Raw genomic sequence first — 230,686 nt, forward strand, 5'->3', positions numbered from 1 at the left:
GAAAGCCGGCATACTGATCGAGGTGAAAGGCAATGGATAAATCCATCCTGGAAATGGTGCATGAAAGCGCGCAGGAGCTGCACAAGGCTGGGGTGATGGATGAGGTCACCCTGAAAGAGTTCGATGCGCTGTGCCTACCGCCGGTGAAGCAATACAGCCCGGCGCAGATCCAGCGCATCCGCAAAAAAACCAAGGCCAGCCAAAGCGTCTTTGCCCTTTACTTGAACACCAACAAGTCCACTGTGCAAAAGTGGGAGCAAGGAGCCAAGAAGCCCAACGGACCGTCCCTGAAGCTGCTGAATCTTGTAGATCGCAAGGGGTTAGAGGTTCTCGCCTAGCCCTATCGTAATCACTACAAATACCGCCCCTGAGTGCACCACACTCAGGGGCTTTTTTATGATCAAAAAACTCTGTATCTGCTGGCTCGTTTGGGAGCATTATCCAAGCAAGCCAAAGTCGTTTGGGGTGCGTCGAAGTTAAGCGAAAAAGTGCCTTGGGGGTTGTGACCTGTTAATCTGGGGTTCGCCTTGGCGCGAGTGGTCTTTAAGTCTTTGATTGCATTGGGGTTGTAGCGGAAATAGCGGCGGGTTCGCGTCGGAACAACTCTTCTGGGCGGAGTGGTGGAAACTCCGATGGAATAGGTAGTGGCTTCCTCAAAGGCATGTTTGACCTTTTTGCTTCTTCGGCTTGGTACGATTCACCTAACCCTTTTGTTGAGCTTTACCCGGGGGAGTTGTCACCTGCAAATTTAGTGGGGGCTGATTATGAGTCTCCATTTGAAGCACCAGTTTCTCCAGAAGCACAGCTTGGCCATGATTTGGCTTTACCAGCCTCAATTTTGGTTGGGTTATTTACAAGAAACCCGTTAGGGGCTATGCGGAGAGGTACTGATGTTTCTACTCGAGTAGCAAGGTTAGATGTAGATGCTGAAGCTGGTTTCTCTCACCTGGATAAGATTCCAGCCAGCACTTGGATACGATTGGATCCTGCTAAAGTAAATGCATTCAAAAATATGGGAAGCCTAGAAGGAAAAGGAGTTATTCAAGCCGATATGATTTTAAAGAAAAATGGATTTTTACCAGCAGAAAAGTTCCGTACTCCAGGAGGGTATTATAAATATCATCATGAATCCGGAGCAAAAGTATATTTAAGGCCAGATGGTCAGGTTTATCGATTCTCTGGAAAGAATCAGAATACGATTAGATATAACCATCAATGTGTTCCTACAGGGGAGCATGGGCAGGAGTTTTTGTTTTGATGAACAGATTAGAAAGAATATTATATGATAATGACAGGCGTTGGTTTTTCCTTGAGTCACTAAATTATGATGAAGCTAAAAATAGTGTAGAAATTGTAATATATCCAAATAATGAAGAAATATCCAAAAGGCACTTTGTGTTTAATGGGGTAAGTAGATTTAGCTATGAATGCGATGAGGAATGTGAGCTTGCAGTTTTTCCGAAACAAATCATTGGGATCGATTGGAATAATGAACGTCAAGTCGTTATTAACTGCGCTGAAGTGGAATTTTCTTTTTATACATCGGAAAACCCTAAATACAATGATTCAGAGTGCTCATAGATTTTAGGGGAGGCTAGCGGTGGTGCAGGTGTCCTCATTGGCAGCTATTTCTTCCTGATTTGATACTAAGACGAAATGAAAGTGTCAAGAATTATGCTTTGAACTCGAAAATTGTAGATTTAGGTAAAAGCCGGCAGGAATGATGGTGGCTAGGGGTGAAGCCAGGATTGGCTGAGTGTTGTAGAAAGGTGGCGCCGGCAGTCGCCTATGCCATGTTTCCAGTATTTATCAAGCTGGAACCGGTCTGTCGAACTGCCTCTGCCAAGCTCTTAAGACGGCTTTCAAAGTTTCGGATTAGATCCAACCAGCGGTCTGATGAAATACCTAACTGATTGAGGATGGATGGAGAAGCTTTGACAATACTATCAACGATTTCTAGTGCCCGTTTCCTGTTCTTTTTTGATCCGCACATAAATCTCTTCACGGTGAACGGCTAGGGACTTAGGTGCATGTATTCCTATCTTTACCTGATTACCTTTAACTTCCAAGACTGTGACAGTTACATCTGTTCCGATTCTTAGATTTTCGCCAGTCCGGCGCTTCAAGATCAACATATTCAATTCCTACTGAGGCTCAAGCCATGGGTCGGCATTCCGCAATGGGGAAGCTTTGAAAGTTGTGTTTGCAGGAAATGTGAGGTGGGGCACGAGAACGGTAGGCGTAGAAGAAGAAAAGACGGACGCAACACTTCCAGAGCTTGAAGAATCTCTTCAAGCCTCTGAATCTACTCCACTTTATTGAAGACGAGCGGGTTTCTAGCGTATTATCCACTGAGCCACTTTGATAGTTGAGTTATCAATTTGGTTAGCTGACTCCTGGTGTTGGTAGCACCTTGGGTCAGCGCCTTTTACTTACTCTTACGTCACGCTACCGTTCTCCTTTGAGGGGATGGGTCTTTTAGAAAATTCTTGGTTCTCTTGGTCTTTTTGTTCTTCAGCCTGCTCAGGCTTACTCTATTGCGACCAGGATATCGATAAATATCTACCAATTTTACGCAGCTTTGACATGAAAACAAACTTAATAAAATCCAATAAGATTATTTTCGTGCCTATATTTTTATGCGTTGCTACTTAGAAAATCCCCAGTTGCCTATTAAGAGTTGCAGTTCAAATTGGTGCGTTTCTGTGATTTTTACAGCTAAGTTTTAAATAAAGACTTTTTAAAGCTAACCTTCCTAAGGGCCTCTGTATACAGATTAAAATAATTTTCCAGTAACCTAAATATCCCATCAACTTTGGAAAACCTGCCGAGATTTTTATATCCATTACCTATCACGATCAGCTCGGCCGCGTGATCCGCACCGAAGTGCAAGCCTTCGACGGCAGCGACTGGATTGCACAAACGGTAACCTATAACGCTCTGGGCCAGACCACCTTCGAATCGGTGCCGCACTATGCCAGCAGCGGCACCAGTTACGGTACCCGCTACCTGGATTACGATACCTTCGGCCGCGCCCTGCACAAGACGGTGAATCAGACCAATGGCCAACAACTGGATGTAACCTACACCCACGAACAGGACAGTGGATTTACTACCGATATCCTGGTGAACGGCCGCACCATGAGCCGCACCTACAACGGCCTGCAACAGCTCACTGAAACTGTCGATGCCTTAAGTGGTACTACCCGCTATGCCTAGACGGTGCCGGTAATCCCATTGTTTTACAGGATGCCAACAGTAATCGTATCACCGCCAAGTACAACGCCTTCGGTCAAAAGGAATGGGTGGACGATCCCAATATGGGTTCCAAATCGTTTACCTATACCGGTTTTGGCGAAGTGGAAACGGAGATTGACGGCAACCTGGATGTCACCAGCTTGACCTATGATCGCCTTGGCCGCATGGAAAGCCGCAGTGTCAACGGCACAGAGGAAACCAGCTGGATATACGACAGCGCCGCCAACGGCAAGGGCCTGCCCGCGAGGGAGAGCCGTAGCGATGCCAGCTATGCGCGCAGCTACAGCTACGACGCCCTCAGCCGCCCCTACAAAGTCACCACGGCTATCGATGGCGAAGACTTTGTTGCGCAAAGTCATTTCGACAGCAACTACGGCCGTTTAAAAGGCCTTAGCTATCCCTCCGGGCTGACCCTGCAATACGGCTATAACAGCAGCGGTTACCAGTTCCGCACCAGTAATGCCGCCAGTGGCTACACCTATCGGGAAATCACCCAGATGGATGCCTGGGGTGAATGGGAGTTTGCCAATATCGCCGCCGGAAACTACACCATCGGCCGCAGCTTCTATTCAGAAACCGGGCAGATGGCCGGCACCACCTTTGACAGCTTGGTGCAAAACCACCAGGGTATTGCCTACAGCTACGACAGCTTCGGCAACTTGTCGGAACAGGTAGTACAACTGCCCTCAGAATCCCCGGCGTTAAATGTAGAGAATCACACCTACGATGTCCTCAATCGCCTCGACTACAGCACCCGCACTGATGGTCCCGGTATCGATTATAACTACGATGCCATCGGCAACCTGCTGAAAAAAATGTCGGTCACTCTAGTCCACTAGCTCCAAATAGTGATTTAATTGAAAGGCAAATATGGATCATTCAAAAGATCGGTAAAAAGCAGGGCCACAAACTCTTATCCAGAGGATGAGTAACCCTGCTGCTTAATGTGAGTATTAGCGAGATTTAAAAATTAAGATTCGATGGTTTCCGGAGTCAGTAATAAATAAGTTATTTTTATAACCAAAAATTCCTGTGGGTTCATTCAGAGTAGATGCTGTCGGCGATTCAGCTTCATCCGGATACCCAATACCGTTTTGATTTGCATCATTTGCGGTAAAATTAGTAAATCCATTCTGACCTAGAACTCTGTCTGCAGGTTCAAAATTAGTGGTTGGCCACTTGTCCCAAATCAAAATTCGATTATTTTTGCTGTCAGCAACAAAGAGTTGAATTCCATTTGACCAAATGCCAGTTGATGGTTCGTTAAAAGTGTACTCGTTGACTGGCCATTCTATGCCTTCTTTATTAGTTGACTCCTTATTTCTACTCATGAAGTCCGGTTGTCCTAGAACTACATCTGCAGGCTCAAAATTTTTGCTGGGGAAATTATTCCATAGAAGAATGCGATTGTTTCCGCTGTCTATAATTGCTAATTTTTTTCCATCACTCCATACATCAGTAGGTGTATTGAAGGTATTTGCAGAAGGCTCATCCAAGACGCAATCTACTAACGATGTCTGGCCAAGCACTAGATCTGGAGGCGTGTTGTTATTTGCTGGTTGCGTGTTCCAAATCAAAACTCTATCGTTTCCTGCGTCGGTAACTAGAATTTTTTTATCCGCAATAGAGGCTCCCCAACTAATCCAGAGTCCCAGGCTTACACAAGGGGAAATATCATCTTCACCGATTGTTAATGTTAGAGAAGGTGTCGCCCCCATCCCAATCGTTATTTTGTCATAAATAGAGATAAGTCTTTCTTTATATTGTGAAATCAGAAAGTTATTACCATCAAAGCTTACATCTGATGGGCCAAATAATTCCTGTCGTTTGTCAGATAGGGTGAGAGTATCCAGTCCATCCTTACCTATCGCCATATCTGCAGGAGCGCCATTAATGGTGGGGATTGAGTTAAAGACTAACACTCTATTAGAGGAAGTATCTGAAATATATAGTTTTCCTTCATTGTCAACACTTACATCGCCGCTGGGCTGAAATGAAAAGTTTTTCGCGCTTATTCCTACATCTCTGCTAGAAAAGTTATCTTGACCAATAACAACTTTTGCGGAATCAAAATTCTCAAAATATAAAGGGGTAGTAAAAGTACTACTATATTGCGATATTTTGTTACCTGCCTGGTCATTAACATCAATTCTAATGTCTCGGTCTTGGCCAGACTCCCAGGCGGTATCGGGTTTAATGGATAAGGTATCATTCCTAACATTGGTTTCAGACCAAGCAATGGTATAGCCATCTTCAGTAAGGCTACCTGTCAATTGAAGACTTTCGACATCCATAGACTCTGAGAAGAGAACCTTGATTATGTCGTCATTCTCTAATCGAACCGTCCCTGGAGTAAAATTGACAACAGAGGGAGGCTGCATATCTATCTGATAGGAGGCAACCACCTCTTCCATGATGTTATCGGCATCAATTTCTGCACTAATGACTAAGGTATATTCTGATAAATTTACCCACCCCGCTTTTGGGTTTACTATCAGTGTATCTTCATCAAACTGAGTAATTACTCCGTCTTCACCCATAGTTCCAGATAACGTAACACTATCTAGTTGAATGGAAGTATTAAAGTTCAGCTGAATATCCTCATTTGGCCCAATGATGCTGCCGCTAGCTGGCTTGAGGCTTACTGAAAGTTGTGGGGTATCACTGTCAGGTTCATCCGTTGTTGGAGGTGTAGTATCAACGCCCTCAGAACCATTGCCGGAATTAGTTCCTGTGCCATCCCCAGAGTTATTTCCAGAACTATTTCCATGGCTACTTTCGGAATCGCTGTTTGTTGAGTCACTACCCCCTGAGTCGCCACTACAGCCATAAAGTGATGAGGCGATTGCGACACAGAGTATTAACTTTAGAATACGATCTTTCATACCAACTTCCCTATTACAAAACTCCTGGAATCAACGAGAAAATTTCCAATTGAAACTGTCGTGCCAAATTTGGATGATTCCTGAGCCAAGACTACCGTTTTGCCACTTGAAAGTCACTTTTTTAATAGAAGCTAAAAGTTATTTTTTCATGCTGAAAGTACAAGTTTACAAAGCTCAGGTTGATTACTTACCATATCTCTAAATTTATGTTCGTAGTCGATTGCATAATTAGAGAGATTTTTGAGGCGATGTCAAAAGTAATAAGTTTCTATTTTAAGAGATGAAACTTACCACTCAAGATGGTTAGATTTATGATTTTTGCAGTATGATAAGGCTTATGAAGAAAACTAATCGCCTCAGTATTTAAATAAAGTGATTTTTGTTTAAAGTAATGCGCATTTTCAATGTGAGGAGCTTCCACAATCTTATCTCTAAGCCATTTATTTGCTTGGTCGGCAATTCTGGCCGCTCATAGATTGAATAGTAGATAAAAAGTGGTTGCCAGCGCAATTCTGGACACCCATAGATTGAATGGTACATAAAAAGTGGTTAAACGATTATATTTCTACTTTTTTTGCGGTCACTGAAAATGGGTAGGGGATGATTGTACTGAATATTTAAGTGATTTTAGATCTATTCAGTATTCAGTATTCAGTATTCAGTATTTAGGAGAGGTAGAAGTCGGTGTGTAGCTTTGAGAAGCCTCAAGTGGCTGAAATTAGGAGGAGATAAACTCTTGGCAATCGCGTAAACCGTGTACCCAGCGTTTATTCAGCCGAGTGCAGGCTTGCCGTACCGTATCTACTGACCTTACCAAACCTTTAAAGCGGCTCTCAAAATTTCGATTGAGATAAAGCCAGTGTTTAGAGGATACGCCCAGCCGTTGGAGGATAGGTGGTGTATTTTCGGCAATAGCTCCGAGTTTTCTAGGGTCTAAATGCCGGTCACTCCAGTCCATAAGCCCCAAATAGTGATCCAATTGAAAGGGTATTCCTTTCATCCAATAAAAATGGAGAGCAGGGCTCTCCATTTTTAAGTTGTTAGTGATTTCTCTATAGCTGAATTAGTTAACACTGTTTGAATGGTAAATCATCGCTTGCCAAACATTTTGACTGCCGCCGCCGTAATTATCATAGGTGGGGTTCTTGATATATGACCAAGCTACTTTACCATTGCCAAGGAAAATGGGTTCATCCAAGCCACCCCAACCAAACTTGGTTAGTTTTACTGGCCCTTCTAATACATTGAGGTCCGCATCAATCTCCATAACATAATAGGCCTTGGGGACCAGCATACGCATTGCGCCATTCTTCGCTGAACTTCGGTTGTACGACAGGTTGTCGGAGATGCACTGAAATTGTGCGTAGCCAAACAGGTAGCGACCATTTTTCAAATCAATAAGTTGAGGATCACTGATTTGACAGTCGGGCTCTTCTACCAGCCATTTAAAGCCTTGCCCCTCGATACTGCCGTTACCATCGACTTTGGCGATACCAATACGGGTTAAAGAAGAGGAGTCCAAGGCATCGCCTCCGCGTAGGCCCTGCCTGGAGATGGTTGGGTTGCTGCTTGACATATAGGAGAAGAAGCAATTCGTACTATCTGAACATTGCTCATCAAAGGGGCCGCCACTACTTGTATCAATGCCGTATTCGCTTTGTAGGAAGCGATTCATTTCCTCGTCATCAATATACTTGGGGGAGACGATAAGCGATAGATTTGTGTCTTTATCAACCGGCACTACCGTGTGCCCACCGCCATTGGAGAAGAATGCATTGTCGGAGGGAACAAGGTAATTGTAACTTCCTTCGAATCTACTGGTAGAGGAAGTATCCTCCATTTTGATCGCAATAGTGTTTAACCCGCGAGACTGATTATATTTTCCGCCATCGCTGGTACAAATTGCTCCATACTTTTCATTACCTGGATTATAGAAGGCGCGAATGTTTAATACGTGGCCATAGCCACAAAGCCAATACCAACCTCTATTATTACTTCCACTCATGTTTAGGGACCAGTTATCTCGATCAATAACCGTCATTCCTGCAGAGTAGTGGGAGCCACCATAGCTGCCGTCAAATACTCGCGCTGTTACGGAGAAGGCATAGCTGGTGCGGCCTTGGCTATCATTGTCCACATAGATAAGCTCCTGGGCTCCGGCATGGCCACCACCGTGCATCTTGTTCACAACATAGGCCACAGGCTTTTCACTGAGTGGTTGATCGTCCCACTCCATGAGCCAGATCTGTTCGTTATATTTATAACCTCTCTCACGAATGTACTCGACCATCGCGTTATAGTCGGCTTCAGAGAGCTGATCGACAATATAAGCCATCTCCTCTTGCATCTCTTTCCCTTTAATGGTCTTAAAGGATGGAGAATCACCAAAATCGGTCTCTGGGAATTTAGCTTTAAGCCCAGGGAGGAAGTCCTCAAATTTCAGGGTGGCATGATCAGTAAAGTAGCCGATGTACTGACTATGATTGGTTGATATCATCAGGCCGATGTCCCTTTCAATACGGGCATCAATAGGGCTGATGTTATCTTCCATTTTCATCCAATCGCTACCGTATTGCTCTACCAAGTCACCCTGCACCTCATAGCGCTTGTTGGCTTGGTATTCAGTGTTGCATAAGACCGCAACCCGGGAGCAATCTGAGCTGGCCGCAATACCGTGCGACTCGTAGCATTGTTTTAGTATCGTTGTGTTACCGGTTTGATCGAAGCTTGAAGTCTCTGGGTTATATTGCAGCTCATAAACAGTGCCATAAGTGACTTCATCATCTCCACTACCCTCGCTTAGGGTCTTAGAAACAAACATTCGAGGTTTGTCGGTGTCAGTTGCGCAGGCAGCTGTGTAACTTCGCATGGGGACCGACTTTAGGGTGTCGTCCTGGGTGCTGTCTGTTCTGGCAATATAGTGTGGGAGCCCGTGAACCTCTTGGGCATTGGGTTGGCCATTCGGTAAGGTGATATCCCGAGAAGTGATTCGGGCAAATCCCAAGTCTGCAGTTTCAATATCGCCAACAGTCACTGTACCGGGTTCATTGTCTGGAAGTGGTGTAGTGCTACCTGATCCGCTGCCGCCCGTACCACTTCCAGATCCCTGGCCACTACCATCTCCCCCTGTGGATGGGGCTGGGTCGGAATCCGAAGAGGAGCCTCCACCGCCGCTGCATGAGGCCAATACAATAGTAAGTGCCAATGCCAAAATTTTCTTGCTAAATAGCTTATCCATAGTCTGCTCGAAGATTCATTATTTAAATCGAATGCAATGTGGGAACTTGTGGACCACTTCACAGTGTTGAAAAGGTAAATTTGGGGGATCATTCTAGTTTCCTTCATTTACTTTTCTGTGCAGTACTTAATATATTTTCCACTGAACCTTTTTTGAGCGAGGATCTTGAAAAATTTAGAGAACACGCAACTCTTGGGGTCTAAAAAAGTATTATGATATGAATCCTCTCTGTTTGGATGGTCTCCAGCTAGAGATGACGTGTACAGAGCTTTGAGCAATCTCGGATATGTTCAATTCCAAGTGGGAAAATCAATAGGTAGTACTGACAGGGGGCGATCTAGTTGGGAGAGAAATCACCAGTAACTGTGGAATTCGAATCTCAAAGTGTCTTGGCTGGGTGCCTGACATATTCAGTACTATCTCGTTGTCGATATAGAGTGCGATGTGGTGGTGATTGCCCATTACTGCATAGGCAGCGATATCTAGCGCAAATTTTCCGGCTGGTTTATGCATTTGAAAATCAATCCACAAGCGGAAATATTTGTAGTCTCAATATTCTAAAGACCTAATTTATGAAAGTTGTAGTGGTAGTTATGATATTGATAGTCGGTGTTGTCTATTTTTCCAGACCGGAAAAAGCAAGTGAGTTATTTGCTGAATACTGCAGAGATTCCTATCCGGATAGGTCATTAGAGAATTGCAGACAGCAAATAACGACCCCTAAAATCAGGTGTGATATTCTGAAAGGTACCCTGGAGGAAGGTGATGTGTGTGTAAGGTGGGGGCCTCCAAAAGGTTCTCGGCGGCCTCTTGATAACGATATCAATTTATAAACTAAAGATTTGAGAGGTTTCACTGATTGTAGCCACACATAATAAAGCATCGATACTTGATGCGCTAATTAAGATAGTTAAAAATAAACTCATTTGAAACTAGTATTCAATACGAGCAACTTCCACGATCTTTTGCCTCAACCATTTATTTGCCGGATCATCCTTATTTTTTAAGTTCCAATAGGCTTTCATAGAGTATTGGGGGAGGGTGACAGGTGGAGTAAAATGCACAATATTGAATTTGCCGGCAATAGACTGGATAAATTTTCTTGGTGCGGTGAGGATTCCGTCACTGCATTCTACAATGTAGGGCGCACTGGAAAAATTCGCTACTTTAAATTGAACATTTCTGGATAAGCCAATTTCTTCTAGTGCCTTGTCAACTGTTCCGCGGTTATCTCTCCCCGTACCTGCCATAATATGCGGATATTGACAAAAACTATGAACATTTTTCTTGTCTTTCAAAAATGGATGATTATTTCTTACCGCTGAGACAAAAGAGTCTTTATACAAGGTTTTTACTATCAGGCTTGGATGACTTGATTCCATAACACTGATAGAAAGATCCGCCTCACCACTCTCAATCTGGTTGGCGATCCTGTGCTTATCTAACTTTATAAAAATAACCTGAACTCTCGGAGCGTCTTTTTGCAGTAATGCTATTAGGGGGGGAGCGATACTTTGCTCCACCAGGTCGCTCGTCGCGATATAAAAAGTGCGTTGCGTACTTTCAGGATTGAATTCTTCTTGATTTAAAATATTCCGCTCAAAATCACTTAGCCAGCGACTTAACGGTGTTTGTAGGGACTCAGCCCTTGGAGTCAGTACCAGTTGATTGCCTTGCCTTATGACTAGTGAGTCATCAAAACTGTGGCGGAGTTTCTTCAGCGTATGGCTTACCGCAGACTGCGTTAGCCCTGCACGATCACCAGCCCGGGTCAGGTTTCGGGTCTCAAATATAATCTGCAGGAGCCTTAGTTGGTTCAGCTCAATGTCCGAAATATTGCCCATTCTAACCAGTCTCAGCCATTAGTTATGCTCATGCCTATATTAGGTTAATTAATTTCAGTAATGAAGCCTGGGGTCCTATTCTGTCGCCACTTCAATTGATTCAACCCTAATTTCGAGGAAGTGATTATGAACTTGAAGAAACTGCTTGCGATGGCAGCATTGCTAGTCAGCCCACTGGCGGTGGCAGATAACGTTCTGGTTGTGATGTCAGATGTGTCAGAAATGAAGCTGAAGGGTGGTAGTGACTACAAAACGGGCTTCTATTTGAATGAGCTTATGGAGCCGGTCAAGTTGATGATGGAAGCTGGCCACACAATAACATTCGCTACCCCGATGGGGCTGGCGCCGACATTGGACCCGGTCTCAGACACGCCTGACCATTTCTTAGATACTAGTCAAGAAAACTACAATGCCCATAAAGCGTTACTCAACCAGCTAATGCTGACTGACAAAGATCACAGCCCAGTAGTTAGCTTTGCTCGTATTGAGCAAATCGGTATAGAGAATTTTGATGCGCTGTTTGTACCTGGGGGGCATGCACCTTTAGGTGACCTGGTATCCAATGATCAATTGGGCAGCTTCTTACGTCATTTTAACGCTGAGTCCAAGCCTACCGGTTTAGTGTGTCATGGCCCAGTTGCGCTGTTGTCCGCTTTGCCTAATAGCTCTGAATTTGAAACCCAAATGAAAGCCGGTAAGAAAGCTAAAGCTGCCAAGGGCTGGGTATATGACGGTTACAAAATGACCTCTTTTAGTAACTCAGAAGAAGCTGTAGCTACTCAATACTACTTAGGTGGTGATGAGCTGTTCTACTGGCCTCAAAATGCACTCACCAATGCCGGTGGTAATTACTCCCGTAGTAAAGAAGATTGGCAGCCGCATGTAGTTGTTGATCGTGAACTGGTAACAGGCCAGAACAACAAATCCTCCATTGCTGTTGCTCAAGAGCTTCTAAAATTGATGAAATAGTCGTCTATCTTAGTAGCAGGCTTCTTCAGGCAAAACTCCATTGAGAGTCCCAAGGCTGTAAAGAATGATTTCGGTAAAAAGCCTATGCCTGAAGGAGCAGTATTAATACCGTATTCCACAAACTCTAATTTATGTCTTTGACGATAATCCAGGAATCCCAATGAGCACATCTACTATCTTTCAGCCGAATAATGTTGCAGTTATTACTGGTGGTGCCAGCGGAATAGGTTTTGCGGCAGCAAAGGCCCTATCAAAAAGAGGGATGAAGATTTGTTTAGCAGATGTTAACAAAGAAAAACTGGAAGAAGCTAAGCGCGCTCTACCAAATGATACTTTAATAGTAGAAACCGATGTGAGTGATTTTAGCTCGGTACTAGCGCTCAAAGATCAAGTTAAAAAAGAATTCGGTCGTATCGACTTTCTTTTTAATAACGCAGGAATTGCTGGCAAAAATGGAAGTTGGGAGAATTTAGATAGTTGGAATAAGATTATCAACACAAACCTTTGGGGTGTGATTCATTGTATTCATACATTTGCCCCCGAAATGATCAGTCAAAACAGCCCATCTGTTATCGTTACAACCGGATCTAAGCAGGGAATTACCACTCCACCTGGAAATCCGGCTTACAACGTCAGTAAGGCTGCGGTAAAAGCTACTGCGGAGGCGTTACAGCACTCTATTCGAAATACACCTGGAAGCCAGGTCTCATCTCACTTGTTAATTCCTGGTTTCACTTACACGGGTATGATTGGTAGCCCTAGTAAACCAGATGGCGCATGGACTGCAGATCAAGTGGTCAATTTTATGCTGGAGAGCGTCGAGCGTGGTGATTTTTACATTCTTTGCCCGGATAATGACGTAGATCGTGAAACTGATGTTAAACGCATGAGCTGGGCGATAGGGGATATTATTAACAACCGTCCGCCACTCTCTCGTTGGCACCCCGACTACCGTGAGGCATTTGAGGCGGAGATGGGTAAACAATGAGAATACATTTTTCCTTGTGGAAAAAATAACTAGAGTTATCTAAATGGTATACCGGTTGGGCTTAACTCAATTTTGTAATTGTTTAAGTCCTATACCTGTATGGTGCTAGATGACAGCTTTTAAGATCTTCATTCCTTAGGCTGCTTATTCAAAATATCTTATGGTTTTTTATTCTGTACGTTGTGTCTAGCTATTATTCTCAATAAAAAACTAGATGCAAAATCTGATAGATAACCAATCCGGCTCTTTGTGTTGAAGCCCTTTTTTCTTAATTTTTAAAAAAACCCTGATTGAACATTTGATCAATAAGGGTGGCCTATAAAACATTTTGCGTACTGGTTTTGCGGCTATTATTTTTATTCATTGCTATATGCATTAAATCAATTTCATTAATACACGTGCAAGTCTTAATCTTTACAGCAGCTGATGTGATGCAAATTTTAAGGAGACAATCATGACTCAAACAGCGCTTATTACTGGTTCAAATAGTGGTTTCGGTTATCTAATTGCCAATACACTTGCAAATAATGGCTACAAAGTCATCGGCACCATGCGAGACCCAAGTGGCCGCAATGCTTCTGTAGCTAATGAGCTTATTGCTAAAGGTATCGTTGTCGTCGATATTGATGTAACCGATGATGAGAGCGTTGCCAAGGGTATTGCTCAAGCAACTAAAGAAGTCGGCCCAATTGATATCTTAATTAATAACGCGGGAGTCGGTACGCTCGGGTGGCAGGAAAGCTTTACCATCGAGGACTTTAAAAAGGTTTTTGATATCAATGTTTTTGGCGTTCAGCGTTTAATACGTGCAGTGTTGCCGCAGATGAAACAGCGCAGCAGTGGAACTCTTATTCAGATATCAAGCATTTTAGGTAAGTTCGTATTACCTTTCCTTGGTTCTTATAATGCCACCAAACATGCGGTAGAAGGAATGGCAGAGAATTATCGCGTAGAGCTGGCGCAATTTGGTATTCAATCTTTGATTGTTCAACCCGGCGGATTTGGAACCGATTTTGGCTCAAACCTGTTAAGAGCAAGTGATAAAGAAGTGGCTGCGAGTTATGGTGAGTATGCAGATGCCCCGGAGCAAATGTGGGCCGGTACAGAGAAGGGCCATGAGTCAGAGAATGCCCCCAGCCCACAATTGGTTGCAGATGCGGTTCTGAATTTACTGAAGACAGAACCTGCAAGTCGACCGTTTCGAACAACTGTTGACGGTACTGGATTGAACCCTACGATAGAAAAGATCAATCAAGTTACCGAAGAGGCAATGCAGGAAATTTATTCAGCATACGAAATGGGTAATTTATTCCAGCTTAAAAAGTACTAAACGGCTTATGGTATTAGTGGGCACTCTGCATACTTTCACAGGTATAAAAGTGCCTTTTTGTAAAAGTATCTATCAAAATTTCTTGAGTACGTATTTTTATTGTCCCGAAAGTAACATTATCTCAATGGAAGTTAATTATAGTTAGTATATGGAGCATGAGGGAGAGGGATAAGATAGAAACTTATATTGCGAAGTTGTCGGAACCAGATCCATATAGAGAATTTTAGGCCCATAGTGGGCCCTTTCTATTGGAGGCGTAGGCTCTCAGCCACTTCGGTTTATCAATTTTCTTTCCTTTTGAATACGTATATAAATTTCTTCACGGTGCACAGGTAGGAATTTGGGTGCATGTATTCCTATCTTTACTTGATTACCCTTAACCTCCAATACTGTGATAGAGACATTTGTTCCAATTCTTAGATTTTCGCCAGTCCGGCGTTTTAAAATCAACATTTTCTTTTCCTACTGATATGCAAGTTATGGCTAGGCATTCCGTAATGGGAAGGCGGCTTGAAGGGCGGTGCTTGCAGGAAATTTGAGGTGGGGCACGGGAACGGTAGGCATAGAAGAAGAAAAGGCGGGCGCAACGCTCCCAGAGCCTGGGGAATCGCTCCAAGCTGCTGAATGTACTCCACTTTATTGAAGACGAGCGGGTTTCTAGCGTACTATGCATATAGCCATCTTGATAGTCTGTGTATCAATTTGGTCAGCTGGCCCCTGGTGTTCCCGCACCATGGGTCAGCGCCTTTTACTTACTCTTATGTCACGCTACTGTTCTCCTATAAGTAAATGGATTATTTGGAAAGCTTTTCGGATTTTTAAACTTGAGCTATGTGCCGATTAAACTCGCACAGTGACAGCCAAAAATACCGATAAATATCTACCAATTCTACGCAGCTTTGACACTAAAACAAACTTAATAAAATCCAATAAGATTATTTTTGTGCCTATATTTTGTTCTTTTTCCTTTAGGTAAATCTGATTTTTCTTTCAAGAAACGCAAGCTAAATCTGCATTCTTTATAGACTCTTGTGTTTTAACTAGCTCCCGATATTTTGTCTATTGCGAGCTCCTGGATGACTTAGAATTTGTCTGTATGAATGGGCACGCTAAAGAGTGACTATTTATTCATTTAAAAGCTAATGTGAGGAATCAGCTTGCTCCTTTTATCTCTGTATAGCGGTCTAAGGTAGTTAAGCGCTCAGTGTTCGTACAAACCCCTTATATTGAACAACAGTCATTATGGAAGGTGGTGCTAGACCCTGTTAGCCTCCATTGCATTACAAATCGAGGATGGTAAGGAATATGCAGGAGTCAGATGTTGCCAATCGGTTGATAGAAGCGGCACGAGAGTGCTTTTTGAACGATGAGTATCACCGGGTAACCACTCGCCAGATTGCTGCCAAGGCGGGGGTGGCGGTATCAATGATTCGGTATTACTTCGGCAGTAAGGATGGCTTATACGAAGATATGATTCGTCAAACCTTACTCCCCCTGATTAATGCTGTTGAGCAGCTGAGCCTAGATGGCGACTGGGATTTTGGTGACTTCTTCGACCTCTACTATGCCACAATGCAGGAGAATCCCAAGTTTCCAGCCCTAATCTTGAAAGTTATGGCGCTTAACGAGGGGCCAGGAAAGAATGTTATTCGCCAACTCTTAGAGCGGGGGCGCCAACGGGGGGCCAGAAGGTTGGCGGAAATTCAGGGCGCTGAACCTTCGGACGCTGGTACTGAATATGATTTGCTCAGGATTGCGTTTGTTAGTCTTGCTATGTTGCCCATGCTGGCCAAACCAGTTCTTGAGGAGCAAATGGGCCAGGAAATGGGGCCTGAGTTTTTAAAGCAGCTTGCCGATTTTAATGGCCGAATCTTAAAGGCCGGTTTACAAAATATGTAACCTTTCAAGTCTCTGTTTGTAATAACAGAGCTGTTTATTTTGTTGGATATTTTTGTCAGACATTTTTTTCTGAGGAGTTCTTATGCCCAGGTCTATGCAAAAGAATAGGGTCTCTAATTGGATCTTTCAGAGGGTTTCCAATGCGGTTTACAGTTTATGCAATATTCCAAATCGCCTGATCCCGGCTCCCTTTCGTTTGATGCAAATAGGATCTTTATTTTGGCAATCTCGCTGTTTATATGCTGTTGCCTGTCTTAATGTTGCTGATCATATTGAAGATAAAGCCATTTCGATAGATAAGTTGGCGGATGCTTGCAAAGCCGATAAACAGTACCTCTATCGATTGATGAGAATGTTATGCGCAATGGGGATTTTTAAAGAAGAGGAACCAAAATGTTTTTCGCATAATAGAAATTCAAAAGCGCTTCGTACTAACGCCGACAACAGCGTAAAAAATATGATCCTGATGCATAATTCACCTGAATTTAGTAGACCATGGTTTTCCAACTTTGAGGGGCATATCAAAGAGGGGAGCGTACCTTTTGAAGGTGTGTATGAAAAGGAGATGTTTGATTATATGAATGATCACCCGAAGGTTAGTGACCTATTTTCGGGTGCAATGGATACTGTTGATCATCTTACCGGTTTACAATACCTGCAAGACTTTAACTGGAAGAATTTTGATCGAATTATTGATTTGGGCGGTGCAAAAGGCAGTAAAAGTGCCAGTATCCTTTCTTCGTACAAACACCTGACAGCAGTTGTTGTTGACAGGAGCAATGTAGAATCGACTGCGCGAGAGTATTGGGATAGTCACCTCGGTGATGATGTTAAGAAACGATTGGATTTTTATCCTACTGATATCCTAAATGACCCACTTCCAGATGCAGTAAGTGATAAGGACATCTATTTGTGTGTGGCTATTTTTCACTTGCTGAATGATTCCAGGGCTAAAGAGCTTTTAATGAATATTCATCGGGCGATGGGTGAACGTAATACTACTTTAGCGATTGTTGATGCGGTACTGCCAGAGAAAGGGGCAGATCTCAATTTAGCGGCAATGGATATGCAGATGCTAATGGGAACAAAAGGGCGTGAACGAACGGTCAGTGAATGGAATAAGTTATTTGCTCAGAGTCCTTTCTACTTGGTTGAGACTGTCAGCGTTCGGTCTTTCGCTAAAGTGATGGTTTTAAAGAAAAGAGAAGGGTTAAAGTGAGCTGCCAGTCATTGAGGCATCTCTAATGGGGTTTGAAGTTTCACTTCAGACCATTCGACACCAGTGGCGGTATCTGAAGCTCAATTTCCTTTGCTATGGCGAGAAGTGTTAAGTCGGCGCCGGGCACTCCATCCAGTTCCAGACCTACCGGTAAGCCATTATTGCCTCGCCCAATAGGAATACTTATTCCGGGAGCACCGGTGACAGCTGCTGTGGCATTGTTGTGTATGAGTGTGTCCAGAGTTGGAAGTATTTTTGCGTTTAGTTCAAGTTGGTTTGATGAAGTACTAATAGATTGAGCTTCGATCGGTGCTGTAGGGAATACTATCGCATCTAGTTGGTGCTGCTGGATGATTTTTAGGTAGTTGTCGCGTACTCCAGGCATCTTCTTTAAAGCGGTTTGATACTCGGCATTTGATGGTGCCTTAGGGCCGAGTACTGACTCCTGATAGACAGCCTTTACATCATTACTTTTGATCATTGCAACCAACTCAGCAAGTTGGGTATTAGGCTGGTAACTCGCCAAAAATTGGGTCATAGCGGTTTTCATTTGATGAAATCCGATAGGAAACCCAACATCAAGGACTGCGCTCACTGACGAGGATAAATCGATTTCTATTAGGGTGGTTCCCGCGGAGCTAAGGGAATGTAACGCAGCTTTAAAAGCTTGATATACACCTGGTGAGAGATTATCAAATAGCGGGTGGGCAAGCCCAAGGCGCAGCTGATTAAGTGGTTTTGCCTGGGGTAGGGCAGACCCGGTTAATATCTCAAACAGATAAGCGGTATCCTCTACGTTGGCGGCCATGGGGCCTGGGGTATCAAACGCTGGTACAGAGGGCACTATTCCCTCAGTACTCAGGCAGCCAGTGGATGGTCGAAAGCCCACAATTCCCGTGAGGGCTGCTGGCAGCCTGATTGAACCGGCGGTATCTGTGCCCAGGCCTGCAGATACGATCCCGGCAGCAATGGCTACTGCTGTTCCCCCGGATGAACCACCTGGAAAACAGGATTTATCCCAAGGATTCCTGACTGCACCATAGGCGGCGTTATTCGAGGTTACGCCGAAGGCGAGTTCGTGCAAATTGGTTTTGCCAATGACGATAGCTCCGGCCTTCTCTAGACTCTCAATTATTGGGGCAGAAGTCTTGGCCTGGAAGTTCATACCAGGTGTGCCCGCAGTCGTTTGAAAACCTCTCACATTGATATTGTCTTTGACAACGATAGGGATGCCAGCAAGAGGCCAGTTATTGCTGCTTTCTTTCAGCTCGTTATCAATGCGCTGTGCTTTCTGTAATGCGCCTTGCCTATCCAGGCAGATAAAAGCATCCAGATCTGAGTGGGCCACCGCATTATCGCAGGCATCTTCAATTAAGGATGTCGCTGTGATCTTCCTTTTGCGGACCATTTCAGAGAGCTGGCGTAGAGACGTTGTCATGGTTTGGTTTTTATGAAAATTTGAATCAATCTTAGTACATGTCAGTCATAATCCTGCACCCTTAAGGTTATGAATTATGATAGACAGCGTGTTTGGTTGCCATACATGATTAATCGTTAGGAAAAAATATCAGATCATTATAAGTATAGAATACATCAATCACGCTACTTCAGTAGTGTTTGATGTAAGGTGTTAATCGTAATTAATATTAATCAGGATTAGTAAAACTAATTATGACTGTGCCATTGGAATATGAGAAAGCATCTGAAAAATTTTTTGAATATTTAGTTGATGCTCGAGATATAGCTGGGCTTTGGAGTACGCATGTTACCTATACAATGACACAGGGCGTTTTTCATGTGTTCCGCCGTCGAATTTCTACATCCGATGCTATTGCGTTTTCCAATGTCTTACCCGTTTGCCTGAGATCTTTGTTTGTGGCCGACTGGGATGTTAACGAAGAAAAGAAAGACTTTGATAGTGTTGAGGAAATGACCAGGGAGGTGCGGTTATTACGAGGGAAGCACAATTTTTCAACAGTTACAGCAATTAAAGATGTTGCTAAAGCTATACGGAAACATGTGGATGAAGAGGTATTTGATGAGTTGCTTTTAAAGCTTCCGGATGGGGCCTTTGAATTTTGGCGACCCTAAGCGGGTAGATGCCCATAAGGAGGGTGGGAAAGTCTATACACATTGAGTCCGCTTTACGGTTAGGTGGGGTGTATGGATTTTTATTGCACTCAGAGGATATGACTACTGGATAAGGCGATGCAATTGCCAGAAGGACACAAAATAGTAGAGTAAATTTTACGAGGAAGAAATCGTTGAAGTAGAGGGTGGCCACAAAGTAAAAAGTATAGAAATCCTGAAACAGGGAGAATGGTGGATTGGAAACAGTTGAGGAGTCTATGGAGGTTGATCCGTATTGTTATTGCTTCTTGAGCTTACCACCGCCCATAACTGAAAGCCTGCCTAAGAGGGTGGTATTTGTATATATTTTATACATGCAGTGAGCTGATTGCCGCCATCAGAATAAGAATCAGGCAAAATTCACAAGGACGTCAGGCGCTATATAGCCAAGTTGATTACAGTGATTGCCAGTTACCCCTTGATCAAATAAGGATAAGTCATGAGGCATCGTTCTACGGCAGTCATTTTACTTTCCCTGCTAACTCTAAGTGGTACCAGCTATAGCAAGGATACCCCTGTAGTGCTTGAAGGCCCTTACCTTGGACAGAAGCCACCTGGGCTGACTCCACAACTGTTCGCCCCTAAGCCTTCGAAAGAGTATCGTGACTGGGGCGGTTACTTCACGCCAGATATGAAAGAGTACTACGTTACAAGAAGATATCACCAAAGTGGCAAATCCTCGAAAGTTGTATTCAAGCTTGAGAATAATCGCTGGCATGAGTCTGAAGTGGCCTGGGGCGGTTCCATCTCACCGGATGGTCAAACGATGTATGCTAGAAATCAATATAGAGAGCGTACCGCTAATGGTTGGTCAGAGCTTAAAAGTCTTGGCTCACAATTTGAAGACATTCGTATTATGCGCCTTACTGCTTCTGCGAAAGGAACCTTTGTATTTGATGAGGTAGGTCAAAACGGTGATGGTATTCTTCGCTATTCACGACTGTTAGATGATAAGCGTGAAACGCCAAAGCCTTTTGGCCAACAGATAAACACGGGCAAGTGGACTGCTCACCCCTTTATTGCCCCTGATGAGTCTTACATCATCTGGGATAGTGAAAGAGAGGGCGGATATGGTGATAGCGACATGTATATCAGCTTTCGCCAGCAGGATGGCTCATGGGGTGAAGCTATTAACTTTGGTGATAAAATCAATACAGAGGGGGAAGATGGTGGGGGATATGTAACACCAGATGGAAAATATCTTTTCTACTGTCGTCGTTGTAGCCCCCCGAATTTTGAAATAATGTGGGTAGATGCGCAGTATATAGAGACTCTTAGGCCCAAATAAATTCTATAGTATTAAATCTAGAGTGACGCTCAAAGATAATAAATCTTCTGCGAGAGTTATCTCTTAGTAGAGGTAAAGTATCTGGCTTTTTAACTACGCAAGTCGAATGAAGATTGATTTTAATTTGGCTGCAAACTTAATTGACGTTCTTAGTGCGGACGAGGCTAAATAATTACCATTCGACAATGGTCTTGAATTCTCTGGTTATGAAAGGATTGCAGAAGATTTAGAGGTCGATATTTATTTTGCCCACTTATATTCATCCTGGGGAGGATTAACGAAAACACTAACGGCCCCATTCGACAGTATTTCCCAAAGGATGCCGACTTAAATAAAGTAACAGGTGAGCAGGTTCAATTTGTAATGGATCGTCTGAGTAGTAAACCTAGAGAGAGCCGGGGTAACAGGTCACCGAATGAGTTATTTAAGGGGCAGCAAGATGATCTACTACAGCATAAGGAATTGCAGTTATTAATTGAAATCAAGAAGTATTACTACAGGTAAAACCAAAACTTTGTTCCAGAATGGGCTGCAATTGCTCATTAGGAATATATCCCCTGAGCCAACGCAGCGGCTTACCATTGGGTGCTATTAGAAAACTGAAGGGGGTGCCGGGAGTTTCACCCAGCACCTGTTGGAGTTTTCGATTCGCCTGGAACATGGGAAATTCCGGGCGCAATTTTCGATACTCAGCCAGTAGGGCTTTGCGCGACCCATTGATACCCAGGGCAATTGGTTGGAACTGTTGTGAACACTTGTGTGTAAGCCGGTTGAGTGCTCGAACCTGACGAAAGCACCAGGGGCAGTCGGGTTCTACCAGTACCATCAGGCTTGGCTTGTCTTTGAAGTGCTGCAAGTTGATACGCTCAGGCCCGGCAAGGCTGCGCAATTCAAAATCGAATAGGGAAGTGGGAACTTCAGTCGCGCCAGTTGGCGCGAACAGAAGTGTGAAGAGTAAGAGCCAGGCTCGCATTACAGGTTCCAGTCGAAGCCCAGGTAGAATTCACGGCCGCGCAGGGGACCATAGATATAGGCTACGTCATAGGCACCACTGGCATCCCAGAAAAGAGGGGTTTCTCCTTCCTCGACCTGGGTGTAATCCGTGAGATTGTTACCGCCCAGGTACAGACTGAGGTTTTCACTCACATCAAAGGTCAATTTCATATCCAGTGTCCAATAGGCGTCTGCGTTTGTGCTCTTAAGTGTGGAATCGCCCAGCTGGTTAAAGCCTTCGTAGCCAAATTCAGCCAGGTCACGAGATCCGATCCAGGTGGCGCTAGCGTATAGCATCCAGTAATCGGCTTTGTAATCCAGATTGAATAGCGCACGTTGCTCCACTGGGGCAATGGCAAAGGATTCCCGGAAAACATCGTCGTAATCGTAGGTCTCCAGAGTGCCGCCAATAGATAGATTGTCGTTCAGCGCATAATTGAGAGTAATGTCGGCAGCGCCTACAGAGGCACTTTCCTGCATTTGGGTAAGCAGCGGTACCCCGTCCTCGGTTTCACTTAATGCCGCGAGGTTGTCTACTTCGGTAAATGCCAATGACAGGGTACTGTTAAGGCGCTCTCCTTCGAAGCTCAGCGCATAAGTTGCAGATAGAGACTTCTCCAGACTTTCAATGTCGATGGCAAAGCCATCTCCGGCATCCAGGATGCCGTGATCCGTTTCGAAAAAGGATAGGGGGGCTCGGTAGCCTCGCCCCAGCGCTACGCGGGAGGTCCATTGATCGTCGTGCAGGTAGCGCAGGTCTATACGCGGGGCCACCACAGTTTCATCGATCTCAGTACCGGGTTTTTGCTCGGCGACGAAATCGGCTTTGGCATTATCCAGGCGTATGGCTAGTGCCAACTCAAGATCTGGTGAGACTGTCCAGGTATCCTGCAGGTAAAGGCCGGTAGTTTGGTAGTCGAAACTATCTTCGATGTAGTTGTCGCTTTCCGCCCCTGCAGCAGAGTCGGAGCGCATGGATTCATCGCGAAGGTCGACACCAAACGTCAGCATATGCTGGTCGTTCAGGATCAGGTTGTTGCGCAGGTCGAAGTAACTGAGCGTGTCGGTAGCGCTGTAGTCGAACCCCTCGTAAAAGGAGTCCTGTTTATGCTCAGACCAGGCAACTGTCAGCAAAGTGTTATAGGACTCGTTAAATTCGTGTAGCCAGCTGCCGGAAATTTCACTGCGGGTGGTGGCTATCCATTCGGTGGTTTCCCAGGGTTTACCGATATATTGCTGTCGCACATCGTCGTCGACAAATAAGTGGTCAGACTCCACACCATCGTAACCGTGCAAGACTGAGCCAATGCTGTCTCCCTGGGGGCCACCAAAAATATTGGAGTCGGTGTAGGCCGTGCGAAGGATCAGGTTGTCCCTTTCGCCCAGGTCTTGCGAGAGACGCACCACGTAACTGGTATTTTCCTGTAACGGTGCTTCGCTGACGCCGTTATCATCGTTGTCCATCTGGTGATGTTTGTCATCCTGGATGACCAGCGATGTGCGGGTGCGTTCATCATCGCTCAGATAGCCTGCCATCAAGCCAAGAAAATAACTGTCGTTGTCCTCCATGGAGGCATTTATATTGACGCCAGTTTCTTCTATCTCCTTGGAAATCACATTGATGGTTCCGCCGATTGCTTCGGGTGCCAGCAGTGATGCGCCAGCACCGCGGGCCACTTCGATACGTGAGATGCCGGTGGTGGCCAGTGCATCTACCGCGTAGTAGCCAGCCATCATCGTGTGTAAGGGAACGCCGTCGGTGAGGATGGTGGAGTGCTCCCCGCGCATACCATTCAGCATTACCCGCTTGACGCCGCACATAGAACACTCATTGGAAACCCGTACACCGGGGGATTTCTCAATGGCATCCGTCAGGTTTACCGCTTGTTGGGACTTGATCAGGCTCTCGTCTACGACTTCAGTTTTCTGTATGGCGTCCAAAAGGGCGCCGCGTTCATAAAGTCGCTGGCGGACACCTATCACTAAGGTCTCCTCCATTACAGCGTTTTGTCCGGAAGGCGCGTCATCGGCAAAGGAGGCAGGGATTGCGGAGCAGAGGGTGATGGCGATCAAGCTTTTGCGAAACATGGGTTGATTTCCCAGAAGTGAATTCATCTCACATGGTAATGATTCGCATTTGCGGTACAAGTGAGCAAAGGTGGTAGTTTTTTGCGTCTTGAGGAATGGAGGGGGAGGGGCTATGACTAGTGCCGTTCAGGTAGCTCGTTGTTCAATAATTGAAAAATGGTCGAAATATCATATAAAGCCATCAGTATGAATTACGATCTACTGACTGGGTTGGCTGCTCAATTATTGAAAGCAAGAAGTAGATATTGATATTGCCATGTAAATCAAAAATTTTATTTTAATGAATACTCCCCACCTTATTAAGGGGGGAGTGAATACAATTGCTCTAATTATTCATCACAAGGAATAATTTGGATATTTAAAAGCAACTGTGCTCCAACATCGGCAGAGCGTAAAGAAAATAAACTGTCAACGCCGATTACTGTTGCAACGGTATCTGCTCTCGCAATAAGGGCCTCACCATCGCACCCGGAATAGTAGGCAAATGGTGGGCGATCATTGAGGACAAAGTTCTCAAAGCCAGAGCTATTCCAGTTATTGTCATGGCTCGGGCCTTGACTGCCAGAAAAAAAGTATTCTCTATGGAAATTGATAAGGGATCCATCAGCAGAAAATACTGTACCCCGCCAGTCAATATCTAATATTCCTACTGAAAATCCAGGTTCTACACTTAAAGGTATTGCCAAGTTACAATCAGAGCTAGCAATTGGATTTGAAGAATTTGTTACGGCGCTATATTTACTGAAAAGTATCGCGATATTTTTATTATCATCTGTTGCCGTAGCCGTTACTGACCCTACCGGGCAGCCTGTACCATTAACGGCGACTTCTCCAATCTCAATTTGTTGACCATCAATTAGTAAAGTTTTTGCTAAAGTGGGGATAGAAAAGATTGAACAAAGTGTGAGTGCTAGAATTCTATTAAGCATTGATACTCTCCATTCCTTGAAAAGTGTGAGCGGTTAATCTTTGTAAGTTCTATGTGTTAATTCCCAATTAATCGTTCTGTTGCTGGCGTCTCCCAATGAATTAGTTGGCTCATACTGCAAAATTCATATTTGCAATGTCAATTGGTTGCAGGCGTAATCATTGGTGGTGGTTTAGCTTTGAATATGTTTGTGAGCTGGGTCACGATTGAGTTCAATGATAATTTATTAATACGGTAGGGTTAGTGATGTTGTTATCTGAGGTTGTGCGTGGTTAATTATAGGGGGCGAAAAAGATGTGTGAGTGAGTGCGTTGTAATATCTACATGGGTGGTGTTTCTATAGGGTGTTCATTAATGTTATTTGATTTATGATTTATGATTTATGATTTATGATTTATGATTTATGATTTATGATTTATGATTTATGATTTAATGGCCCATTATGGATTGTAGAATTGTTGTGAGGGAGTTGATTTATAGCGTGGGCCTTTTGACAGTGATGTTTTTTTGGGTTTTAATAATGATGAGATAAAATACTCGATACTGGATAGTTTATAAGTGGTAATTAAAATAATTAAATGCAGCGCTGAATCATTTAGCTTCGGCCTGAAGTATCATTCAGATGCCGCTTTCGCAATGAAAATTCAGTAGTAAGTTGCTGATCTTATGGATGTAAGATCCCCCCTTTGATTAAAGGGGGAGTTAAGTAACCAAATTATTTCAGAATTAAATATGGTAGTTCTAAGAAAGAACTCTGCAAAGACTGCTACTCCTCTGAATCTGGTGATTTAAGGTTTTCTTTCTTTGAAGCTTCAGCCAGAATTTTTCTTCCTCTATTCGCGATCTTCTCGGCTTCTTTGCTTGGATCACGGTTCCATCGCTTAGGGATCTTATCCCAGTCACTATATATGCTAAAAGGGTTATGAGTTGCCCCCTTAGGAGGCATTCCCGTATACCCGCGGTGTTTAATCTGATAAAGATAGTTGTTCGATAATCGCTTATCACGAGCCTCTTCAGCTAGTTGAGGATAAAGGTCAACTTTTGTCATACCTTCACTGCCATCTAGAGAGCATATGATGTTTCCATCATAATCGCAGGCCATTGAGCGACCAAAATAAGAGTAGGAACTATCTTCTCCAGTATGGTTGACCGCTACTACATAAGCTTGGTTTTCATAAGCCCGCACTTGATTTGTAATCCCCCAAATATGATCCCATGGGTACATATATTTAGCAGGCCTTAGAATTACATTTGCACCCTTCCAAGCTGCTTCACGTGCCACTTCTGGGTAGTCAAAATCTGAGCAAATCGCAATGGCCAGTTTCGACCCTTTTGGACCATTACAAACTGACATTTCAGGCCCGGGACTCCAGGGCTCCATAGGACACCATGGAACCATTTTGCGATAGGAAAGAGCGACCTCACCATCACCATTGATCAGGACCATTGCGTTATATGGTTTCATATGTGGCTCAGGTGCAAGCTCGACAATTGATACACACAGCCAAACACCATATTGCTTAGCTATTTTCCCAAAAGCTTCTGTTTCAGGTCCCGGTATGGTTGTAGCAAGTTTTAAATGCTCAGCATATGGATGGAAGCCAAATCCGTAAGTGCTGTATTCAGGAAAAATGATTAAATCCACGCCCGGGAAGCATAAAGATGCACGATCAACATATGCTTCAATTCTCTTTATGTTTTGTTTGATGCCTTCTGAATCAGAGGCTGGGTAAGGCGAAAATTGGACAAGCACTACACTCATCGCATCTGGAATAGGGTTGATAGCCGGCACTTTATTTCTCCTTGAGAAAATTTGGCGGTCTCTTGGAAGAGAAAATCTCTATTGTTACTTGAAGAAAATTATAATTTGATGAGTTTTTAGTTTATTTTAATTGTCTGTTAGTTTGAGTAAAAGGACGTCCGAATTTATTTGTAAGCGAATAAATGCCAGTGACAAATCAGTTTGTTTGATCACTAATCTGTTCTTGTTAGTATAGGGTTGTTATTATGTGCGCTCGGTGTTAATGATTGTTTGTCCGGTAGAGGGTAAGATTAAACTTTGTGATAGTGACAGAGGTTATGATAGTTTCCAGAGCTATGATCTTGTATGAAGAAAAAAGTGTTATTCATATTGACATGTGAGGGATAAAAGGCCTCGCTATTATTGTTGGTTAGCCGCTGTATATGTTAGTTAATGAGAAAGCTAAATCCTACATAAAGCGGTCAGCTCCGCCTGATGCCTCAATACTATCCCCAGTGATAAAATTATTACGCGCAGAACAAAGGAAGGCCGCCAGAGTAGCAATGTCTTCTGGTTCCCCTGGATGTTTTACAGGCGTACATTCGTTCGATACTCGAACAAGAATTTCATCATCTGTAAGTGTTGCATACTCTGGCGTATTACTGCGGATAAATGGGATCATGTTATTTTTCCAGTTATCCGTTTTAATTGCGCCTACTCCAATCGAGTTAACTAGTATATTGTATGGTGCAACCTCTAATGCAAGAGATTTTGATAGATTATTGATTGCTGCACTTAGGACATGAGATATGAGTAGCTTTGGGTTTGGGTAGGTGCCGCCAATAGATGACATGTTAACTATTCTTCCCCAGCTTTTTTGCTGCATATAAGGGATGGCAGCTTTGCACATTCTCCGCATAGAAGTGAGTTTTACTGCAGTCATTTGTTCCCAGTCTTCCTCAGTTGAGGACATAAGTCCACCAGCATGGGCGCGCCCAGCATTGTTGACTAGAATCTCTGGTGCTCCAAAGGTGTTTAGGGTTTTATCGATTATCTGTTGTGCAGCATGATCTCGAGTTATGTCTATTGATATAGAAGTGACCTCAGACTTTGAGTTTTTATGTAGCTTATTCTCTGCTTTTTGTAGACGTGCTTCGTTTCGTGCAACCAGAACTACCTTTGCCCCATTGGCAAGAAGCTCTTTGGCAATGGCATAGCCAATTCCTGAGCTGGAGCCAGTTACAATAGCTACTCTATTCGTAATTCCAAGATTCAACATTGAACTCCGCTAACAGTGTAAATGTTGTGATGTTAGGTTTTTAACTTACAGTTAGTACCTAACTGCTGGCAGTTTCTTAATTAGCTGCGAACCTTTCATGTTAAAGATGGCAGTGTAGATGATTTGGGTGTCAAGTCTTAAGGTAAAAGTTCAAGATTTTAAATCAGCTTAATTATAGGTCTAAAAGTTGTTGTTCTTCCTATTTTAGGGAGTGCAAATATTAATGTGTGTGTCAATAGCAGGCTGGAGTTTAAACTGAGGCTGTCTGAGGAGGCGTGAGATGTAGGTCATCTTTATGAGGTGGGAGTTGGTCAAGTACCCAAGAGTTATTGAGCATAGAGTAAGAGCTCAGTCGGATTGGTAAATATTTTTTAGCACAACCACGCTTATAGGTCTGGATAATAGATCTTCTATATTCTTTCGGTAGTTAATGTAGTGAGCTGAAGATTTGTGTTCACTGAGCGCGGTTTCATCTATATATTTCTCTATGAGACTATAGATTATTTTGTGATCTTTCTGGTCGATCTGTTCGCAAAGTTCATACAATAAATTACCAGGCTCTGCTCTGGATGGTGAAACCATCTCTGTGAGCAAATTTTTGACAGCTTGTTCCTTGTCGGGTTTTGGGTAAAAGGAAGCAAAGACTAAAACAGGTGTTTTCATTGGGAGCCTCAAGATGAATCAACTCAAGGTGACTGTTATTGAGTGGTTGTAATTATTTTGAAATCTTTGCCGTCTAAGTTTGAACTTAAATTTAGACGGCGATGGCTGCTGTGCAAGTTATTTGGCTTTCACTTGAAAGCTAAATCCATTCAAGTGAAAGCCAATTGGTATATCTCCAGATTTTGTTGGAGGGCCTTGATCTGCACTGTTATATTGGATTTCTAATAGCTATTTCAATACTCCAATCTGTTTCAAGAAACCATATTTGTCCCAGGTCACCCAGGTTTCTAGTATTTTTCCATCCTTGATTTTAACAAACTCTACGGCATCCCAGGTGATGGTTTTATTTGTTGGAGTTTCTCCCATAAATGATCCTGTGTGATTGGCGCTAACTTTCACATGGGTTGCGACAAGATCTCCCTCGGCGACTTGCATTGAATCAATCAGTTTTACATTTTTGAAAACCGTATGAAATTTGGCGACTTCGGCTTTGAATTCCTTTAAATTGCGTTTTTGTGAGCCGATACTCAAATTTGTGGCCGAGTCTAGGTTGTTGATATAGTTAGGTGCCAAAATTGAATCAGGATTGACCTTTGACCCACTGTGCCATAGGTCGACAGCCTGCATGGCAGTTTTTTTATTTTCTTCAAGGTTATTTGATTGGGCAATCGCACTGGAGGCAATACCTAACAGCAAGAAAGTTACAGTTAGTGCCAAAGAGTAAGGGTGCTTGGACATCTAAATTCTCCCAATGAAAAATTTTTTACCTGATAAGCTGGTTAGGTGTGAAAATGATAGGTCCTAAATAGCTTTAGAGTATGGAGGCAAACTTGGGGATTTGTAGCGTGAGTAGGTAATTTGGCAACTTTCACTTCATTGTAAGGTAGTTAGGTTATAAAAATTTCACGAATACAGACAAGAAAAATTGTGCGAGTGCCAAAAGGATGATGGGATAATCTGAATAGATATTGATTCGACTAAAAAAAATGATTTATTTTTTTCAATTATGGAAATAACTTTGAAATGCAGAGCAATTGATCGCCAATGACTCGATGAAATATTTGCCCTTTTAACGCTCGGCACCGTATTTTCTTCAGAAAGGGTGTACTTCCATACTAAATTACTTCAGCAGCCTCTCGATACTTTCAATAATTTTCTCAGCTGTAAACTCGAAGTACTGCATGACTTCCTGGCCGGGTGCAGATTTGCCAAAGTTATCCATTCCGATGATTTCACCGTCAAAGCCTACGAACTTGTGCCAATAGTCTTTATGACTAGCCTCTTCCACCACCCGAACGCGGAGAGTACTGGGGAGAACTGATTCACGGTACGGTTCTTCCTGTTCCAAAAAAGTTTCTATGCAAGGCATGGACACAACCCGAATTCTCTTGCTAGTGAGCTTTCTTTTAGCCGCTATGGCCTGCTCGACTTCAGAGCCGGTCGCAATAATGATTGCCTCAGGAGCGCCTTCGCAGTCGGACAGTACATAACCACCTTTTTCAATTTGTGCTATCTGCGTGGTATTTCGTTCCTGCGGAGCTAAATCCTGACGACTGAATACTAGTGCAGTGGGCCCCTCTTTGCGTGTAATAGCCATCTTCCAGCTTACCGCTGATTCCGTGGTATCACAGGGGCGCCAAGTGTGTAGATTCGGTGTAGAACGCAAGGCGCTGAGTTGCTCCACCGGCTGATGAGTTGGACCGTTTTCACCTATTCCGATGGAGTCATGGGTATAGACGAATATAACTTGTTGCTTCATTAATGCCGCCATACGCACGGCATTTCGAGCATACTCCATAAAAACCAAAAAGGTAGCACCATAAGGTATAAAACCTCCGTGCAGGGCAATGCCATTCATTATGGCGCTCATACCAAATTCACGAACTCCGTAGTGTATATAGTTGCCTGAAGCATCTTTCTCATTCAACCTTTTAGAACCGGACCATAGGCTAAAACAAGGGCCGGCTAAATCGGCTGAACCACCTAGGAGTTCGGGCAACAGAGGCCCGTAAACATTCAGTGTATTCTGGCTCGCTTTACGAGAGGGGATTCTTAATGCATCTTTTTGACATTGCTTAATGTAGCTATCGGCTTTTACCAGGAAATCTGGTGGAAGTTTTCCACTCTCACGACGCACAAACTCGAGTGCTATCTCAGGATACTCCTCACGGTATTTAGCGAAGAGACTCTTCCACTCCTTCTCTAATGCTTTACCTTTAGACCTTTGATCCCAATATGCATAGATATCTTCAGGGATCTTAAAAGGAGGGTGGTCCCAACCAATCGTTTTGCGAACGAGAGCTATTTCCTCCTCCCCGAGTGGTTGACCATGGCATTCCTTTCGGCCTTGCTTATTCGGGGAGCCGAAACCGATCACGGTTTTACAGCAAATAATGGTAGGCTTATCAGAACATGCATGGGCTTTTTCAATTGCTGCTTTAATCGCAATTGCGTCATGGCCGTCAACATTAGGGATGACGTGCCAATGGTAGGACTCGAAACGCTTGGGTGTATCGTCAGTAAACCAACCTTCAATCTGCCCATCGTCAGAAATACCGTTTTCGTCATAGAATGCGATCAACTTGCCCAAGCCTAAAGTACCAGCCAGAGAGCATACTTCATGGGATATGCCTTCCATCAGGCATCCATCCCCCATAAATACATAGGTGTGGTGATTGATCAACTGATAGCCAGGGCGGTTAAATTGAGCCGCCAGTACTTTTTCCGCCAGGGCCATACCTACGGCATTAGCAACCCCCTGGCCTAGGGGGCCTGTGGTGGCCTCAACACCAGGTGCGCAACCATATTCCGGGTGGCCCGGGGTCTTGGAGTGCAATTGGCAGAAATTCATCAGTTCTTCGATTGATAAGTCGTAGCCGCAAAGGTGCAACAGGGCATACAACAGGATGGAACCGTGTCCATTAGAGAGGACAAAGCGGTCACGGTTAGGCCAATTCGGGTTAGCTGGGTTGTGCTTTAGGTAATCGTTCCATAAGACCTCCGCAACGTCTGCCATCCCCATAGGTGTACCAGGGTGCCCGCTATTGGCTTTTTGGACTGCATCCATGGATAAAGCACGAATCGCATTGGCCATGCTTCTTCTATAAGGAGAGGAGACCATGTAAATGTACTCTGGTGTTTTGAAAGCCGAAGCATCACCTTTGCAAAAGGAGATCCCCAACTTAATAAGTGACAAACTAGTAATATAATAATTTTACAGTTTAATTTCCTATAACATAAACAATGAGCAATTTGTTGGTCTTTGCAAAAGATATTGACTTGCATTTGGCGGCATTAGTGATGATAAGGAGTTATTTGCGTCTTTACAAAAATTGCCTGTTTTTCAAGAAATTTACAATCTAAAGAATTGTAATAATCATGATAAAAAGAAATAAAGATTGTATTTTAATGATCTGTTGTGGATTACATATCTTGAAATATCTCTACCACCGGGATCATTGCTAAATTTCTTGGGGGAAAGTTAGTGTATATGTCAACGAGTAAGAAAAGTCTAATTGCATACTATGTTTTATTCAGCGATCTATTGATGCTCATGGAATAAATAAGGCTAACTAAAGATCAATAGCTGTTGATTTACATGTCTCCATCATAAAGGTTAGAGGCAATGTTATGAATACAAGGTATTTTCAATGAGTCCAGAACCATTTTCGAGAGAGCTTGGGCCCCAAGAAGCATTATTTATTGAATTGAATAGGTTGTCTTGTGGTGGCTTACAATTCATTTCCTTTGTAAAGGTTTGTGAGCCTTTGCATGTAGAGCGCCTACGAGAGAGTTTGGCCTATATACATAAGCGTCATCCATTTTTGAGGGCACGCGTTAAAAGGGGGGAGCGATTAAGGTGGGTATGTGATGTTAAGTTTGAAGATATCCCTATAGAAATTTACCCGGCTGTTGATCAGTTAGACCTAGAAAGGGAGTTTAAGGACCTTGCCACCAGTTGTCTTAATAGTGAAGAACATGTTTATAACTTAAGGTTTTATGTAAATAAAGAGGATATGGTTGAATGGATTTGTATTATTAACATTCATGCCACCTTTGATGGCAGGTCGGTTATGACACTGTTTTCGGATTTAGATAAATTACTGTGTTCGGATACGAAAACAGATAGTTCGATAAAGTCACTGCCTTTGCAAGATAGTATAGCGAGCCAATTAGAGGCTTCAGGATATTATGGGGAAAAGGTTGTTGAACATGAAAATAAACAAGGGCTGAGTTGGATCGTTGAGCAGGAAGCTGCCCCTTCTGAGAGAAAAGCTTGTGCCATTTCGTATTTGATGCCACCTGACAAAGTTGAACTTTTGGCTCAGCTAGCTAAAAGAGAGCAAGTGAAACTTACCGCTCTATATTGCGCTGTCGCATCAGTTGCTGCTAGGGCCATACCAGCATGTAAGAGTTTAAATGAAGTGATTTTGGCCATGGATGCTCGCCAATTGTGTAGCCCTAATATCCCTATTGATCATATTGGGTCATTTTCAGAGACTACCAGTCTTAAATTGCCACCTAATTCTGCGTTTAGTAATGTTTTCGAAGTGGCCAAAATTCTGAATGATCAGATTGATTTAGTTCTTCTTAAGAAAAGACCGATGACAAAAAGCCTTAGATTAGATTACAGAATGGAAGATATAACTTGTATGGCGGCTGATATTACCGCAAAAAAAAACTCATTTCCTGCAGGAATTATTGTGTCAAATGTAGGTAATATGCGACTTCTAGCTGATGAGATGCACTATTTTGAAATACGGAAGCCAATGATAACTTTAAATAATGGTATTAATCCGTTGATGGTTGTGAATTATACTACTTATCGTAACTCTGTTTTTATCTTTGGTTATTGTGAGCCATTAATCAGCAAAAAGAGTGTTTCTGCATATATTGATGAGTTTATGAGTATAATTGATGAGCTCATTGCTAAGTTTAAGTATTGATTTAAGGTTGGTTTTAGAGAAGCAGATCTATTATATAATCATAAAGGTTCTCATGTCATTAAAAAATAACATCCATCAAGTAAGTTTTTCAGATAGAGAAAATTGATAATTTAGTTGTGATTTCTCAATTAATTAATGTGGCGTTTAGTGGTTTTGTTCATTGGTAGGTTGCTTATCAGAGGGTTTTAGAGGGAGAGTTGGCAGAGTTTGCGATATAAAATTGGCATGGGTTAATAATTTTATACCATAAGTCTGCCTGGACAGCTTCTTTGAGTATACTATGATTTTGCTTTGTATCTATTTATCTATACGGAGCAAGTTCTTAAAGACTTAACATTTCACGTAGCCGTGTGGCTGGCCGTCTGGCAACTTCTATTTCTTTCCCATCGGTCATGGTTATTATTAACCCACTATTAACCCACGATTCTATATTCTTAATAAAGTTTAGATTGATAATTTGTTGTCGATTTGCACGAAAGAATACTTCTGGGTTTAATCGTTGTTCAATTTTAGTTAGAGATTTATAGATAAAAGGCTTGCTGTCATCGAAAAATACTTGAGCATGGTTGCCGCAGTTTTCAAAGTATCGAATTTTTCCAATTTCGATTAACCAGCAACGCTCACCATCTTTAATGAATATTTTATTGTTGGAGTCTAAATAGCTCGTTGAGTTATTTATGGGCTCGTTGGGTGTTCCATTCGACGTCTTATCAAGAGCCTTCTTTAGTTTTTTAGGGTTTATGGGTTTAAGTAAATAATCCAGTGCATTTACTTCAAAAGCTTGTATGGCGTATTCGTCATAAGCTGTTGTGAAAACAACTTGAGGTGTGAAGTCCAGTTTTTCAAGTATGTCAAATCCATTGCCGTCAGGAAGATTGATATCCAAGAATACTAAATCAGGCTTTTCTTCTGATATAAGGAGAATTGCTTCTTCACAGTTTTTTGCCTCTGCAATTAAATTTATATTCGTATGAGGTTTGAGCAACTCTCTTAATTCATTGCGTGCGAGTCGAGAATCTTCAACGATAATGGCTTTCACTTCTTATACCACTAATTGTAAGGGAGAGGAGGGAATATGGCACTGAGCAACTACATGAGAACCCTGCTGTTCAATTCCAAAATGTGTCTTATCTCCATACTGTATGGTTAATCTTTTTTGTATATTGATTAACCCTAGGCCGGTATTACTACTCTCTTTGGTTGACTCTTTGATGAGAGTACCTGGATTTATCACAGTGATTACCATATGCTTTTCTTCTTTGGTGATTTTAATCACTAGTTCACCGCCTTGTTTACATTTTTCTATTCCATGACGAATGGCATTCTCGGCAAGCAGCTGGATTAGGAGTGTGGGTATCTGCTCTCCCATTAAATCCTCGTTAACTTCTAATATGAAAGACAATCGATCTTCATATTGAATTTTCAGAAGTTCGATATACTGACAAACGATTTCCAGTTCATCTCTTAATGGTACAGTCTTATGCTTGTGGGCCAATAATGTATAACGTAGAAGGTCAGAAAGGTTAGTTAGCATCTCTCTTGACTTGCTAGAGTCTTCAAGGATTAGAGCGCGAATATTATTTAATCCGTTAAAAAGAAAATGAGGGTTTAGTTGTCCCATTAATGCGCTCATTTTAACTTCGTTAAGTTGTAGCTTGAGTTGTGTTGAGTCTTGCTCAGCTTTGCTCAATCGATCTTGATTTACCGCGGTAAGGTAAATCAGCGTCCAAGCTAGCATAAGGAGAGTGAGAACAAGCCAGTTGTCAAAGGTGGCTACCCAGAAAGAGGGGGGGACCGCGTATCCTACAAAACTATAGTAAGTATATACAATGCTAACTGCAAAGCAGGCACAGACAAATCCAAGAACGAGAGATGTGACGAGCAAATATGCCCATTGTTTATACCATTTTTTCTCAAAAAGATTAAAACGATATATGATTTCTCGAATAATAAGAGTGGAGAAACCGATAGTAAAAGCTAAAGTTGCTATGCTTATGGCGATCTTATCGAGGTTATCCTGGGTCAAAAGCCCCATTGTGAATGTATTGAAGAGTGAGAACAGTATCCAGCCACCAAAGTGGTAGGCTAAGAATGTTTTAGAGGGGGCTGGAGACTTCAGAAACTTCATAGAGTATACATCATAATAAAATGGCTCCTAAACTAGGAGCCTAAGTTGCTTTTTCTTGTTGTGGTTAAAAACGTTCATTCAGCCACGAGGACATTACTTCGAGAGCAATAGGTGAAAAGCTCTCCTCTAGTTCGGCATACTCTGAAAATGAGCCCTTATTGGCTATTTGAAAAAGATGGTTCATTTTATTCAGCTCGATAGTTTTAAAGTCTTTATGTCCAGCGCTGCTCAATATTGATTGTATATTACTTAGGTTCATTTTTGCATCAACCTGGTAATCAAGTGAGCCATTAAGAGCCAGAAGAGGTGACTTTGTTTGTTTCAAATAAGGTTCAGGATTGAACTTAACAAAATAGCGGAACCAAGGAGTAGTATATTGCTTCTTGAGTTGTTCAACCTGAGCATCCAACTCCTCTTCCTGAGCGCCTTCGAGCTTCACGCTTTCATAAAGCAGCTCATGAATCTCATCATTGAGACTTTCATTCATTCCGAGTTGAGCAATATTCTCAAAAATCTCTTTATCCAACTGGCTAAGTCTTTGCATATTTTGTTCAGGTAAGTTATTGAACTTACGATTTCGGTGCCACTGATCAACCAGTAGCTCAGGGATTTTAACTCCAGGTCCAGCAAGTAAGATGGTAAATCCAATATCATCTCGACTACTGGCAACCATGGGAGCTATCATACCGCCTTCGCTGTGTCCAATTAATCCAACTTTACCCTTTGGGAGATCTTTACGGCTGTTTAAATAATCTACAGCTGCGTTAGCGTCACTGGCGAAATCCTTGCTGGTTGCTGCTTGAAAATCACCACTTGAGCCGCCAATACCGCGGTCGTCATAGCGAAATACTGCATATCCTTGCCGTGTCAAATGATCGGCGATTACCGCAAATGGTTTATGGCCAAACAGGGTTTCATCCCGGTCTTGAGGCCCAGAACCACTGATAAGAACAGCAGTTGCTTTGATATTAGACTTTGGTTTGGTCAGTGTTCCCGAAATGATATTGCCTGTCGTAGCATTCTTAAAGCTTACTTCCTCTATAGCATACGGAAATGGGCCCTTTGGTGTTTGGGGTCGATTGCTAGTCCTGTTCTTTGCATCTTCAGATGCCCGGCTAAAGTTCAGAGGGGATGTCACTTCCTGGCTGATAAACCCAAATACAAGATCAACTGCTGCACTGTAAGTGCCTTTGTAGTTAATCTGTAAGTCTTCTACTTCGAAAGTGATACTGCTGTCCCGGATTTCCAGCATAGATATTTCTACTCCCTTAGCCCCAAGGGAAGGGCTATCTAAGGAGCCTTTCCACATACCGTTATCTTCTTCCAGGTGAATGACTACAGGTATATTCTTTTCACCATTAATCTGGGCTACGGACCTCCAATCCCCCTCTAAACCTGAAGCCATTACATTGGTTGATATTAAGCCAGTTGTGAGGATTACTGTTTTCAAGTGCCACTTGGCTTCTGCAAAGAGTGTTTTGATAGGCTGCATTTGTACTCTTCCTGTACCTACTTGTTGAATGGTTGATATTCTACCTGTCGATTAGCCTGGTGTTATAAATTTAGTAGGAGTGGCTTCCTGAGGGGATGAATGGTAGGGAGGGGCGATGAGCGGTCTAGGATTACTCTGAATAGGAAATTCAAATAGATATCTTGCTCATAAAGTGGTTGACCACAGACTTGAGACTAGGGTGCAAAGTATTCTAGTTTTGCTGTGATCGATCTCTCTATAAGGGAATTAGTCGGCCGATAGATCTTTGAGGGTTTACTAATTATCAGCTCCAGTATGGGGCGTTTATTATCAATATCTATAAGGTTTTCCCAATAGATTTTAATCTTTAGGTTAATTTAAGTATACCCACTCGATTTGATTTTTTTAAATAGCATTTCGTTTGAATGTAATAAAATGGCTCCCAAATTGGAGCCATAAATTCTAGTCAAATCTAGATTTTGAATCGTTCGTTTAACCATTCAGAAATTACATGTAATGCTTTTGGCGAAAAGCTTTCTTTTATTTCAGCATACTCAGTACTTGAACCTTTGTTAGCTATTTGAAAAAGATGATTCATTCTGTCAAGTTCAATGACCGTAAAATCTTTATGTCCGGTTCTATTTAACACTGATTGTATATTACCTAAATTCATTTTTGCATCAACTTGAAAGTCTAAAGAACCATTAAGAGCCAATAGCGGAGCTTTTATTTGTTCTAAATAGAATTCTGGATTGAACTTTAAGTAATCACGAAATATCAAAAGAGAGTACTCTTTCTTTACCTCTTCAAATTGGGTATTTATGTCTTCTTCGGGCACCCCCTCAAGCCTGATGCTGGAATAAATAAGATCCTGAATGGCATCATTAAGCGGTTCATTTAATTCAAGATTACCAATTTTCTCTAGGATTTCCTTATCTAACTCTTTGAGTTTGCTTAATATTTCTTCGGATAAACCATTAAATTTACGACCACGGTACCACTGATCAGCAAGCATAGTTGGTATTTTAACTGCAGGCCCAGCAAGTAAAATGGCAAATGCAATATCATCACGCCTACTGGCAACCATAGGAGCTATCATACCGCCTTCACTGTGGCCAATTAAGCCAGTTTTACCCTGAGGTAGGTCGCTACGGCTGTTCAAATAGTCAACAGCTGCACTGGTGTCACTTGCGAAGTCTTTTGTAGTTGCTGTTTGATAGCTGCCACTAGATCCACCAACGCCTCGGTCATCGTAGCGTAATACTGCATATCCTTGCCGGGTTAGGTGATCGGCTATTACGGCAAAAGGTTTATGTCCAAAAAGAGATTCATCTCTATCTTGGGGACCACTACCACTGATAAGAACAGCCGTTGCTTTAATTCTGGATGCTGGCTTGGTTAAAGTTCCCGAAATTAGATTGCTTGTCTCTTTATTTTTAAAATTGACATCTTCAATAATATATGGAGTAGATTTTTTTTGTGTTTGTGAATGATTGCTAGAACCATCAATATGGTCATTTATTCTGCTAAAAAATGTAAGAGATGATGCGCCTTTCTTAATGTTTGCACCAGCGATTAGGTCTACCTGATTAATGTAACTTCCCTCGTATTTGATATCTAGGGCTTCTACCTCGAAAACAATTCTATTATCTATAACCTCCAGCCCCGTAATGTCTAATTTCATTTCCTCCAAAGATGGGCTATTTAATACGCCAGTCCATTCACCGCTATTCTCCTCTAGTTGAATCACTATTGGTATTATCTTCTCATCATTTGTTTTAAGCATCGATCTCCAGTCGCCTTCAATGTCAGTGGCCATAGCGTTGGAAGTCAATAAAGTGGCTAGGATTAATGACTTTAATCGCCACTTGGTAACTCTAAATTTCGTTTTGATCGTTTGCATCAGTAATTATTCCATAAGGTTAGTTGAATGGCTGGCATTCTAGATATTGATTAACTTTGTGCAGTTAATTTAGTAGGGGAGGTTTTATATAATGGATGAGCGGCAAAGAAAGATGATGAATGGCTAGGTCCTGCGAAAATTAAACAGGTTCTATCGTGCCAGTTACTTTGGGTAATGTCCTTTCAGCTTGTTTTTGTTCGTTAGGCGAAAGATGGTTCTGTGTAGACGGTCAGTTTTAGCAGTTGAGCATACAGCATAAGTAGCTCAAAAGGACCACTCTTACTGTCAATCGCTCTAAAAGTCAGGGGAATCTCAGAGTTATTCTGAGGCTTCGTCAATGTTATAGTTTGGTGAGTGTCCTTTCTTATACACTAATACTGTTCTCATAAAGCGCATAAATAGCTCGCCATCTTGCTTGAAGCCACGAGTCTCAACCGTCACTATTCCTTGAGTGGGGCGGGAATGCGATTCTCGTTTAGATAGGATCTCACTCTCTGCGTAGATGGTGTCCCCCTCAAAAACAGGTTTCAGTAGCTGTACCTTATCCCACTCTAAATTGGCTACTACCTTCTTGCTGATAGTGTTTACTGTCATTCCAGTTATAATCGCCAGGGTTAAAGTACTATCCACTAGCGGTAACTGCCACTCGGTTTTTTGTGCATAGTGGGCATCAAAGTGTAACTGTGCCGTATTCATTGTTAATAGCGTCATCCAGGTATTGTCTGTTCGAGTTAATGTCCTACCTGGACGATGTTCAATGATCATACCTTCTGTGAAGTCTTCGAAGTAAAATCCAAAGTCTTCCCGGTAGCGATTATCGTTAATTTTTTTATATGGCTGGAATTGCATGACCACCACTTCCCTTTAGGTTTTAGCTAAGTTTATTGAATATAGAGATAACTTGCTTTGCTTTGGAGTAAACCGGTACATCAATCATCTCCCCTTGGTATTGACAGGCTTTACCCTTTGAATTGTTATAGATTTCTACTATTTTCTCTGCTTTTTCGTATTGTTCTTGAGTAGGCTTGAAAGAAGACTTGATAGCAGAAATTTGTTTGGGGTGAATGGCGGCCTTGCCATTGAATCCCATCCCCTTAACGATATTTAGTTCTTTATTTAGTCCATCTTCATTATTGAAATCAAAATAGGGGGAGTCAAAGCAGGCCAGATTGTTTGCTGTTGAAGCTTCCACGATTTTACTACGTGCAGAGCTTAGGGCGTCTATTGAGTTGTCACAATTGAGGTCGTTGGCATAGTCTGCGGCACCAAACATTAAGGCCTGCAGTTTTTTGGGGCTGTCCTTAACAATATTGTGGATATTCATTGTTCCACAGGCAGTTTCGATTAAAGCAATAATGGCTATGTCTGTATAAGTTTGGGCGAGGAGTTTACCAAGTTGTTGGATATCATTAGGAGACTCTGTCTTTGGGTAAAGTACAGCGTCGATTTGTAACTTGGTTGTAGTAATGGCAAGTATGTCTTTTAGTCCTTCATTGCTCGTTAGGTGGTTGATTCGAATAATGTTGGCAGTATTGTCGCTTTGGATCTTGGAACAGTAGTGAATAGCATTGTCTCTGGCTAATTGCTTATCACTAGCAGGTACACTGTCTTCGAGATCAATAATAATTGCGCTGGCTTCTACCTCTGTTGCTTTCTGAAAAAGATTGGGCTTATTGCCTGGCGTAAAAAGTAGTGCAGGATAAATGTGTAGGTTGATCATATGCTTGGTTAGATAAAGTTGTGTTCTTTAGCCTGTTTTATCAGGTTGTCTCTAAAGTCTGGGTGTGCAATGTTAATTAGAGCATGTGTGCGTTCTGTGGTTGATTTACCCATAAGCTGGCAGCAACCGTACTCAGTAACGACATAGTCAACATCCAGTCTAGAGTCTGTTGTGATTGTATTTAGGCGCGGTACAATCCGGGAAATTTTCCCTCCCTGTGCCGTAGAACTGCTCGCCAATATAGTTTTACCATTTCTTGAGTAATATACGCCTCTGATAAAATCCAGTTGTCCACCCACCCCAGAGAATTGATGATCGATAAATTCTGCATTTACCTGCCCATTGAAATCGATCTCAATAAAGGAGTTGACTGAGATCATGTTGTCAATTTGAGCAATAGTTTGTGGTTCATTCACGTAGGAGACTGGAAGGCAGGCCATTGAAGGGTTGTTATCAATAAAGTCATAGAGTGTCCTATCCCCTATAGCAAAGGTGAACACATTGAGGTGGGCGTTTAGTTTTTTGCGTGAATTATTAACCGCACCAGATTTGATTAGGTCTATCATTCCGGAGGTAATGACCTCTGTATGTATCCCTAGATCCTTCTTGTTTCTCAGCTGCTCGCACACGGCATTGGGAACACCTCCAATCCCCATTTGAATTGTGGCGCCATCGGGTATTAGCGGTGCAATATAATCGCTAATTTTCTTATCCAGTTCAGAGGTTTCTCTTTGCGGTTCTTCAATTAATGAAGTGTCGTTTTCTATAATTGCATCTACTTCACTAATGTGAAGTAATGTGCCCCCAGAAGTTCTCGGCATGTTTTTGTTGACTTCAACGATGAGTTGGTCTGCATGTCTGGATAACTCAATCGCATAATCTCCACTAGTACCAAAATTGAAATATCCATATTTATCCATTGGGGATACAGTTACGAGGAAAGCATCTAGATCCACTTGCCTTTTTATAATTTCCGGGTATCGACTAAAAGAAATGGGAACATAATTGATATACTTCTTTCCTTTGGCGAAGCCTTTCTTTGCAAGCTTGACCTCGTCTTTGGTAAGCATGGATGAGAAGGGTCTGACGCGATCTAGCAAGTCCTCCTGAAAGATTGTTTTCATCGCGACACCGCCACAACGCATGTAATAAACCATGAGTTTTTTTATGTCGCCTGTCCGAACCCGGTTTTCTAAAGCTTTAAGTAAAGCTGGCGGGGTTGCTACGCGCATACCCATGGAGATGATACTCTCGCTGGGTATAGAGGCTACGGCATTATCGGCTGTGGTTAGCTTTCTGTGGTATTGATCTTCGTGATTCATAGTGGCTAAATTTTCGGTGCCTTAGGTGGGTTCTTGCCGTGTTTTTGGTGGATTTATTGTCTTCCGTGAGCCTTGATTTTTATATGTAGGGTTTGAAATATTTTTAATAAAGTAGATTTCGTAAGGATTAAATTATACTTTTGACCTGTTGGGGAAGATGAATATTCTGCAGATTTACCTTGCCTTGCTACGCATCTATGCCATTGTTTCAGGGCATTATAGGTGACATTTAGAGGGCTAAGATCGATCAAGTGATATATTGGGGTTGTTTCGCGACTATTTTTCTAGTAACTGTTTCAAAGCTTCATTAAATCAGTTGATTTTCAGGCAATATAGAAAAATGCTCTTTAAGTTGATACATAGCGATTCTACCGGACGACGGCAGTTTCCTTGTCATGTTAAAGTTCGCTGAAACTTAAGATGTTGTACATACTTTATAAACCTTCTGCCATTTTTTTCGAAGGTGTCTTTCTATTCCTGCGGTGAGGGGAAATAAGGCCAATTTTACGGCGGGCAGGCTGTATCGTAGCGGATTCCCAATTCGGAGCTTTGTTGTACGAATAGGCGTCGTTTCTTTGTTTTCTATCTTGTCCCTAAGTGCAAAATCCACAAGAGGTCTTAAAAATAAACAGAGTTATCAATGAGGTTGGGGCTACCTTTGTCACGTTTTAGTTGGGGGAAGATATGGCTCAAGAAATTCCACTGAGTGTCTGTTAATTCTGACTTAACTCTACTCGCACCTACTGTTCTTATCATTCTATTCGATCGTAAGAATAACTGATTTCAAGTTATGAAACATTTTCTAATATTATTTTATTCCTCACTAGAGAGTTGACTCTCTCCGTAAGATAAATATTGGCAATGTCAATTAAATTTATGGGAAATGAATTGTGATGCTCTGCTTTGATTGTGTTCTGCGTGAGATCGTGAATGGATTCAACAATCATGTATTTGCGTGATATGGAATAGAAGTTTGATCAGGTTTGTGTGAGCGGCGGAATATAATCTAGAAAATTGTTGGTTTATTTTGGTGATTATGGTTTTGCCGATAGTTAGAAATTCAGCTTATAAATTGTAGCGATGTAAAGCTACCGTGAAATATCATAAACCAGATTTGAGAGGGCTTTCAGGAGGGCTGTATAAAAAATTCGTCAGTGCCTTCGTAGGTTTAATCGAGTTTTTAAATTCTTGGTATTTAAAAAACGGGGGCTTATTGCCATAAACCCCCGAAGCCTGTGAGATAAATTATTGATTGATTACTTAGCGCCAAACACCCCATTGCCCGGTTGTGCCTGGCTCTTCACCCCTGGTCCACCATCCGGCAGTCCATGTTTTACCATTATGGCTTACCGTGTCCCCAGCAGTGTAGATTTGGTTACTGTCCCAGGTTTGAATAGTGGGATCTGTGGGATCTGTGGGATCTGTGGGATCTGTGGGATCTGTGGGATCTGTGGGATCTGTGGGATCTGTGGGTGTCGAGGGTTCAACGACAAAGGAGTAGACCTCATCATCATTGGCAGAACTACTACTTACGGTTAGCTTAAAACTCAACTCGTGTCGGGCATTGGTTAAACTTGAAGTGTCAATAACCAATGCACCACTCGGCCCGGCTGCTGTCTCCACTGGGCTGCCACTCACTTGTGACCATTGGGTATCTGTGATGTTTCCTGTGCTTTCTCCTGTAGAGAGCACCAGTAATTCACCGTGCTCTACCTTGGCTATGTCGAGAGGCTTTAACACCTTGGGCGTAATAGACGCAATCAATTCACTGCCATTACTTGTGATGCTGAACTGGCCTGAAGCGCGTGCATCTTTAGAGTTAAAATAGTTGCCATGCAAGTCGCCTTGGAAATACATGTAATGGTTCATTTCCTCATGCCAGCGACCGATAAAGACATTTCCATTGTGATTGGATTGATACCAGCCAGTAATCTGAGATGCTAGCAGTCTATCCCAATCATTTTTATTGTCCTCAGTAATTGCTAATGAAAACGATGAGTGTTCCTCACCATTTTTATTGAAGACCGCATAATTGACAGTATCCCCTACAGCTACTGAATCGATATTAATACCCTGCGGGATAAAGGTGTTGCCTTGAATAAGGTATGGTTCTGTTGTACCCGGATCAGGTTCGGTAGGCGGTTGAACATCACCATTTACAATGGTGATGTCACTACAGTTGTAGAAACCTTCACCCGCTGCATCTACTCGTTGCCAGCGTACAAATAAAATCGCATTGCCTACCCTGTCTTGAGGGATCGTAACATTCATTCGGTATTGGCTATTCACAACTGGCACATCGCCCACTTCCTGAATAAGCTCCAAGTCATCCCAGGCGAGAGGCTTTGAAAGGTCAGCGTTGGGTTTGGTTAGATAAAACTGCCAAAAAGAGGGGTTGTGCGGTGCGGTTGCATTGAAAACGTATTCAAAGGTTCCAGCGTTAACTTCAACTCGGCTCCAAGTGTCTGTAGCTGCACCCATGCCCTTTTTTTGTGGGTCATTGGCATAGCAGAGTGTTCCATCTGGAATGGCTGCTTTTACGGCCGTAAAATTATTGTAGTCAGGAATGTTGATGGAAAATTCATTGTGTTGCTGAAATGGATAAGACCCAGAGATGGTTTTTGCTAACGCACAGCCAGGATTTGGGGGAGTTCCAGACCAGACATTCCCTTGGTCATAGCATATTTTTTGCCTCGCCTTTGGGTATTCAGACCAGCCGTGAGATTGAACCTGCAAGCTGAAAGGCATCAGTAGTAATGTGGCAATGGCACATTTTGTTCTTAGTAGCATGGATTTACTCCTGGTATCTCTATTTTTGTGAGTCCGTTAACTTCGTGAATAAGAGTGTTTCATGGTGGTTGAATTCTTGTAATAAAAATCTGTTTGTAGAGTGTTCCTCTAGATGATGTCGAAAAATCTAAGTGACACTCTAAATTTAAAATCCAGTGTGAACTGTGACGAAGGTTGAGTTTTTATTACGTAAAAAATGTGAAAAAATTTCGAATTAATATTTGTGTTTATTCAGTTGCACCACTCAAACAGACATTCGGTTTGGATGTGGGTTCCCGTTGGTAGGGTAAAATCTAACTTCTTGGTTTCACTTTCTGGCTAAATTGCCTATGACCAGCTCTGCTATTTGGGTCTAGATATCTCCTTTCTGATCCCGATATCTCAGCCAAATAAAGTCAAAATACGATGTTAAGGGTAAAACTTCTGGTTTTTTTCTCTTTAGCGGATTTATATGTGGCTTCGTGAACGTTTGGTTTTAGTGGCCGGGATGGATAACAAAACTGGAGAGTCTGTATGGTCATTTCTTTTTATTGCAAACATCGTGACTCAATGACCACAGGGCCACACTGTGACGATTTTGGCATAACACGCTTTCAGTTTGCTTGAGGGGCTTCAGGTAAATTGCTTGGGGTTAAAGGCACTGTGGGAATTTTATTTAGGGCACTTATTTGGTGGTTTATTTAAGGTTGTGTTCTCTGCCCACTTGAACAGGCCTTCTCTAAAGCTTGTGTGAGCAATGTTGTCAGTGCGTGTGTGTTAAGTCGTGGATTTTCCCATTAATTGACAGTAGCCATATTCTGTAACAATGTAGTCAACATCAAGTCTCAAGTCTGTTGGGATTGTATTTAATCGAGGCTCAATTTTTGAAACGCTTCCCTTTTAAATGGTAGGGCCACTTGCTAATATTTTTTTATAAAATCCAGCTGACCATCAACACCTGGATTTGATGATCAATAAATTTGACGTTAACCAGCCCATTGAAATCGATCCCAATAAAGGGGCCAACCGAGATCAAGTTGTCAATTTTTCATTCTGGAATAGTAAAGCAGTCTGTTTGTTGGAATGCCTCAAATTGCTTGTATGTACACCGATTTGTACGTATCCATGAGGAAGTTGCTGATGTCACTATGAGCTTGTGAACCATTCAATAGGCAGTAGGCTATTTGTTTTACGAAAAGGTAAGTAAAAGAGATTGTTATTGAACTTGGCAGGAAAGCCCTTATAGCGGCGTGGCGTGGAGAAATAGAAGGTGAAGATTGAGTGAGTGGCCGGTCAATGACCGGCCGTTTGATATTCTAGTCTTTATTCCACAGAAGACCGAATTAAGTAGTCAAACGCTCCCAGTGCCGCTGTGGCCCCTGCGCCCATTGAGATCACAATTTGCTTGTAGGGGGCAGTAGTGGCATCGCCGGCAGCGTAGACGCCTGGAATGGAAGTTGCGCCGCGCTCATCGATTTGAATTTCACCCATACGATTCATTACGACATCACTCTCTTTGAGGAATTCTGTATTTGGCACTAGTCCGATTTGCACAAAGACTCCTGCAAGGTAGAGCTTTTTACTCTCTCCCGATTTGCGATCGGTGTAGGCAAGGCCATTGACTTTGTTACCATCCCCCAATACTTCGGTAGTTTGTGCATTGAGGATAATATCGATGTTGTCCATTTGTTGTGCCTTGCGCACCAGTACTTCATCGGCACGCAGTGAGTCAGCGAACTCCAGTACGGTGACATGTTCGACAATTCCAGCAAGATCAATAGCCGCTTCAATACCAGAGTTACCACCGCCAATAACCGCTACGTGCTTACCTTTAAAGAAGGGCCCATCGCAATGGGGGCAGTAGGCTACGCCCTTGGTACGGTATTCCGCTTCGCCAGGTACACCAAGCTCTCTCCATCTTGCACCAGTGGCCAGTACCACAGAGCGACTGGATAGGGTGGCACCGCTCTTTAGTTCTATATCTACCAGTTCATTGCGCTGTAAGTTTGCCGCACGTTGGTCAGTAATAATATCTACACCGTATTCTTTAACGTGCTGTTCCAGGCTGGCTGCTAGCTTCGGGCCCTCTGTATAAGGTACGGAGATAAAGTTCTCGATACCTACAGTATCCATCACCTGGCCGCCGAAACGTTCGGCTACTAACCCGGTGCGAATACCTTTACGCGCAGCGTAGATAGCAGCTGCTGCGCCGGCAGGTCCACCACCAATGACTAGTAGGTCGTAAGGAGCCTTGTCATTCAGTTTTTCAGCTTTGCGTTTTGCGGTACCTGTATCCAGTTTGCCAATAATCTCCTCAAGGGACATTCTGCCTTGGCCAAAGTGTTCGCCGTTTAAGTAGACCGCAGGTACCGCCATTACATTGCGTTGCTCTACTTCCTGCTGAAACAACCCTCCATCAATCATCTCGTGGGTAATATTCGGGTTGAGGGTGGCCATCAGGTTCAGTGCCTGTACGACATCCGGGCAATTTTGGCAGGAGAGAGAAATATAGGTTTCAAAGTGAAATTTACCTTCCAGATTACGTACTTGCTCCAGTAGCTGCGGGTCTGCCTTGGATGGGTGGCCACCCGCTTGCAGGAGTGCCAGAACCAATGAGGTGAATTCGTGGCCCAGGGGAATACCGGCAAAGCTCACGCGGGGTTCCTCTCCAGCAGGGGCGATAGCCATGCTTGGTGCGCGCTTGGCCTGGCCCGGCTGTGCAGTAATTTTTTTGGAGAGCCCGGAGATTTGATCTACCAGGGTTTCCAGCTCTTTCGATTTTTCGCTGTTATCTGTGGACACACGAATCTCGATCGGTTTGACGATATTCTGCAGGTAAGTGTCCAGTTGTTTTTTCAGGTTTGCGTCCAACATCGGTGTGTCCTTTCTCTAACTAATTCAGGCTTGGTTGTGGCCCACCATCTAGATGGGCCGGGTCAGAGGTATTGGGTTTATATCTTGCCTACCAGATCGAGGGAGGGCGCTAAGGTTTCTTCACCTTCCTTCCACTTAGCAGGGCAGACTTCTCCAGGGTGAGCGGCGATGTACTGGGCCGCTTTGATCTTGCGTAACAGCTCACTGGCATCGCGGCCTATTCCGCCGGCTGTGATCTCCACAATCTGGATACGACCTTCCGGATCGATGACAAAGGTACCGCGATCGGCAATGCCTTCTTCTTCGATCATCACTCCAAAGTTACGAGTGATGGTGCCTGTGGGGTCGCCAATCATGGGGTATTGAATTTTACCGATGGTGTCAGAAGAGTCGTGCCAGGCCTTGTGGGTGAAGTGGGTATCGGTAGATAAGGAGTAGATCTCCACACCTAGCTTTTTGAACTCTTCGTAGTTGTCCGCTAGGTCACCCAGCTCCGTGGGGCATACAAAGGTGAAGTCTGCGGGATAGAAGAAGAACACCGCCCACTTGCCCTTTACGTCGGCGTCGCTGATATCGAAGAAGTCGCCATTCTGGTAGGCCTTGGCGTTAAAGGGCTTTAGTTGGGATTCGATGTAACGTGACATGGATAACTCCTTATTCATCACTTTCTATTCAGTCTTTGTCTTTGGAACGGCATTGATACTATCGATAGGTGTTATTTAATAAAAATTATCAATATAAATGCTTCTAATAAATTTTTCCAATCGATCATTGGTTTTTAGGAGAGGGAAGACGCCAGTTGGCTGATGTAGCCTTGTCGTTACAGGCTCAAGAACAGAAAAGACTTGGAGTCTAAATGGGAGGACGTTAGCAATGAGTTAAAGAAGGAGCTCGGATTCATGTGAGCCTGATAGGCTTCGATTTGATATGAGATTGCCCCATGAACCAAAATGTGGTGCATGTCATCGTGATTGGTGTTGGCTTGCCAGGGGAGTCAATCGGATGGCTGCATCTTTCTCAGTTGATGAGTATGCCTAATGTCGTAGTAGATGCCATCGTTGAGCAGCACTGGCTGTCTGCTGCTGTTTCGTCTTCTAAAAAAGGGATGGCATTTCATGAGGAGATGGCAAGGCTCAAAGATCAATTTGGTGACTTCAAACTCTATTCCTCTTTAGAACAATTACCTAAGGCAAATCTTTCCCATAAAAGTTTGGTGTTGATTTCAGTTAGAACTCAATCAACGAAAAGGATTTTTGATTTTGTAGTAGGCAAAGGGTATAGAAATATCTACCTGGAAAAACCTGGCGCCGACTCACTGGAAAAATTGCGTGACATGGAGAGACGTGCTGGTGAGGAGCATGTAAATGTTGTTATAGGCTATCAGAAGCATATCGCCAGCTACGTCAGCGAAGCTGAGAGAATTAATGAACAATGGCAGTTAAAGTCCAGAAGTGTGGGATTTATACATCACAATCCACATCCAGAAGCTAATTTGGAAAGCATCTTCAGGCAAAATGCCGAAGGTATGTTACTTAACCAATGCTGCCATGAGCTTGAGCTTTGTGTCGCAAAGTGGAATCTAGCCCCCCACAACATTGTGGATGTAGTGGTGAATCAGGATGAGACGGCACAGAAGCAATTTGGTGATATTGAGGATTTCAAAAAGCTATCTTTTACTTTAAAAACCAATTTGGGAATCAGTTTCTCCTTTCTGGCTACCCGTTGTGAAGGTGTAGAAAACTGTATAGTGATGCGGAAAGGGCTCAGGGGCAGGCCGATTTTCATTCGACAAGCTATGCCGGATAGGCTTGATCGCGCGCTTGAACTTACAAGAAAGGAAAAGGGGGCTATATGGTATTGCTATTTATTTGAACAAGATTATCGTGATTTGAAGAGGCTTTTCATTGAATCTATCTTGGATGATGATAATGAAAAATACCAGCGGCTACCGCGGTTAAATCATGCATGCAGTGTACTTGAGTTAGCCACATTGATTGAGCCTAGTATCAAGGCTCAAGTGCGAGCAGACGAAAACCATCACTCTATTGTCCAAGTTTCAGACACTATTTGTCAGGCCCCTACAAATCAGAGAATCTGGTATCACCACGGGCTGTTTGACCTCGGCAATCGGTTTCTTATTGAGCTCTTAAGGCCCCCAAAGAACAGAATTATTTGTTGTGTTGATGACAAGGTTTGGGGTTTGTATGAAAAATCTATCATTGCGTGGGAAAAGTCTGTTGGGGTTAAATTTATTCCAATTGTTATGAAGGGCGGTGAGCAGTCAAAAAATATTGACAGTCTTTTAAAAATGATTGATGAAATATGGAAGGTCAACCCTCTTCGTTATAGGGAGCCAATTGTAGCTATCGGGGGGGGAGCGGTAACGGATACAATAGGGTTTGTCAGTGCGGTATGGCGACGTAATACGCCCTGGATACGTATCCCAACCACTCTAATGGGCATGATTGACTCATCTATCGGTATTAAGGTTAGTGTAAACCACAACATCAAAAATGGGATAGGTGCTTTTCATAGCCCTTTGCACACAATAATTGATCCAACCTTCTTAAAAACTAATCCACAGCGAGTGCTGAAAAGCGCGATTGGTGAAATGATCAAGGTTGGCGTGGTATTTAATAGAAATGTACTCGATACATTGTCAGCCCAAGGTGCATCATTATTAGAAAATAAATTTCTGGGACCTGATGGGCTCCCGGGAGAAGCATCCTATAAATTATTAATAAATTGTATCGATGCAATGCTTGACAGTATTGCGGGAGATTTAAAAGAGGAGAACTTATCTAGGCCAATGGACTTTGGACATACGCTATCTCGATGGTTGGAACGTGATGAGGCTTTTAGGTTGATGCATGGTGAAGCTGTGGGTATTGATTGCCTATTTACTTCACTGGTTGCTGAACAGATGGGATTGATATCTAAGGCAGAAGTTAAATTGCTGTTTGACATTTACGTGAATCTGGGACTTTCCGCTAGTGTGAAGGGGCTGAGTCTGGATGTATACAAAACGGCAATTAAACAGATTTCAATCCACCGTTCAGGAACGTTACGCGCGCCTCTACCTGCACCTCTCGGAAGGTGCATATGGGTGAACAAAATAAAGGGTAAACATCTTGAGGGTGCCTGGAATAGCCTGCAAGAGAGGCTTTACTACCACCCTGAACTCGTATTAGATCCCGATACTATAGAAGATGAAGAGGGGCTGATTGAGGACGTAGAAATAGCGAATGTTTATACTCCAGAGAGGGTCTCTCCCCAAAAGCTACGTTGGGGGTTTATTGGTTGTGGAAGGATTGCGAATGATTTTGCCATAGTGATCAATTATCTGGAATCTGCAGAAATTCATGCTGTGGCTTCTAGGGACTTTGGGCGGGCTAAAGATTTTGCAGGTAAGCATGGAGTCTGTCGAGCATATGGAGATTACCAGGAATTAGTTTCTGACCCAGAAGTCGATATTGTCTATATTGCGACTATTCCCGAGTTGCATCGACAGCATGCTGAATTGGCTTTAAGGGCAGGGAAGCCGGTACTGATTGAAAAACCTATAGCGCTGACCGTCGAAGATGCCCAAAAGATTAAGGATCTTGCCAATAAAAAGCGGCTTTTTTGCATGGAAGGTATGTGGATGAGATTCTTTCCAGCTATACAACACTGCAGAAGCATTATAACTTCCGGTGGCATTGGGGATGTTTGTCAGCTACGGGCTGATTTGAGTTTTGATTTACTCATGGACGAAGGGCTTCAATCTCCTAAATGGAAAGTTGGGGCAGGTTTGGATGCCGGGGTATACCCAATACATGCAGCGTTGATGATACTGGGTCGGGATACATCAGATCTGGAGTTCTCCGGGGTACTTGATGATCATGGATTTAAGGAAGATGGAGCCGGACTGATTTATGCCCACTTTAATTCTGGATCTACTGCAGTTGTTTCTTGGAGTCATCTGGTGGAGGGAGCAGAAGAGTTGGAGATCTATGGAACTGAAGGCAGGATAAAAATTTTTACGCCGGCGCATTGTCCAACAAAGATTTCAACAACTAGAATTTCAGGCGATAGAAGATCGAATAATGTTTCTAAGATGTATGAATTCCCGCTGCCGAGAATTAGGGGTAAATTTAATTATCCCAACTCTGAGGGGCTATACTACGAGGCTCGGACTGTGCAGCAATGTTTGGAGAAAGGTTTAATTGAGTGCCCGGAGCTTCCTCTAGCAGACTCCGTGCGAGCGATTCAGATGGTTGTAGAGTGCGATCACTATATTAAAAGAAGAGCTGCGTGAAGCAAAAGATCTATTGGTTTGGATTGTTATCCTGTTATGGAGCGCTATTTCTTCTAGGTTTTATAGAGGTTTATAAGGCGCCAATTTATCCTCAAATCTTGGATTACTTTTCTGTAACCCCTTCTAAGGGTTCTACCTTTTTCTTTTTGTCTACTTTTTCTGCCTTATTATTGACTCTATCAGGATCTTTATGGGTAAAGAGAGTTAGAGTGATATCGGGTTTGGGGTTATTTGTCGCTTTTATGGGGGTTGGCTCAATACTATCGGGAGTTTCTGGTTATTATCATTCCTTTCCCACTCTTATTTTAGGAAGTTTTATTTTTGGAATGGGAGCAGGGGGCTGTATGGTACTGATTAATGTAGCAATCCCTCTTTTTGTTCCTCAAGATCTCGCGCGTCAAGGATATTGTGGGTTGCATAGCACCTATGGAGTTGCATCGATACTATCTCCCTTAATACCTGCATTATCCTATAAGTATTATTTTGACTGGGAAGGGGGGTTCTATTTATTTGGCGTACTTGCTGCTGTCATTCTTCTATATATTTATGTCGGCTTATTCAGAAGAAAAAGAAGGCATCAAACAGGAGGTGGGGACTTTGATCCCAGTGCTTATCGAGAAAACAGTAAACGAGATAAAGAGCCAAAAGAATGGTGGATTGCAATTGGGGGTGGGTTAATTGTTTCTGCATATAATGGATCTGAACACATCCTTGCTAGTCGACTTGTGTTATTTCTTGATGCAAGGGGTGGTCCATGGGCTGTTGAGGCAGATGTTTTACTTTCAATTTTTTTTGGCCTGCTGTGTATTGGAAGGATATTTTTTACCTTCATCCTTCTAAGGGGTAGTGCATTTATTTGGTTGATAATTTCTTTTGTATCAACAGCAGTTGTATTTCTTCTTGGTTATTGGGTTAATCCTTTGTGGTTGCCTGTATGTGGTCTAACTCTATCTTACCTTTTTCCCTATACGATGGAGTGGTTGACGCGTAGTTCAAGAAATCCACCGTTTACTGTTTCATTTTCTCTTGGAATGGGGGGCGTGTTTTTGATATTTGCCCATGCCTTAGTAGGATGGCTGGATGAGAATTATGGTATACAAACTGCTATCTATATAGTTCCAGTATTTCTTCTGGCGGGGATTGTTTTCTGCACACTGGTAGCCTTTATTGAGAGGTTGGTAAAGTCTCGGTAAGTTCCTGACAATCCATATTACCTTTATGGCTCAGAAAGAAAGTTAACCCGTTGAAATTCTTAATGTGCAGGGTTATTTAATCCTAACCATTCACTTACAGATGAATCAGTCTGACTATAAGAGAGTGGTTTGAACGAAAATACTGGCGGGTTGTTAAGGTACCCCCTTCCTACAAGTTGAGACTTAGAAAGCTACTAGATGGTCGGATTGGTGGCGCAGTGTTCAGTACCAAGTCTCGATGGAGAAGCATGTTAGGTTACTCTAGCCGCTAGGATAGTAGGTATCATCTAAGTTGATTGGTTTGCAAATAGTGCTTGAAATATATTGGCATATTAATTACGCTAAGCGCCTTTAATAGATGCCCACGCCTTGGGAAATACTAATCTAATATCTTGTCCGGAGTCATTTACGCCGATGAATTAAGCCCTGCGCATAACTGGAACTAAGTTCGCACTCTATCGCTGCGGACCTAATCAATCCTTTGCAGGTGGCGTATCTTCCTCAAACACCTATCTTGGCTGATAGCAGAAATACGCCGCACGGTCCTATGATCGGAGGGCATATGACAGCTATTTGTACTCTTGAAAACATCTCCCTGATATTTGGGGACACCCCGATTTTCCATAAAGTAAGCTTGGAATTACCTATTGGAATCACTGGATTAGTTGCACCTAATGGCAGCGGGAAATCCACACTACTAAGTGTTCTTCACGGTCAAGCTTCCGTTACTGGTGGTAAGGTCTCTTGGAGAAGACGCCATCATCTGGTGAAACAGCTTAATCCCCGACTTGATTTGCGGATCGTCGATTGTCTTGCAGATGGCCATTTGTATGAAGTTTTTTTACGGGTTGAGCAAGGGCATGCATCAGAGGATGACCTGATATCTGTTGCAGACTATTGGCACCTGCCTCTTATCTGGCAACGCCAGCTAGAGGAAGCAAAAATCAATGCGCCATTGGATACGCCGATAGAAAGACTGAGTGGTGGTCAGAGAGCCAAGTTAAGCCTTATCCATGCATTCTCTTTCTCAAACGACTACTTGCTGCTAGATGAGCCTAGCAATCATCTTGATCAGAGTGGACGGGAGTGGCTGCTAGAGAAAATCTTAAATCATGCAGGAGGGGCACTGGTCGCTAGCCATGATGTAGAGTTACTAGAAAATACTGGACAAATAATAGAGATTTATCAGCGAGGATTGAAAACCTATGGCGGCGCATACAGTGCGTATATGCAACAAAAAGAAACAGAGCAAGCAGCCCTACTCCAAAGGGCAGAGGATAATCGAAAAGAGTTCAACCAACTAAATAATGTCAGGCAGAAAAGTCTGCATAATTTCGCTACTAGACAACGGCAGGGAAAAGGCAAGCGGAACTCTCAAAGTAAGAGTCTTATGGACTCACAAAAAGATCGTGCAGGGAAAGGTCTTGGAAAATTAAAGCGAAAGTTAGAGCAGCGCCAGTTACAGTTAGAGAAAAAAAGAGAGGAAATAAGTAAAATAACAGTAATTGAGTCACAGAGACTAAGGCCGCAAAAGCTATCCCTCACTAAGTGTGATTCTTGCAAATCAATACAATTACATCTTGAAAATTTGCAGCTCCCATATGGTTCTCATAATAAGCCTATATCTTTAACACTCCGCAAGGGGGAACGTTGGAGGATAGCGGGTGGCAATGGTAGTGGAAAATCCACTCTGCTAAAGGTCATAGCTGGTCAGCTAAAAGCTCTAAGTGGTGTCTGCCAAAATCGTGGAAGTTTGTGTTATTTAGATCAGGACTTCAGTTTTCTCAATAAAGAGTTATCCGCCTTAGAGAATCTTTTCTATCTTCACCCCGGTAGAAAAGAATCTGAATGGCGTACCATGCTAGGTAGTTTGCGGCTAAGGGGAGATACGCCGCTGCTGCCTCTCAGGCTCCTAAGTGGAGGGGAGCAACTAAAAGTGGCATTACTTGCCGTTACACGGGGCACCATTGCCACAGACCTCATACTACTAGACGAGCCAGATAATCACTTGGATCTGGATTCCCGCCAGCTATTAGTAAATGCCATTATGGATTTTTCTGGTGCTGTCTTATTGGTCTCACATGATCTGAGTTTTATTAATGCTATAGGTGTAGATAGTCAGCTCAATTTGGATTGAAGAATCTTTATCGTTTGGTAGGTAAGGGGTGTTTGTAGGTAGTGTGTCACAGGTGGCAATCTATATAGTTGATCATGATAATAGCTAGGTTACTTTGTATTTTTTATCAATAATCTCTGGACATTTGCTATTATCGAGAGGCTTTGGGGTGGGTTTTCACCATAATTCCAAGTCTTGGATTGGCTAATCTTTCGGGGGGGTACAGGGGGCTTAGCCTGGTTAGCTCTCTGTAAGATCTACAACACATCTGTTGTTCACCCCTATGAAGCCTTAGTTTAAATTGGGTTTAGCTGGAAGTGGGATATCTATAGTTTATCCTTGTCCTCTCTTGTCTCTTATTATCCTCCCAATATCCTTTTCCATTTCTTCATATTCTGAAACTTTCCATGGTTCCTGTATGGCCTGACCTATCCATTCCTTTAAATTTGGTAAAGCCAATATCTTGTTGAAATATTGGTTTGTCTCTGTGCTAACTGATAAATTGTAGTTATTTATTTTAATGATTGTTGGAGAGTAGAATGCATCTGCGGCGGTAAACTTTTCGCCGGCAAGGAAAGGGCCGCCAAAATTTCTAAGTCCTTCCTGCACCAGATCATCAATTCGGGTGAGCGCTTTACTAAGATTATCTGGTATTACTGGGGTGTTAACTTCTGTCGCGCAGCTTAGCGATTTGCTATTGAAGAATTCAAAGTCTGAGTGCATTTCTGCTGAAATACTGCGCGCCCAAGCTCTGGCAGACCTATTCATTGGCCAGATGAGAGAGATTTTTTCGGCTAGATACTCTGTAATTGAAAGAGAATCCCAGATTAAGAGATTGTTATCTTTCAGGCAAGGTAGTTTTCCGCTAGGTGAGAAACTGGAAAATTTTTTCCAACTATCCCCACCCTCAAAAGTGATCATTTTTTCCTCGAACGGTATACACATCTCCTTCATTAAGAGCCAAACTCTTAAAGACCATGAAGAGTAGTTTTTATTGGCAATAAATAGCTGGTACATGATGGTTTGATTACATTTAGTAAGATGTAGTAATAGAGGCAAGCTTATTGTCTTCGATTTGATATCTCGGTTAATGAAATATTGCTATATCTATTACTTGCCATTATAGGAAAAAGACGTTCAGTAAGTTGTACTATTTCAAAATTCATTAGGGGGTTTGGATAATTGTCACTTTTCCAGATCGCAAATGACTAGTCGGTCAAGATGTTTGGTTGGTTCAATTTATAACTCCGCAGCGTTTATTTGGCGGTAAGCCTAACTTTTTTCATTACACTGGTGTTTAACAACTTATTGGAGATTAACCCAGTGGGCCTATATACATCCGAGTCGGGTATGGTTGTATCGCCTATGGATAATCTACCTATGGAAAGTGAGCGGGTGTATAGGTGGGGTTTTATTGGTTGTGGGAAAATTGCAAACGACTTTGCCTTGGTGCTGAATTTTCTTGAGTCAGCCCAAGTCTATGCAGTTGCGGCAAGGGATATTGGCCGTGCGCAGGCATTTGCAATATTGCATGGGGCTAAAAGATATTATGGGAATTATGCAAACTTGGTGAGTGACCCTCTTGTAGATATAGTCTATATCGCAACCACAACAGAGTCTCATGCTGAACATGCCATTTTGGCTCTAAATGCAGGAAAACATGTCTTTATTGAAAAGCCAGTCGCTCTTTCTGTAGAAGATATCGTTAAAATAAAAGTTCTGGCCAGGGAAAAAGGCCTGTTTTGTAGTGAGGCTATGTGGATGCGTTTCTTTCCAGCAATTGAATACTCACGAAAAATAGTTGAAAGTGGTGATATCGGAGAGGTCCAGCAAGTTAGAGCAGATTTAAGTTTTGACCTAAAGCGTGATGAAGGATTAAATTCGCCAACCTGGAAAACAGGAGGCAGCTTCGATGCTGGGGTTTACCCTATTCATCAAGCTTTAATATTTGGTGGAAGTAATATTAAAGAAACTGACTGTGCTGGAGTAATTGATGGCTATGGTTTTGGGCAAGTGGCCGCAGGCGCAATGCATATCCATTTTGAAGGGTCATCAACAGCAATAGCAACCTGGAGCATTTTATATGAAGGTGCGGAGGAGATGGATATATATGGGTCGAAAGGTCGGATTAGAGTGCAAGCCCCCGCGCATAGTCCAACATGTCTTTCATTAATTAAGTACGGTGGAAGCCGCCGTAATCCAAAAAATGTTGTTGAAACACAGGTTTTCCATCTCCCTAGTATTCAGGGGGAATTTAACTTTCCAAGTTCAGAGGGGCTCATTTATGAGGCTGCAGCGGTACAACGCTGTATTTCTGCAGGACGCACTGAATGCCCTCAAGCTCCTATGGATGAATCATTATTGGCTATTCAGTTATTATCCGAGTGCGATCGTATCATCAAAAGTAGGGAGAACTAGATTCTTACTGCACTCAAATTTGTGATGATCAGGTGAGCTTTTTCTGAAAAGAAATCCGTGGTAAAGCTTACTCTATTGAATTTGTTCGGATCAGTTTGTCAGAATTTATAAATGACAATGCCCACCAAAGAGTGGGCAAAGCCAGTTCCAATCCTGTGAGGGCTTGGGAAAACTTAAATCTTACCTACCAGGTCGAGAGACGGGGCTAAGGTTTCCTCGCCTTCCTTCCACTTGGCCGGGCATACCTCACCGGGGTGTTCGGCCACGTACTGGGCGGCCTTGATTTTACGTAGCAGTTCGTTGGCGTCGCGGCCAATACCACCTGCAGTGATCTCAACGATCTGAATACGGCCTTCCGGGTCAATTACAAAGGTGCCGCGGTCTGCGATACCTTCTTCCTCAATCATTACGCTGAAGTTGCGGGTGATAGTGCCGGTGGGATCACCAATCATCGGGTACTGGATCTTACCGATGGTTTCAGAGGAATCGTGCCACGCTTTATGGGTGAAGTGGGTATCGGTGGATACGGAGTAAATCTCCACTCCCAACTTCTTGAACTCTTCATAGTTGTCGGCCAGATCGCCCAGCTCGGTGGGGCAAACAAAGGTGAAGTCGGCGGGGTAAAAGAAGAATACCGCCCACTTGCCTTTGACATCGGCATCGCTGACGTCGTGAAACTCGCCATTTTGGTAGGCTTTGGCGTTGAAGGGTTTAAGTTCGGATTCGATGTAACGGGACATGGGTAACTCCTTAAGTGAATACCGCGTTGTGTCAGTAATTTCTCTGGGCTTAATACTATTGGTGGTTTAATTTTGATAAAAATTAACAATTTAAATGTGTCAGATAGCTTGTCGCTATCTTGCTGCCCTGGGGCTTGACCGGCTTGGTTGTTAGATTGTGGATGGAGACGACATCAGAGATACTCCAAAGACTTACAGCGGGCGCTGAACAGCGCCGCAATGGATATTTGGCCGCAGGACAGTGGTATGCGATTGATACGCTTATTGAAATATGACTTGGCGCGTGAAGCCGAGGATTGGGTGGATGACGGGGTGATCAGCGAGGCACAGGCAGAGCTAATCTGCGCCCGCTACCAGGTGGATTATCGTAGTGCCCGGCAGCGCTCACTGGGCTACAACGTGTTAGTGGGGCTCGCTTATCTATTTATCGCGCTCGCACTGATCACCCTGATTGGCGCCAATTGGGAAGAAATCCCCCGCGCGTTGCGTATGGGCGGTTTGATTGTGCTAACGCTGGTCACTCAGTGTGTTGCCTTGCGAGCTTATTGCACAGGGGGCCGCCGTGCAGGCGAAGGACTCTTTCTACTGGGGAACTTCTTTTTTGGTGCCGCGATAATCCTGATCGCACAAATCTACCATCTGGGTGAGCATATGCCCGATGGAATCTTTTGGTGGGCACTGGGTTGTTTACCATTTGCCTTGATTACCCGCAGCCCTTGGCTGGCCATTCAGGCTAATGTGCTGGCACTGCTGTGGTTTTTTTTACAGGTGAGCATGGGCTATTACCCGGCGCTCTTCCCGCTCTTTATAGCGCTATCTCTCTATGTACTTTTACGCGGGCGAGCGAGCTCCATTCTTATGCTGCTGCTTGTGGTGAGCATCGGCTTCTGGATCGAATTCTCGCTATCGGAATTCTGGCGTGGCGAGCAGCTGGGCGCGGGGCTGGAATTTTATTCAGAGAATCTGGCGGTGGCGGTCTCCCTGTTTATTCTGCTGTATACCTTTAGTCATTGGCTGGCGCTGAGGGCTTCGCCGGTGGCCAAGGACTACGCTGCAGTAATCTCGGTGTGGTGTCTGCGTTTTGCCCTGGCCAGCCTGTTGGTATTCAGCTTTGCACAGCCTTGGGAGGCGTTGATCGAGGCCGATTGGCAACACCGGTTGTCTCTGTGGCTGGTGGTGGCCGCGATGGCCACTGTTACTCTGCTGTTGGCACTGCCGGCCAGGCGCTTGATATCGAGTGGTTTGCTCTATGTGTTCTTTATTGGTGCCCTCATCACTGTCAGTAGCAGTGATAACCAAGACTTGGCGATGTATTTGCAAGTGGCTACCAATTTCGCCCTTATTGGCTGTGGTAGCTGGTTAATTTACCGGGGTATTCACGATGGTATTTCCCATTATTTCTTCCTTGGGGTGATGTCGATACTGATCACAGCATTGCTGCGTTATATCGATCTGATCGGTGATTACCTGGGGGCTTCGCTGATCTTTATTTTATTTGCGGGCCTGTTATTGGGCGCCGCCAAGTACTGGAAGTACCACCAGGGCAGGGAGGGAGCACAATGAAAAAGGGACTGACTTTTGCCTTGGGTACGGCGATAGCTGCACAGTTTTTGATTCTGGTAGGCATGTATGTAAAGGCACAGGTGCCGCTTTGGACTGGAGAGCCAATCCGGGTAAAAACGATACCGGTAGACCCCCGCTCCCTGTTTCGCGGCAACTATGCGCGCTTGAATTACGACTTTTCCCGTATTGCCAAGTCAGCCTTAACGGGAGAACGCCCTATACGAGAGGGGGAGGTGGTGTATGTCTCCTTGAAAAAATCCCCCTCAGGGCTTTATGAATTTTCTGCGGCGAGCCTGGAAAAACCGAACGAGGGGATATTTATTAAGGGGCGGATTGCCGGTGCTAATCCCTGGAGTGCAGAGCAATTTTACCGCATCAAGTACGGTATAGAGGCCTACTTTGCCCCCAAAGAAAAGGCCCTGCAGTTGGAGCGGGAATTACGCGATGGTGGGATTGCCGAGCTTATGGTAGCGCCCAGTGGTCAGGTGAGCCTCAAGAGTGTAATAGGGGGCGGCTGAGTCACTCACGTTATGCTTTGGAGTTGTAACGCGAGGCTGTATTGGGCCAAGAGTCGAGGGAAAAAAACAGCTCTAAAGAATGGAGTCAGAATCTATGTCACAGGGAAAAAAGCGCCAGATAAATATCTTCAGCACCATGATGTGGGTGCAGGGGGCTTGCCTGTTGTTGGCAGTGATCGGACTTTGGCTTTCCGATGTGACGCTATCACCAGCAAGAGGCGACCCGTGGAGTTCTATTGCCTGGGGAGTCTTGGGCGCACTGTTTAGCTTTGCTGTGGTTGTGGCATTGACCCGCGCCCATCACCGCGTGGGGCGTACTCTGCGTTGGTACTGTGCCCAGCTGGCGCCAATTTTCTGCAAAATGCCCTTGGCCCAGGTGGTACTGTTGTCTCTCGCCGCAGGTGTTTGTGAGGAGTTGTTATTTCGTGGCTTTCTGCAAACCTGGCTGTCGCAACTGAGCTCCCCGCTGCTGGGGTTGCTCGGAGCTTCTTTCGTTTTTGCCCTTCTTCACTGGGCTTCGCTGATCTATGTGCTGCTAATTTTCGCATTTGGCTTAATCCTTGGTTTTGTCTACCAAGCCAGCGGCAGCCTATTGGGGGTGGTTGTCTGGCATGCCCTCTACGATTTTTTTGCCCTGGCCACACTTGCCTATTACCCGAAAGTACTGGGTGCGGACCGTTGGCTGGTCAAGTAACAGACGCATTTTAGTGGCTGAGTGCGTCAGCCTTAAAGCAGGGTATGCGCTAGTAGTAGGGTTAGTAGGGCGGTCATGGTAAAGCCGATCAGCGCTAGCAAGCCATCGTGAGCCACCAAGGCCAGCCCAAAAATAGTGAGGGCGAAGCCGGCTGTAGTGGCCGAAAAGGGCACCAGTTCCATCAGCGGCATTGTCAGGGCGATAAGTGAGCAAGTAGTGGCAATAGCATAGGTACCACTGCGCTTTACCAGAAAATGCAGGCGTGGCTGCATCCAGTGATCGGCAAACTCTGCCGGTCGCCTCAACCAGTGCAATGCTCGGGTGAGCTTCTTCTTGGAAATCGAACGGTTTAATAGCCACTGGGGCAGCCACACATGTTTGCGCCCCAGTAGCAGCTGAATGGCCACTAGTAGGAGTAATGCTGCCATGGAGGTAGATATGCCGGGCACGCCGCTTAGGGGAGAAAATAGAATCAATCCCACCACCAGCAGAAAGGGCGCATAAGAACCGAGCCCTACGGCATCTATTACCAACTCTAGGGAGACCCGTTCAGTATGCCGGCAGCTGGCTTCTATGTGTTCCAGCAGCTGGCATAGGCCGGTAAATTCCTGGGGCATAGGCTTAGGCTTCAATGCCCATTACTGATTGATCGGACAAGAACGGTGAGTCGGGATCTTCCATCCGGGATCTTCCATCTGGGATCTTCCATCCGGGATCTTCCATACTGGCGCTTATGCCGGTGATAGACTACGTAGATAAGCAGCAGGGAGGGGGCTAAAGACAGGAGCAGCCTAGATAAATAGTGCACAAACAACAGCATGGCGTTCACCGCAAAGGGAATCCTATAGAGATAGTCTGTGCCGCCAAAGCCTCAAGCGCCAGCCCAAAAAGGCGCTAGTTGGAAAACAATTCATCCAGAGTGAAGGTTTCTTGGCCTTTGCCCTCTTTAAGGCTCTCTCTCACCATCTTTGCCGCTACCTGAGCACCCTCGATTGGGCGATAACGCTGTAGTCCGGGGAGTCGGCAGATCCAGGGTAATAATATGGCGCCAATTTTCTCTGCTGGACGGGAATCGCCCCGCTCACCTAAAAGTAGGGAAGGGCGAAAGATACTGGTTCGTGCAAAGGGCAAAGATAAAATTTCCTGTTCAAGTTCCCCCTTCATTTGCAAGTAGGCATTGCCACTTTTGGTATTGGCACCGCTAGAGGATACCAGCAGGTAATGCGACACCCCATTATCCGCAGCGAGCTTTGCCGCCTGGTATTGATACTCCACATCCACCTTATGTTGTTGCTCCAGGCTGCCGGCTTGTTTTTTGGTAGTGCCAAGGCAGGAAAAAAGCAAGTCACCATGGAATAAGTCTGCATAGTCCGTCAGATGTTCAAAGTCCACAATTTCATTGCGTACCTTGGGGTGGCGAATAGGGACATCTCGGCGGGTAAGAGTGATTATCTCATCGATAGCGGATTCCTTTGCCAACAGTTCAACCAGTTCACTGCCAATCAGTCCCGTTGCACCGATAATAATTGCCTTCATTATAAAAATTTCCGACTCATACATTTGCCAATTAGCTGATGATCCACTATTTAGGGGCGGGGTTGTCAAGTGTATTGGTCCCTTTCCCCGCTGTAAATTTTCCGACTATTTTTTTAAATAAATGGGCGATTTATTTAAAAAATTAATTCTAAAAATAAATGTAGAAATGTTTGCTTATTACATATTAATCTCCTTCGTAATTGTTGGTGAAGGTATCAACCCTTTTAGGGAGTCGGATTGAACAATGCTATTTGATTACTCGAAACAGAAGTTGCCTATTCGTGAAGGTCTACGTGAGGCAAATTTAAAAGCCTGGCAGTTTATTGGGGAGACCGGTAATTGGTGGTCTGCCCAGCAGCACCTTGCCATTGCCAGAGAGGTGCGTGGAGCACATGAATGTGCATTTTGCCGAGAGCGGAAGAAAGCGCTTTCACCTTATCAGGTGGAGGGACGGCATGAATCTAATTTGGAACTTTCCGAAGTTATTGTCGATACAGTTCACCGTATAGTGACAGACTCATCCCGCTTAAGTGAAGAGTGGTTTAAAAGACTAATACTCTCAGAAATCTCCAAGGGACAGTATGTGGAGTTGGTCGCTGTAGTTGTATTTGTCATGAATGTGGATACCTTCCATCGGGCACTGGGTTTACCTTTGGAGGCATTGCCAGAAATTCAAACTTTAGTGAATGAATCGCCATCGAAATATATTCCCGAAGGCCTGGAAGAGGGTGCAGCCTGGGTGCCAATGATCGGTAAGAGCCAGTGTGCCGAGGAGGAGCAAGATTTATATAGGGATGTCCCCAAGCCCACTAATGTGCTTAGAGCTTTGAGTTTGGTGCCAGAGGCGGTGCGTTGTCAGCGCTATATGGAGAATCGTTATTACTTTTTACCCTCTGAAGTCATGCAGGTAGGTGAGAGTCACGATCGTGCACTATCTCGTATAGAAATTGAGTTAGTCGCTACCAGGGTGTCGATGAATAACGAGTGCTTCTATTGTTCGGCGTCTCACGCAATGTTGTTACAAGTAAGCGGAGAGGTGCAGGGTAAGCAGCAAAATATCACCGACTTGCTCTCTTCGGAAAGAGCGGCAGCTAGTGAAAATAATGGACCTGGTAATGGGGGAATTTCCGGGGAGTATGCGGAGCTTATTGGCTTTGTGGACGCTGCTATGGGGGATGATAATCAGCAACTTGTCCTCGCCAGGGAGAAGTTATCCAAGGAGCATGGTGATTCTGCACTGGTGGATACGGCCGCGCTAATAGGCAGTTTCCAGCGTATGAATCGTATTGCCAGCGCCACAGGAATAGAGCTAGATCAAGAAGTGGATCTGTTAAGTCAGCAGGTACAAAGTCAACTGGCGCTGGATACATATGCCCAGGCAAGTGAGACGACGGCCGGGGGTAAGGCATTGGGGTGGCTGTTTGCCAAGGTTCGCCCGATTTTGTTTAAAATGGTGGGGAAAAGAGCCAGGGATAGGGCTTAAGTAGCAAGCTACTCTCCCTTTGGAATAGTGAGCCAGATTCAATTGATAAAATGCCTATGGTGGGCTAGAAAAGCCCATATGCCAATGAGGATGAAGCGTCTACCGTTATAATCGTTATCGGTATAGTGTGGATCTTGATGGGCCCGTTTCTATAGTGGCTTCAAAGGTCCTCTCAAGGTTTGAAGCAGTAAATATAGAGCAAGGTGCACGACGGAGAAATTGGGTGTAGTCATTCCTGGCAAAACTTTCTGGTCAATCTTGGTACAATATTTAATGAACCAACAGATACAGTACATTTACCCAAAAGTACTTCACTGGGCTGATGGCTGCCCTGCATCTCCTGCTTGCGCATAGGCATACGGTCTATGCGCTGAAAAATTTCTACAGGGGAAAAGGTAACTGTACGATATTTTTCTCTGCCATCCTTGCCAATTAGCACAACTTGCTCACTATTTCCCTTGAAATATTCATCGCGAATATTTTTACCAAAATCCCCGGTAATTTTTCCTGCATAATTCGTTTCAATTTTGTCACCTGAAAATAAAAACCAGAGAAGTTGCCTCTCAGCAAATTGTGGCCCCAGCTTGAGCAGTGACTCTAGGGTTTCAGGGGGCTTTGGTGGGTTTGCTAGCAGTAAAATACGATTTTTCCATTGAAAATCTTTGAGGTTACTTATAGCTGTTTCTTCAGCGGCAAGCTGTAAGGATTGAATAAGTAATAGCAAGAAAAATAGTATACGCATTATCACAACTCTGCTATTTAGATTGCTAAATACATTGGAGTTTAGCTGAGTAAACTCAACTAAGCTTAAGTAGTACCCTTTGTGGCACTCCAAAAGAAACGGTTTTGGGTGACCCTTTCAAGCTTACCGGTTTTTGTAATCAGGTTTTAGGATAAAAAATCGAATCTGCGATAGATTAGCGTATTGCATGGTGTGGTCGAACTCCCCTGGCCTAACAATCAAATTGGAGTTTCTGAAGCTGGTACCATTTATGGCACATATGCAGGAGCCTACCCAGCAGTCAAACCGTTTAGGCCTATTAGCCATTTATGTTGCCCTATTTATCATTGCCATTGATATCAGTGCATTCTCCCCGGCGATTCCCGCCATAGAAAGGGAGATGAATATGAATATTACCACTTCACAGTGGGTAATTAATGGCTATGGGCTGGTTTTTGGGGTAATGGTTGTTACCGGTGGCCGTATTGCCGACATTATTGGGCGGCGCCGTACCTTCATCATTGGTGCGTGTATATTCCTTATCTTTTCCCTACTCGGAGGGCTAGCTGTAAATGTTCCAATGCTGTTGGCTGCCAGGGCTGCAATGGGTATTGGGGCCGCCTTAATGTGGCCATCAATTCTGGGGATGGCTTACAACCTTATGCCAGAAGAACGCGCAGGGGAAACCGGCGGATTAATTATGGCCATCTGCGGTCTTGCCAATACTTTGGGGCCAGTAGTGGGGGGAGTGTTGGCAGATCTACTGAGTTGGCGCTGGCTATTCTTTTTCAACTTGCCCATCGCTACTGCGGCGGTCTATATGTGCTGGAAATATATCCCGATAGATATACCTTATGACCCAAACGAAAAAATTGACTATTTGGGGGTTTTGACCCTTACGGGTTCTTTGTTAAGTTTTCTCTTGGCCTTAAATTTCGCTTCTGAAAATGGCTTTATGAATCCCTTGGTAGTGGGGTTATTAACCTCCTTTCTTCTGTTTACGGTTGCTTTTGTACTGATTGAAACAAAAGAGCGAGATTTCGCCCTGATACCTCAGGATATCATTAAGAATAAGCGATTCTTTGCCGCAGGAGCTGTTACCCTTTTTACCTCCGTAACTTTTTTTTCCGTGATCTTGTATTTGCCACAATACTTAACCAATGTGCGGGGTTTCTCTACTATTCAGTCCGGCTTGTCCCTGGTACCCATGATGGTCGCTTTTGGCATGATGTCCTTTATTGCAGGTAAATTATATTTGCGTACCGGAGGGAAAATATTGGTATGTGTTGGAATTTTGGGCATGAGCCTGGGGATGTTTTACTTGTCCAGGCTGGGAGAAGGGTATAACTACATCTTAGGGCTGATTATATTAGGCGCTGGCCTGGGGCTGTTTAACCCCTCGACAACCACAATGGTTATTGCGGTTGTAAATCCCAACCGCGCTAGTTTAGCAAGTGCTATTATTTATATGCTCAAAATTACCGGTGGAGCGGTAGGGCTTGGTGTAAATGCGGCCATATTGGGTTTCTCTCCAGATATCACATCGGGTATTAGCTTGGCATTTGAGGTAAACGCTTGTTTTGCTTTTGTGGGCTTTGTTGTTGCTTTCATGTTTATGAGCGCTCCTAGAATTCCAGAGCGGGAAGGCGGGTAGTCACTGAAGTGCAAGACCATGTGATGAAAGTGAAGGAAGCTGCGAATCTATCCGAATGGATTGCAGAATTGCTGAGGGATTTATAGGGGTGAGTCAGCTACAGATTTCCAGAGGGCAGGTTTATGGCTTATTTGCTGCCGCTCTGGCCTTATTTATGATCGCGATTGATATGAGCGCCTTCTCCCCTGCATTGCCAGCTATACAGCGTGAGTTTGGATTTGATATCACCACTTCGCAATGGGTGATTAATGGTTATGTACTTGTCTTTGGTATTTTGGTGGTCACTGGCGGTCGCATAGCGGATATCTATGGCAGAAAACGTGCATTTATGGTGGGAACGGCCATTTTTGCTCTCTGTTCATTAATTGGTGGCCTCGCTATTGATATGGCCATGTTACTGGTAGTCCGCTGTCTGATGGGGATAGGTGCAGCGTTAATGTGGCCCTCTATTATAGGTATGACCTATAGCCTGGTTCCCAAAGAGTATGCTGGGCAGGTTGGTGGGGGCTTGATGGCAGTATTGGGGGTGGCAAATATTGTTGGGCCTGTGGCTGGAGGGGTGTTGGCTGAATATTTAAGTTGGAGGTGGATTTTTTTTATAAATATTCCTCTTGCGATTACCATAATTTGTTTTTGCTGGAAGTCAGTTCCAGATGATGTTCCCAAAATTTCACGAGAGAAGATAGACTACCTGGGAGTTTTGACGTTGAGTATTTCTCTGTTCAGCCTTTTGATTTCTTTGAATTTGGCTGCCGAAATTGGTTTCAGGGATCTATTTGTGATCTATCTGATAATGCTATTCTTAGTGTTCATCTGCTTGTTTATTATTGTGGAAAAGCGCAATCAAGAGATTGCATTAATTCCTGCTGATATTGTCTCTAATAAAACATTTTCCCTGGTAAGTTTGGTTACTCTTTTATCGGCAGTGATGTTTTTTGCCGTTATTTTGTTTTTGCCCCAGTTTTTAATTGAATATCGGGGGTTTACGGCAGTTCAGTCTGGTGTGGGAATGATCCCCATTATGGCAACCTTTGCACTGACCTCCTATCTATCGGGTGTTCTGCATAAACAGCTGGGGGCTAAATTGTTGATATGTGGGGGACTTGTCTGCAAAGGCGCTGGAATATTTTCACTATCTTATCTGAACAAAGAAACAGAATATCTTGAGCTTATACCCGGATTGATTATTTTGGGGATTGGTATTGGCTTGTTCAATCCGGCAGTGACTACCGCTGCGATATCAGTTGTAGATTCTGCGCGCTCAAGCTTGGCGAGTGCGATTCTTTATATGTTCAAGATTGCAGGAGGTGCCTTGGGCTTGGGAATCAATGCGGCTATTGTAGGTTTTGCGCCAGATGTGGTGAGTGGTATTGGTTGGGCCTATACGGTAAATGCTTATTTTGCTCTTAGTGCGTTTGTGATTGCTGTTTTCTTTCTTCCCGGGCAGTTACCAAAAGCCTTCTCGAGACGGCAGTAATAATGAAACTTAATCGTTTTAAAAGATCCTGTGTTGGGTTTGTAAATGTGCTCAGGAGCATGGTTTGATAATGTGTTGAGTTCGATTTGAGATCTAGTGCGCAGGAGGTTTCAATTAATGCCCGCGCTAAATTCTACTCTAGGAAAGGAGCAATATTTAGGGCTCGCGGCCTTGTCAGTGGCTGTGTTCCTTGTGGCAAATGACTTTACGGCTTTTGCTCCTGCATTACCTGCTATTGAAAGTGAATTTAATGTAGACATTACCACTTCCCAGTGGATTATTAATGGCTATGCGCTGGTCTTTGGGGTGCTGATCATTACTGGTGGCCGGCTTGCTGATCTCTACGGTAGAAGAGGTGTATTTTTTTGCGGTACCCTGATTTTTATATTTTTCTCCATTTTAGGCGGATTGGCAGTTAATGCTAATATGCTGTTGATTTCCCGAGCTTTGATGGCAGTTGGGGCAGCGTTGATGTGGCCATCAATTCTGGGGATGACCTATAACTTGATGCCCGATGACCGCTCTGGCCAGGCTGGCGGGCTGATTATGGCAGTTTGCGCTTTTGCTAATGCCGTAGGCCCAGTACTGGGAGGAATACTGGCGGACCTTTTAAGCTGGCGGTGGATTTTTTTAATCAATATCCCTATAGCATCAATCGCACTATTTGTCTGCTGGAAAGTAGTTCCGTTTACACCACCAGAGCAGACAGAAGAGAAAATTGATTATCCAGGTGTAGCAACACTTTCTATTTCACTATTTGGACTATTGTTTGCGTTGGATATTTCTGGGCAGATTGGCTTCAAGCATCCATTGGTTATTGTTTTGTTGACGATATTTTTAGTTTTTATATGTTTATTTTCCGTTATTGAATGTCGCATAGGGCGTACTGCATTGGTTCCAGGTGATGTTATCGGCAATAAAAAATTTCTTTCAGCAAGTGTTGTTACCCTGTTAGTCGCTGTTTTATATTTTTCAGCCTTACTTTATATTCCGCAGTTTTTGACAAAAACACAGGGGTATAGTGCGATGCAATCTGGTATGTCATTGATTCCATTGATGGTTGTTTCGGGAATCTTTGCTTATATATCAGGGCGTTTTTATGAGCTGATTGGGCCAAGGTGGTTGGCTGGGGCAGGCACACTCTGTATGTGCCTAGGAATGTTTATGTTGTCTCATCTAAGCGACAATACCGGATTCATTAGCCTTTTGCCGGGTATGATGATGTTGGGTACAGGCATTGGCCTCTTTAACCCTGCAGTTACCACTGCTGCAATCACTGCTGTATCACCAAGTCGAGCCAGTTTGGCCGGAGCCGTAATATATATGTTTAAAATTGCTGGAGGTGCCATTGGTCTTGGGATGAATGCGACTATTGTGGCTTTTTCACCAGATATCTCTTCAGGTATTGACCGGGCGTTTACGGTTAATGCTTATCTTGCACTTGCAGGGTTGGTTGCTTGTCTATTTTTTGTTGGTGCTAGCCAGAAGAAAGAGGTATCTGGTTAGTATTCCTTTTGAGAATATCTATAAGTAAATAGCTCTTCAAAAGAGTGATGATTTTAGGGGTGACGGAGGGCACTTTATAGTAACTATCATAGTTTTCAAGCTTCTATCCGCTCTTAATTACTAAAATAGCAGAGTTGAATTATTTCTAAGTTTCTATTTTTCGAAAATAAATATGGTCGCTATAAGTTTTTCCGCCAATCATATGAGCTTCTGGGATGATCATATCAAGATGAAAGCCGCACTTTCCGAGCACTCGCTCTGAAGCAATGTTGCCTTCTGTTACCACTGCCTTATAGTGCGCAATACCATGCTCTAAATATGCCCATTCCATTAAGCCGCTAAGCGATTCGGTACCATAACTTTTTCCATGGAATTCTGGTAACAGTAAATAGCCAACTTCAGCTATGCCATCCTCCAAATGAAACCCAGTTACACCCATTTTCTGGCCGGAGAGCTTATCTATAATAACCATACACAACCAAGTATTAGAGTTTGCTTCCCAGGGGGTAAGTCTTGATTCAAACTTAGACTTTAATACTGTTTCATCTGGCGTATCGAAACATAACTGGATTACTTGAGGGTTAGTATGCAGACTTACAAAAAGTGACCAATCACCCTCGGTGATTAGTGACATGGTTAAGCGCTGGGTACTGACTTTCATTGTCTGCTCAAGATTCCATTAGTTCATTAATTTTGATGATATTTCAGGTTTGTTTAAAAGTTGATCTACACCTTTGAGTGGGAATGAATCTGCGAAGTAAGTTTGAAATAAATTCAACTTCGCAGATATCTAAAGATTAAGAGGTTATTAAAGTTTTTGCTCTTCAATGGTGGAATTCATTATGGCTACACATGCACTCCCTGGCCCAGCGCAGGGACCTTTCAAAATGTATGTGGCGCGCTTATTACAGCCGGAAGCGCCGTATGTACGCCGGTCAAGTTGATGGATCGTCATTGATTTAGCATCACAGTTTAAGTCAAAGGGTGCTCTTTTTGTGACAGTTTTCTCCATGAGGGAGGTGCAACCACTTAGTGAAGCAATCAAAATGCTTGACCACATTAATTTACGTCCCACGGGTAATCCTTTTCGATAAAATTGATGAAGTAGATAGGGAAACATACACAGGCCTAAGCTTGTGGAATGTTAATAGATTTATTAATACAAACTTGACTATGTTTCCTGTTGCTGAAAGTTAGATTTATTTCCCTTTAAGGTCTAGGTAACAATTATATTGTTAAAGCTATCCTTTGGGGAGTAGCCATTCTGGCTTTTGTCGTAAGTTAACGATCTCTTAGGGAGGGAAGATCGTCTTACCTTGATCGTTAGTACTAGTTAATCCTTTCATGATCACCCACCTGAAGGTGGTATGTTCGGCTTCCAAGCTGATTGCACCTTAAATCGCTTAATAAGATCCTGAATCTTGGGGCTCATACAGCTTGCGGATTCTATTTCCTGATATACCCTATCAGTTGCTCGTTTACCTGCGTCTAGAAGTATCTGCGCTGTTTGTTTTTCTGTTAGTTGGGGCCTTTTCTCTTTAAGGTATTGAGATGACATACGTGTTACCAGCTCATAATTTGCCAAGAATGAAGCTAGCTCTGGCTTTTTAGGTTGGTAACACTTACCAGCAGCGGCACTAGACAAGGTAAAGTGTTCATACATTTTAAGGATCTCAAGCGTACTCTGGTTGGAGCTTGAGCTAGATAAAAGTGCGATGGATAGAGTTATTATGATTTGCATAACATTTCAACATGTTCAATGGTCTGTACCTATTTTAACTTAGAAAGTCTATTTTTTTACACTGCTATAGTGATTGCTTTCACTATGAGGTGGCTTGTTTGGTTGGAAAATTGATTTGTTGGTTTTACCAGAAATACCAAGTAGCCATCGATATTCTCTCTATAGTATTTTTGGTCATCTTTGGGTTCACAATTAATACTGAGAGGGTAGGGAGCTGAAAAGCTCCTTTTTGTATTCCATCCATTTTTTCATGGATTCAGAATTTCTTATAAGTTCCTGCATTTTATGCATGGACTCTAGATACTTCGGTTCTTTTTGCTGATACATCTCTATGCCATGTTTCTTACTAAGATCCGCAATCTCTTCAAAGGAGTTTGCTTGAAATTCAACATCACAAGCGCCATCTAATTGCTTGCAGGTCATAGTTTTCATATCGAACTCCTTTTGTGAAAGGCAATTGATTTTTTGGCGTGCTAATTTTAGGACAGCTGTAGATTTTAAGAGGTAATGGTGGAGAGGTACAGATTGGGAGACTTGAGCGATAGATGGTATTGCTAAGCTTGCTGCAGCTCTTTGAGAGGGCTTTTGAGTGTACTTATGGGTATTAACGGGCCTCACAAAGGGCCGTGTGGCCACAGTTATTAGACTCAAAAATCTTATGCGTGCCTAGAAGCTGTTTCATAACTTCTTTAGCGTAATTAACATGCAGGCAATATAGAAAAAAGCTCTGTATGAAGATAAGTAGCGATCCCACCTGACAACTAAACGACGGTAGTTCCCTAGCCATGCAAAAGTTCGCTCAACTTTCCAACGTCGCATATATCTCCTAAGCTTTCTGCCATCTTGTTTCGAAGGTTTTCTTCTATTCCTACGGTGAGGGCAAATCAGGTCAATTTCACGGCGGGCCAAACTATGGCGTAGTGGATCAGAATCTGCAGCCTTGTCGTACACTAGTCGTCGAATTTTTGTATTTTCATAGGTAACATCGAGTAGTGGGTGTAATAAATTTACTTCTGCTGGTGAGGCCGAAGTAACGGTGCCTCCCAATGGAATACCTTCGCCATCGACCACCACCATCCACTTTGTACCCTTGCCTCGCTTAGTTTTTCCGACTTCTGCTCCCCTTTTTTTGCTGAAGCAAAGCTACCATCCGAAAAGACTTCTTTCCAATTAAGCAGGGATCTTTGATCGAGCTGTCCGAAAAATTTTCTCCAAGCCTCCAACCAAGCGCCTTGCTCTTCCCAAAACTGGAGCCTTCTCCAGCAAGTACTCGGCGAAGGGTAAGATGGGGGGAGATCCTTCCATCGTGCTCCTGAGCGCAAAATCCACAAGATACCTTCAAAACATGCACGGTTATCAATGGGTTTGGGACCTCCTTTTCCACGTTTTAGCTGGGGAAGGCAAGGCTCAATCAATTTCCACTGAGCGTCGGTTAATTCTGACTTAAATCTACTCACGCTTACTGGTCTTATCATTCCATGAGGTCGCAAGAATAACTGATTTCAAGTTATGAAACAGCTTCTAACCATTACCTTAATAGTAATATCTTACGCTTGTTTGAATGCTCGTGGTAGGGACTAATTGTGCAAACCTCCTGAATTAGATACTGTGCATATGGGGCTGGCTGGAGAAAATAAAGAGTGGTGGTTCTTGTGTGCTAACTGGATAAAAATTTATGAATTTATTTTTTACTTTGCCTAGAGATCTAGTCATCTAGTGACATAGGAATCATTAAAGCACAATCCATGTGGTGGTGAGGGATATAGGTATGGCTAGGAATGCTAACAATTCTACTAGCTATAAGTTATGCCTTGGTATTAAGAGGCTGTTGTTTTGCTTTATAACTCTAATACTTGTTGCGCAAGCGCTATATACATCTCCAAGCCAACAATATAGTTGCCGGAAGCAGTACAACAAACCATCCAGTCCATGCTGCAGGTTGATAGGGCTAATCAAGAAGGTAAGAACCATCATTGGTAGTACCTACTTTGCAGTATCAGTAAAAACCCTTCCCCATTATGAAATGCTTCATCTGTTTTTTTTGTGAACCACCAAGATATCAGATTTACTGTGCTCGATCGTGATAAGTAAACCGAAGAAAAGTGAGAGTACGTCGAGAAGATTAGTAAAAAGGTAATGAGTATTCATCGAAGTCCCTTTTCATTGTTATATTTTTTAGCTTAAATTTATAGCTTGGGCTGCCCCCATTGTTCATCTGTTTTAAGGTTTTAATGTATAAATGTGGGTTTCAAATGGACACTTCTGTGTCGGTTAATTTTGTGTAATTTATATGGTTAAACCCAAAAAATGACCTCCTACCATAAAGACGTAGTTTGTCGCCAGGTTTGAGATCCTCCCATGACTTTTTTGTCACGCCGCATATCTGATTGCTCATTAAGGAGTTGTACTCACTCAGAAGGATTCTACCTTTGCAATGCTTCTCTCGGTATCTAGATGATTTTCCTGAAACTGTCACATCTATGCTATCGTGAGTTGATATGAAAAAATGTAATGTTGCTGGTAATCCTCTTGCTATTGAAAGATAGATGGTAATTGGGATCCCCATAGTTAAAGCTATCCCCATCAAGAGAGGGCTTTTTTTCTGATCTTCGATAATTTCCCTTATTGTCGATTTTCTTCTGGGGAGAGAAATGAATAAGATTGTGAGTAGAACTATAGAGAGAGCGATGCTAGTAAAAGCAAGAAACCTAGCTTTTTCATCACTGATCAAAAGTTCACTCGAAGCTCCAATTGGGAGTAGGCAGGCTATGCCAATAGCTATACATGCATATATCTTGTGCTTAAGTGTTGCTCTTTTCTCGAGTGAGGAATCCATTGTTACCTTTTGTACGGCTGACTGATCATTTATTGAAGTCGCAATATATCATTTGATGTATGTGCTTCCCAGGCACTTACAACGATTTATAGTTCAGTTGGTTATTCTTTGGAGAGTAAATCTTTAAAGTGACAAAAACATAAAATTCAAGTCGTGATTAATAAGGTTAACTAAGGAGTGGTAAATTTTTCAGTAAAAATGGTAGCCTAGTCAGCTATATGGCACTTCTCAAAAGTTCATTTATTGGTATTCAGGTTGCTTATATTTGCTCGTTGGTTCTATCTAGGTGATGCTGCAAATGCTCACAAATAAAATCCACACATAGTTTAATTTTTGGTATTTGATATTTACTGCGCTCGTAAAGAAGAAAGATGCCAATATCACCTCCAGGGCTGACAGAGACTTTACCTTGGGTGGGAACCTGTACTAATTCTCCAGATTCCAGGTGTTCGCAAATACTCCATGAGGGTACACAGAACATACCGCGATGATTCAGTGCTGCAGCCAGTAGAGCTTTGCCATTATTGCTGATCAGGTGGGTGGATAGCTTTAGTGGCACCCAGTGATCATCATCGAAATAATGCCAGTCAATCAGTCCTCTGGGGCCGCGGTATTGTAGGGCGTGGGCAGATTCTATAGCTAGTTTGTTTAGCGGTAACTCTTTCCCTAGGGTGTTTAGGTACTCGGGTGTGGCGGTGAGTGAGAATTCGTTCTTGGATAGACGCTTGGCGATGACATGCTCATCGGGAGCGGAGCCTCCGCGAATGGCGATATCTACAGGGTCTTTACCTAGCTGGGTAAGATCGTCGCTATAGTGCAGGTCAAAAACAATGTTTGGGTAACGTTGGACGAATTGTTCCAGTAGGGGGGTTAAGTGCTGTTCGCCGTAAGAAGGTAGGCAGCTGATACGGATCAACCCGCTGGGGGCTTCGAAGGTTTGGCTCACCAGCTCATCTGCCTGCTCCAGTTGGCGAATGGCTTCATTAATCATGGAGTAATAGAGCTTACCCAGTTCGGTAACTTCCACCTTGCGGGTGCTGCGCTGCAATAGCTCTACTCCCAGAGACTGCTCAAGGTCCCGCACACGCCGTGAAATAGAAGAGGCGGGAACATCGAATTCCTCAGCCACTGCAGTAAAACTACAGAGTTCCGCCACGCGCTTGAAGTAGCGTAATGCCCGGATTTTGTCCATAAAGCCCCTATTCTTGCTTGTTTACACGGCAACTTAGCATTCATTATTGTCAGAAAGACAAAAGAGTTCCACTAAATGCTCTCTGTTTCTCAGTTGGGGCAGGGGGCACTATCGCTCTCATTCTTGAACTGATGACTAGAGAGATTAATGAAAGCACTCAAAATTACCCAGTATGGCGATATCGATAGCAGCCTGGCTTTCCAGGAAGCGAATGTACCCGAGCCAGGTGCGAGCGAGGTGTTGATCAAGATCAATGCCGCCAGCATCAACCCCATTGATCTAATGGTGATGCGCGGCGAGATGAAAGCGCTAAAGAAGCTCAACTTGCCGGTGGGAATTGGCCGGGATCTGAGTGGCGAGGTGGTCGCAGTGGGTAGTGGAGTCTCACAATATCAGCCCGGAGAGGAAGTGTTCGCCAGGGTGGGGGAGGATCACGTGGGCACCCTTGCCCAGTATCTGGTGGTGGATGCTACGCATCTGGCGAAGAAACCTGAAAACCTCTCCCATGAAGAAGCTGCAAGTATCCCTTTGGTGGGGCTGACCTCCTACCAGGCCTTGATCCAGGTTGCTGGTTTGAAGAAGGGAGAGAAAGTATTGATCCATGCGGGTTCCGGTGGCATCGGCTCTATGGCGATTCAGCTTGCCAAGGCCTACGGCGCTTATGTGATTACTACAACCAGTAGTGCCAATGTGGACTGGGTGCGCAAACTCGGTGCGGACCAAGTGATCGATTATAAGAAAGAAAACTATCTGGATTTATTGTCTGATATTGATGTGGTGTATGACACTCTAGGCCAACAATACACAATGGATGCTTTTAAAGTATTGAAAAGAGGCGGCAGAGTAGTATCTATTGCTGGGGTGCTGGACCCGTTGACGGCGAGGGAGTTGGGTATCAACTGGTTTTTCCGTAAGCTAATCGGGCTTAAGTCTCTCCCGGTATTGAAACAGGCGAAAGACAAGAATGCGTTTTACCGTATGGTCATTATGCAGGCGAATGGGGATCAGCTCAGTGAGCTAAGCGCCTTATACAGGGACAAAATCATTTCTCCCGTCGTTGATAAAGTTTATCCATTCAGCCAGAGTCTGGCGGCTTTCTCTTACCTGAATAGCAAGCGAGCAAAGGGTAAAGTGATCATTTCATTGAACAGCGGCGATTAAATCGCCGGACTATTTGAACGGCTTCTTTACAAGTTGGCAGTCATTCCTGTATCTATTGGGTGATTGCCAATGGCTAGCCACTCTTGTTTTATTGCTAGTCGCAAATGATAAATGATTATCGATTGCACAGCAGGTACTTTTAATATTTTATAGGTTGGCAGTTTTGCTTGTGAAAGACTTTCACAATGAATCTATAAAACAGTAGCCATTAATATTTCGGCACGAATTTAGAATTAATGAGATCCACCTCACATAATTGCTCAGTCGCATCACTTCTCAGTGCAAAAAATTAGCAATTGCCGGTTTTCCTAGATTTGACTTTCCTCACATCTGCCTATTTCTGTATTCACTACAATGCCGCTGGCTGAAAGGTCCCTGTTTACAGGCACTTCAATGTGGCCCTCAAGGGGTTTGCACATCGCTGGTTTTCATTGATAAGGATTGGGTCAGAGGTAGGCCACATGTTCAGAATTTTACAGATAGCTCTCCTTCTTTTACTGGCTGCCGCAGTGAATGCGCAGAATGTCAGTCGTGATGATATCCGTGGTTTGGACGAGCAAATCCAGGATGTTAAGAAAGATGTAATTGATCTGACAGCAACTTTGGCACAGTTGGAAGAGAAACTGTTGTTTCCTTCCAATACTCAGGTGGCTTTGTTTGTTTCTGTCGCAGACGAAAAGCCTTTTGAGCTGGAATCCGTAGAAGTCACTCTCAATGGTGAAATCGTGGCGCACCACCTCTACACCTATCGGGAAATTGAATCCTTACAAAAAGGGGGGGTGCAAAAAATCTATACCGGTAATGTGCAGGCTGGTGGACACCCGTTACAAGTGCGCTTTATAGGCAAGACCCCTTCCGGTAAAGAGTATCGAGCCAATGCTTCTTATCAAATCGACAAGGCGGTAGGGCCAAAGTTTGTCGAGATCAGAATTTCCGGAACCGAGTCCGAGATTAACTTCAAGGACTGGTAACCATGCGTATACCCCTGCTTTCGGCATTTCCCGGCGTAGCTGGAGCTGGCCTGCGTGTTCTCAGCTTTACATTATGTAGCTTGTCTCTACTCCCTAGTGTGGCTGGCGCAGACGATGATAAAGAAGAATTGCGCGATCTGTTCTTTGGTGCGGCCATGTACTACGCCCACCAGGAAAACTACTTTGATGCGATTGTAGCGCTGGATAACGAGCTGGCCCAGTATCACCGTCTGGATGAGCCCGAGTTAGACCCCTTCAGTAATCATCTTGGGCAGGCTGAATTCTCTGTGGGTGACATGGAGCTTTCCTACCGTATGCACCGGGAAGCGGGGCGCGCAATTGAAGCGGTGCTGAAGGGCAATGTTTCGCAGGAGGTGCGCAATGAAGCCGCCTATCGTCTGGCCAAAATTCACTACCACAAACAGCAGCCTCTAAACGCTTTGCATGCGCTGGAAATGATTGAGGGCAGGGTGCCCTTGCGGGTGCGTGCCGAGGAGCAATTCCTGCGCGCGCGGGTTTTTATGGAGTTGGGGCGTCTCGAAGAAGCGGTAGAGCTACTGAAAGACCTGAAAGGTGAGGAATCCCTGGAGGGCTTTGTGGAGTTCAACCTGGGCATTGCCCAGTTGAAATCCGGCGAGGAAGCACGCGGGGTGTTGGAGCTGACCGCTCTGGGCAAGCGCCACAGTGGCGACCCGGCCGATCAGGCCCTGTACGACAAGACCAATTTATTACTGGGTTCCCACTTGATGGAGGCCGGCGAACTGCAGCTGGCGCGCCCTTATTTTGACCGGGTGAATCTCGAAGGGCCTTTCTCCAATCGGGCGCTGCTCGGTGCCGGTTGGGTGGAGGCCCGAGCGGGGCGTTTCGATCGCGCCCTGGTGCCCTGGCGGATATTGCAAAACCGCAAGGGCACCAATGAATCGGTGCAGGAAGTGATGCTGGCTGTGCCTTACGCCTACGGAAAATTGGATGTACACAGTACTGCGGCAATTCATTACGGCCGCGCCCTGGATGCCTTTGGTCGTGAGATCGACACACTGACGGCTTCCATCAACAGTATTCGTCAGGGCAAATTTCTCGAAGCTTTGCGGCGCAAAGAGGCTACCCAGGTACAAAACTGGGTGGTGGCGCTGCGCAATCTGCCGGAGGCACCGGAGACTCACTATCTCCTCGACCTCATGGCCTCCAATGACTACCAAGAATTCCTGCGGAACTACCGCGACTTGAATGATCTCTACGAGCGCAATAAAGAGTGGCTTAAAAGTCTCACTGCCTTCGAGGATATTATCAGCGCGCGTCGGGCTTACTACGAGCCCCTGTTACCACAGCTGGATGAGCAGTTCCGTACCTTGGATGCACGGATCAAGCTGCGTATGGAGCAGCGCGATCAATTTTCCAGTCGCATAGAGCAGATGCTGGTTTCCCGCCGCCCGGAGTATCTCGCCACCGCCGAAGAGCAGGAAGCGCGCCTGCAACTACTGCAGCTGCATAAGCAGATCGCACGCAATCCTAAAGGTTTTACCGAGCAAAGCCGCAACCGTGTTGAGCGCTTGCAGGGTATTTTGGATTTGCGTCTCTCTACGGAATATCACCAGCGTCTCACCGAGGCCTATAAGCATTTGCAGGCCCTCAATGCTGAGATCGAAAAGTTACAAACGGTGTACCGCTCCTATGTGCGCAGTCGTCAGGCGGCGACCCACAGTTACACCGGTTATAACAAGGATATCCAGCGTTCTCGTGCGCAGATTCGTTCGGCCCAGCAGCGTCTGGAGATGTTGATGGCGCGCCAGGGCAGCATGCTGGAAGCGCTCGCTGTTGAAGAGCTGGAGCGCCGCCGCAGCCAACTGGAGAGTTACCAGATCAAAGCGCGCTTCGCCCTAGCCGACAGTTACGACCGTGCCAATGAGCTGCAGGAGCAGCGCGAGGATCAGCGCAAGATTGAACAGCATCGTGAGGCTCAGCCTGAAACTTTGCCAGAACAAAACCCTCCCGAATTGGAAGCACCGGAAAGCGAAAATGGGCTGCAGGAGCAGAGCCAAGCAGCCCGGCCGGAAACTCTGCCTGAGAGCAATCCTGCCGAATTGAAAGTGCCAGAAAGTGAAAATGGGCCACTGGAGCAGGGCGGGCAACTCCAAGCAGACCAGCCGGAAATTTTACCTGAGAATAAATCCACTGAACGGCAAGTTTCAGAAACTGAGGGGGATAAGGCGTGAAACCTGTAAATCATCGCGTAAGTCTCTCTGCTAGTTTTGCGATCGAGCCAATAGCTACAGGGCGGAAGCCCAAAAATGCACTGCGCTATGGTGCATTCGCCGCGGCATTACTGTTACTTAACGCTTGTGCGGTGAACAGCGGCAAAACAATTGGCAGCCTGCAAAATGTCGATATTGAGATTAAAGAGGAATATATCGACGGCAGCCTGGAAAAGGCCCTGGCAAGTTATCAGCGCTACCTGCAGGAAACGCCCGAATCGAGTCTCACCCCTGAAGCGATGCGTCGGATTGCCGACCTGAAAATTAAGCAGGCGCACCGGGCCGAGGATGCTGCCATTGACGGTATTGCCCCTGCCACAGCAGGCAGTGGTGCTGTGATTGCCATCGAAGCACCGGAGGCAACTGCAGAAAATACTCTGGAAGCCCCGGCTGAGGTAACCGCGCCTGTTGCCAAGGTACAGCGTATCCCCACTGAGCATGTAGCAGGTGCGGAGTCTGATGCGGACTTTGAAGCTCGCGCTAGTGGCAGTGTGGATATCGTCGTAGACACCACTCCACTGCAGGTTCCTGAAGAAGACCCGGAAGCGCTGATGTCGGCGAATGCCCGAGAGGCCATCGCGCTGTATCTCAACCTGCTGAAGAAATACCCTCTTTACGACCGCAACGACCAGGTGATGTACCAGCTCTCCCGCGCTTATGAAGAGGCCGGGCAAATTGATGCTGCAGTAGATGTATTGCGGCAGTTGGTGGCCAAATACCCGGATTCCCGTCATATCGATGAAGCCTGGTTTCGCCTGGGGGAATATTACTTTACCCGCAAAAAGTATCTGGATGCGGAAGAGGCCTATGGCCGGGTAATCACCATCGGGCAGATTTCCAGTTTTTACGAGCTGGCCCTGTATAAACGTGGTTGGTCCCTGTTTAAGCAGGATATGTACGAGATGGCCCTGGACGATTATGTGGCCATGCTCGATTACAAAGTCTCCCAGGGTTACGACTTTGACCAGCAGACCAATACGGTTGAACGCAAGCATGTGGACGATACTTTCCGCGTGGTGAGTCTGAGCTTCTCATATATGGAGGGCCCGGATTCTATTGTCGACTATTTCTCCCGCAAGGGTGCGCGCCAGTATGAATACCTGGTGTACAGCCATCTCGGTGAGTATTACCTGAATAAACGTCGCTACCAGGATTCGGCCAAATCCTATATCGCCTTTGTGGAGCGCAATCCACTGCACAAGGTTTCTGCGGACTTTTCCATTCGTGTGATCGAGATTTACAGCAAGGGCGGCTTCCCCAAACTGGTGCTTGAAGCGAAGAAGACTTTTGTAAATACCTATGCCCTCAATGCCGACTACTGGACAGTATTCGATATTAATGAATTTGGTGAGGTGGTCGAATTTCTACAGGCTAACCTGATCGACCTGGCCGGCCATTACCATGCCGCCTACCAAAACAAAAAACTGAAGGATAAAAAAGGAGAGCACTACCTAGAGGCAATTCACTGGTATCGCCGTTACTTGCAGTCCTTCCGTGAAGCTGAGCGTGCGCCGGAAATGAACTACCAGCTCGCCGGCTTGATGCTAGAAAATCGCGATTTCCACAATGCCGCTCTGGAATATGAGCGCACCGCCTACGAATACCCTGCCCACAAGGATTCCAGTGAGGCGGGTTACGCTGCGGTTTACGCTTATCGCGAACACCTGGCCAACAATCTGAAAGAAGCCAGTGCAGATCAGCGCGCTCCATTGTTGCGTGAAATTATCCGTTCATCGCTAACCTTTGCCGATACCTTCTCACAGCACGCCAAAGCGCCGCAGGTAATGCTGGGTGCGGTGGAAGATTTGTACGGTCTTAAAGACTATACGCCGGCGATCGATAACGGGCGTCAGCTATTGGAAAAATTCCCGGCTGCAGAGCAGGAGATTCGCCGCTCAGCCTGGATGGTGGTGGCCCACGGCTCCTTTGATACCCATGCCTATGCCGATGCGGAGGTGGCCTATGGGGAAACCTTGAATCTCACCGCCACCGATGCCAAGGATCGTGCTGGCCTAGTCGACAATCTGGCGGCATCCATTTACCAGCAGGGCGATATGGCGCGCAAGCAGGAGGACCACGCTACTGCTGCCGGCCACTTCCTGCGCATTCGCGCTGCGGCTCCGGGAGCCACTTTACTGGCCACCGCCGAATACGATGCTGCTGCCTCCCTGATTGTGCTCGAGGATTGGACCCAGGCCGCCACAGTGCTGAACAATTTCCGTGGGAATTTCCCAGAGCATGAACTGGCCAAAGATGTCACCAAGAAACTGGCGGTGGTCTACCAGGAAAGTGGCGAGCTCTTATTGGCAGCGGCGGAGTTTGAGCGTATTGAACGAGAATCTGAGGATGAGGAAATTCGCCGCGAGGCTCTGACGCAGGCAGCGGATCTCTACAGTACCGCTAAAGACAGCGACAGGGCGCTGGCGGTGTTGAGGCGCTACGTGAAGCTGTTCCCCAACCCCATGGAGCCCGCGCTGGAGACGCGGCAAAAAATCGCCGACATCTACAAAACTGCTGGGCAGCAAAAACGCTATATGCAGGAACTGCGTGAGATGGTGCGCATAGAGAAGCGTGGCGGTTCCCAGCGCAGTGATCGCACCCGCTACCTGGCTGGTAGCGCCGCGTTACAGCTGGCTGAGCCCAGTTATCGGGCCTTTACCCAGGTGGCGCTAGTTAAGCCAATCGAGCAGAACCTCAATTTGAAACGCAAGCGCATGAAAAAAGCGATTAGCGATTTCTCTGCCCTGATTGATTACCAGGCCGCGGATGTGACCGCCGCAGCCACTTATTACCTCGCGGAAATTTATTTGCACTTCAGTGTGTCTCTGAAAGAGTCCGAGCGCCCAACGAATTTGAGTGCGCTGGAACTGGAAGAGTACGAGCTGGCTCTGGAAGATCAAATTTATCCGTTCGAGGAAAAAGCGATTTCCGTGCATGAAAAAAATGTCGAGTTACTTGGGGTGGGTATCTACAACCCCTGGATCGATAAGAGTATCGGCCAACTTGCCGGTCTGATGCCGGCCCGTTATGCCCGTGTCGAAGAGGCTGGGGACTACCTGCAGAGTATTGTCCCTCTGCCACCGGAGCCGGAGGCCTTGGAATCAGCGGAAGCGGTTTCCGGCCAGTAATAGCGAGAATGGAGAAGAGGGCTATGCAAATAAAACTGCGAGTGGTTTTCCTGTGGGTGGTTACGTTGTTTTTGGCTGCCTGTGCAGGAGTTCAGACCAAGCCGGGCAAGGTTTCTGATTATTCCTCTGTGCGGGTGTCCGGCAGTGTGAGCCGGGATTTTGAGCGATCCCTGGAATTCCTTGCGGATAAGGAATTTGTGCGCGCGATTGAATTGTTGGAGACGGTTGTCGAGCGCGAGCAGCGTTTGCCTGCGCCTTATATTAATCTCGGCATTGCCCAAATTCAGGTGGCAGAAGAAAAAAAAGCGGAAGAGGCTTTTCTTAAAGCACTGGAAATAGATGCCGAGCACCCGGTGGCCACTAATGAGCTGGCAGTGCTTTACCGCAAGCAGGGCCGTTTTGCCGATGCACGCAAAATTTATGTGAATGCCTTGGCAGAAAACCCCGAATACCTGCCATTGATAAAAAATCTCGGCATATTGTGTGATCTCTATCTGCAAGATCTCCAGTGCGCTCTGGCACAATTCCAGCAATATGTACAGCTGGAACCCGAGGACCAGGATGTGTCTATCTGGCTGGCGGATCTCAAACGGAGGGCGGGCAAGTGATAGCGCAGTGTAAATGGATTTTGCCGTTTATGATGGGGTTTGCCATTTTTCCTTTTGCCGGTGCGCAGACCCAAGAGGGTGATAAAACCCAAGCCACAGATAAGAAAGTGGATACCAAAGTTAAAGAGTTATCGGGTATTTCCATTATTGGTAATAAGGAAGCGCCCAAGTCTCTGTATATCGTTCCCTGGAAAAGTTCCGAGGTGGGTGTCGAAAGTGATCTTGTCTCCAGTTTGATGGACGACAAGCTCAAGCCGCTCGACAAGGAAGTTTTCATGCGTGAGCTGGAGTTCTACCAGCTCAGCCTGTCCGGCGATTAACGCCGTCCTTTCTCTGGCTAAAGCCAGAGCAGCAACCAATTACTGCAGTATTTCTCAAGAGGGTTTGTAATGGACTTTTTCAACAGCGTCATCGAGTTTTTCCAGACGGGCGGTACTTTTATGTACCCCATTCTTGTGGTGGCCGCCCTGGGTGGCGCAGTAGCTATTGAGCGATTTATTCGCCTGCATTACGAGCGTCGTACCAACCGCACTATGTGGGATAAATTGCAGCCAATCCTCTCCAGTGGTGATTTCGATCGTGCGCGCAATCTGGTTAAGCAGGATAACTCCAGTGTGGCAAAGCTACTTTCCATGGGGCTGGCCCGTCAGGGTGCAGTGCGCCGCCGCGAAGATATCGAAATCGCGATGGAAGAGAGCATGATGGAAATCACTCCACAGCTGGAAAAGCGCACGCCCTACGTAGCACTGTTTTCTAATATCGCCACACTGCTGGGTCTGCTCGGTACTATTATGGGCCTGATTGAAGCCTTTACCGCAGTGGCCAATGCCAACCCGGCAGAAAAAGCCGACTTGCTTTCCGCCAGTATCTCGGTAGCGATGAACACAACGGCTTTCGGTCTGATGACCGGTATTCCCCTGTTGATTGTGCATGCACTGCTCAACTCCCTCACTGGAGAAATTATCGATAGCCTGGAAATGGTTTCTGTAAAAGCCTCCAATCTGATCGATAGTTCAACCCGCCGTCGCTTCGAAGTCGATGCGCCTGCTTCAAAAAATAAAGGTGAAAACAAGCCGGCTAGCAAGTCTGAGAAGCACACCAAATCACAACCAGTGGCCGAGGCCAAAACCGAAGAACAGCAAACGGAAACAGCGTAATGAGAAGGCGGCGCCACGGGAGAGATAAAGAGGCCCCGGAGCTGGACATCACCGCCTTCCTAAACCTGATGGTGGTGCTGGTGCCGTTTCTGTTGGTATCGGCGGTGTTCTCACGGGTAACAATTTTAGAGCTGAATATGCCGAGCGGAGCCGGTGGTGGAGCGCCGGATGATCCCACGGTCACGGTAGAAGTCGTCGTTCGCACAGAGGCGCTGGAGATTAGTGATGGTGAGAAAGTCATTGCGCGTTTTCCAAACCTGACGCAATCAGAAGAGGGTGAGTCTGCACCGCTGGAAGCGGTTGCAGAGGAAGGTGCCGGGGAGGGTGAACAGTTTGCTCTGTTGCCAACTGCGGAGGTCTACGACCTGAAAAAACTCACCGAGTTTTTACTGCAGGTAAAGGCCAGCTATCCAGAAAAAACCGACTCCATTTTGTTGATGGAAGCGGATATTGCCTATGAGCACTTGGTGGGTGTAATGGATACTGTGCGCGGAGCCGAGGTGCGTGTGGAAGGCAGCGATCCCAGTGATCCAAGTTCTGTAGAGAAAGTGGTGCTGTTTCCCGATATTTCCATAGGAGATGCGCCGTGAGACATGAAAGCCGACGTATGAAGCGCATGGCGCGCAGCCATAAGCGTAAAAAAACCTCGGGTATGAACCTTACCTCGCTAATGGACGTGTTCACCATTTTGGTTTTTTTCCTCTTGACCAACACTTCCAGTAATGAAGCGTTGGAGCCACCCAAGGTGATCACACTGCCGGATTCGGTGGTGGAGACCAAACCAAGGGAAACCGTAACCCTGATGGTGACCAATGAGGAAATTCTGGTGGAATCCAATTCAGTGGTGGCTACCAGCGAGGTACTTGAGAGTGAAGAAATCATTATCGAGGCCATTAAGCAGGCGATGATCGCCGAGATGGGTAAGGCTATCGGTGTGGCCCAGGCCTCTGCTGAGGCGGAGGCCGAAGAAGCCGGCACCGAGGGAGAAGTTCAGCCGGAGCCACCGGAAGTCAATATTCTCGCGGACAGGGGCATTCCGTTCAGTTTGCTTAAGAAGGTGATGTCCAGTTGTACGGAAGCTGGTTACACCAAGGTATCGCTGGCGGTTATTCAGAAAGCATCTCAGGGTTAATGGAAGTTTGTGAGTAATTTTCTACAACAACAGCAGGCACTTAGCGAATCGCTCAATGCGGTTCGCCAGCGCATGCTCCTGCTCGAGGATGAGCGGCAGCAGATAGAGGCACAGCTGGCCGAGTTGCAGGCCAATGGCACCAAGTTCCAGCTGCTTGATGAAATTTCCGAGCGCTTGCGCAAGCTCGAAGAGGCCGGCGCCGGTGAAATGTTCTGGGCCGAGGATTACAGGGTCGATGCCTCCGAGCGGGTGATTGCTCGAATCGGTGAGTCCACCCGCGATTTCAACGAACAGCTGGAGCAGCTGCATCAATCCCGCCGGCAAGTGCTCGATAATATTGAATACTGCAGCGAGGAAATCTTTGCTCTGGACGAGCAGGCAGATGAGCTGCGCCGTGAAGAGGAAGAGTCCAAGTACGAATTCGAAATCACCCGTGAGTTCGAGCAACCGGATTTTCGCCCAATGGTTATGCCCTGGCATACCCAGGGTGAAGATGAAAAGCGTTTCCGTCTCTGTGTATTCGCCTCTCTGTTTATTGCCACTTTATTAGGTTATCTGGTGCCACTCTATACGTTGCCGGAACCGGAAAGCGAAGTGGTTGAGATTCCAGAGCGTTTGGCCAAGCTGGTAATCGAGAAGAAAACCAAGCCCAAGCCACCGCCGGAGCCGGAGAAAACCAAACCCAAGAAAGAGGAGAAGAAGCCCGAGCCCAAGCCTGAGCAGAAGGTGGCCAAGCAAGAGCCCAAGCCAACCAAAACTGAGAAGAAGCAGGCGCGCAAGAAAGCTGAGCGCACAGGTGTTCTGGCCTTTAAGGATAATTTCCAGGATCTGATCCAGGATGATCTGGATAACCGTCTCGGCCAGCAGACCCAGCTGAGCACGGCGGGTAAGAAAGAGAATCGCAGCCAGCGCTCTCTGATTACGTCTGCCGCAGCCAAGGGCAGTGGTGGTATCAGTGCTTCAGATGTGAGTCGCAATGTGGGCGGAACGGGTTCTTCCCTGGGGGGTGTCGAGTTTGCACGTGTTGAAAGTGCTATTGGCAATGAGGGTGACTTTGCCGGTGAGGATCGACCGCTCAGCGATGGTGTTGGCCCGTCTCGTACTGACGAGGAAATTCAGATTGTCTTCGATCGCTATAAGAATGCGCTCTATCGCATTTACAACCGCGAGCTGCGCAACAACCCGGCTCTGCAGGGCAAGATGGTGCTGAAGATCACTATCGAACCGGATGGCTCTGTGTCCCTGGCACAAGTGGAGTCCAGCGATATGGATTCGCCGGCACTTAATGCCAAAATTGTTGCAAGGGTCAAACGGTTTAACTTCGGTGAAAAGGCTGGTGTTCCAACAATCACCATTCTCTACCCGATCGACTTCCTACCGCAGAGTTAATCAAATGGGCCTCCTTCTCGCTTGTGCGGGAAGGGGCCCCTTTTTTTCGGGCAGTTTTTGTCTGCTTTCACAGCTTTTTCCCTCCTGGGTTTGCCTGAGAACCACTTGGCAATCTTCAAAAAAGTCCTCCTGCCGGGCGGTATTTATGACCTGCTTCACGGCCACTTTTCCCCTCTGCAATTAAAGTTCGCGCACCGGGCAGACCCTGTGCGGCGGCAGTACCTGAGGGTGCTGTCAAGGATTTTGTAAACAGAAAAGCGGCGGCTAATAAGTGACGATGATGTCGGAAGTAATTGGACGGAAATCCTGGAATAATGCGCTTGTTGGTTTAGTGCTGCTCTGTATTTACATTGCTTTATTTTCTCCGCAGGCAAGGGCGGATCACAATTGTCCCTCATCTCCAGATAACCCCGCATCTTTTAATATCCTTGACCATAGCTATAGTAATAGCTGGTGTGAACTCTGTGGCGATGGCCAGGTGACCATCAGAATTGTTGTTCCCAGCATCCGTAGTGGTTTTATGGGAACCCAGCATATTGAAAATATTGTGGTCACAGAAAACCTGGGGACTTCACAGCTGGAATATATCCCCGGTTCCACTACAGTAAGCTCTGGTGCTGTTTTAAGTGAACCTACTGTCAGCGGCACTACTATCCGTTGGGACCAAAACGACCTGTCTGCACTCGCTGCACGTAATGAAAGTACTACCTTATGGATTACTTTCGGTGTGCGCAGTAGGGCAGACCGTGAAGAGGATTTGGTTAATAACAACCGCACTATTAATGCATCTGCCTCTTTCGACTATTGTGGTGATTCGGAGACAGATTACGATAGTATGGAGCTGGCTATTAAAGAGCCGCTGCCCTCCGTAGATAAACGCGGGCGCAATATCGATGCGGGTCAAACTAATTACACCAATAATGTTTATGGCAATATTAATGATGACGTGATCTGGCGTATCGCTATCTCCAATGCTGGCGATGCAGATATGCAGGATGTACGTTTTGATGATTTGATGACCAACCCGAATATGGACATCAATTATGCCTGTTCCAGCGAATCAGCGGCGCAGGCTATCGCCAATAACAATGGTTCCAATCCTGGTGTCTCTGGGTGTGTTTCAGCCAGCAACAATATCAATAATTTTGAGCTGAATGGCAGCTTCTCCGGTGGTTCAGGACGCACAGATGTTCCTGCAAACTCAACCCTGAATATCTATCTGGTAGGTAAGGTAAACACCTCCTGTAGTGACGGCACTAATACGGTTTCAGATATACAGTGGGGTTGCGAAATTGATGACGATACCGGTGTTGGGGGTATTTCCTCTCCTGCAGTAGGCTCAGGGCCCGGTTCAGATTCCGAAGCGATGTATGCCCGAGTTGCCGATGCACTCGATATTACCCAGGCCATTACTGGCACTAATTTGAATCAACCACTGGGTTCGGCTGGTTTTGTAACCATTACCATCAATAACCAGACACGTGGCTCGGTTAAGGATATCCAGTTCGTTAGTGATCTTCCGGATGAATATGTGGTGGATACCACCTATACACCACAAATTACCCGCTCGCGCCGTGGCGTTGATGGGCATGGGGCCAACTACAGCTCCACTTACCCCGGTAAGGCCGATACCTTGCAATGGCGTGTGGGTAGCAATTGGAATCAATGGCACACTGATCCACTGCAAAATAACAAGCCGGAATTCCGCCTGCTGAGTAGCACCACGCACCCGAATTATTCGGATCAGCGTAATATGATGCGTCAGGGCGATGAGATACAAATCCGTTTCCGTATTGTTACCACTGAGCCTGACTTTTTCGACAAGATGGCCGATCTCGATGTGGAAGTAGAATCGGCAGGTAACGGCAAGGACCCGAACAGTAATATTAGCCTCGCCAATAATGTTGTAACGATTGACTACGAGGATTTCTGCCCCAGTACCAATCCTCCCACGCAGATTGAAAATCAGTCGGTTACCCCGAACCCGGAAGATCTGGATATCAGCACCGTGCATCCTCTGTACATTGTGCGGGATAGCGGTACGTCTGATCTGACGGTAGATGTAACCAACAATGGTGGCCACGATGCTGATAACTACGATGTGTATGTCACCTTTGGTGAAGCTATGCGCGTGCTGTCGAATGACCGCGCCTGTACTCCAGTTGGCAAGCCTAACCCCGGCACCGTGCCCGCGCACCCGCTTTGGAACCAACCGGACTTTCTGCCAGCTTCGGCTGCGGTTTATCGCTGTACCAGTCTAGATGGTGTCATTGAACCGGGCAGAACCGAGCGTATTATTTTCCAGGTAGAAAAAAACCATTCTGCCACCGATGATGATCTTACCTTCCGCGCCGATGTGGTGGGAGAGATAACCTTGTCCGATGGCACTCCGCTGTATTTCCCTAATCCAGCGGTGTTGAATGAAACAACGCCTCAGAAGCAGTTGGCCAATAACTACACCCTCGACGGTATGCGCGCGCGGGTCATGGGTTTTAACCTGATCAAGGAGCGCTCTGATCAGTGTAATGAATTAACTTCCGAAGCTGCATTCCCCAATAGCAGTGTGTTGATTGGTGAAGAGTGTCGCTTTGAAATCCAGGCCGGAGGCTGGTTTGGTTTCGACACGCCCGGATTTACCCTGATTGAAGTGCGCGATATTGATGTGCGCGATGACTTGCCGGATGGTCAGGGCTATATCGCCGATGCTCCGCTTACTTGTGCGGATGTCACCCTGCCGCACCCGGTTTCTCAGGTAAATTGTGTAGTGATTCCCAGTGGCGATATTGTGGAGACCGGGGGCTTGAATATTCCCCTTAGCGAAGCAGACTTTCTCTGGGATGTGACCTCCAAGATAACCCTGCGCGACCGCTGGTTCCTTGCAGATATGACCACGCGCTTACTCAATGATCCGGTGGATACTGAGAACACCGACCCGAATCAGCATGCCAATCCCAGCACCGATTACGCGCGCGCGCAATTTACCGCGGTTTTCGACACCGAAACTATTGTGGTGGATAACTACAATACCAGCGGTATTTTTACCAATATTGATGGTGTGCCTACTACCGTACCGGGTTTCCCGGATATTACCGAGTGGTCGGAAACTGTAACCGTCTCCGAGCCCCATATCGAGGTTGATAAAAAAGTCTGTAACGAAAATCTCTACGGTATAGGTACCAGCTGTACAAATTTCGTGGACTTTACTAACGAAGGCCACCGGGACCAGACCTACATTTTCCGCCTGACCCTGACTAATCGCACAGCCGATAGCGGTGTAAACCGTGCTCCTGCCTACGATCTGGTGATCACCGATACGCTCGACCCTTCCGGTCAAATGTGTGTGCAGGCCCTGAGCAGCGATGGCCTGGATAACGATGGTGATGGCTCAGCGGAAACGAATAACGGTGATGATGGATGGGTAGGCACCACTACAGGTGCTAATAATTATTCTGAAGCCAGCCATTGTAGTAGTGGTGGAACTCCGGCGATTGTCACTTTCTCTTATGAGCATTCCACAGCGCTGGAGCGGATTAATCCCGGTGACTCGGTAACCCTTTACTACCGCGTTAAGCCACATCGCTCCGTAGCGCCACTACAAATTTTTAACAATACCTTTTATGCCCGCTACGACAGCCTGGAAGGTGACTTTGGCCAACAGACCGCCACACAGATCGACAGTGACCTGGACAATGATGGCGTTGGCGATGGCACTCCCGCAGCAGGGCGTGCGCGCCATTATAAATCTGCGGATGCACAAGCGCGAATGCAGATTATTGAGGTGAAAGCGGAACCGAAGCAGGCTTTGCAATTATCCAATGGTGCTGCCAGCGGCACCAATAAAGATACTGCGGTTGTGGGCGAGGAAATTCGCTATCAGCTGACTGCAAAAATTCCTGCGGCTAAATTGCGTAACTTTATTATCCGCGATGAACTGCCGGCGGGAATGCGCTGTATTGAAGGGCAAACCGTAAACCTCGATGCATCGCCCTATGATGCTGCTGGCTTTATTCCCGGTGGTACTTTTAGCGCTACCTGTACCAGTACAGGTAGCGCTGATTACGTGGAGTGGAATTTTGGCGATCAGGAACTTACCACGGTAACCGGTAGCCTGTTTGATTTTCCGGTGGAATTTATTGCGCGTATTGAAAATAGCAGCAATACCGATGACGGTGATGTGCTCGGTAATGGTGGTAGTTACACCACTGCCCAGGTGAGCTATGTGGATGAGGCTAATCAAAACGTTACGGTACCTTTTGCCTCCCACGAAATTACCGTGCTGGAACCCAAGATACAGCTGAACAAATCGTTCGCTGTAACTAACAGCGATGCAGATGATATTCTCACAGTAACTGTCACTGCAGAAAATATCGGTACCGCCACCGCCTATAACCTACAGGTACTCGATGACCTTACCGGCTCCAAGTTGGTTTATATCGGCAATATTGGAGGTAATGATCCACCCCAAAATGTCGATATCACTTCCGTGGGTGCTAATGCACCGATCTTTAGCTGGAATCGCAGTAATGCGGATTACAGCATCGCCATGGGCGCTACCAAGTCATTCACCTTTGATGTGCGGGTAGAGCAGGGTGTAGAGCCCCATGAGATTCTGGATAACACCATTCAGGCCCGATGGCAGTCCCTGCCGGGCAAAGATATTTCATTGAATAGCAGTAAGACTATTGGCAATGATGGAGCTGCTGACGGTATGCGTATCGGCGTGTTACCCAATGGTGGCGACGCTATTAATGATTATGAAACCAATGCCAGTGCCCAGACAGAAGTCTTGCCGCTACAGATAAACAAAACCGATTTACAGCCCGCTGTAGTTCCCACCATTGGTGCTCATAAAAAATTCCAGCTGGAAATCCGCTTGCCAGAAGGTATCAGCCAAAATGTAGCGGTTACCGATCAGCTCGGCAGCCCGGAAGGCTATGTGCTCATCCATAATGCCGATTTCGATATTACTTATGATTTTGTCGGTATCGAAACCATTAACGGCGCAGCGCCATCTGAAACAGCATTCAATAGTTTCCCCACAGATAATACTGCCGGCAATGCCACCTGGAATATTGGCACCGTGGATACTGCCAGTGAAAATGACACGGTTGGCGGTACTATTGAACCACTGATTCGTATTACCTACTTTGCCCGTATCGCCAATGATTTGGCTACAAATAATGGCGATTCCCGTCGCAATGGTGCCACCCTGTCTTACCGCAATGGCGAAACCGGAGCCGGGGAAAACCTCAATGACAACACCGCTGCGGTTACCGTGGTAGAGCCTTTGCTAGCGGTCAGTAAAACCGTCAGTAATGCGACCAACCCCGGCAATTTGCCTGTGGGTGGTGATGTACTGGAGTACGAAATTACCGTGGCCCACGATGGTGGCTCCACAGCAGCTGCTTACGACTTAAACCTGGTGGATACACTGCCTTCGGAATTGCGCCTGGACAGCAGTTTTACTCCAACGGCACTCATTAATGGTGGTGCTGTGGCAGGTTTTGTCTCAGCACCGGCGGCAGCGCCCAATGGCCCCTTGCTTTGGGGGCGGGAGAACGGAGATAACAGTCTGGACCTGCAGTTGGGTGAAACTCTGGTGATTACCTACCGCACTCAGGTGAATGGGGTATTTGGTTCTCCCATTAGCAATAGTGTGATGTTGGATTGGACCTCTCTCGACAACAGCAGTACAAATGATCAGGCCTATGAACGCGATGGTGCTGGCTGCCCAAGTATTTCGGCACCGGATGATTACTGTGTGGGCCCGGCCAGTGCCAGTATCGACACGGTGGATAACACCACTATTTCCAAGACAGTCATTGCGGATTCCGATAGCGCCACTCCAGTGGGTACGGTACGGGTTGGTGACACTGTTACCTATCAGCTGGTTCTGAATCTGCAGGCGGGCACCACACCGGCGGTAACCGTTAGCGATACGCTGCCGAGCGGATTGGAGTTTGATTCCATTGTCAGCGTGAACGGTGATACCACCGCGCCCTACGATGACAACTTGAATGATTACACCTATGCGGCGATTGCCGTGCCTGGCGACGGGGATACTGGTACCGTGACCTGGAATCTGGGCGATATTCTCAGTAACTTCGGTAATACCAATCAATTTATTATTGAGTACACCGCCAAGGTACAAACCGGCGCGGGCATTGCGGTGCCCACTGCCACCCTCACCAATACTGCGCAACTGAATTACACCGGTGCCGCCAGCACATTGCAGGACAACGCCAGTATTACAGTACTGCAGCCGCGCCTTGCGAATCTGACTAAAACCGATGCCAACTGGCCCAGTTCCCATATGAATGTGGATCCGGCCAATGATGTGATGCAGTTTACTTTACAAGCCTGTAACACTGGCTTGGCTCCAGCTTACGATCTGTCTTTGACCGATGATCTGGCGACGCAGATGGAGCAAAGTTCCATCGCCAATTTACGGGTCTCCCTGGATGGCTCAGTACTGACTCAAGGTACTGATTACAGCTACACTGCACCGGTCAATCGCGGTGACGATATGCACTTTACTTTACAGGTGCCTATCGACGCTGGTGCCTGCTTGGATATTTATTATGAAATTGGCTTTTATACTGATATCGGCGGCGGTGAAAACTGGGTAAACACTTTTACAGCAAATGAATTCTGGTCACTGCCCAGCAAGAGCGGTGAACAGTATGCTGCAGTTCCCCTGGCAACGCCTTACCCGATGGGTACTGTTGCCACTACGGTAACGCCTCCGCAGAAAACGCTGCTTACTGCCCCCACAGCGGCAGTGGGTGAGGAAGTGATATACCGCATTCAAGTACCGGGTAGCGCCACTACTGCGGCGATTCACGATTTGGTGATTACCGATGTGCTCGACCCCAGCCTGACACTGGTGCAGCTGCAGGAAATTAATGGCCGCGCATTTACCGATAACACCAGCAGTAACAATATTGCCCTGGCTGTTGACATGCTTCCGGCCGGCGAAGTGGCAATTTTTGAAGTGCGCGCACGGGTTGCCAATAATGCAACCGCGCAAGCGGGGCACAACTTTGCCAATCAAGCCAGTTATACCTTTGCCGCCACTAAAGGTGGGGCTGCACAGGCCGGCGGTGTCGGCACTGCGCCGGTGCTTACTATTGTGGAGCCGGATTTATCCGCAACCAATACGGTGGTCAACCAGACCAGCCCCGGTAATGACCCCGATGCGGGCGATATTCTGCGCTTTACCCTGGACCTAGCCGCTGCGGGCAGCCCGGAGAATTCCACCGCTTTCGATTTGGCTATCCTTGAGCAGCTCTCTCTGGGGCTGCAATTCGTACCGGGCAGTGTCACCTTTGCAGGTGCCGCCCAGGCCGACCCCACGGTAACCGGCGATGGTGTTAATGCTGCGCAAACTCTCGAGTGGAGCCGTGCCAACAGCGATCTGGATATCTCTGCCGGTAATAACAGCCTGTTGGTATTCGATGCTCTGGTACTGGATGAAGTGCTGGCAGCTGCCACACTTTCCACCACTGCGCGCATCGAGTGGACCAGTCTGGATGAAGATAACAGCAGTCCCCATGAGCGCAATGGTGCTGACGGTGTCGGCGGTTTAAATGATTATGTACTGGAAAATATTGCCGCACAGCTGACCGCCGCCAATGACAGCGTACTGAGCAAAACCCGTGTTGACGATAGCTACGGTAGCACTGATGTGCAGTTGCGTATCGGCGATCTGGTGGAATACGAGCTGCGTCTGGCCCTGCCAGAAGGTACAGCACCGAAGGCGCAGATTGTCGATACTTTGCCGCAGGGCATGGTCTTTGCCGGCACTGTGTCGATCAATGGAGATAGTAATGCACCTTTCGCGGCTGTGGCACCTTTCCTCCACAACGCTATCGCCGAGCCGGTGCAGGCTGGTGACCCGGCCGCGGGCCCGACCACACTGAGTTGGAATATTGCTGATTTGCGCAACCAAGGCGATAACAACGCAGCTAATGATGAATTTGTGCTGCGCTATCGCGCGCGGGTATTAAACCGCGATGTGCACCCATGGCCAGCCAACAATACTGCACTCACTAATAATGTTGTTTTCAGCTTCGATGCCGCTACCGGTAATGAAACACGCAATGACAGTGAAACTCTGGATCTGCTACAGCCAGACCTGGCAATAGCAATCAGTTCGAACCCTGCTGGGGGTACCACTCTCTCCGCCGGTGATAGGGTCGATTACACCATTACTATTACCAATAATGGTTCTGCGCCCGCCTATGATCCGCTCTTTAAAGATTTGATTCCCATCGGCCTGCGCCAGGCTGGTATCAATGTGCAGTCAGTAACTGTCAATGGCGCTACTGCAACGGTTGTTGCTCCAACTTTCGACAGCAGCACTGGCGCAGCGATTTGGGATTTCTCCGCGGGTACCGGTTACGCCATTAACCCAGGCCAGACTTTACAAATGGTGTACCGCGTTCAGGCGGATGCTAATTTGGGCGCGGGCCTTAATCTGCAAAATGCCGCTTATGTGGAGACTTATTACTCTTTGGATGGCGACAATCTGCCTTCTCTCGGTACGACGGCCGTGACTGCGGATATGCGCGAAGACTACGGCCCCACAGCCCCGGTGAGTGTGCAGTTTAATACTCCCAATGCCGCGCCGCTTTTCATTGAAAATACTCAGCCCACGGCTTCTATTGGCGAGCCGTTCAATTACCGCATTACTATTCCGCAAACGCCGCAGCCAGCAGCCCTGCACGATGTTAGCGTGTTGATTGACCTCAGTGCTTCCGCGGCGGATTTGGAATTTATTGGTGCGGCCAAGGTTTCCGGTAAAAATGCATTTATTCCGCAAAATACCGGTTCCGCTTCTGCACTGGTGATTGCCGATACTACCAACGGCATCGATGTGCCCGCTGGTGAGCAGGTGGTTATTGATGTAACGCTGCGCTTGCGCGACAGCAATCCACCCAATGTGGATGGCTTCATGTTTAGCAACAGCGCCAGTTACAGCTACAACTACGATAATGACAACCCGGCCATGGGGCAGGGTGCTGGTGCGGGTAATTCCACCTTGGATATGCAGGTGGTAGAACCCACGGCGATTACCCTGACAAAAACCGGCCCGGCCAGTGTGCAGTCCGGTTTACCCGGCACCTTTACTTTGGACTTACACAATATTGGTACCGGCCCAGCCTGGGATATCAGCGTGACCGATATCCTGCCGGACAATAATCCCGGTGGCATGTGTGAAACCGCACCAAATAATTTTGCGGCTCAAATCACCGATGCGGCCGGTACAGCGATTGCCACCCTGAGTGAAGGTACCGATTTTAATACGGCCTTTGATGCAGCCAGTTGTACTCTTACCATCACATCAATTGGCGCTGGGGCAATGTTGGCTGCGGATCACCATCTGCTGCTAAGTTACGACGCTACCCTGGATGCAGATACCCGCGATGGCGATACGCTCACTAATATTGCCGGGGTAACGCTGTGGCACAGTTGGGATAGCAGTGCGCCTGAAGCGCGTCAGTACACCCGTCCGGCGCCTACCGATGGTACACCTGGCGTGCTCGATCATGAGGATGCCTATACCCTGAGTGCTTCAGTTCCCAAGGTAACTTTCTACAAAACTGTTGAGAATGTTACTCGTGGACAAAACCCGGCTGTCACGGCCAGCCCTGCAGAGGTATTGCGCTACACCCTCACTTTGAAAAATATCAGCGGTGTGGATGTCAGTGGTATTGAAATTACTGATGACTTGGGCCGCCTAAACAGCTTGCCATTGTTCCAGTCGGGCTCCCTGCAACTGGTTACTGCTCCGGCGAGTAGCGATAGTAGCGGGACAGATGCTTCTGCTGGAACCCACGGCAGTGGCTTGTTGAAGGTGACCAATCTTGACCTGGCGGCAAGTGGCAGTGCGGGTGATTCCATTCAGTTGATCTATGAAGTAAGTCTCGCCTCTGTCATTGACAGCGGTACACCTGTGTTGAATCAGGCTCAGGTACAGTTGCCCGGTCAATTACTGAAAAACAGTGATGATCCCAATATTAACGGTACTGATGATCCTGACGCTGCGGGGGATGAAGACCCTACTCAGGTATTAATTGAATCTGAACCACTGCTGGTAATTCATAAAACCTCAGCAGATATGACCGGTGACCCGGACCTGCTGATGGTGGCGGATACCCTGCGCTATACCATTCGCGTGGAAAATACCGGTAACGAAAATATCGTTAACGGGATGTTGCGTGATCAGATCCCAGCGAACACTACTTATGTTGCTGGCTCCACCACCTTGAATGGTTCTGCGCTTACAGATGTAAGTGACGCTTCGCCGCTTGAAGCGGGTATGAACATTAATACATCTGGCGAAGCCGATGGTTTTATTGCTGCAGCGGCAACTGGCGCTGTGCCTGTGATGGTTACCTTTGATGTCACCATTAATGATGTCAATGACGGCACTATTATTTCAAACCAAGGCTTTGTTAATGGCGAAGGTGCTGGTAGTGGCCCCTTCGATGAAGTCCCATCGGATGACCCCGCTACAGATGCCCCCAACGATCCAACAATAGATATTGTTGGCGATGTTCCCCTGCTGGTTGCTCATAAGACCGTGGCAATTGCGGTGGATAATATTTCCACGGGCATTGTCGACCCCGGTGATGTGCTGCGTTACACCATTGCGATTACCAATATGGGGGGGGTTGATGCGCTGCAGGTGGCACTCACTGACCAAGTGCCTGTAAATACCACTTATATTGCCGGCAGTACCACCTTAAATGGTATCGCGGTTGCTGATAATGCCGGTGGTATGTCACTGCTGAATACTGCATTGCCGGTATCTTCTGATGACCTAACCCCACCTTTGCCAGGTGCCAACGAGGGGGTGATTACTTCTGCACAAACTGCCACTGTAACTTTTGATGTAATGGTGAATATGGATGCTGCCAGGGGTACGGTAATCAGTAACCAGGGCAGTGTTGCTGCAGAAGAACTGCCACTGGTACTCACTGATGCAGATGGCAATCCGGCCAATGGTGCCCAACCGACACTAGTGGTGGTGGGTGATGCACAGCTGCTTTCAATTGTAAAAGAAGTTGCCGTTGTCGGCGGTGGCGCAGCCGAAGCCGGAGCAGTGCTGGAATATCTGGTGACCATTGAAAATATCAGTGGTGTGCCGGCGACCATGGTAAATATTACTGATGATCTAATGGTTGCCGGCGATGGTGTCCTTACCTACGTTGCAGACTCTGCCATGCTCAATGGCCAAGTAGATGGAGTCAGCGTTGCCGGAACGGTAATTACTGCTGACTACTCCACAACTTATGGAGATTTGCTGCCGGGTGAAAGTGTGACATTGCGCTTCCAGGCAAAACTTTCCGACAGCCTGGAAATTGGCTACACCGTGGTGAATACCGCGGAAGTGCACTGGAATGATCCACCTTCAAGCAATCAGGCCAGTGTTGCTATCGATGTCGGTGGCACACCGGGAATCGCTAATTTGGCCGGTTACCTGTGGCACGATGTGAACTTCAATAATCAGGCCGATGCCGATGAACGCCTGTTGTTGAACTGGGCAGTGGATCTGTATTTCAACGGCGCATTGCTGGAAACTATCCAGACTGATGAAAATGGCTATTTCCATTTCCAGGGACTGGTACCCAACAATTATGGTGGTCTTAGTTACGAGATGCGCTACACCGCGCCGGATGCCAGCGAAAGTACCGCATCTCTGGGTAATCCGGTTTCCGATTTCACCAATGGTCCCCAGCGTATCAGTGAGATCTTTGTGGAGTCGGGTGCTAATCCGCAAGACTTAAACCTACCGCTTACGCCAAACGGAGTCATTTACAACTCCATCCTGCGTGCTCCGATTACCGGCGCTACGCTGAGTATGCTGCGTGCCAGCTCTGGACAAGAACTGCCGGATCGTTGCTTCGATGATGAAAAGCAGCAGGGTCAGGTAACCCGTGCCGGTGGCTACTACAAGTTCGATATTAATTTCGATGATGCCGCCTGTCCGGCCAATGCGGACTACCTGATTCGGGTAGAACTGGCCGATGACAATTATGTCGGTGGTGAATCCCTGGTTATTCCAGCGCAGACCAATGCGGAAACGGCAGGATTCGATGTGGGCGCCTGCCTCGGCAGAAATGCGGATATGGTGCCGGGTACTGCGCAACACTGCGAGGTGCAACTGTCCCCGACACATCCGCCACTGGATATAGAAGCGCGTGATACCCTGACCAACTATTACCTGCGCCTGACTCTGGATAACAAACAAATTCCAGGGGATAGCCAGTTGTTCAACAACCATATCCCCCTGGACCCGAAATTAGAGGGGGCGCTCTCTATTACTAAAACTGCGGCCATGTTGAATGTGACCCGCAGCCAATTGGTGCCTTACACCATTACCTTCGGCAATAACCTGCCGGTACCGCTTACCGATTTGCAGCTGGTGGACTTTTTCCCCGCGGGCTTCAAATACGTGGCCGGCTCGGCGCGTCTCGACGGCGAACCGGTGGAACCGGAGACAAAAGGCTTGCAACTGATCTGGTCCGACCTGCGTGTAGAGGCGGATCAGACCCGCGAGCTGAAACTGCTTCTGGTCGTGGGCTCCGGTGTGGGCGAGGGCAAGTATGTGAACCGTGCACGTATGTTCAACCAGCTCTCCGGGCAGACGGCGTCTGGTGAAGCTTCGGCGACCGTGCGTGTGGTACCGGACCCCACTTTCGACTGTACCGATGTGATCGGTAAGGTCTTCGACGATAAAAATATGAACGGCTACCAAGATGCCGGTGAAGGTGGACTGGCCGGTGCGAGAGTAGTCAGCGCTACGGGTCTCAATGCCACTGCCGATGCCCACGGTCGATTCCATATCACCTGTGCGGTGGTGCCGAACCCCGATCGCGGTTCCAATTTTGTGCTCAAGCTCGACGACCGCAGTTTGCCAAGCGGCTATCGTCTCACCACAGAAAACCCGCGCGTGGTGCGTGCGACCCGAGGCAAGATGGTGAAGTTTAACTTCGGCGCCAGCCTGCACCGGGTAGTGCGCCTGGATATGGCCGAGGCGGTCTTCGAACCGACAACTACCGAGATGCGTCCCCAATGGCAGTCCCGTATTGAGCTGCTGCTGGAAAAACTCAGTGAAGCGCCCTCGGTATTGCGCCTGTCCTACCTCGCGGAAAATGAAGACCCGGATTTGGTGGAAGAGCGTTTGCAAACGATCAAGGCGGATATTGCCGAGCAGTGGGCGCGTAGTTATGGCGACTACGAACTGACGATTGAAACGGAAGTGTTCTGGCGGCGTGGTGCGCCGCCCAGCAAAGGAGGGTGGCAGTAATGTCCTTTGCAGATGGCAATAAAAAGCGCAGTAACCTGGAGTGTTCGCACAGATCTGGCACAGCGCTTGTTGCGAAAAAAAACACTCACACATTTCGTCGGCGTGAGCGTTGCCTGGCCACAGCGATTACTTTGGCCTTGGCAATGCCTGTACACGCGCAGCAGCAAACTGACACCGAGGTAGCCGAACCCCTGGAAACCAGCTGGTGGCAGGTGTGGCAAAAAATTCCCGGACTGGCGCCAGAGGTAGAGGAGCCGCAGACGGAGTTTGAGGAAAAATCCATAGGCAGTAATACGGAAACGATGTTGCTGCGCGCCCCTTCCAATCAATGGCTGCAGGATGCGGGTACTTTTATTGCCCCACCCGAGCCGATTGTGGTGGAAGACTTTATCGAGCCATTACAGTTCTTCGCTGTAGCTGATGAAGTTTCTCCTGAGGCCATCGCGTTATTGCGTGAAAAGCTGGATGAGCTGGGAGAGACGCCCAATTTGCAATTGCATTTTATTGGTCACACCGATTCGGACCCGATGCAAAAAGAATTCGTTGCGGATTACGCAAGTAAGGAAGAATTTACCCTTGCCCGCGCTCAATTTGTGGCAGATTTTTTCCAGCAGGCTTTGGAACTGCCGGAGGAGATGATCGCGGTGGAAAGCCGCGGTGACGCAGAGCCCATTGCCGACAATATCACCACTGCCGGACGCGAACTGAACCGTCGTGTGCAAGTGCAGGTGAGTTACGATGCTCTGGATGCAGAGGCTATGGCAGCCCGTGCCCGCGCTGAAGCCCTGGCACTTAACCGGGTCAAAGTGTGTCGCCAGGAAACGGTTTGTAGATTGAATTATACCGCTGGCACTGAACAGCGCGCGCGCTTAAAAAACCTGGTTAATCCTTTGCGCTGGCAGCCGGGGCAGGCGAATTTACCCGAGGCGTTCTTACGGCGTATCCGCGAAGTGCGCACAAATCTGTCCAACAAGAAAAATCTGGTGATTCATTTTGTTGGTCATACCGATGCGCTTCCTCTGCAAATTGGTGAAAGCTCTGAGCAGCAACAGAGTGCTTATCAGGAAAAGTCCCATAGCGAAGCCCGACGTGTTGCTCTGGCGGTGCGCGATGCCCTGGGCCTACCGGACACGATGATAACCAGCAGCGGCAAGGGCGCCAGTCAGCCCATAGCCGCCAATGACACACCCAAGGGGCGCACCCTAAACCGCCGTGTGGAAGTGGAGTTCTGGTACGACGATCCCCTCGAAGTGGCGGTGGATGGCGTACAGGCCTGCCCGGAAGCGGCAGCCGCGGAAACCATTACCATTGCTCACCAATCCCTGCGTGGCGATATAGCGCCTATTCGTTTCGATAATGGCGATCCGATTATTACCCAGGCGCAGCTGACTCAAATTCGCGCTGCCATGGGGGAAATTTCGAGCAAAGCCAATGTGCGCCTGAGCTTTATTGGCTATAGCGAAAACAAGCGCATGGACCGCCGGGAAGCCATGGTCTACGGCGATGATGTTGGGCTCTCTGGTGCACGCGCGCGCCGTGCGATGGAGCAGGTAAAAGAGCTTCTTAGCCTCGAAGACTCCCAAGTGGAATTTGAAGGGCGCGGTTATGTGCAGTCCGACGATGTAGTGGCCAACGGTTTCACCCTGGATGAAGGTGCGAGGGTTGAAGTGCAGGTGCTCTACGATGAGCTGGCGATTCTGGCGGAGAGCGACCGCCTGGAGATCGAGCGTATTAACCGCGAAGCCATCGCTAACAACCCCTATTCACTGAATTTAATGCGTATTACTGTGGATGGCAGCCCCGAATACGATCCCTATAAAAACTCTGCCGATCTGCAGCGCTGTACCGATGTGGCGCTGGATAATGCGAATATCCAGTTCCGCTTCGATAACAAAAAAATGCAGCCGCGTCTGAATATTTCAGCCTGGCCCAATACCATTCGCTATGCGGATAACCCGGATACCGAGCACAGCGAGAACCGCGTGGTTTTCCGCAGCTACACCAACTATCCCAGTTTTATTGAGCGGGCCGAGGTACGCCTGTTTGAAGAAGGGCAGTCCCTTAGAGACACGCCGGTTGACATAGTCCCGCTGGCTGCCGGAGAAGGGGAGTGGTTTGCAGAATTTTCCCATTTCCAGGCACCGCTAAAAAAACTGCACTATGTCTTGCGGGTGTACGATAAAAAAGGCCGCTTCGATGAAACTGCCGAACAGACTCTGTGGCTGGTGGATAAGGTTGAAGAGTCAACGAAAGAGGTAAACGTTTCTCAGGAATTATTGGTTGGCTACGGTGAAAATCGCCTAGCGCGAAGAAATATTCCTCTGGATGGCAACAGTGTGCTGGTGAACGGTGCCGAGGTACCGCCAGGGCACACTGTGTGGCTGGCGGGCAACCCGGTACCGGTCAACGAGCAGGGTCAGTTTGTCGCCGAACAAATTTTCGACCCCGGTATGCACACCGTGGAAGTAGCTGTTTTGGATGAAGAGGGCAATGGTGAATTGTTCCTGCGCGATCTGGAATTTGCCAAAAACGATTGGTTTACCGTGGGTATTGCCGATCTCACGATTGGCTATGACAAAACCAACGGCCCGGCAGCTTTGGTTACCGGCGATGAAACCCACTACGACAATTCTGTTAGCTACGATGGCCGCCTGGCGTTTTATACCAGCGGTGGTTTCGGTGAGGGCTGGCGCCTCTCTGCCAGTGCGGATACGGAAGAGGGGCCGGTGGATGATTTATTTTCCAACTTTATGGAAAAAACGCCCGATGCCCTGTTCCGCCGTTTAGATAGTGATCTTTATTATCCCACCTTTGGTGACGACTCCACCGTAGTGGAAGACGCACCCACCTCCGGCAAGTTTTATGTGAAGTTGTCCAAGTACGACGACTACGGCTTGTGGGGTAATTTCAAGGCGACCTATGCCGATAACGAACTGGCGCAAATAGACCGCGCACTCTATGGTGCCAACGGCCACTTCGAAAGCGATTCCATGACCAGCTTCGGGGAAAAACGCTTTCAGGTGGATGCCTTTGGTGCGGAGCCTGGCACTATTGCCGGGCGCGATGAGTATCGTGGAACCGGCGGCTCCCTCTATTTCATGCGTCATCAGGATATTCTAAACGGCTCCGAACGCCTGCGGGTTGAAGTGCGGGATAAAGACTCCGGTTTGGTACTGGCAGTAAAAAATCTTTCCCCGGTGATCGATTACGATATCGATTACATTCAAGGCCGCGTACTGCTGAACAAGCCCTTGTCTGCCTTGGCTAACGATAATCTGTTAATCCAGGATGGCTCTTATAACGGTAACCCTCAGTATCTGGTAGCCCGCTACGAATACACCCCCGGCTTTGAAGAGATGGATACTCTTGCCTTTGGTGGCCGCGCCCATTACTGGTTTGGAGATTACGTAAAGCTGGGTCTCAGTGCTACCCAACAGGATGAGGATGACAACGAAACTGCGCTGCAAGGCTTTGATTTAACGTTACGTAAAACGGCAGGCAGCTGGCTGAAAGTAGAAGTGGCCAACAGTGAAGGCGGTAACCTCGATAGTACCAACTCCTTAGATGGTGGTTTTACTTTCGATAGCGGTCAAACTTTTGATCCTGAGGCTAGCGCTGCTGCCAACAAAATTGAAGCGAGCCTGCAGCTGGGTGATTTCTTCGAAAGCCTACGCGGCTCCGGTAATTTCTATCACCAGCAACGGGAAGCGGGCTTTTCTGGCCCCGGTCAATTTGCCCGCGGTGAAACCACCCAGTTTGGAGCGGGGATCAACCTACCTCTCGGTGAAAGTTTCGATGTGGGCTTGAAAGCGGATAGTAAAGAAGAGGAATTCGGCCTGCACACCAGTGCAACGGATTTGATGCTCGGCTACCGTCTCAACGATCACTGGCATCTCAGTTCCGGTGTGCGCAGCGATAGCCGTGAAGATTTCTCCCAAGTTGTGGCGGCCACCCAAACTCAGGGCGACCGCACTGATATGGCAGTGGAGGCCAGTTATGATTCTGGCGAAAATTGGAGTGCTTTCGGCTTTGTGCAGGGTACCGTAGAGGTGACCGGCACCCGTGAGGAAAACAATCGTGTTGGTGTCGGCGGTGCCTACCGGGTGAGCGACAGACTCACCATGGATAGTGAGGTTTCCAGCGGCGATACCGGCATGGGCGCGCGACTGGGCACTGACTTCCTGGTGAGCGACAGAACCAGCGTATACCTGAATTACACCCTCGATAACGAGCGCAGCGATACCGGCGTACGTGCCCGCAAAGGCAATATGAGTACCGGCTTCCGCAGTCGTTATTCCGATACCCTGAGTATGTATGGTGAGGAGCGCTACAGTCACGGCGATATCTCCACCGGCCTGACGCATGCCTTGGGTATGGACCTGGCGCCCAACGACCGCTGGACATACGGCACCACGGTAGAAGCGGGCACCCTGGAAGATCCACGTACCGGTGCTAAAACCGAGCGCAACGCTTTGGGGCTCAATATGGGCTATAGCCTGGATGCGATCCGTTTGGCCTCGGCGGTGGAATACCGTACCGATGCCATGGAAACCGCAGTGGATGAAAACACCGTGCTGGAATCCGAGCGCGATACCTGGCTGTTGAAGAATGTCCTGAGCTATCAGCTCAACCCAGACTGGCGCTTGGTTGGTAAATTCAATTACTCCGATAGCAAAAGTTCCCAGGGCGAGTTTTATGATGGAAAATTTACTGAAGCGGTAATGGGCTACGCCTACCGCCCGGTGAATCACGATCGCCTCAACACGCTATTGAAATACACCTATTTCTATAACGTGCCCACCAAAGATCAGGTAACCGTAGAAAACACCTCGGCTGAATTTATTCAGAAGAGCCATATTTTCTCCGTGGATGCCAGCTACGATCTCACCCAACGCTGGACCCTGGGAGGCAAATACGCCTACCGCCTCGGTCAGCTAAGTCTGGATAGAGAAGACCCGGAATTCTTTGACAGCCGCGCCAGCCTCTATGTACTGCGCGCAGACTGGCATTTTGTAAAACGCTGGGATCTCCTCATCGAAGGGCGCCTGCTCGATTTACCCGACGCGCAGGACAGCAAGAGCGGTGCATTAATTGGCCTATATCACCATATTGGTGATCACCTCAAGCTGGGGGTGGGCTACAACTTTACGGATTTCTCTGATGATCTTACTCAGCTGGATTACGACAGCCAGGGGATGTTTGTGAATATTGTGGGGAAGTTGTGACCAAAGGGTTGTGAGGGACAGTCTGAAAATATGGGAAAACTGCTAGTTAAGTTGCTGTTGGATTTAGTAATTAAGTTGTTACCTCAGGTCTTCTTGATTTAAAGACTCGATTTCACTCACAACAAGTAACAAAGAAGATCCAGTGGAGTATTTGTACTCCACGCGGTCTGTTTTTTTGGAATTAGCGTATCAGATTCATTAAGTCACTATTGTTGAGGACCATCGGAGTGAGGCTCTAGTTGGTGTTTAGTCGCGTACTCATCTCCAATTAAAAAATATAAGATACTCCTGCCTGCCATACACCAAGGTTATCCAGATCGAATTCTACTTGTTCGTTTTCAGTTATTTTATATTTGCCGATCTCTCCGATATTATATTGAATATATTCAGTATTCATACGCAAAGAGTCGGTGAAGTTGTAGCGGAACCCACCTCCAAGGTGGACGAAGCTTTTGTTGAATGATCTCGACTCGTGGACGTCGATTCCTTCAATTATCCCTTCCATAGATAGAGACCAATCTAGCTCTCCAAAGCTATAACCCCCTAGCAGATACAGGCAGGTTCTTTGGCAGGATTTCGAAAGCTCAAAAACACCGGTCAGGGAGAATACTTCTAAATCAAACTTTTGCCAGGAATCAAAAATTACCGCCGTGACGGGATCGTTCTCATCAAAATCCCACGCGTCAATTTTATCAGTAGAAACGGTGCTGTAGCTTAATCGCAATTCCAGCGGATAATTGTCAAAGTTTGCCCCTATTGAAATACTATTCCATGACTCTCTCTCAGAAGCAGTGAATTCTAAGTAGCTAAACTCCTTTGTATTTCCTTTCTCAGTTGTTCGATAATCTCGAGTAAGTTCTATTTCGCTATATCCTGTGTTTAAGGATATATATGGATGGAAACTTAGTGTCTTTTGGTTGCCGAACTCGGCTGCACTAGTGTTAGTTGAAATAACAAGAGCTACGAGAACGGTGGTTAAACGAGAATGCATGGCTTCCTCCATATGGTTACTACGCTTTTTCTTAATTTCTAAGACTGGGTTCTTAGGTTTAAAACGGGTTGAAACCAATCAATATAGCGACATTGCTTCGATTGGAAATACTGAGGTCAGGTAGTGGAGAAGTAGTAAATTCATTTGGTCTTCACTGCTTAGGTAAGACTGACAACAGGTATCCTGTCTCCCTACAAAGCAGTGGATACTTCTTACTTCTATGATATGCCCTACCTCTGCTACGGTAAAAAAGGCACAACAATACTCAAAAATCTACTGTGTGACAATGAGCCAAATTTAGACTTGGCCACATGTAATTGAAGATTAGGAAAAGATGGTATTGATACTTCTGTACCTAATTTAATCTTCTGGGATTTTATGAGTCGAGTCTTACTTGAACGAATGTTCCAAATGAATAATGGTTTAGTAGCTAACTCATAATGTCTATTAGCCAGTTGAGGTTATGAGTCTACCTAAATAGAAAGTGAGATGTTCGTAAGATCTTTTCGCTAATAAGAGAAAAGGGCATTTAGGTGCTTGGGGTGACGGAATTTTTAATATTGTTTGTTAGAAACTGAAATGACCTTGCTTTCAATGTAGCCTGTCTTTGACCGATATTGATTAATATCGGTCAAAGACAGACATGCTATGTTGGCAATCAAATTAAGATCGCAAGAAATCAACTTGAGATTATTGCTTGGCTAATTTTGATATATCAACTTCAAGCCCTGCCAAGTGAGTAGTAAGCTCCTTAGGGATTTCAGAGTACACTTCACCACCAAGGTGCTCAGCAAGAAACTCTTCCATCTTTATTAAATAAGCCATCAGGTTATTGCGCTTGCTAAATCCATGCCCCTCATCTTTAGCTAAAATATACTCGACAGCCAAATCTTTTTGATACATTTTTATAGCAATTTGATCAGACTCAAGCTGAGTAACACGAGGATCATTTGCACCTTGCACCAACAGTAAAGGAGCTTTAATTTGATCAGTAAAGTTTATAGGTGATCTGTTTTGCATATCTTCTCGATCAGCTTGTACCAATGGGTCACCGATTGCTTTTAATCTGTGAGAAAGAAATTCTCGTTCATACTCCGGGAATGATTCTATCAATGTGATTAAACTTGATGGACCTACAAAAGATATGGCGGCTGCATATACATCTGGGGTGAAAGTCAACCCAGAAAGTGCCGCATAGCCGCCATAAGAGCCACCCATGATGGCCACTCTATTTTTGTCTGCAATACCTTGTTCTACTAAATACTCAACACCATCCGTCAGATCGTGTTGCATCCCACCGGTTCCCCACTGGAGATTGCCCAAAGCAATAAAGGTTTCCCCGAAGCCTGCAGATGCGCGAAAGTTGGGTTGCAACACGGCATAGCCACGATTTGCTAACAGTTGAGACACACGGTTGAAAAAGTCAGCACCAAGTCTCCAGTAATCTCTATACCAAGGGCCACCATGCGGCAATACTACTAGCGGTAACTGACTACTCTTGCCTTTAGGTAGCGTTAAATAGGCCTGGATGGCGATGCCATCACGGGCTTCATAGGTAATAGAACGTCTTTCTGCCAGAGATTCAGGGTCTAACTTTGTATCTTTATCAATCAAGCGCGTTAGCGACTGGTCTGTTTGATTGTAGGTATAAAAAGCTCCCAGATCGACATCGCTAGCAATGTCCAACAACCAGATGCCAGACTCTTCATTTATAGAGATAACATCGATCTCTACTCTGCGAGTAAACTGAGTAGTGATAAATTGCCAGTGTTTTTGGAATTCCTTACTAATCGGATAATCTTCTCGGTATCCATAGTAGTAAGAAACCAGCTGAAGCTCACCATCTTTATTGAAAAGACTCTTGTAAACATCAGCACGTTTATTGGGGTCTGTATGCACATCAGTAATTTCTCTTGAGGCCAGGTTCAATTGCTTTAACCCCGATGTATCTGCCTCACCGTAACTAGACTCGAAATAGACTCTTTCGAGATCTGAGTTATAACTGGACAGGTGTAAGATTTCTCCCGGCTCAGTTTTCAGAGACTTTTGCCAGGATTTGTTCTTACGAATAAATAATTCCATGGATGAATCCGGGTTGGACCTTACACCGGCAACAGGAATTCCCTCTTTGTCTATCAGCACATCATGGAAGTGCTGATTATTCGACATTATTGATGTCAACTTACCAGTTTGGGTGTTCAATTGGTAAAAACTTAACAGCTTTGGATCGTCGTGATTAGCGAAGAGGGTTAGACTGTTGGGCTTTTCTGAAGCTTGTCCTAAAAGTATATAATTTACGCCATTTTTCGATGTTAATTTATGGGTATTGAGTAAATTTAGATCTTTACCTTTTACCTCTAGATCCAACTTATAAATCTGATGTTGCTCATTTCCATTGGAATCTTTAGAGACATACATACCGAGCTGATGCTTATCCCAAGAAAAGCTATCTGCGCCGTCGGCAAAAGCGGTCAACGGGAAGGCATCTTCAACACTTCCGTTACTCGGCATTACATAGATATTCAGTGCTCCATTGTATTGCTGGAGCCAAGCTAGCCATTGCCCATCAGATGATAGTTTGACTCCACTAATTACAGAGTCATTAAAGAAGCTCTCAACAGGGAGTAGCTTCTGCTGAATTTCTGCCGATGCTGAATCCTCCACGAGAAGGTTCACACTGCAGCCACTAAATGCGGCTGCAAGACTCAGCCAACAGATGGCTTTGCGTACTGACCAGCGATGATTTTGTAATTCCATGAGTTTTACTCCTTATCAACAATGACTACGCGGCATACTGTAGATGAGCAATAAATTATTGTAAAGCAATAATTTATTGCTTAATTGCAGAAATATTATATTGTTGTATAATGCCTGCCTATCCAGTGGGAGCAAAATTGTGAACTACAAGATCCAGGTTTTAAGTACACGTCTACGTTGGGCAATCGTGGTAATTAGCCTTATTGCTGTTACTAGCTTACCAATCATTTATTTTTTCTATGATATAAATGGCTTCAATAGTAGTAATCCGGTTTTTCAAGAGTTGTGGGGGTTAGGTGATCAGTTCAGACCGATGCTAATCCTCGGCCAGTTGCCAACTTTTGTGCTTTCCGGTTTGTTTATCTACTGGCTTTGGCGACTTTTTGGGCAGTATGCCAAGGGTGATTATTTTGGTAAGGAGAGTGACCGATGCTATCTATGGCTAGTTTGGCTATATGGAGTTTCAATCCCATTAGGTATGTTGGAGTCGCTGTGGCTTAGTTATCTATCGTATGTGCATAATAATGAGTTTACTTTATTCTTTGCACTCGATATTGGCAGGCTATTTACATTGTTCGTGCTAGTGAGCGTCCTCTATATTTTGCGTGCAGCAAAACAAATCGATCAAGAAAACAAAGAGTTTGTTTAGCATGGCTATCATTGTCAATCTAGATGTAATGCTGGCTAAGCGAAAAGTCAGTTCAAAGTCGTTGGCAGCAGAGATAGGAATTACTGAGGCTAATCTGTCCCTACTGAAGCGTGGTAAAGTGAAGGGCGTTAGGTTTGACACCCTATCGGCAATATGTGAGGCACTAGAGTGTCAGCCAGGTGATATTTTAGAGTTCAGGCGGGATGAGTGACTTGCTCACTGGATTTTTTATAGGTAAAGGTTAAGGGGCTAGGTTATAGTCAATTAAAATTTCGCCAGAATCTAACATTAGTGTACGGGGTTACCTTTAAGAATAAACTTTTGGACTCCGTATATCTTCATGCATTGTATTACTTTCCTAAAATTTTTTCTGTAGTGGTTCATCAACTTTCCACACTTAAAGCTGACCAGTAATTCAGCAGCTATCTTCTTTTATAGCTAAGCTATACCCTATAATTGTCAGCCGTAATATGGCAATTGGTAGTTCCCACTCACCAATATAAATTTTCGGGTGATAGTAGTGGCTTTTAAACTGCATATCATTACATATTTATATTTACTTTCTTTTTCTCTTATAACCTTTGCTAATAACTTTTCTAGTCAGTCAGCCTTTGGGGTGGCACCGCCCTCAGAAGTTGAAATAGCTGTCTCGGAAATGAAAAGTCGAACTGGGGATATAACGTTAACTTGGCATCCTCCCCCAGAGACGGTAGACACCTATGAGCTTGTAAAGCAAAAAAATGATGGAGTTTGGTCTAAGCCCATAAAAATTGCTGGGCATTCTTATCGGGTTAAAAAGCTACCTACAGGATCTTGGGGATTTAAGGTCCGGGCTTGTAATAGTAGTGGATGTGGCGCTTACTCCAATGAAAAGTGGGTAAATGTAGCTATCCCACCTTCTTCGCCAAGAAATGTTACCGCTTCTGGTGGCGAGGGAGAGCGAGTTCAGCAGGTACAGCCTCCTGTACAGTCAGCCCCCTTATCAGTGATTACTGCTTCAGACAACTCAGAATCTCATGGAACGGTCAAAGTTCAATGGGAAGCTCCAGATACTGGAGCAAAAGTAACGGGGTATGAAATTGAGCAGTGTAAAGATGATTGCGCAACATGGTCCTCAGTCTATATGGGAGCAAAAATTGTTTCAGTAACCCTCCCAATTGAAAAAAATAATCGATTAAATAGTGGTTCTTACAAGTTTCGAGTTCGGTCTTATGCTACTGGAGGTCGTTTTACGTCCTACAGTGAGTGGGTAGCATCCCCAAGGGTTGCTGTGATCCGAAAGGGTCTGATAAATCCCAAAGAAGTTAGATTTACCCAAGATAGTATTAAGCCGACGTTTTCAAATGGTCGTAAAGTTGAAGATTTAATTCAAAACCTTAAAGAGGGTAAAGTAACTGCGTATGATGTCCCTCCTATTCGGGTCTTTGGTCGTGACGGAAAGATTTACTCCCTGGATAATAGAAGACTCAAAGCTTTCCAAGAGGCGAATAAGCCGATAAGAATAATTCCCGCCACATCAGAGGAGTTATCTACGAGATCATTTAAGTTTACCAGTCGTAACGATGGTACATCTATTCGTATCCGTGAAGAAGGTGAAGATCGATGAAATCACTAGATCTGCCAAATAAGCTGGGTCAAATTAAAACAAGGGCTGATTTTTCCAATTTCATTTTGGATGTACTTGAGGATTTCAAAAATAACGCATCAACCTGGGAAAATACTGATTTAGCCAATTTTCTCGAAGCAATGGCTGCATGGACAGAAGATATGGATGGATTTTATGCAAATCAAGGAAAGGGTATTCCTGAAAATGTTCAGTGGAAAGTCTTTGCTGAAATTATTTATGCGGCAAGAATTTATGAATGATTTGCCAGGGAACCCTACTTATCTCCTAGGATAATATGTTTAGAAATTAATAAGCGGTTATCCTGGAGTTTGCCAAATGTTTTCCATTGGTAATCAGGTAGGCAAGATGACATTCCCTGATAATGGTCTAAATGGTGTTGGGTGAAATCCATATTTACACCTTCAAAGTTGTTTGAGTGATATAGTGATTCTGAGTAATCTTATTCTGACTCTTGTCGCTGTTTACCTTAAGGTATCCATTTTTTACTCTCCAGATATAAACTGTGAGTAAACGTTTCTATTGGGGTCGATACATGAGTAGTCGCTCAATTTTATGTTATTTGACTCTTTATAATGTCATTTATTTAGTATGTGGCTTATTGGTACCTTTAAAGGTTGATTCTGCGACACTGGCTCAGCCCTGTTTTTCAGAGCCTAATCCGTTCTGGCAGGAATCTAGTGCCATTAAAGACAGTTGCGTTATTGATTCTAGATGTTGTGTCATTAATTTATTTGTTGGGAGCTCAAAGAAAAATAAAAGTTGGTTGCCTGTTGGGATTGAGTCCCATCAGTATGCATCAAATGAGGCTTCCAAAAGAGATCGGTCATCATTCCACTCTGAGAAGATCGAGGGCTTTGATGAATTATATGCAAAAGCTCCCGCAGCGAAGAAAGAAATTGACCTCCTAGCTGATAAAATAGCGGCTATGAATGAGGGGAGTGTTGCTAAAGTGCCGATAAAGTCATTAGAGAGATCTAAGGAAAAAGTTATTAATGATTATGGTGGTGACCCAACTCGAATCAAGGATCTTGCAAGGAATACCATTGTTGTACCGCAGGATAAAATCCCTATAGTGGTTGGAATGCTTAGGGCAAAAGGAGCAATGGTAAAAGTTATCGATGGATCTGTGGATCCGTTAGGTTATAGCGGAGTAAACTCTAAAATTAAAACGAGTAGTGGTTTGGTTGCAGAAATACAGGTGAACTCCCCTGAGATGATATATGCAAAAGAATCCCCTGAGTCTGCAATAGCTCTACTGGGTAGGGACGCATATGCATCTATTGCAAATAGAGTCACAATTGAAGGTGGAAAAGGACATGAATTATACGAGAAATGGCGCTCTTTGAAAGAAGATGATCCACGAAGAAAGAAGATTGAAGTTGAAAGTAAAAATTACTATACGTCTTTGAGGTCTGAGCTGATGCCGATTAAAACAGGTGAATATTTAAATCTAAGGCATATTTTTATTGACTATCCTTTTGAGTCAGTCATGTTTAGGAGGGATCATCAGACTAAAAATATATACAGAAAATTTTATGGTGAAGAGGAAGGTCAAACTCCAATTCCCAATAATAATCGACTGTTTAATGATGCTCTCCGGTATGGGCAAGAAATATCTCAGGAAGAATACCTTAAAGGGAAAGAAAATTAGGGTTAATGTCTAATTATGAGTATATCCAAAGAGTTAAAGATAATAGCCTCTTGGTCTTTGTGGTGGTGTGGGGCTTATAAGATGTTATGGCTGGGTTTGTTGAAAGGGGGTGTTCTTTTGTGTCAGATGAAATCATAAGATCTTAAGGTTTTTAAAGGCTTCAAAATTGAATTGTTGCTTGTCAGTTTTGATTGTAATTTTGTGGATCATGAAACTGCCTCCCATAGCTGCACGCTAACTCGAAAAATTAAAATCAACCCAGATACAAACATGATCGAAAGTGCGTAGCTGTTGAATTTTTGTATGCTTATTATCTTTAGGAAATGTTTTGCTATAAACATGCCTGTCATAATTCCTAGTCCAATGGTCAGGCCGTAAGTGATTAATTCAGTGTTAAGCGCGCCAAAATGGAAGTAAGCGACAAGTTTCGTCGAGTGCATCATTAAAGAGCTTACCCCCCTGGTTGCGACTAGCTCCTCTTTGTTAAGTCCGTAATTTAAGAAAAAAGGATTTTGTACGGGGCCTACAGCGCCAATAATTGAAGAGAAGAGTGTGGTGACAAAGCCGAGCATGGGAAAGTACGGCAGGTACATAACAAATGAGCGTTTCTTATGCCCGAATCCAAACTGAAATATGGTCGAAACTAAGAATAAGCCGACAGTAAACTCTATTAATAGCGGGTGCATCTGGGTATAAACGTAGGCGCCAATAATTGCTCCAGGTATGATGCCTGGGATTAGCCATAATGCCACCTTCCAATCTATGTGCTTCCAAAATAAATACACGCCGAATGGAGATGCAATCGCATTTCCTGTTGTTAATACTGGGGCGACTAAATGGGGGCCAACTAGAAATCCTACTAGGGGGACCAGCAGCAGTGCGCCACCACCTGCAGCCATAATAGAAATGTAGCCAGTAACCAGGCCGAGAATTAGAAGGAGGGTAATGATCATGTGTCAGCGGATTTTCGTGCCTACAATAGGGATTTTTATTTCTTAAAGGTAAGCATAAAAATATTTTAAGGCTAGTGGTTGTGGTAAAGGATATCTATTTTTGATGAGGTCGAATTATATGAAAATATCTACAGTTTCCTCACATTATTTCACGTCAAATCTGTCTTGTTAGGTTGGTAAATAATAGAATGTTATCACTCAATAGTTTTTTATGATGGCAGATAAAAGTACGCTCACATCACTTCACTATTGGGGCTTATCTGTTCTCTCTCTTGCCGTCTTCTTGGTTGCAGGGGACTTTACAGCTTTCTCTCCTGCATTGCCGGCGATTGCTGCCAATTTTTCCTCAAATTTTACTTCAGTCCACTGGGTAATAAATGCTTACTCTCTTACTTATGGAGTGATCATTGTGACTGGTGGTCGACTGGCAGATGTTTACGGCCGTAGGCGCTTATTTATATTTGGCGTTATTGTCTTTGCGTTGTCCTCGCTTGTGGGTGGTTTGGCACAAGATCTATGGGTGCTTCTCTTATGTCGGGCATTAATGGGGTTTGCTGGAGCCTTGATCTGGTCCGCGATTCTTGGGATGGCTTATAACCTGTTACCTCCAGAGAGAGCCGGTTTGGCGGGAGGGTTAATACTGGCTGCCCTTGGTTTGTCGACATCCCTAGGGCCCATATTGGGTGGTTTTTTTAGTGAGTACCTAACCTGGAGGTGGGTCCTTTTTGTCAACATACCATTGGCATTTATAATAATTTTTTTGTGTTGTAGGAAGTACCCAGCTGATGAAGTAGTGAGAATTGAGGAGGATGTTGATTATCTGGGTGCATTATTGCTTTCAGTGTCACTATTTTGTTTCTTGCTGGCTATGGAAGTGCTGGCTCAAAAGCATGCTTTTGGATTATTTCCCACTTTATTGTTGTGTTCTTCAATGGTATTTCTTGTGGCGTTTGGTTGTAGAGAGATCAGTAAGGGATCTGCTGCGCTAATACCCGTTGAGTTGATAAAAGATGCCAGTTTTCTATCTATAGTGATTAGTGTTTTGTTGGTTGCGACAGCCTTCTTTGCTGTACTTGTTTATATACCTCTACTTTTTATTAAGGTTCATAAATATAGTGCCCTTATGGCAGGGGTTGCACTTTTGCCAATGATGATAAGCTCCAGTATTTTTTCTTTTATATCTGGATTGATACACGAAAAGTGTGGTGCAAGGCTGTTAATTTGTAGCGGAGCCCTTGGTATGAGTGCCGGGCTCTATTGGTTGTCAGTGCTCAATGAATCCACAAGTTATGTTTTTTTTATCCCTGGGTTGGCATTGGTCGGGGCAAGTTTAGGAATCTATTCACCAGCCGCGGTTACTGCTGCCGTTGCTTTGGCTGATCCCAGTAAGTCAAGTCTCGTGGGGGGAATTGTTTATATGTTCCGTTTTTTGGGTGGTGCGCTTGCCCTTGGTTTCAACGCAATAATCCTAGCCTATTATGATGATATTGCTGAAGGTGTCTACAGGATTTTTGAGGTGGATGCTTATATAACTTTTCTTGGTTTTTTGTTGCCGCTTTATTTTTTGAAAGGTGTTGGTGCTCGTTTTTCTTGAGGTTCGTTTTGACGCTTTATATATCTTGTCTGCTGGGTAAAGTTTTAAGATCAATTTTGATGATCTGTTTGAGGAGCAATTCAATTTAACAGTGCTCTGCAGGGGGTGAGATCTTACTCTTTTTGCCGAATGGAAGATTGAAGGCTTTGTGTTTGGGTAAACATCAGCTTCTTTTTCAGTATTTTTCTATTGTGCTTGGCTAATGAATGATTCACTTCATGATTTACAGTTGTGGAAGGGGGTTAAGGATTATTTTTAAGCGATGGTCACTAATGAATGCTCTAATGAAATAGTGAGAGGGGGATGCTGTTTTAGTGTGAGTTTTGACTTGGCAGGTAAAATTTAACGACTTATAGAAAGGGCTTTAATAATGCTTGGAGTGCAAAGTAGCGGAGTTTTAAAGTTGCTGTATTTGTTGGGGGGGCAGAAAATGGAGTAGTCGATAAAACATGTTTTATGGCTAGGTGAGTAAAAATAATGAATTTAAAGGGGTTAACGGTTTCCGAGGCCCGCAGTTTGGGGCTGGCGGCGTTAATTTTCTCTATTTTCCTTATTGGGTATGACTATACGGCCTTTTCAGTTGCCTTACCTGCGATTCAAAAAACCTTTAATATCGATCTTACTACAACAATGTGGCTGGTTAATGCTTATGCCTTGGCTTTTGGTGTTTCTGTAATATCGTGTGGGCGTTTAGCCGATATGTTGGGTAGGCGCCGAACTTTCTTCATAGGCGCCTCACTTTTTTCGATGTTCTCATTACTGGGGGGCTTTTCCATTAACATCTGGATGTTGATGGGGTGCCGCGTAATGTTGAGCATTGGTGGTGCTTTGATGTGGCCCGCCGTGATTGGAATGACATACCACCTGTTGGATAGTAAACGCGCAGGAGTGGCTGGTGGGTTATTAATGCTTGGTTGTGCTGTCGCTAACGCACTTGGCCCAATTATTGGCGGTATTGTGACTGATTCTTTAGGCTGGCGGTGGATTCTCTTTCTTAATCTCCCGATAACTTTGGTAGCAATGTTGGTTTGTTGGCGACTGATTGGTAGTGACTTGCCTGAGGCTCCCTCTGAGCGTGTGGACTTAATGGGGCTACTCTTCCTCTCATTGGCATTACTTGCGCTATTGGTTGGATTGGACCTGTCGGTAGATATGGGATTTACTAACTATCGAACCATACTTTTATTTTTGGCGTTTGCGATTTTCTTAACAGTTTTTATCTGTTTGGATTACCACTCCTCAGAAGAGCCGCTAATTCCCATTGATGTGGTGAAGAATAAGAAGTTCTTAGCGGAGGGAGTGGCGACCCTGCTGGTCTCTGTGGCATTTATTGCTGCACTTATGTTTATCCCCCAATTTCTAAGCAAGATTTGGAGTTTTTCTGCGATCCAATCTGGTATTGCATTGCTCCCAATGATGCTTGCTTTTGGTGCTACTTCTTTTCTGGCTGGACATCTCTATGGGCGGTATGGGGCCAAGCGCCTTTCCAGTCTGGGGGCCTTATTTATGTGGGCGGGTATGTTGGTACTTTCGAGGCTCAGTGCTCAAATTGATCCAACTACTTTTGTCCCGGGCCTGATATTGATGGGGGTTGGTATGGGCTTGTTCTATCCAACTGTGACGACGGCAGCGATATTGATCCTTCGTTTTAACCGTGCAAGCCTCGCAGCAGCCATTATTTATATGTTTCAGATTATTGGCGGTGCTATTGGCCTGGGCTTGAATACGACAATCGTTGCACTGGCTCCAGATCTAGCAACAGGTATGAGTAGGGCCTTTTTGATGAATGCACACTTGGCTTTGTTAGGTATGGTGGTGAGTGTGTTTTTTATTAATGGAAGGAAGCGAATTGTAGGGAATGGTTGCTGTTGAAATAGGAGCTTTTATATTTTATTCGTTGATTACTTCTAAATATTCCTCTGAGTTTTTTTTGAGTAGATTGGCCCAAAATTATCAAGAAACCTATTGTAAAGTTCTATATCATGCTCGCAAAGCTTTTCAATTTTCTTCAATGTCCCCGTTTCGGATTTTATTTGTTGAGCAAGTTCACTGTTTGGGCTTATGTTTATTTGGGGTATGTTTAAATTGACTTTAAAGTCTTCGTTGACCTGGTTTGCCAGCAGGTGTAAGTGTTTGGTTGTGCCAACGATTGAAAATTGTTGCAGGTTGGAAAGTGCTTGTTCGATGTAGTCTGCAGGGCTTGGATTACGGGTTAGGCTTAAATTTGAGAAATAGTAGAGAAAGGTTTGGCCGGCAACAATTCCTTTGTTAGATTGGATGTATTTATTTAAGGGGAGTGTGTTTTTAGACCATTTACTTTCTTTGAAGCTGTTGTAAACATAGAGTGATATCCATCTTTCGATAGGGTCCCTTAATACTGTTAAGAAATTCCATTCGTGATAGAAGTTTCTTATCAGGTTGGGACGGCAGAAGCAGTGCCCCCGGCCAAAAAAGTTTGATTTAATGGATAGATTGTAAGCAAGTACAGTCTCTCTTACAGACATCATTGAGGTTTCTAGTATGTCGGCTGCATATTTACTTTCCTGCAGTTTGATATCGAACTCTCCCAGTTTATGGGGAGTATAAACATCCTTTTTAAGAGATAAGTAAACTGATGAGCCTGCGCATTTAGGGACATGACTGAAATAGATTTTTGGGGGGGGAGGGAAGTTCTGGGGGAGTATTTGGCTATGTGAAACTTTTCCGTCTGAAATATCCTCAGTAGAGGGAGTAAAGGCCAATTTTCGTAAGAGCTTTTTCATTTGAATTTTTGTAATAATAATGAAAAATCTACTTGATAGAGATTGAGTAATAAGTTGTTTGTACTGCCTAATATTCGCAGGTTATGCCATAACGGAAGTGCATTAAAGCTAGTTTGCTTTTTAACTTTTGTAAATATAGTTTTTAAGGGGAATAAGGCTTATATCCATCACAAACTTAATTTGGCGCGAATTGCCTTTAAAGTTTATATACAATTTTGTGTGAAATAAAAAAGCCCCGCCAAATGGCGGGGCTTTTTAGTGAGATAGGGCGGTTAGTTATACACTAACTTCCTGGATCTCAGTCGCGGCGATGCGCTTGCCTTCTTCGGCAGACTTCTGGAAGTCTTCAATCTGATCGAAGTTCAGGTAGCGGTAGATCTCGCTGGACATGGAGTCCAGGTTCTGTGCGTATTCTTGGTACTCAGCTGGAGTCGGCAGTTTACCCAGGATGGCGCCTACAGAAGCCAGCTCAGCGGAGGTCAGGTACACGTTGGCACCATCGCCCAGACGGTTGGGGAAGTTACGGGTAGAGGTAGACAGTACGGTGCTGTTCGGAGCCACACGCGCCTGGTTGCCCATACACAGGGAACATCCGGGCATTTCGGTGCGGGCACCGGCAGAGCCGTAGATGTTGTAGTAACCCTCTTCCATCAACTGGTGCTCGTCCATCTTGGTGGGCGGGGAGATCCACATGCGTGTGGAGATGCCACCTTTGTGTTCTTGCAGCAGTTTACCGGCAGCGCGGAAGTGGCCGATGTTGGTCATACAGGAGCCGATAAAGACTTCGTCTACCTTATCGCCAGCAACGTCGGACAGCAGGCGAGCGTCGTCTGGATCGTTAGGAGCACAGACGATCGGCTCTTTGATCTCGGCCAGATCGATTTCGATGACTTCCAGGTACTCGGCGTCGGCGTCCGCTTCCATCAGTTTCGGGTTGGCCAGCCACTCTTCCATGGCGCGCGCGCGGCGCTCCAGGGTGCGCTTGGAGCCGTAACCTTCAGCGATCATCCAGCGCAACAGGGTTACGTTGGAGCGCAGGTACTCGGCCATGGTGTCTTCGGACAGCTTGATGGTACAGCCAGCAGCGGAGCGCTCGGCGGAGGCGTCGGACAGCTCGAATGCCTGCTCTACCGTCAGGTCTTCCAGGCCTTCGATCTCGAGGATGCGGCCGGAGAAGATGTTCTTCTTGCCTTTCTTCTCAACGGTCAGCAGGCCCTGCTTGATGGCGTAGAGAGGAATGGCGTGAACCAGGTCGCGCAAGGTGATGCCAGGCTGCATTTTGCCTTTGAAGCGCACCAGTACGGACTCAGGCATATCTAGCGGCATAACGCCGGTAGCGGCGGCGAAAGCTACCAGGCCGGAACCTGCCGGGAAGGAGATGCCCATGGGGAAACGGGTGTGGGAGTCACCACCGGTACCTACGGTGTCTGGCAGCAGCATGCGGTTCAGCCAGCTGTGGATGATACCGTCAGCCGGGCGCAGAGAAACACCGCCGCGATTCATAATGAAGTCCGGCAGGGTGTGCTGGGTGTCGATATCAACGGGCTTGGGGTAGGCGGCCGTGTGACAGAAGGACTGCATTACCAGGTCGGCGGAAAAGCCGAGGCAAGCCAGGTCTTTCAGTTCGTCACGGGTCATGGGGCCAGTGGTGTCCTGGGAGCCCACGGTAGTCATTTTGGGCTCGCAGTAGGTGCCCGGACGGATACCTTCAACGCCACAGGCTTTACCAACCATCTTCTGCGCCAGGGTGTAACCCTTGCCGGTGTCGGCAGGTTGCTCAGGCTTGCGGAACAGCTCGGAAGGCGCCAGGCCCAGGGCTTCACGGGCTTTGCCGGTCAGGCCGCGACCGATGATCAGGTTGATACGACCGCCAGCCTGAACTTCGTCCAGCAGTACGTCGGACTTGAGGGCAAACTCAGACAGCACCTTGCCGTCTTCGGCCAGGATCTTGCCGTCGTAGGGGCGGATTTCGATCACGTCGCCCATACCCAGTTCGTCAACGGGGGCTTCGAATACCAGTGCGCCGGCATCTTCCATGGTGTTGTAGAAGATCGGGGCAACTTTACCGCCGATACAAATACCGCCGCCTTTCTTGTTGGGCACGCCCGGCATTTCTTCACCGAAGTACCACAGCACGGAGTTGGTGGCGGATTTACGGGAAGAACCGGTACCGACTACGTCGCCAACGAATGCAACGGGCAGGCCTTTGGCTTTCACTTCTTCGATCTGCTTCAGCGGGCCGGTAACGCCAGTTTCTTCTGGCTCCAGGCCGTCGCGCTTCATTTTGTACATGGCCAGCGCGTGCAGGGGGATGTCCGGACGAGACCAGGCATCCGGTGCCGGAGACAGGTCGTCAGTGTTGGTTTCGCCAGTGACCTTGAATACGGCAACTTTGATGCTCTCGGGTACTTTGTTGCGCTTGGTGAACCACTCGGCATCTGCCCAGGATTGCATTACCGCTTTGGCGAATTCGTTGCCGGCTTTGGCTTTCTCTTCCACATCGTGGAAGGCGTCAAACATCAGCAGAGTGCCTTTCAGCTGCTCGGCAGCCAGTTCGGCCAGATCTTTGTCGTCCAGCAGCTCGACCAGGGTGGAGATGTTGTAGCCGCCCAGCATTTGGCCCAGCAGCTCTACAGCGTGTTTGCGGTCGATCAGCGGGGACTCCGCGTCGCCCTTGATAATGGCGGACAGGAAGCCGGCTTTAACGTAAGCGGCTTCGTCAACACCGGGGGGTACACGGTGGGTTAGCAGGTCAACTAATTCCTGCTCTTCGCCTTTTGGCGGATTTTTCAGCAGCTCAACCAGGCCAGCGACTTGCTCTGCGTCGAGTGGCTTCGGTGGGATGCCTTGTTCGGCGCGTTCTGCGACGTGTTTACGATAGGCTTCAAGCACGGATAAGTCCCTCTTGGTGTGTGGGGTGGCACCAACAGCGGGTGGAATTCCCGATCTTTGTACTGTTGTCGGGATTTTTTTTTCGAGGCCGCTGAAGGCGGGGTGGCGAATACTACAGCAAAGCCCTACGGCTGTTAAGTTTATCGAAAAATCAATAATTTAAGTGAATTTCGACTATTCGCAGAGCAAATTTTACTGTGCCCACTACAGCTGCCTCACCTCTTTTCTTAGTGGCCGAAACAAAATAGTCTACGCGCAATTTTAATCCAGGCCCGCGTTGCCTGATCGGCTAAATCTGGTTAATTGATGCACAAAAAAGTCCGTACACCTTGCATTGGTGTCTGTTCAACGGGAATAGGTGATGATGTCTGTCGTGGGTGCAAGCGTTTTGCCCATGAGGTGATTGACTGGAATGCTTATACCGAAGAGCAGCGCCGTATTATTGCCTCCAGGCGGGAGGGCTATCTAACCAATGCTGTACGCAGCCAGCTGGAAATCATTGATGAGTCGTTGCTGCTTTCCCAGTTGCGCCATCAACAAATTCGCTTTGATGAAAGCCAAAGTGCCTACTGCTGGGTTTTTGAGCTGCTGCGCGCCGGTGCCAGCCAGATTGGCGATCTGGGTGCTTACGGCCTGCGCCCGACCGCTCAGGCCAGGGGAGTGAGCCTGGTGGAAATTCGCCGGCGCATCGATGAAGATTTTTATGCGTTGTCTGTGGCCTACTATCAGCGCTTTATCGCCCCTGGCTTGATACAAGACTGACTTACAGCCTCAACTTATTCTTACGTGCCTGGGCTACTGTATTTCCCGAGGCGGCTTACCCCTTTAGAATTGAGGTTCATCTTTCCGGTAATGGAGAACCGGCTATCAGCTCAGCTCACAAAAATCCGCGTAGAGTACTTCTCGTGGTTAATCCAAAAAGCCGGAATGGTGCCGAGGCGGATATCGACAGCGGCCTAGCGCGCTTACGCGCTGATGGAATAGAGGTTGAAATCTTGCACTCCGAGGGTCCAGAGGAGACCGAGGCTGTGATCCGGCAGAGCCACAAGAACCTCGACCTTGTGATAGTCGGTGGCGGAGATGGCACCATCAGCTCCACCGCTCGGGTATTGAAAGAGTGCCAATTGGCCCTGGCAATTCTACCGCTGGGTACCGCGAATGACTTGGCGCGCTCCCTTGGCATTGTCGACTTGGAGCAGGCTTTTGATGTCATTATCGGCAACCATCGCCAGCTAATCGACCTCGGTGTTGTCAATGGTCACTATTTTTTCAATGTGGCCAATATGGGGCTTGGGGTAAAAGTGACTGAAGCACAGGACTCCGAGATTAAAAAGCGTTGGGGGGTTCTAAGTTATCTGAGAGCCTTCTTTATTGCCCTGAGGCGTACACAAAAATTCCGGGTAGATCTGGCACTGGACGAAGAGCGTTGCCAAATGCGGTCAATCCAATTGGCCGTGGGCAATGGTCGTTATTACGGTGGCGGCAACCTGGTTGCAGAGAACGCACGCATCAATGATGCCAAGCTTAACCTCTATAGTCTGCGTCCGCGCGGCCTGTTGGAGTTGCTGGGCATGGCATTTTTGCTCCGCGGTGGCAAGCACCATCTAACCGAGGGGGTTTTTAATGCCAGTGCCCAGCGAATAGAGGTAGAAACCAAGCCGCGTGTGCAGATTCATGCGGATGGGGAGCCGGTTGCTGAAACCCCTGCAACCTTTTCGGTGATTCCCAGAGCGCTTGAGGTTCTGGTGCCACGCAATTCAGAAGAACTCCTCAGTAGAAAAGAGAGAGGGCAATGACACTCATTCGCACTGATATCCAGGCAGCATTGAATGATCTTTTTATGCTTATTAGCCGTAGCGAGGAGGATTACCGTGCAGCGGCCGGGCAACTTGATGAAAAGTCGGCAGCTAATTTCTTAAACACAATTACCAAACGCCGGCAGGTGCTTGCGGACAAGTTAGAGCAGGCGATTCGTGCCGAAGATAGTTTGCCCTCTGAGCCGGATAGGGACCTCAAGGCTGGTGAACAGCTACTGCAGAGCTTTGCGCCCCTACTGGCTGAGGACAAAACCAAAGAGATTTTCAAAAAGCGCCAAGACGCCGATCGTGAGCTACTTGCGCGACTTAACGATGATGAGTTGAGTGCTCTTGATAAATCCCACAAGGCGCTTAAAGAAGCCTGCCGGACTCAACTCGAAGAAACATTGGCGGAGCTGGCTCAAAGGCTCCGGTAGCCCTTTGGGCGTTCCGGTTGACCGGCACTAGCGTTGCTGTCGCAAGAAGACACGCAGGGCAGGTAGGAATGGCTCTGTGGAAATAGCCAGGTCCCTTCTTTGTCGGCGCCGGCTGACACTGGGTTGATGATCGACCCGAGTAAATTCAGGCAATCGCCCGGCTTCATTCGCAGCCACTAGTATCGGCATGGAGGAGTAACCCACTTGTCGATACTGGTCTTCCCCTCCAGCTTCCTGTGCGAAGAAAATTTCGGCGACCTGTAGATTGGGGCGGCTCTGCACCTGTACCTGGCGCAGGTCCTCCTGCTGGCTTTTGTGCAGGCCGGCAAGCAGTTGCCGTTGGTATTGGATGCCGGGATCTGCACCGGTTGGGTCCATCTGGACCAGCTTTTTTTCACACCACTGCACTGTGACTTTGCGAATGGACTTTCGCGCCTTTATCCAGGAGAGGGTAATGGCATCCGGATGCTGTTCGCAGAGTAAAACCAGGCGGTAACACTGACGCAGGTGCGCGCGGGGGTAGCCCGCTTGCGCCAGTACCTCGCGCACGTTGCGGTCTCGCTCTGCCATGGGCCGCTCTGCTAAGGCTGATCGGTACTCGGCGATAGCGCTGGCAAAAGCCTCTTTGTCGCTGTTGAGTTGTTTTGCCAGTGCCAGAGTCTTGTCTGGAACTGCCAATAGACCCGGGATTTGCAGGGTTGCACGGGCATCGCCTCCGGTTCCTAGAGGTTCGGCATAATCCAGCTGGTTATACAGGGCGCCAGCAAGAGAAAAGGGCCGCTCAAAGCTTTCCTGCAAGGACTGGGCAGCTTCCAGGGCAAAGGGCGGCTGCAGCAGATAGTGTTGCCAGGGCTTACCGGCAGTTTGAAGTTGTTCAAGAGAGTCGCGTAATTCTGCTGCGCTGCTGTGGATCTGCTCCAGTAAGGGGGGGATGCTGAGTGCCAATTGCCGATGGTCTTTCATCGCCGAGTTCCACTATCCAAAAGATCAATATTTTAATGCACTTAATAAACCGTTAACAAATTTCTATTTGGATTGTTTAAAACTGGGGGGTGCCTGGCGTGTGAAGTTGGTTAGAGGTTGGCTAGAGGTTGTCTGAAGGGGGGGGCGTCACAGAGAAAAGTATAGATAGCTGTTTACAGTAAAAGCTGCCCTGGAGAGCAACGCTTGATTTCTGTTGGGGCCTGCCTTTCTGCTGTTGTGCCGCTATAATCCCGCGCCAAATGATTGATACCAGATGAAATACTGATCCCATGAGTGCCCAAGTTCCCGATTTGTCCGCGATTCACGAATTCCTGCTGTGCGCCACCCCGGATGCCTGGATTGAGGCAGCACTGGCTGAGCCGGAAATGATGCTGGTGGACCACGCCAACTGTGAAAAGAAGGCGGCCGGTACAGCGCTCAACCTGATGTTTCGCTATCTGGGGGATTTTGAGCTGCTACACAAGATGTCGCGCTTGGCTCGTGAGGAGTTGCGCCACTTCGAGCAAGTACTGGCCATTATGGAAAAGCGCGGCATTGCCTATCCCCACGTGAGCGCCTCCCGCTACGCGGCTGGGTTACGCGCCGAGGTGCGCAGCGCAGAGCCAGGGCGCCTTGTGGATACTCTGATTTGTGGAGCCATTATTGAGGCACGCTCCTGTGAACGCTTTGCCCGTATAGCGCCACACTTGGATGAAGAGCTGCAAAAATTTTACCTGTCTCTGCTGAAATCTGAAGCTCGCCATTTCCGCGACTATCTACATCTCGCGCAAAAAGCCGCAGATGAAGATATTGAGCCGCGGGTGCAGGCGTTGTTAGCGCTGGAGAAAGAGCTCGTGCTGAGTGGCGATGGTGAGTTTCGTTTCCATAGCGGTGTGCCGGGAAAGTCGCAGGGCTAGGGTCCGTTAAAAATCATTGAACTGTCACTGATGGAGATTACTTTCTTGCCTGACTAGACAGGAGGGCTATGAAGTTGTGCTACATCAGTTGCAGGCAGTACATTGGACACCAAAATGCTGTGTGCCTATTTAGGTGCTACTTAGGTGCTACCGCGGTTTAGGTGCTACCGCGGTTTAGGTGCTACCGCGGTTTAGGCGCTACCACGGTGCTAGTCCACTGGGGAGCAACGGCGCTTAAGGTATTCATTTCTGATCAAGACTAGCCAGTAGGCGTATAAAATCCTGCAGCTCTCTGTCGCTCGAATAATCGATAGAAAACTTATTGTGAAAAAAGACGGTGAGCTTCACTTTTGCTGAGTTGATAAATACGGTGTAGCCATCAAAGTCGGTGTTCACTGTCAGCCCCTTGTAGTGCCAGCCGTCTGTTTCCTTGTGTCCCTCCCGGGTGACACGATCAAATACCCGCAAGGCCTGTTTGACATCAATTTTGCTCTCCTCTTCCATACTGGCTTCCCCGTGCCACTAAACTTGTTGTTTCTGTTCTCCCTTACTGTATGGAAGATTAGACAGCATGGATAGTAGCGGCTATCAGCAGCCGGTGGTGGATACCCGTTTATTTGATGCGCTGGCTTACCTGGGGCTCTGTCCTTTTGTTGTCGGTCTATTGTTGCAGCTAACAGAAGTCTCCCTCCTGGGTATTGATGCCAGCCTATTCTTTACCGCTTACAGCGCAGTGATTCTCAGCTTTTTGTGTGGTATCTGGTGGGGGGGCGCGCTGAACCGGCCCGGCCATCCTCACCGGTTGGCGTTGATCGTGCTCAGTAATGTGGTTGCGCTTGCCGGGTGGGTGGGATTAATGCTTTATCAAAGTGCTTGGGGGTTGACCATTCTCGCAATAGGTTTTGCCTTTGTGGCCTGGATGGAGGCCCGCTTAAATCCCAATCTGCCTGGTCGGGAGCAGTATTTTCGTACTCGCAGTATCGTGACCTATCTGGTGATTGCTTGCCATATCGGCATGATACTGCTGCGTTAACACTTGGAGTAACCGTTTCTCCGTCGTTCTGAAAGCTAGACTTTCACCATAAAGCGACACGAGAGTGCCAGGTATGAAATCGATTGCCCCTCCAGCATTGGATCAATTATTTTTTGAAGCTAGAACACACAGTTACTGGCAAGATAAACCGGTGCCGCAAGAGTTGCTGAAAAAGTTGCACAATCTTGTCAGGATGGCGCCCACCAGCGCTAATTGTTGCCCGATGCGGGTTGTTTTTATTGTGAGCAAGGAGGGAAAAGCCCGGCTTAAACCGGCTTTGAATGCGGGCAATATTGAGAAAACCATGTCGGCACCGGTGACAGCAATCATCGCATTTGATATGCGCTTTTACGAATATCTTCCCAAGTTGTTTCCCCACACACCGGCGCGTGAGTGGTTTGCCGATAATCCAGAGTTGGCAGAAACCACGGCATTTCGCAATGGTTCAATACAGGGTGGCTACTTTATTCTGGCGGCTAGGGCTCTGGGCCTGGACTGCGGCCCTATGTCTGGGTTTGATAATGCCCTAGTAGATCATGAATTTTTCAGTGATCAGTCCTCAACCCCAGCCTTTGTACAGGAACACTGTCCTGGCCATATTAAATCCAACTTTCTCTGTAATCTGGGATACGGTGTGGAAGCCAAATTACATCCGCGCAACCCGCGCTTTGAATTCGATGAGATATGCCAGGTTGTTTGAGGGCACTGAGTGAATGCCACCAGGATTTTAAGAGGAAGGTTAAAAGTGAGTTGGATGAATGGCTCATAGGCAATTGCAAAATCTATTTCGCCCGAACAATTATTTTTTACCCAGAGATGAAGAGGTTTTGTATGAGTTGTTTGGCAGGGATGTCAGCCGGCCGGTAGTTGAGCGTTTTCTTGCGTTTCAGGATGCTGAATATTTACGCTGTGTCTCATCTAAAAATAAAGGAATTTACCAGGCTGACCAGATGCTCCTGGATTGCTATGCCAGAAAAATTAATGAAGAAGCGGTTTTGGATGAGAAACTGCTGTTTAGCAGAGAAGAACTTGAGCCAATTATTTCGGCGTATCGAAATGAAGCGCGATACATGAACCTGGGGGAAGAGAGGGCGTCTTTACCCCATGATGTAATTTCTACTGAAGAATTTATTCTGCACTTACAGGCCACCATTGTTAAAGCCTTGGAAAAAAAGAAAGAGGCCGATGACTTTGTCGTGGTAATTCCTACCACCAGTTATAAAGGGGAGCTTATTCCCAAGGCAATCTGCAGCAAGGCAAAACTGGATGATGAAACTTTCAAAAAGCAGTGTCAGTTGGGATTGGTGAGAAATCAACACCTGCAATATGTGCTCAGTAAATCTTATCTTTGGACCCTAGCCCATGCCTGGCCCTTTATCACAGGTAGTGAGGTGGGCAGGGGGCGCTTTCGCGGGGTTGTATTCCGGCAGTTTGATCTTGGGTGGGACCTGATCTGCCCTGATCTCGATAGTGATACCAATGTTTTTGTCATTACCGATGCAAGTTGTTCCGGTGGCGAGGCTGAGCAAATTCGCAGTCGCTTGCTGAGGTGTGATAGACGCGAGAAATCTGCAATTATTATTCCACTATGTAAAAAGAAAGCCTTAGAGCGGTTGAGTAAAACCCCTGACGGTTTTGCCGATATTATCGCAGGGGTTGTGCTGGAAGACTTTAAGCGGCAGTGGAAAGATATGGGGGAGAGAGCGAGCTATAAAATACTGCGGGGAGGGAGTTAAGACTGAAAACGTGTATTTGGCCATCATCAAATTTTCGTGATGCTGTTTAAAAGGAGGGCTTGGAAACCATCAGGTAAACGATAGCAATCGTTAAGGGAAAGGCCAGAGCACCTAGCAGGCACCAGGTGCGCATGATCCAGCGGATTTGACTGTGGCTATTTTCTTGGTTTGCATGTGCGCGCAATTGATATTGCAGGTAGACAACCGGGAGCCACAATAGGAAAACCGCTAGGGTTAGCCCGGCAGCCAATTGCAGCCAGGTTTGTTCTATCCATGCCGGGTTAATCACCAGCATCCCCATGGCACTTCCCAGTAAACCGAGAACTGCACTGCCGGTAAATATCCAGTCTGCTCGCACCGTTTCCTTACTTACCCACTGAATCACCTGGGAATCACCGGACAGCCAGCCGCGCAAAGTATACCAGGCAATCCCGGTGCCGGTTCCGAGTACGATAATGGCGCAGAGAATATGTAGTGTCTTGAGTGCGAGGTAGTAATTCATAAAGCGGCAGACCAAAATAAACCGGCAATAAGGTAGAGTTTTAGCGCAGAACTTTCAATCCTATAGGTTTGATTTGGCTATGAGTTTCAAACCAGAAAAAATTATCAGCGGTGGGCAGACCGGTGCGGATACTGGTGGCTTGATCGCCGGGCAACGATTGGGTATTGCCACCGGTGGTACTGCTCCGCAGGGGTATTGGACCGAAGTTGGAGAGCGCGCCGATTTTCTCAAAAGCTTTGGGCTGATTGAACTGGCATCTGGGAATTTAGCAGAGCGCACTCGGGAGAATATCCGTAATTCTGATGCAACTTTGATTTTTACCGACAATCCCGGCAGTGATGGTACCTCTTATACCATTAAGTTTTGCCGAGAGCTGGGTAAACCCTTTCTGGTGATTGATCCATGGGATGACTGTTGCAAACAAATCCACGATTTTATCGGTAAAAATAAACCTTATATTTTAAATGTGGCTGGGAATAGGGAATCAAATTCTCAGGGAATTACCTGGCGCACGGCCGAGACCATACAGCGCGTATTTAGTGGTTAAGTGGTTGAGGCTGTTGGTTCGAAACTTGTGGTTGTGGGGCGCGCAGGCGAAGCTCTAGGTCTGCATGCTGGCCCACGGAAAACCAGAAAAAAACGCACAGTGCAGTGACTGTTGCGCCGAGGGTAAAGTATTGCACCCACTTTGGCTCCGGTCCGCCGGGTAGCCAGTGTTTCTCTTCGACGCTGCGGCGGCGATTTAATATCAGCGCATAGAAAATAACGGTGGCAATAACAAATATCAGCGACCAGCGCGTCTGTTGGCCATCGGAGCCCACCAGTGCCACCAGGCAATAGATTGCGGCAATTAGCAGTATTACAGTAAACAGTGTGTATTGTTGCTGCGGTATTTTGCCGTAAGCGAGTACCCGCAGTGCAATTGCCGAGTAGATATAGGGCAGTAATGTCATGATGACCGCCACCGAGGCGATCTTGCCAAATTGCTGGCTGGCGCTGGGAGAAATGGTGGCGAGTACCAGTAAGGACATCAGAATGGCTACCAAAGTCAGGCCGACAGAGGGCACCCCTTTAGGATTGGTTTTGGCAAAGGCTTTGGAGAAGAGACCGTCATCAGCTGCAGCCTTGGCAGATTGCCCCACCAAAAGAATCCAGCCGCCGAGAGAGCCGATACAACCTACTGCTGCACAGACTGCAACAATATTCGCGGCGGTATTGCCTAACGCCAAACGTGCGGCGTCGGCAAAAGGTGCCGAAGAGGCGATGAGTTCTTTGTTAGGCAGCATGCCCATAATGACCGAAGAACTCAGGACATAGGCTACCGATGCCAGCAATACCCCGCCAACAGTGGCGATCGGCACATTGCGGCTGGGGTTTCTCACCACTGCTGCGGATACAGATGCGGTTTCCACGCCGATAAATGCCCACAGGGTAAAGGTGAGCGTGGCCATAATGGCACTGGCATTGCTCTTGCCGGAGACATTCCAGCTGGCGTTGAATGTCTGGCTATCAAACCAGAACCAACCGAAGAGTGCTGTACCGAGAATGGGAATAAACACCAAACTGGTGGTGAGCGATTGGATACGACCAACCATACGCGGCCCGAGGATATTCGCGTAGGTGAGTAGCCAGATCATGGCCACCTGGGCCAGGGCAAAGGTCATAGGGTCCTGGAGCGGGGGGAAGAAATGGGTGATATAGCCCAGCCCGGCGGTGATCAGTGCGACATTGCCGATGACATTGGCCAGCCAATACACGAGGTTGGTCTGGTAGCCGATATAGTCGCCAAATGCCCTGCGTGCGTAGGCATAAGGGCCTCCGGCGGCCGGGTCCAGGGCGGCAAGGCGGGCAAAAACCAGTGCTAGTGATACGGCTCCCACGATGGTGATTAACCAGCCAATCAGAGAGATGCTGCCTATAACTGCCAAATTGGCCGGTAGCATAAATACGCCGGAACCCATCATATTGCCGGCCACCATCAGCGTGGCTGGCACCAGGCCGATTTTATTACTCTCCGCCGTCTGGGGGGTTATGGCGCGGTCCCCCGGTTCAGGGTGTAGACATGATAGTGCCCCTTGTGTACTTCGACTCCGTGGTTGTCATGGCCGAAGCCGGGAAACTCCCGGTCGAAGGACTCCAGCACGCGTAAGTATTCCAGGGCAGGACTGCCCTCGCTGCCAAAATTTTCCCCCGGCATCAATAGCGGAATACCCGGTGGGTAGGGAATAACCCCGGTTGCTGCGCTCCGCCCAGCCAACTGGCTCAAGGGAAGCAATTCCACTTCGCCGCGCACCAGGGCTTCATAGGCCTGCACAGGGCTGCAGTCGGCCTGTGGCAGAGCAGAAAAACCAGCGGACATTTTTGCTGTGCTGCGCAATTCCTTCATACGGGTAAACATTTTTTGCGCTAGGTCGCGTAGGCCTATATCGGCATAACCAGAGTGTTTGGCCAGCAGATTGGGCAGACACTGGCTGAGAGGCTGGTTGGCATCGTAGTCCCGTTTGAAGGCGAGTAGTGCGTTGATCAGCGTGCCCCATTTGCCCTTGGTTATGCCGATGGAAAACAGGAACAAGATGGTAAAATCAGTGGTCTTCTCGACAATAATGCCGAGGTTATCCAGGTACTTGCTGATAATGCCGGCAGGAATACCCCATTCCGCCAGCTGACTGTTGCGCTGCATGCCCGGGGTGGTGATGGAGACCTTAATGGGGTCGAGCATGCAATAGCCTTTCTCTAGCTCGCCGAAGCCGTGCCAGGAATCTCCGGGATTCAACAGCCAGCAGCTGGCTTCGCTGCACAGTAGCTCTGTAGGTGCGCTGTGAAAGGCGTATTTCTGGCCGCTTGAGGGCTCTGTTACCTGATCCGGCTGCCAGCCATCAAAAAACCACTCCCCCTTTTCCCCATACTCTCGTTTCAGTCGTGCCAACACTTGGCGAAAAGCCACCGCCTCAGCGATAGATTCGCCCGTGAGCGCAGTGCCGCCAGGGCCATCCATCATCGCCGCACTGACATCATTCGAGGCCATGATGGAGTAGAGGGGTGAAGTGGAGGCGTGCAACATAAAGGCCTCGTTAAAGCGGCCGTGTTCGATGGGGCTGCGCCCATCGCGGATATGAATCATGGAGGCCTGCGATAGGGCCGCCAGCAGTTTGTGTGTGGACTGGGTGGCAAATTTTGTCGGGCCTGTGTGAGGCTTGTCGTCCTCGCTGTCGTACATCGCGAAGCGATCCCGGTAGATCGGGTTGAAGCGCGCATAGGCGTACCAGGCCTCATCAAAATGCAGCCGGTCTACGGACTCACCCAGCAATTCCTCCACCCGGCGCACGTTATAGCAGAGGCCGTCATAGGTGGAGTTGGTGATCACCGCATGTACCGCCCGCTGGCTATCGGCGCTGCCCGCCAGGGGATTGTTAACAATGGCTTGTGAAATGGCTGCTTTCGTCAACTGATCCGGGGGAATCGGGCCAATCAAACCGTAGTGATTGCGCAAAGGTATCAGGTAAGTAGGAACAGCGCCGGACATGGTGATGGCATGTTCTACAGACTTGTGACAATTGCGGTCGCACAGGGCCAGCTGGCCGCGAGTTACAGAGGCCATCACAATCACGCGATTGGAGGTGGAGGAGCCGTTGGTGACATAGTAAGTGCGATCTGCGCCGAATACCTTGGCTGCGTAGCGTTCCCCTGCGGCGATGGGGCCTGTGTGATCGAGTAGGGAGCCCAGCTCTGTCACAGAGATGGACAAATCTGAACGCAGCATATTTTCGCCGAAAAAATCATAGAAGGCGCGCCCTGCAGGGGACTTTAAAAAAGCGGTGCCACCAGTGTGGCCGGGCGTGTGCCAGGAGTATTCATGCACATGGGAAAAATGGGTTAGGGCGGCAAACATGGGCGGCAGCACCGCCTGGCTGTAGCGCCTTATTGCACCCTGGATACGCCCGCCGATAAAAGTGGGGGTGTCCTCCAGAATCCAAATGAAGTCATTGGCCAGCTCCAGGGCGCGGCGCGGCATATTGCTGACGGTTTCGCGGTCGGCGAGCAGAAATACCGGCAGATGCAGATTACGTGCTCGCAACTGCTCCAGCACATTCAGCGCTGGGGGGTGACCGCTGCCGGGCAGTTCCCAGTTCAGTAGCAGACATTGTATTGCTGGGTTGGCGCGCAACATGGCACTGGCATCGTCACTGGAAACCGTGGTGATCAGGTCGATGCGGCGCTGCGCCAGCTCCTCCTGCAGGCGTGTGGCGGCGCGGCCAGGAGCGCTGTTGCTGGCGATCTCCCCACTGGCGAGCAGGGCCAACATATTGGTGGGCACTTGTTTTCCGAGCTGGTGCATGAACCTCCCGCCTGGGTTGCGTCTCGGGTCGAGTTGGCCGGCTCCCCGTCAGCGCAGAAAGTTGTCTTTCAGCAGGTCGACCACTTCATCTGCGCGTCCGTTGAGTATGGCCTTGAGGCCAAATAGCGCGGTGGAAGACACCTGCTGCGCTGTCACCTCCGGGGGCATCACCAGTTCCAGCCGGTTTACAGTGACGTCCAGTAAGGCAGGTCCTTTGACTGCCAGCCAGCGTTTCATCGCGTCTTCGAGATCACCCGCTTTCTCGACTTTTTCTCCAGGAATACCAATCACTTCCGCCATGCGGCTGAAGTCGGGGTTCTGCAGGTCGGTGTAGCTATCCAGCAGCCCCTCGATACGCTGTTCCATTTCCACAAAGCCGAGGGAATGATTGTTAAAGACCAATAGTTTGAGAGGGATTTTTTCCTGCACCAGGGTCAATAGATCGCCCATTAGCATGGTCATTCCGCCATCGCCACACATCGCAATTACCTGGCGGTTGGGGTCTGCCTTAGCCATACCCAGACCCTGGGGGTAGGCATTGGCCATGGTGCCGTGGGAGAGGCTGGTGAGGAAGGAGCGCTTGCCATTGGCGCGCAAGTGGCGCAGCAGCCAAACCATGGGAGAGCCACCATCGGCGGTAAATGCAGCTTCGGCGCTGGCAAGTTTGTCCAGGGCTTGGGCAACGTACTGTGGGTGAATCAGTTTGGGATCTGGCTCGTGGCCCCGCTCTTCCAACTGCTCCAGGTCTTTTTGATAGCGACCGAGCAGGTCCTGGAGAAATGCATTGTCACTGCGGTCTTTTAATCTCGGCAATAGGGCTTCAATGGTCGCGCCGACATCGCCGACCAGGCCCATATGAATGGGCGTGCGTCGCCCGAGATGGGAAGCCGCAATATCCACCTGAATAATGGTGGCTTTTTCCGGGTAAAACTGGGTGTAGGCGAAATCGTTACCCAGGCATAACAGCAGGTCACAGGTTTGAACTGCGCGATAACCGGCAGGGTTGCCGAGGATACCATTCATGCCCACGTTGCAAGGATTGTCGTATTCCAGATATTCCTTGGAGCGGGTGGTATGCACTATGGGTGCTGCCAGCTGCTGTCCCAGCTTAACTACTGCATCGTGCGCGAAGCGGCAGCCGATACCGCCATAGATAACAATTTTCCCTGCTTGGTTGAGCTTTTCTGCCAGCGCATCCAGCTCCTCATCAGTGGGGCGTGCTATCCACTGGGGGCGGTGAACAGCCCAGGGAATTGAGTCTTTGATCTTGGTCTTGAAGATATCGCCACTGACCTCAACCACGGCAACGCCTCTGTGGTTGAGGGCTGCCTGAGCAGCTTGGCTCACAATGCGGCGAGCCTGCTCAGGGTCGGAAAGGGTTTCACAGAATACTGCGCACTGCTCGTAGAGTTTGATCTGATCGACATCCTGCGGGAATCCCAACCCCTGCTCGGCTCGGTCAATGCGGGTGGCGATCAGCAATACCGGTGCGCCATTGCGGTGGCTCTCAAAGATGCCGTTGAGAAAATGCAAGCTGCCGGGGCCAGCGGTACCGGCACAGACACTGAGCTCTCCGCTCAAGTAAGACTCACCGCCCGCAGCCAGGGCACCCACCTCTTCGTGACGAACGTGAACCCACTCCAGCTTGGACTGGCGCACGGCGGAGGTGAAATGATTGATGGTATCGCCGACGATGCCATAGCAGCGCTTTGCTCCGGCTTTGACCAGGGCATCGACAATAATTTCCGAAACGGTCTCCATGGAAATCTCCAGAGTAAGGGGCAGGGCTTACAAGCGCCGCAGAGCGGAGTGATCATCGTGGTGAGCCAGGTTGACCGCGGGCCGGAATGAATCAGCCCTGGCAGCCTGCCACCAATGCCGGTAAGGCGTCTCCTCAGGGGCGTCTATCAAAGCGTTCTCATTGAGAAAGTGCCAGATGCGATCAATAGGATATGACTCAGTACCATTGATGCGGTGATAGAGATGGTAGGGCTGTAGGTCGCGCGGTTCGGTTAAACCGGCGGCGGCGACAATCTCTCCCAGGGCCTCCAGGGTCTTGGCCTGGAAAGCCGCCGCGCGCTTGCTCTGCACATCCACCACCAGGCCTCGCTGGCGCTTGGGGTCCTGGGTCGTGACACCGGTAGGACAGGTATCGGTGTGGCAGCGTCGCGACTGAATACAGCCGATGGAAAACATAAAAGGCCGCGCGGCATTGCACCAATCGGCGCCTATCGCCAGACAGGCTGCGAGTTCAGAAGCAGAGTAGATTTTACCGCTCGCCGCCAGGCGCACTTTATCGCGCAAGCCGGTAGCAACTAAGGCATTGCGGACTACGATCAGTCCCGACAGCAACGGCATACCCACATGGTTGGATAATTCCAATGGCGCGGCACCCGTCCCGCCTTCGGCGCCATCGACCACGATAAAGTCGAGATATTTCTCTGTTTCCAGCATGGCTTTCATAATGGCCAGTACTTCAAAGACTTGCCCCACGCACAGTTTGACGCCCACCGGTTTGCCACCTGAGAGGTTGCGCATCTGATCGGCAAATTCGAGCATTTCAATAGGGGTGGAAAACATCGAGTGGGCGCGTGGAGATACGCAGTCGACGCCCGGTTGGACTTTGCGGGTTGAGGCAATTTCCTGGGTAACTTTTGCTCCGGGTAATACACCGCCATGGCCAGGTTTAGCGCCCTGGCTCAGCTTAATTTCCGTCATCTTTACCTGATCATTGCAGGCTTCGCGAAAAAGGTCGGGATCGAAGCTGCCATCATCCTTACGGGCACCGAAATAGCCGCTTCCCAGCTCCCACACCAGGTCCCCGCCGTGTTTGCGGTGATAGGGGCTGATGCCACCTTCTCCGGTGTCGTGATAGAAGCCACCGATAGCTGCGCCCTGATTCAGTGCCTCAATCGCAGCGGCGGATAAGGCGCCGAAGCTCATGGCAGAAATATTTAATAGCGTTGCCGAATAGGGTTTTGCACAGCGGCCAGAACCTACTTCGATGCGGGACTTTATATCAGCCTCTTTGGCCGGGTTAATGGAGTGCGTGAGCCACATGTATTCATCACTGCGTACATCCAGCTCAGTACCAAAGGGGTGCATATCCGAGAAACCGTCGGCGCGGGCGTAGACCAGTCGGCGCGCCTCATAGCTAAATGGTCTGCCCTCCTCATCACCCTCCACTATGTAAGCGCGGAAGTAGGGGCGCAGATTCATAAATAACCAGCGTATGCGCCCGGCAACGGGGAAGTTACGTGTCAAACTCCAGTTGGGCTGAAGCATGTCATAAATGCCCAGTAGCACTAAGAACAGGCTGAGTAGCAATGCGATCACCCACCAGGCATCGACAGCAATGGTGAGTATTAAAAATATCGGTGTCAGAACCAGGGCGGTCACTGGAATGATGGCGCGCTTGATTCCATTCCGACTGGCATAGGCGCGCCAGGCTGTGGAGATGATCATAGTGTGTGGGTTCAATCTCATTACTGGGAGTTCCGATAATGAACCTAGATCATCACAGGGGGCTTTGCCGCTATCGGTCCACGATCTGCCGCAAAACTGACCACCCCCAGTATGAATCTTGCCAATCTACTGTCTGTAGGCGCGTAAATTCTGGCTTTAGGCACTGAGTGTATGCAGCTGTTTATTTCCATGCGGGGAGGCCTGCAATACTTAATAAGGGAACGGGCCTCTGAATAATTCATTAATTTCAATTGAGGCTTGAAGGTCGAGTGGTATGGGGTGGGCCATTGCGAATGGCTGAGTTCTTTGCCAGAGCATTCCAGTAGTTGCCTGACAAAATTCTGGCAGAAATAAGATTGATTGAGCGTTCACGGGAGAGAAGCATGTCGGGATGGAAGCATGCTGCGGATGTACCTTTATCGATTACCGAGAGGAGTATCTACAACTTACATTACCGAAAAGCCTTGGCAGATATGATCGCCCGTGCAATCAGTATCAAGGGCACCCTCCAGATCGACCTGTTCAAAGAGGCGGTTCAAAGAACTGTCAATATTTATCCTATTGCTCGTTGTCGCTATACCCGCGAACCCGTTCGGCGGATTTTTGCAGATGTCGAATTGGATATATTGGATGTCCGGGGCATGAGTGACTCTCATGTAAAGAGCTTCTTAACCCAATACAGTAATGCGCCATTAGCACTGGATACTGATCAGCTGCTGAGCTTAAGCCTTATTCGCACCGGAGAGAATGAATACATTTTCTTAACGAAATGTCATCACATTATTACCGATGGGATCAGTTTGACATTGCTTTGGGGATTGGTACTGAGCACTTATCTGGACCTTGAGAGCGGGGCTGGTTTCCGTCCTCAGCCGGAAATCATTGATTACGCCGATTACGTGGGTTTTGAAAATAACTACATCCGTAGCCAGCGGGGACAAAAAGCTCTACAACATTGGCAAAATAAGCTAGCCCGACAGAGAAGCGCGGTTGAGGTGGCCTCATCGGGGAAAACGGTCTCTCTGTATTGTGAAGACTTGGTTTGCACCCTGTATAAGAAAGAGTTCTCTCATATTAAAGAGCGGGCAAGGGCTGCCGGGGTCAGTCACTTTGTCTATCTGTGTGCAGGATTTCAGCAGGCTTTGTTAGAACTCCTACAAAAAGATTTTTGGATGAATACCAGCTTGTCACTGCGGGTAAAAAGAGAACATCGGAAGGTTTTGGGGCCAATGTTTCGCCAGGTAAATCTGGCAGTGGTAGCTGAGGAAACCTGGTTGAAAAAACTACGGCGGATGTGCAAAGAAATACACTATGCCGTGCGAACGGTTTACGTGGCTGACTCGATTGGTCCCCATGGCATTATTGGCAATAACCTGCCTGCTCCCTGCACCTATTTGATTAACTTTCTACAAACAGAGGTACAGCAGGAGGGACTACAAGCGATTTATAACGATGCTTCCTCGAACTGGATCAATTTAAATGAGAGAGTAAAAATGCGCTCAATGAGTTTGCCCACCCGAATTACACCCTATGGAATCTATCTTTCTCTGGCGGCCTACGGTGGGCACCTTCATAGTAACTTTGTCTATAACGCCAACTGTTTCAGCCGCGACACCGTGCAAAAACTCAGCGATCGGTGGCGTTTTATCTTGGAGAATGGCTGTTAGGCCGAGTTTGCTTGAATTACTGCGCCAAAAAAATCAGCAAACTCTCAGTGGGGACTGGGGCAAATCATTCACTTTGCACAAGCGTTGGCTTGGTCACCTCCCTAGCCAGCAAGTGCAGGCATTCGCTCGCGGGAGTGGGTCTCTATAGCCGTAACGATAGAGTGATCATTCAGTTCAAGCAGAATCTCATCCAGACTTAGTAACTGCCAGCAGGCTCTTGCTCCTGCCTCTTCCATTTCTCCGCGTAGAAACTTACGCGCTAGTGCTGCCGCTGGGGCTGCAGGAATCCAGGGGCCATCGCCATTTAGGCCTAATACCTGCCAGCTGCGCGAGGCGCTTTCTCCATGGGCATTTTCCCCTGTAGCACGTACGATCATGCCGCCGTGTGGCGTGCCTCCCGGCCAGCGGTCACTGATCTTATGGCCAAGCTGGGCTAGGCGCGCAGTGGTTGCCGGTAGTTGTAGGCGCGCCAATTGGGCGCAAGCGGATAGGCCGATTTGCAGGGTTAGAGGCTCAAGGCCAGTGGCGAAGCGAGCACTGTGCATCTTGGGAAAATACTTCGGGCAGAGCTCTAGGTCGGGCACATCAAAGTCGCACAGCCAGCGTTTGCCCACTGGGTGGGCCAGGTTGATGGGGCGTAGATTTTTCCCTGCGTGGGATTCGCGCCAGTAGCCGCTCTGCAGCTGTGGAAAGCTGTGGCCAAGGGACTCAAAGCCAGCGCGTACAGTCGCCAAGCCACGATCTATTCGGTGTGCAGGTGCTATGGCAATGTCTACGGAGTGAATCACTGGCAGTTCAAGCTGGATCTCGGCGATTGCGGCGGAGCTCAGCCCGGGTAGGCTACTGGCGCCCGATACCATACTAATGCCCGCGGCCTCTGCGGCGGGGGATAGGCGGTGAAAATCGCACACGAAGCGACGACCATCGGAAATATCAATGTAAGGTGTGCGTGACTCAATGCAGGCTTTTGCAACCCGATAATCACTCTCTTTTTGGAAGGGGCCTGCGCAGTGAATCAAAAGATCCAGGTGGAGGGCTTTGAGTTGTGCAGCCAAGTTGACGGCATCTCTCTCCAGGCGTAAACCTTCGGCGAGCCCGCCGAGTCCCTCGGCACACTGGTCTGCCAGAGCCTTGTTGCGGCCGGCAATAATCAGCTGAATATTGGGCTCGGAGCTCAGCATTTGCGCAATGAGCGCGCCAAAGTTGCCGTAGCCGCCGAGTATTAATACGCGTTTGTTCAGGTTATTAATCACCTGGATCGCACTCCTCTCCCCTGAGGTTAGTTAGAGTGGATCATGCAATGGGGCAGTGACGTAAATCAAGAGAATCTTAGTGACTATTGATTAAATGACTGGCTGGCGGCTTATTGCGATTTGCCTTTGCTTGGTGAGTACCGACGAATAAATAGTAATCTTAGGGGGACAACTATGACGTAAAAAGGGTCAACGGATTACCCCCGGCAGGGTTCGTTATTCACGCCTTATCGGCTGTTAAAGAAAACCAGGCGCTATCCCTTAGCCTTATCTAGTTTGTGTCTTACAGGGGCTAATCGATGACACTATTCACTTACTTGACGGTAACCTGATCGGCGGTCTTGTATATTATTTATTCATATCTTTTGGTGTTTGGCGCGGACTTTTCTCTGGGGAGGTTAATATGCGGCAAAACGGTGATGCCCATATTCTGGTGTTGGGGGGAGATGGCTTTTGCGGTTGGCCTACGGCCTTGTTTTTATCGCGGCAGGGATACAGGGTCACTATCGTGGATAACTTCTCAAGGCGTCGTATCGATGAGGAGTTGGGGGTGGAATCCCTGACACCGATTGAGAGTATTGGGCAGCGCCTGCAGTGTTGGTGGGAGACGACCGGGCTAAATATCGGGCTGCACAGGCTGGATTTGGCTTGTGACTACGAGCCGCTAATGGAGTTGATTGCCGAGACCCAGCCCACTGCTATTGTGCACTTTGCTGAGCAACGCGCAGCGCCATATTCCATGAAATCCTCGCGTCATAAACGCTACACCGTTTCCAACAATATCAATGCCACTAATAATCTTCTCGCCGCAGTGGTGGACGCCGGCGTCGATTGCCATATCGTTCATCTCGGTACTATGGGAGTTTATGGTTATGGCTCTGCGGGCATGAAGATTCCAGAAGGTTATCTGGATGTGGAAATACCGATGGCAAACGGCCAGAGGGTGTCCCAGCAGATACTCTATCCCACTAACCCTGGCAGTATTTACCATCTGACGAAATCCCAGGATCAGCTGCTCTTTGCCTACTACAACAAAAATGATGGTGTGCGAATTACAGATTTACACCAGGGGATAGTGTGGGGAACGCAAACCGTGGAAACCTCCCTGGATGAGCGCCTAATCAACCGCTTCGACTATGACGGTGATTACGGCACTGTACTGAACCGCTTTCTGATGCAAGCCGCTACCGGCCATGAATTGACTGTACACGGTACCGGCGGGCAAACCCGTGCATTTATTCATATCTCCGATACCGTGCGCTGTATCCAGCTGGCGATTAACTCTCCTCCTGTCGCAGGAGAGCGGGTGCGTATCATGAACCAAATGACCGAAACCCATCGGGTGCGTGATCTCGCCAAAATGATTGCCGATGTGAGCGGAGCCAAGGTGGCATTTGTCGACAATCCGCGCAATGAGGCTGCGGAAAATGATTTATTTGTGGAGAATGCCAGCCTCTGCAACCTGGGGTTAAAGCCGACTTTTTTGGCCCAGGGATTACTGGAGGAAATCTCTGAAGTAGCAGGTAAATATGCCTATCGCTGCAATGCAGACCTGATCCCGTGTCGCTCTTACTGGCGCACCCACAAAGTCCAGGAAAGTACTCCAGATGTTGAGACACCACACCTGCACAAGGTACTTGAGGGGGCCCAGAATTTGATTCGGCCCACTAACTCTTAGCCGACGACTGGAACTCCTATGCCAGGCTGGGATTGCTCTGCGAATGTGCCTCTGTCGATTACGGAGCAGAGTATTTACAACCTGAATCACCGCAAAGTACTGGCGGACCTGATTACCCGCGCTATGCGTATTAAGGGGGACGTAGATGTCGAACTGTTTGAGCGGGCTGTGCCCACGGTTGTAAACGCTTATCCTATTTTCCGCTGCCGCTACCGGGATGAGCCGGCTATTCGAAGTTTTGATGATATCGAACTGGACTACATGGATATTCGCCATATGAGCGAGGCGCATATCACCAGCTTCCTGCGCCAGTTCAGTAGCTCCCCCATGGATTTAAATTCGGACCAGCTGCTAGGCCTCAGCCTTTTTCGCACCGGTGAGGATGAATATATTTTCTTGACCAAGTGCCACCACATTATTACCGATGGTATTAGTCTGTCTCTGTTGTGGGCCGAATCCCTAGCTGCCTACCTGGCAATGGGAGCAGGGAAATCCTATAAACCCCGCGGGGAGTCCACCGATTTTGCCGACTATATAAATTTTGAAGAGACATATCTTGGGACGGAGCGTGGGCAAAAAGCCAGTTACTATTGGCGCAATAAGCTAGAGCTGCAGAGAGAAGCCGTTTGGCAGGCTTCGCACCAAGAGATTGTCTCAATTAATTGTGATGAGGTGATTCTCAATATTGACGGAGCCGATTTTACGCAGATTCAAGCCAATGTCAGTGATGCAGAAATCAGCTTGTTTGTCTTCTTATGCGCCGCCTACCAGCAAACTTTATGTGAATTTCTTCATCATGATTTTTGGCTAAATACCAGCTTGTCTCTGCGCTTAAAGCGAGAGCACCGCTATATTCTTGGCCCCATGTTTCGCTATGGCAATTTGTCAGTTTGCAGAAATGAATCCTGGTCAGAAAAAATCGTGCGCCTGTCACGAGAGATCCGGCATGCGATGCGCACGGCCTACGCTGCTGACTCAATTGGCCCTCACGGCAGTATCGGTCACAACCTTAACGCCTCAAGCTGCTTTCTAATTACTTTTCTTCAGGCGGAGGAGCATCATGAAGGGTTTACCGCTGTGTATACCGGCGAAACTTCAGAGTGGGTAGAAATTAGTGAGAATTTGAAAATACATACGACCCCGTTGCCAACGCGTCTCACCCCTTACGGAATTTACCTCTCACTGGCAGTCTATGGCGGCCAGTTACGGGCGAGCTTTATCTATAATGTGAACTGTTTCAGCCTTAAGCAGGTGGAGAGCATTGCAGATCGCTGGTGCCTTCGCTTAATCCATGGAGCGGATGAGAAAATGCCTCCCCTGTGAGTCTCCCATAGGCATTTCTGAGTGCTAGGCAGTGCGTATACCTAACTAGTGTTAAACAGATTGCAGTAGCCATCATGTCTCGTTGTGCCTTTATTACCCTCGTAAACAGCCCGGATTATGTGATTGGTGCGGTTGCGCTAAAACGTTCGCTGGAAAGGGTGAGGGCTACACACCCTTTGATAGCAATGGTGGTTGCCGATTCTGTTGATACGGAACCGCTGGAATTATCTGGATGCCTGGTGCGGGAGATCAGCCCACCAGATTTTTCTGAGGCATTTATCCAGCGCCACGAGCGCGCAGGACTTCACATGCGCGCGCCTTTCGATAAGGGGGAAAAACCTCGGTTCCATATTCCTCTGAATAATTTTTGCAAGCTGTCCCTCTGGCAGCTGGAGGAATATGACAAGCTAATTTTTCTCGATGCAGATATGTTGGTACTGCGCAATATCGACCACCTGATGGGATACCCTGAATTTTGTGCCGCGCCCAATCTCTATGAAAACTTGGACGGCTTTGGCCGAATGAATTCTGGCCTGTTTACCGCCGTACCTAGTGTAGAAACTTACCGGAAAATGCTGGCATTATTGGATAGGCCGGGCGCATTTTGGCGGCGCACCGACCAGACTTTTCTGCAGGCATTCTTCCCCCGCTGGCACGGCATGCCTTATATCTACAATGCCCTGCAGTATCTGTTTTTTAATCTACCGCAATTATGGTTGTGGAGTAGCATTCATGTGATTCACTATCAATACGAAAAACCCTGGCAAAAGGACCATACGAAAATGGAGCAGCTCAGACCCTTGATCGAATTGTGGTGGGCAGTCAATCAGGGTCGTGATATCGGTGCGAGAATCGAGCAGTTGACCCATGAGCAGAGTCAGTCAGTGAGTAGTGCCCAGTGAATATCGGCATCACTGGCGCCAGTGGCTATGTGGGGCAGTTTATTGTCCGTTACTTTCTCGATCATGGTTATAAAGTGCGAGCACTATCCCGCACAGGTCATAAATCTGGGTTATTTCCTTTTGCTACAGGTAGCAACTTTGAGTGGGTTGCTGGCGATATGGCGGATCGTGCAGTTCTATCCAGGTTTGTTAGTGGTTTGAATGCGATAGTGCACTGTGCCTATGATCACTTGCCTGGGCGTTATCGTGGTGGGGAAGGGGAGAATCTTTCCGGTTATCTCCAATCTAACCTGAACAGTACGCTGCTACTGATGCAAGTGGCTCATACTGCCTCCGTGGATAAATTTGTTTTTATTTCCAGCAGGGCGGTGTACGCGACGGGGTGTTTGCGAGGCAACTTGTACGAGCATCAGGCGGCCTTGCCCGATACATTTTATGGGGCTTACAAATCAGCGGTGGAAGCGATGGTTTCCGCTTGGGCCCAGCAGCGTCAATGGCACGCGGTCTCCCTGCGTCTCACCGGAGTCTATGGTGTGGTGAATCCCCTCGAGCGCAGTAAGTGGTATGACATTGCTCGCGCAGTGGTGAGCGGTGAGCCCTTCACTCAAACCAGAGTTGCCACAGAAGTGCATGGGGAAGATGTCGCCAGGGCAGTGGAGTTGGTCCTATCGGAGGCGGATGCCAAGGGGAGGGCAGTGAATTGCAGTGATCGCCTGGTGAGTTCCCGAGAGGTGGCGGAGATTTTGCAGTCCATGCTGGGTAAGCGTAGCCCTCTGCCTCCAGAAGCTCAGGGGGAGCGGCCAGCAATAATGGATTGCGCCTATTTACAGGCCAAAGGGTTCCGCTTTGGTGGGGCGAAGCGTCTGCGCCACAGCCTGCGCCTCTTGGCGGAGGCTGTGAAGCTCGAACAAAAGCTCTGTCACTAACTATTGGGAAGCTGGATGTGGGTAGCCCTGCTTCAGCCGATTGGCCAGTGCATCAGTTCCAATGTTTCCCCGCTCGCTTTTAGGCTCCAGGCATTGCGATCCCAGTCTCCCAGTACAATGCGCTCTGCTGCAGCGTCATCAAGTGAGAAGGAGTGGCGACCGGGCCTGTGGGTGTGGCCGTGGATCAGGGTATTTACGTTGTATTCACGCATCACTCTTTCCACTTCCTCAGGGGTAACATCCATGATGTCTTCCGCTTTGCGACTATTCATGGCTTTGGAGGCGGCGCGAATCTGTGCGGCGATAGCGCGGCGTTCTTCCAAAGGCTTGGCCAGCAACCCCTGTTGCCAATTGGGGTCCCGCGCCTGGCGCCGAAAAGTCATATATTCCTCGTCGCGAGTGCAGAGACTGTCGCCATGCATTAAGAGAACCTGCCGGCCAGCCAGGGTGAGGGTAGTTGGGTCTTGCAGTAGCACCGCACCTGTGCGCTGGGCAAAATCGGTACCGAGCAGGAAATCGCGGTTGCCATGCATTAGGTACAGTTCCACCCCGGTGCCACTGTAGTGGCTTAACTCCCGAACCACCTCTTCAATCAGGGGGGCATCGTCGTCATCGCCAATCCAGGCCTCGAAGAAGTCGCCGAGAATATACAGTGCTTCGGCACCGGCGGCGGGGCCGCGCAGAAAATCAAAAAAAGCCTGGGTAATCTCCGGTCGGTTCTCATCGAGGTGCAGATCGGAAATAAAATAAATAGACAATGTCCCCGCCTTAGAGCCTAAATGGGCTCGAAAAATTACTTGTCTGCGTAGTCGTCAGAAATGCTGATACCGGTGATTTCGATGGTTTCCATGGGTACGTCCTGGTGGAAGCCCTTGCTGCCGGTTTTTACGCTTTTGATCTTGTTGACCACGTCCATACCGTCGGCCACTTTGCCGAATACGCAGTAACCCCAGCCCTGGGTGTCTTTGCTGCGGAAGTTCAGGAAGTCGTTGTCCTTTACATTGATAAAGAACTGGGAGCTGGCGGAGTGGGGGTCCATGGTGCGGGCCATGGCCAGGGTGCCGGTATCATTCTTCAGGCCGTTGTCCGCTTCGTTTTCAATGGACTCGCGGGTTTCTTTCTGCTCCATGTCGGGGGTCATGCCGCCACCCTGAATCATGAAGTTGTCGATCACCCGGTGGAAAATGGTCCCAGTGTAAAAATCGTCACGGCAGTACTGCAGGAAGTTGGCTGCGGTCTTTGGGGCCTTGTCGAAATCCAGTTCGATAGCAATATCTCCGTGGGTAGTGTGCAAGGTGATCATAAAATGTCCTATGAGGGTTGATTTCGGCCGGCATGATACCTTTTAGTCAGGAGCTGTAAAACGCCGAGTCGCGATATCATAATGGATTGCCTAAAAAGTGTGCGCCAACAGCAAAAATCATCGTCTGGCGCTCAGCTAAATAGGATATTCTGTGGCTCAACTAGGGTATAATTCGCCGTTTATGTTCGCACAGCTGTAAATAAGAGAATCCTATGACATCCGAGAGCAAGCCCGCTCACTTTTTACAGAACCTTATTCGCGAAGACCTGGCAGAGGGCCGGGTATCCCAGGTGGCAACCCGCTTTCCACCGGAGCCGAATGGATATCTACATATTGGACACGCCAAATCCATCTGTCTGAACTTTGGTTTGGCTCAGGAGTTTGGCGGCACCTGCAATTTACGTTTTGATGACACCAACCCGGCTAAGGAAGAGGAAGAGTTTGTCGATGCGATTAAGCGCGACGTTTCTTGGCTCGGTTTTGAGTGGAATGGCGAGGCCAAATATTCCTCGGATAATTTTGATCAATTGTACGAGTGGGCGCTGCACCTGATTAAAGATGGCAAGGCCTACGTCTGCGACCTGTCCGCAGAAGAAGCCCGTCACTACCGCGGCACGTTGAAAGAGCCGGGTAAGAACAGCCCCTACCGCGAAAGAACGGTGGAAGAAAACCTGGCGCTGTTTGAAAAGATGCGCAATGGTGAAATGGAAGAGGGCCAGTGCAGCCTGCGTGCCAAGATCGATATGGCCGCACCCAATATCAATCTGCGCGACCCGATTATTTACCGCATCAAAAAAATGGCCCATCACCAGACCGGTGATAAGTGGTGCATTTACCCCAGCTACGATTTTGCCCACGGCCAGTGTGATGCGATTGAGGGTATCAGCCACTCTATCTGTACCCTGGAATTCGAAGATCACAAGCCGCTGTACGACTGGCTGATCGAGAACCTGCCGGTGCCCTCGCGTCCGCGTCAGTACGAATTTGCACGTCTGCACCTCAACTACACCGTGGTATCCAAGCGCAAGCTCAAGCAGCTGGTAGACGAAGGCCATGTAGACGGTTGGGATGATCCCCGCATGCCGACCCTGTCCGGTATGCGCCGTCGCGGCTTTACCCCGGCTTCCATTCGCAACTTCTGCGAGATGATTGGTGTAACCCGCTCCGATTCCGTCGTCGATGTGAGCATGCTGGAGTACAGCATTCGCGACGACCTGGATAAAAATGCACCGCGCGCTATGTGCGTGATGGAGCCTTTGAAGATCACCCTGAAAAATTACCCGGAAGGTCAGGAAGAACTGTTGTCAGCACCGGGCCACCCAGTGCGGGACGATCTGCCGGCCCGTGAACTTCCGTTTGGCCGCACTCTCTATATTGAGAAAGAGGACTTCCGCGAAGAGGCCAACAAGAAGTACAAGCGCCTGGTGTTGGGCAAAAAGGTACGTTTGCGTAACGCCTATGTGATCTTTGCCGAAGAAGTCGTGAAGAATGATGCCGGTGAAATTGTTGAGGTGATCTGCTCGGTTGATCTGGACACCCTGGGTAAGGACCCGGCCGACGGCGTTAAGCCGAAAGGCGTGATTCATTGGGTATCTGCCGATAACAATGTCGATTGCGAAGTGCGTCTCTACGATCGCCTGTTTAACGATGCGGCGCCGGATGCCGGCGGTAAGAACTTCCTCGACTGCGTAAACCCGGACAACCTGCAAATCCTAAAAGGCTGTAAGGCGGAAATCGGCCTGGCCAAAGCGGAACCAGAGCAGGGCTACCAGTTCGAGCGCAACGGCTACTTCTGTCGCGACAGCAAGTACGGCAGCGCAGAAGCGCCGGTGTTTAACCGCACCATTGGTCTGCGCGACAGCTGGGCCAAAGAGCAAAACAAATAGCAAAGCGGAGAGCTGCCCGAGCGGCAGTTTTCGCGGTTGGGCCAGGGGCTGGCCCAACCACACAGCAAAAAGAATTCGAGAGAAAAGATGTCTCTACAGGTCTACAACACGTTTTCCGGGAAGAAAGAACCCTTCGTACCACAGGTGGAAGATCAGGTGCGCATGTATGTGTGTGGCCCCACCGTGTACAACCGCGTGCATATTGGCAATGCCCGCCCTGTGGTGGTGTTTGACACTCTGTACCGGGTACTGAAAAGAAATTTCAGCGATGTGATTTACGCGCGCAATATCACCGATATTGACGACAAAATCATGAAGACCGCGCGGGATAACGGCGAGGAAATCGCTGTACTGTCTGCCCGCTATGCCCAGGCTTACTACGAGGATATGGCCGCGCTCAATAACCTGGAGCCGGATATTGTCCCCTACGCCACCCAGCACTTGCCGGAAATGATCGCGATGATCGAAAGCCTGCTGGAGAAGGGACACGCCTACGCCGCCGAGGGCCATGTGCTGTTCGCCGTGGAGTCCATGCAGGAATACGGCCAGCTGTCCAAGCGCTCCCTCGACGATATGCTCGCCGGTGCGCGGGTGGAAGTAGCGCCTTACAAAAAGTACGCTGGCGACTTCGTACTGTGGAAGCCGTCCGCCGATGACGAGCCCGGCTGGGACAGCCCCTGGGGCCGTGGACGCCCAGGTTGGCACTTGGAGTGCTCGGCCATGATCAAGAAGCACCTGGGTGACACTATCGATATCCATGGCGGCGGTCGCGACCTGACCTTCCCCCACCACGAGAACGAGCGGGCCCAAAGCTGCTGCGCCAATGGCGTGGATTTTGTGCGCTACTGGATGCACAACGGCTACGTGAATATCGATGGCGAGAAGATGTCCAAGTCCCTGGGTAACTTCCGCATGGTCAAAGACCTGTTGGCACTTTACCCTGGCGAAGTACTGCGCTTCGCACTGCTATCTGCCCACTACCGCTCAGAACTGAATTTCAGTGCTGACCTGCTTGACCAGGCTTGGCGCACCCTGGATACCCTCTACGGTGCACTGCGTGAAACCGAAGTGGTTGAGGCGCAAGCGGCAAATTTGACTGACACTGCTTTCCTGAAAGCGCTGGAAGACGACCTGAATACGCCGATCGCCATTAGCGAATTGCACCAGATTGCCCGCGATTTAAACAAGGCCGAAGACGCCGATAAAGCGCGCCTGAAAGGTTTGTTGCTGGCGGCCGGTGAAATGCTTGGCATTTTGCAGCAAGACCCGGAAGCCTGGTTCAAGCAGGCCCGCGGTGGCGAAGAAACTATTTCCGCAGAGGAAATTGAAGCGCTGATTGAAGAGCGCGTGCAGAGCAAGAAAAACCGTGACTTTGCCCGCGCCGATGAGATTCGCGAAGAGTTAAAATCAAAAGGTGTGGTGCTTGAGGATAGCCGCGAGGGCACTAAGTGGCGCCGCGAGTAGGGCGTCTCTAACCCTAAACGACATCCTTAAACTACGCTCACTGATTTCTCCCTGGCTGCTCGCAGCTGGGGAAAAAAGCCATTCGAATTTCATTTGTAGAAGCGAACCATGAAAAAAGTACTCTTTCTGATCTGCTCCGCTGTTGCCCTTGTCGCACTGACCGCCTGTGAGCCCAAGCGCGGCTCCGATGCCTGGTGTGAGAAAATGGATAAAGTGCCCAAGGGCCAATGGACCCTGGATGATGGACGCGACTACACCAAGTACTGCGTATTCAACCAAAAGCCGGAAGAGGAATAAGCGGGCCTATAGTCGTTGTTCTTCGTCGATTCCTACCAGCACTTCTTCCGCCCGCTGACCGGTAAATACCGCGAACAGGTGGTTGAGTGCTTGCGTCTTTTGTATGAGCGTCTGTACACAGCCAAGGCTGACTACGGTGAGTCTCTGCTGCGCGAGCAGATCCTGGAAATTTTTGCCGAGGCCCTGACCCGCGCGCCCCAACTCGATAGTGAAGATGGAGTGCAGGACCCCGAGGGCCGCTTCCGCAACCTGCGCGATCAGGCCGTCTGGGTACTGAACAGTTTGGTGGAATTCGGTTGGCTGGAGAAGCAGGTGGACAGCGCCACGCTCACCGCCACCTATCCGTTTAGCCGCCGAGGCCGACTTTTCACTCAGCCGCTAGTGGAAGTGAATGGCACTCGCGTGCGCACCCGCCACCGCAATACCCGCAACACCTTGAATGCCCTGGAGGCCTTTGCCAGCCGAGGTGAAATACACGACTTGATCGATGCCTGGGAATACTCCGAGCGTATCGTGGCGGATTTCACCGATATGATCGCCGAGCTGGAAGAGCGCAAGCGGGAAATGGTGCGCGAGGTGGAGGCCCAATTGCTGGTGCAGCAGGCTACCGATGAGTTTTTCTCCTTTATGGAGAGCCGCTTCCAGCCGGACCTGGCTATCCGTTTGTCTGCGGACAGCGTGGAAAAACATCGCGATTCCATCAATCGGGTGATTGACTGCATTCGCAGAAAGGAGGATATGCAGAAAGCGGAGTGGGAGAAGCGCCTGCGCCAGCTGCTGCCGGAATTGATGCAGCCGGGCCACTCCCTGCTGTGGCTAATGCTCGATACCATCGAGGACCGCATGCGTCGTGCCTGCGAGGTGAAGTTGCCCGCTTTGCGCCGCGCACTACAGGGCTTTACCAAGCGCGCGGATATTATTATTCGCCAGCTCAGCTACCTGCACAGCCAGGCCGAGGGCGAGTTTGCCGACCTGTGCCAGCGTCTCGGTGAGAGCCAGCAAAAAACACATATCCTCGAACAGCTGGGCGAACAGCTGGGCGGCTTCCAGCTGCGCCTGTTTGACCCCAAGCAAACCCAGCTGTGGCAGCGCAACCGCCGCCAACCGGTAAATACCCGGGTCGAAGATGAAACCCCCATCGGTGAGGAGAACCGCCGCGAGATCGAGCTGCAACAACTGCTCGACCAGGCGTTTAACTTCAACAACAGTAACCTGCGCGATTATCTGAGCGATGCCCTCGGCACCGGCCGCCAGATCAACAGCCGCAACCTGCCATTGCGGGATGCGCGTGATCTGCTCGCTATGAGCCATGTGATCGAAGCGGCGGCGGTGAACCAGAGCGGTGCCGCCGACTTGCAGGTGAAATTTACCGGTGAAATCGCCAGCAATGATTATTTCACCGAATTTGACGAATATATCCTGGAGCTGAAAAACAGTGATTGAACAGGCTTTGGAAGAGGCCCTGGCGCAGTGTCGCCTGAACCGCAGTGAATTCTCCGAGCTGCTGGTGCGCCTGTTGGATTACGGCGTTATCTGCCGGGATGAAAGCGTTATCGAAACCACGCTTTACGATCGCTTCCAGCGCTGCGAGCAGCTGGTACGCGAGTGGTTGGCCCCGCTGGGATTGCGTTTGCAGCACGACAGCCGTTTCCAGTTTATCCGAGTGTATCCGCCCGGCGCCGAAGTGCCGGGACTGCCGGATCAGGAAGAGCCGCACCACGGCGGCTTCCGCGCCCGCCTCAGTCAGCAGGAAGTGGCCGCGATTCTCGCCCTGCGCGTGGAATACGATAAAGCGCTGCGGGAAGGGCAGGTGGATGAGAGTGGTTGCGCCGCGCTATCGATGGAAGCCCTGGAACTGGGCATGCGCAATCTGCTGAAAATGTCCCTGCCGGATAAGCACGCCGAGCGTAAAAACCTGCTGAAGAAATTGCGCCAGCTGCGTTTGGTACAGTTCAGCAGCGAAGAGGTGGAGGCTAGTGCGGAAGTGTGGCTGCGCGTGCGCCCGACTATCGCCCACTTTGTCAGCGAGTCGGTATTGCACCAGCTGATCGACAGCGAAGTCCCGCCCGTCGTGGAGAGCAAGGCCACTCAAACTGATGAAATTGATGAGGCTGAAGAGGCGGAACAAGAGCAAGCGCTCGAACGCATCACTCCAGAAGTCGAAGATAACAGCCTGTTTGAGAGTGAAGCGGCTTCTTAGTTAAAAATTGAGGCCGCAGTAGCGGCTATAAAAAATCGAAAACATTCGACCGTCCGGGTTTGCGTAAATCGCGCCCGGGAGCCTCGGAGAAGGGTGTCGGCTTCCCGCCAGCAAAAAGACCCTGCTTTTGAAAAGACCGTTTTTTTGAAAAGACTATGTTCCTAAAAAAACTGATCCTGATTAACTGGGGCAATATCCCGCAGTTGGAATATGATTTCGGCCCGATCAACCTGTTTTCCGGTGGCAACGGTTCCGGTAAAACCACGGCGGCTGATGCTATCCAGACATTGATGACCGCCGCCCACGATACCCTGTTTACCTTTAACCCGGGGCAGGATGAAACCACCCAGCGCGGGCGCGGTGGCAAGCAGGTACGGACGCTAGCTTCCTATGTACTGGGTTGTGACGACGGCAGTTACGCTCGTGTAGAGCCCACCGACTGTTACATCGCCGGTATTTTCCATCCCACCAGCGGTGAAGACGATGCTGAGCCTTTTACTGCAGTGATGGGTATTCGTGCGCACCTGGATAACAGCAGCAAGCCCGCCCAGGCTCGCCAAAGTGATTTGCGCTTTTTCGTATTCCCCGGTGAACAGTTGGTGATGGGGGATTTTGTCCGGGACTACACCGATGGCAAACACCTGCTGCCGCTGGATAAATTCAATCAAGTCCTGAGCAAGCAGTTCGAAAAAGTAGAGCAGTACGACAAGAAAAAGGCCTACCTGCGCCGCCTTTACGGTGCCCTGCGCGGACGCCGCGATGCGGTCTCCGATCGCGAGGCCATGCACGCCGCGCGCACCTTTGCCAACTTTATGGCCTATAAGCCGGTAAAAAGCATCAACGATTTTGTCGCCCAGGAAGTGTTGGAAAAACGCGATCTGGGTGATGCCATCCGCTCCGTCTCCGAACTGATGAAAACCATTCACAGCATGGAGCAGGAAGCCCGCCAGATTGTGGAGCGGGTCAGTTCCCTGGAGGCCATCGCCCAGTCGGTAGAGCTCTACCGGGAGCAGTGGTTGCAGTTGCGGGTGCAGGAATATTTGTGCGCACGCCATCGCCAGCAGCGGGTACAAAAGAGTTATCTGAGTGGCAAGAATGACCAGAAAAAACTGCGCAGCGATCTGGACAACAATGAGCGTGAAGTGCGCGTCGCCTCCGAACGCGTCGAGCAGCTCAACGGCCAGCTGGTAGAGCTTCAAGCCCAGCGCCTGGGTATTGATGCGCTGCGCAATAAGGACGAACTGGAGCAGCGTATTAACAATGCCCTGAGCCTTCTGTCCCAGCAGCACACCCCCATGTCTGCCGAAGAGGCCCGCTGGCGCGAGAACCGTGAGGCCGCCGAAGAATTATTAAACCTGCTCAACTCGACCTCCGCCGAGCTGGAAATTCCCGCTTTCTCTGATAAAGCACTGGTGCAGGCGATCAAGCAGGTAGCCCGCGAGGAAGACCTGCCGGATCTGCACAAGCTGTTAGGCAAGGACTGGATTGACCTGGCTGCATTGGAGCCACTGCGCGAGCGCGCTGCCAGCAGTGAGGCCCTACAGAACCGCCTCTACGACCTGCTGGATAGTAGTGGCAAAGCTGGCGTCGGTGATGAGGTTTCCCCCAAAGAGCAGATTGCCCAGCAGGCTTCCCGCTGGGAGCAAAAAGTACAGCAGCTGCAAAAGCAGTTGCGCACCCAGGAGAGCCGCATTCAGCATCTCCAGGCCAACCGCGTACGCTACCCCCAATCGGTGGAAGCGGCCCTGGCCGCAATTCGCGAGCAGTGCCCGCAGGCGGAGCCCCGTGTCCTGTGTGATTATGTGGAAGTGCTGGATGAGCGCTGGCAGATGGCGATTGAAGGCTATCTGGGCGGCGCGCGCTTCTCGATTATTGTGGAGCCGGAACACGAGGCCCGCGCGATTCGCATCGTGCGCAGCCTGCCCGGGCGCAACAACCGCGCCCGTGTGATCCAGGGGGACAAAGCCCGCCGCGATGCGGAGCGCCTGGATACGCCGTCGGGCTCCATTATCGAACTGATGGAGTTCACCCATAAAACTGCCGAGCATTATCTGCGCGCTTCCTACGGTGCCGTGGTACAGGTGGAGGATGAGCACGAGCTGCGCGGCACCCGCCGGGGCCTGACTGCCGACGGTATGGCCAGTGGCAACTACAGCATGTGGCGCTGCGATATGGACGATGCCGAGCTGGTCTTCGGCCAGGGCGCCCGCGCCCGCGCACTGGCGGCGCAGCAGCGCGCTATGGAGCAGTTGCTGGAAGAGGCCGCCCACGTCAACGAGCGCCACCAGCTCTACCGCCGGGTCACCAACGCGGTGCGAGGGTTGGCGAATATCAAGCTGTTGTCCATTGTGGATTCCGCCCTGGCGGCACAGCGGGAATGGCGCAGCGCCGAGCGGGCTCTGGAAAACCTGGACCTGAAGGACTTCGAGCAGTTCGAGCAGCAGGTCGATGAACTCAAGGCCCAGCTCAAAGATCAGCAAAAGCAGCTGTCTGACCTCCAGCGCAAGCATGGCTCTCTGGAGACCAAGCTAAGAAGCAACGAAAAACTCTTATACGCGCTGTCTGGCGAGCTGGAATCCCTGGACGATGCTGCCAGTGACAGCGAGGAAATGGTAAGGCGCATTACCGCCATCGATCCCACCTTCGATGCCGAGCAAGTGCTGGTTACTGCCGACGAGCAGGTAGAGCGCGCCGCCGACAACTTCGACTTCTCAGCGGATATCGAAAGTTGGCATGGACAGCTGGAGAAATACAGTCGCCAGTTGGATCGCGCGGTGATGGAGTACAACGCCACCTGTGCCAGCGTCGATACCCTGGTGTTTGAGCCGGACTTGAGTGGCGGCCACAAAGATGGCTTGTTCAAGTTGATCAGCGGTCTCGGAGATCAGGTAGAGACCCTGCGCAACCGCCTGAAGAATAACCTGCTGGTGGAGCGCCACGATCAACTGCTGGGATTGAAAAAATCCTTTAACACCACTTTTGTAACCCACTTGTGCCACGCTATTTACCAGTCCATTAACGATGGTAAGCGCGTGTTGGATGATCTGAATAAAGAGCTGGAGCATCACCGCTTTGGTGCCGACCGCGAGCGCTTCCGTTTCGACTACCAGTGGGTGGCGGAATTCAAGGAATATTGGAGCTTCTTTAAGGCGGTAATTGAACTGCCGAATCTGGGCGAAGAGCAGAGCCTGTTCGACACGGACTTGGCGCCCAAGCACCGTAAGGTGCGGGATCGCCTGTTGAGTATGCTGCTGAGTGAGGACGAGCAGGTGGCACGGCGCGAGCTGGATCGAATCAGCGACTACCGCAACTACCGCAGCTATGAGATCTATAAGGAACCGGAAGGTAAGGAGCCGATTGCGCTCAGCCAGTACGGCACCGGTTCCGGTGGTCAGCTGGAAACGCCGGCTTATATTATCCGCTCCGCAGCGGTCACTTCGGCCTTCCGCTTTGGTGAAAGCGGCAGCCATTTGCAAATGGTGCTGGTGGATGAAGCCTTCTCCAAAATGGATGAGTCCCGCTCCAAGGAAGTGATTCGTTACCTGACTGAAACCCTTGGGCTACAGCTGCTGTTCATTATGCCCAGCAGTAAATCGGGGCCTTTTATGGACCTGATCTCGAATCAGTTTGTATTCAGTAAGTGCCCCAGTGCCAAGCCCATCGGCCAGCTGAATACGCGGGTGTATGTCGATCGCAAGGTGTGCAACCAGGAGCGTATCGCCGAACTCTGGGCCAATCACCGCCGCACGATTCGCCAGCAGGCATCGCTGGATTTTATGGACTTGGTAGAAGTAGCGGGATAGGTATTTTCGGGGGAAACCCCTCCATTGGCAGGGAGGCAACCGATGGAAAAGGCATTGCCCTATTGGGTAGAGGAAAACCCGCTGTTAATCGGCATCCTGAATTTTATTCTGGATCGGCGGGATAGCCAGCTGGAACGGGGCAAGGAAGCCCGCATTAGTTTCAGGCTGGATTTGCGCGCTGGCAGTAAGCGCTGGTTGGAAGTGTTGGAGCCCCTCAGGGACCCCGACCAAGACGAGCAAGAGCTGTGGAATGAATTGCAGCACTTTGCCAGTGAGTATCAATGTTTTGCAGTAAAACCGAACCCTAAACGGCGACCGGGTGTTGCCGAGTGGCAGGGCGCTCAGCTGATCTTTCGGGACGCCAGTGAAGAGCAGCTGCGCCTGTGGCTCAATCGTCCATCCCCCAACTTGCGCAAGTCAGCCTGGATCAGTCTGCTGGAGCCTTATGCCGATCGCTTTGAGAATCCCGCGGCTTTTCCCGTAGAGGGTTTGGAGCTTCAAGCGGGGTTCGACTCTGCCGAGGAAATGGTCTCCTGCTGGGCCGCTATAAGTCGGGAATTGATTTTTGCCGAGCAAATCACCTGGCGGCAATTGGCCGCGCGCTGCTTTAAAGGGGATTCCAAATATCTTGATTTAGCTAGTCGCCAGTCTCTGGTGCGTAACCTGTTTCCGGAGCTGAGCCGAAAAATTCGCGAGCGCCAGTTATTACTTCACGCCTACCTGCCGGAACAGTTTACGCAAGTGATTTTTATAGAGAACCAGGATACTTTTATCAGCCTGGCGGAATTGCAGTCCAGCTCCACAGCGCTGGTGTACAGCGAGGGCTATCAGGGTGGCGCGGAGCGGATTCGCAATCATGGCATTACTCGCATTAGCACGATTAATTCGGCCACTACAGTTTCTCGGAAGCAATTTTCACAGTGGTGGTATGGCGATAATTTGGGTTCACTTCCCGTTTTCTTTTGGGGGGATCTGGATTATGAAGGGCTGCGTATAGCCGCCGCGCTGAAGAAAAGTTTTCCTGGGTTGCAGTGTTGGCGGCCCGGCTATGATTTGTTACTCAACTCTCTGCACGCCGGCAAGGCCCATTCTCCCGACTTGGCAGAAAAGCTCGGGCAAAAACCCATCGAAATGATCGGCTGCCAATATGCGGATGATTATTTGATCCCAGCTATCTCGGCCAATAATTGTTTTGTGGATCAGGAGGCCGTCAAAACAGAGGCTTTGCTGGAGACTCTCCCTTAACGCTGGGCTTTTTGTCGCTATCGGATAAATTTTTCTTCCTCTTAACTCTGTGCTGGCTGTTGCAGTCGTTTCAGTCAGCCTTAAAGCTTGTTTTTTATGCGCGAGATCTCGGAAGATACAGAAAATATACGGTAAAAATGCCCTTTAAAAATAACAAGGGAAGCTTCTGGAGATCTCTATGCGTCAGTTTTCCATTTTGGTCATTTTTGCTTTGGCCTTCGGCGGCGCCGCTGTTTTATATGAGAAGGAAAGCCGTAAAGTTAAAGGCGTACTGACTCAGATTACCGAACTGCAGGCGCAGATGGGAGATTTGCAGGCAGAGGTCAATCGGCTCAACAGCGAGTTGGAAGCGGTTAAGCTGGCCGAGCGCCGACGACCAACGCTAAGCACTATGGCCAGCCGTATCCGACGGGAGTCCAGCACCTCCATGCCGCCCAAGCCCGTCGTGGAAAAGCGATTCGAGCAAAAACGCTCCGCTTTAATTGCCTCCGATGTCACCAAGGCACCCCCTGCTATCCAATCGGGGGAGGAGCAGGGTGGCCGCGAGAGTGATGAGTGGTCACGTCCCACGATGGATGCAGACCAATATCAACGGGAGTCCTCAAAAGAGGAGGTGCTGGACCCCTACCAGTAATTTTCAATCACCGGTTGATTCCTGCTGTAAAGCCCGCAAAATACCTGCCTCTTGGCACACAATGCGCCAGGTATTTCGCGGGTTTGCTGTGTCTGGCAAACGCGTTTTATAGCCACTGATTGTGAGGGGGCGATCCGGCCATGTCGTTAAATAAATTCTACTCATCGCTCAATAGTCAACTCGAAGGTCTGCTGTCCGCCGAGAGGGATTGGCTGGCCAATACTGCCAATGCCAGCGCTCTGTTGTTTATGGAGTTGGAGGATATCAATTGGGCGGGCTTCTACTTTTTGCATGATGATGAGCTGCGTCTGGGGCCTTTTCAGGGTAAGCCCGCCTGTACACGTATTCCCGTAGGTGCCGGAGTTTGCGGTACGGCGGTATCCAGCGGAGAATCTCAACTGGTAGAGGATGTGCACCAGTTTCCAGGCCATATCGCCTGCGATGCGGTTTCTGCTTCTGAAGTGGTCATTCCACTTTACGATAATAACGACCGCTGCCTTGGGGTGCTCGATATCGATAGCCCGACCATTGCCCGTTTCACCGCAGAAGACCTGGCTGGCTTACAGGGCTTTGCCCAAGTGCTGCTGAAATCTTCAGACCTGCCACAAAGCTAATGGCACTACTGTGGCAGAAGCAGGTGGGAGACACCTGTTATGAGGTGCGCAACCACGGCGCCAGCGTACGTTTGTACAGCAACGGGGTTTTCCATTCCCAGTGGAATCCCCGCGATCCCCTTAAGGGCTCCCTGTGGGAGCTGCTTCTGCTGCCGGCCTTCTTTCTGCCCGAGAAGCGTCTGAACTCTGTATTGTTATTAGGTGTTGGGGGCGGTGCCTTGATCCGCTTGTTACAGGCTTACACCTCGGCGAAACGTATTGTTGGGGTGGACCTGGACCCGGTTCACCTACAGGTGGCCCGCCGCTTCTTCAGAGTTAAGGATGTAGAGCTGGTACATGCCGATGCCAAAGAGTATGTGGCAGATTACCTGCAAAACCCCTCTGCTGAGCCGTTTGATCTGGTAATCGATGACATATTTGGTCATTTTCAGGGGGTGGCACAGCGCGCCGTGCCCGCAAGTCAAGAATGGTGCGCCAACTTGATGCGCCTATTGCATCGGGATGGGGTTTTAGTGAGTAACTTTGGCGATCTTCAGGAGCTCCGAGACAGTGCCTGGCGTCAAAAGGCTTTGCGCAGCCGTCTGCGTGGCGCCTGGATGGCCTACATGCCCCAATACGAAAATCATATTCTGGCGGTGAGCAGGAATACGCTTTCCCTGGCGGAGCTGAAGAAGCGCGTTCCAGCCAAAATCAATCCCGGTAGCCCCAGTTGTCGCCTGTATGCTCATCATCGACTTCTGCGTTGAGTTATCTGTCTGGAGCGCCCTGGCGGCTCGATAGGCAAAGAGAAAACTGCCACTGTCGTTTTTTTGTTGGGTGTTGTTGGCGCCCTTTCTCACTGCCTGTCTATACTGACATTAGCGACTTATTACTCCAGGGCTCGTTAATGCGGTACAAAACAGTTGAGGAAGTTATTCAGGAAGGAAGGGATTTTCATGCCAAATTGGCGCTGCAATACGAAGAGTATGAGCAGCTTGCCACCAACAAGCGGGTTGAGCTGCTCCTAGATCAGCTTCGACGACGGGAAGACTCCATGAAGCATTCACTGGAGAACTTCCACGCCGATTTGCCGCCAGGTGCCTTGCACACCTGGGTGCAATTTGCCCCGGAAGGGCGCGAGAAGGAGTTTCTGCAGCGCCTGCGCAGTATCGATATAGATAATCTAGATGACATTGCCAAACTGGCTATGGATATTGAGATTTATCTGGCTGACCAATACCGGGATCTGGCCCAGGGGGCGGAGACTCCCTCGGCACGTGAAGCCTTCGAGCGCTTGCGACAATTGGAAGAGCTGGAGGAGCACACCCTCTCGATGAACCTGTTTAATTTGCGCGACTACTAATCCTACCGACTCAGCTGGTCCGCAAATTTGATTTTTCCCTCCTGGCGACTGCTCGCCTAATTTAGATAAACGCCGGCACACTGCGCCCTAAGGGCGCAGCCGGTATACACAGAAGCCTTTTTCTTTGGTGATCAACTGCACCTCAGAAAAGTAACGCGGCCCCTTCTTGAGCAGCGGAATAAACTCGTTCACCACAAACAGCGCCGTTCCGGTTATTTTCAATAACCGTGCGCTCTGTTGCAAAAAGCGATCGGTGAGATCGTCCTCCACCTGGAATCCCTGGTGGAAGGGCGGGTTGCACAGCACCAGGTCCGCAGCACCGCTTTCCAGCTCTGCCCCGGCATCGGAGGGCAGCACTACGCCCTTGATACCCTGAGTTTGAAAATTTTTCTTACAGGCGAGTAGGGCAGCGGCATTATTGTCGATAGCGGTAAAGTGGAAGCTCCCCAGTGACGCTAGTCGGGCACTGAGATAACCGTAGCCACAGCCGAGATCGATGACTTGAGCGCCCTCCTTGGGGAGCTCTGTGGTGAGCTGTTGGGCCAGCAGGGCGCTGCCCTTATCAATCTTATTCCAGCCAAACAGGCCGGGCTTGCTATAAAGACCCCCAAGCTCCGGCAGGCTGCGTAGCTGCGGGTAATCCTCCTCACCGATAGGTGTTCCACCCTGGGGATGCTCCACCCGGTTAACACTGCAATAATCGTTGCCGTACTTTTGCAGATGCTTACTGCCATCCAGGCGCTCGGCAACTTTAGCCGCATAGCTTTTAATGCCGCTCTGCTTTTCCCCTAACAACACCAGTTCACCGCCCTCACCGAGAAACCGTGGGGCCTGGTTGATGATATGGTGAACGACGGCTTTTTCCTTGGAGACCGAATAAACAATGCGGCGGTAGCGGCGATCCAGCTCTTCAAAGTGAAAGTCGTTATAGAAGCTGCGCCCAACCTTACCCTGGGCCAGCTCGGCAATATCCCAGCGGTTGGTAAGGAGATCGCCTTGGAAGTGGAAACCCGGCTGTAGCAAGGGCTTGCTGTTTTCATCGGCGATCCACAGGGTTTCACTCGGCACCTGTGAGATTTCCTGGAGGAGAAGCGAGGACATAGTCTTTATCGTACCGAAGCGATTTCTTCAGAAGTTAACAGCCGGTATTCGCCTTCCTGGAGTTCTTCATCCAGGAAAATATCGCCGATTCTCTCCCGATGCAGTTCGATTACCCGGTTGCCCAGGGCGGCAAACATACGCTTGACCTGGTGGTAGCGGCCCTCACCGATAGTGATGCGCACCTCGTTAGCGTAGAGAATCTCAAGCTTGGCCGGCTTGGTTCTTTTCTTTTCATTGTTGAGCCAGATGCCTTTGGCAAACTTTGCCACCGCATCTTCCTCAATTTTCTCAGCCAGCAGAGCGTAATAGGTTTTCTCACAGTGGTGGTTTGGCGAGGTCACTTTGTGTGACCACTGGCCATCGTCGGTGAGTAGCACCAGCCCGGTGGTATCGATATCCAGGCGCCCGGCGATATGCAGCTTGGCTTTGTTGGGCTCGTCAATCAGGTCCAGCACCGTAGGGTGTTCGCCATCTTTGGTCGCGCTTACATAGCCCAGGGGTTTGTTCAACATAATGTAGCGTGGCCCCGGCTCGTGCAGGGGCTCGCCGTCCAGGTACAGTGCATCGCTGGCCTGTACCTTGGCGGCCGGATCGGTGACTACCTCGCCGTTAACGCTAATGCGCTCCGCCTTGGCAGCGCGCTTCACATCGGTACGGGAGAGGTCAGTCACCTGGCTGACCGCCTTATCTAGTCGTATAAAACTAGCCAATCTTGCGTTCACCGGAATCGACAGATTGGTAGATCAGGGTATTGATGGTCATGGGGCCAACACCGCCGGGCACTGGGGTGTAGGCGGCAACGCGCTCAGTTAGCGGACCCAGTTCGATATCGCCCACACCGCCTGGATGATAGCCGGCATCGACAACCACTGCGCCATCTTTAATCCACTCGGCCTTAATAAACTCCGGTTTGCCCACGGCGCCCACTACGATATCGGCGCGGCGGATATGTTCGGCCAGGTCTTGAGTGCGGGAGTGGCAGATGGTTATGGTGGCATTGGCATTCAACAACATGGCAGCCATCGGCTTGCCCAGAATGGGGCTGCGGCCCACGACCACGGCGTGCTTGCCTTCCATTTCGATATTGTAGGCTTCCAGCAGGCGCATAATGCCTTTAGGGGTAGCACAGCCATAGGCCTCTTCACCCATGGCCATACGGCCAAAGCCAAGGCAGGTCACGCCATCTACATCTTTCTCCAGGCTAATCGCGTCGAAACAGGCACGCTCATCGATCTGTGCCGGCACCGGGTGCTGAAGTAGGATACCGTGGACGTTGGGGTTGGCATTGAGCGCCTCAATCTTGGCGAGTAACTCCTCAGTGGTGGTGGAGGAGGGCAGTTCCACCTGCATGGAATCCATGCCGATACGGCGGCAAGCATTGCCCTTCATCTTTACATAGGTAGCTGAAGCGGGGTCATCACCCACCAGGATGGTCGCCAGGATTGGCGTTTGCCCACCGCTCTTCTCTTTTAGTACGGCTACCCGAGCCGAGAGTTCTTCTTCAGTTTTCTGTGCCAGGGCCTTGCCGTCCAGAACCAGTGCAGACATAGATGCTATCTCTAACAATAAAAAATCGATGGCTAATAGACCGGAGTCTGCTCCAGCACCTACTGTATATAGAAGGGAGGAAGCAGGCGATTTTTAAAAACGCTTACTTTTTATCCGGTCGGATTCGCGAAGTGCGCCATTTTCGCACAGGTTGGAAATAATTTCGCCACTTCTGGGCCCAGATAGGCAAAAGGATAAACTTCTTTAAAAATAATAGCTTAGAAGCGTTGACATGGACCGGGGGTATCATTACTATGCACGCACTTCGCAGCTACAGCGACTTACACAACCACCTACGGGGCGGTTAACAGGGTCAAAGAGATGCGAATGATTGGAAAAACGGGGCATAGCGCAGTCTGGTAGCGCGCCTGCTTTGGGAGCAGGATGTCGGGGGTTCGAATCCCTCTGCCCCGACCAATTTTCCGGGTTCACCTTGCGCCCGTAGCTCAGCTGGATAGAGCATCCGCCTTCTAAGCGGATGGTCGCAGGTTCGAGTCCTGCCGGGCGTGCCATCTTCACAAGATGGTGCTGGTTTGGCAAAAAGGACTTAGTCTGAAGCCAGATTGGCTGCAAGAGGTATCCGGCAATCAGTACTGCCACAAGGTGCTGAAGTATATCACTTTTATGGTGGCCGTAGCTCAGTTGGTAGAGCACAGGATTGTGGCTCCTGAGGTCGCGGGTTCGATCCCCGTCGGCCACCCCAGATTCTTCCTTGTTTATCAAGGACTTAAAACCCCGCCTAGTGCGGGGTTTTTTAGTTTCGGGCCCCGTGGTGCCAATTCATGGTGCCAATTTTTGCCTCAATCAATGTTGAGGTTTCAATTTGATGGGTATTTGGGCGACCTGGTTTTCTCAGCAATCTCCTATCTTTAAGAACTTGTGATTTTAGCCTGATGACGGGGCTGTCTGAAATATGCATTCCTGCCTGAATCGATTTTCAGCCCTCAGCTTTGATGTTTTTCCAGTGGCTGTACATTTTGATGCGGAAAAGTAGCGCTGCTCATCGGCCCTATTTTATTTATTTGAATATGAACGTGCGGAAAAAGTCTAAACTCCCTTTCTTTATATTTTTCATAGTTTTTTGTTGCTTTATGTGGGTGTCAAACTCAGAGCGCGAGGAGAAGGAGGAGCTCGGGCGTGAAATTAGTAGCATTGCCCCCGAGATGGCATCTGAACTGTATGTCTATGATCCAGCAAGTGATAGCTGGATAGATCTTGGTCGGCGCAAAGAGCTATTGATGACAGTGTTTTCTGTTGCAAGCACGGATTTTCGGCCTGACAGTCGTAAATACCCTTCTGAAAATCCAGTAGATATCGTTAAGGTCGTAGCTGGTGGTTGGTGTTATGACATGTGGTTTTGGGATGAGCGGCATCCAGATTTAAAAATGTTCTTTACCGTTAGGAAAAATAAATGTGCACCACTAAAGAGTGGGCCACTTTCCAATTACATGGGGTTCAAATTTAACTCAGCGCAGCTAAAGGCATTTCGAGAGTTCGTACGATGGGCTAAGGATGTTGACAATCCCAACTAGATTCTAGTCTTAAAATTATCCAATTTTTCTTTTTTCAAGTAGTAGCTAGGAGCTGTAATGAAGTATCTGCTGTCTGTAGTCTTGTTAAGTTGTTCTGCTTTAGCCTCTGCGGCAGGAGACTCAAATTTTTCAATAGGTTTGGGTGGGGATCATGCCGGGCTCGGAGCAAAGTACGCTATTAACCGAGGTAAAGATAAGTACTTCGGCGCTTTTGGTTGGTTGGGTTATACGGAGCAGGTCGGTTGGATTGAGGGATATGGTATAGGTTGGGAGCGTCTAGTGTCTTCTGATAGTCATTCTGTGGGGACTTTTTTAGGCACCGTCAGCCATGATACTGTGGGTGAGAAAGTTGCCCGCTATCATGGGATTTCCTTGCTCTACAACTACTATTTTTCAGGGTTTTCTGAGGCTTCATTTGTTATTGGTGTTGATGTCTATGCGGGCGCTAGCTCCGAGGATGAGCGGTATTTTGATGGCAATAAAGCTGGTGCGAGCTTGAAGGTGGCTTATCAGTGGTAGTGTAAGGTATAGATTATTGGTGTGATTTCAATTCTCGTTAGCTGGCACATAATAATTCTTGTTTTCTAGAGAGCCCAACTAGTGTGGGCTTTTCATGTTATTTTATTTGCTCGAAGCCAAGTTTATATTCGCTATCGTGTAGAGTTACTTCAAACAGTGATATTTCTGAGTTCTTTTGTTTAATTGCTGAAGTGATATTAGATTTTGCCCAAGAAGGCATATTTCCTGCGATATAAATTGCATTGATGCAGGATGGATTGTAGTAGTGTCTTCCGCGTTTTGTTGAGGTTAGTCTAAGCTCATTTTCATATTGCCAACTGTGTTCTTTGGCGTTGAAAGCATCCAAGATTTCGTAAGAGGAATTTGTATTGCCATTTAGGTAATCTTCCATGAGGGTTTTTAGATTAACTTCAGGAAAACTACCTTGTAAATATTTTACATACCTTTGCCCGAGTCGGGGCTCTCTTTCTTCGTTTGATAAATTTTTCTTTATAGATTTGTTTAGCTTTTCCAAGTCGAAATCTATGCAATACCCTTTAAACCCATTTGCATAATGTGCCCACATTTGGAGATCATTTAGAGGTGAGGGGTGGAGTGGGTGGTCGCCCTTATCTAATGATAAGGATAGGGTAAAATAATTTTTTCTGTAGTTTTTATGCCGCCTTTGAAACTCCTTTTTAGCTAATGCATCGATATCTTTGGAGGAGTTAATACTTTCAATATTATGAGTTGTGGCGTGGGGTTGGTTGTCCTGAATAACCTGGGAAAAGAACTCATTCCTTAGTTTATCTTCAACGCCGTTCTCGTTGAATCTAACATAGCCTTCAAAAGGATCATTTAAACTCGAAAAGTCGGCAAACCAAATATAGTTTTCGAAGAGGGCATCAAAGTCATTTTCAGTCCCATATCTAAACTTAAAAACTCTATTTTTTTTCATGGTGCGGGCTTGGCAATTTCAGCAATAAATCTATAGAAAATAAAATGCACAGTAGCTTTTTGTTATAGGTGGCGGATGGGTTTTGATGGGTGGAGCGCTTACCTACTAAGTACTGGAGAGTTAGGCTGGTGAAACAAGGGGGTGTCACATAAGGGTAATTAGCTAATCTTAATTGTATTGATGATAAAATCAAGAGACATTTAGGAACTACCTTGTGGGGTTTTTACTGTTGCGATCAAGACTAACCACCCGATCCGCCGTCCGGTTATATCTCTCCGCCATGGACCGCGTCTTATGCCCCGTAAATTTTTGCACATCCCCTTCAAAGTCACTAGCCGCTTTGATCTTCAAATCGTGAAAACGAAAGCGCTGTTTAATTGCCCCAGCCGCTAGTGCTGCTCGCTGTTCCCTTTGCCAGATGGCATTGAACCCAGTACGGGTGTAGGCGCGGCCAGCACGGCTGCGGATAATGTGGGTGGTTTGGATTTGTGCTTCTGTGTTGGTAGCTACTGCGCGATCTACGGCTTCTTTGAGCGCTGAGCTCCAAAGTTTTAACTGGGCTTTGCCTGTCTTGGCTTGCACAATAAGTAGGCCGTCTTCTTGAATCTCTGCGCGGGTGAGGGCGAGTACATCTTGTTGTCTTGCAGCGCAAAGGTAGCTGATTTCCATGGCGCATTGGTGCATCACATGGCCGCGATCGCCCAGCCATTGCCAGAAGGCTTGGTATTCCCAGTCTTCTACGTAGCGCCCGCCTGCTTTCTCTTTCAGGCTTTTAACTACCGCCGTTGGGTCTTCAATCTTCACGAATCCTCTGGCTTTACCCCACTTCATAACAATGCCGAGGAATGTTTTCTCACGGTTTGCGGCTGTAGGGCGCTCAGCTCCGCGGGCATCAAGGAACATCTGTACCAGAGGTGAGGTGATGTTATCCGGTTCCATTTCCCCAAATACCGCCAGAATACGCAAGCTATAGCGGTGATAATCTTTCTGGGTTTGAGGCTTGATGTGTTTAGTGTATTGAGGGGAGGCGAAGTAGAGTTCTGTTAGGTCTGTGAGGGTGAATGTCTTTTGTACCAATCCTGCCTGATACTTTTCGTAAGCGGCCCACACTTCTGATTTGCTAGCGTTGAGGTCGGCTAGATGCTGTATAGGCCAGCCTCTGCGCCTTACGCGGTATCCGCGAGGGTAGCGGACAACGTAAGGTGGCATCCATGCATTTTCGGGGTTGCGCCTTCTGCCCATTAGCTTGCTGCTCCAAGGTTAAAGCCTGGGGGTAGATTAACACCGGCTAAGTCGGGTTTTGAGGCCCCTCGGGCCAGAATGGCTTGATTTACCATTTCCCAGGTGAGTGCGGGGGATCGGTCCTTTTTCAGCACATAAGGAATCCGATTGGCATCGAGAATACGCTTTTGTTCCTCAGCATTCTCGGCACCAGCGCCCGTTAGGCGGGCTATCTCATGCTTGGTTAGCAAGTTACTCATCGCACATCCCTCGCGTTGTTGTCTTCTACCTAAAAAGCCCGCACTTGGCGGGCTGAGAAAACTATTTTTAATTAACCTCAGGCGTATTGCGGTTCTGCCTGGGGTTTTGATTCTGGGTGAGGGCAGTCTTTGGGTTTGTTTTCAATGATTTTCTGATCGACTATGCGATAAATTTTTGCCTTGTCGGTTTTCTTGTCGAATATCTGTGCCCAGTCGGTAAACAGGTCATTTTGAGCAATGCGCTGCACTTCTTCGAAGGCCTCTTCTTTGGTGGCGTAAGAGCGCTTGAAATCTTTGATGCCGCCCATCAATAGGTTGTAGGAGCCAGTGAGCAGTGCGTATCTTTTCATTGGATTTCCCCATTTTTAAAAATGGGCTCCATACCGGCAGCCCAAGGATGGTTACCTCTGACTGAATGCGCCGGGGCGCGGCTAAATTTCTAGCTGGCTTGGGAGATGGAACTCTTTTCGATCAGGTCCCGAATCCACACCATACCTTTCGATGTCACCTTGGTATTGATATACGGCACCTTCACCGGGCCACGGTTATATTCGGCATTCTCTGCAACCAGTAGCCCCTGTTGTACGGCGGTCTTTGTCGGTGAGTTGCGCATAGGTTCACGGCTATGCAAAAGATCGCTATTTCGCAGTAGCTTCAGCAGGTTGTTTCTGCCCATTTCTAAAGTTCGGGCGGCCTGGGTGATGGTGAAGAGTTTTTCCTTTTTCACGCTGCCTCCTGGTCCTTCAAATTTTGTTCTGATGGTTGGCCCTGAATAGCTTCGGAGAGAGCGGCTATCTGCTCGCGCATACCGTTTATTTGTAATTGCTGGGCTTCTACCGTGGCCATTAGGTCTTGGGTGATTTGCAAAAGCTGGGAGAATTCATTCATGGTTTGTGCCTACCACTTTCTTGAACTTTCTTTCCCTGCCAATTGCCGGCTCCCAGTATTTGCAAAGCTGACAACTCCAGCCACGCAATAACAGCTTTCCGTTGAATACTGGCTCTGTGGGTTTTTCGCAGTGGGCACAGTGTATTCGTGGCAGCTGTTGCGGTTGGTTCACGCTGCCCCCTTCCTTTGGGTTTCAAGGTGAGACCACTCGACACAAAGGGTGCGAAATTTTTTATCGCCCTGTGCGATTACGTTTTGGGGTTCCTTGCCTTGATAGCGAAGTGTCATCACGTTGAGAGCGTGCTGATAGTTCTCCCCATCAAGTAGTGATAACTCGGCAACGGGAACCGTAAAGTCGTTGCTGTTCCAAGCCGAAAGCAACACCTGTGCGGCAATTGCACTAGCACCGGAGTATCCGTTGGCTACAGTGAGCAGCGTTTCCACACTCTGGGTTGGGCTGAAAGTATTCATGCTGCATTACCTCCAAAAGGTGGCCAGACATTTTTGTGCACTGGCCGAGCAAAAGTGGGTTTTGGCTGTACGAACCGGATGAGCGTTTTGCGATCCGCGTTGGCGATATCGGTGCGCTGCTTGAGGCGATCAATATCGTTTTTGCTCGTAGCCGTTGGAAGTGCAAACACGGTGGCGGTCATGCGATTCCCCCCCCGGTTGTTGCGGATGCGAATGGTTCGAACTGTGGGGCGGCGCTGGAAGCGGGTGCGTAATTGGTCTTTAGCATCAACTCCCATGCTGCTGAGTACGCAGGCGAGCAGAGCGAATTGAATCAATCCGTGCTTTACAGCCTTGGCTACCGCTTCAGTACTGTTGCGGGCATGCAGCTTGTAAAAGCATTCCGCCAGCAAGTTGGTGACATTCGCTACAGAGCACCGCATAGCTTCGGCGGTTTCTTTGTTGGAGAGGCCACGGGCGCGATGTGTAAGCGCTTCAGCTTGGCGTGGCGCCAATGGCCTTAGATTGCTGGCTGTGTGCATTTTGATGCCCTGTCTTTGGTTAGCAATCACGGTAGCCGAAAGTTAATTGTTCGGTCAGTAGCCGTAAGTTAATTTTTTAAAAGGTCCTCTCCTTGATATGCTCAGGGAGCGCTTATCACGGAGGATAAGAATGAAAAAAATAAGACATGCAGTAGTAGGGGTTCTGCTAGCGGCTGGCCTTGGTGGCTGTAGTGCAACGAACAAGACGCCAGTGTTTATTAGTGAGTACTTTGCTTTAGAGCACCTTTCAACAAAACAAGAGGTATTGAGTAAGGCGAGGCAAGCTTTGTTGAGGGATGGGTTTCAGATTTTATCCTCTGATTTAGGGGCGGGTTATATCTCTACAACCCTAAAAAACTGGAAACTTACGCCTGAGCAGGCCAATTGTGGTGCTAACGAGGGCAGAGATTATTTAGAGGATAATTACACCAAGACAGAAGTTGCCTTTAATGTGGTTGTTGATGATAGGGATGTGATTGTTCGTTCAAACATTCAGGGCGAATACTTACCGGGGAAGCCGGCACAAGATCTCACTTTGAACTGTGTTTCTCGGGGTGTTATTGAAGTTGAGATGGTCAAAAAAATTCTGTTGTGACTCTCAGCATTCAGAAAGGCCCGCTAATGCGGGCTTTTTTTGTCCTACTTAGGGGTGTAGGAGCCAATAATTACGCCACAAAAGGATATAATTTTGCCTGTAACTTCCATCGGAGAGTAGGTTGGGTTGATGGGGCGTAGATAAATATGGCCCATATCTTCTGCATAGCTTTTGAAGATGACCTCACCATTTATTTTGGCGATAACTCGGCAGCCATTGGTCAGAGGTTTGTCGGGGTCGACAAAAATGATTGTCCCTTCTGGATAAGAGCGCTGGCCTGGGTAAGGGCTAGTCATGCTATCACCATTCACTCGTAATGCGTAAGAGCGGCCTGAGTGAGTACCGGGGCAGGGCAGCGAAGCTTCGGCTTCCCCTGGCTCTAATAGATCTACTGCGCTACATGGAAATTTATACAGGAGGTGGGTGGTGAGCTTTGAAGCTGCGGCATGGGCCATTAAACGCAGGACCAGAATACCAACAGCAAAGCTGGTTTTAATTGCGTTGGCCGATTGCCATAACAGTGATGCCTGGGTAATGCCTATCTGGCCGATGTTGCGCAATGTACAAAGCGCTCGGTGATTAATGCCGTCGAAGAGTTGGAATAACTGGGCTACCTGAGCACCGAAAAATCCAACGGGCGCAGGACCAATTATGACCTCTTTCTACACGTAAACCGGTGAAAATGACAACACGTCTTTCTCTATAGAACCAGTAAGAACCAACAAGAAACCAGTAGAGAGAGGTACAGTTCTAAATCGCGCCAACCCTAAACGCGGCATACGCTTGCCTGGAAACTGGGTTCTCACGGACAAATTCCGCACCGAAGCTCAACGCCTCCGCCCAGACCTGATCCACAGAATCCACGACATTGTCGAAAGTTTCCGCGATTACTGGATATCCCAGCCCGGGCAGCGGGGTGTAAAACTCGATTGGCTCGCCACCTGGCGCAACTGGCTAAAACGCGAGAAGTACTTCGCACCCCAACCTCAGGCGTCAGGGCAGCGGCTAACGCGAAGCCTCAGCGCAGTAGAAATCGCAACGGATACTAATTGGTAAAACCCAATCACCAAGGAGAGCTCACCATGTGCACAGTCACCATCCCAGAGGCCACCGAAAGGATTTCCACAACCAACCCCGTCAGCCCCCTAGCCGTATACTGCACCAAGCACTCTCACCTCGTGGAGGTTGTGTTCGCAAATACGGTGGTTACCCAATTCTGGATAAACCAGGGCCATATAAATTACCTGGGCACCTATCACCGAGACAATTTGCATGCGGCCGAAAGGCGACTTCAGGATTATTTCGAGAGCATGCCGCAGGCTGCTTGATGGAGTGCTTGGCTGGTTTTGGTTGCTTGAAAATTGCTTGGGGGGCATGACATGAAATTCGAAAGTGCTAGACAAGCGTGGCACGACGCCTTTGATAGCTCCACAGCTGCATTTGATTATGAAGCCATGGGCGGCAGAAGTACGGTTTCCTCAGTTGGGAGAGGGCGAAAAGTTGTAATTCGTGGAGAGGTGCAGGGCAAGGCCAACCAAGTCATTTGCCGGGTTACAGCCCCAACACTAGTTGCGAAAGAAACCCCCGGAACTAAGGACAGCGGCAATCGCATCATGGATGCCTGTGAAAAGGGGTTAATCCAAGATGCAGTTGCAAAGCTGCGAGCGAGTGATCCGTTGGCATACTGCTGGGGCATGGCCGCCTACGCCCCGCCAGCCTCAAGAGTCAAAGAGCGAGCGACACTACTGAAATACTTGATGAGTGAGTTCGACAAATGGCAGGAACCGCACCCGCGAGAAAAGGTTAGCCAGCTAGCGCTATTTTGTATTAATGCGTGTGCACTGCGCGATGTAAATGGCCGATTAATAGATCTGGTCCAAGCGCGGATAATTTTGGGATGTGACAAAAAGCGGTGGGATAGGAAGTGGGTAAAAATTTGGAAGCGTTTGCAACGGCGTTTGGACCCTTTACCTGCAAGAGCTTTGGGGTCTGTGTCTGAATTAGTGCGAGTGTACAAAGAGCGATTTAGGACTGCTTGTTGACAGCTTTGTCCTGAGCAGGTATAAATTCCCTAGCGTGCAGTTTTTCTGCTTTGCAAAATTAAACCGGCCTCTGAGCCGGTTTTTTTGTGCCTAAAATATCTGGACGTCCTGATGGTTAGCTCTTTTTATTCTGAATTTATTAAATGTTTAAAAGTTAAAAACCATTAATGGATTAACCGACATTAATGATTGTATACATATTTTGTTATGCCAGGTTAGTCAGGTGTTTTTTGTGAAGATGTTCTAACTGAGGTGATCTGAATCTCATGATTCTTGTTTGTAGCGAAATTAATTTGTAATGTGTTGCGCGCCAACCATTTGAAATATTTAAATTGAATGCTAATGAAGGTTGGGTTACTAGTTAAAAAGAATCTCAAGGAAAATTTTGAATGAGAAAAGTAGTTTTGCCATTTGCTTTGGCTGTTGCTTCGGTTTTTGCTACATCTGCTGCATTTGCAGCAACTCCATATAAGTATGACTATTGCACTTCTTTAGGGCTTGGTGGAGATACGAGCAAGGTTAAAGGGGATAGGTACGTTATAGCTGGCTCTACTAAAACCTATGAGCATGAAGGTGGTTCGGCATTCTATAAAGAAACTGCTTTATTTAACACTAAGGAAGGTTATGTTGGTGCTGATGATTACAGTTACCAAGACTTCAAGTGGGTGGCGAAAAAGAATATCAACTTCCCAACCCGTGGCTCAAATTATGTATCAATAGGGATACCGGTTCCGGCTGAGGTTGGCGGTAAAACTAATCTGTGTAAAAACATTAATGTTCAGTCTGCTCCCACTATCTCGGTAAAAGCGTTGAATGCTAATGCTGGAATATATGCTGCAGTAAACAGCTCCTATGATACTTCATACTCAAAGGCAGCTCTTGAGGGAGCGAAGGTTACTTATACTTGGTATTTTTCAAATATGACTTACCCTGGTACTAATTACCAGAAAGTTACTACAACACCATACACAACTGTTTATACTGATTTTGGTGGCACCTATATGGTGATGGCTACCATTAATGATGGCGCACATTCAAAGAGTGTAAATTTAGGGCAAGTGCGAGTTGCAGGCGGTGCAACACCATGTGATCCCTTCTGCACCAATCCAGCGGATTAATTAATTTCGCTACTTTCAAGGAGCCCGCTTTATGCGGGCTTTTTTTGCCCGAAATCCGGGAGCTATTACCTCATGTTTGAATTAACGCGATTCGCCTATGGGCCTGATGCCACATTGGGGCGGCTGAGAGTGCGTGACTGTGTGTTTTATACGGTAGAGCGCCCGTGGTTGGGGAATCGTCCGCTCGAGAGCTGTATTTCTGAAGGGATTTATTCCTGTAAGCCCCATAACTCTCCGAGGTTCCCCAAAGTCTCAATAGGTTGAGGGGCCCGCTCGGAAACGGGCCTTAAACTCTTAGTTTACTTTTTGCAGTTTAACTAAGGGAATGTGCATCTTTGCTCAGGGGTGCCTTCTTATTCGTTATCACTCGATGATGCGTGAGTGAATGTTGCAGCCGATAGTGCCATAACTGTTGCAAAAAGGGCGATTCCAAAATATTTCATAGATAATCCAAATTATTTTATTACTTCCGTTGTCGAGTTTTTACATTAGCAAAAGACCTTTTGAAAATGAAAAAACGCAATCTGTTCGTGCCAAGTATTTGCCCAATAAATCCTTATGGTTTCAGGGGGGGTTGTTGACCATTAATTAAAGCTGTTTATATGGGCAGTATTTTGTTGGAGCCTAGGTATTAATATATGTAAGGCTGCCAAGGTGTTCATGTGGCGACCGTTCATCCTTCCTTAAACCAGCTTCCCTGCCGGTTTTTTTGTGCCTGAGAGAGTGAGGGCGTCGCCCGATAGGTTGGCAAGCAATCACAGGAAAATCAACAGCCGGTTAGGCTGCTGAAAAATGCCTTTAGAAATTGTAGGTCAGGGCAAGGGAAGAAAGGGTGGGTTTCTTTTTGTCCATGTTAAAAATAGTGTGCTCTAAGCTAAGGCTCCAGTTGTTGTAGTTCCACCCTGCGGAAATTCCATAGTAAAAATCACTATCTTTTGTACCATCTTTGCCAGAGCCTTCAAAGTTAGTACTCTCGGTGTCTATTACATTCCCGTTGTAATCAGTCCAGGTTTGTTGCATGTTGAGAGTACTTTTATATTTCAAATCTGCATCCCACGAGTGGAACCCTGTGCGTACTCCAGCATAAAAATCTTTGGTTACATCTGTGGTAAATAATATACCCAGCATTTTTGATTTGATGCTGAGGGTTCTCTCCCTGCTTACTTCACGGTGGGAGGTGTAGGGGCCAGAATCTAAGTCATATGACTCGTCTGTAATGAAATTGTCGCTGCCATCAGCATCTCCCAGATCTGCATAACCAGCTTCAAGGGCAAAGAAGCGGTTAAGACGGTAACCTAAAGCTATGGTCCAGCCTTTAGGGGTGGAAAGGTCTACACCGATATTTGCTGAAGCTTCATATGAAGAAACATTCGTGTCTACCTTTCCATAAGAAGATCTCAGGTAAAAGTTATTTTCCGTCGCCATTGAGTTGGATGCAGAAAAGAGGATGACAGAGGCAAGAATTAATTTGTTCAAAAGATATCCTTCAATAAATGCAAAAGAGCTGTCTAATTCAAAATAGACGCTGGTATAACTTATACGATAGTACAACTAAAACCGTGTTCTTCATTGTGGGGAGAGTGTCAAGAAGTAATTACTCTGTTAACAGCAGAGGAAAAATGTCAGAACTTAAGTTAGGCGCATAATGCAATAGCCAAGTACCCCTAGTCAAAAATAAATCTACCCCTCCCACACGCTTGGCTTTCTCATCTCTTAAACATTTAAACACCGAGGCACCATGTTCCAGAATGACCATTTCAAAGAGTCGGAATTGGCCTGCCGATGTTGTGGCAAAAATCATTTCAAAGATGAAACGCTAAAGCGCCTGATTAGAGTCAGGGAGCGCTTCGGCAAGCCAATGGTTATCAATTCCGGTTATCGTTGCCCAGCTCACAACAAACGATTAAATGCGACCATGACTCATGCCACCGGGCAAGCTGTTGATATTTCTGTGGCCGTAGGCAGAGCACATGAGCTTATGAAAGTTGCCTTAGAAGAAGGTTTCAGTGGTATAGGGGTGAAGCAGAAGGGGCCGATCAAAAAGCGGTTTATCCATTTGGATGACCTTGATTCAATTCCTGGCGAGCGTGCGCGCCCTACGGTGTGGAGCTACTAATGATTTCCGCTATATCCGACTTATTCGGGAAGGTCATAGACAAGGCATTCCCGGATAAGACAGAGGCCAACCGCCTAAAGGCGCAGGTAGATTCAAAGTTAATCTCAATGGACCTGGAGGAGCTGAGAGCGGCTACCCAGGTGATCACTGCAGAAACTGGGGGAGAGTCTTGGTTACAAAGAAACTGGCGGCCAGTAACAATGCTCACGTTCGTGGGGCTGATCGTCTCTCATTGGCTGGGGTGGACAGCGCCAAACCTCAGCGAGAACCAGACTCTCGCCCTTCTGGAAATAGTAAAAATTGGCCTCGGTGGTTATGTCGTGGGGCGCAGCGTTGAGAAGGCAACTATTGCCTGGAAGCAGTCATGACACTTCAGGATGCTCTCAGAGAAATAGCGGATAAGGCTGGCTATATGACTGCTATTGGTGCTGGAACTTTCGCGGGTTGGCTTGCAAACAACTGGCTTGGTCTTGCTGGTGTGCTGATAGCTGCGGCAGGTTTAATAGTTAATTGGTATTACAACCATAAGCGCTTGAAGCTGCAGGAGCAGCAGGGCGGGGACGATGGACGTTAGTGTAAAGCTGGATACTTCAAAGTTTGATCGAGCATCTGCTGAATTAAAAAAGCAATTACCTTATGCCAGTTCGGTTGCCCTAAATAACGTGGCCTTTCGTATACGGGGAGAAGAGCGCTCAGCGATGGGGCGTGTATTTACAAACCCTGCAAAGTTAACGCTGAACTCTGTATTGGTAAAGAAAGCCACTAAGCGGTCAGGTATTGCCAAAGTCTTTATACGTGATCAGGTTTCCAACGGAACTGCACCGAGTAAATATCTGGCCCCGTCAGTCATGGATGTGAACCGGAACGATAAGCGCTTTGAGCGAGCCCTTCGGCATATGGGTGTCCTGCCTGCTGGTATGTATGTGGTGCATGGTGAGGCGGCAAGATTAAACAAGCATGGGAATATCTCGGTCGGAACCTATAAAAAAATCCTGGCTGAATTACGGGGTAACCCTGGCTCTACAAGGGGGGCAGGTAGTACGCAGGATAAGAAGGGGAAATATTTCGTTGGCAAAGTTAATGGTATCTTAGGCGTTTGGAAGAGGGCAGGCGGCAAACGCCGGCCAACGGTTAAGCCCATCCTGATTTTCCTCAAAGGCAAGCCAGATTACCGCAAGCGTTTCCCATTTATCCGTACTGCCGAAGGCATAGCGCGGCGTCACCTGCCGATTGAACTGGATAAGGCCATGGACCATGCGATTTCGACCGCAAAAAGACGTTGAACGGGTCCTCCTGTGGGGGCCAACACACGGGTGATTCGGACCCCGCTTTTTTAACAGATATCCAAAATTTCAAAGGGGGTTATACCTTGGCTGGTGATATCTCTCTTGATGATCAGGCCACACAATTGGGCTTTGCTCGCTTGGTTGGCGCTACTCAACCGGCTATTGCCAAACACTACAAGGCAGAGGTTTTTACTGTAGGTGCCAGTTTCAGAGTTTGGCTTCATGAATACTGCGAGCGACTGCGAACCGAGGCCGCAGGCCGCCAGGCGAATGAGGCCCGAAACCGTCGCGATATGGCGCAGGCGGTTGAATCTGAGGCGAATGCCCAATTAAAAATGCGCGAGCTGTACAAGCAGGATCAATTAATTCTGGATATTGAGTCTGTACGCAAAGCGATGGTGGAGTGGTCCACCGTTGGAAAGAATGAATTTATAGGAGCGGTAGAGAGCATCATTATTGCTATCGAAAGTCAGTATGCCATTACCGTCAACAGAGAACCCCTACAGTCAAACATTGAAGCTGCCCTCAGAACTATTGGCGGTTACGAGATTAAATTTACAGAGGCTGGTGAAGGAGGTACGCAAGACCTGGATACAGCAGCCTAAAATTCCGCTGATTGAGTGGTTGCCAGAAAATATCAAGTTGCCATCCGAAGATAGCGATAACGCTGGCTATTACCGGGTAGATTTTGTGCCCTATTTCTGGGGCGTAATGCACGCGCTCGATAGCCAAGTCTCCTGGATGGTTGTAATGCAAAAAGCGGCGCAGATTGGCTGGACGGTATTGCTAGCGGCAGATATCTGTAAGGTGGCGGTGACTGATCCCGCGCGGGTATTGATGCTCTTTCCGAAGGATTCAAAAGGCCAGAACTTCATGGATGAAAAGCTGGTGCCGATTATCGAAGGCTCGCCAGCAGTGAATCGGGTGATCGATGTCACCACCAGCCGCAAAGGCGGCAGCCGCTCAACGCGCAAGAAATTTCCCGGCGGTGAGGTGCGCACCATTGGCTCCAACTCAATATCCAATGTGAAATCCACCACGGCCCGCCGGGGCTATGTGGAGGAGCCGGACGATACCAACAAAGACGTCGGCGATCAGGGCGACTCTATTCGCCACCTGCGCGAACGCCTCAAGCGCATGCGCAATAAGAAATTAATTATCGGCGGCACACCGGCCGTTGCCGATCTTTCCCAGGTAGAGCACTACACCAAGCTCGGCACCATGCGCGTGCTGCCAGTGACCTGTCACGACTGCGGTGAGTCCCATGTACTGGATTGGGAAAACGTCAGCTGGCTGGAGAAAGAGGGCGGCACGCCACACCCGGTATTCGGCCTGCACCAGCCAGAAAGCGCGGTATATAGCTGCCCGCACTGTGGCAGTGCCTGGGATGACTACCGCCGCCAGGCCAATATTCTGCAGACCTGTAAAACCGCTCGAGAAAATAGCGATGACTTTGCCGGCTGGGCCAAAACCCAATGCGGTGAGGATTTTGCCGAGGACGAAATCGAACCGATAGAAACCTTTATGGAGCTATCCGAGCTCTATGTGTGTATCCCCGGCACCGGCCTTGCCGATGTGGTGCGAGATTTTCTCGAAGCGGAACACGAAGCCAAAAGCGGCGATGAATCCGCACGTATCGTATTCCAGAACAACAAACTGGGCCGGCCCTACCAGTACGCCGCCAGTCGCTTGCTGGACCATGAAAAACTACAAGAGGCCGCCGAGGATTACCCGGAATTAGTTTGCCCTGCTGGTGGCCTACTGGTAACGGTCGGCATCGACGTTCAGCACGACCGCCTCGCGATATCGATACGCGCCTTTGGCCGCAATGAAGAATCCTGGCAGAAGTACTGGGGCGAGATCGATGGCGATACCGCCGACAAGCGCGACGATTGCTGGGATGCCCTGGATAAGCTGGTGTTCCAAAGTTTTGAGCACGAGCGCTTCGGCGAGATCCGCGCAGCGGCAGTCAGTATTGATTCCGGCGATGGCGGCACCAGCAACGCGGTGTATCACTGGGTGCGAACCCGCGATAAAAAACATCGCAGCGTGCTGGTGATGGCCATCAAGGGTGACAGTAAAGACTTGGGCACCAAGGAAATCTTCACCCAACCCAGGCAGGTGGATTACAACAATCCCAAGCGCCGTACCAAGGCCGACCGCCACGGGGTTCGGGTTTATATGGTGGGCACCCACAAGGCCAAGGATCTGATCGCCAAACGTTTGCTCGGCACCAGTGCCTATATGCACAGCTGCAAACATGTGCGGCAGGACTATTGGGAGCAGGTCACCGCTGAGGTTAAAGCACCCAGTAAGAAAAACCGAGGCAGAGAAACCTGGCAGCAGCGCCCCGGTAGGCCCAATGAGGGCACGGATACTGAGGTCTACGCCTTACACGCCGCCCACGCCATGGGCATGCACAAATACAACGAAAAAAAATGGTCCACCATCGAATCGCGCCTGGGCCAGCGCACGCTATTTAGCGAACCTCAACAAACTACCGAACAGCCCATCGTTAAAAAACCAAGGCAGCCCGCGCAGCCAGCCGGCTCTCTACTGGATAGTTAAATGTCGAAAACTGCACAAGAGATGGTCGACCTCTATATCGAGGCCGAGATAGACGTGCTCGCCGGAAAAACCACGGTCATTAACGGCCGCCAATTTACCGCCGAGAACCTGCAGGAAATCCGCGCGGGCCGTCAGGAGTGGGAGCGCCGCGCAACTGCTGAAACCTTAAAGGCCGCCGGCAAACGCCCTGGGCCCGCCTACGCGAATTTTTGCTAATGAATAAACTGGATTTTGTTATCGGGTTTTTTGCACCCGAGGCTGCCCTGCGCCGTGTACAAGCTCGGCGTGCCCTGGAGATCGCCGCCGCCTATGAAGCCGCGCGCCCCAGTCGCCTGCGTAAAAACCCCGGTGATAATCGCAGCGGTGACCTGGTGCTGGAAGGCAGTGTGGAAACCCTGCGCGGCCAGGCCCGACACCTGGAGCAAAACCACGACTTTGCCTTTGGCATTCTCACCACCTTGGTCAACAACATCGTCGGCCCACGCGGCATCGATGTGGAGTTCCAACCCAAAACCTGGGATGGTGATATCCATGACGATCTTGCCAGCCAAATGAATGACGCTCATAAGGAATGGGCGCGGCGCCCGGAATGTACCCGGCAATTTAGCTGGGGCAAAGCCCAGCGGCTTTTGTGCAATACCTGGCTGCGCGATGGTGAAACTTTAATGCGGCACCTACAGGGCAGCGTGCCCGGCTTAAAACACCGCACCCCCGTGCCTTACACCATCGAATGCCTGGAGCCGGATTTCCTGCCGGTGGATTACAACGATCCCAGTAAACGCATAGTGCAGGGCATTCAAAAATCCGCCTGGGGTGAACCTTCGGGCTTTTGGTTGTACGACGAACATCCGGGGGCCTCATTGAACTGGCGCATGAAGCGCAGGTTTCACAGTGCCGACAATATCGAGCACCTGAAATTTGTACGCAGGCTGCACCAAACCCGTGGAGTTTCCATTTTTGCAGCGGTGATGAATCGCCTCAACGATATTAAAGACTATGAAGAAAACGAGCGCGTCGCCGCCAAGATTGCCTCAGCCATGGTGGGTTTTATTCAAAAGGGCGGCCCTGATACTTATGACGCTGAGTCTTATGATGAGAATGGAAACCGCACCCTCGATATCCGTGCCGGTGCCATCTATGACGATCTCCGCCCTGGGGAATCAGTCGGCACCATTCAGAGTAATCGCCCCAGTGGTCTGCTAACGCCATTTTTAGAAACCATGCACCGCATGGCCGCCGCCGGCACCATGGCCAGCTTTAGCAGTATCAGCAAAAACTACAACGGGACTTATAGCGCCCAGCGCCAGGAGCTGGTAGAGCAGTGGGCAAACTACGAAACCCTCAGCCTGGAATTCTGCGAGGAAATTGTAGAGCCGGCCACCCGTCGCTGGGTACAAATGGGCTTACTGGCGGATGCTTTCAAAGTGCCGAGTGATGTCGATCCATCCACATTAATGCACGTCGATTTTATTACCCCGGTGATGCCCTGGATTAACCCGGTCCATGAAGCCAGCGCCGATGAAACCCTGCTGGAAAATGTACTGGCCAGCCCACAGCAGACCATCCGCCGCCGAGGCAAAAGGCCGGACGATGTGATTAAGCAAACCGCTGCCTGGCAGCGAAAGCTCAAACAAAACGACATTACCACCCCAAGCAAACGCGAAGCCGTACCCGCGCAAGAAACTGAATCTGAATAGGAGGCAGCCATGCCGAATAAATCCTGGTACAGCATCACCGCTGCCGCCAATACCAGTGAAGCTGATATCTATCTGTACGACTATATCGGCTACTGGGAGTTGACCGCCAAAGATTTTGCCCGCGATCTCAAAGCACTCGGAGATGTCAGCAAGATCAATCTGCATATCAACTGCCCCGGCGGCGATGTGTTCGACGGTACCGCCATCTACAACCTGCTTAAAGACCATAAAGCCGAAGTGGAAACTTGGATTGAAGGCATCGCAGCCAGTATGGGCAGCGTGATCGCCCTCGCCGGGGATAGGGTCCATATCGCCGAGAACGCCTATTACATGGTGCACAACCCCAGTGCCGGTGTTCGCGGTGACGAGCGCGCTCTGGAAAAAACCAAGAGCCTGCTGGCCAAAGTCAAAGCCACCATGAAAAGCCTGTATTCCTCCCGCTCCGGAATGTCGGATGAGGAAATCAGCCAAGTGATGGATGACGAGACTTGGTATACCGGCGCCGAAGCGGTAGAAGCAGGCTTCGCCACCGATACCACTGCAGCCATCGAGATGGCTGCCAGCTTCAGTGCTGATCACTTAAACCAATTTAAAAACACCCCGCAAGCCATTAACGCATTGGTCATGCAGGGGCCCACTGAATTTAGATTCCCGTCTGCGGTTGCAGGCAACTCAACCCAAACCCAAACCAAGGAAGCGCAAGCTATGACCACAACTACCTCCACCACGCCAGCTGCAACCGCTGCGCCCGAGGTTACCCCAGAAATGAAAGCGCAGATTGCCGCCGATGCCAAAGCGCAATTTGCCGCCGATGAGAAAAAGCGCAAAGACACTATCAAAGCCGTATTTAAGGGCTTCGAAGCGCACAGCACGGTAATGCAATCCTGCCTGGAGGATATGGACTGCACCGCCGAAAAAGCCAAAGACAAACTGCTCGAAGCCCTCGGCAGCCAAACCCCAACCCCCGTGCAAAGCTACAGCCTGGTGGTGCAGGAAGGTGAAGGCATTAAGCGCCTCAAGGCCGATGCCGAAAATGCGATTGCTGTACGTGCCCTCGGTGAAAAACGCACAGAGGGCAACGAACTCAGCGGCTACACCATGATGGAGATTGCCCGCATCCTCATGCAGGCCCACGGCCAAAGCTTGTCCGGGCTGGACAGAATGGGTGTGGTTGCCGCAGCCTTCACCCATAGCTCGGGTGACTTCGCAACGGTGCTCGGCAATATCGCCAATAAATCCATGCTCAAAGGCTATGAAGAAGCACAGGAGATCTTCCCGCGCTTTACCAGTGTCGGCAACCTCAGTGACTTTAAGCTCACCACCCGCACAGACCTGGGCAGCTTCCCCTCACTGCGCCAAGTCGCACCGGGGGCAGAATTTAAATATGTGAGTATCGGCGAGCGCGCCGAAACCGCCGCATTGGCCACTTACGGGGAACTCTTCTCCATTACCCGTCAGGCGATTATTAATGATGACCTGGGGGCCTTCACCCGAATCCCGCAAAAGATGGGCCTCGCCGCCGTGCGCACAGTAGGAGACTTGGTGTTCAGCATCCTGCTCAATAATCCCGAAATGGCAGACGGTAAAGCCCTGTTCCACGCCGATCATGGCAACTTGGCCAGCACCGCCGGTATCAACACCGCCAGCATCGATGCCGCACGGGTACTGATGGGTAATCAAAAGGATGGCAGCGCAGTGCTCAATATCCGGCCCAAGTTCCTGCTGTGTGATATTGCCGATGAGGGTAGCGCAAAGGTTGCCCTGGAATCCGAATTCGAAGTGGGTGCATCCACCAAAAACAACACCACCCCGAACAGCGTGCGCAATATTGCTGAAGTGCTGTCTGATGCGCGCCTCAGTGGCCACAACGGCTGGTACCTCAATGCCGATCCAGTAGTGCATGACACCATTGAGGTGCTCTATCTGGATGGCCAGCAGGCCCCGGTGTTAGAAGAGCAAAATGGCTGGAGTGTTGATGGGGTCGAATTCAAAGTGCGCCTGGATGCCGCCGCCAAAGCCTGGGATGCAAAAGGCATGGTGAAAACACCCAAGACCTAACCCCAATCCCAACTGAAATTAAACCGGAAAGGGCCGCACTGCGCGGCCTTTTTTATTTCTACTGCTTTATCCACTGAGAAAAAGATTATGGCTACGAATTTTGTACAAGACGGGCGCATGCTCGATGTCACTAACGATACCAGCGCAGAGATTACTTCCGGCCAGGTAGTACCGGTCGGTGCCGTCCTGGGTGTGGCGATGGATGATATCGCCGTGGGCGCATCCGGCGTGATTGCCATTGATGGCGTATTCACCGTGCCCAAGGTATCCGCCGCAGAAATCAATCAGGGCGAAACCCTCACCTGGGTAACCGCCTCCAGCGCATTCGATAACAACGCAGCCACCGCAGCCACTGGCGATATCACCGGCTCCACCGCCTTCGCCGCAGAGGCTGCCGGGAATGGCGTTACCAGTTTTGCCGTCAAGTTTACCGGCGTACCGGGCACCGTGAAGGCCTAGGTGATCCATGGACCTGGACCAAAGAGCCGCAGAGCGCGCGTTTCGCAAATGGGGCAAGGCCGCTACCTATAACGATGGTAGCGGTGCTGAGCCTATAGATTGCCGAGTGATAAAGGATCAGGAGATTGACGCGTTCGAGGATGATGAGCGCGTGCGGGTAGCGCGTATTGAGCTGAGCCTGCTGGTCAGTGAGGTGGGGGCTTACAACTCAGAGGCGGTGATTGCGCTTGGTGGTGTGGCTTATACGGTGCGCAAGCGGTTGTCGGATGATGGGGTGGTTTGGCGGGCGTTGGTGGGGTGAGTAACCTGAGCGGGTAGGTCAGCCCAGGATTTATGATCATTGTGATTGTTATTTAATAGAGAGGCTTAAACTTACGCAAAAATGCTTTAAAATCAGCAGATTAAGTGAGCGTCTTATATTGGGGATAGTGGTCATGATGACCACTATATAAATGTTATTGGTCGCTCGCTCCAGTTTTGTGAAGGTTCCGTTAAGAATAGCAGATGATTATTGGGGTGCTGTATAAAAAACCAGCATTGGCGGGGGAGCCCATAGTCAACGGTTCGACCTTCGTGTAAGCTTCGAAGCTTCAGCGACGCTCGCATAACGAAGTTGATGCGGACGGCGCAGCCGCTTCGAAGCAAGGCCGCGAACCTAGAGCTGCTAATTTCTCTCTCCGAATCGTGGTAGACAGTAGCAAGAAAGATATTTGTAGTGGATTTGTACACAATGCCACGAGCAACAAATAACAACCCGATGATGCGGAAACCTAAAAGTTGTCATTCCCTTTGCTTGGGCAAAGGCACTGCCAACTTTCTTAACGGTTCCGCATATCTATTTTCGTTAGGTTTTCGAATGAATATAGTAAAAAATAAGAGTTTTTATTGGTTGGTTCTCGCACTACTTATTCTTCCTTCATTGGAGTTCCTTCCGATCGGTAGTGAGTCGGTAGCACTCAGCATTGGATTTATGGTAGTTGGGTTTGTTTCTTTCCTTGCTGTAATATTTGTATTTTGGGTCTCCTTCTGCGCCCACGGAAAGAGCTTTGCATTAATCGGGGCAGCTGTGTATCTATTTCTCTCATTCATGTCTGGCTTCTTCTATTTGGCTGCAATTGCATTGGTGGTAGGATATTGGCTCTATTTTCGGGGTCCAATTGCGGGGCTGTCGGGGCAAACCTAACAATCACGGGCAGTAATGCTGCGGCCCTTTGGGCCTCCGCGGGACGGCTTACCTTGCGCGCGTTTTGCGCGAGTCGCTACGCTCCCATTTTCGCGCAAAACGCGCACAAGCCAATCCGCCCCTGCCGTGGGCGTTAGCCAATCGGTACTTCGAAATGAAAAAGAGATTCTCTGATCTACTTGATAAGAATGAAGAATACATTGGCACTGAGCATAGAGTTTGGTGGCGTAAGATTGTTGAAGATCTGCTGGATACTTATGACAAACTAACACCTACAAAGGAATATTTGGTAGAAGATCCTTTATCCCGAACTACTCGGATAGCAAAGCGCAACCTATTAATAGCCGCAAGCCTCCTGTTGCTTTTGGCAACATATGGTGTGTCAACTTCTGAGGCTAAGGTTTTTGGCTTAGGCCTTCTATCCAAAGACTCATATATACTCCCAGGAGCATTCGCTTCTATTGTTATTTATCAACTGGCGTCATACCTGCTGAACTATGCTAGAGATGTAAACAGGTTATTCCACGCAAAGGTAGGCCTTGCTCATGAGCCACTGGTCTATCCGCTCTATTTAATACAGAATCATCTAATTCAAATTGAAAGCAACGCAAGGAAAGGCATTCCATTTGCACAAGACCTTGAAGAAAACGCTAAAAAATACGGAGATTTTGTTTCAAAGGTTGGAACAAGCTACTTAAAGGTTAAGGCATTAACTACTTTTAGCTATGCGCGCTTTATTTTAGAAGTCTTTGTCTGGGATCTACTTGTACCATTAATAATTACTAGCGCCGCATTATCCCTGACATTAAATTCCTTGTTCAAAGTGCTTAATGATGTTTCTAGCAAGCTGCTATAGCATGGCTAACAAAACCAAGCACGAACGCCAGCAAAGCTGGCTGGACCTCTATTTCGGGGCTTCGCCCCTACATTGCGGCCCGTGTTGGCGGCGTTAAATGTCATATGAATAAGATCGGTAAATACACAGTACTAATGGCCGCTATGGTGAGTGCAATGTTGTGCTTGTCACTTTACTTTCGTCCGCCAAGTGTGTTCGATTTGCCGCGCTATTTGGACATCTTTCTAAATATTAAGAGCTATTTTGCTCAAGGGCTACTTTCAGGGATGGTGGGCTTGGTCCTTGCTAAGAAGTTAGGGGTTTCTAAGCACGCTGTCTTTACTTTAGGTCTCGCTATCTCTGTTGTGCTTTTGGCCTTAAATAGTTTGAGAGTTCAATCTATGGATTTTTATCATGCACAATTTGTTGCATTGCCACTGATTAGTGGTATTGCAGGCGGAATCACCATAGCCGAATATGTGCAACATTTAACAAGTTTAGGCACCCGACGCCTGCGGCGCTGGTGCTAAAAGCGTTAAATGCTCAGGAGCCGGCGTAATTGTTTTTAAGGTATTTCAGTATCGGTTTTATGGAGCTTTTGATTGCTGTAGGCCTCATCTATCCTCTTTGGATTTATGAGGTTGGAAAAGATAAGTTGCTAATGACGGTAGGGGTGTTGTGGCTCTTGAACTTTATCTCGTTACAGTATATTTGCTATCGAGGTGTACACTTACGGACATTCTTTTTAAAAGCGGATTCTTGCCAGGAGCGAAAGCTTAAGCAGGGAAATATGAAATCAATGTGGATGGCAAGTGGAATGCTATGTGGTTTTGGAGTAGCTTTTGTTTTCTTTAATAACCTACATGGTATTTAACAAACGGCTGTTGTGCGCCGCTGAAAGACGCGGCGGGACGGCTACGCTCACGCTTCGCAGCCCCAAAGCCGGGCGTTAAGCACTAAGTCATGGATACGATATTTTTCGAAACTGACCAGTTTAACCTCACTGAAGAGCATGACCACTTTATTAATCCAGGCTGCTTTGGTGAAGACTTTGCCAATTGGCTGAAACCTCATCTCGAAGGTAGCGGCATCAAGGTGTCTGATATCTACCAGGAAGACTGGGGTTGGGAAATAGATTGCAGTGGCTACTATCTGGGGGTTGGCGGAATTCCCGAAAACGGCTTATCCAACCTCGGCGAGTGGAGGGTTATGGTCTCTAAGAAGAGATCATTTATTGAGGGTATCCTTGGCAAAAATAAGCTATCACGTGAAGAAGCTATATTTTCCCAGTTATTCAGCATTCTAAATGCTGCCGGCTTTACCAAGGTTAGGTACGAGGAAAATGCTTAACAAAGCAAGGCAACACCGCCCACTGCGTGGGCTGGACCTCCATTTCGCAGCTTCGCTGCTACATTACGGCCGTTGCTTGCGGCGTTAACATTACAAAAAGAGAGAACAGCCATGGAGTTATCTGAAGTATTAAATTTGATTGGACTGCTGTTAATCACTTTCGGCAGTATTTTTGCCGCACTAGGTACGCCTGCACCTCAATACAACTCAGATGGGTCGGTCTCTTTGTCAGGTCAACCAGACAAGAATAAGCGCGTAGCCATGTATAAAAGGCAAAAGAGGTTTCCTCAGTTATTATGTTTAATTGGGCTTGGAGCATTTATTCAAGCAGTGGCTTTGTTCTTCGGTCAATAATGTTAACAAGCACAGACAGTTTGCGCCGGCCCCTGGCGGGGCCTCTGTGGGACGGCTTACGGTACGCTTCGGCCGTCCCTGCTGTGGGCGTTATGTTTCAGAGGGTGTCAGTAAGAATGGAAGCTAAATATGTCATTCCTTTTATAACTCTTCTATTAGGGATGTTAATAGGAAACAGGTTGGCTATTGGAAGAGATCGCAGAAAAGAATTCAATGATGCTGCTGATCCAGTGTTTGAGTTGCTGGAAAAGCAGAGGCATGAGGCTGAATCTGGTAGCTATCCAAATTCAGCTAACAAAACAGATGAATCGACTTTTATCGCTGTTAAACGCATGGTTCCTCCCTGTAAGCAAAGAGGATTTGATGAGGCAGTCAAAGTATATATGAAGGCACGTGAAGAATCAGGGTTTTGGAATGAAATTGGGAGATTTGTCTTTAACAATCCGGATACGCTAATTAGTGCAATTAAAAATCTTCAAATGTATGTGAAACGAAAATAAACATCACAAGTGCCGGAATAATCGCGCAATGGATTCGCAACAGGTTGCTCGTCTATACGGCGGGCGTTAGGTATTAAGGGGAGATATGACGAAAAACTCTGGAAATGCGGATGCTTGGATAAACAAGCTGTTGGAAGAGTTGGTTCATCAACAGGACAGAATGCTTGTCTTAATTGCAGGGCAAATGGTTGATGAAAGTCTCCGGCATATGATCGAGAAATTTCTGGTGCCAAAGCGATGCAGCGATGCTGAGCTATTGAAGAATAGTCGCCCCCTTGGAGAGTTCTCATCTAGAATTAATATTTCTCACCAGCTTGGTCTTATTTCTGAAGGCTTCGCCAGGGACCTTACGATATTAAGTAAAATGCGAAATGAATGCGCCCACACAATCGACGACCTAAATCTCGAAACCGAAGTTCTCTCTCAGAGAATCAAGGAAATATATGCACATGTATCCAAATCTATTGAGGTAGGAATAAAGGCATTATTGAGAAAGCACGGCATAGATGAAAATGGATTGCGTGCGAAGTTTATGGGTGCTGTATTTCGAATGCTAATGGTTATAGGTGATAAAACGGAGAATCTTACACCTCTGATCAAAGCTGAATCTGAGAAATATTAATGCCTAACAAATCAATCAACTACGCGCGTTGTGGCGCCGGGCAGCCTACGAAGTGCTTCGGATGCCGGTTATGTTGACGCTGCATGAAAAGCCAAAGCCAAAGCCAAAGCCAAAGGCAATGAAATGAATAATTATTCGACTATTGCTGTTAAAGCCGCAGAATTATTGATGAAGGGTGAGGAGTCTTCTCCTTTACAAGCATGGCATAACTCTGCTCAAGTAGTATTTCCTGATAGCGTTTCGGCACAGGAAAAAGGCTGCCCAAAATCTGCATTCCTTGGCGTGTGTGAAGAGGGATATGTATGTGGTGTTCCGAAAGGCAAATATACGAGTTCAACTTTAAACAAGAGGTATGCTTTAAGGGGGTTGGAGTTGTTGCGAGACGATCCAAGCCTTACAGAAATGGAGCTGTGGAAGCATGTGTCGAATAAAAAGTACAATCAGCAAATGCACGTTGTTAAATCATTGTTCGATGCAGGTTTAGTTAGTTAATAATGAGTTCATCATGAAACAAGTCGATGCAGTTCGTTCTGGCCCCGCAGGTCTTCACAGACCAGTCCACGATTCACACGGCCTGCCACAGATCGAGACGTTAAGGATTTAAACATAAAAATTCGTAATTTGATTCATGAGGTCCTTTGAGCCTTAGGTGCCATCAAAAAACACCTAGTGTGAATAGGTTCTTCCGAATTGTAATTTTATAAACCCGCAATCGCGGGTTTTTTTATGCCCAAAATTCCTGGAGCACTTCCCAATGACCCAACGCATCACCATCCGCGATGCCGTACTAAATAACTTGCAAACCCTACCTGGCTACACATTCCCCTCAGCGGGCACCACAGAAGGCATCGAACGGGAAAAACTGCCGGCCATCCTTGTGGGCTTTGCCACGGAACAAACTGAACAAGGCTTCTCAGGCACCACCCGCCAGCTCGATCTTGTCGTTTCGGTGGTGGTGCATAGCCGGGGGGATATCTATGAATTACTGGATCAGGCTACTGAGGATGTTGAGAGCGTCCTGCAGGATCGAACACTGGGCGGTGCCTGTGAGATTTTTGCGCTCTCGCAAACCGATTTTGCCTTGGATCAGGATCACCCCCTAGGCGAAGTACGCCTGACCTATACCGCCCAATATTCCACTGAATGACGCACCCTGCGTCGGACTTTCATTTCTACTAAAGCAACTGGAGAACCCCTATGTCTCAATTGGCTCAGGGCACCAATCTGTTTTTTATCGACCCCGCCGATGACTCTGTGAATAAGGTCACCGGGGTCACTTCTTTTAATCCCGGTGGCAGCCCCGCCGATCAGCTCGACGATACCTCCCTGGAGGACCTGGATAAGAAGTTCAAGCGCGGTCTGCGTACGCCGGGGCAGGCATCGGTGGGCCTCAAAATAGACCCAGAGAACCCGGTGCATTATCGCCTGTGGGAATTATCCAAGGATGACACCGTGGACAGCATTAAATGGGCGGTGGGCTGGAGCGATGGCACAGAGCCGCCCACGGTAACTACCGGTGACTTCACTTTGCCGACCACGCGCACTTGGTTCACCTTCGAAGGCTATGTGGCCGATTTCCCCTTTGATTTCCAGTTGAACTCCCTGGTTTCCGGCGAGATGTCGATCCAGCGCAGTGGCGGTTCTAACTGGACCAAGAAATCCTCAAGCTAAGGGCTGAATGATGGAATTATCAATCCAATCCCTGCAGCAGCAGGGGGCTTTTTCCGGGGCGCCTGTGAAGCGTTCCATTACCTGGAAGCAGGGCGAACAGGAGTTGTCGGCAACCGTTTATGTGCGCCGCCTCTCTTATCACAGCGCGGTCAATGATGTGGCGGCGATGCGTGGAGAGGGGGATATGATCGCCGGGCGGATCGCAGCCTGTATTGTCGATGCCGAGGGCAAGCCGGTATTTACCGCCAAGGATATTACCGGCGAGGCAAACCCGGAGCGCGGCCCGCTCAATGCGAATCTGACCCAGGCCCTGCTATTGGAAATCGGCGCGGTCAATAATCTGGGAAAGACACCCAGCTCAGTGAACTAGACGAACTCTGGCACGAGCTGGTGCTGAACGGCATCGGCGGTTGCACCATCGCCGAGGCCCAGCAGCGGCTCAGCTATGAAGAGGTCCAGCGCTGGGCGCACTACCGTAAAAAACGCGGCTCCCTGCACCCGGGGATGCGCATCGAAAGATCATCGGCACTACTCGCCACCCTCTACGCCAATGCTCACCGTGGCAAAGGCAATCCCGTAAAAATCACCGACTTTATGCCCCACGAGGAAGAGCCAGAGCTATCGCTACAAGAGGCGATGAAGAGCTGGCACTAGGGGCCAGTGGATAGCTATGTCTAAAAAAAATCTGGGTACATTAACGCTGGATTTAATCGCCAAAGTGGGCGGTTTTGAAAAGGGGCTGGATAAGGCCGAGCGTGGTACAGAAAAGTGGAAGCGGCAGGTCACGAAGAACGTCAAAGCCGTTAGTAAGGCATTCGGAGCGGTTACAGTTGCCGCCGCCGGCGCCCTCGCGGTAATGACCGCGCGCGTGGTGGAGCAATCCGGCGAGATTGAAAACCTCTCTGCAGTGGCCAATACCAGCACCGAGGAATTTCAGCGGATGACCTACGCCGCACAGCGCTATGGCGTTGAGCAGGACAAGGTCGCGGATATTCTCAAGGACACCTCGGATAAGGTCGGGGACTTCCTGCAAAACGGCGGCGGTCCGCTCAAAGACTTTTTCGACAATATCGCCCCGCAGGTGGGCGTGACTGCCGAGGAATTTCGCCACCTCTCTGGCCGCGATGCGCTGGGGCTCTATGTAAAGAGTCTGGAAAAGGCCAATCTCAGTCAGAATGAGATGACCTTTTACATGGAGGCCATCGCCAGTGATGCCACTCTGCTGTTACCGCTATTGCGCAACAATGCCACTGAGTTAAACCGGCTCGGCGATGAGGCCCAGGATGTGGGCGCGGTGCTGTCGGATCTGGATCTGCAGCAGCTGGGGGAAGTGCGTGAAAATTTAGATGAATTAAAAGGTGCGCTCGACGGCTTTGAAAAAGAGGTGGTCACCGGCGCACTACCAGCCATCAAAGACCTGACCGAACTGATTCAGGATGAAAAGACGCAAGCCGCTTTTTCAGCGCTCACCACTGCATTGATCAATGTCGGTTCGGCTGCGGCATCCGCTGTGGTTGAGCTGGTGGAGTTTACCCAAGAGGTGGGTAAATCCGTCGCCCGTATGGTGCACGGTGAGCCGGAAATCTTAAAGCTGGATCGCTCGTTGGAGCAGTTGAGCGCAACCATCAATAGTGGCGTGATTGGTGATGGCAAATTGCTCACCGGTATTCGCCTGGCCACTGGGGAATATATTCATCAGGGCACTTCAGTCGATGACCTGCGTGAAAAACTGGCAGTGTTGCAGAAGCAGCGGGATACATTCTTTGGTACATCGACAAAGACCGATTTTGGCGATCTGCTCGGTGATGATTTCAGGGCAGTCATTGCTGACCTGGAAAAAGAATTCACTGCGGCGGCAAAGGTTGTAGACGGCGAACTGTTGCCGCCAGTGGACCACTGGCTGATTTTTAATGAGGTCATCGAAGAACTCGGCACTGAATTTAAAATTGCCAAGGAAGAAGCCGAGGCCCTGCAGCGCAATCAGGAGGCCTATGCCGGTCTTTTAAGAGATCTGCGCACCGACGAAGAAGTACTCACCGATCAGATGCGCGAGCGCCTGGCCATCGTCGATGCCATGGCCGGCCTCACCGAAGAGCAGCGGGCCAGCACCCTCGGCCGTATCGCCGACGCCGCCACCGAAGACGGCCCAACCCTGGGTGGCCTCGATAGCGGTGAGGATATCGAAGCCGCCCGCACTGAACTGGAAGACTGGTATTCCACCCAGCTGCAAATGCTGGAGCAATTCCGCAGCGAGCGCGCCGACCTCAATGCTACCTGGGATGAAGAGGAATTATCCCTGCGGCAGCAGTATGAAGAGCGCCTTACCGAAATCACCCAGGCCAATGAAGACCTGCGCCGCCAGCAGCAGCTGGATGGCTATAGCTTATTGATGCAAGTGGCCTCGGATTATTACTCGGGCATGGAGGGCGAAGAGGCGGCCTATATGCGCGCGGCTCTTTCCATCGGCGGGGCCCTATTGGATGAGAAAAAACGCAATGCCCTGCAGAGCGTAATCGCCAATACCCAGGATGCCGCAATGGGGGCCTACAACGCTATGGCTTCTATTCCCTATGTGGGCCCGGTGCTGGGTGCTGCAGCGGCGGGTGCGGTCTATGTTACCGGCGGCTTGGCTGCGGCAAAAATTACCGGTATGGCTCACGACGGTATCGATGCCGTGCCGGAAGACGGCACCTGGCTGTTGCAAAAAGGCGAGCGGGTGACCACCTCGGAAACCAGCGCAAAACTGGACCGCACCCTGGCCATGATTCAGGCGGATATGCACAGCGGTGGTGGCGGTGCAGGGGAGTACAGCCGCCCGGTTTCCATGACACAGAATATTCGCGTCGATGGCACGGTAAATAATCGCACTGCCACACAGCTCGCCCGCGAGAGCGAGCGAAAACAACGGATTAACCGCAGGAGGCTCGGCTCTTAATGTTTAACGAAAGTCGCCTGCTGGAAAAAGTGGCCTATGGCTCCGAATACGGCCACCGTTATAAAACCGATATTAAAGAACTGCGCAGCGGGGTAGAGCGCCGCAATGCCGAATGGGAGCGCCCGCTGGGCCGCTACTCGGTGCTGTTTAAAAACCTGGATTATGCAGACCATCAAATCGTGGTCGCCGCCCATCACGCCTGTATGGGCGCCCTGATTGGTTTTCGCTTTAAAGACGCCAGCGATTTTGAAGCGGAGCGGGAAGTGATTGGTTTCGGTACTGGCAATAGCGAGAGCTACCAACTGCAAAAAAAATATGTCTTCGGGGCCTTTTCCTATCAGCGCAAAATAGCGAAGCCGGTGATCGGTCGGGTAACCATTTTTGCCGATGGCAATCCGGTGGCCGCCAGTATCGACTACAGCACGGGCCTTGTGCAGCTCAGTGCCGATAACGGTGCAGAAATTACTTGGAGCGGGGAATTCGATGTACCGGTCCGCTTTGAAGACGATGAGATCGGTTTCAGTATCGACAATCGCCACCAGGCAATGCCGGTACTGAATGGCAATGTGGAACTGCTGGAGATTCGCCTGTGAGACAGATTCCCCCAGCACTGCAAGCCCACTTGGACAGCGGCGTCACCACCCTGTGCCGCTTATTAAAAATCACCCTCACCGATGGCCGCCAGTTCGGTGCCACCACCCTGGATCGGGATATCGAGTTTGAAGGGCTCACCTATTACGCCCAGAACGGTTTCGATTCCAGCATTATCGCCAGTGATACCAGCTTTGATGTGGACAATGCCGAGGGCTATTCGCTGTATAGCACCGACGTGCCTGGCATCACCGTAGCCATGGCGGAGCGCGGCGAATTGGATGGGGCGGAGTGGGCCATGGTTCTGGTGAATTACCGCGATCTGTCCATGGGTGCGCTGTTGCTCGATGGCGGTGATGTGGGCGAGGTGCGCACCGCGCGCAATACGGTCTTTATGCCGGAATTACTCAGCTACGCCATGCGCCTGCGGCAGAGTATCGGCCATGTAGATTCCGTTACCTGCCGCGCGATTTTCGGCACCCCGGCCAATTCCCAGACCGGTTGCGGTGTAAATGCGGAAGCCCTATGGCAGTCCGCCACCGTGACCGCCGTCTCTGGGGATGAGCCCAAAGTCACTTATGTGGTTAGCAATATTGCCAGCCTGCCCACGGCGGCCAAGCGCTGGCGGGTGCGCTGGAAAAGCGGCAATAACGTCTCCTCGCGCCTGTATCAGGTGGAGGCCGTGGACACGGCCACAGGCCAGATCACCCAAATCGAACCGCTGCCGTTTGCGGTAGCCGTGGGGGATCAATTGGAGATCCGCCCAGACTGCGATAAGACCTTTTCAGTCTGTCGCGATGTGTACGGCAATCACCTGGATTTTAAGGGTGAAAACCTAATTCCCATCGGCCAGGCCAGTGATACCCCCGGCGCCGGTGTGCCCGGCAGTACCGGTGGTGGCTCCTCTTACAATTCCAGAAATACCAGCCAGCAGCAACGCTAAAAATCATGCAACAACAAAGAATCGACACACTGGCCTTTGCCCGCGGCCTGGTGGCTGCTGGCGTGCGCTGGCGTCACCGGGGCCGCACGGCCTGGGCGGTGGATTGCGTGGGCATGATCGTGCTTAGCCTGCGAGCCGCCGGCCTGGAAATCGAAGATGAAAAACACTACGGCCGCGAACCCTGGAAGGATGGTGTGCGCCAGAAAATGCGCGCGCGCTTCGGCGAGCCGATTGCGGAAGATTTATGGCAGCCGGGAGATATTGCCGTTTTTAAATCTCCACAGCGCAGCGATCCCAGCCATGTGGGTTTTTTAGGGGATTATCCCCTGGGCGCCCCGGGTGATTTTAGTTTGATCCATGCCCACGCCGATCAGGATTGCAGAGAGCATGTATTGGATGCGCGCTGGCGCCGCTTGCTGGTGGAGGTGTACTCGCCATGGGAAACCTGATTTTCGGCAAGACCACCATTCAGGGCCGCAAGTTCGACAAGATCAAACTGCAGACCAGCAAGGCGGGGGTGCCGCGCCAGATTATTTTCGGCCGGGTAAAACCGGTGGTGGGCAATATTATCGCCACCACGCCGCCAAAAATTGTTAAGAAAAAACAAAAGCAAAAATCCGGCAAGGGCGGCGGTAAAACTGAAGTCGTTAACGAAGAAGTCTACAGAACCTACGCCATTCGCATTTGCGAGGGGCCGATTACCGGTATCTGCAAAGTCTGGCGCAACAACGAATTAGTTTATGACCGCGACAGCACAGACCCCACCCGGATCGACAATAACCAGGCGTTTTTACAACTGGCTGAATTTTTCCTCGGCGGTTTTGGGCAGATGCCCAGTGCGGTACTGCAGGCCGCATTCGGTATCAACAACGTGCCCGCCTATCGCGGTACCTGTTACCTGGTGATCGACAACGAAAACCTCACCAGCACCGGCGGTGCCATTCCCCAGTATGCGTTTGAGGTGGAGCGGGCCGAGGGCTTTGTCCTCACCAGTAAACCCTATGCCATTGAGGCCACCGATGGCGTGACCACCAGCCCCGGCGTGCAGGGCGGGCGCACCAAGCCCGATTACACCCGTGAATTCACGGAGGCCACCCAGGCCGGCTTTACCGGTATTAGCGGCAGCCTGCGTTCAGTGTATCAGTCCCATGCCTACGGCGAAGCCACCGCTGCCGGTTTTACTGGCCTCAGCGGTTATATACGGGAAAAACACAACATTGAAATCCCCACAGAGAGTGTCAACGCCAATCTGGCATCGGTCAGCGGCCGTATGCCGGACTGTATTAAACACACGGTCGAGACCGAGGCCGTCAACGCCCTGTTTGTCAAAATCGAAGGATCACTGGAATGAAATTAAAAAGCGGCCTAGCCGGAAGGTTTAAAATCGAAGCCTATAAACGCGATGCCAGCGGTGCGGAAATCCCCGGCAGTCGCCGTGTGGCCGCCCCCTGGTTTAGCAACCTGATTTTGAATCAGGGCCTGGATGGTTGGGCAGTGAATAAGGATATCAACCGGGTTTGTCATGTGGGTGCCGGCTCCAGCACACCGGCGGTCACCGATACCGGCCTAAACAGCCCGCTGGCCTACACCGAGGACCGTTCCTCGCTCACCAACGGGTTGGATAACAGCGGTGCGCCCTTTGTGTGGGAACGCACGGTGTTTTCCTTTGGGGAAGGCGAGGCCGCCGGCAACCTAGCCGAGATCGGTGTGGGCTGGGGCACGAATCACACCGACCTATTTTCCCGCACCTTAATCACTGATGCCCAGGGCAACCCTACCTCGCTAACCGTGTTGCCAGATGAATACTTAGACGTTACCTATGAGTTGCGCCTTTATATTCCCACCGTGGATGCGGTTGGCACTGTGGCATTGGGGGGCATTATTTACGATTGGCGCGCTCGCCCCAGCAACGCAGACTTTCATAATGTTGGCCACACAACCCCCGGCTGGATGGTGACCTCACCACGCTACTTGCCCTCCGTGAGTATTAACTCGATAGCTTATGAGGGTGGTATAGGCGATATGTACAACCGCCCCAGCGGTAATAGTGATTCTATCCACTACAACACCATTGAGGTTGCGCCCTATGTGGACGGCAGTTTTGAAGCGGTGTGGACGGCAACCTATCCCCCGGACAAAGCCAACTTTACTAACGGTATTCGCTCGGTAGAGCCGCGCATGGGTTTTGCTGCCTGGCAGATCGAGTTTGCCGCCCAGGGCAGCGGCGATGCCATCCCCAAAAACTCGGATAAGGCACTGGTGCTGACTTTTACCCAAAGTTTTTACCGGGTGGCCGTCTGATGGCACTGCCCGATAACGCGCTCAGTGCTCAGCCGATCTTTGCCCCGTTTCTTGGTGGCCGCGCGCTACCGGTGCGCGCCATTACCGACTATGAAACCGGCGGCATCGCCATTCAGGACACCAGCCGCGGCCTGGATTATCAGCACTGGCGTGCGCGGGTATTGGAGGATGGCAGCGAGATAGTGTTGGATGCCGAACAGGTGGCCCCGTTTGCGGTGATTACCGGAGCCAATATCACCGAGGTTTCCTTGGCCTTCGACCAGAATATGCGCCCGGTGATTGCCTATGTAGAGGGCGGCACCGCCAAGCTGTACTGGTACGACAGCAGCCAGGGAGCCCAGATAACTACAAACTGGCCCGGCCTGATCACGCCCCGCGTGACTCTGGATGATAAGCGGCCCACGCAGCTGCACATCAGTGATGTGATTTTTGCCTATTTAAAAAACGGCGATCTTTGCTACCGCCAGCAGCGCGACCGCTACCAGAGCGAATATGTATTACAGCAAAACGTACCCAGTCCCGGCCTGGTAAAAATAGGACTACACCGGCAATTTCGTCTGCAGTTTCTTCTCAAAAATCCCGACTAGAAAACCTTCGAATAAAACCCTATGCCTTATCCCCTCTATGCCGTGGTTGCAGAGATCTGCGAGCGCGCCGGCCTGCCGTTTGGCAAATTCGATACCACTCTATTGGAGGGCTATGTCTCGGGAATGCAGATCAGCAACGAGGCCCCCGCGTTCGAACATATTCAGGAGCTGGCCAAGGCGTTTTTTTTTGATCCGGTCAATCGCGGTGATTCCCTGGTATTTACTCCGCGCGGCGCCGAACCGGTAATGACTATCGATGAAAACGATTTGATCGGCGATAGTGACGACGAGAAAACCCGCCGCTCCCCCCAGGAAATTGTGCGGGTTTTAAACCTGAACTATTACGACGCGGAGGGCGGTATCGATACCAGCAAGCAGACTAGCGATCGCAGCATCGACACCCGCGGCGAGGGGGAAAAAAATATAGAAACCCCATTGGTTTTAGAAACCGACCAGGCCGCGCAGATCGCCGTGATTATGCACAAGGTGATGATCGAAGAGCAGCGCGGCGAGTTTGAAATTACCCTGCCGGACAGTTACCTAAAACTCACCCCTGGTGACGTGGTGCTGTTTCGTGGGGACCGATGCCGTATCGATGAAGTCTCCCTGGATAACGGCGAGCAGAAAGTCAAACTGATTCACGACCGCAAAAGTGCTTACCAGTCCCAGGCCTTCGGTGTGGCCCCCATGACCCCACCGGCCCCGGTGCCACTAGTGCCGGGCACTACCTATATAGAATTTATCGACGCGCCCATACTGGCCAGCGGTGATGATTTACAGCTGGGCTACTACGTCGCCATTGCCGGCAGCAACAGCGCCTGGGGCGGTGCCACAGTGTCTCTCTCATTGGATGGTGGGCAGAACTATATCGAATCCGATAATACCGATATCGAGGCGGTTATGGGCGAGCTGACTACTAGCCTCGGCAGCCACAAGCCGGAAATCCCCGATACTCATAATCGCGTGCAATTGCGCCTCTACGACACAGGCGACGCACTGGAAAACCGTACTTTGGCGGATCTGCTTAACCGCCAGAATAGGGCGCTGATCGGCAATGAAATTGTCAGCTTTGGCGAGGCCGAAGAAATTAGCCCCGGCGTGTGGGAAATCGGTTACTTCCTGCGCGGGCGCCTCGGCACCACGCCCACAGACCACCCGGCGGGCACGCGCTTTGTATTACTGGAACGCAACACGCTCAACTTTATTGCCACCGAGCGCTATAACCTCGGCCAGACGCTGACCTTCCGCACCACCAGTATTGGCAGTGGTAAAGAGACAGTTACCAGCGGCACTTTCACCGGCGCCAGCCATACCGAGTCCGCCCCGGCCAATCTCAGAGCTCACCGCGCAAATGGCCAACTGGTAATTCACTGGCTCGGAGTAGGGCGCCTGGGTGGCCGCGCCGCTTACGATCAAAGCCAGTTTTTTGCCGGCTATCGGGTAACGGTGAATGGCCAAAGCACAGACACCACCGCAACCACACTCACCATCGCAGACCCAGGCACAGCGACAATCAAAGTCAGCCAGCTAAACAGCATCACCGGCCCAGGCCCGGCTGCACAAATCAGCGTATAAGCAGGAAACAAATCCCATGAGCAACACACCGAATAACGGTATCCCCTACGCCCAAGAGGGGACTTTGGACCCCGCCGCCAGCCTTAACCAAGCCCTGGATACCACCGACGCACTGCTACAGCTGGAAGTGCAGGCCATACAGAATGATCCACCGGGCTCCGCCGGCGATGGTGATCGCTACCTAGTAGGCGCAGGCACCGGCGCCTGGGCCGGCAAAGACGGCCAGCTCGCCCGCTATGTTGCGGACCCTGGCTACTGGCAATTTTTCCCGGCAAAAGTGGCTCTGAATAAAGTGGATGGGCTGTTGTATGTAAATGGCAGCAGCGGCTGGCAGATTGCCAACCGCCCGGCTGCACTGCCGCAGATTACTGGCGACACAAGCAGCGATTTGGTTGGGGTGGTTGGGCAGATGTTAAGCGCGTTGAATGGGATTTATTGGGAAATCAGGTTAGTTAGTCGTGTTGTTTTAGTTGTTGGCTTAGATGGTACGGATACTAAGGTAAAAATTTTGAGGTATAAGGAAATGATCGAATAGAATAATTCGAACATTTTTAGCCTACTGATTTTGGGGTTTGTGCTCTGTAAATCTATTTTTCGTAGTTTGGAGCTATCTAAGACGTGCGATAAATACTGATTACCAAAGCATGGATCGCACTTAATCAGGATTGGGTTATAAAAAATGTTCGAAGTATTTTTGTGTCTCAAAATGTATGTAATGGAATGTAGTTTTGAAAAAATTGACAAATAGATCCCCTCGACACAAGGCTGTAGTGAAAAATTCTATCGCTGGTTTCTCTTTTATTTGCGCGTCGACATTAGTTCAGGCAGATACGATCAGTACAACAATAGATCTAGGTGAGCCGTATCCCTTCAGCTTCGAAGATAGAGTTGAGCATGAGGTGGATTTAGATATTGCCCATCAGTTTGATACCATTGAAAAAGTTTGTTTCAAAACTAAAGTTAAAGGCGGAAATGCTGACAGGATGGCTGTTATTGTAGGACCGGAATATGTTAAACCCTGCCATATGTCCTATGAGATATTGTATCCTATGTCTATGGTTTACACCGCCGATGATCCAACTCCGGAAAATCCCAACCCTGTCTCAGAGCTACAGGATGTTAGTCTCTGTTTAGATCAAAATTCTCTCTTGGCGAAAAACCTTCTCGATGGGGAAGTTAAGTTTTCAATCGAAGCGGTTGATGGTTACGTAGAGTTCTGGGACGTTGAGCTAGTTGTCGAAGGTGAATCCTCTGACATCCAGTTGGCGATCGAAATTGATGAACCTGCTGAGTTTTCAGTTCCTTCTTATGGGGGAAGAGTTAATTATGATGCAAGTATTCGTAATTTAGACTATACGCAATCATTGGTTACATTCGAACAATGGAGTGTGCTCAAACTTCCCAATGGGACTAATTATCCCATTCATAAATCACGGGATGTCGTATTGAATTATTCTGAAGCAAAGGATTACACGCGAAATTACCTCAATATACCTGCTTGGTTTGAGGCTGGAGACTACGAGTTGACTTGGTATGTGGTTAATCCAAGCACCGGGAATCTGGTAGAGGACAGCCTGTATTTCACTAAAAGTGCTGACTAAGCTTTAAGCTCCTGGCAGGCCGGGACGCTCTTGTGTCCCAGCTACTCTATTTGGAAGAATTGTTATACTTCATAATATATTGAGTGAGTTGTTATTTTGAAAAAGCTGAGTATAAATCAACCTCTGCACAATACTGTGTTGAGAAAATCCATCGCTGGCTTTACTTTAATCTGCGCATCGGCATCCGTACAGGCAGACATGATCAGTGCCCCAGTACACCTGAGTGAACCGTATCCTTTCATGATGGAGGATGGAATTACTCATGAGGTGAAGTTAGACATTGGCTTTCAATTCAATAGTATTGAAAGGCTTTGTATCCAAGCTGAAGTTAATGGTGGAGATGCGGACTATGCAGGTTTCATAGTAGAAAATGAATCCCCAGGTTACCCGCCTGTAGTTAGTCAATGGATTTCGGTGCCTTTATTTTATCCCATTATTCTCCCAACTCCAGAAAATCCTAATCCCATTAGGCAGTTGCAAGATTTCAATTATTGTATGGATGGCAATAATATATTACCAAAGAATCTTCTTGACAGAAAAGGTGAGATTAATTTCACTGTGTCCGGTGGCTATGTAGAGTTGTCGGGCCTTAGATTGCAAGTTGAAGGTGATATCTCTGATACTCAGTTAACAATTGCACTTGACGAACCTGCCGAGTTTTCAGTTCCTTCTTACGGAGGGAGAGTCAATTATGATGCAAGTATTCGTAATTTAGATTCTACGCAATCTTTGGTGACACTCGAACAGTGGAGTGTACTTAAATTTCCCAACGGGGATAATTATCCCATCCATAAATCACGGGATGTGGTGCTAAATTATTCTGAGGCAAGGACTACACTAGAAATTATCTAAGTATTCCTGCTTGGTTTGAGGCCGGAGATTATGAGCTAACCTGGTATGTCACTGACCCAAGTACCGGCGTTCGGGTGAAAGACAGTCTGTATTTCACTAAAAGTGCAGACTAAACGTTAAGCTTTCGGCAGGCTGGGGTGCCCTTGTGTCCCAGCTGTCTCGTTCTAATCATATTTAGCTCAGCCACCAAAATAAGTGTTGGATGTTAGACTACCTTTCGATGTTAAAACACTGTTGTATTTTTTGCTTACTTGCTGTAGCAGCCGCTTTAATTGGCTGCTACGAAGCCGAACTCCAAGCCTACGACCGCCAGCAATGGCTTCCCCGCTGGTCTGATGCCGATGGCGACTGCTGTATAGTACTAACAGGCACCGCGACTGGGCCGTAATGTTTCCCCTTTTTAATGGGCACCAAAGTCAAACAGACAAGGTGTCTTATGCCGAAATACTACAAACCTAGAAAGACTTGGCAGTATTCAAACGAATTCAAAGTGAAAGCGGTAATGCTTAGAAGCTGTTTCATAACTTCTTTAACGTAATTAACATGCATGCAATATAGAAAAAAGCACGATAAGTGGACAAATATCGCTCCCATCTAACAACTAAACGGCGGTAATTTCCCAACCACGCAAAAGTCCTCTCAACTTTCCAACGGCGAGCGTACCTTCTAAGCTTTCTGCCATCCTGCCTTGAGACTTTTTTCCTATTTCTCCTGTGTGGACAGATAAGGTCAATTCCACGACTCAACAGGCTATCTCTAAGAGGATCCGAGTCCGCCGCTTTATCATAAACTAAGCGATGAATCTTTGTGTTTTTATACGTAACATCAAGTAATGGGTGTAATAACTTCACTTCTGCTGGTGAGGCCGAAGTAATGGTGCCTCCCAGTGGAATACCTTCGCCATCGACCACCACCATCCACTTTGAACCCTTGCCCCGCTTGGTTTTCCCGATTTCGAAGCCCCTTTTTTTGCTGGTGCAAAGCTGCCATCAGAAAAGACCTCCTCCCAGTTAAGCAAAGACTGCTGATCCAACAGCTCCAGAAATCTTCTCCATGCCTGTAACCAAGCTCCTTGCTCTTCCCAAAATTGAAGCCTTCTCCAGCATGTACTCGGTGATGGATAATGTGAAGGAAGATCTTTCCATCGCGCTCCAGAACGCAAAAGCCATAGGATGCCCTCAAAACAAGCTCGATTATCAATGGGTTTTGGGCCTCCCTTTCCTCGTTTTAACTCAGGAAGACAAGGTTCGATCAATTTCCATTGATCATTGGTTAACTCTGACTTGAATCGGCTCACTATTGCTGGCCTTTTTTCTATGTAATTGCGTGAGAATAGCCGATTTCAAGTTATGAAACAGCCTCTAGTTTGATAGAGGGCATTCAAGTTAAGGAAGTGGCTGAAACTATCAACATTCACTTTTTCATGCTGTCACGATGGCGAAAATAGTATCAGGAAGGGAAGATTGTGGCAGATAAACGAAAAAAGCTTACTGGGGTAGTCTCTAGAGCAGAAAAGGAACTTTTTAGAGTAAAGCGTTTAGAGGCGGAGAGTCGTAAATTAAAGCAGGAGCTTGATTTGCTAAAAAAGTGGCAACGGTTTCTTTCGGAGGAATATCAGCAAGATATCGACTCATCCAGAGGTTCGAATCAGAACTAGGAGTCAAAAGAACTTGTCAGTGGCTGGGAGTATCGCGCAGAGGCTATTATGATTGGCTGAAGAGGCCGCGATCAGAACGAAAATACCAAGATGATGATCTCAAGGTTCAGATTCAAAAGATTTCGGATGACTCTGCAGGGCGCTATGGTAGTCCAAGGATTTGGAAAGCCTTGCTGACCAAGGGCTATGAAGTTAGCCGTAAGCGCGTAGCCTGGCTGATGCAGGAATTAGGGGTCGTAGCCAGAGTTATGAGAGTGACATGTAGGGCACCAGGCATAATACGTTTCCTAGCCTCTGGGGAGAATCTTAGACCGGATGGAGCTGTGCCTAAAAGCAGGAATCAAGTTTGGGTGCTGACGTAACCATACCTTATGGCTAAGGGGCAGTGGCAGTACTTGTCAGTTCAGCGCTAGACTACCAATCACCAATGGAACATGAGCGAATAGCAAAATGAAATGTAGTGTGTCTGTTTTATCGGGGCAAGATCACGTTTTAGAATACCGGTTATTGTGACGTTATTGTGGTGGTCATTTTTTAGATATTTTGTAGTTGCTGCAAGTATCAATCTCTAACTGGACACACTTCTCCAGAGAGTTTTTTCTTCCAGCTGGTACCACAGTTTCATACAAGTGCCTTCGTTTTAAGTCGGCAAGCCCTGTAAGCCAGCAGCACCATAGTGGAAAGCCAATCAGATAGTTAATTGGTGGGGAAAGTATGGTATTTTCCCTGTAAATTTATCGGACAGTGGATAGCCAACGCTTCGCTTCGGCTACCCTTGCTAGCAGTGTTGGGCATCTAGAGGAGGCTTTGATGTTGAAGTTATTGGTAAAATTTTTGACAGTTTTAATTTTTTCTGGATGCTCGACACTTAGCAAAACTATTAATTACGAAATAGAACCAACTTCTTTACTTAAAAGAACTTACGTTTTTGATTGGTGTGAAGAAAACCAAGCTACTTTGGGTTTATTTGGAGATCACTGTTTTGGAATTTATAATCCCCCTCTTTACTCTTTCCCAGTAGATAAAGGATACCTTGTTATCTATCCACTTCTTGTAAGTCATAGGGAGATCGCTGCTGGCCCATTAGGACTACCGGTAATTCCTTTGGGTGGTAATAACGGATTGGAATCATCGGAACGAAAGTTGTACTTTAGATTTAGAACATACTCTGAGACTGATGATTTTAATGTTATACCATTAAAACTTATTGCTGTCAGTGCGGCAGGGGAAGGCTGTGAATTTTCCAAGAGTTCGGAGGATGATATCGGAGAAAAATATACCTGTATGCTCACTATAAATCAAAAGAGCATAAAATCTCTCAAAGTAAACTTGAAACTAAGTGATAATTCAGAAGTTGATATTTTGTATAAGTTATCAGAGTTTACTAGTTATCGGCCTGTAGTAGCTCCTAATGGTCCAGCTAGGGATGAAAAACCATTTATAATAATTGAAAAAAACGATGCCTAATAAACGTATAAACACGGATTCGTACTACCGTGACGCTTTTTGCTATTCCCTTCGGGGCAAAAATCTCCCCAGTACTACTCACCGGTTATACGGGCGTAAGCTGTTGAACACACGGAGGTATGATGAGGGATAGAAACCAAGCATTAGTCTTTATCGTCTTGGTACTTGCAATTAGTTGGAGCTTGGAGGCGTTCATCATCGCCAGCGGGGGTGTCAGGAATTTCGGCCCGCTTTGGATAGTCGCCCTGATGTGCATCCCTGGCTCTCTTTCAATAGTGCTGAGGCTCACCCTAAAATCTGGATATGAAGATGTCAGCTTTCGGATCGGAAAGGGACGCTACTACGTCTATGCAGTCGCAATTCCATTCCTATTAGTATTGCTAACGGGGCTGGTATCTGCAGCCATCGATATCCGGCAATTCTCGTTGGTGTCATTGGAGCAACTGATCCAACTCAGCCCTGTTCTTCTATCCGTCTTAGTGCTTGGCCTGATCGGCGCATTTGGGGAAGAGCTCGGATGGCGCGGATTCCTATTGCCAAAGTTGGTAAGTGGTGGTGTTAAGAACCCCTATCTCGTCAGCGGACTTGTATGGGCGTCCTGGCATCTTCCACTCATTGCTTACGGAGGTTTCTACCAGACAGATTATACGTTGCTCATGGCGTTGATCTATGGCCTCGGTATTATCGCCATGAGCTTTGTATTCAGCGAGCTCAGAATGCGCTCTGGATCAGTCTGGGTTGCCACCATCGCCCACGCTGCTCACAATTTCTTCTTCCAGTTCGCGGCTCCTGTATTGCTTTTAACGGAACCGGGTTCGCGTTCAAAGCTTTGGGATATGGTGGCCAGCGATACTGGTTTGTGTATCGCAGTGTTCTATGCCGTTGCGTACCTCGTTTTTCGTCATGTCGTTCGACGGGGCAAGGCTTTTGATCGGTGTTTATCGCCAAAAGCCCCGATAAATCAGTAGCGGGCCTTGGCAGGGGTAAGCCACCGGGGCCAGTGCCTTTGGTGGTTAGGGTTTGTCGTTCCTACAAGGAGGTAGACCATGCCTTTGACCGCTCACGTTCAACAACTTCTCCACGTTAATAATCTATGTGCCGGCGGCCTGGAATGGGTGGTTGGCTGCCCCAATCAGAATGCGCGCACCGCCTTGCTGCAGCTGATTGGTGAGGAGGCGGCCCTCAGCCTGGATGAGCACATGAACAACAAGCCGGCGGCGACCTTTATGGCGTGGGCAAATGGGGATTCCATGATGGGGCTCGGTATCTTCGACAAGGATTTGTTGATTGTCGATCGCTCGCTAAAGCCTACCCATGGGGATGTGGTGGTGGCCCTGGATGGGCAGCTGACCTGCAAGGTGCTGGACCAGCAGCAGGGGCGGCTGCTCTCTGCGAATGATGACTACGCGCCGATCCCTATTTGGGAGGGGCAGGAATTGATTGTGGAGGGGGGGAAGGCTTCGGTGCGTTATCACCGGCCGCGCTGAATGCTGGTATTGGTGGACTGCAGTGAGCAGATATTCCGGCCCGATCTGCGCGGGAGCCCGGTGGTGGTGCTCTCCAATAACGATGGCTTTGTGGTGGCGTGCTCCAAGGAGGCGAAGCTGTTGGGCATTGGCGACTTGGAGCCTTTCTTTAAGGTTTGGCACCTGCTGGCTATCTTCTCCAGCAATTATCCCCTGTATGGCGATATCTCCCACCGGGTAATGACCACCCTCCGCGAGTTAGGCCCCAATGTGGAGGTTTACAGCATCGATGAGATGTTTTTGGATCTGCAAGGGCTGCAGGAGGATTGGCAGGGCTACGGCTGCAAGATCCGTAACACGCTCTGTCGTAATATTCGTATGCCTGTCGGAGTGGGTATCGCCCCCAGTAAAACCCTGGCCAGGCTCGCCAACCGCTCGGCCGAGAAGATCCCCAAGTGCGATGGCGTCTATGCATCGGATACTCCCGAGAAATGGCAGTGGGTGCAGCGCCGCACAGCTGTTTTTGTCATATCTATTCCTTCTGAAAGTATCTCTGTGGAAGCCTTGTCTAATTGGTTGATTCATGGTTGATTTAACATTTTTCTGTAGGCTTTAAGTCGATAAGCCATCCGCACAGAAATGGTCAGATCTTAGCTTTACCGTTTTGAGGGAGTCTTGGAGTTGAAAGGGAATATTTTGAACTCTGTCTTGAAAAAATGCAGCTGGCAAGAAATTGTACTTTTTTAGTGTTATATCGTCTAATTTTTTCATTTTTTTGGGTGCGGTCGATTTGGGAATTATGTACACTTGGTTTTATTAGTTTTAGGGATTGATAATGAAAAATTTAGGCTTAATTGCAACTTTAATGCTTGCTTCAGTTCCAGTTTCAGCAAGTGACTCACTAGATATATGCTTAGTTACGGGGCACCCAGCATCAGATATAAAATACGAAAAGATCCAAAGAATTAAAATAGGTAAAAATTCTTATGGCAGTGTAACTGATGTTTTGCAGGTATTTGCTGATAAGGCTGATGCCTTAGGAGCTAATGCAGTAGTAAATTATGTCGGCTCTCAGCGTTTCGGATTTTGGCCTTGGCGTTTTGTTCGCCCAGTGGTTAGAGGTGAAGCTGTCAAGCTTTATTTTAGTAATGGTCAAACTTGCAGAGATATTGGTGGTGCAACGGTTAGAGAGGTTATTAAAACCAATAAAGAGCCTCATCACATTTAACTATACAATTGTTGCAATCTAAGTTTCGGTTATGGTTATCTTCTACTGTATCTTAGCGCAAAAGGTGTCAGTAGCCTCAGGCAATTGAGTTGTGTACTGGGTTTAATTCACTTCAGGACAATGGTTCTGAGTAGAAGTAGCCATATAGACGATGGGTTGAATCAGCAAAAAAATAGCAGTGGCTCTTTGTTTATAGGGGACAATGGTGTCCAGAGAAAATTGAATGTGCGGTAAGTATTTACATTGCCTACTTGAATCGCTAGATGGGAAGATTTCCCTTGGGAGTGACTTGAGTTTTGCTGGACTGCTCAAGCCACTCCCTTTATTCACTCGGTTAGTCTTGATGCAGATACGTATTCGATAAAGATATGACCGTTAACCCTTCCTATAGGATCGTAACCGTTGCACCAATACGAATATCCAATGTGAGGACGATCGGGCCCATTACCTGCGGCACCTGGTGGGATATCATCCATATCTATAATAAGAGACCAGGTGCGCTCCCGAGTACCATGCCCCACCGTTCGTGAGCATTTCCACTCAACTGGTGTATATCGACTAGTATCGCTTGAAGCCGTCATAGTTACCTCAAAGTCATCCATTGTTAGGTTTAAGCCAGTTGCATCGTTAATTCGCGCTAATGCACGTGCTCTAGCTTTGTCCTCTTTGCCTCTTGCGGCAAACCCAGTGCTTGGTGGATTGTCTTGTAAGTCTTCGTCATGTTCTGTGAGTTGATAAGGTGGAACTTTTGTAGAACCTCTTAAAGCAACCATTCGGAAACTCCTTGATTAAATAATTATTTTAAATGACAGCCAGAATGCATTTTAGGCTACCTCGAGAGGGTGCGATATTTGCCCCCAAGGCGAATTTAATAACTTATTAGGAGACTTCTCTATCATGCGATACTTCACGGTGTTTTCATGCTTTTCACCTGAATAAGAGGGTAAAAGCTTTTAAATGTAAACTAATATTGTAGCTCCACTAATAAATACTTCTTTATTTACCCTTTACTTCAGCAGAGCAGCAAAGCTGTTATACAGTCTCCTTACTCCATCGATGACATTCGTAATTGTACGATCGGGAGGGGAAAGATTGTTGCGAATTTAAACCGTCCAGGATGACTTTCTATGAAAGAAGGAATGGGGCATATCGAGATTACTCCCACCAGGGCAATTGTTCAGAATAAGGGAGGCTATATAGGAGATGGATCGAATCAACAAAATATTCGTCCAGGAGACGCTTCCAGTTGTAGTAATACATTAAGGAATGATCAAAGGCTCGTATACAGCCTGCCTTGATCTAAGAGCAGCATAGCTCCACTGGGTATTTCTTGATATTCCCAGGCCATTACTAAGGCCTTTGTCGTTAATGTGGCATCTGCTTGCTTTAAGAGGGACCATTTGACGATGCATGTGAGTATGCAAATCTATACTGGTTGCTAGGCAACACCAGTCTTAACCAAGCCCGGATATAGGTAATATCAACGCGCTAAATTTTGATTGGGCTTCTCTGCATTAAACTGGCGATCAAGTTCATTTGGCGTGTCTAAGTGCGCAATTATTTCCCTTCTGTATTGATGAGAGTTAGGAATACTTGCATACTAAATCGGTCTCACACACTTGCCTTCTAACTTTGAATCTCACGATTGATATCCCTGCCGATAAGGTAAATTGACGATTTTGTGGCTTTCTCCTGAGCTATGGCTGCGTTAGAAGGGCTCCGTGACTTGGGAGCGGTGCTACATTCTAGGTAGTTCAGAGGAGTTTTTCTTTCTGCTATATTCGAAACGGTATGTCCGACATGCTTCAATCACTTTACAGGCCAGCTCCAAGCTAATCAGTCTCTCAGCGTGTGCGATTCTTCTCGTTGAGTACCAAGAGGGCGAGCTCCTTTTTAAACCTTTTTCTCTCTTACTGGGCTGTCAGTATGGCTTTAAGCTCTTAATTTCTATTGCTCAGTTGTTAGCGCTTTATTTGCGGGTATGTCTCCATACGTTCTGTCTCATATCAAAATGTTGATAGTTTAGTGGCGCTATAATCTATTTCTGGCGGATTTCTTAGGTGTCATGTTTAATTTGATGTCTCAATTTTGGCGAATATTTTTGCCTGAAATAGCATGGTGGCATTAGAAAATAGAAACTTGTGAGCTGGTACCTATTGTTGGGAGAAGTTGTAGTTGTACTAATTTAACGAGGAAGGTTAAGGTGGGGCTGGTTTGGAAAAATTATAACGTCTATGGCAATGATGTGATTTAGCTGGTAAGGCTTGCTGGAAAATATTTAATTGTTGTTTAACTAATTCTGCTGAATTGGTTGTAAATAAAAGCCTAGTTGAATCTTGACAATTGCCTTGAAGAGCAGCGGTTTTGTTTGGTTTACGTGCGATGAAGATATTTTGACTATTTATTGAAAAGCTTCTCCTTTAACATGAAATGGGTTTGAAAGATGAAAATATTTATGCGTGCATTGGCTTTCTATGTTTTTTGTGTTGGATATTGTAATCAGGCATTTTCTATTGAGATTCTCGCACATAGGGGGGCATCTGGTGAATACCCTCAAAGTACAAGGCTAGCGTTTGATAAAGCATTGGAGCAAGGTGCCGATATATTAGAGTTAGATGTTCATCTGTCGAAAGACTATTTTGTCATCATTAATCATGATTCAGACCTAAAGGATAATGTTGGGATATCTGAAAAAATTGCGGATTTGACGCTGGGTGAAATTAAAACCCTTGATGCTGGTCACGAATTCACATTAGATAATGGCAGTAGCTACCCTTTTAGGGGGCAAGGACTCACTCTGTTAACTCTCAATGAATTGTTTGAGCGTTACCCGGATGGCTATTTTAATATAGAGATTAAGCCCAATGATAAGACTCTTTCTGAGACGCTTTGGCAAGTCATTGCAGATTACCGTATGGAGCAGCAAGTTACTGTTGCTAGCCAGCATAGTAAAGCCATGAAGCACTTCCGTGAACTTAGCGGGGGTCAGGTTAGAACCAGCGCAACTATAGGTGAGCTTATCGAAGCAAGTCTTGCTTGGAGTACAGGTTTTGGCTGGGCTTTTCAGCCCAAGTTTGATGTTGCACAATTGCCATATAGTATTGCGACCAAGCCCTATGTGCGCTTTTTTCAGAGAAAAGGAGTGGCTGTGGACCTTTGGACAGTGAACAATGAAGACCATATTGAGCGCAGTATATCATTGGGTGTAGATGGGATTATTGGTGATTATCCCGGCCGAATTTATCGAGCGCTTGTTGATGCTGGTGAGCGTTAACTGATCACTTTATTTTTAAAGGCTATGGAAGGTTGAAATGTAATAAATTTTAAAGTGAATTGGGACCTTATTGTGTTTTGGGTGCTCTAATGATACTAAGTTGCTTCCAAGGTGACTCCTTTGAGCCCCGATTCCTAATGAATTAAGTTCCTTCCTGTTTGAATAGTTTGGATCCATTTGCAAATACAGGGGTGCCGTATGAGTAGGCTGGAAATTGATGTATTTGGTTTTTTCTGGGTGCTTAGGAGGGGATTTCTGTGTGACAATGAATCTAGTAGTTGGCGTTTTTTGTTGATCGGCTGGTTTTAGAAGTGTTTAGTTATGATAATAAGGGGAGGGGGTTAGATGTATAAAACAATTCTTTGCGCTATAGAGGCTTCCAAAGAAGGGCGCTTTGTGCTTTCTAGGGCCGTAGAACTTTCAAGGCAGCATGAAAGTAAGTTAATCGTATTAAATGTGCTTCCCTACAGTTTTTTGCCTAAGGATTATCAGCGAGAGCTTAAAGAGGATGCTATTCCGAAGTTTGAGGAGATAGTTTCAGATTTCGGTATCTCTAAGAAAAATAGACTCCTGAAAGTAGGCAAGCCCTATGAGGTGATTTGCAAGGAAGCTGAAAAAAGAAATGTAGATTTAATCATGCTCGGGACTCACTCTAAGAAAGGTATAAGCTCTCTAATAGGCTCTACGGCAAATAGTATCGTAAATTATGCTCATTGTGATGTGACTTTGGTGCGGATTTAATTGATGCTGAACTTATTTTTTGTTGTTAGTTGAGTTATTCGATACCAAGCCTAGCCGGTGCTGTTATCTAAGTAATCGTTATGTGAGTAAATCTTAGCCGAGTAACTATTGATTATAGTTACTCGGCTCAGGCTGTACAATTTAAAGCGGAAATTTTAGGCCTACCACAAATCTACTCTGCTACGAGACGGAATGAGGCGGCAGTCCAGAACTTGAGCTCTCAGCTTCCTCTGCTTCCTTGAATTCATCCTCTTGCTCTGCAGAGATAGGTGCATTGCGTAGAACTAGGAAGCCGGCAACTCCGGCGATTACAGAAGCTAGTAGAATACCGGCTTTCGCCTGCACCAGAAGTTCGTACTGGGAGCTAAATGCCAGCTCGGCTATAAAGATAGACATAGTAAAGCCAATGCCGGCGAGTAATGCCACACCTACGATATGCTGAAAGTTCGCAGCCTTGGGTAGCTTGCCCCAGCCAAGTTTCCAGCCAATCCAAGTTGCGCCTACAATGCCAATTAGCTTGCCAACAACCAAGCCGCTAATGACACCAAGTGTTACTGGGTTGAGTACCGCTGCTGAACTACTAAAGCTATCGAAAGGGATGCCCGCATTAGCCAGTGCGAAAATTGGAATTACTATAAAGCCCACCGGGATATGTAAGCGGGTTTCCATACGCTGTAGGGGGGACTGAGCTAGATTTACACCGTTACCCAAGGCCATTACACGTGCATGGAGGGCATCGTTTGCAATGATCTTATCACCGGGGCGAAAGTATCGATCGAAGCTGCGGATAATATCTTTAACAAAGGTGCTGAACGCTACGGGATCATACTTTGGCTTGGCAGGTAGTGCCATTGCCGTAATTACGCCTGCTAGAGTGGCATGAACGCCTGCCTTGTAAAGTCCGTACCAGAGCAAAATACCGGTAAAGACGTAGGCAGAGGAGCGGCGAACCCCGGCGGCATTGAGTAAGCCCATGATTGCAACTAGAAATCCGGAGGCCATTAAAGCGGTAGTGTTCACTTGCTCTGTATACCAAATAGCAATTACAAGAATTGCTCCTAGGTCATCTACGATGGCTAGGGCTACCAGAAAAGTTACCACAGCTCTGGGTACTCTGTTTCCTAGTAATGCAATACAGCCCACGGCAAAAGCGATATCAGTAGCCATAGGGATGCCCCAACCGCGTTCTGCGATGTCGCCACTGTTTAGGGAGCTATAAATCAAGGCTGGAACTACCATGCCGCCAACCGCTGCCATTACGGGCAGGACTGCTTGGCGTAGATCTGAAAGTTCTCCAACTAAAAATTCACGTTTAAGTTCTAACCCTACCAGGAAAAAGAAGATGGCCATTAGGCCATCATTAATCCAATGATGTAGTGATAAAGAAAGCACCCAGTCACCAGTGCCAATGCTGACTGGCATGTGCAGCAGGTGCTTGTAAGCATCCTGTAGGGGGGAGTTGGCAACAATCAGTGCAACCATTGCAGAGAACATCAGTAAGATACCACTGCTGCTTTGGCGATGGATAAATTCTTCAAAAGGTGTAACCAGGCGGCCAAAGGCCTCCTCAAGCGGTGCCTCAAAGACTTTTCCTTTACGAATTTTGAATCTATCCAGAACACTTTTTGCCATCGGCTAATTGCCTCCTTTTATAAAGCTAAGCCCCACTAAATGCAGGGCTATTTCATGCCTATTCAAAGCAGAGGTTATCATGGTCATAGTGTCATTTTCTATATTTGGCGTGTTTTATTGAGTAGGGTGTAACTGGGTTTAGCTTTGAAAATAGGGGGAGAGATAGGCATATCTTGTTTACGAGTAGGCACTAAGTAAGCACAAATTTATATGTATGATATTGCTTACATATGTAATTGGAGTGTGAAGCATGGCACATACTAAAAGATAATCTCCCTTTTGAATATCAGCTAATTATTAAAGGGTTTATCCCACCTTATAACTTTTTAGGGTTACTGGTTTGCTAACCCTCTGATAGGTTGTGCCATAGTCCTTATGTGGCACTTCTATATGCGGAATGCGGATTATATTTAAAGGTATAGTTGTATGTGCTTGCATAATGTCATTAGATGAAACAAAGATATAACCATAACGTAATATTCAATTGTTTATATGTGTTATAACTGCAATATAGAACGCAGTGAGATAATGCTGCGTGATATACTTTAATTGCTATTTGGTTAATACTGATTGTTGTTTAATGAAGCTTATTTGAAAGTGCACAGTATTGAGGCATTGAATTTATGGTGCTCTCAATAGAATTATGATCATTATCAAATTTAGGTTAAATCTATTTGCTGGCCCACAACAGTCAATGTAAAAATAGTCTCTACTTCTCGACCAGGAAAAAAGCCGCTTTTCCTTAGGATTTATCACCTAAAATTTTCCTCTTTTAGGTTACTATGTTCTTTCTTGGTGTCGAAATTTAGAATTAAGTGGCCAGAGGTACTTATGCACATCCACCACTATATGTGGTTGAATATGCTATAAGCAAAGCCTTTACGCTAATGCTTCAAATGCCTGATAATTGGCCGCCTAGCCTCTGGGGGAGTGGTTTCCTGCGAACCTCTCACTGCAGAGGGAATAGGAATTGAATCAAAATCTTGGAGTGATCGGTGGCGACAACAGTTGAACGCAAGGCGACCAATGTACATTGGCATGATGGCGATGTAACTCGTGACAATAGGGCCAGTATTCTTGGTCACAAAGGCGTGACCCTTTGGTTCACCGGCCTGTCGGGTTCCGGCAAGAGCACGGTAGCAGTAGCAGTTGAGAAGGCTTTGGCTGCGCGTGGTGTCCTGAGCTATCGCTTGGATGGTGACAATATACGTCTGGGTATCAACTCCAATCTAGGCTTTTCTGCTGAAGATCGCCAAGAAAATATCCGTCGTGTAGGTGAGATTTCTAAACTGTTTTCGGACACTGGGGTTGTGGTTCTCAGTAGCTTTATTAGTCCATATCGAGAAGATCGCGATATGGTTAGAAAGATGCATGAGGATGGCAATCTGCCTTATTTGGAGGTGTTTGTAGACTGTCCACTGGAGGAGGCAGAATCTCGTGACCCTAAAGGCCTTTATAAAAAGGCTCGTGCGGGTGAAATTAAGGGTTTTACTGGAATTGATGACCCTTACGAAGCGCCTATTTCCCCTGAGTTGCGTCTCAATACGGCAGAAATGACCTTAGAGCAAGAGGTGGAAGTAATTATTTCTACCCTGCAAGAGAAAGGTCTTATTGCCAAGGATTAAGCTGACTTTTTTGAGGCATACTATAAGGGAAGCCTGATGGGCTTCCTTTTTGTCTTTGCCTGATTTGTTGGGCTACTTGGTTCGATATTTCTGATACATCCTTCCTATAAGTCCTCCCCGGCGCCAACTGTCGGTTGACCTCTTTATCCCTTCATATACTCAAGCTGTATCACTTGGTGAAGTTGACAGCTGTGGAGGCGTTTATGTCGACAAGGGGAGCTTGGTTTCTCTCTGTATTTTTCTTGGCGCTGCTCGGAGTGCTGGGGGTAGTCGCTTGGATCGCGTATGCGAAATTGCCAAAAGTACATGGTAAAGCAGATGCTCCAGTAATAGGGGTGCCGGCTGGAGCTCTTGATTATGCTTCTACACCGGCTTATGCGGGGCCTCACCCTAGAATGATGTCACGTCCGCCTGAGTATTTCCCATTCCCTATCTCAATTGGTGAGGTTGGACCAGTAGAAACGTTATTTACTGGCCCCTCAAAGTACCCCTTCTTTTGTGGTCGTAATGCGATCACCGATAAGCAGCCATTGGTTGATAACCAAGCTAAGGAGGGAGTCCCAGTTTTTGCTTTAGGTTCAGATGGGAAGAAAACTAAAGAGGTGATTGGTTATAGCCGAGACTGTAGCCATGCAACGGAGGTAACGTACTTCTATAGGAGTACAACGGATGGAAGCTTTTATTACCTACATGAAGCACGTAACGATATTGATAAGGTAACAGTAAATGGTCGCCAAGTAGATTTTATTGTCCGTGTCGAAACAGGCACGATTAACCGGCATCATTATGCTATTGCAGCTCTGCGAGGAGACGGCGAAACTGCCGAAAAACCAAATGCCAGCAATTGGAACCGTCGTCTGATCTATCAGTTTCGTGGGGGAGTAGGTATAGGTTGGCGCCAAGGTAATTTGAGCAAAGGAGATGTGACAACTCGGCGAATGGACCAGTTGGCTCGAGGATATGCCATCGTTTACTCGACGGCGAATCAAACCAGAAATCACTATAACTTATGGTTGGCAGAGGATACGGCACGGCGCCTAAAAAAACAGTTCCAAGCACTCTATGGTGAGCCCATGTATACGGTTGGTATCGGTGGCTCGGGAGGTGCTATTCAGCAGTACATCTTGGCGCAAAATGCACCGGGGCTACTGGATGCGGCGATACCACTTTACTCCTATCCAGATATGGTAACTCAGACTATCTATGCCTTTGACTGTGAGCCTTTAGAGTATTTCTTCGATGTCCTGGATGCTAACAACCCCCGCTGGCAGGATGTTGAGGAACGTCAACGGATACAGGGGTTGGCTGCGAACCCTGAAGCGGATAGCCGCTTTAAGCTGATTACTTTAGCCGCTGGTTTGTTTGATGGCCGTTATAGGGGACGACCAAGCGGCGCGACTGAATGCGTAGAAGGTTGGCGTGGTTTGGTACCACTGGTAAATAACCCAAACTTTGTACACTTCTTTAAAAGTTTTTCCGGTGATTTGCCGGATAGAGTGCATTGGACACATTGGGAAAATCTTCGCCAGTTCTATGGTGCTGCTGAAAATGGCTATGCGAATACAACTTGGGATAATGAAGGGGTTCAGTATGGGTTGAAAGCGTTGGTTGATGGAGAGATAAGCATCGATAATTTCTTAAAAATCAATGCTGCAATAGGTGGGTGGAAAGCCCCGCAGAATCAGTCGCAAGAAAAGCTCTGGTTTCTCAATGGTGGGCTTTTTCCTGTGCGCCTTTCAGTATGGAGTGAGCAAAATTTAAACATGGGGACTCTGGCGAGCCCAGCTAAGCGTAGCCGCGCGGATATGGAGGCAATCAAGGGGATTTATAGGTCTGGTCATGTTTTCCTTGGGGATGTAGAAATTCCGATAATTGATATGCGCCACTATCTGGACGAAGAACCAGATATGCATCACAGCTCGGCTTCTTTTTCGACTCGAGAGCGTATCCGGAGGGCCCGTGGCCACGCTGACAATCAACTGATCTGGATGAGTCACAAAGACTACAACCCATTGGATGATGCACTTGATCTGGTCGACCGATGGATGCAAAACATCATTAATGACCCTGCTAAAGGTGTAGTTGGTAATCGACCTGAGGATGCCAGTGACCAATGCTTTGATAGCGAAGGTAATGTTCTAGCATCAGGATCTGATGTTTGGAATGGAGACTGGAACCGCCAGTCGAAAGGGAAATGTATGCGGGAATACCCTGCCCACAGTACTTCAAGGCAGGTAGCCGGAGCACCAGTGACTGATGACATCTTTAAGTGCGCGCTTCAGCCGGTGGAGAGGGCTCTTGCAAAAGGCGTCTATGGCTCTCATACGGAAGAGATATCAGGTCGTCTCGATGACTTACGCCGCATCTTTCCAACAGGGGTGTGCAACTACAATGAACAGGATTTGGCCCGCCCAAGAGAGCAGTTGATTCCTAAAGGGGTCCCAGTGCGAATTGCGGGTCATTTAATTGACCCAGATTATCGACAGGGCAAGCTATTGCAGGAGGCAAGTGTTGGGGAGGAGGAGATGCAGCCGGTGTCTGTACCTTCGGAAAGTATGCCCGATGAATAATAGTGGGACTTGGCGCGAAAATTATTGACAGGAAATTATATTCCAGTAATATGCGCCTCGCTCAAGGGGCAAGGCCCTTAAAGAAGATGAGCAGCGGGTGGTTAGCTCAGTTGGGAGAGCGACGGCCTTACAAGCCGTAGGTCACAGGTTCGACCCCTGTACCACCCACCAACTTCCTAAATGGAAGTTTACTACCGAGGACCGGTAGTTCAGTTGGTTAGAATGCCGGCCTGTCACGCCGGAGGTCGCGGGTTCGAGTCCCGTCCGGTCCGCCAGATACGATAAAAGGCCCGTACATACGTACGGGCCTTTTTTATTTGTGTGTGGGCGAAGTGGTATTAGGTCTGAAAAGCTCTGGAACTGCGCCTTGCTTGGCCCCTTCAAGCTATTTTAGGTGAGTGGCACAACTCTTTTTTCTTGTGCTCAAGCTTGTGGTATTTGGCTGGAGCGAAGGAGCTTGCAGCAGTTATATTACCCCTGCGCTAGGGGGCTCTTCACCTTGTTCATATGATCTCTGGCTAAGTGCCGAGCGCTAACCTAATACGGAGGGCGTTAGACTCTATCGTATTGCTGGCTCTGGATAGGTTGGGATGCACACTTTGCTCGTGAACTTTTTTTGTGGGGGGTTGTGTTCTTATCGGTAAAGGGCTGCTTTTATGGAGTGAGCCCTGTCAGGCTGCCTCTTTATGAAGAGATTAGAGATACGTGACAGTTTCCTACCTAACTACTCTTGATCTGAATGCTTTCACTGAAGCTGCGCGCGAGATTCCTTACCAAAAGGTCCGAAGTAATCTTTTTCCGGGAGTTGAGGTCTGGATTCGTCGTGATGACCTGCTGGATCCACTTATTTCAGGTAATAAAGCGTATAAGCTCATTTTTAACTTGATAAAAGCAAGGGAGCTGGGTGTCGAGACGTTAATCACTTGTGGTGGAGCATGGTCAAATCACCTGCATGCCACTGCTGCTGCAGGGGCCCGCTTTGGCTTTCGTACGAATGGCATTATCCGCGGTGAGCGCGGGCCAGAGCTAAGTGCCATGCTTCTGGATGCAGAGCGCTTGGGCATGGAATTCAAATTTGTGACCCGAGAACTGTATAGGCAGCGCAACCAGCAGGAATTTCTCAATCATTTAGGAGTTGAGCAACATAATTGCCTCTATTTGCCCGAAGGTGGGGCAAACTTTGCTGGTGCAAGAGGGGTTTTCTTATTGGGAAAGATTATTGAAGCTACTAAGCCAATTAGGTTTGATCAACTTTGGGTGGCTTGCGGTACAGGCCTGACTCTAGGAGGGCTGAGAGCAGCTGTAAATAGCTTTCCTGTGTGCGGCGTTGAGGTTTTAAAGGCGGGTGGGTCTATCCGCCGAGACGCACAGCGTTGGCTCTCGGCACTATCAACAAGCGCAGCTTGCAGGTACGACCAGGTCGTCGCGAAGGATGGGGATCTAATGAACGAGTACCATTGTGGCGGTTATGGTAAATACCCCAGCCAATTGCAGGCATTTCAGCAGGCTTTCGAGCGTCAATCCGGTATCCCTCTGGATCCAATTTATACCGCCAAGCTGTTGAATGCGATTCACTTAAGAGCTAATGCTGGCCATTTCGAATGTGGTACTAAGATTCTCGCACTCCATTCTGGTGGACTACAGGGGCGGCGTGGATTACAGCTTGACGGCTAGGTTCAAAACAACTTTTTTTGGCTGGTGGTTTTCCTTGACCAGGCGTCCTTGTTCGACTCCAACTCCAAGCTAAGGCATAATCTCCTGTCACATTTTTGGGAAGCTTCTTCTGTCGACGTGTAAAGTGAGATTATGCGATTGACAGGCAAAGCAACAATCGCAAGGCCCAGGTTCGGGCACCTGAGAGGGAGCGGTGTCGGAATTTCAAAATATCGGCCTGATCGGCCGCACAGGTAGCGATAGTGCTGTGCTTTCGCTCAAACGCCTTATGGCTTTTCTTGAGCAGGAGGGCTATTCCGTCGTATTGGAGAGGGAGACTGCGACAGCAGTATATGCCAATAAAGCGCGCGTCTCGTCAAAAGAAAAGTTAGGCGAACTCTGCGACTTAGTTATTGTCGTAGGTGGCGACGGCAGCTTGCTCGCAGCCGCTCGTGCGTTGGCAAAATTCAGTGTGCCCTTACTAGGTATTAACCGTGGTCGTTTAGGCTTCCTCACTGATATCACTCCGGATGAGGTTGAGCGAAAAGTAGGGGAGGTTTTAGCTGGTAAATACATGGCTGAAAGCCGCTTCTTATTGGATATGTCTGTGACAAGAGGTGGTAAGCCGATCGATAAGGGGACCGCATTAAATGATGTCGTCTTACACCCAGGTGAATTTATCCGCATGATTGAATTTGATCTCTACATTGATGGTCAGTTCGTCTATACGCAAAGAGCTGATGGCCTAATTGTTTCTACTCCAACAGGCTCTACAGCATATGCCCTATCAGGCGGAGGGCCAATTATGCATCCAAAATTGGATGCAATTGTTGTAGTTCCACTAAATCCTCACACTTTAAGCAGTCGTCCGATAGTTGTGGAGGGGAGTAGTGAGTTTAAAGTTGTTATTGGAGACAATAATTTCACTTTCCCCTACGTGACCTGTGATGGGCATAATCAATTTGTTACAGAACCAGGGGATATTATTCGAATTCACAAAAAACCCCATAGATTAACTTTGATTCACCCTTTGGAGCACAACTTCTATGAGATATGTCGAACTAAACTTGGGTGGCAGAGCAAGTGAATGTTTCACCTAAATTGCGACTATTTGAACCTTTAGGCCGTGTATTAGGCAACTTGTGTGCTTTTCTAAAAACTCTCTGCTAGATAGAAAGATAAGTTAATTGTTATTGATGATTTTCAAGTGAAAGTGAAATTCAATAATACAATTTAAATTTAATTAAGCTGTGAAAAAAATGAACATCTATATATCATCCGATTTCATAATGACCCGAGAAGATGAGCAGTATTCTAATCTAAGATGGCTTTATGATTTGTTGGATCGACCTATACGATTAAGCACGGGCATTTCGCCATTTCAGCTAAGAAGTGATTTCTCAGCTGCCTCCACTTTTAACCGTGCTACCTTTTTTAAGAAATCTGGGATTACATTTGATGCAAAAGAGCTACAGTTCTATTTTGACGAAGCTTGCGTATCAGAAGAATCTATCGGATACCTAAGAAGTACGTTAGGTGGCTCTCTTGTTATTGGATATGAACTTTCAGAGCAGACAAGAAAAGTTTTAAGCAGAGCAGGGATTAATTATATAGATATTTGGCTGCACCCTATTCGGTATATGGCTGACATCTTGTTTGGGGTTTCCAGTGGCAGCAAAGAAGTATTTGAGAAGATAAAAAAGTACCAACTGGATGAAGAATATTTATATCAGTATGCTACTAAGTATAAAATCTCAACATATAAGGGTTGGAAAAGGGTCAGTGACAAATTAGACGTCAAACCAAATAGTGCACTATTTGTTGGCCAGACTTTATACGACAAAGCTGTGTCTCTGAATGGTAAGATGCTTTCAATTTTGGATTTCAAGGATCGATTAGATGAAATTTCATCTCAATATTCGGAGGTTCTATATAGTAGGCATCCGTATCTAAAGAATGGAGATGAAGATGTCATAAAATTTATAAAGAGTAGTCGAAATATTAAGCTCACGAATATACCTTCTTACCATTTATTGGCGCACCCAAATATTGAAAAGGTTGCAACTGTTTCATCTTCTGTTGCCTGTGAAGCAAAATATTTCGAAAAAGAAACAGAGTTTTTGTATCGCCCAATTATGGATTTATATGCAGATTATTCTGTTCGAAGCTATATTACTATTTTTAGGAGTATAGTTAATCCAAGTTTTTGGGCAGATATATTGCAGCCTTTTTGTAAAACTGTCGAATCTCTCCCAAATGTGGAATATCTTGCTCCACAGGAAAATTTGAGAGACATGTTAGGTTTTTATTGGAGCTATGCTGAAGTAGACAAAGGTGAAAATTTACGTAGAACCGTGAAGGCCCTTGACATTAAGCTTCAAAATTTAGCCGGCTCAGGTATAAAGAAATTCAATTCTGGTAAGGTTTCTGTAAAGAAAGAAGCTAAAGATAAAGTGATTCAGGCTTTTAATGTCGAGAATGCAAAGCTTGCGATAGATAAGGCGGAGGTTGTTTCTTTTGATTTATTTGACACCCTAGTTTACCGTTGTTTGGAAAGCCCGAATGATTTGCTTGACCTCGTATCGCTAGATGTTTTTGAGGGAGACAGAGAGTTATCTAGGAAGTTTTCTGCTGCACGGAAAGCAAGTAGAAATAAAATTAAGAGTGAGGGCTTGGCTGAGGAGGTTTTACTTAAGGATCGATATCAGGCTGTCCTTAGTGAGGATGACTGGTCCAATCTAGAGTTAAGTGCTGAAGAGTTAGAGAGGAAAGAGTTTGATATTGATATTAAGTGTCTAGATGTAAGGCCTTCAGGCAAGGAGCTGTTCGATTACGCCTTAAGCCAGAAAAAAATAATTGTAATAAGTACCGATACATATTACTCAGTATCCTTTATAAAAGAATTGCTCGGACATTTTAATTATGAGGGTTATCATAAAATTTTTAGCTCGTCAGAGATTGGTTATACAAAACATACTGGAAATATCTTTCCAGTAATCCTTTCGCGTCTAAATTTGACACCAAAAGAGATGTTGCATATTGGCGACAATAAGCGTTCTGATGTCGATAATGCTTTAGCTCATGGTATTCAAAGTATTTTTCTCCCTAGTGTCGAAAGCTTTTTTAGAGACTCTAATAAGTTGACGCCAAAGCATCATTTAAGGGATGAAGTAATGAACTCTGTCTACAAGGGGTTATTGGCTCAAAGAAATGATGTTAACCTTAGTAAGATTGTTGCAAAGTCATTTACAGGAGGCGGCGCTAAAGAACTAGGGTACCGAACGGTTGGACTGTTCATGTATGGCTTTGCAAAATGGATTTTAGAGTCTGCCTTAGAGGACGAGGTCGAAGATTTAATATTCCTGTCTAGGGATGGTCAGATCGTAAAGAGAGTAGTAGATTTATTTATTGAGAAAAATTCTGTTAACAATGTTAGAACCCACTATCTTTATGCTTCGCGTAGAAGTTTAAGTGTTGCTTCAATTTATACTCTGGGTGATGCATTAGAGATTCTTAAAATTAATTTTTCACCTATAACTCCTGCTGATCTACTTGTTGCTCGCTTTGGCCTCGATAGAGAGGTAATTGAACCTGTAATCTCAGAGCTATTTGGTAAGCAGGAGCTTGTTAAATCAGATAGTGCGGCAGATCTGGATAAATTAGGTGAAGTGCTGAGGACATGCGTAAGCCATTTATTGGAGGTATCGGGCGCTGAGAGAGCGGCTTTAAAGAAATATTATTCAATGACTGGCGCTTTTAATACAGGTAAAGCTGCGGTAGTAGATATTGGACATAATGGTACTTTACAGCGTTATATATCTAAATTTATGGATGTTGACGGTCTTGCCGGATATTATTTCGTGACTTACGTTGGTGTGCAGTCTAATGTTATCGAGTTAGGCATGAAGGCCAAAGGTTATCTGGGGGAGTTTTTAGATGCTAAAGATCCGCGTCACGCATACAAACAAAACTTGATCATGTTTGAATTGGCTTTTATTAACAAAGAGCAGTCATTTGTTCGATGCATTGAAGATGAAGCTGGTAATGTTCAGAAGGAATTTTTATCTACGGAGGGAGATCTAGCTAGGTCTGAGTTTTGTGAAAAACTGCACAGTGGGGTGGTTGAGTTTTGCTCAGATCTAGAAGACAAAAGAATAAATCTAGGGAGAGTGTTTCAGCTTAATGCTGAAGAGTCCATCACGCCCTATTTGGAGTTTATCAGAAAGCCTGCATATTGTGATGCTCAAATGCTTATGAATGTTGCTTTTGAGAATAAGTATAGCGGTCGAAATTTAGAATATATTATTGGTAGGGGGGGGGCTAAGGGCCTTTGGAAAGAGGGGCACAACCTGTTGTTAGGCGGAGCTGAAGAGTTTGATAAGAGCCCATTTTTAAAAGAAAATGAAGGTTTTATAAGAAGGAATATAAGAAAATTAGTTGCTGATCGCTCTCAAATTAAGAGAGATATCATAAATGTTTATTCCTATCTAAAAACTGGAGAGTTTAAGATTTAGGCTCTCGATTAAAATGTGATAGTAGTTGACTTGTAATTTACATGTTAGCTTGCAGTTAAGAATTGACTTAATAACTACCGTTTCCTTATAAGGTACTTTGCCCAGTCAAATTTAATATTCAAGTTTTTGTGTTAAGACCGTCTTATACTACTTCTAGGCTTGTCATTGGCTGCAGCTCTTTGGTGGCTGCAGCTAGCCACCATTATAATAAAAGAACTTAGCCGATTTTTTTTGGAGTCTATCTATGTGCTACAATATTAAAATCGATAAAGCACCTGTTAAATTGTTTGACGGATTTATCTTTTAAAACGGCTTATTAATTAATGACTAGCTGCCGAATTTATATGATCATATGATTTATTTTTAGGGAATGTTGTCGATCGCAATTCAACCGCTTCCAGTAGCGCCCTAATTTGTGGTGATATAAGGTACGGAATATTAGTTGATTATATATAGATTGAAAGTATAGGGTATGATTATTGTGCTGCTCTATTCTATAGGTCGTTGTTTAGGAGGGGATAAAATATGTATTAGGGTGCATATATTCACAAATGTAGACATGAGCTATTTTTAATGTCGCTTCGAGTATAATATATTGTCTCCTAAATTTTTTGTGAGTCTTGATAGTAGTACTGTAGATTATTGCTTTTAATGCAGGCTTCACTTTTATGTCGGTTTTGCTTCAAAATTTAATTCTGTGGTTTTATCGATGACTATCGATTTTTTTGGCCTAAAGACCTTTTAGGTTAAATTTGTATGGGCTTGATCACTCCAAAGTTCTATACACTGAGTGAATTAAGGGTTCCCCGAAATACTTTGCCTGCGTAGCTTTTAGACGTTTGGACCTTCCTATGATAGGTTGTTGAAGACTATATATAGAATATCCTATTAAATTCCTTCATCAGCTCACCCGATGTTGAATTGAAGTTGTTTCACAACTTGAAATCGGCTGCTCTAACAAAAGAACATAGAAAATGATCAGTAATAGTGGGCAGACTCAAGTCAGAGTTAATTGCGATAAGTGGGATTTATCGAATCTTATTACCTGAGCTAAAATGAGGAGCGGGGGTTGAAATTCACTGCTGGTCGAGTGTGTTTATAAGATATCTTGTGGTTTTTACGCTCAGGAGTATGATGGAAAGGTCTTCCTTCAAGCTATCCATCTTTGAGGCTTGCTGAAGAAAGTTTCAACTTTTTGAAGAACGAGGAGCTTTGTTACAAGCCTTGAGAAAACTCCCGGAGCAGCTAGAGTAACAGCCTTTACTTAACTGGGGGAGGTCTTCCTGATGACAGCTTTGCACCAGCAAAAAAGGGCTTTGAAATTGGGATAACTTGCGAGGTAAGTATTCGAAGTGGATAGCACAGGTCTATAGCGAGTGTATTCCATTGGGGGGCATCATTGTACCGATCTCACCAGCAGCGGTAAGTTGTTGTATCAATTGCTTACAGTTATGTATAAAAATACAAGGTTCATCGTTTGGTGTTTGATAAAGTAGCTGACACTGATTCTCCTTGAGATAGTTTGTTGAATCATGAAATTAATCATATGAAATAGGGAGCAGACCTCAAGGCGGGATGGTAGAAAGATAAGAAAATATTGTAGAGGCCAACTATTTCCGGACAGTAAGTTAAGTTTTTCTTCCGCTTTTCCTGGCGGTATTCAGTCAATGTGTTGGTGGGGGCGCTTCCAGTTGGAGTAAGTCATTAAGTAATGACTGATGTCTCGTCTTGCTTCAGTGATGGATGTGTAATCTGGAGAGGGTATCCATTCACTTTTCAAGCTCCGAAACAGTCTTTCCAATGGTACATTATCCTAGAAATTTACACGCCGGCTCATGCTCTGAATCATTCGGTAGCGCCGCAACCGTTGGTAGAACTGATGACCGGAATAGCGGCTGCCTTGATTGAGGGGAGTATAATTTGAGCGGGCTTTCTTTACTGCTTTCCGGCCATTTCCAGTACTTTTAGAGTTAATGCTATATCTGGTTGTCCTGAGAGGGCTCACCCCACGATGGGCCTGTAAATCTATAACGATAACAAGGTATCACCAGCTTGAATCAGCCCAGGCAAAGGTAATATTGCCGCACCAAACTTGATTAGGTTTCTCTAAATTAAAATGACGGTCAAGTTTATTTGGTATATCTAAGTGCTTTACGATTGCTCTCTTATGCTTGCGAAGATCAGGCTGCTTACACATCAAGTCCACCTCACTCATGAGTCTTCTAACTTTAAAGCGCCCGATTAGTATTCTCCTGCTCAGAAAGTGAAGCTATGATTGGGCTGCTTCCAGCAGAGCTACGCCTGCATTCTGCGTACATCAATAGCGTTTTTCTTTTTCCTATATTCTTAGTAGCATGATAGAGGTATTTTTCAAACGCTTTTCATATCAGTTCCACGGACTCATGCTCACTTAATCAATTTATCAACGCGTATGATTCATCTCGTCGGACATCAAGAGAGCGGTAGCCTTTCTAATATTTCTTCCTCCCTTTCTAGGCGGATTAAAATGGGCTTAAAGTTCCTTGATTTTCTGTTGCTCAGCAAAAAGTGCTTTATTTGTAGGCGCCTCCCCGCCACGCTCCGCTTTTAATTGCCTCACCCAACGGGGCGGATAGCCGTTGTACCAACATCCAGTAACCGGGCTGTTTTCAGGACTGTATGGCTTTGATCCACACTAGAGGGGCAGCATCTAATTTAAATTCGGGAGAAAAGGATCGACGTTGTATATTCATTGAACACCTCTATTTTCAGGGTAACTTTGCCACCTAAATTGATGTTCGAGTTTAGTTGGTCGCCAGAATCCGTAAAAGTGGAAGGAAAACTTAATTTACTGTTGGGGAAGAGTTGATCAATAGTTATATCCGCTGCTAGAAGGTTGAGGGGGGCATGGCTAGGAAGTTGCCGTAGTTTAGTCGTCGGGAGTGGGCGCTACTGACCCCCTTGTGATACCTTTTTACATGTTGTATGCATGTTAATTACGGCTTCTAGTATTTATAAAGACTTTGATACTGACACCATATACAACTCTATCTCATACTAACAATAAATATCTCTAAAGGTGTTGAAGGTCTTGTAGCTTTAGAGATGCTGTCAAATCCTCGTGTCAGATACAAAAATATGAGAGTTTGATTAGTCGTATAAATTAAAGGCGAGTTTTGATAAAACTTTTAGGTGCTTTATTTTGACCTTTGAGCTTCCATTTATTTGATAGGGGAAATGAATAATGTCTCTGAAGCTCAACTTTATTGACAGAGCAGTCTGGCCTGGCTTGCACTATTATAATTTACTTTCAATAGTCCTTTCAGGCTCATGGTGGACTTTTGAGAGGTTCCACCATGAGATAGAGCGACTGAACTATCTAGCAATAGCTATTTAATTTGACAGAGATGCTAGCGGCTCCTTAGCAATTTTTTGATGAGTGACACTAAGATTGGTAACCAAGCCGTCTCTGGGACTATAGCTAAGCTTCTTAACCCAAAAAGTCTTGTGATTTACTGGTTGTATTAATTCCCATTCAAACCAGAACATAGGTTGGCATTTATCATTTGTACTATAAGGTCCAATGTTCCAGGTTTTAGGCTTACAGTAATGGACCCCTGGGACAGCAAAAGGTTGAATGTAAGAACCTATAATCAAGTTTCCGGTTCCAGAAATTTTCCAAACTAGCGGGTACAGGCCACCCGACGTATCCCTATAGTCTCCGGTTCCATCATTTTTCAGTTCATAAGTAAAAGAATTAACTTGGTACACTCCAGGGACTTCTTCAGCTTCCCATATGGAACCTATCTTTTTAACAACTAAAGGGCTGTGGGAGGGAATTTCATTTTGGTAAACTTTGCTATAATATAATGCAGTGAATTCATCGTTGTTATTTTTTTGGGTAAAATAATAAGATAATTCTGCGCTATTTCCCATATCTATTATCAATTTCTTCTCTTCATCTGTTCTCCAAGTCGCTGATATACTTACTGGTGAGGTTCCAGCTGAGGAGTCTAGTAAAGGATAAGATATGTTAGCTGTGCCCCCATCAGGAAAGCTACCGTTGAAGCTTATATCTAATGATTCAGTTTTCGTGCCATAGATATCGTTACTCTCAAAAGGCATGTTTGGGGACGGAAAGATATATTGCTCGCCTATGGATATGATTTGTTCTGGAGGTAAAATTCCAAATGCTCGTACAGCATTTGTCACTAAATATTTATCTTCTTTGTGTATATTTCCATCTGCCCAGTCTTTGTATTTAGTGTACTCTATTATTATGGAGTCCATAGTTTTTCTACTTGATATCCATTTCATACTCCTTATTTCAATCCATGATTTGAAATCATCTTGATTACTGGTGACGAATATGGCACTCATAAACTCAACTCCATTAGCTGTTTCGTTCCAGGTGAATTCTTCAGATCCAGTTAGATGACTGAGATTTCCAGTTCCTGTAGGTCGCAATACAACTTTTGTTCCAAATAATTCTGATGAACTTTCGGCTTCAAAAAATTTGGATGAAGTAAGTAAATAAGTATCCGAGATTGTTTGTTCTGCTCCAGGGGTAGGGCTTGATAAAGGTTTACTTTGAACTATCTCGAAAGCTTCTTCAAGTATCTCTTTTTCTATTGAATCTGAAACCTCTAAAATAGCTGAATTATCGCTTGCTAGTTGATATGTGTTCTCTATGTGCTCAGGGAAGGTGATTTTTTTAGATTTAAGCTCCCAAGGATTCTCTATTAGAAGGTTTATGATTGCAGCAATATGTAACGCTTCTGGAGTATGAATGTTCTTTTCGTGAGAAAGAAGTTGCTCATCTTTTTTTATGCTACCGAAGTCTCCGTTCTCAATTTGTGCTGAAATCACAGTAGATAGGCTAGATATGTTTAGCTCTATTAGTTCAGAGGGGTCAACAATGTTGTCTTCGCCTGAAGAATTTATTAGTGTTTTGTTGAGCCTAATATGCTTACAAATTTTACCTTGTCATTTTCTGGGTATGTTGCAACTACTCGAGCAACATCATCCTCGAGAAGTTGATCCATATCCAGGGTAAAGGAGTAGCTTCCATCCTTATTGGAGGGTATTGATAACCTAGTGCCCCCAATTTCTAATGTTACTTCGGCATTAGTTTCTATTTCACTTATTACTTTGCCACTTAGAGTTAATGCTGAGGAAGTTACAGATGGAGTTGGTACTGGTGTTTCCTCGCCCTTTCCATTTTTCCCGTTACTGCAGCCAATTAAGCAGATAAGGCTCAGTGTCATTAATTTTGCCGATATAATCTTCATGGAAAACCTATTTCACTATTAATTCTCGCGTAAACATACTTCTCTTACTCGATAAATGCAATTTTTTCTAGAAGCTGTTTCATAACTTCTTTAGCGTAATTAACATGCAGGCAATATAGAAAAAAGCTCTGTATGAAGATAAGTAGCGATCCCACCTGACAACTAAACGACGGTAGTTCCCTAGCCATGCAAAAGTTCGCTCAACTTTCCAACGTCGCACATATCTCCTAAGCTTTCTGCCATCTTGTTTCGAAGGTTTTCTTCTATTCCTACGGTGAGGGCAAATCAGTTCAATTTCACGGCGGGCCAAACTATGGCGTAGTGGATCAGAATCTGCAGCCTTGTCGTACACTAGCCGTCGAATTTTTGTATTTTCATAGGTAACATCGAGTAGTGGATGTAATAAATTTACTTCTGCTGGTGAGGCCGAAGTAACGGTGCCTCCCAATGGAATACCTTCGCCATCGACCACCACCATCCACTTTGTACCCTTGACTCGCTTAGTTTTTCCGACTTCTGCTCCCCTTTTTTTGCTGAAGCAAAGCTACCATCCGAAAAGACTTCTTCCCAATTAAGCAGGGATCTTTGATCGAGCTGTCCGAGAAATTTTCTCCAAGCCTCCAACCAAGCGCCTTGCTCTTCCCAAAACTGGAGCCTTCTCCAGCAAGTACTCGGCGAAGGGTAAGATGGGGGGAGATCCTTCCATCGTGCTCCTGAGCGCAAAATCCACAAGATACCTTCAAAACATGCACGGTTATCAATGGGTTTGGGACCTCCTTTTCCACATTTTAGCTGGGGAAGGCAAGGCTCAGTCAATTTCCACTGAGCGCCGGTTAATTCTGACTTAAATCTACTCACACTTACTGGTCTTATCATTCCATGAGGTCGCAAGAATAACTGATTTCAAGTTATGAAACAGCTTCTAAGAAAGTTTAAGAATTTGTCTAGACCGCGAGACTTTAACTTCTTGTGTTTGCGAATAAAGTTTATCTTATTTTTAGGTTGCGAATGCAAATGGCATAGTGTGAGCCAGCAGGCGAAGATGACGCCTTTATTATCAGCTAGGCAAAGGCTAAAGAATCCAGGCTTATAGTCGGAGTAAACTGGATAAATACACAAAGCAGCCGCTGAGATGTACCAATAAGTAGATTTTTTTAATTAATACATAGGTAAACCGCCGCCTCTGGTGGTGAGGCTAAATAGGGCTCTGACGTTCCAGCGCGGAGAATGAAAGATATGGCCTCCATGAACCGGCAAGATCCCATATACGAGATTGGCAGTACCAAGCTCACTTGAAGCATTAATGAAGTTACCTAATGCTACTTGCGCCTAAGTATTGAAAGAAAGCGTTATTTGGAATATTGAGAAGGCAGATTGGAGCGATATTTTGAGAGTTATGGCGATTTAAGTTGCGCGACAGGAACACTATGAGGGGTCACCTCCATATGTTAATAATGATTCCTCCAAGATTCAGTGTTTCCAATATGATTGGGTTTTGAAAAGGGAAATCTGCGATCCAGATATTTCGAAAGTCACTGAATGTACAGAGAGATTTTACAGGGAGACACTTTCGAGCTCGGAGCTATTTCGTGAGGACAGAGGGGGTTCTATGCACAGGTGATTCGGGAGTATATCAAGAATCTAGAGGTTGAAGAGCGCTGTCAAGAGCAGATGCATCTAACAATGGGTTAGGTAATATTGTCGTTGTTTTTGAGAGATAAAGTCAGACTTATTATATAACTTTGGTTAACTTACTCCTAAGCCATACTTTCAAGGTAGCAAGGATAATGCTAAATAAAGAGTAGCCTGAAATTCTCCGATTTTTAGAAAGAGATATCAACTTATTGGCAAGGGTAATTTGGTGTGAGACAAGTTCTTTTTGCTTGGAAAGAAGAAGGTGAAGTAGTTCTTCTTGTCGTTTAATAGAATATGTATGATGATTAGGAATCATTTTCTCTAGCTCTACCTTGATAATAGCTTCGCTTCCTGAGAAAACTCCATCGCCAACTGCGTAAACAGGCTTCTCATATATCAATGACTCCAGTAAAACAGTGCTATTTATCCCTAAAACACAGTTAGACTTCGATATCAATTGGTGTAGTGGGGTTTTATTATCTATCGTCATTCGACTACTCTTAGGGAGTAGGTTAAGTGAGGGGCTACGATCAAGAGGGTGTTGGCGTACAATAATGTTTACGCTGGAGTTTACATGAGACTCTGCCCACTCAAGAAAACTCTTCATTGTGGTAAATGGAGAGAACTTTGTTATGTTCGTGTCTGTTTCTAATTGTAGAGGGATGAAAATATACCCATTGTCGGATATAATATTATCTTTAAATTTTTTCCTATAGAGCATCTTCCACTGAGTTACAATTTTGCGTTCCTCTGAGCCAATATCCCTAGGTTTTGTAGCAGAAATTGTACTATGTGCATTTACTCCGAGGGGATCTTCATAGTAGGTTCCCGTTTGAGGGAGCCAGCCTGCTTCCAAAAAAGAAAATTTTTGACTCGGATTTATCTCAAGAGCAAGATCAATAAAATCTTGTTGGTAGTGGGGTAGCCCATTCCAAACTATTATCTTCTCTGGCTTGTAATTTTTGATTACTTCATAGAAATAACTTGCTCGATAGCGCTTTATATGTTCTAGGGTTTCTTGTGGTTTTTTTATGAACTGCTCTGCCAGAGTTTTATTTCTTGGTAAGTAGGTGAAATTAAATCCACTTATTGCAATCTTTGCTTTTATTATGTTTGTGCAATTAACGCTGTGTGGGTAATTAATATGATTTCTACTAAGAAGTTGTACCTCTTCTTCAACCAATAAAAGAATAGAGTTACCTTGCTCGGACTCTTTGCGTGCGATTGTTAAGATTATATCTGCCCGCTGAATATCTGGCATTGGCTCATATATAAGAACACGCATTACTTCTGTGACTCTTCATAGCATGCTACTACACCCTTGCTATCGCCATATTGTGCCACAACACCATTTTCAATCCATATAGCCTTGTTACAAAGCCGCTTAATAGTTTCCGCAGAATGAGAAACCAGAACTACGGTATCACCTGAAGTTATTTTATCTCTCATTATTGCCTCTGACTTTATCCTAAACTTTGAATCCCCAACAGCTAAAATTTCATCGACTAACAAAATGTCAGCTTTTAAATGAATTGCTACGGCCATTCCAAGCCGCTGTTTCATGCCGGTAGAGTAGTTTTTGACCGGTTGATCAAAAAAATTCCCAAGCTCGGCGAATTC

The 230,686-nt window shown here is 47.5% G+C and carries 194 protein-coding genes, 5 tRNA genes and 6 pseudogenes (2 of these 205 only partly in view); 129 read left to right on the forward strand and 76 right to left on the reverse strand.

Features of this window, described 5'->3' with window-relative positions:
- The 4 genes from ACJJIT_RS06655 to ACJJIT_RS06670 form a co-directional block, all read left to right on the forward strand.
- A protein-coding gene (locus ACJJIT_RS06655; protein ID WP_444900385.1) for a type II toxin-antitoxin system RelE/ParE family toxin crosses the window boundary here: on the forward strand, positions 1 to 40 show its 3' end. Its footprint begins 335 nt before the window's first position; the window shows 40 of its 375 coding nt (coding positions 336-375); its start codon lies beyond the left edge, outside the window; it ends in the stop codon at positions 38 to 40.
- Entirely contained in the window at positions 33 to 338 is a 306-nt protein-coding gene (locus ACJJIT_RS06660) for a helix-turn-helix domain-containing protein (RefSeq protein WP_444900380.1), read from the forward strand. Before ACJJIT_RS06655 ends, ACJJIT_RS06660 begins: the two co-directional genes overlap by 8 nt.
- A 323-nt stretch (positions 339 to 661) precedes the next feature.
- Entirely contained in the window at positions 662 to 1,258 is a 597-nt protein-coding gene (locus ACJJIT_RS06665; protein ID WP_444900386.1) for a hypothetical protein, read from the forward strand.
- Entirely contained in the window at positions 1,258 to 1,581 is a 324-nt protein-coding gene (locus tag ACJJIT_RS06670) for a hypothetical protein (protein WP_444900387.1), read from the forward strand. Before ACJJIT_RS06665 ends, ACJJIT_RS06670 begins: the two co-directional genes overlap by 1 nt.
- Positions 1,582 to 1,946: 365 nt before the next feature.
- Here ACJJIT_RS06670 and csrA (ACJJIT_RS06675) read toward each other — a convergent pair whose 3' ends face one another.
- A complete protein-coding gene (gene csrA, locus ACJJIT_RS06675; protein ID WP_444900388.1) occupies positions 1,947 to 2,135 on the reverse strand; it encodes a carbon storage regulator CsrA in 189 nt (62 codons plus the stop codon).
- 736 nt (positions 2,136 to 2,871) lie between these two features.
- On the opposite strand from csrA (ACJJIT_RS06675), the gene ACJJIT_RS06680 reads away from it, so the two are divergent.
- Entirely contained in the window at positions 2,872 to 3,219 is a 348-nt protein-coding gene (locus ACJJIT_RS06680; RefSeq protein WP_444900389.1) for a hypothetical protein, read from the forward strand.
- A 101-nt stretch (positions 3,220 to 3,320) separates the two neighbouring features.
- Positions 3,321 to 4,097: a hypothetical protein gene (locus tag ACJJIT_RS06685; protein WP_444900390.1), complete on the forward strand. Its 777-nt coding sequence runs from the start codon at positions 3,321 to 3,323 to the stop codon at positions 4,095 to 4,097.
- Between the two features lie 114 nt (positions 4,098 to 4,211).
- On the opposite strand, the gene ACJJIT_RS06690 is transcribed toward ACJJIT_RS06685, so the two are convergent.
- From ACJJIT_RS06690 to ACJJIT_RS06705, 4 genes are all read right to left on the reverse strand, one after another.
- Positions 4,212 to 6,143: an Ig-like domain-containing protein gene (locus tag ACJJIT_RS06690; RefSeq protein ID WP_444900391.1), complete on the reverse strand. Its 1,932-nt coding sequence runs from the start codon at positions 6,141 to 6,143 to the stop codon at positions 4,212 to 4,214.
- A gap of 1,063 nt (positions 6,144 to 7,206) precedes the next feature.
- The gene (locus ACJJIT_RS06695) at positions 7,207 to 9,381 is read right to left on the reverse strand and encodes a hypothetical protein (protein ID WP_444900392.1); all 2,175 of its coding nucleotides are present in this window, start codon (positions 9,379 to 9,381) and stop codon (positions 7,207 to 7,209) included.
- 309 nt (positions 9,382 to 9,690) lie between these two features.
- Positions 9,691 to 9,894 carry a hypothetical protein gene (locus tag ACJJIT_RS06700; protein WP_444886614.1) on the reverse strand — a complete coding sequence of 68 codons (204 nt, stop codon included), beginning with the start codon at positions 9,892 to 9,894 and terminating at the stop codon, positions 9,691 to 9,693.
- Between the two features lie 419 nt (positions 9,895 to 10,313).
- Positions 10,314 to 11,225 (reverse strand): LysR family transcriptional regulator, encoded by a 912-nt coding sequence (locus ACJJIT_RS06705; protein WP_444900393.1) that lies wholly within the window; start codon positions 11,223 to 11,225, stop codon positions 10,314 to 10,316.
- A gap of 126 nt (positions 11,226 to 11,351) precedes the next feature.
- Here ACJJIT_RS06705 and ACJJIT_RS06710 point away from each other — a divergent pair, with 126 nt between their 5' ends.
- The 3 genes from ACJJIT_RS06710 (at position 11,352) to ACJJIT_RS06720 (ending at position 14,512) form a co-directional block, all read left to right on the forward strand.
- Complete coding sequence (locus ACJJIT_RS06710; protein WP_444884378.1) at positions 11,352 to 12,194, forward strand: type 1 glutamine amidotransferase domain-containing protein; 843 nt, start codon at positions 11,352 to 11,354, stop codon at positions 12,192 to 12,194.
- 160 nt (positions 12,195 to 12,354) lie between these two features.
- On the forward strand, positions 12,355 to 13,182 hold the full coding sequence (locus tag ACJJIT_RS06715) for an SDR family NAD(P)-dependent oxidoreductase (RefSeq protein ID WP_444900394.1): 828 nt from the start codon (positions 12,355 to 12,357) through the stop codon (positions 13,180 to 13,182).
- A 454-nt stretch (positions 13,183 to 13,636) separates the two neighbouring features.
- Positions 13,637 to 14,512 carry an SDR family oxidoreductase gene (locus ACJJIT_RS06720; protein ID WP_444900395.1) on the forward strand — a complete coding sequence of 292 codons (876 nt, stop codon included), beginning with the start codon at positions 13,637 to 13,639 and terminating at the stop codon, positions 14,510 to 14,512.
- A 264-nt stretch (positions 14,513 to 14,776) separates the two neighbouring features.
- On the opposite strand, the gene csrA (ACJJIT_RS06725) is transcribed toward ACJJIT_RS06720, so the two are convergent.
- Positions 14,777 to 14,965 (reverse strand): carbon storage regulator CsrA, encoded by a 189-nt coding sequence (csrA, locus tag ACJJIT_RS06725; RefSeq protein ID WP_444884381.1) that lies wholly within the window; start codon positions 14,963 to 14,965, stop codon positions 14,777 to 14,779.
- Positions 14,966 to 15,817: 852 nt separating this feature from the next.
- Here csrA (ACJJIT_RS06725) and ACJJIT_RS06730 point away from each other — a divergent pair.
- Both ACJJIT_RS06730 and ACJJIT_RS06735 read left to right on the forward strand, forming a co-directional pair.
- A complete protein-coding gene (locus ACJJIT_RS06730) occupies positions 15,818 to 16,411 on the forward strand; it encodes a TetR/AcrR family transcriptional regulator (protein ID WP_444900396.1) in 594 nt (197 codons plus the stop codon).
- An 82-nt stretch (positions 16,412 to 16,493) separates the two neighbouring features.
- The gene (locus ACJJIT_RS06735) at positions 16,494 to 17,630 is read left to right on the forward strand and encodes a methyltransferase (protein ID WP_444900397.1); all 1,137 of its coding nucleotides are present in this window, start codon (positions 16,494 to 16,496) and stop codon (positions 17,628 to 17,630) included.
- 40 nt (positions 17,631 to 17,670) lie between these two features.
- On the opposite strand, the gene ACJJIT_RS06740 is transcribed toward ACJJIT_RS06735, so the two are convergent.
- Positions 17,671 to 19,068: an amidase family protein gene (locus ACJJIT_RS06740; RefSeq protein WP_444900398.1), complete on the reverse strand. Its 1,398-nt coding sequence runs from the start codon at positions 19,066 to 19,068 to the stop codon at positions 17,671 to 17,673.
- A gap of 233 nt (positions 19,069 to 19,301) precedes the next feature.
- Between ACJJIT_RS06740 and ACJJIT_RS06745 the strand changes: the two genes are divergently transcribed.
- From ACJJIT_RS06745 to ACJJIT_RS06755, 3 genes and pseudogenes are all read left to right on the forward strand, one after another.
- On the forward strand, positions 19,302 to 19,721 hold the full coding sequence (locus ACJJIT_RS06745) for a DUF2267 domain-containing protein (RefSeq protein WP_444900399.1): 420 nt from the start codon (positions 19,302 to 19,304) through the stop codon (positions 19,719 to 19,721).
- A gap of 478 nt (positions 19,722 to 20,199) precedes the next feature.
- A complete protein-coding gene (locus ACJJIT_RS06750; RefSeq protein ID WP_444900400.1) occupies positions 20,200 to 21,048 on the forward strand; it encodes a hypothetical protein in 849 nt (282 codons plus the stop codon).
- A 172-nt stretch (positions 21,049 to 21,220) separates the two neighbouring features.
- Positions 21,221 to 21,552: pseudogene (locus ACJJIT_RS06755) on the forward strand (IS30 family transposase); the annotation flags it as partial.
- Here the strand turns inward: ACJJIT_RS06755 and ACJJIT_RS06760 are convergent.
- The 8 genes from ACJJIT_RS06760 to tkt form a co-directional block, all read right to left on the reverse strand.
- On the reverse strand, positions 21,530 to 22,021 hold the full coding sequence (locus ACJJIT_RS06760) for a TlpA family protein disulfide reductase (RefSeq protein WP_444900401.1): 492 nt from the start codon (positions 22,019 to 22,021) through the stop codon (positions 21,530 to 21,532). The pseudogene ACJJIT_RS06755 and the gene ACJJIT_RS06760 overlap by 23 nt on opposite strands.
- Positions 22,021 to 24,129: a TonB-dependent receptor plug domain-containing protein gene (locus tag ACJJIT_RS06765; RefSeq protein WP_444900402.1), complete on the reverse strand. Its 2,109-nt coding sequence runs from the start codon at positions 24,127 to 24,129 to the stop codon at positions 22,021 to 22,023. The genes ACJJIT_RS06760 and ACJJIT_RS06765 overlap by 1 nt, the downstream gene beginning before the upstream one ends.
- 329 nt (positions 24,130 to 24,458) lie before the next feature.
- Positions 24,459 to 25,058, reverse strand: a complete 600-nt coding sequence (locus ACJJIT_RS06770) for a DUF4360 domain-containing protein (protein WP_444900403.1) — start codon at positions 25,056 to 25,058, stop codon at positions 24,459 to 24,461.
- 765 nt (positions 25,059 to 25,823) lie between these two features.
- Entirely contained in the window at positions 25,824 to 26,849 is a 1,026-nt protein-coding gene (locus ACJJIT_RS06775) for a nitrilase-related carbon-nitrogen hydrolase (RefSeq protein ID WP_252082182.1), read from the reverse strand.
- Between the two features lie 418 nt (positions 26,850 to 27,267).
- Positions 27,268 to 28,077, reverse strand: coding sequence for an SDR family NAD(P)-dependent oxidoreductase (locus ACJJIT_RS06780; protein WP_444900404.1), 810 nt, complete (start codon positions 28,075 to 28,077; stop codon positions 27,268 to 27,270).
- A 348-nt stretch (positions 28,078 to 28,425) separates the two neighbouring features.
- A complete protein-coding gene (locus ACJJIT_RS06785; RefSeq protein ID WP_444900405.1) occupies positions 28,426 to 28,740 on the reverse strand; it encodes a putative quinol monooxygenase in 315 nt (104 codons plus the stop codon).
- Between the two features lie 228 nt (positions 28,741 to 28,968).
- On the reverse strand, positions 28,969 to 29,478 hold the full coding sequence (locus ACJJIT_RS06790) for an ester cyclase (RefSeq protein ID WP_444900406.1): 510 nt from the start codon (positions 29,476 to 29,478) through the stop codon (positions 28,969 to 28,971).
- A gap of 382 nt (positions 29,479 to 29,860) precedes the next feature.
- The gene (tkt, locus tag ACJJIT_RS06795) at positions 29,861 to 31,861 is read right to left on the reverse strand and encodes a transketolase (protein ID WP_444900407.1); all 2,001 of its coding nucleotides are present in this window, start codon (positions 31,859 to 31,861) and stop codon (positions 29,861 to 29,863) included.
- A 529-nt stretch (positions 31,862 to 32,390) separates the two neighbouring features.
- On the opposite strand from tkt, the gene ACJJIT_RS06800 reads away from it, so the two are divergent.
- Entirely contained in the window at positions 32,391 to 33,686 is a 1,296-nt protein-coding gene (locus ACJJIT_RS06800) for a hypothetical protein (RefSeq protein WP_444900408.1), read from the forward strand.
- A gap of 322 nt (positions 33,687 to 34,008) precedes the next feature.
- On the opposite strand, the gene ACJJIT_RS06805 is transcribed toward ACJJIT_RS06800, so the two are convergent.
- From ACJJIT_RS06805 to ahpC (ACJJIT_RS06855), 11 genes and pseudogenes are all read right to left on the reverse strand, one after another.
- Positions 34,009 to 34,725: a LytR/AlgR family response regulator transcription factor gene (locus tag ACJJIT_RS06805; protein WP_444900409.1), complete on the reverse strand. Its 717-nt coding sequence runs from the start codon at positions 34,723 to 34,725 to the stop codon at positions 34,009 to 34,011.
- Between the two features lie 3 nt (positions 34,726 to 34,728).
- Positions 34,729 to 35,814, reverse strand: a complete 1,086-nt coding sequence (locus tag ACJJIT_RS06810) for a sensor histidine kinase (protein WP_444900410.1) — start codon at positions 35,812 to 35,814, stop codon at positions 34,729 to 34,731.
- Between the two features lie 64 nt (positions 35,815 to 35,878).
- Entirely contained in the window at positions 35,879 to 37,306 is a 1,428-nt protein-coding gene (locus tag ACJJIT_RS06815) for an alpha/beta hydrolase family protein (protein ID WP_444900411.1), read from the reverse strand.
- Between the two features lie 451 nt (positions 37,307 to 37,757).
- Positions 37,758 to 39,188 carry an alpha/beta hydrolase family protein gene (locus tag ACJJIT_RS06820; RefSeq protein WP_444900412.1) on the reverse strand — a complete coding sequence of 477 codons (1,431 nt, stop codon included), beginning with the start codon at positions 39,186 to 39,188 and terminating at the stop codon, positions 37,758 to 37,760.
- A gap of 318 nt (positions 39,189 to 39,506) precedes the next feature.
- Positions 39,507 to 40,037 (reverse strand): MaoC/PaaZ C-terminal domain-containing protein, encoded by a 531-nt coding sequence (locus ACJJIT_RS06825; protein ID WP_252082173.1) that lies wholly within the window; start codon positions 40,035 to 40,037, stop codon positions 39,507 to 39,509.
- A gap of 22 nt (positions 40,038 to 40,059) precedes the next feature.
- Positions 40,060 to 40,908, reverse strand: a complete 849-nt coding sequence (locus ACJJIT_RS06830) for an HpcH/HpaI aldolase/citrate lyase family protein (RefSeq protein WP_444900413.1) — start codon at positions 40,906 to 40,908, stop codon at positions 40,060 to 40,062.
- An 8-nt stretch (positions 40,909 to 40,916) separates the two neighbouring features.
- Positions 40,917 to 42,230 carry an acetyl-CoA hydrolase/transferase family protein gene (locus tag ACJJIT_RS06835; protein ID WP_444900414.1) on the reverse strand — a complete coding sequence of 438 codons (1,314 nt, stop codon included), beginning with the start codon at positions 42,228 to 42,230 and terminating at the stop codon, positions 40,917 to 40,919.
- Positions 42,231 to 43,490: 1,260 nt separating this feature from the next.
- A complete protein-coding gene (locus ACJJIT_RS06840) occupies positions 43,491 to 45,020 on the reverse strand; it encodes a lytic polysaccharide monooxygenase (protein ID WP_444900415.1) in 1,530 nt (509 codons plus the stop codon).
- Between the two features lie 756 nt (positions 45,021 to 45,776).
- Positions 45,777 to 45,887, reverse strand: a pseudogene (locus ACJJIT_RS06845) (acetyl-CoA hydrolase/transferase C-terminal domain-containing protein); the annotation flags it as partial.
- 435 nt (positions 45,888 to 46,322) lie between these two features.
- Positions 46,323 to 47,873 (reverse strand): alkyl hydroperoxide reductase subunit F, encoded by a 1,551-nt coding sequence (ahpF, locus tag ACJJIT_RS06850; protein WP_444900416.1) that lies wholly within the window; start codon positions 47,871 to 47,873, stop codon positions 46,323 to 46,325.
- 77 nt (positions 47,874 to 47,950) lie between these two features.
- On the reverse strand, positions 47,951 to 48,517 hold the full coding sequence (ahpC, locus tag ACJJIT_RS06855; RefSeq protein ID WP_444900417.1) for an alkyl hydroperoxide reductase subunit C: 567 nt from the start codon (positions 48,515 to 48,517) through the stop codon (positions 47,951 to 47,953).
- A 296-nt stretch (positions 48,518 to 48,813) separates the two neighbouring features.
- Between ahpC (ACJJIT_RS06855) and ACJJIT_RS06860 the strand changes: the two genes are divergently transcribed.
- From ACJJIT_RS06860 to ACJJIT_RS06870, 3 genes are all read left to right on the forward strand, one after another.
- The gene (locus tag ACJJIT_RS06860; RefSeq protein ID WP_444900418.1) at positions 48,814 to 52,170 is read left to right on the forward strand and encodes a Gfo/Idh/MocA family oxidoreductase; all 3,357 of its coding nucleotides are present in this window, start codon (positions 48,814 to 48,816) and stop codon (positions 52,168 to 52,170) included.
- A complete protein-coding gene (locus tag ACJJIT_RS06865) occupies positions 52,167 to 53,363 on the forward strand; it encodes an MFS transporter (protein WP_444900419.1) in 1,197 nt (398 codons plus the stop codon). Before ACJJIT_RS06860 ends, ACJJIT_RS06865 begins: the two co-directional genes overlap by 4 nt.
- Before the next feature lie 562 nt (positions 53,364 to 53,925).
- Complete coding sequence (locus ACJJIT_RS06870) at positions 53,926 to 55,500, forward strand: ATP-binding cassette domain-containing protein (protein ID WP_444900420.1); 1,575 nt, start codon at positions 53,926 to 53,928, stop codon at positions 55,498 to 55,500.
- 312 nt (positions 55,501 to 55,812) lie between these two features.
- Here ACJJIT_RS06870 and ACJJIT_RS06875 read toward each other — a convergent pair whose 3' ends face one another.
- The gene (locus tag ACJJIT_RS06875; RefSeq protein WP_444900421.1) at positions 55,813 to 56,496 is read right to left on the reverse strand and encodes a glutathione S-transferase N-terminal domain-containing protein; all 684 of its coding nucleotides are present in this window, start codon (positions 56,494 to 56,496) and stop codon (positions 55,813 to 55,815) included.
- A 363-nt stretch (positions 56,497 to 56,859) separates the two neighbouring features.
- On the opposite strand from ACJJIT_RS06875, the gene ACJJIT_RS06880 reads away from it, so the two are divergent.
- Positions 56,860 to 57,897: a Gfo/Idh/MocA family protein gene (locus ACJJIT_RS06880; RefSeq protein WP_444900422.1), complete on the forward strand. Its 1,038-nt coding sequence runs from the start codon at positions 56,860 to 56,862 to the stop codon at positions 57,895 to 57,897.
- Between the two features lie 173 nt (positions 57,898 to 58,070).
- On the opposite strand, the gene ahpC (ACJJIT_RS06885) is transcribed toward ACJJIT_RS06880, so the two are convergent.
- Positions 58,071 to 58,637 (reverse strand): alkyl hydroperoxide reductase subunit C, encoded by a 567-nt coding sequence (gene ahpC, locus ACJJIT_RS06885; protein WP_252082162.1) that lies wholly within the window; start codon positions 58,635 to 58,637, stop codon positions 58,071 to 58,073.
- A 246-nt stretch (positions 58,638 to 58,883) separates the two neighbouring features.
- Here ahpC (ACJJIT_RS06885) and ACJJIT_RS06890 point away from each other — a divergent pair, with 246 nt between their 5' ends.
- The 3 genes from ACJJIT_RS06890 (at position 58,884) to ACJJIT_RS06900 (ending at position 61,412) form a co-directional block, all read left to right on the forward strand.
- Positions 58,884 to 60,200: a DUF2157 domain-containing protein gene (locus tag ACJJIT_RS06890; protein WP_444900423.1), complete on the forward strand. Its 1,317-nt coding sequence runs from the start codon at positions 58,884 to 58,886 to the stop codon at positions 60,198 to 60,200.
- Positions 60,197 to 60,718, forward strand: a complete 522-nt coding sequence (locus ACJJIT_RS06895; protein WP_444900424.1) for a GDYXXLXY domain-containing protein — start codon at positions 60,197 to 60,199, stop codon at positions 60,716 to 60,718. The genes ACJJIT_RS06890 and ACJJIT_RS06895 overlap by 4 nt, the downstream gene beginning before the upstream one ends.
- A gap of 94 nt (positions 60,719 to 60,812) precedes the next feature.
- On the forward strand, positions 60,813 to 61,412 hold the full coding sequence (locus tag ACJJIT_RS06900; protein WP_444889945.1) for a lysostaphin resistance A-like protein: 600 nt from the start codon (positions 60,813 to 60,815) through the stop codon (positions 61,410 to 61,412).
- Between the two features lie 32 nt (positions 61,413 to 61,444).
- On the opposite strand, the gene ACJJIT_RS06905 is transcribed toward ACJJIT_RS06900, so the two are convergent.
- Complete coding sequence (locus ACJJIT_RS06905; protein WP_252082158.1) at positions 61,445 to 62,029, reverse strand: exopolysaccharide biosynthesis protein; 585 nt, start codon at positions 62,027 to 62,029, stop codon at positions 61,445 to 61,447.
- Positions 62,030 to 62,306: 277 nt separating this feature from the next.
- The gene (locus ACJJIT_RS06910; RefSeq protein WP_444900425.1) at positions 62,307 to 62,948 is read right to left on the reverse strand and encodes an NAD-dependent epimerase/dehydratase family protein; all 642 of its coding nucleotides are present in this window, start codon (positions 62,946 to 62,948) and stop codon (positions 62,307 to 62,309) included.
- 244 nt (positions 62,949 to 63,192) lie between these two features.
- On the opposite strand from ACJJIT_RS06910, the gene ACJJIT_RS06915 reads away from it, so the two are divergent.
- Positions 63,193 to 64,431 (forward strand): alkylhydroperoxidase-related (seleno)protein, encoded by a 1,239-nt coding sequence (locus ACJJIT_RS06915; protein WP_444900426.1) that lies wholly within the window; start codon positions 63,193 to 63,195, stop codon positions 64,429 to 64,431.
- Between the two features lie 229 nt (positions 64,432 to 64,660).
- On the opposite strand, the gene ACJJIT_RS06920 is transcribed toward ACJJIT_RS06915, so the two are convergent.
- Positions 64,661 to 65,173 (reverse strand): DUF4174 domain-containing protein, encoded by a 513-nt coding sequence (locus ACJJIT_RS06920; RefSeq protein WP_444900427.1) that lies wholly within the window; start codon positions 65,171 to 65,173, stop codon positions 64,661 to 64,663.
- Positions 65,174 to 65,423: 250 nt separating this feature from the next.
- On the opposite strand from ACJJIT_RS06920, the gene ACJJIT_RS06925 reads away from it, so the two are divergent.
- From ACJJIT_RS06925 to ACJJIT_RS06935, 3 genes are all read left to right on the forward strand, one after another.
- Entirely contained in the window at positions 65,424 to 66,806 is a 1,383-nt protein-coding gene (locus ACJJIT_RS06925; RefSeq protein ID WP_252082154.1) for an MFS transporter, read from the forward strand.
- An 88-nt stretch (positions 66,807 to 66,894) separates the two neighbouring features.
- Positions 66,895 to 68,283 carry an MFS transporter gene (locus ACJJIT_RS06930; protein ID WP_444900428.1) on the forward strand — a complete coding sequence of 463 codons (1,389 nt, stop codon included), beginning with the start codon at positions 66,895 to 66,897 and terminating at the stop codon, positions 68,281 to 68,283.
- A gap of 117 nt (positions 68,284 to 68,400) precedes the next feature.
- Complete coding sequence (locus ACJJIT_RS06935; protein WP_444900429.1) at positions 68,401 to 69,789, forward strand: MFS transporter; 1,389 nt, start codon at positions 68,401 to 68,403, stop codon at positions 69,787 to 69,789.
- A 145-nt stretch (positions 69,790 to 69,934) separates the two neighbouring features.
- Here the strand turns inward: ACJJIT_RS06935 and ACJJIT_RS06940 are convergent, their stop codons facing one another.
- From ACJJIT_RS06940 to ACJJIT_RS06965, 6 genes and pseudogenes are all read right to left on the reverse strand, one after another.
- Positions 69,935 to 70,450: a GNAT family N-acetyltransferase gene (locus tag ACJJIT_RS06940; protein ID WP_444900430.1), complete on the reverse strand. Its 516-nt coding sequence runs from the start codon at positions 70,448 to 70,450 to the stop codon at positions 69,935 to 69,937.
- A gap of 1,272 nt (positions 70,451 to 71,722) precedes the next feature.
- The gene (locus ACJJIT_RS06945; protein WP_252082150.1) at positions 71,723 to 71,962 is read right to left on the reverse strand and encodes a DUF1059 domain-containing protein; all 240 of its coding nucleotides are present in this window, start codon (positions 71,960 to 71,962) and stop codon (positions 71,723 to 71,725) included.
- 246 nt (positions 71,963 to 72,208) lie between these two features.
- Positions 72,209 to 72,640 (reverse strand): annotated as a pseudogene (locus ACJJIT_RS06950) (IS5 family transposase); the annotation flags it as partial.
- A complete protein-coding gene (locus ACJJIT_RS06955) occupies positions 72,538 to 73,005 on the reverse strand; it encodes a transposase (RefSeq protein WP_353505433.1) in 468 nt (155 codons plus the stop codon). The gene ACJJIT_RS06955 and the pseudogene ACJJIT_RS06950, both read right to left, overlap by 103 nt.
- A 773-nt stretch (positions 73,006 to 73,778) precedes the next feature.
- Positions 73,779 to 74,366, reverse strand: coding sequence for a hypothetical protein (locus tag ACJJIT_RS06960; protein ID WP_252082148.1), 588 nt, complete (start codon positions 74,364 to 74,366; stop codon positions 73,779 to 73,781).
- Positions 74,367 to 74,625: 259 nt separating this feature from the next.
- Complete coding sequence (locus ACJJIT_RS06965) at positions 74,626 to 75,558, reverse strand: LysR family transcriptional regulator (protein WP_444900431.1); 933 nt, start codon at positions 75,556 to 75,558, stop codon at positions 74,626 to 74,628.
- 147 nt (positions 75,559 to 75,705) lie between these two features.
- On the opposite strand from ACJJIT_RS06965, the gene ACJJIT_RS06970 reads away from it, so the two are divergent.
- The 12 genes from ACJJIT_RS06970 to ACJJIT_RS07025 all read left to right on the forward strand — a co-directional run bounded on the left by ACJJIT_RS06970 (position 75,706) and on the right by ACJJIT_RS07025 (position 105,899).
- Complete coding sequence (locus ACJJIT_RS06970; RefSeq protein ID WP_444900432.1) at positions 75,706 to 76,719, forward strand: NADP-dependent oxidoreductase; 1,014 nt, start codon at positions 75,706 to 75,708, stop codon at positions 76,717 to 76,719.
- Positions 76,720 to 77,180: 461 nt separating this feature from the next.
- Positions 77,181 to 77,690 (forward strand): hypothetical protein, encoded by a 510-nt coding sequence (locus tag ACJJIT_RS06975; RefSeq protein WP_252082145.1) that lies wholly within the window; start codon positions 77,181 to 77,183, stop codon positions 77,688 to 77,690.
- Between the two features lie 2 nt (positions 77,691 to 77,692).
- Positions 77,693 to 79,903, forward strand: a complete 2,211-nt coding sequence (locus tag ACJJIT_RS06980) for a tetratricopeptide repeat protein (RefSeq protein WP_444900433.1) — start codon at positions 77,693 to 77,695, stop codon at positions 79,901 to 79,903.
- Positions 79,900 to 83,070 carry a tetratricopeptide repeat protein gene (locus tag ACJJIT_RS06985; RefSeq protein ID WP_444900434.1) on the forward strand — a complete coding sequence of 1,057 codons (3,171 nt, stop codon included), beginning with the start codon at positions 79,900 to 79,902 and terminating at the stop codon, positions 83,068 to 83,070. The genes ACJJIT_RS06980 and ACJJIT_RS06985 overlap by 4 nt, the downstream gene beginning before the upstream one ends.
- Positions 83,071 to 83,093: 23 nt before the next feature.
- Positions 83,094 to 83,678, forward strand: a complete 585-nt coding sequence (locus tag ACJJIT_RS06990; RefSeq protein ID WP_444900435.1) for a tetratricopeptide repeat protein — start codon at positions 83,094 to 83,096, stop codon at positions 83,676 to 83,678.
- On the forward strand, positions 83,675 to 83,998 hold the full coding sequence (locus ACJJIT_RS06995) for a hypothetical protein (RefSeq protein ID WP_444884440.1): 324 nt from the start codon (positions 83,675 to 83,677) through the stop codon (positions 83,996 to 83,998). The genes ACJJIT_RS06990 and ACJJIT_RS06995 overlap by 4 nt, the downstream gene beginning before the upstream one ends.
- A gap of 69 nt (positions 83,999 to 84,067) precedes the next feature.
- Complete coding sequence (locus tag ACJJIT_RS07000; protein ID WP_444900436.1) at positions 84,068 to 84,835, forward strand: MotA/TolQ/ExbB proton channel family protein; 768 nt, start codon at positions 84,068 to 84,070, stop codon at positions 84,833 to 84,835.
- Positions 84,835 to 85,425 carry an ExbD/TolR family protein gene (locus ACJJIT_RS07005; RefSeq protein ID WP_444900437.1) on the forward strand — a complete coding sequence of 197 codons (591 nt, stop codon included), beginning with the start codon at positions 84,835 to 84,837 and terminating at the stop codon, positions 85,423 to 85,425. Before ACJJIT_RS07000 ends, ACJJIT_RS07005 begins: the two co-directional genes overlap by 1 nt.
- Positions 85,422 to 85,967 (forward strand): ExbD/TolR family protein, encoded by a 546-nt coding sequence (locus ACJJIT_RS07010; protein ID WP_252082138.1) that lies wholly within the window; start codon positions 85,422 to 85,424, stop codon positions 85,965 to 85,967. Before ACJJIT_RS07005 ends, ACJJIT_RS07010 begins: the two co-directional genes overlap by 4 nt.
- 9 nt (positions 85,968 to 85,976) lie before the next feature.
- Complete coding sequence (locus ACJJIT_RS07015) at positions 85,977 to 87,356, forward strand: AgmX/PglI C-terminal domain-containing protein (RefSeq protein ID WP_252082137.1); 1,380 nt, start codon at positions 85,977 to 85,979, stop codon at positions 87,354 to 87,356.
- Between the two features lie 280 nt (positions 87,357 to 87,636).
- On the forward strand, positions 87,637 to 100,674 hold the full coding sequence (locus ACJJIT_RS07020; RefSeq protein WP_444900438.1) for an isopeptide-forming domain-containing fimbrial protein: 13,038 nt from the start codon (positions 87,637 to 87,639) through the stop codon (positions 100,672 to 100,674).
- Positions 100,674 to 105,899, forward strand: a complete 5,226-nt coding sequence (locus ACJJIT_RS07025) for an OmpA family protein (protein ID WP_444900439.1) — start codon at positions 100,674 to 100,676, stop codon at positions 105,897 to 105,899. Before ACJJIT_RS07020 ends, ACJJIT_RS07025 begins: the two co-directional genes overlap by 1 nt.
- 268 nt (positions 105,900 to 106,167) lie before the next feature.
- Here the strand turns inward: ACJJIT_RS07025 and ACJJIT_RS07030 are convergent, their stop codons facing one another.
- The gene (locus tag ACJJIT_RS07030) at positions 106,168 to 106,890 is read right to left on the reverse strand and encodes an outer membrane protein (protein WP_444884446.1); all 723 of its coding nucleotides are present in this window, start codon (positions 106,888 to 106,890) and stop codon (positions 106,168 to 106,170) included.
- A 690-nt stretch (positions 106,891 to 107,580) separates the two neighbouring features.
- On the reverse strand, positions 107,581 to 109,647 hold the full coding sequence (locus ACJJIT_RS07035) for an alpha/beta fold hydrolase (RefSeq protein ID WP_444884447.1): 2,067 nt from the start codon (positions 109,645 to 109,647) through the stop codon (positions 107,581 to 107,583).
- Positions 109,648 to 109,786: 139 nt separating this feature from the next.
- Between ACJJIT_RS07035 and ACJJIT_RS07040 the strand changes: the two genes are divergently transcribed.
- The 5 genes from ACJJIT_RS07040 to ACJJIT_RS07060 all read left to right on the forward strand — a co-directional run bounded on the left by ACJJIT_RS07040 (position 109,787) and on the right by ACJJIT_RS07060 (position 113,574).
- Positions 109,787 to 110,296, forward strand: a complete 510-nt coding sequence (locus tag ACJJIT_RS07040) for a hypothetical protein (RefSeq protein WP_444889978.1) — start codon at positions 109,787 to 109,789, stop codon at positions 110,294 to 110,296.
- 28 nt (positions 110,297 to 110,324) lie between these two features.
- Complete coding sequence (locus ACJJIT_RS07045) at positions 110,325 to 110,507, forward strand: helix-turn-helix domain-containing protein (RefSeq protein ID WP_444900901.1); 183 nt, start codon at positions 110,325 to 110,327, stop codon at positions 110,505 to 110,507.
- A gap of 309 nt (positions 110,508 to 110,816) precedes the next feature.
- Positions 110,817 to 111,902 (forward strand): hypothetical protein, encoded by a 1,086-nt coding sequence (locus ACJJIT_RS07050; RefSeq protein WP_444900440.1) that lies wholly within the window; start codon positions 110,817 to 110,819, stop codon positions 111,900 to 111,902.
- Positions 111,899 to 112,162 carry a DUF7660 family protein gene (locus ACJJIT_RS07055; protein ID WP_444900441.1) on the forward strand — a complete coding sequence of 88 codons (264 nt, stop codon included), beginning with the start codon at positions 111,899 to 111,901 and terminating at the stop codon, positions 112,160 to 112,162. Before ACJJIT_RS07050 ends, ACJJIT_RS07055 begins: the two co-directional genes overlap by 4 nt.
- Before the next feature lie 293 nt (positions 112,163 to 112,455).
- Complete coding sequence (locus ACJJIT_RS07060) at positions 112,456 to 113,574, forward strand: hypothetical protein (RefSeq protein ID WP_444900442.1); 1,119 nt, start codon at positions 112,456 to 112,458, stop codon at positions 113,572 to 113,574.
- 206 nt (positions 113,575 to 113,780) lie between these two features.
- On the opposite strand, the gene ACJJIT_RS07065 is transcribed toward ACJJIT_RS07060, so the two are convergent.
- Positions 113,781 to 114,527: a sulfite exporter TauE/SafE family protein gene (locus ACJJIT_RS07065; protein ID WP_444886542.1), complete on the reverse strand. Its 747-nt coding sequence runs from the start codon at positions 114,525 to 114,527 to the stop codon at positions 113,781 to 113,783.
- Positions 114,528 to 114,738: 211 nt separating this feature from the next.
- Between ACJJIT_RS07065 and ACJJIT_RS07070 the strand changes: the two genes are divergently transcribed.
- Together ACJJIT_RS07070 and ACJJIT_RS07075 are read left to right on the forward strand one after the other, a co-directional pair.
- Positions 114,739 to 116,121 (forward strand): MFS transporter, encoded by a 1,383-nt coding sequence (locus ACJJIT_RS07070; RefSeq protein WP_444900443.1) that lies wholly within the window; start codon positions 114,739 to 114,741, stop codon positions 116,119 to 116,121.
- Positions 116,122 to 116,598: 477 nt separating this feature from the next.
- Positions 116,599 to 117,993: an MFS transporter gene (locus ACJJIT_RS07075; RefSeq protein WP_444900444.1), complete on the forward strand. Its 1,395-nt coding sequence runs from the start codon at positions 116,599 to 116,601 to the stop codon at positions 117,991 to 117,993.
- 35 nt (positions 117,994 to 118,028) lie between these two features.
- Here ACJJIT_RS07075 and ACJJIT_RS07080 read toward each other — a convergent pair whose 3' ends face one another.
- Together ACJJIT_RS07080 and acnB are read right to left on the reverse strand one after the other, a co-directional pair.
- On the reverse strand, positions 118,029 to 118,883 hold the full coding sequence (locus ACJJIT_RS07080) for a hypothetical protein (protein ID WP_444900445.1): 855 nt from the start codon (positions 118,881 to 118,883) through the stop codon (positions 118,029 to 118,031).
- Positions 118,884 to 119,159: 276 nt separating this feature from the next.
- On the reverse strand, positions 119,160 to 121,775 hold the full coding sequence (gene acnB, locus ACJJIT_RS07085; RefSeq protein WP_444900446.1) for a bifunctional aconitate hydratase 2/2-methylisocitrate dehydratase: 2,616 nt from the start codon (positions 121,773 to 121,775) through the stop codon (positions 119,160 to 119,162).
- Positions 121,776 to 122,081: 306 nt separating this feature from the next.
- Here acnB and ACJJIT_RS07090 point away from each other — a divergent pair, with 306 nt between their 5' ends.
- The 3 genes from ACJJIT_RS07090 to ACJJIT_RS07100 all read left to right on the forward strand — a co-directional run bounded on the left by ACJJIT_RS07090 (position 122,082) and on the right by ACJJIT_RS07100 (position 124,008).
- The gene (locus tag ACJJIT_RS07090) at positions 122,082 to 122,537 is read left to right on the forward strand and encodes a DUF1289 domain-containing protein (RefSeq protein ID WP_444900447.1); all 456 of its coding nucleotides are present in this window, start codon (positions 122,082 to 122,084) and stop codon (positions 122,535 to 122,537) included.
- A 104-nt stretch (positions 122,538 to 122,641) separates the two neighbouring features.
- On the forward strand, positions 122,642 to 123,571 hold the full coding sequence (locus ACJJIT_RS07095; protein WP_444900902.1) for a lipid kinase: 930 nt from the start codon (positions 122,642 to 122,644) through the stop codon (positions 123,569 to 123,571).
- Positions 123,568 to 124,008, forward strand: a complete 441-nt coding sequence (locus tag ACJJIT_RS07100) for a hypothetical protein (RefSeq protein ID WP_444900448.1) — start codon at positions 123,568 to 123,570, stop codon at positions 124,006 to 124,008. The genes ACJJIT_RS07095 and ACJJIT_RS07100 overlap by 4 nt, the downstream gene beginning before the upstream one ends.
- A 27-nt stretch (positions 124,009 to 124,035) precedes the next feature.
- On the opposite strand, the gene ACJJIT_RS07105 is transcribed toward ACJJIT_RS07100, so the two are convergent.
- The gene (locus ACJJIT_RS07105) at positions 124,036 to 124,971 is read right to left on the reverse strand and encodes a hypothetical protein (protein WP_444900449.1); all 936 of its coding nucleotides are present in this window, start codon (positions 124,969 to 124,971) and stop codon (positions 124,036 to 124,038) included.
- A 290-nt stretch (positions 124,972 to 125,261) separates the two neighbouring features.
- On the opposite strand from ACJJIT_RS07105, the gene ACJJIT_RS07110 reads away from it, so the two are divergent.
- Positions 125,262 to 125,888 (forward strand): tRNA-(ms[2]io[6]A)-hydroxylase, encoded by a 627-nt coding sequence (locus tag ACJJIT_RS07110; RefSeq protein WP_252082118.1) that lies wholly within the window; start codon positions 125,262 to 125,264, stop codon positions 125,886 to 125,888.
- A gap of 243 nt (positions 125,889 to 126,131) precedes the next feature.
- Here the strand turns inward: ACJJIT_RS07110 and ACJJIT_RS07115 are convergent, their stop codons facing one another.
- Complete coding sequence (locus tag ACJJIT_RS07115; RefSeq protein ID WP_444900450.1) at positions 126,132 to 126,392, reverse strand: DUF3081 family protein; 261 nt, start codon at positions 126,390 to 126,392, stop codon at positions 126,132 to 126,134.
- A 67-nt stretch (positions 126,393 to 126,459) separates the two neighbouring features.
- Here ACJJIT_RS07115 and ACJJIT_RS07120 point away from each other — a divergent pair, with 67 nt between their 5' ends.
- The 3 genes from ACJJIT_RS07120 to ACJJIT_RS07130 all read left to right on the forward strand — a co-directional run bounded on the left by ACJJIT_RS07120 (position 126,460) and on the right by ACJJIT_RS07130 (position 128,657).
- On the forward strand, positions 126,460 to 126,921 hold the full coding sequence (locus ACJJIT_RS07120) for a DUF3429 domain-containing protein (RefSeq protein ID WP_444900451.1): 462 nt from the start codon (positions 126,460 to 126,462) through the stop codon (positions 126,919 to 126,921).
- A gap of 73 nt (positions 126,922 to 126,994) precedes the next feature.
- The gene (locus ACJJIT_RS07125; protein WP_444900452.1) at positions 126,995 to 127,621 is read left to right on the forward strand and encodes a malonic semialdehyde reductase; all 627 of its coding nucleotides are present in this window, start codon (positions 126,995 to 126,997) and stop codon (positions 127,619 to 127,621) included.
- 58 nt (positions 127,622 to 127,679) lie between these two features.
- Positions 127,680 to 128,657, forward strand: a complete 978-nt coding sequence (locus ACJJIT_RS07130) for a hypothetical protein (protein WP_444900453.1) — start codon at positions 127,680 to 127,682, stop codon at positions 128,655 to 128,657.
- Positions 128,658 to 128,703: 46 nt separating this feature from the next.
- On the opposite strand, the gene ACJJIT_RS07135 is transcribed toward ACJJIT_RS07130, so the two are convergent.
- Positions 128,704 to 129,159, reverse strand: a complete 456-nt coding sequence (locus ACJJIT_RS07135) for a DUF2269 family protein (RefSeq protein ID WP_444886531.1) — start codon at positions 129,157 to 129,159, stop codon at positions 128,704 to 128,706.
- Between the two features lie 79 nt (positions 129,160 to 129,238).
- On the opposite strand from ACJJIT_RS07135, the gene ACJJIT_RS07140 reads away from it, so the two are divergent.
- Complete coding sequence (locus ACJJIT_RS07140) at positions 129,239 to 129,706, forward strand: YpsA SLOG family protein (protein ID WP_444900454.1); 468 nt, start codon at positions 129,239 to 129,241, stop codon at positions 129,704 to 129,706.
- On the opposite strand, the gene adiC is transcribed toward ACJJIT_RS07140, so the two are convergent.
- The 4 genes from adiC to ACJJIT_RS07160 are packed head-to-tail and all read right to left on the reverse strand — an operon-like array spanning position 129,696 to position 136,981.
- On the reverse strand, positions 129,696 to 131,192 hold the full coding sequence (gene adiC / locus ACJJIT_RS07145; protein ID WP_444900903.1) for an arginine/agmatine antiporter: 1,497 nt from the start codon (positions 131,190 to 131,192) through the stop codon (positions 129,696 to 129,698). The two genes, ACJJIT_RS07140 and adiC, sit on opposite strands and share 11 nt — an antisense overlap.
- A complete protein-coding gene (locus ACJJIT_RS07150; RefSeq protein ID WP_444900455.1) occupies positions 131,189 to 133,495 on the reverse strand; it encodes an Orn/Lys/Arg decarboxylase N-terminal domain-containing protein in 2,307 nt (768 codons plus the stop codon). The genes adiC and ACJJIT_RS07150 overlap by 4 nt, the downstream gene beginning before the upstream one ends.
- A gap of 48 nt (positions 133,496 to 133,543) precedes the next feature.
- Positions 133,544 to 135,256 (reverse strand): thiamine pyrophosphate-dependent enzyme, encoded by a 1,713-nt coding sequence (locus ACJJIT_RS07155; protein WP_444900456.1) that lies wholly within the window; start codon positions 135,254 to 135,256, stop codon positions 133,544 to 133,546.
- 27 nt (positions 135,257 to 135,283) lie between these two features.
- Positions 135,284 to 136,981: an FMN-binding glutamate synthase family protein gene (locus tag ACJJIT_RS07160; RefSeq protein ID WP_444900457.1), complete on the reverse strand. Its 1,698-nt coding sequence runs from the start codon at positions 136,979 to 136,981 to the stop codon at positions 135,284 to 135,286.
- Positions 136,982 to 137,343: 362 nt separating this feature from the next.
- Here ACJJIT_RS07160 and ACJJIT_RS07165 point away from each other — a divergent pair, with 362 nt between their 5' ends.
- A complete protein-coding gene (locus ACJJIT_RS07165; protein WP_444900458.1) occupies positions 137,344 to 138,627 on the forward strand; it encodes a condensation domain-containing protein in 1,284 nt (427 codons plus the stop codon).
- A 101-nt stretch (positions 138,628 to 138,728) separates the two neighbouring features.
- Here ACJJIT_RS07165 and ACJJIT_RS07170 read toward each other — a convergent pair whose 3' ends face one another.
- Positions 138,729 to 139,880, reverse strand: coding sequence for a saccharopine dehydrogenase NADP-binding domain-containing protein (locus ACJJIT_RS07170; protein ID WP_444900459.1), 1,152 nt, complete (start codon positions 139,878 to 139,880; stop codon positions 138,729 to 138,731).
- A gap of 403 nt (positions 139,881 to 140,283) precedes the next feature.
- Between ACJJIT_RS07170 and ACJJIT_RS07175 the strand changes: the two genes are divergently transcribed.
- The 4 genes from ACJJIT_RS07175 to ACJJIT_RS07190 all read left to right on the forward strand — a co-directional run bounded on the left by ACJJIT_RS07175 (position 140,284) and on the right by ACJJIT_RS07190 (position 144,709).
- Positions 140,284 to 141,558: an NAD-dependent epimerase/dehydratase family protein gene (locus ACJJIT_RS07175; RefSeq protein ID WP_444900460.1), complete on the forward strand. Its 1,275-nt coding sequence runs from the start codon at positions 140,284 to 140,286 to the stop codon at positions 141,556 to 141,558.
- A gap of 18 nt (positions 141,559 to 141,576) precedes the next feature.
- Positions 141,577 to 142,881, forward strand: coding sequence for a condensation domain-containing protein (locus tag ACJJIT_RS07180; RefSeq protein WP_444900461.1), 1,305 nt, complete (start codon positions 141,577 to 141,579; stop codon positions 142,879 to 142,881).
- Positions 142,882 to 142,955: 74 nt separating this feature from the next.
- On the forward strand, positions 142,956 to 143,783 hold the full coding sequence (locus ACJJIT_RS07185) for a glycosyltransferase (RefSeq protein WP_444900462.1): 828 nt from the start codon (positions 142,956 to 142,958) through the stop codon (positions 143,781 to 143,783).
- Positions 143,780 to 144,709 carry an NAD-dependent epimerase/dehydratase family protein gene (locus ACJJIT_RS07190; RefSeq protein WP_444900463.1) on the forward strand — a complete coding sequence of 310 codons (930 nt, stop codon included), beginning with the start codon at positions 143,780 to 143,782 and terminating at the stop codon, positions 144,707 to 144,709. Before ACJJIT_RS07185 ends, ACJJIT_RS07190 begins: the two co-directional genes overlap by 4 nt.
- 32 nt (positions 144,710 to 144,741) lie before the next feature.
- Here the strand turns inward: ACJJIT_RS07190 and ACJJIT_RS07195 are convergent, their stop codons facing one another.
- Together ACJJIT_RS07195 and ACJJIT_RS07200 are read right to left on the reverse strand one after the other, a co-directional pair.
- Positions 144,742 to 145,467, reverse strand: a complete 726-nt coding sequence (locus ACJJIT_RS07195) for a UDP-2,3-diacylglucosamine diphosphatase (protein ID WP_444900464.1) — start codon at positions 145,465 to 145,467, stop codon at positions 144,742 to 144,744.
- A gap of 35 nt (positions 145,468 to 145,502) precedes the next feature.
- Entirely contained in the window at positions 145,503 to 146,012 is a 510-nt protein-coding gene (locus ACJJIT_RS07200; RefSeq protein WP_252082100.1) for a peptidylprolyl isomerase, read from the reverse strand.
- Positions 146,013 to 146,224: 212 nt separating this feature from the next.
- Here ACJJIT_RS07200 and ACJJIT_RS07205 point away from each other — a divergent pair, with 212 nt between their 5' ends.
- From ACJJIT_RS07205 to ACJJIT_RS07255, 11 genes are all read left to right on the forward strand, one after another.
- Positions 146,225 to 147,898: a glutamine--tRNA ligase/YqeY domain fusion protein gene (locus tag ACJJIT_RS07205; protein ID WP_444900465.1), complete on the forward strand. Its 1,674-nt coding sequence runs from the start codon at positions 146,225 to 146,227 to the stop codon at positions 147,896 to 147,898.
- A gap of 87 nt (positions 147,899 to 147,985) precedes the next feature.
- Positions 147,986 to 149,362, forward strand: coding sequence for a cysteine--tRNA ligase (gene cysS / locus ACJJIT_RS07210; protein WP_444900466.1), 1,377 nt, complete (start codon positions 147,986 to 147,988; stop codon positions 149,360 to 149,362).
- 108 nt (positions 149,363 to 149,470) lie between these two features.
- Positions 149,471 to 149,659: a DUF3012 domain-containing protein gene (locus ACJJIT_RS07215; RefSeq protein WP_444900467.1), complete on the forward strand. Its 189-nt coding sequence runs from the start codon at positions 149,471 to 149,473 to the stop codon at positions 149,657 to 149,659.
- Between the two features lie 15 nt (positions 149,660 to 149,674).
- Positions 149,675 to 151,102 (forward strand): Wadjet anti-phage system protein JetA family protein, encoded by a 1,428-nt coding sequence (locus ACJJIT_RS07220; protein ID WP_444900468.1) that lies wholly within the window; start codon positions 149,675 to 149,677, stop codon positions 151,100 to 151,102.
- Positions 151,095 to 151,859, forward strand: coding sequence for a DUF4194 domain-containing protein (locus ACJJIT_RS07225; protein WP_444890002.1), 765 nt, complete (start codon positions 151,095 to 151,097; stop codon positions 151,857 to 151,859). Before ACJJIT_RS07220 ends, ACJJIT_RS07225 begins: the two co-directional genes overlap by 8 nt.
- 155 nt (positions 151,860 to 152,014) lie before the next feature.
- Positions 152,015 to 155,662: an ATP-binding protein gene (locus tag ACJJIT_RS07230; protein ID WP_444900469.1), complete on the forward strand. Its 3,648-nt coding sequence runs from the start codon at positions 152,015 to 152,017 to the stop codon at positions 155,660 to 155,662.
- Positions 155,663 to 155,704: 42 nt separating this feature from the next.
- A complete protein-coding gene (locus tag ACJJIT_RS07235) occupies positions 155,705 to 156,907 on the forward strand; it encodes a Wadjet anti-phage system protein JetD domain-containing protein (protein ID WP_444900470.1) in 1,203 nt (400 codons plus the stop codon).
- A gap of 178 nt (positions 156,908 to 157,085) precedes the next feature.
- Positions 157,086 to 157,541 (forward strand): hypothetical protein, encoded by a 456-nt coding sequence (locus ACJJIT_RS07240; RefSeq protein WP_252082092.1) that lies wholly within the window; start codon positions 157,086 to 157,088, stop codon positions 157,539 to 157,541.
- Between the two features lie 140 nt (positions 157,542 to 157,681).
- Positions 157,682 to 158,155 (forward strand): GAF domain-containing protein, encoded by a 474-nt coding sequence (locus tag ACJJIT_RS07245; protein ID WP_444900471.1) that lies wholly within the window; start codon positions 157,682 to 157,684, stop codon positions 158,153 to 158,155.
- The gene (locus ACJJIT_RS07250; protein WP_444900472.1) at positions 158,155 to 158,901 is read left to right on the forward strand and encodes a methyltransferase domain-containing protein; all 747 of its coding nucleotides are present in this window, start codon (positions 158,155 to 158,157) and stop codon (positions 158,899 to 158,901) included. Before ACJJIT_RS07245 ends, ACJJIT_RS07250 begins: the two co-directional genes overlap by 1 nt.
- 140 nt (positions 158,902 to 159,041) lie before the next feature.
- Positions 159,042 to 159,497 (forward strand): hypothetical protein, encoded by a 456-nt coding sequence (locus ACJJIT_RS07255; RefSeq protein WP_152453116.1) that lies wholly within the window; start codon positions 159,042 to 159,044, stop codon positions 159,495 to 159,497.
- A gap of 87 nt (positions 159,498 to 159,584) precedes the next feature.
- Here the strand turns inward: ACJJIT_RS07255 and ACJJIT_RS07260 are convergent, their stop codons facing one another.
- The 3 genes from ACJJIT_RS07260 to folD are packed head-to-tail and all read right to left on the reverse strand — an operon-like array spanning position 159,585 to position 162,146.
- Positions 159,585 to 160,565: a class I SAM-dependent methyltransferase gene (locus ACJJIT_RS07260; RefSeq protein WP_444900473.1), complete on the reverse strand. Its 981-nt coding sequence runs from the start codon at positions 160,563 to 160,565 to the stop codon at positions 159,585 to 159,587.
- 38 nt (positions 160,566 to 160,603) lie between these two features.
- The gene (gene rsuA, locus ACJJIT_RS07265) at positions 160,604 to 161,308 is read right to left on the reverse strand and encodes a 16S rRNA pseudouridine(516) synthase RsuA (protein WP_444900474.1); all 705 of its coding nucleotides are present in this window, start codon (positions 161,306 to 161,308) and stop codon (positions 160,604 to 160,606) included.
- Positions 161,301 to 162,146 (reverse strand): bifunctional methylenetetrahydrofolate dehydrogenase/methenyltetrahydrofolate cyclohydrolase FolD, encoded by an 846-nt coding sequence (gene folD, locus ACJJIT_RS07270; protein ID WP_444900475.1) that lies wholly within the window; start codon positions 162,144 to 162,146, stop codon positions 161,301 to 161,303. Before folD ends, rsuA begins: the two co-directional genes overlap by 8 nt.
- A gap of 340 nt (positions 162,147 to 162,486) precedes the next feature.
- On the opposite strand from folD, the gene ACJJIT_RS07275 reads away from it, so the two are divergent.
- The 5 genes from ACJJIT_RS07275 (at position 162,487) to ACJJIT_RS07295 (ending at position 164,197) form a co-directional block, all read left to right on the forward strand.
- Positions 162,487 to 162,563: transfer RNA gene (locus tag ACJJIT_RS07275), tRNA-Pro, on the forward strand.
- 18 nt (positions 162,564 to 162,581) lie between these two features.
- A tRNA-Arg gene (locus ACJJIT_RS07280) sits at positions 162,582 to 162,658 on the forward strand.
- Positions 162,659 to 162,773: 115 nt separating this feature from the next.
- Positions 162,774 to 162,849, forward strand: a tRNA-His gene (locus tag ACJJIT_RS07285).
- 388 nt (positions 162,850 to 163,237) lie between these two features.
- Positions 163,238 to 163,678 carry a hypothetical protein gene (locus ACJJIT_RS07290; RefSeq protein WP_444900476.1) on the forward strand — a complete coding sequence of 147 codons (441 nt, stop codon included), beginning with the start codon at positions 163,238 to 163,240 and terminating at the stop codon, positions 163,676 to 163,678.
- A gap of 57 nt (positions 163,679 to 163,735) precedes the next feature.
- Positions 163,736 to 164,197 carry a hypothetical protein gene (locus ACJJIT_RS07295; RefSeq protein ID WP_444900477.1) on the forward strand — a complete coding sequence of 154 codons (462 nt, stop codon included), beginning with the start codon at positions 163,736 to 163,738 and terminating at the stop codon, positions 164,195 to 164,197.
- 97 nt (positions 164,198 to 164,294) lie between these two features.
- Here ACJJIT_RS07295 and ACJJIT_RS07300 read toward each other — a convergent pair whose 3' ends face one another.
- The 8 genes from ACJJIT_RS07300 to ACJJIT_RS07335 form a co-directional block, all read right to left on the reverse strand.
- Entirely contained in the window at positions 164,295 to 165,134 is an 840-nt protein-coding gene (locus tag ACJJIT_RS07300; RefSeq protein WP_444900478.1) for a DUF2971 domain-containing protein, read from the reverse strand.
- 207 nt (positions 165,135 to 165,341) lie between these two features.
- Complete coding sequence (locus ACJJIT_RS07305; protein ID WP_444900479.1) at positions 165,342 to 166,376, reverse strand: tyrosine-type recombinase/integrase; 1,035 nt, start codon at positions 166,374 to 166,376, stop codon at positions 165,342 to 165,344.
- Positions 166,376 to 166,615 (reverse strand): hypothetical protein, encoded by a 240-nt coding sequence (locus ACJJIT_RS07310; protein ID WP_444900480.1) that lies wholly within the window; start codon positions 166,613 to 166,615, stop codon positions 166,376 to 166,378. Before ACJJIT_RS07310 ends, ACJJIT_RS07305 begins: the two co-directional genes overlap by 1 nt.
- A 77-nt stretch (positions 166,616 to 166,692) precedes the next feature.
- Positions 166,693 to 166,965 (reverse strand): hypothetical protein, encoded by a 273-nt coding sequence (locus tag ACJJIT_RS07315; RefSeq protein WP_444900481.1) that lies wholly within the window; start codon positions 166,963 to 166,965, stop codon positions 166,693 to 166,695.
- 89 nt (positions 166,966 to 167,054) lie between these two features.
- Positions 167,055 to 167,342: a phage antirepressor KilAC domain-containing protein gene (locus tag ACJJIT_RS07320; protein WP_444900482.1), complete on the reverse strand. Its 288-nt coding sequence runs from the start codon at positions 167,340 to 167,342 to the stop codon at positions 167,055 to 167,057.
- The gene (locus tag ACJJIT_RS07325; protein WP_444900483.1) at positions 167,339 to 167,503 is read right to left on the reverse strand and encodes a hypothetical protein; all 165 of its coding nucleotides are present in this window, start codon (positions 167,501 to 167,503) and stop codon (positions 167,339 to 167,341) included. The genes ACJJIT_RS07320 and ACJJIT_RS07325 overlap by 4 nt, the downstream gene beginning before the upstream one ends.
- A 168-nt stretch (positions 167,504 to 167,671) precedes the next feature.
- Positions 167,672 to 167,974: a DUF7673 family protein gene (locus tag ACJJIT_RS07330; RefSeq protein WP_444900484.1), complete on the reverse strand. Its 303-nt coding sequence runs from the start codon at positions 167,972 to 167,974 to the stop codon at positions 167,672 to 167,674.
- Complete coding sequence (locus tag ACJJIT_RS07335) at positions 167,971 to 168,495, reverse strand: response regulator transcription factor (protein WP_444900485.1); 525 nt, start codon at positions 168,493 to 168,495, stop codon at positions 167,971 to 167,973. The genes ACJJIT_RS07330 and ACJJIT_RS07335 overlap by 4 nt, the downstream gene beginning before the upstream one ends.
- Before the next feature lie 130 nt (positions 168,496 to 168,625).
- Here ACJJIT_RS07335 and ACJJIT_RS07340 point away from each other — a divergent pair, with 130 nt between their 5' ends.
- Positions 168,626 to 169,090 (forward strand): hypothetical protein, encoded by a 465-nt coding sequence (locus ACJJIT_RS07340; RefSeq protein ID WP_444900486.1) that lies wholly within the window; start codon positions 168,626 to 168,628, stop codon positions 169,088 to 169,090.
- A 44-nt stretch (positions 169,091 to 169,134) separates the two neighbouring features.
- Here the strand turns inward: ACJJIT_RS07340 and ACJJIT_RS07345 are convergent, their stop codons facing one another.
- Positions 169,135 to 169,650 carry a LexA family protein gene (locus ACJJIT_RS07345; protein ID WP_444900487.1) on the reverse strand — a complete coding sequence of 172 codons (516 nt, stop codon included), beginning with the start codon at positions 169,648 to 169,650 and terminating at the stop codon, positions 169,135 to 169,137.
- Positions 169,651 to 169,873: 223 nt separating this feature from the next.
- Here ACJJIT_RS07345 and ACJJIT_RS07350 point away from each other — a divergent pair, with 223 nt between their 5' ends.
- From ACJJIT_RS07350 to ACJJIT_RS07365, 4 genes are all read left to right on the forward strand, one after another.
- Positions 169,874 to 170,146: a hypothetical protein gene (locus tag ACJJIT_RS07350; protein ID WP_444900488.1), complete on the forward strand. Its 273-nt coding sequence runs from the start codon at positions 169,874 to 169,876 to the stop codon at positions 170,144 to 170,146.
- A gap of 323 nt (positions 170,147 to 170,469) precedes the next feature.
- Positions 170,470 to 171,132, forward strand: coding sequence for a hypothetical protein (locus tag ACJJIT_RS07355; protein WP_444900489.1), 663 nt, complete (start codon positions 170,470 to 170,472; stop codon positions 171,130 to 171,132).
- A gap of 389 nt (positions 171,133 to 171,521) precedes the next feature.
- Positions 171,522 to 172,250 (forward strand): hypothetical protein, encoded by a 729-nt coding sequence (locus tag ACJJIT_RS07360; protein WP_444900490.1) that lies wholly within the window; start codon positions 171,522 to 171,524, stop codon positions 172,248 to 172,250.
- 72 nt (positions 172,251 to 172,322) lie between these two features.
- Positions 172,323 to 172,514: a DUF5675 family protein gene (locus ACJJIT_RS07365; RefSeq protein ID WP_444900491.1), complete on the forward strand. Its 192-nt coding sequence runs from the start codon at positions 172,323 to 172,325 to the stop codon at positions 172,512 to 172,514.
- Between the two features lie 534 nt (positions 172,515 to 173,048).
- On the opposite strand, the gene ACJJIT_RS07370 is transcribed toward ACJJIT_RS07365, so the two are convergent.
- On the reverse strand, positions 173,049 to 173,726 hold the full coding sequence (locus ACJJIT_RS07370) for an outer membrane beta-barrel protein (RefSeq protein WP_444900492.1): 678 nt from the start codon (positions 173,724 to 173,726) through the stop codon (positions 173,049 to 173,051).
- Between the two features lie 262 nt (positions 173,727 to 173,988).
- Between ACJJIT_RS07370 and ACJJIT_RS07375 the strand changes: the two genes are divergently transcribed.
- The 34 genes from ACJJIT_RS07375 to ACJJIT_RS07540 all read left to right on the forward strand — a co-directional run bounded on the left by ACJJIT_RS07375 (position 173,989) and on the right by ACJJIT_RS07540 (position 200,334).
- Positions 173,989 to 174,366 carry a D-Ala-D-Ala carboxypeptidase family metallohydrolase gene (locus ACJJIT_RS07375; protein WP_444900493.1) on the forward strand — a complete coding sequence of 126 codons (378 nt, stop codon included), beginning with the start codon at positions 173,989 to 173,991 and terminating at the stop codon, positions 174,364 to 174,366.
- A complete protein-coding gene (locus ACJJIT_RS07380) occupies positions 174,366 to 174,734 on the forward strand; it encodes a 3TM-type holin (RefSeq protein WP_444900494.1) in 369 nt (122 codons plus the stop codon). The genes ACJJIT_RS07375 and ACJJIT_RS07380 overlap by 1 nt, the downstream gene beginning before the upstream one ends.
- Entirely contained in the window at positions 174,731 to 174,940 is a 210-nt protein-coding gene (locus ACJJIT_RS07385) for a holin (protein WP_444900495.1), read from the forward strand. The genes ACJJIT_RS07380 and ACJJIT_RS07385 overlap by 4 nt, the downstream gene beginning before the upstream one ends.
- Positions 174,930 to 175,649: a hypothetical protein gene (locus ACJJIT_RS07390; RefSeq protein WP_444900496.1), complete on the forward strand. Its 720-nt coding sequence runs from the start codon at positions 174,930 to 174,932 to the stop codon at positions 175,647 to 175,649. Before ACJJIT_RS07385 ends, ACJJIT_RS07390 begins: the two co-directional genes overlap by 11 nt.
- A gap of 86 nt (positions 175,650 to 175,735) precedes the next feature.
- Positions 175,736 to 176,257, forward strand: coding sequence for a hypothetical protein (locus tag ACJJIT_RS07395; RefSeq protein WP_444900497.1), 522 nt, complete (start codon positions 175,736 to 175,738; stop codon positions 176,255 to 176,257).
- Positions 176,220 to 178,220, forward strand: coding sequence for a terminase gpA endonuclease subunit (locus tag ACJJIT_RS07400; RefSeq protein WP_444900498.1), 2,001 nt, complete (start codon positions 176,220 to 176,222; stop codon positions 178,218 to 178,220). The genes ACJJIT_RS07395 and ACJJIT_RS07400 overlap by 38 nt, the downstream gene beginning before the upstream one ends.
- Positions 178,221 to 178,436 (forward strand): primosomal replication protein PriB/PriC domain protein, encoded by a 216-nt coding sequence (locus ACJJIT_RS07405; protein WP_444900499.1) that lies wholly within the window; start codon positions 178,221 to 178,223, stop codon positions 178,434 to 178,436.
- Positions 178,436 to 179,917, forward strand: a complete 1,482-nt coding sequence (locus ACJJIT_RS07410; protein ID WP_444900500.1) for a phage portal protein — start codon at positions 178,436 to 178,438, stop codon at positions 179,915 to 179,917. The genes ACJJIT_RS07405 and ACJJIT_RS07410 overlap by 1 nt, the downstream gene beginning before the upstream one ends.
- Before the next feature lie 9 nt (positions 179,918 to 179,926).
- Entirely contained in the window at positions 179,927 to 181,975 is a 2,049-nt protein-coding gene (locus ACJJIT_RS07415) for a ClpP-like prohead protease/major capsid protein fusion protein (protein ID WP_444900501.1), read from the forward strand.
- An 87-nt stretch (positions 181,976 to 182,062) separates the two neighbouring features.
- Complete coding sequence (locus tag ACJJIT_RS07420; RefSeq protein ID WP_444900502.1) at positions 182,063 to 182,434, forward strand: capsid cement protein; 372 nt, start codon at positions 182,063 to 182,065, stop codon at positions 182,432 to 182,434.
- Between the two features lie 7 nt (positions 182,435 to 182,441).
- The gene (locus ACJJIT_RS07425; RefSeq protein ID WP_444900503.1) at positions 182,442 to 182,735 is read left to right on the forward strand and encodes a head-tail joining protein; all 294 of its coding nucleotides are present in this window, start codon (positions 182,442 to 182,444) and stop codon (positions 182,733 to 182,735) included.
- Between the two features lie 555 nt (positions 182,736 to 183,290).
- Positions 183,291 to 183,617 (forward strand): hypothetical protein, encoded by a 327-nt coding sequence (locus ACJJIT_RS07430; RefSeq protein WP_444900504.1) that lies wholly within the window; start codon positions 183,291 to 183,293, stop codon positions 183,615 to 183,617.
- 154 nt (positions 183,618 to 183,771) lie between these two features.
- Positions 183,772 to 184,473, forward strand: a complete 702-nt coding sequence (locus tag ACJJIT_RS07435; protein WP_444900505.1) for a hypothetical protein — start codon at positions 183,772 to 183,774, stop codon at positions 184,471 to 184,473.
- 104 nt (positions 184,474 to 184,577) lie between these two features.
- Positions 184,578 to 184,982: a hypothetical protein gene (locus ACJJIT_RS07440; protein WP_444900506.1), complete on the forward strand. Its 405-nt coding sequence runs from the start codon at positions 184,578 to 184,580 to the stop codon at positions 184,980 to 184,982.
- A gap of 433 nt (positions 184,983 to 185,415) precedes the next feature.
- Entirely contained in the window at positions 185,416 to 185,802 is a 387-nt protein-coding gene (locus ACJJIT_RS07445) for a hypothetical protein (RefSeq protein ID WP_444900507.1), read from the forward strand.
- A 111-nt stretch (positions 185,803 to 185,913) separates the two neighbouring features.
- Positions 185,914 to 186,156 carry a hypothetical protein gene (locus tag ACJJIT_RS07450; protein WP_444900508.1) on the forward strand — a complete coding sequence of 81 codons (243 nt, stop codon included), beginning with the start codon at positions 185,914 to 185,916 and terminating at the stop codon, positions 186,154 to 186,156.
- A 116-nt stretch (positions 186,157 to 186,272) separates the two neighbouring features.
- Positions 186,273 to 186,656: a hypothetical protein gene (locus tag ACJJIT_RS07455; RefSeq protein WP_444900509.1), complete on the forward strand. Its 384-nt coding sequence runs from the start codon at positions 186,273 to 186,275 to the stop codon at positions 186,654 to 186,656.
- 85 nt (positions 186,657 to 186,741) lie between these two features.
- A complete protein-coding gene (locus tag ACJJIT_RS07460; RefSeq protein WP_444900510.1) occupies positions 186,742 to 187,278 on the forward strand; it encodes a hypothetical protein in 537 nt (178 codons plus the stop codon).
- Positions 187,279 to 187,401: 123 nt separating this feature from the next.
- Positions 187,402 to 187,770: a DUF6979 family protein gene (locus tag ACJJIT_RS07465; RefSeq protein ID WP_444900511.1), complete on the forward strand. Its 369-nt coding sequence runs from the start codon at positions 187,402 to 187,404 to the stop codon at positions 187,768 to 187,770.
- A 262-nt stretch (positions 187,771 to 188,032) separates the two neighbouring features.
- The gene (locus tag ACJJIT_RS07470) at positions 188,033 to 188,425 is read left to right on the forward strand and encodes a hypothetical protein (protein WP_444900512.1); all 393 of its coding nucleotides are present in this window, start codon (positions 188,033 to 188,035) and stop codon (positions 188,423 to 188,425) included.
- 50 nt (positions 188,426 to 188,475) lie between these two features.
- Positions 188,476 to 188,949, forward strand: a complete 474-nt coding sequence (locus ACJJIT_RS07475; RefSeq protein ID WP_444900513.1) for a phage tail tube protein — start codon at positions 188,476 to 188,478, stop codon at positions 188,947 to 188,949.
- A gap of 10 nt (positions 188,950 to 188,959) precedes the next feature.
- The gene (locus ACJJIT_RS07480) at positions 188,960 to 189,319 is read left to right on the forward strand and encodes a phage tail assembly chaperone family protein, TAC (RefSeq protein ID WP_444900514.1); all 360 of its coding nucleotides are present in this window, start codon (positions 188,960 to 188,962) and stop codon (positions 189,317 to 189,319) included.
- A gap of 20 nt (positions 189,320 to 189,339) precedes the next feature.
- A complete protein-coding gene (locus ACJJIT_RS07485) occupies positions 189,340 to 189,603 on the forward strand; it encodes a phage tail assembly protein T (RefSeq protein WP_444900515.1) in 264 nt (87 codons plus the stop codon).
- 16 nt (positions 189,604 to 189,619) lie between these two features.
- A complete protein-coding gene (locus ACJJIT_RS07490; RefSeq protein WP_444900516.1) occupies positions 189,620 to 191,884 on the forward strand; it encodes a hypothetical protein in 2,265 nt (754 codons plus the stop codon).
- The gene (locus ACJJIT_RS07495) at positions 191,884 to 192,477 is read left to right on the forward strand and encodes a DUF2460 domain-containing protein (protein WP_444900517.1); all 594 of its coding nucleotides are present in this window, start codon (positions 191,884 to 191,886) and stop codon (positions 192,475 to 192,477) included. Before ACJJIT_RS07490 ends, ACJJIT_RS07495 begins: the two co-directional genes overlap by 1 nt.
- A complete protein-coding gene (locus ACJJIT_RS07500) occupies positions 192,474 to 193,418 on the forward strand; it encodes a DUF2163 domain-containing protein (protein WP_444900518.1) in 945 nt (314 codons plus the stop codon). The genes ACJJIT_RS07495 and ACJJIT_RS07500 overlap by 4 nt, the downstream gene beginning before the upstream one ends.
- Before the next feature lie 5 nt (positions 193,419 to 193,423).
- Positions 193,424 to 193,867, forward strand: coding sequence for an NlpC/P60 family protein (locus ACJJIT_RS07505; RefSeq protein WP_444900519.1), 444 nt, complete (start codon positions 193,424 to 193,426; stop codon positions 193,865 to 193,867).
- Positions 193,855 to 194,769, forward strand: coding sequence for a hypothetical protein (locus ACJJIT_RS07510; protein ID WP_444900520.1), 915 nt, complete (start codon positions 193,855 to 193,857; stop codon positions 194,767 to 194,769). The genes ACJJIT_RS07505 and ACJJIT_RS07510 overlap by 13 nt, the downstream gene beginning before the upstream one ends.
- Positions 194,766 to 195,719 carry a hypothetical protein gene (locus ACJJIT_RS07515; protein WP_444900521.1) on the forward strand — a complete coding sequence of 318 codons (954 nt, stop codon included), beginning with the start codon at positions 194,766 to 194,768 and terminating at the stop codon, positions 195,717 to 195,719. The genes ACJJIT_RS07510 and ACJJIT_RS07515 overlap by 4 nt, the downstream gene beginning before the upstream one ends.
- Positions 195,719 to 196,306, forward strand: coding sequence for a hypothetical protein (locus ACJJIT_RS07520; protein WP_444900522.1), 588 nt, complete (start codon positions 195,719 to 195,721; stop codon positions 196,304 to 196,306). The genes ACJJIT_RS07515 and ACJJIT_RS07520 overlap by 1 nt, the downstream gene beginning before the upstream one ends.
- 21 nt (positions 196,307 to 196,327) lie before the next feature.
- The gene (locus ACJJIT_RS07525; RefSeq protein WP_444900523.1) at positions 196,328 to 197,881 is read left to right on the forward strand and encodes a phage tail protein; all 1,554 of its coding nucleotides are present in this window, start codon (positions 196,328 to 196,330) and stop codon (positions 197,879 to 197,881) included.
- Between the two features lie 16 nt (positions 197,882 to 197,897).
- Complete coding sequence (locus ACJJIT_RS07530; RefSeq protein WP_444900524.1) at positions 197,898 to 198,416, forward strand: DUF2793 domain-containing protein; 519 nt, start codon at positions 197,898 to 197,900, stop codon at positions 198,414 to 198,416.
- Between the two features lie 193 nt (positions 198,417 to 198,609).
- On the forward strand, positions 198,610 to 199,482 hold the full coding sequence (locus ACJJIT_RS07535) for an RbmA family biofilm matrix protein (RefSeq protein WP_444900525.1): 873 nt from the start codon (positions 198,610 to 198,612) through the stop codon (positions 199,480 to 199,482).
- A 96-nt stretch (positions 199,483 to 199,578) separates the two neighbouring features.
- Positions 199,579 to 200,334, forward strand: coding sequence for an RbmA family biofilm matrix protein (locus ACJJIT_RS07540; RefSeq protein ID WP_444900526.1), 756 nt, complete (start codon positions 199,579 to 199,581; stop codon positions 200,332 to 200,334).
- A 518-nt stretch (positions 200,335 to 200,852) separates the two neighbouring features.
- On the opposite strand, the pseudogene ACJJIT_RS07545 reads toward ACJJIT_RS07540, so the two are convergent.
- Both ACJJIT_RS07545 and ACJJIT_RS07550 read right to left on the reverse strand, forming a co-directional pair.
- Positions 200,853 to 201,296 (reverse strand): annotated as a pseudogene (locus ACJJIT_RS07545) (IS5 family transposase); the annotation flags it as partial.
- A complete protein-coding gene (locus ACJJIT_RS07550; protein WP_444899177.1) occupies positions 201,182 to 201,631 on the reverse strand; it encodes a transposase in 450 nt (149 codons plus the stop codon). The pseudogene ACJJIT_RS07545 and the gene ACJJIT_RS07550, both read right to left, overlap by 115 nt.
- 168 nt (positions 201,632 to 201,799) lie before the next feature.
- Here ACJJIT_RS07550 and ACJJIT_RS07555 point away from each other — a divergent pair, with 168 nt between their 5' ends.
- The 7 genes from ACJJIT_RS07555 to ACJJIT_RS07585 all read left to right on the forward strand — a co-directional run bounded on the left by ACJJIT_RS07555 (position 201,800) and on the right by ACJJIT_RS07585 (position 206,152).
- Positions 201,800 to 201,991 (forward strand): hypothetical protein, encoded by a 192-nt coding sequence (locus tag ACJJIT_RS07555; RefSeq protein WP_444900527.1) that lies wholly within the window; start codon positions 201,800 to 201,802, stop codon positions 201,989 to 201,991.
- A complete protein-coding gene (locus tag ACJJIT_RS07560; protein ID WP_444900528.1) occupies positions 201,922 to 202,353 on the forward strand; it encodes an IS3 family transposase in 432 nt (143 codons plus the stop codon). Before ACJJIT_RS07555 ends, ACJJIT_RS07560 begins: the two co-directional genes overlap by 70 nt.
- Positions 202,354 to 202,801: 448 nt before the next feature.
- Positions 202,802 to 203,458 carry a hypothetical protein gene (locus tag ACJJIT_RS07565; RefSeq protein ID WP_444900529.1) on the forward strand — a complete coding sequence of 219 codons (657 nt, stop codon included), beginning with the start codon at positions 202,802 to 202,804 and terminating at the stop codon, positions 203,456 to 203,458.
- Between the two features lie 122 nt (positions 203,459 to 203,580).
- Positions 203,581 to 204,426 carry a CPBP family intramembrane glutamic endopeptidase gene (locus ACJJIT_RS07570; protein ID WP_444900530.1) on the forward strand — a complete coding sequence of 282 codons (846 nt, stop codon included), beginning with the start codon at positions 203,581 to 203,583 and terminating at the stop codon, positions 204,424 to 204,426.
- 78 nt (positions 204,427 to 204,504) lie between these two features.
- Positions 204,505 to 204,945 carry a LexA family protein gene (locus ACJJIT_RS07575; protein ID WP_444900531.1) on the forward strand — a complete coding sequence of 147 codons (441 nt, stop codon included), beginning with the start codon at positions 204,505 to 204,507 and terminating at the stop codon, positions 204,943 to 204,945.
- Positions 204,946 to 205,515, forward strand: coding sequence for a Y-family DNA polymerase (locus ACJJIT_RS07580; protein WP_444900532.1), 570 nt, complete (start codon positions 204,946 to 204,948; stop codon positions 205,513 to 205,515).
- A gap of 244 nt (positions 205,516 to 205,759) precedes the next feature.
- A complete protein-coding gene (locus tag ACJJIT_RS07585; RefSeq protein ID WP_444886447.1) occupies positions 205,760 to 206,152 on the forward strand; it encodes a hypothetical protein in 393 nt (130 codons plus the stop codon).
- A 326-nt stretch (positions 206,153 to 206,478) separates the two neighbouring features.
- Here ACJJIT_RS07585 and ACJJIT_RS07590 read toward each other — a convergent pair whose 3' ends face one another.
- Positions 206,479 to 206,925, reverse strand: a complete 447-nt coding sequence (locus ACJJIT_RS07590; RefSeq protein WP_444900533.1) for a hypothetical protein — start codon at positions 206,923 to 206,925, stop codon at positions 206,479 to 206,481.
- 1,670 nt (positions 206,926 to 208,595) lie between these two features.
- On the opposite strand from ACJJIT_RS07590, the gene ACJJIT_RS07595 reads away from it, so the two are divergent.
- Both ACJJIT_RS07595 and ACJJIT_RS07600 read left to right on the forward strand, forming a co-directional pair.
- Entirely contained in the window at positions 208,596 to 209,426 is an 831-nt protein-coding gene (locus ACJJIT_RS07595; protein ID WP_444900534.1) for a glycerophosphodiester phosphodiesterase, read from the forward strand.
- A gap of 345 nt (positions 209,427 to 209,771) precedes the next feature.
- Entirely contained in the window at positions 209,772 to 210,167 is a 396-nt protein-coding gene (locus ACJJIT_RS07600) for a universal stress protein (RefSeq protein ID WP_444900535.1), read from the forward strand.
- A gap of 180 nt (positions 210,168 to 210,347) precedes the next feature.
- Here ACJJIT_RS07600 and nhaA read toward each other — a convergent pair whose 3' ends face one another.
- Entirely contained in the window at positions 210,348 to 211,799 is a 1,452-nt protein-coding gene (gene nhaA, locus ACJJIT_RS07605) for a Na+/H+ antiporter NhaA (RefSeq protein ID WP_444884574.1), read from the reverse strand.
- 995 nt (positions 211,800 to 212,794) lie between these two features.
- Here nhaA and cysC point away from each other — a divergent pair.
- The 7 genes from cysC (at position 212,795) to ACJJIT_RS07640 (ending at position 222,161) form a co-directional block, all read left to right on the forward strand.
- Complete coding sequence (gene cysC / locus ACJJIT_RS07610) at positions 212,795 to 213,424, forward strand: adenylyl-sulfate kinase (protein WP_444900536.1); 630 nt, start codon at positions 212,795 to 212,797, stop codon at positions 213,422 to 213,424.
- 203 nt (positions 213,425 to 213,627) lie between these two features.
- Positions 213,628 to 215,994, forward strand: a complete 2,367-nt coding sequence (locus ACJJIT_RS07615) for a DUF6351 family protein (RefSeq protein ID WP_444900537.1) — start codon at positions 213,628 to 213,630, stop codon at positions 215,992 to 215,994.
- Positions 215,995 to 216,089: 95 nt separating this feature from the next.
- Positions 216,090 to 216,165, forward strand: a tRNA-Val gene (locus ACJJIT_RS07620).
- A gap of 27 nt (positions 216,166 to 216,192) precedes the next feature.
- A tRNA-Asp gene (locus ACJJIT_RS07625) sits at positions 216,193 to 216,269 on the forward strand.
- Between the two features lie 430 nt (positions 216,270 to 216,699).
- Positions 216,700 to 217,668, forward strand: coding sequence for a 1-aminocyclopropane-1-carboxylate deaminase/D-cysteine desulfhydrase (locus ACJJIT_RS07630; RefSeq protein WP_444900538.1), 969 nt, complete (start codon positions 216,700 to 216,702; stop codon positions 217,666 to 217,668).
- 193 nt (positions 217,669 to 217,861) lie between these two features.
- Positions 217,862 to 218,734, forward strand: a complete 873-nt coding sequence (locus ACJJIT_RS07635; protein WP_444900539.1) for an NAD(+) kinase — start codon at positions 217,862 to 217,864, stop codon at positions 218,732 to 218,734.
- 202 nt (positions 218,735 to 218,936) lie between these two features.
- On the forward strand, positions 218,937 to 222,161 hold the full coding sequence (locus ACJJIT_RS07640) for an HAD family hydrolase (RefSeq protein WP_444900540.1): 3,225 nt from the start codon (positions 218,937 to 218,939) through the stop codon (positions 222,159 to 222,161).
- A 1,660-nt stretch (positions 222,162 to 223,821) separates the two neighbouring features.
- Here ACJJIT_RS07640 and ACJJIT_RS07645 read toward each other — a convergent pair.
- The 7 genes and pseudogenes from ACJJIT_RS07645 to ACJJIT_RS07675 form a co-directional block, all read right to left on the reverse strand.
- Positions 223,822 to 224,893: pseudogene (locus ACJJIT_RS07645) on the reverse strand (IS3 family transposase).
- Between the two features lie 640 nt (positions 224,894 to 225,533).
- Positions 225,534 to 227,009 (reverse strand): hypothetical protein, encoded by a 1,476-nt coding sequence (locus ACJJIT_RS07650; protein WP_444900541.1) that lies wholly within the window; start codon positions 227,007 to 227,009, stop codon positions 225,534 to 225,536.
- 74 nt (positions 227,010 to 227,083) lie between these two features.
- Positions 227,084 to 227,431 carry a hypothetical protein gene (locus tag ACJJIT_RS07655; RefSeq protein ID WP_444900542.1) on the reverse strand — a complete coding sequence of 116 codons (348 nt, stop codon included), beginning with the start codon at positions 227,429 to 227,431 and terminating at the stop codon, positions 227,084 to 227,086.
- Positions 227,432 to 227,510: 79 nt separating this feature from the next.
- Positions 227,511 to 227,948: pseudogene (locus ACJJIT_RS07660) on the reverse strand (IS5 family transposase); the annotation flags it as partial.
- Entirely contained in the window at positions 227,840 to 228,307 is a 468-nt protein-coding gene (locus tag ACJJIT_RS07665; RefSeq protein WP_444900543.1) for a transposase, read from the reverse strand. The gene ACJJIT_RS07665 and the pseudogene ACJJIT_RS07660, both read right to left, overlap by 109 nt.
- 856 nt (positions 228,308 to 229,163) lie before the next feature.
- A complete protein-coding gene (locus tag ACJJIT_RS07670; RefSeq protein ID WP_444900544.1) occupies positions 229,164 to 230,351 on the reverse strand; it encodes a capsular polysaccharide export protein, LipB/KpsS family in 1,188 nt (395 codons plus the stop codon).
- On the reverse strand, positions 230,351 to 230,686 hold the final stretch of the coding sequence (locus ACJJIT_RS07675; RefSeq protein ID WP_444900545.1) for an ABC transporter ATP-binding protein. Its footprint extends 369 nt past the window's final position; 336 of the gene's 705 nt are visible here — the last part of the coding sequence; its start codon lies off the right edge, out of view; the stop codon is at positions 230,351 to 230,353. The genes ACJJIT_RS07670 and ACJJIT_RS07675 overlap by 1 nt, the downstream gene beginning before the upstream one ends.

The organism is Microbulbifer mixtoriginis (SeqCode) (assembly GCF_052467515.1).

Bases quoted from the DNA above. Each gene is read 5' to 3' on its own strand.
- ACJJIT_RS06660 (WP_444900380.1), top strand. From the start codon at position 33: ATGGATAAATCCATCCTGGAAATGGTGCATGAAAGCGCGCAGGAGCTG.
- ACJJIT_RS06665 (WP_444900386.1), top strand. From the start codon at position 662: ATGTTTGACCTTTTTGCTTCTTCGGCTTGGTACGATTCACCTAACCCT.
- ACJJIT_RS06670 (WP_444900387.1), top strand. From the start codon at position 1,258: ATGAACAGATTAGAAAGAATATTATATGATAATGACAGGCGTTGGTTT.
- csrA (WP_444900388.1), bottom strand. From the start codon at position 2,135: ATGTTGATCTTGAAGCGCCGGACTGGCGAAAATCTAAGAATCGGAACA.
- ACJJIT_RS06685 (WP_444900390.1), top strand. From the start codon at position 3,321: ATGGGTTCCAAATCGTTTACCTATACCGGTTTTGGCGAAGTGGAAACG.
- ACJJIT_RS06690 (WP_444900391.1), bottom strand. From the start codon at position 6,143: ATGAAAGATCGTATTCTAAAGTTAATACTCTGTGTCGCAATCGCCTCA.
- ACJJIT_RS06695 (WP_444900392.1), bottom strand. From the start codon at position 9,381: ATGGATAAGCTATTTAGCAAGAAAATTTTGGCATTGGCACTTACTATT.
- ACJJIT_RS06700 (WP_444886614.1), bottom strand. From the start codon at position 9,894: ATGCATAAACCAGCCGGAAAATTTGCGCTAGATATCGCTGCCTATGCA.
- ACJJIT_RS06705 (WP_444900393.1), bottom strand. From the start codon at position 11,225: ATGGGCAATATTTCGGACATTGAGCTGAACCAACTAAGGCTCCTGCAG.
- ACJJIT_RS06710 (WP_444884378.1), top strand. From the start codon at position 11,352: ATGAACTTGAAGAAACTGCTTGCGATGGCAGCATTGCTAGTCAGCCCA.
- ACJJIT_RS06715 (WP_444900394.1), top strand. From the start codon at position 12,355: ATGAGCACATCTACTATCTTTCAGCCGAATAATGTTGCAGTTATTACT.
- ACJJIT_RS06720 (WP_444900395.1), top strand. From the start codon at position 13,637: ATGACTCAAACAGCGCTTATTACTGGTTCAAATAGTGGTTTCGGTTAT.
- csrA (WP_444884381.1), bottom strand. From the start codon at position 14,965: ATGTTGATTTTAAAACGCCGGACTGGCGAAAATCTAAGAATTGGAACA.
- ACJJIT_RS06730 (WP_444900396.1), top strand. From the start codon at position 15,818: ATGCAGGAGTCAGATGTTGCCAATCGGTTGATAGAAGCGGCACGAGAG.
- ACJJIT_RS06735 (WP_444900397.1), top strand. From the start codon at position 16,494: ATGCCCAGGTCTATGCAAAAGAATAGGGTCTCTAATTGGATCTTTCAG.
- ACJJIT_RS06740 (WP_444900398.1), bottom strand. From the start codon at position 19,068: ATGACAACGTCTCTACGCCAGCTCTCTGAAATGGTCCGCAAAAGGAAG.
- ACJJIT_RS06745 (WP_444900399.1), top strand. From the start codon at position 19,302: ATGACTGTGCCATTGGAATATGAGAAAGCATCTGAAAAATTTTTTGAA.
- ACJJIT_RS06750 (WP_444900400.1), top strand. From the start codon at position 20,200: ATGAGGCATCGTTCTACGGCAGTCATTTTACTTTCCCTGCTAACTCTA.
- ACJJIT_RS06760 (WP_444900401.1), bottom strand. From the start codon at position 22,021: ATGCGAGCCTGGCTCTTACTCTTCACACTTCTGTTCGCGCCAACTGGC.
- ACJJIT_RS06765 (WP_444900402.1), bottom strand. From the start codon at position 24,129: ATGTTTCGCAAAAGCTTGATCGCCATCACCCTCTGCTCCGCAATCCCT.
- ACJJIT_RS06770 (WP_444900403.1), bottom strand. From the start codon at position 25,058: ATGCTTAATAGAATTCTAGCACTCACACTTTGTTCAATCTTTTCTATC.
- ACJJIT_RS06780 (WP_444900404.1), bottom strand. From the start codon at position 28,077: ATGTTGAATCTTGGAATTACGAATAGAGTAGCTATTGTAACTGGCTCC.
- ACJJIT_RS06785 (WP_444900405.1), bottom strand. From the start codon at position 28,740: ATGAAAACACCTGTTTTAGTCTTTGCTTCCTTTTACCCAAAACCCGAC.
- ACJJIT_RS06790 (WP_444900406.1), bottom strand. From the start codon at position 29,478: ATGTCCAAGCACCCTTACTCTTTGGCACTAACTGTAACTTTCTTGCTG.
- tkt (WP_444900407.1), bottom strand. From the start codon at position 31,861: ATGGTCTCCTCTCCTTATAGAAGAAGCATGGCCAATGCGATTCGTGCT.
- ACJJIT_RS06800 (WP_444900408.1), top strand. From the start codon at position 32,391: ATGAGTCCAGAACCATTTTCGAGAGAGCTTGGGCCCCAAGAAGCATTA.
- ACJJIT_RS06810 (WP_444900410.1), bottom strand. From the start codon at position 35,814: ATGAAGTTTCTGAAGTCTCCAGCCCCCTCTAAAACATTCTTAGCCTAC.
- ACJJIT_RS06815 (WP_444900411.1), bottom strand. From the start codon at position 37,306: ATGCAGCCTATCAAAACACTCTTTGCAGAAGCCAAGTGGCACTTGAAA.
- ACJJIT_RS06820 (WP_444900412.1), bottom strand. From the start codon at position 39,188: ATGCAAACGATCAAAACGAAATTTAGAGTTACCAAGTGGCGATTAAAG.
- ACJJIT_RS06825 (WP_252082173.1), bottom strand. From the start codon at position 40,037: ATGCAATTCCAGCCATATAAAAAAATTAACGATAATCGCTACCGGGAA.
- ACJJIT_RS06830 (WP_444900413.1), bottom strand. From the start codon at position 40,908: ATGATCAACCTACACATTTATCCTGCACTACTTTTTACGCCAGGCAAT.
- ACJJIT_RS06835 (WP_444900414.1), bottom strand. From the start codon at position 42,230: ATGAATCACGAAGATCAATACCACAGAAAGCTAACCACAGCCGATAAT.
- ACJJIT_RS06840 (WP_444900415.1), bottom strand. From the start codon at position 45,020: ATGCTACTAAGAACAAAATGTGCCATTGCCACATTACTACTGATGCCT.
- ahpF (WP_444900416.1), bottom strand. From the start codon at position 47,873: ATGTTGGACGCAAACCTGAAAAAACAACTGGACACTTACCTGCAGAAT.
- ahpC (WP_444900417.1), bottom strand. From the start codon at position 48,517: ATGTCACGTTACATCGAATCCCAACTAAAGCCCTTTAACGCCAAGGCC.
- ACJJIT_RS06860 (WP_444900418.1), top strand. From the start codon at position 48,814: ATGAACCAAAATGTGGTGCATGTCATCGTGATTGGTGTTGGCTTGCCA.
- ACJJIT_RS06870 (WP_444900420.1), top strand. From the start codon at position 53,926: ATGACAGCTATTTGTACTCTTGAAAACATCTCCCTGATATTTGGGGAC.
- ACJJIT_RS06875 (WP_444900421.1), bottom strand. From the start codon at position 56,496: ATGTACCAGCTATTTATTGCCAATAAAAACTACTCTTCATGGTCTTTA.
- ACJJIT_RS06880 (WP_444900422.1), top strand. From the start codon at position 56,860: ATGGAAAGTGAGCGGGTGTATAGGTGGGGTTTTATTGGTTGTGGGAAA.
- ahpC (WP_252082162.1), bottom strand. From the start codon at position 58,637: ATGTCCCGTTACATCGAATCCGAACTTAAACCCTTCAACGCCAAAGCC.
- ACJJIT_RS06890 (WP_444900423.1), top strand. From the start codon at position 58,884: ATGCGATTGATACGCTTATTGAAATATGACTTGGCGCGTGAAGCCGAG.
- ACJJIT_RS06895 (WP_444900424.1), top strand. From the start codon at position 60,197: ATGAAAAAGGGACTGACTTTTGCCTTGGGTACGGCGATAGCTGCACAG.
- ACJJIT_RS06900 (WP_444889945.1), top strand. From the start codon at position 60,813: ATGTCACAGGGAAAAAAGCGCCAGATAAATATCTTCAGCACCATGATG.
- ACJJIT_RS06905 (WP_252082158.1), bottom strand. From the start codon at position 62,029: ATGCCCCAGGAATTTACCGGCCTATGCCAGCTGCTGGAACACATAGAA.
- ACJJIT_RS06910 (WP_444900425.1), bottom strand. From the start codon at position 62,948: ATGAAGGCAATTATTATCGGTGCAACGGGACTGATTGGCAGTGAACTG.
- ACJJIT_RS06915 (WP_444900426.1), top strand. From the start codon at position 63,193: ATGCTATTTGATTACTCGAAACAGAAGTTGCCTATTCGTGAAGGTCTA.
- ACJJIT_RS06920 (WP_444900427.1), bottom strand. From the start codon at position 65,173: ATGCGTATACTATTTTTCTTGCTATTACTTATTCAATCCTTACAGCTT.
- ACJJIT_RS06925 (WP_252082154.1), top strand. From the start codon at position 65,424: ATGGCACATATGCAGGAGCCTACCCAGCAGTCAAACCGTTTAGGCCTA.
- ACJJIT_RS06935 (WP_444900429.1), top strand. From the start codon at position 68,401: ATGCCCGCGCTAAATTCTACTCTAGGAAAGGAGCAATATTTAGGGCTC.
- ACJJIT_RS06940 (WP_444900430.1), bottom strand. From the start codon at position 70,450: ATGAAAGTCAGTACCCAGCGCTTAACCATGTCACTAATCACCGAGGGT.
- ACJJIT_RS06945 (WP_252082150.1), bottom strand. From the start codon at position 71,962: ATGAAAACTATGACCTGCAAGCAATTAGATGGCGCTTGTGATGTTGAA.
- ACJJIT_RS06955 (WP_353505433.1), bottom strand. From the start codon at position 73,005: ATGATAAGACCAGTAAGCGTGAGTAGATTTAAGTCAGAATTAACCGAC.
- ACJJIT_RS06960 (WP_252082148.1), bottom strand. From the start codon at position 74,366: ATGGATTCCTCACTCGAGAAAAGAGCAACACTTAAGCACAAGATATAT.
- ACJJIT_RS06965 (WP_444900431.1), bottom strand. From the start codon at position 75,558: ATGGACAAAATCCGGGCATTACGCTACTTCAAGCGCGTGGCGGAACTC.
- ACJJIT_RS06970 (WP_444900432.1), top strand. From the start codon at position 75,706: ATGAAAGCACTCAAAATTACCCAGTATGGCGATATCGATAGCAGCCTG.
- ACJJIT_RS06975 (WP_252082145.1), top strand. From the start codon at position 77,181: ATGTTCAGAATTTTACAGATAGCTCTCCTTCTTTTACTGGCTGCCGCA.
- ACJJIT_RS06980 (WP_444900433.1), top strand. From the start codon at position 77,693: ATGCGTATACCCCTGCTTTCGGCATTTCCCGGCGTAGCTGGAGCTGGC.
- ACJJIT_RS06990 (WP_444900435.1), top strand. From the start codon at position 83,094: ATGCAAATAAAACTGCGAGTGGTTTTCCTGTGGGTGGTTACGTTGTTT.
- ACJJIT_RS07000 (WP_444900436.1), top strand. From the start codon at position 84,068: ATGGACTTTTTCAACAGCGTCATCGAGTTTTTCCAGACGGGCGGTACT.
- ACJJIT_RS07005 (WP_444900437.1), top strand. From the start codon at position 84,835: ATGAGAAGGCGGCGCCACGGGAGAGATAAAGAGGCCCCGGAGCTGGAC.
- ACJJIT_RS07020 (WP_444900438.1), top strand. From the start codon at position 87,637: ATGTCGGAAGTAATTGGACGGAAATCCTGGAATAATGCGCTTGTTGGT.
- ACJJIT_RS07025 (WP_444900439.1), top strand. From the start codon at position 100,674: ATGTCCTTTGCAGATGGCAATAAAAAGCGCAGTAACCTGGAGTGTTCG.
- ACJJIT_RS07030 (WP_444884446.1), bottom strand. From the start codon at position 106,890: ATGCATTCTCGTTTAACCACCGTTCTCGTAGCTCTTGTTATTTCAACT.
- ACJJIT_RS07035 (WP_444884447.1), bottom strand. From the start codon at position 109,647: ATGGAATTACAAAATCATCGCTGGTCAGTACGCAAAGCCATCTGTTGG.
- ACJJIT_RS07045 (WP_444900901.1), top strand. From the start codon at position 110,325: ATGCTGGCTAAGCGAAAAGTCAGTTCAAAGTCGTTGGCAGCAGAGATA.
- ACJJIT_RS07055 (WP_444900441.1), top strand. From the start codon at position 111,899: ATGAAATCACTAGATCTGCCAAATAAGCTGGGTCAAATTAAAACAAGG.
- ACJJIT_RS07060 (WP_444900442.1), top strand. From the start codon at position 112,456: ATGAGTAGTCGCTCAATTTTATGTTATTTGACTCTTTATAATGTCATT.
- ACJJIT_RS07065 (WP_444886542.1), bottom strand. From the start codon at position 114,527: ATGATCATTACCCTCCTTCTAATTCTCGGCCTGGTTACTGGCTACATT.
- ACJJIT_RS07070 (WP_444900443.1), top strand. From the start codon at position 114,739: ATGATGGCAGATAAAAGTACGCTCACATCACTTCACTATTGGGGCTTA.
- ACJJIT_RS07075 (WP_444900444.1), top strand. From the start codon at position 116,599: ATGAATTTAAAGGGGTTAACGGTTTCCGAGGCCCGCAGTTTGGGGCTG.
- ACJJIT_RS07080 (WP_444900445.1), bottom strand. From the start codon at position 118,883: ATGAAAAAGCTCTTACGAAAATTGGCCTTTACTCCCTCTACTGAGGAT.
- ACJJIT_RS07090 (WP_444900447.1), top strand. From the start codon at position 122,082: ATGCACAAAAAAGTCCGTACACCTTGCATTGGTGTCTGTTCAACGGGA.
- ACJJIT_RS07100 (WP_444900448.1), top strand. From the start codon at position 123,568: ATGACACTCATTCGCACTGATATCCAGGCAGCATTGAATGATCTTTTT.
- ACJJIT_RS07105 (WP_444900449.1), bottom strand. From the start codon at position 124,971: ATGAAAGACCATCGGCAATTGGCACTCAGCATCCCCCCCTTACTGGAG.
- ACJJIT_RS07110 (WP_252082118.1), top strand. From the start codon at position 125,262: ATGAGTGCCCAAGTTCCCGATTTGTCCGCGATTCACGAATTCCTGCTG.
- ACJJIT_RS07115 (WP_444900450.1), bottom strand. From the start codon at position 126,392: ATGGAAGAGGAGAGCAAAATTGATGTCAAACAGGCCTTGCGGGTATTT.
- ACJJIT_RS07120 (WP_444900451.1), top strand. From the start codon at position 126,460: ATGGATAGTAGCGGCTATCAGCAGCCGGTGGTGGATACCCGTTTATTT.
- ACJJIT_RS07125 (WP_444900452.1), top strand. From the start codon at position 126,995: ATGAAATCGATTGCCCCTCCAGCATTGGATCAATTATTTTTTGAAGCT.
- ACJJIT_RS07130 (WP_444900453.1), top strand. From the start codon at position 127,680: ATGGCTCATAGGCAATTGCAAAATCTATTTCGCCCGAACAATTATTTT.
- ACJJIT_RS07135 (WP_444886531.1), bottom strand. From the start codon at position 129,159: ATGAATTACTACCTCGCACTCAAGACACTACATATTCTCTGCGCCATT.
- ACJJIT_RS07140 (WP_444900454.1), top strand. From the start codon at position 129,239: ATGAGTTTCAAACCAGAAAAAATTATCAGCGGTGGGCAGACCGGTGCG.
- ACJJIT_RS07150 (WP_444900455.1), bottom strand. From the start codon at position 133,495: ATGCACCAGCTCGGAAAACAAGTGCCCACCAATATGTTGGCCCTGCTC.
- ACJJIT_RS07155 (WP_444900456.1), bottom strand. From the start codon at position 135,256: ATGGAGACCGTTTCGGAAATTATTGTCGATGCCCTGGTCAAAGCCGGA.
- ACJJIT_RS07160 (WP_444900457.1), bottom strand. From the start codon at position 136,981: ATGAGATTGAACCCACACACTATGATCATCTCCACAGCCTGGCGCGCC.
- ACJJIT_RS07165 (WP_444900458.1), top strand. From the start codon at position 137,344: ATGTCGGGATGGAAGCATGCTGCGGATGTACCTTTATCGATTACCGAG.
- ACJJIT_RS07175 (WP_444900460.1), top strand. From the start codon at position 140,284: ATGCGGCAAAACGGTGATGCCCATATTCTGGTGTTGGGGGGAGATGGC.
- ACJJIT_RS07180 (WP_444900461.1), top strand. From the start codon at position 141,577: ATGCCAGGCTGGGATTGCTCTGCGAATGTGCCTCTGTCGATTACGGAG.
- ACJJIT_RS07185 (WP_444900462.1), top strand. From the start codon at position 142,956: ATGTCTCGTTGTGCCTTTATTACCCTCGTAAACAGCCCGGATTATGTG.
- ACJJIT_RS07200 (WP_252082100.1), bottom strand. From the start codon at position 146,012: ATGATCACCTTGCACACTACCCACGGAGATATTGCTATCGAACTGGAT.
- ACJJIT_RS07205 (WP_444900465.1), top strand. From the start codon at position 146,225: ATGACATCCGAGAGCAAGCCCGCTCACTTTTTACAGAACCTTATTCGC.
- cysS (WP_444900466.1), top strand. From the start codon at position 147,986: ATGTCTCTACAGGTCTACAACACGTTTTCCGGGAAGAAAGAACCCTTC.
- ACJJIT_RS07215 (WP_444900467.1), top strand. From the start codon at position 149,471: ATGAAAAAAGTACTCTTTCTGATCTGCTCCGCTGTTGCCCTTGTCGCA.
- ACJJIT_RS07230 (WP_444900469.1), top strand. From the start codon at position 152,015: ATGTTCCTAAAAAAACTGATCCTGATTAACTGGGGCAATATCCCGCAG.
- ACJJIT_RS07235 (WP_444900470.1), top strand. From the start codon at position 155,705: ATGGAAAAGGCATTGCCCTATTGGGTAGAGGAAAACCCGCTGTTAATC.
- ACJJIT_RS07240 (WP_252082092.1), top strand. From the start codon at position 157,086: ATGCGTCAGTTTTCCATTTTGGTCATTTTTGCTTTGGCCTTCGGCGGC.
- ACJJIT_RS07245 (WP_444900471.1), top strand. From the start codon at position 157,682: ATGTCGTTAAATAAATTCTACTCATCGCTCAATAGTCAACTCGAAGGT.
- ACJJIT_RS07250 (WP_444900472.1), top strand. From the start codon at position 158,155: ATGGCACTACTGTGGCAGAAGCAGGTGGGAGACACCTGTTATGAGGTG.
- ACJJIT_RS07255 (WP_152453116.1), top strand. From the start codon at position 159,042: ATGCGGTACAAAACAGTTGAGGAAGTTATTCAGGAAGGAAGGGATTTT.
- folD (WP_444900475.1), bottom strand. From the start codon at position 162,146: ATGTCTGCACTGGTTCTGGACGGCAAGGCCCTGGCACAGAAAACTGAA.
- ACJJIT_RS07290 (WP_444900476.1), top strand. From the start codon at position 163,238: ATGTGGGTGTCAAACTCAGAGCGCGAGGAGAAGGAGGAGCTCGGGCGT.
- ACJJIT_RS07295 (WP_444900477.1), top strand. From the start codon at position 163,736: ATGAAGTATCTGCTGTCTGTAGTCTTGTTAAGTTGTTCTGCTTTAGCC.
- ACJJIT_RS07300 (WP_444900478.1), bottom strand. From the start codon at position 165,134: ATGAAAAAAAATAGAGTTTTTAAGTTTAGATATGGGACTGAAAATGAC.
- ACJJIT_RS07305 (WP_444900479.1), bottom strand. From the start codon at position 166,376: ATGGGCAGAAGGCGCAACCCCGAAAATGCATGGATGCCACCTTACGTT.
- ACJJIT_RS07310 (WP_444900480.1), bottom strand. From the start codon at position 166,615: ATGAGTAACTTGCTAACCAAGCATGAGATAGCCCGCCTAACGGGCGCT.
- ACJJIT_RS07315 (WP_444900481.1), bottom strand. From the start codon at position 166,965: ATGAAAAGATACGCACTGCTCACTGGCTCCTACAACCTATTGATGGGC.
- ACJJIT_RS07325 (WP_444900483.1), bottom strand. From the start codon at position 167,503: ATGAATGAATTCTCCCAGCTTTTGCAAATCACCCAAGACCTAATGGCC.
- ACJJIT_RS07330 (WP_444900484.1), bottom strand. From the start codon at position 167,974: ATGAATACTTTCAGCCCAACCCAGAGTGTGGAAACGCTGCTCACTGTA.
- ACJJIT_RS07335 (WP_444900485.1), bottom strand. From the start codon at position 168,495: ATGCACACAGCCAGCAATCTAAGGCCATTGGCGCCACGCCAAGCTGAA.
- ACJJIT_RS07340 (WP_444900486.1), top strand. From the start codon at position 168,626: ATGAAAAAAATAAGACATGCAGTAGTAGGGGTTCTGCTAGCGGCTGGC.
- ACJJIT_RS07355 (WP_444900489.1), top strand. From the start codon at position 170,470: ATGAAATTCGAAAGTGCTAGACAAGCGTGGCACGACGCCTTTGATAGC.
- ACJJIT_RS07360 (WP_444900490.1), top strand. From the start codon at position 171,522: ATGAGAAAAGTAGTTTTGCCATTTGCTTTGGCTGTTGCTTCGGTTTTT.
- ACJJIT_RS07365 (WP_444900491.1), top strand. From the start codon at position 172,323: ATGTTTGAATTAACGCGATTCGCCTATGGGCCTGATGCCACATTGGGG.
- ACJJIT_RS07375 (WP_444900493.1), top strand. From the start codon at position 173,989: ATGTTCCAGAATGACCATTTCAAAGAGTCGGAATTGGCCTGCCGATGT.
- ACJJIT_RS07380 (WP_444900494.1), top strand. From the start codon at position 174,366: ATGATTTCCGCTATATCCGACTTATTCGGGAAGGTCATAGACAAGGCA.
- ACJJIT_RS07385 (WP_444900495.1), top strand. From the start codon at position 174,731: ATGACACTTCAGGATGCTCTCAGAGAAATAGCGGATAAGGCTGGCTAT.
- ACJJIT_RS07390 (WP_444900496.1), top strand. From the start codon at position 174,930: ATGGACGTTAGTGTAAAGCTGGATACTTCAAAGTTTGATCGAGCATCT.
- ACJJIT_RS07405 (WP_444900499.1), top strand. From the start codon at position 178,221: ATGTCGAAAACTGCACAAGAGATGGTCGACCTCTATATCGAGGCCGAG.
- ACJJIT_RS07410 (WP_444900500.1), top strand. From the start codon at position 178,436: ATGAATAAACTGGATTTTGTTATCGGGTTTTTTGCACCCGAGGCTGCC.
- ACJJIT_RS07415 (WP_444900501.1), top strand. From the start codon at position 179,927: ATGCCGAATAAATCCTGGTACAGCATCACCGCTGCCGCCAATACCAGT.
- ACJJIT_RS07420 (WP_444900502.1), top strand. From the start codon at position 182,063: ATGGCTACGAATTTTGTACAAGACGGGCGCATGCTCGATGTCACTAAC.
- ACJJIT_RS07425 (WP_444900503.1), top strand. From the start codon at position 182,442: ATGGACCTGGACCAAAGAGCCGCAGAGCGCGCGTTTCGCAAATGGGGC.
- ACJJIT_RS07430 (WP_444900504.1), top strand. From the start codon at position 183,291: ATGAATATAGTAAAAAATAAGAGTTTTTATTGGTTGGTTCTCGCACTA.
- ACJJIT_RS07435 (WP_444900505.1), top strand. From the start codon at position 183,772: ATGAAAAAGAGATTCTCTGATCTACTTGATAAGAATGAAGAATACATT.
- ACJJIT_RS07440 (WP_444900506.1), top strand. From the start codon at position 184,578: ATGAATAAGATCGGTAAATACACAGTACTAATGGCCGCTATGGTGAGT.
- ACJJIT_RS07445 (WP_444900507.1), top strand. From the start codon at position 185,416: ATGGATACGATATTTTTCGAAACTGACCAGTTTAACCTCACTGAAGAG.
- ACJJIT_RS07450 (WP_444900508.1), top strand. From the start codon at position 185,914: ATGGAGTTATCTGAAGTATTAAATTTGATTGGACTGCTGTTAATCACT.
- ACJJIT_RS07455 (WP_444900509.1), top strand. From the start codon at position 186,273: ATGGAAGCTAAATATGTCATTCCTTTTATAACTCTTCTATTAGGGATG.
- ACJJIT_RS07460 (WP_444900510.1), top strand. From the start codon at position 186,742: ATGACGAAAAACTCTGGAAATGCGGATGCTTGGATAAACAAGCTGTTG.
- ACJJIT_RS07465 (WP_444900511.1), top strand. From the start codon at position 187,402: ATGAATAATTATTCGACTATTGCTGTTAAAGCCGCAGAATTATTGATG.
- ACJJIT_RS07470 (WP_444900512.1), top strand. From the start codon at position 188,033: ATGACCCAACGCATCACCATCCGCGATGCCGTACTAAATAACTTGCAA.
- ACJJIT_RS07475 (WP_444900513.1), top strand. From the start codon at position 188,476: ATGTCTCAATTGGCTCAGGGCACCAATCTGTTTTTTATCGACCCCGCC.
- ACJJIT_RS07480 (WP_444900514.1), top strand. From the start codon at position 188,960: ATGGAATTATCAATCCAATCCCTGCAGCAGCAGGGGGCTTTTTCCGGG.
- ACJJIT_RS07490 (WP_444900516.1), top strand. From the start codon at position 189,620: ATGTCTAAAAAAAATCTGGGTACATTAACGCTGGATTTAATCGCCAAA.
- ACJJIT_RS07495 (WP_444900517.1), top strand. From the start codon at position 191,884: ATGTTTAACGAAAGTCGCCTGCTGGAAAAAGTGGCCTATGGCTCCGAA.
- ACJJIT_RS07505 (WP_444900519.1), top strand. From the start codon at position 193,424: ATGCAACAACAAAGAATCGACACACTGGCCTTTGCCCGCGGCCTGGTG.
- ACJJIT_RS07510 (WP_444900520.1), top strand. From the start codon at position 193,855: ATGGGAAACCTGATTTTCGGCAAGACCACCATTCAGGGCCGCAAGTTC.
- ACJJIT_RS07515 (WP_444900521.1), top strand. From the start codon at position 194,766: ATGAAATTAAAAAGCGGCCTAGCCGGAAGGTTTAAAATCGAAGCCTAT.
- ACJJIT_RS07520 (WP_444900522.1), top strand. From the start codon at position 195,719: ATGGCACTGCCCGATAACGCGCTCAGTGCTCAGCCGATCTTTGCCCCG.
- ACJJIT_RS07525 (WP_444900523.1), top strand. From the start codon at position 196,328: ATGCCTTATCCCCTCTATGCCGTGGTTGCAGAGATCTGCGAGCGCGCC.
- ACJJIT_RS07530 (WP_444900524.1), top strand. From the start codon at position 197,898: ATGAGCAACACACCGAATAACGGTATCCCCTACGCCCAAGAGGGGACT.
- ACJJIT_RS07565 (WP_444900529.1), top strand. From the start codon at position 202,802: ATGTTGAAGTTATTGGTAAAATTTTTGACAGTTTTAATTTTTTCTGGA.
- ACJJIT_RS07570 (WP_444900530.1), top strand. From the start codon at position 203,581: ATGAGGGATAGAAACCAAGCATTAGTCTTTATCGTCTTGGTACTTGCA.
- ACJJIT_RS07575 (WP_444900531.1), top strand. From the start codon at position 204,505: ATGCCTTTGACCGCTCACGTTCAACAACTTCTCCACGTTAATAATCTA.
- ACJJIT_RS07580 (WP_444900532.1), top strand. From the start codon at position 204,946: ATGCTGGTATTGGTGGACTGCAGTGAGCAGATATTCCGGCCCGATCTG.
- ACJJIT_RS07585 (WP_444886447.1), top strand. From the start codon at position 205,760: ATGAAAAATTTAGGCTTAATTGCAACTTTAATGCTTGCTTCAGTTCCA.
- ACJJIT_RS07590 (WP_444900533.1), bottom strand. From the start codon at position 206,925: ATGGTTGCTTTAAGAGGTTCTACAAAAGTTCCACCTTATCAACTCACA.
- ACJJIT_RS07595 (WP_444900534.1), top strand. From the start codon at position 208,596: ATGAAAATATTTATGCGTGCATTGGCTTTCTATGTTTTTTGTGTTGGA.
- ACJJIT_RS07600 (WP_444900535.1), top strand. From the start codon at position 209,772: ATGTATAAAACAATTCTTTGCGCTATAGAGGCTTCCAAAGAAGGGCGC.
- nhaA (WP_444884574.1), bottom strand. From the start codon at position 211,799: ATGGCAAAAAGTGTTCTGGATAGATTCAAAATTCGTAAAGGAAAAGTC.
- ACJJIT_RS07615 (WP_444900537.1), top strand. From the start codon at position 213,628: ATGTCGACAAGGGGAGCTTGGTTTCTCTCTGTATTTTTCTTGGCGCTG.
- ACJJIT_RS07640 (WP_444900540.1), top strand. From the start codon at position 218,937: ATGACCCGAGAAGATGAGCAGTATTCTAATCTAAGATGGCTTTATGAT.
- ACJJIT_RS07655 (WP_444900542.1), bottom strand. From the start codon at position 227,431: ATGAAGATTATATCGGCAAAATTAATGACACTGAGCCTTATCTGCTTA.
- ACJJIT_RS07665 (WP_444900543.1), bottom strand. From the start codon at position 228,307: ATGATAAGACCAGTAAGTGTGAGTAGATTTAAGTCAGAATTAACCGGC.
- ACJJIT_RS07670 (WP_444900544.1), bottom strand. From the start codon at position 230,351: ATGCGTGTTCTTATATATGAGCCAATGCCAGATATTCAGCGGGCAGAT.